General features: G+C 72.5%; 122 protein-coding genes and 3 pseudogenes (1 of these 125 cut by a window edge). 67 read left to right on the top strand and 58 right to left on the bottom strand.

What is annotated here, in order from left to right:
• The 3 genes from ACFPZJ_RS14650 to ACFPZJ_RS14640 form a co-directional block, all read right to left on the bottom strand.
• A partial coding sequence (locus ACFPZJ_RS14650; RefSeq protein ID WP_381021272.1) for a glycosyltransferase family 2 protein occupies positions 1 to 886 on the bottom strand: 886 nt, incomplete at its 3' end.
• Positions 883 to 2547, bottom strand: a complete 1665-nt coding sequence (locus tag ACFPZJ_RS14645; protein WP_381021271.1) for a carbamoyltransferase family protein — start codon at positions 2545 to 2547, stop codon at positions 883 to 885. The genes ACFPZJ_RS14650 and ACFPZJ_RS14645, both read right to left, overlap by 4 nt.
• A gap of 149 nt (positions 2548 to 2696) precedes the next feature.
• Positions 2697 to 3659 (bottom strand): NAD-dependent epimerase/dehydratase family protein, encoded by a 963-nt coding sequence (locus ACFPZJ_RS14640; RefSeq protein ID WP_381021269.1) that lies wholly within the window; start codon positions 3657 to 3659, stop codon positions 2697 to 2699.
• Between the two features lie 103 nt (positions 3660 to 3762).
• Between ACFPZJ_RS14640 and ACFPZJ_RS14635 the strand changes: the two are divergent.
• Both ACFPZJ_RS14635 and ACFPZJ_RS14630 read left to right on the top strand, forming a co-directional pair.
• A pseudogene (locus ACFPZJ_RS14635) lies at positions 3763 to 3900 on the top strand (polysaccharide deacetylase family protein); the annotation flags it as partial.
• A gap of 126 nt (positions 3901 to 4026) precedes the next feature.
• Positions 4027 to 4467, top strand: a complete 441-nt coding sequence (locus tag ACFPZJ_RS14630; RefSeq protein ID WP_381021267.1) for an SRPBCC family protein — start codon at positions 4027 to 4029, stop codon at positions 4465 to 4467.
• A gap of 202 nt (positions 4468 to 4669) precedes the next feature.
• Here ACFPZJ_RS14630 and ACFPZJ_RS14625 read toward each other — a convergent pair whose 3' ends face one another.
• The 5 genes from ACFPZJ_RS14625 to ACFPZJ_RS14605 form a co-directional block, all read right to left on the bottom strand.
• Positions 4670 to 5821, bottom strand: coding sequence for an XdhC family protein (locus ACFPZJ_RS14625; RefSeq protein ID WP_381021265.1), 1152 nt, complete (start codon positions 5819 to 5821; stop codon positions 4670 to 4672).
• 51 nt (positions 5822 to 5872) lie between these two features.
• Positions 5873 to 7330 carry an NCS2 family permease gene (locus ACFPZJ_RS14620; RefSeq protein ID WP_381021263.1) on the bottom strand — a complete coding sequence of 486 codons (1458 nt, stop codon included), beginning with the start codon at positions 7328 to 7330 and terminating at the stop codon, positions 5873 to 5875.
• A gap of 230 nt (positions 7331 to 7560) precedes the next feature.
• A complete protein-coding gene (locus ACFPZJ_RS14615; RefSeq protein WP_381021261.1) occupies positions 7561 to 9945 on the bottom strand; it encodes a xanthine dehydrogenase family protein molybdopterin-binding subunit in 2385 nt (794 codons plus the stop codon).
• Between the two features lie 2 nt (positions 9946 to 9947).
• Positions 9948 to 10520 carry a (2Fe-2S)-binding protein gene (locus ACFPZJ_RS14610; protein ID WP_381021259.1) on the bottom strand — a complete coding sequence of 191 codons (573 nt, stop codon included), beginning with the start codon at positions 10518 to 10520 and terminating at the stop codon, positions 9948 to 9950.
• Positions 10520 to 11419 carry an FAD binding domain-containing protein gene (locus ACFPZJ_RS14605; protein ID WP_381021257.1) on the bottom strand — a complete coding sequence of 300 codons (900 nt, stop codon included), beginning with the start codon at positions 11417 to 11419 and terminating at the stop codon, positions 10520 to 10522. Before ACFPZJ_RS14605 ends, ACFPZJ_RS14610 begins: the two co-directional genes overlap by 1 nt.
• Before the next feature lie 386 nt (positions 11420 to 11805).
• On the opposite strand from ACFPZJ_RS14605, the gene ACFPZJ_RS14600 reads away from it, so the two are divergent.
• Positions 11806 to 13479 carry a PucR family transcriptional regulator gene (locus tag ACFPZJ_RS14600; RefSeq protein ID WP_381021255.1) on the top strand — a complete coding sequence of 558 codons (1674 nt, stop codon included), beginning with the start codon at positions 11806 to 11808 and terminating at the stop codon, positions 13477 to 13479.
• 141 nt (positions 13480 to 13620) lie between these two features.
• Positions 13621 to 14379 (top strand): hypothetical protein, encoded by a 759-nt coding sequence (locus tag ACFPZJ_RS14595; RefSeq protein WP_381021253.1) that lies wholly within the window; start codon positions 13621 to 13623, stop codon positions 14377 to 14379.
• A 181-nt stretch (positions 14380 to 14560) separates the two neighbouring features.
• On the opposite strand, the gene ACFPZJ_RS14590 is transcribed toward ACFPZJ_RS14595, so the two are convergent.
• A complete protein-coding gene (locus tag ACFPZJ_RS14590; RefSeq protein WP_381021251.1) occupies positions 14561 to 15382 on the bottom strand; it encodes a GntR family transcriptional regulator in 822 nt (273 codons plus the stop codon).
• A 167-nt stretch (positions 15383 to 15549) separates the two neighbouring features.
• On the opposite strand from ACFPZJ_RS14590, the gene ACFPZJ_RS14585 reads away from it, so the two are divergent.
• Positions 15550 to 16404: a (2Fe-2S)-binding protein gene (locus tag ACFPZJ_RS14585; protein ID WP_381021249.1), complete on the top strand. Its 855-nt coding sequence runs from the start codon at positions 15550 to 15552 to the stop codon at positions 16402 to 16404.
• Between the two features lie 303 nt (positions 16405 to 16707).
• Positions 16708 to 17748: a DUF2637 domain-containing protein gene (locus ACFPZJ_RS14580; RefSeq protein ID WP_381021247.1), complete on the top strand. Its 1041-nt coding sequence runs from the start codon at positions 16708 to 16710 to the stop codon at positions 17746 to 17748.
• A gap of 99 nt (positions 17749 to 17847) precedes the next feature.
• Here ACFPZJ_RS14580 and ACFPZJ_RS14575 read toward each other — a convergent pair whose 3' ends face one another.
• Both ACFPZJ_RS14575 and ACFPZJ_RS39895 read right to left on the bottom strand, forming a co-directional pair.
• The gene (locus ACFPZJ_RS14575; protein WP_381021245.1) at positions 17848 to 18300 is read right to left on the bottom strand and encodes an ATP-binding protein; all 453 of its coding nucleotides are present in this window, start codon (positions 18298 to 18300) and stop codon (positions 17848 to 17850) included.
• A gap of 514 nt (positions 18301 to 18814) precedes the next feature.
• The gene (locus ACFPZJ_RS39895) at positions 18815 to 19765 is read right to left on the bottom strand and encodes a protein phosphatase 2C domain-containing protein (RefSeq protein ID WP_381021243.1); all 951 of its coding nucleotides are present in this window, start codon (positions 19763 to 19765) and stop codon (positions 18815 to 18817) included.
• Positions 19766 to 20622: 857 nt separating this feature from the next.
• Here ACFPZJ_RS39895 and ACFPZJ_RS14565 point away from each other — a divergent pair.
• A complete protein-coding gene (locus tag ACFPZJ_RS14565; protein WP_381021241.1) occupies positions 20623 to 21105 on the top strand; it encodes a DUF456 domain-containing protein in 483 nt (160 codons plus the stop codon).
• 57 nt (positions 21106 to 21162) lie between these two features.
• Here the strand turns inward: ACFPZJ_RS14565 and ACFPZJ_RS14560 are convergent, their stop codons facing one another.
• The 4 genes from ACFPZJ_RS14560 to ACFPZJ_RS14545 form a co-directional block, all read right to left on the bottom strand.
• Positions 21163 to 21648, bottom strand: a complete 486-nt coding sequence (locus tag ACFPZJ_RS14560) for a methylated-DNA--[protein]-cysteine S-methyltransferase (RefSeq protein WP_381021239.1) — start codon at positions 21646 to 21648, stop codon at positions 21163 to 21165.
• The gene (locus tag ACFPZJ_RS14555; RefSeq protein WP_381021237.1) at positions 21648 to 23051 is read right to left on the bottom strand and encodes a bifunctional transcriptional activator/DNA repair enzyme AdaA; all 1404 of its coding nucleotides are present in this window, start codon (positions 23049 to 23051) and stop codon (positions 21648 to 21650) included. The genes ACFPZJ_RS14560 and ACFPZJ_RS14555 overlap by 1 nt, the downstream gene beginning before the upstream one ends.
• 73 nt (positions 23052 to 23124) lie before the next feature.
• The gene (gene rsgA / locus ACFPZJ_RS14550) at positions 23125 to 24222 is read right to left on the bottom strand and encodes a ribosome small subunit-dependent GTPase A (protein WP_381021235.1); all 1098 of its coding nucleotides are present in this window, start codon (positions 24220 to 24222) and stop codon (positions 23125 to 23127) included.
• A gap of 260 nt (positions 24223 to 24482) precedes the next feature.
• Positions 24483 to 25973: a cellulose binding domain-containing protein gene (locus ACFPZJ_RS14545; RefSeq protein WP_381021233.1), complete on the bottom strand. Its 1491-nt coding sequence runs from the start codon at positions 25971 to 25973 to the stop codon at positions 24483 to 24485.
• Here ACFPZJ_RS14545 and ACFPZJ_RS14540 point away from each other — a divergent pair.
• Positions 25972 to 26871: an NUDIX domain-containing protein gene (locus ACFPZJ_RS14540; protein ID WP_381021231.1), complete on the top strand. Its 900-nt coding sequence runs from the start codon at positions 25972 to 25974 to the stop codon at positions 26869 to 26871. The two genes, ACFPZJ_RS14545 and ACFPZJ_RS14540, sit on opposite strands and share 2 nt — an antisense overlap.
• On the opposite strand, the gene ACFPZJ_RS14535 is transcribed toward ACFPZJ_RS14540, so the two are convergent.
• The 3 genes from ACFPZJ_RS14535 to ACFPZJ_RS14525 form a co-directional block, all read right to left on the bottom strand.
• Complete coding sequence (locus ACFPZJ_RS14535; protein WP_381021229.1) at positions 26831 to 28150, bottom strand: radical SAM protein; 1320 nt, start codon at positions 28148 to 28150, stop codon at positions 26831 to 26833. The genes ACFPZJ_RS14540 and ACFPZJ_RS14535 overlap by 41 nt on opposite strands.
• A 137-nt stretch (positions 28151 to 28287) precedes the next feature.
• Positions 28288 to 32763: a fibronectin type III domain-containing protein gene (locus tag ACFPZJ_RS14530; protein WP_381021227.1), complete on the bottom strand. Its 4476-nt coding sequence runs from the start codon at positions 32761 to 32763 to the stop codon at positions 28288 to 28290.
• A gap of 269 nt (positions 32764 to 33032) precedes the next feature.
• Positions 33033 to 34040: a hydroxyacid dehydrogenase gene (locus tag ACFPZJ_RS14525; protein WP_381021225.1), complete on the bottom strand. Its 1008-nt coding sequence runs from the start codon at positions 34038 to 34040 to the stop codon at positions 33033 to 33035.
• Between the two features lie 164 nt (positions 34041 to 34204).
• Between ACFPZJ_RS14525 and ACFPZJ_RS14520 the strand changes: the two genes are divergently transcribed.
• The 11 genes from ACFPZJ_RS14520 to ACFPZJ_RS14470 all read left to right on the top strand — a co-directional run bounded on the left by ACFPZJ_RS14520 (position 34205) and on the right by ACFPZJ_RS14470 (position 49645).
• A complete protein-coding gene (locus tag ACFPZJ_RS14520; protein WP_381021223.1) occupies positions 34205 to 35458 on the top strand; it encodes an FAD-binding protein in 1254 nt (417 codons plus the stop codon).
• Between the two features lie 601 nt (positions 35459 to 36059).
• Positions 36060 to 37304 (top strand): ROK family transcriptional regulator, encoded by a 1245-nt coding sequence (locus ACFPZJ_RS14515; RefSeq protein WP_381021221.1) that lies wholly within the window; start codon positions 36060 to 36062, stop codon positions 37302 to 37304.
• Between the two features lie 11 nt (positions 37305 to 37315).
• The gene (locus ACFPZJ_RS14510) at positions 37316 to 39160 is read left to right on the top strand and encodes a glycoside hydrolase (RefSeq protein WP_381021219.1); all 1845 of its coding nucleotides are present in this window, start codon (positions 37316 to 37318) and stop codon (positions 39158 to 39160) included.
• A gap of 241 nt (positions 39161 to 39401) precedes the next feature.
• Positions 39402 to 40667 carry an ABC transporter substrate-binding protein gene (locus ACFPZJ_RS14505; protein ID WP_381021217.1) on the top strand — a complete coding sequence of 422 codons (1266 nt, stop codon included), beginning with the start codon at positions 39402 to 39404 and terminating at the stop codon, positions 40665 to 40667.
• Between the two features lie 20 nt (positions 40668 to 40687).
• Entirely contained in the window at positions 40688 to 41656 is a 969-nt protein-coding gene (locus tag ACFPZJ_RS14500; RefSeq protein WP_381021215.1) for a carbohydrate ABC transporter permease, read from the top strand.
• A complete protein-coding gene (locus tag ACFPZJ_RS14495; RefSeq protein WP_381021213.1) occupies positions 41653 to 42534 on the top strand; it encodes a carbohydrate ABC transporter permease in 882 nt (293 codons plus the stop codon). The genes ACFPZJ_RS14500 and ACFPZJ_RS14495 overlap by 4 nt, the downstream gene beginning before the upstream one ends.
• Positions 42535 to 42546: 12 nt before the next feature.
• The gene (locus tag ACFPZJ_RS14490) at positions 42547 to 45405 is read left to right on the top strand and encodes a glycoside hydrolase family 2 TIM barrel-domain containing protein (RefSeq protein ID WP_381021211.1); all 2859 of its coding nucleotides are present in this window, start codon (positions 42547 to 42549) and stop codon (positions 45403 to 45405) included.
• A 123-nt stretch (positions 45406 to 45528) separates the two neighbouring features.
• Positions 45529 to 46536, top strand: coding sequence for an ABC transporter ATP-binding protein (locus tag ACFPZJ_RS14485; protein ID WP_381021209.1), 1008 nt, complete (start codon positions 45529 to 45531; stop codon positions 46534 to 46536).
• A 1-nt stretch (position 46537) separates the two neighbouring features.
• A complete protein-coding gene (locus ACFPZJ_RS14480; protein ID WP_381021207.1) occupies positions 46538 to 47341 on the top strand; it encodes an ABC-2 family transporter protein in 804 nt (267 codons plus the stop codon).
• A 1-nt stretch (position 47342) separates the two neighbouring features.
• Positions 47343 to 48149, top strand: a complete 807-nt coding sequence (locus tag ACFPZJ_RS14475; protein ID WP_381021205.1) for an ABC transporter permease — start codon at positions 47343 to 47345, stop codon at positions 48147 to 48149.
• 176 nt (positions 48150 to 48325) lie between these two features.
• Positions 48326 to 49645, top strand: a complete 1320-nt coding sequence (locus tag ACFPZJ_RS14470) for a jacalin-like lectin (protein WP_381021203.1) — start codon at positions 48326 to 48328, stop codon at positions 49643 to 49645.
• Between the two features lie 38 nt (positions 49646 to 49683).
• Here ACFPZJ_RS14470 and ACFPZJ_RS14465 read toward each other — a convergent pair whose 3' ends face one another.
• Positions 49684 to 50385, bottom strand: coding sequence for a CPBP family intramembrane glutamic endopeptidase (locus tag ACFPZJ_RS14465; protein ID WP_381021201.1), 702 nt, complete (start codon positions 50383 to 50385; stop codon positions 49684 to 49686).
• A 102-nt stretch (positions 50386 to 50487) separates the two neighbouring features.
• On the opposite strand from ACFPZJ_RS14465, the gene ACFPZJ_RS14460 reads away from it, so the two are divergent.
• Positions 50488 to 51057, top strand: a complete 570-nt coding sequence (locus ACFPZJ_RS14460) for a TetR/AcrR family transcriptional regulator (RefSeq protein ID WP_381021199.1) — start codon at positions 50488 to 50490, stop codon at positions 51055 to 51057.
• A gap of 94 nt (positions 51058 to 51151) precedes the next feature.
• On the opposite strand, the gene ACFPZJ_RS14455 is transcribed toward ACFPZJ_RS14460, so the two are convergent.
• Complete coding sequence (locus tag ACFPZJ_RS14455; protein ID WP_381021198.1) at positions 51152 to 51319, bottom strand: hypothetical protein; 168 nt, start codon at positions 51317 to 51319, stop codon at positions 51152 to 51154.
• Between the two features lie 170 nt (positions 51320 to 51489).
• On the opposite strand from ACFPZJ_RS14455, the gene ACFPZJ_RS14450 reads away from it, so the two are divergent.
• On the top strand, positions 51490 to 51825 hold the full coding sequence (locus tag ACFPZJ_RS14450; protein ID WP_381021196.1) for a DUF397 domain-containing protein: 336 nt from the start codon (positions 51490 to 51492) through the stop codon (positions 51823 to 51825).
• A 55-nt stretch (positions 51826 to 51880) separates the two neighbouring features.
• Here the strand turns inward: ACFPZJ_RS14450 and ACFPZJ_RS14445 are convergent, their stop codons facing one another.
• The 3 genes from ACFPZJ_RS14445 to ACFPZJ_RS14435 all read right to left on the bottom strand — a co-directional run bounded on the left by ACFPZJ_RS14445 (position 51881) and on the right by ACFPZJ_RS14435 (position 55981).
• Positions 51881 to 52753 (bottom strand): helix-turn-helix domain-containing protein, encoded by an 873-nt coding sequence (locus tag ACFPZJ_RS14445; protein ID WP_381021195.1) that lies wholly within the window; start codon positions 52751 to 52753, stop codon positions 51881 to 51883.
• Positions 52754 to 53117: 364 nt separating this feature from the next.
• Positions 53118 to 54854 carry a DUF2264 domain-containing protein gene (locus ACFPZJ_RS14440; protein WP_381021193.1) on the bottom strand — a complete coding sequence of 579 codons (1737 nt, stop codon included), beginning with the start codon at positions 54852 to 54854 and terminating at the stop codon, positions 53118 to 53120.
• Positions 54855 to 54937: 83 nt separating this feature from the next.
• Entirely contained in the window at positions 54938 to 55981 is a 1044-nt protein-coding gene (locus ACFPZJ_RS14435; protein ID WP_381021191.1) for a rhamnogalacturonan acetylesterase, read from the bottom strand.
• A 183-nt stretch (positions 55982 to 56164) separates the two neighbouring features.
• Between ACFPZJ_RS14435 and ACFPZJ_RS14430 the strand changes: the two genes are divergently transcribed.
• Positions 56165 to 57832, top strand: coding sequence for a rhamnogalacturonan lyase B N-terminal domain-containing protein (locus ACFPZJ_RS14430; protein WP_381021190.1), 1668 nt, complete (start codon positions 56165 to 56167; stop codon positions 57830 to 57832).
• 16 nt (positions 57833 to 57848) lie between these two features.
• Here ACFPZJ_RS14430 and ACFPZJ_RS14425 read toward each other — a convergent pair whose 3' ends face one another.
• Together ACFPZJ_RS14425 and ACFPZJ_RS14420 are read right to left on the bottom strand one after the other, a co-directional pair.
• Positions 57849 to 59261 (bottom strand): RICIN domain-containing protein, encoded by a 1413-nt coding sequence (locus ACFPZJ_RS14425; protein WP_381021188.1) that lies wholly within the window; start codon positions 59259 to 59261, stop codon positions 57849 to 57851.
• 1 nt (position 59262) lies between these two features.
• A complete protein-coding gene (locus ACFPZJ_RS14420) occupies positions 59263 to 60363 on the bottom strand; it encodes a glycoside hydrolase family 43 protein (RefSeq protein WP_381021187.1) in 1101 nt (366 codons plus the stop codon).
• Positions 60364 to 60564: 201 nt separating this feature from the next.
• On the opposite strand from ACFPZJ_RS14420, the pseudogene ACFPZJ_RS14415 reads away from it, so the two are divergent.
• The 3 genes and pseudogenes from ACFPZJ_RS14415 (at position 60565) to ACFPZJ_RS14405 (ending at position 65207) form a co-directional block, all read left to right on the top strand.
• Positions 60565 to 62671 (top strand): annotated as a pseudogene (locus ACFPZJ_RS14415) (autotransporter).
• Positions 62672 to 62800: 129 nt separating this feature from the next.
• Positions 62801 to 63709: a homocysteine S-methyltransferase gene (gene mmuM / locus ACFPZJ_RS14410; RefSeq protein ID WP_381021185.1), complete on the top strand. Its 909-nt coding sequence runs from the start codon at positions 62801 to 62803 to the stop codon at positions 63707 to 63709.
• A gap of 442 nt (positions 63710 to 64151) precedes the next feature.
• Positions 64152 to 65207: a LacI family DNA-binding transcriptional regulator gene (locus ACFPZJ_RS14405; RefSeq protein WP_381021184.1), complete on the top strand. Its 1056-nt coding sequence runs from the start codon at positions 64152 to 64154 to the stop codon at positions 65205 to 65207.
• Positions 65208 to 65558: 351 nt separating this feature from the next.
• On the opposite strand, the gene ACFPZJ_RS14400 is transcribed toward ACFPZJ_RS14405, so the two are convergent.
• Positions 65559 to 66086, bottom strand: coding sequence for a GNAT family N-acetyltransferase (locus ACFPZJ_RS14400; protein WP_381021182.1), 528 nt, complete (start codon positions 66084 to 66086; stop codon positions 65559 to 65561).
• A 227-nt stretch (positions 66087 to 66313) separates the two neighbouring features.
• Between ACFPZJ_RS14400 and ACFPZJ_RS14395 the strand changes: the two genes are divergently transcribed.
• On the top strand, positions 66314 to 66463 hold the full coding sequence (locus ACFPZJ_RS14395) for a hypothetical protein (RefSeq protein WP_381021180.1): 150 nt from the start codon (positions 66314 to 66316) through the stop codon (positions 66461 to 66463).
• A 63-nt stretch (positions 66464 to 66526) separates the two neighbouring features.
• On the opposite strand, the gene ACFPZJ_RS14390 is transcribed toward ACFPZJ_RS14395, so the two are convergent.
• The 7 genes from ACFPZJ_RS14390 to ACFPZJ_RS14360 form a co-directional block, all read right to left on the bottom strand.
• Positions 66527 to 68194, bottom strand: coding sequence for a carboxylesterase/lipase family protein (locus ACFPZJ_RS14390; RefSeq protein ID WP_381021318.1), 1668 nt, complete (start codon positions 68192 to 68194; stop codon positions 66527 to 66529).
• A gap of 91 nt (positions 68195 to 68285) precedes the next feature.
• Positions 68286 to 69530: an alginate lyase family protein gene (locus ACFPZJ_RS14385; RefSeq protein ID WP_381021178.1), complete on the bottom strand. Its 1245-nt coding sequence runs from the start codon at positions 69528 to 69530 to the stop codon at positions 68286 to 68288.
• Between the two features lie 26 nt (positions 69531 to 69556).
• A complete protein-coding gene (locus tag ACFPZJ_RS14380) occupies positions 69557 to 72886 on the bottom strand; it encodes an alginate lyase family protein (RefSeq protein ID WP_381021176.1) in 3330 nt (1109 codons plus the stop codon).
• A 13-nt stretch (positions 72887 to 72899) separates the two neighbouring features.
• Positions 72900 to 74681: a putative Ig domain-containing protein gene (locus ACFPZJ_RS14375; protein ID WP_381021175.1), complete on the bottom strand. Its 1782-nt coding sequence runs from the start codon at positions 74679 to 74681 to the stop codon at positions 72900 to 72902.
• Between the two features lie 34 nt (positions 74682 to 74715).
• The gene (locus ACFPZJ_RS14370; RefSeq protein ID WP_381021174.1) at positions 74716 to 75579 is read right to left on the bottom strand and encodes a carbohydrate ABC transporter permease; all 864 of its coding nucleotides are present in this window, start codon (positions 75577 to 75579) and stop codon (positions 74716 to 74718) included.
• Positions 75576 to 76574: a carbohydrate ABC transporter permease gene (locus tag ACFPZJ_RS14365; protein ID WP_381021173.1), complete on the bottom strand. Its 999-nt coding sequence runs from the start codon at positions 76572 to 76574 to the stop codon at positions 75576 to 75578. Before ACFPZJ_RS14365 ends, ACFPZJ_RS14370 begins: the two co-directional genes overlap by 4 nt.
• Entirely contained in the window at positions 76571 to 77920 is a 1350-nt protein-coding gene (locus ACFPZJ_RS14360; RefSeq protein WP_381021172.1) for an extracellular solute-binding protein, read from the bottom strand. Before ACFPZJ_RS14360 ends, ACFPZJ_RS14365 begins: the two co-directional genes overlap by 4 nt.
• 641 nt (positions 77921 to 78561) lie before the next feature.
• On the opposite strand from ACFPZJ_RS14360, the gene ACFPZJ_RS14355 reads away from it, so the two are divergent.
• The 6 genes from ACFPZJ_RS14355 to ACFPZJ_RS14330 all read left to right on the top strand — a co-directional run bounded on the left by ACFPZJ_RS14355 (position 78562) and on the right by ACFPZJ_RS14330 (position 86071).
• Positions 78562 to 79575: a hydroxyacid dehydrogenase gene (locus ACFPZJ_RS14355; RefSeq protein WP_381021170.1), complete on the top strand. Its 1014-nt coding sequence runs from the start codon at positions 78562 to 78564 to the stop codon at positions 79573 to 79575.
• 120 nt (positions 79576 to 79695) lie between these two features.
• Positions 79696 to 80790: a LacI family DNA-binding transcriptional regulator gene (locus ACFPZJ_RS14350; RefSeq protein ID WP_381021168.1), complete on the top strand. Its 1095-nt coding sequence runs from the start codon at positions 79696 to 79698 to the stop codon at positions 80788 to 80790.
• Positions 80791 to 81174: 384 nt separating this feature from the next.
• Positions 81175 to 82515, top strand: a complete 1341-nt coding sequence (locus ACFPZJ_RS14345; RefSeq protein ID WP_381021166.1) for an ABC transporter substrate-binding protein — start codon at positions 81175 to 81177, stop codon at positions 82513 to 82515.
• A gap of 10 nt (positions 82516 to 82525) precedes the next feature.
• The gene (locus ACFPZJ_RS14340) at positions 82526 to 83410 is read left to right on the top strand and encodes a carbohydrate ABC transporter permease (protein WP_381021164.1); all 885 of its coding nucleotides are present in this window, start codon (positions 82526 to 82528) and stop codon (positions 83408 to 83410) included.
• Positions 83410 to 84360: a carbohydrate ABC transporter permease gene (locus tag ACFPZJ_RS14335; protein WP_381021163.1), complete on the top strand. Its 951-nt coding sequence runs from the start codon at positions 83410 to 83412 to the stop codon at positions 84358 to 84360. Before ACFPZJ_RS14340 ends, ACFPZJ_RS14335 begins: the two co-directional genes overlap by 1 nt.
• A gap of 97 nt (positions 84361 to 84457) precedes the next feature.
• Positions 84458 to 86071, top strand: coding sequence for a glycoside hydrolase family 43 protein (locus tag ACFPZJ_RS14330; protein WP_381021161.1), 1614 nt, complete (start codon positions 84458 to 84460; stop codon positions 86069 to 86071).
• Here ACFPZJ_RS14330 and ACFPZJ_RS14325 read toward each other — a convergent pair.
• Positions 86058 to 86504: a GNAT family N-acetyltransferase gene (locus tag ACFPZJ_RS14325; protein ID WP_381021159.1), complete on the bottom strand. Its 447-nt coding sequence runs from the start codon at positions 86502 to 86504 to the stop codon at positions 86058 to 86060. The genes ACFPZJ_RS14330 and ACFPZJ_RS14325 overlap by 14 nt on opposite strands.
• Positions 86505 to 86748: 244 nt before the next feature.
• Between ACFPZJ_RS14325 and ACFPZJ_RS14320 the strand changes: the two genes are divergently transcribed.
• Positions 86749 to 87792: a LacI family DNA-binding transcriptional regulator gene (locus ACFPZJ_RS14320; RefSeq protein WP_381021157.1), complete on the top strand. Its 1044-nt coding sequence runs from the start codon at positions 86749 to 86751 to the stop codon at positions 87790 to 87792.
• A 274-nt stretch (positions 87793 to 88066) separates the two neighbouring features.
• Positions 88067 to 88474, top strand: a complete 408-nt coding sequence (locus ACFPZJ_RS14315; RefSeq protein ID WP_381021156.1) for a RidA family protein — start codon at positions 88067 to 88069, stop codon at positions 88472 to 88474.
• On the opposite strand, the gene ACFPZJ_RS14310 is transcribed toward ACFPZJ_RS14315, so the two are convergent.
• Complete coding sequence (locus ACFPZJ_RS14310; RefSeq protein ID WP_381021154.1) at positions 88471 to 89124, bottom strand: ThuA domain-containing protein; 654 nt, start codon at positions 89122 to 89124, stop codon at positions 88471 to 88473. The genes ACFPZJ_RS14315 and ACFPZJ_RS14310 overlap by 4 nt on opposite strands.
• Positions 89125 to 89189: 65 nt before the next feature.
• On the bottom strand, positions 89190 to 89804 hold the full coding sequence (locus ACFPZJ_RS14305) for a hypothetical protein (protein WP_381021152.1): 615 nt from the start codon (positions 89802 to 89804) through the stop codon (positions 89190 to 89192).
• Between the two features lie 174 nt (positions 89805 to 89978).
• Between ACFPZJ_RS14305 and ACFPZJ_RS14300 the strand changes: the two are divergent.
• Both ACFPZJ_RS14300 and ACFPZJ_RS14295 read left to right on the top strand, forming a co-directional pair.
• Positions 89979 to 90609, top strand: a pseudogene (locus ACFPZJ_RS14300) (VOC family protein).
• Positions 90610 to 90671: 62 nt separating this feature from the next.
• Complete coding sequence (locus ACFPZJ_RS14295) at positions 90672 to 91070, top strand: VOC family protein (RefSeq protein WP_381021150.1); 399 nt, start codon at positions 90672 to 90674, stop codon at positions 91068 to 91070.
• Here the strand turns inward: ACFPZJ_RS14295 and ACFPZJ_RS14290 are convergent.
• Together ACFPZJ_RS14290 and ACFPZJ_RS14285 are read right to left on the bottom strand one after the other, a co-directional pair.
• Positions 91056 to 91739: a helix-turn-helix domain-containing protein gene (locus tag ACFPZJ_RS14290; RefSeq protein ID WP_381021316.1), complete on the bottom strand. Its 684-nt coding sequence runs from the start codon at positions 91737 to 91739 to the stop codon at positions 91056 to 91058. The two genes, ACFPZJ_RS14295 and ACFPZJ_RS14290, sit on opposite strands and share 15 nt — an antisense overlap.
• A 969-nt stretch (positions 91740 to 92708) precedes the next feature.
• Positions 92709 to 93872 (bottom strand): YihY/virulence factor BrkB family protein, encoded by a 1164-nt coding sequence (locus ACFPZJ_RS14285; protein ID WP_381021148.1) that lies wholly within the window; start codon positions 93870 to 93872, stop codon positions 92709 to 92711.
• A gap of 93 nt (positions 93873 to 93965) precedes the next feature.
• Between ACFPZJ_RS14285 and ACFPZJ_RS14280 the strand changes: the two genes are divergently transcribed.
• The 15 genes from ACFPZJ_RS14280 (at position 93966) to ACFPZJ_RS14210 (ending at position 108977) form a co-directional block, all read left to right on the top strand.
• Positions 93966 to 95600, top strand: coding sequence for an acyl-CoA dehydrogenase family protein (locus ACFPZJ_RS14280; RefSeq protein WP_381021147.1), 1635 nt, complete (start codon positions 93966 to 93968; stop codon positions 95598 to 95600).
• A gap of 296 nt (positions 95601 to 95896) precedes the next feature.
• Entirely contained in the window at positions 95897 to 97183 is a 1287-nt protein-coding gene (locus tag ACFPZJ_RS14275; RefSeq protein ID WP_381021145.1) for a GAF domain-containing protein, read from the top strand.
• Positions 97184 to 97351: 168 nt separating this feature from the next.
• Entirely contained in the window at positions 97352 to 98641 is a 1290-nt protein-coding gene (locus tag ACFPZJ_RS14270; protein ID WP_381021144.1) for a hypothetical protein, read from the top strand.
• An 87-nt stretch (positions 98642 to 98728) separates the two neighbouring features.
• Positions 98729 to 99301, top strand: coding sequence for a GNAT family N-acetyltransferase (locus ACFPZJ_RS14265; RefSeq protein WP_381021142.1), 573 nt, complete (start codon positions 98729 to 98731; stop codon positions 99299 to 99301).
• A 127-nt stretch (positions 99302 to 99428) separates the two neighbouring features.
• Positions 99429 to 99512 (top strand): putative leader peptide, encoded by an 84-nt coding sequence (locus tag ACFPZJ_RS14260; RefSeq protein ID WP_310591794.1) that lies wholly within the window; start codon positions 99429 to 99431, stop codon positions 99510 to 99512.
• Positions 99513 to 99657: 145 nt separating this feature from the next.
• Entirely contained in the window at positions 99658 to 101355 is a 1698-nt protein-coding gene (locus ACFPZJ_RS14255; RefSeq protein WP_381021141.1) for a nitrite/sulfite reductase, read from the top strand.
• On the top strand, positions 101352 to 101540 hold the full coding sequence (locus ACFPZJ_RS14250; RefSeq protein WP_381021140.1) for a PDDEXK family nuclease: 189 nt from the start codon (positions 101352 to 101354) through the stop codon (positions 101538 to 101540). Before ACFPZJ_RS14255 ends, ACFPZJ_RS14250 begins: the two co-directional genes overlap by 4 nt.
• A complete protein-coding gene (locus ACFPZJ_RS14245; RefSeq protein WP_381021139.1) occupies positions 101537 to 102247 on the top strand; it encodes a phosphoadenylyl-sulfate reductase in 711 nt (236 codons plus the stop codon). The genes ACFPZJ_RS14250 and ACFPZJ_RS14245 overlap by 4 nt, the downstream gene beginning before the upstream one ends.
• 23 nt (positions 102248 to 102270) lie before the next feature.
• Positions 102271 to 102807: an adenylyl-sulfate kinase gene (gene cysC, locus ACFPZJ_RS14240; protein ID WP_381021137.1), complete on the top strand. Its 537-nt coding sequence runs from the start codon at positions 102271 to 102273 to the stop codon at positions 102805 to 102807.
• Positions 102808 to 102898: 91 nt separating this feature from the next.
• Positions 102899 to 103837: a sulfate adenylyltransferase subunit CysD gene (gene cysD, locus ACFPZJ_RS14235; protein WP_381021136.1), complete on the top strand. Its 939-nt coding sequence runs from the start codon at positions 102899 to 102901 to the stop codon at positions 103835 to 103837.
• A 2-nt stretch (positions 103838 to 103839) separates the two neighbouring features.
• Complete coding sequence (locus tag ACFPZJ_RS14230; protein WP_381021135.1) at positions 103840 to 105174, top strand: sulfate adenylyltransferase subunit 1; 1335 nt, start codon at positions 103840 to 103842, stop codon at positions 105172 to 105174.
• 222 nt (positions 105175 to 105396) lie between these two features.
• On the top strand, positions 105397 to 106500 hold the full coding sequence (locus ACFPZJ_RS14225; RefSeq protein ID WP_381021134.1) for an aliphatic sulfonate ABC transporter substrate-binding protein: 1104 nt from the start codon (positions 105397 to 105399) through the stop codon (positions 106498 to 106500).
• Positions 106501 to 106535: 35 nt separating this feature from the next.
• Positions 106536 to 107324, top strand: coding sequence for an ABC transporter ATP-binding protein (locus ACFPZJ_RS14220; protein WP_381021133.1), 789 nt, complete (start codon positions 106536 to 106538; stop codon positions 107322 to 107324).
• Positions 107311 to 108222, top strand: coding sequence for an ABC transporter permease (locus ACFPZJ_RS14215; RefSeq protein ID WP_381021132.1), 912 nt, complete (start codon positions 107311 to 107313; stop codon positions 108220 to 108222). Before ACFPZJ_RS14220 ends, ACFPZJ_RS14215 begins: the two co-directional genes overlap by 14 nt.
• Positions 108223 to 108230: 8 nt before the next feature.
• A complete protein-coding gene (locus ACFPZJ_RS14210) occupies positions 108231 to 108977 on the top strand; it encodes a sirohydrochlorin chelatase (RefSeq protein WP_381021130.1) in 747 nt (248 codons plus the stop codon).
• Between the two features lie 258 nt (positions 108978 to 109235).
• Here ACFPZJ_RS14210 and ACFPZJ_RS14205 read toward each other — a convergent pair whose 3' ends face one another.
• Entirely contained in the window at positions 109236 to 110261 is a 1026-nt protein-coding gene (locus tag ACFPZJ_RS14205) for a ketopantoate reductase family protein (RefSeq protein ID WP_381021129.1), read from the bottom strand.
• Between the two features lie 35 nt (positions 110262 to 110296).
• On the opposite strand from ACFPZJ_RS14205, the gene ACFPZJ_RS14200 reads away from it, so the two are divergent.
• Positions 110297 to 111136, top strand: a complete 840-nt coding sequence (locus ACFPZJ_RS14200; RefSeq protein WP_381021128.1) for an aldo/keto reductase — start codon at positions 110297 to 110299, stop codon at positions 111134 to 111136.
• A 113-nt stretch (positions 111137 to 111249) separates the two neighbouring features.
• Here ACFPZJ_RS14200 and ACFPZJ_RS14195 read toward each other — a convergent pair whose 3' ends face one another.
• A complete protein-coding gene (locus ACFPZJ_RS14195; protein ID WP_381021127.1) occupies positions 111250 to 111795 on the bottom strand; it encodes a DUF1697 domain-containing protein in 546 nt (181 codons plus the stop codon).
• A 401-nt stretch (positions 111796 to 112196) separates the two neighbouring features.
• Between ACFPZJ_RS14195 and ACFPZJ_RS14190 the strand changes: the two genes are divergently transcribed.
• Positions 112197 to 114443 carry an MMPL family transporter gene (locus ACFPZJ_RS14190; protein WP_381021125.1) on the top strand — a complete coding sequence of 749 codons (2247 nt, stop codon included), beginning with the start codon at positions 112197 to 112199 and terminating at the stop codon, positions 114441 to 114443.
• 89 nt (positions 114444 to 114532) lie between these two features.
• Here ACFPZJ_RS14190 and mgt read toward each other — a convergent pair whose 3' ends face one another.
• The 5 genes from mgt to ACFPZJ_RS14165 all read right to left on the bottom strand — a co-directional run bounded on the left by mgt (position 114533) and on the right by ACFPZJ_RS14165 (position 120032).
• Positions 114533 to 115738, bottom strand: coding sequence for a macrolide-inactivating glycosyltransferase (gene mgt, locus ACFPZJ_RS14185; protein WP_381021124.1), 1206 nt, complete (start codon positions 115736 to 115738; stop codon positions 114533 to 114535).
• Between the two features lie 49 nt (positions 115739 to 115787).
• Positions 115788 to 116567 carry an ErmE/ErmH/ErmO/ErmR family 23S rRNA (adenine(2058)-N(6))-methyltransferase gene (gene erm / locus ACFPZJ_RS14180; protein WP_381021122.1) on the bottom strand — a complete coding sequence of 260 codons (780 nt, stop codon included), beginning with the start codon at positions 116565 to 116567 and terminating at the stop codon, positions 115788 to 115790.
• Between the two features lie 338 nt (positions 116568 to 116905).
• On the bottom strand, positions 116906 to 118189 hold the full coding sequence (locus tag ACFPZJ_RS14175; protein ID WP_381021120.1) for an ABC transporter substrate-binding protein: 1284 nt from the start codon (positions 118187 to 118189) through the stop codon (positions 116906 to 116908).
• Complete coding sequence (locus ACFPZJ_RS14170) at positions 118189 to 119022, bottom strand: carbohydrate ABC transporter permease (RefSeq protein WP_381021118.1); 834 nt, start codon at positions 119020 to 119022, stop codon at positions 118189 to 118191. The genes ACFPZJ_RS14175 and ACFPZJ_RS14170 overlap by 1 nt, the downstream gene beginning before the upstream one ends.
• Before the next feature lie 35 nt (positions 119023 to 119057).
• Positions 119058 to 120032: a carbohydrate ABC transporter permease gene (locus ACFPZJ_RS14165; RefSeq protein ID WP_381021116.1), complete on the bottom strand. Its 975-nt coding sequence runs from the start codon at positions 120030 to 120032 to the stop codon at positions 119058 to 119060.
• 199 nt (positions 120033 to 120231) lie between these two features.
• On the opposite strand from ACFPZJ_RS14165, the gene ACFPZJ_RS14160 reads away from it, so the two are divergent.
• Positions 120232 to 121095, top strand: coding sequence for a phosphotransferase enzyme family protein (locus tag ACFPZJ_RS14160; protein WP_381021114.1), 864 nt, complete (start codon positions 120232 to 120234; stop codon positions 121093 to 121095).
• Positions 121096 to 121216: 121 nt separating this feature from the next.
• Here the strand turns inward: ACFPZJ_RS14160 and ACFPZJ_RS14155 are convergent, their stop codons facing one another.
• The 4 genes from ACFPZJ_RS14155 to ACFPZJ_RS14140 form a co-directional block, all read right to left on the bottom strand.
• The gene (locus ACFPZJ_RS14155; protein WP_381021113.1) at positions 121217 to 121939 is read right to left on the bottom strand and encodes a 3'-5' exonuclease; all 723 of its coding nucleotides are present in this window, start codon (positions 121937 to 121939) and stop codon (positions 121217 to 121219) included.
• A 119-nt stretch (positions 121940 to 122058) separates the two neighbouring features.
• Entirely contained in the window at positions 122059 to 123297 is a 1239-nt protein-coding gene (locus ACFPZJ_RS14150) for an SAV2148 family HEPN domain-containing protein (RefSeq protein ID WP_381021112.1), read from the bottom strand.
• Positions 123298 to 123399: 102 nt separating this feature from the next.
• On the bottom strand, positions 123400 to 124719 hold the full coding sequence (locus tag ACFPZJ_RS14145; protein ID WP_381021111.1) for a copper amine oxidase: 1320 nt from the start codon (positions 124717 to 124719) through the stop codon (positions 123400 to 123402).
• 56 nt (positions 124720 to 124775) lie between these two features.
• Entirely contained in the window at positions 124776 to 125603 is an 828-nt protein-coding gene (locus ACFPZJ_RS14140; protein WP_381021110.1) for a Tat pathway signal sequence domain protein, read from the bottom strand.
• Between the two features lie 182 nt (positions 125604 to 125785).
• Between ACFPZJ_RS14140 and glgX the strand changes: the two genes are divergently transcribed.
• Together glgX and treY are read left to right on the top strand one after the other, a co-directional pair.
• Positions 125786 to 127918, top strand: coding sequence for a glycogen debranching protein GlgX (glgX, locus tag ACFPZJ_RS14135; RefSeq protein ID WP_381021108.1), 2133 nt, complete (start codon positions 125786 to 125788; stop codon positions 127916 to 127918).
• A gap of 227 nt (positions 127919 to 128145) precedes the next feature.
• On the top strand, positions 128146 to 130521 hold the full coding sequence (gene treY, locus ACFPZJ_RS14130) for a malto-oligosyltrehalose synthase (RefSeq protein ID WP_381021107.1): 2376 nt from the start codon (positions 128146 to 128148) through the stop codon (positions 130519 to 130521).
• A 137-nt stretch (positions 130522 to 130658) separates the two neighbouring features.
• Here the strand turns inward: treY and ACFPZJ_RS14125 are convergent, their stop codons facing one another.
• The 3 genes from ACFPZJ_RS14125 to ACFPZJ_RS14115 form a co-directional block, all read right to left on the bottom strand.
• Positions 130659 to 131093, bottom strand: a complete 435-nt coding sequence (locus ACFPZJ_RS14125) for an SSI family serine proteinase inhibitor (RefSeq protein WP_381021105.1) — start codon at positions 131091 to 131093, stop codon at positions 130659 to 130661.
• On the bottom strand, positions 131090 to 132442 hold the full coding sequence (locus ACFPZJ_RS14120; protein ID WP_381021315.1) for a M14 family zinc carboxypeptidase: 1353 nt from the start codon (positions 132440 to 132442) through the stop codon (positions 131090 to 131092). Before ACFPZJ_RS14120 ends, ACFPZJ_RS14125 begins: the two co-directional genes overlap by 4 nt.
• Positions 132443 to 132606: 164 nt before the next feature.
• Positions 132607 to 133158, bottom strand: a complete 552-nt coding sequence (locus tag ACFPZJ_RS14115) for an FHA domain-containing protein (protein ID WP_381021104.1) — start codon at positions 133156 to 133158, stop codon at positions 132607 to 132609.
• 251 nt (positions 133159 to 133409) lie between these two features.
• On the opposite strand from ACFPZJ_RS14115, the gene treZ reads away from it, so the two are divergent.
• Positions 133410 to 135155, top strand: a complete 1746-nt coding sequence (gene treZ / locus ACFPZJ_RS14110; protein ID WP_381021103.1) for a malto-oligosyltrehalose trehalohydrolase — start codon at positions 133410 to 133412, stop codon at positions 135153 to 135155.
• Positions 135156 to 135214: 59 nt separating this feature from the next.
• Here treZ and ACFPZJ_RS14105 read toward each other — a convergent pair whose 3' ends face one another.
• The 4 genes from ACFPZJ_RS14105 to cyc2 form a co-directional block, all read right to left on the bottom strand.
• Complete coding sequence (locus ACFPZJ_RS14105) at positions 135215 to 136312, bottom strand: aminoglycoside phosphotransferase family protein (protein ID WP_381021314.1); 1098 nt, start codon at positions 136310 to 136312, stop codon at positions 135215 to 135217.
• A 49-nt stretch (positions 136313 to 136361) separates the two neighbouring features.
• Complete coding sequence (locus ACFPZJ_RS14100; RefSeq protein WP_381021101.1) at positions 136362 to 137489, bottom strand: aminopeptidase P family protein; 1128 nt, start codon at positions 137487 to 137489, stop codon at positions 136362 to 136364.
• Between the two features lie 508 nt (positions 137490 to 137997).
• Positions 137998 to 138567, bottom strand: a complete 570-nt coding sequence (locus ACFPZJ_RS14095) for a PDZ domain-containing protein (protein ID WP_381021312.1) — start codon at positions 138565 to 138567, stop codon at positions 137998 to 138000.
• A 356-nt stretch (positions 138568 to 138923) separates the two neighbouring features.
• Positions 138924 to 141164, bottom strand: a complete 2241-nt coding sequence (cyc2, locus tag ACFPZJ_RS14090; RefSeq protein WP_381021100.1) for a germacradienol/geosmin synthase Cyc2 — start codon at positions 141162 to 141164, stop codon at positions 138924 to 138926.
• Positions 141165 to 141512: 348 nt separating this feature from the next.
• Between cyc2 and ACFPZJ_RS14085 the strand changes: the two genes are divergently transcribed.
• The 10 genes from ACFPZJ_RS14085 to ACFPZJ_RS14040 all read left to right on the top strand — a co-directional run bounded on the left by ACFPZJ_RS14085 (position 141513) and on the right by ACFPZJ_RS14040 (position 159972).
• On the top strand, positions 141513 to 141989 hold the full coding sequence (locus ACFPZJ_RS14085) for a hypothetical protein (RefSeq protein ID WP_381021099.1): 477 nt from the start codon (positions 141513 to 141515) through the stop codon (positions 141987 to 141989).
• Between the two features lie 472 nt (positions 141990 to 142461).
• Positions 142462 to 144750, top strand: coding sequence for a hypothetical protein (locus ACFPZJ_RS14080; protein ID WP_381021098.1), 2289 nt, complete (start codon positions 142462 to 142464; stop codon positions 144748 to 144750).
• Positions 144750 to 150797 (top strand): CHAT domain-containing protein, encoded by a 6048-nt coding sequence (locus ACFPZJ_RS14075; RefSeq protein ID WP_381021096.1) that lies wholly within the window; start codon positions 144750 to 144752, stop codon positions 150795 to 150797. Before ACFPZJ_RS14080 ends, ACFPZJ_RS14075 begins: the two co-directional genes overlap by 1 nt.
• A 28-nt stretch (positions 150798 to 150825) precedes the next feature.
• Positions 150826 to 151227 (top strand): hypothetical protein, encoded by a 402-nt coding sequence (locus ACFPZJ_RS14070; RefSeq protein ID WP_381021094.1) that lies wholly within the window; start codon positions 150826 to 150828, stop codon positions 151225 to 151227.
• A gap of 15 nt (positions 151228 to 151242) precedes the next feature.
• A complete protein-coding gene (locus ACFPZJ_RS14065) occupies positions 151243 to 151707 on the top strand; it encodes a nucleotide exchange factor GrpE (RefSeq protein WP_381021092.1) in 465 nt (154 codons plus the stop codon).
• Positions 151704 to 153845, top strand: coding sequence for an Hsp70 family protein (locus ACFPZJ_RS14060; protein WP_381021090.1), 2142 nt, complete (start codon positions 151704 to 151706; stop codon positions 153843 to 153845). Before ACFPZJ_RS14065 ends, ACFPZJ_RS14060 begins: the two co-directional genes overlap by 4 nt.
• Complete coding sequence (locus tag ACFPZJ_RS14055; protein ID WP_381021088.1) at positions 153842 to 155734, top strand: Hsp70 family protein; 1893 nt, start codon at positions 153842 to 153844, stop codon at positions 155732 to 155734. The genes ACFPZJ_RS14060 and ACFPZJ_RS14055 overlap by 4 nt, the downstream gene beginning before the upstream one ends.
• A gap of 61 nt (positions 155735 to 155795) precedes the next feature.
• Positions 155796 to 157076: a hypothetical protein gene (locus ACFPZJ_RS14050; protein WP_381021087.1), complete on the top strand. Its 1281-nt coding sequence runs from the start codon at positions 155796 to 155798 to the stop codon at positions 157074 to 157076.
• Positions 157073 to 157567, top strand: a complete 495-nt coding sequence (locus tag ACFPZJ_RS14045; RefSeq protein ID WP_381021086.1) for a hypothetical protein — start codon at positions 157073 to 157075, stop codon at positions 157565 to 157567. Before ACFPZJ_RS14050 ends, ACFPZJ_RS14045 begins: the two co-directional genes overlap by 4 nt.
• Positions 157568 to 157635: 68 nt before the next feature.
• The gene (locus tag ACFPZJ_RS14040; RefSeq protein WP_381021084.1) at positions 157636 to 159972 is read left to right on the top strand and encodes a hypothetical protein; all 2337 of its coding nucleotides are present in this window, start codon (positions 157636 to 157638) and stop codon (positions 159970 to 159972) included.
• Positions 159973 to 160095: 123 nt separating this feature from the next.
• Here the strand turns inward: ACFPZJ_RS14040 and ACFPZJ_RS14035 are convergent, their stop codons facing one another.
• Both ACFPZJ_RS14035 and ACFPZJ_RS14030 read right to left on the bottom strand, forming a co-directional pair.
• The gene (locus tag ACFPZJ_RS14035; protein ID WP_381021082.1) at positions 160096 to 161448 is read right to left on the bottom strand and encodes a protein kinase domain-containing protein; all 1353 of its coding nucleotides are present in this window, start codon (positions 161446 to 161448) and stop codon (positions 160096 to 160098) included.
• A gap of 17 nt (positions 161449 to 161465) precedes the next feature.
• Positions 161466 to 161708, bottom strand: the end of a protein-coding gene (locus tag ACFPZJ_RS14030) for a protein phosphatase 2C domain-containing protein (protein WP_381021080.1). It continues 675 nt past the right edge of the window; only the last 243 of its 918 coding nucleotides appear in the window; the start codon falls outside the window, past its right edge; its stop codon occupies positions 161466 to 161468.

Here is a 161708-nt window from a genome sequence, read left to right as displayed (position 1 = left end):
CGTGGTAGGGGGGGCGGGGGCCGGGCGCGACCGGGGTCCGGGCGAACTCGCCGGCCCGGGCGGCCCAGGCGAGCGCGCAGCCCGCCGCCGCCCGGCGGCGCCCGGCGGCGGTGAGGACGCAGGCGGCGGCGCCCGCCGCGGTGATCGCGGCGTGGGCGCGGATCCGGCCGCGCGGCGCGACCGCCTTGTCCCACCAGTCGGGGCCGTGCAGGCGGCGCATGAGCGCATCGTCGGCGTTGCCGCGCTGTTGTGTGACGGACACCCAGCGGGAGGCGGGCCGCACCGGGTGGCGGGTGGTGCGCCGGCCCTGCCGGATGTGCCAGCCGGCGGCGAGGACACGCAGCGCGAGGTCGGCGTCCTCGCGGAAGGCGCGCTCGAAGCGTTCGTCGAACCCGCCGACCTGCTTCAGGGCCTTTGTGCGGTAGGCCATGTCGGCGGTGATCCAGCGGGCCCGGGCGAGCCCGGCGGTGCCGCGTTCCCAGTCGGTGGGCCGGCGCTCGCCGGGCAGCGGGACGGTGATCACGCCCTGGACGGCCGCCGTGTCCGGGGGCGCGTCGGTGAGGTCCCGTACCAGTTGCTCGCACCAGTGCGGACCGACCTGGACGTCGTCGTCGAGGAAGGCGACCCAGGGCGCGGTGACGTGGCGCAGCCCGGCGTTGCGGGCGGCTGCGGGTCCCCGGCCGCCGCTGTGCGCCACGGTGGTGCGCTCGCGCAGGTCGCCGAGGACGCTCAGCGGGTGTTTCAGGGCTCCGGGCTCGGGGTCGGGCCGGTCGTCGACGAGGACGATCTCGTCGGGGCGCGGCCCGGTCGCGGCGGCGAGCGCGGCCAGGCAGTCGGCGAGGGTGTCCCGGGCGAGGGTGGGGATGACGACGGCGTACGGAGTCATGCGGCCGCCTTCCCGTGCGCGGACGTCCTCCCCCGGGCGAACGCCCTGCCCCGGCGGACCGCGTACGGCCCGATCGCCAGCAGGTCCACGGGCGCGGAGCCGAAGCACTCCAGCGCGTCGCGCGGGTCGTCGACCATGGGCCGGCCGGCGGTGTTGAGGCTGGTGTTGACCACGACCGGCAGCCCGGTGCGCTGCTCGAAGGCGCGCAGCATGCGGGCCACCAGCGGCTCGCGGCGCTCCTCGACGGTCTGGATGCGGGCGGTGCCGTCGACGTGCACGACGGCCGGTACGCGCTGCCGCCACTCGGGCGCCACGTCGTGCACGAAGAGCATGTACGGGCTCGGGACCGGCCCGCCGGAGAAGATCTCGGCGGCCCGGTCGGCGAGCACCATCGGCGCCACGGGCCGGAACTCCTCGCGGCCCTTGACGTGGTTGAGCCGTTCCAGGTTCTCGGCGCGGCCCGGGTGGGCGAGCAGGGAGCGGTGTCCCAGGGCGCGCGGCCCGTACTCGCTGCGGCCCTGGAACCAGGCGACGACACCGTCCTGCGCCAGCACCTCGGCGACGGTCTCGGCGATGTCGGCGGGTTCGTCGTACGGGACGGCGGCCGTGTCCAGCCAGCCGCGCAGTTCGTCGTCGCTCCAGCCGCGCCCGAGGTCGGCGCCGGGCATGGCCTGCGGGTTCTCGGACAGGTGCAGGGCCCCGCCCAGTGCGGTGCCCGCGTCGCCGGCGGCGGGCTGCACCCACACGTCCCGGTAGGGGCCCCGTGCGGCGATCTCCGAGTTCGCGACACAGTTGAGGGCGACGCCGCCCGCCAGGGTGAGCGCCTCCCCGCCGGCCTCGCGGTGCAGCCAGTGCACGAGTTCGAGGAGGACCTCCTCCAGGACGGCCTGGGTGCTCGCGGCCAGGTCGGCGTGGTCCTGGCTCCAGGGTTCGCCCTCGGCCCGGGGCGGGGCGAAGGCGGACCAGTCGACGCCGTGGGCGCGGAAGCCGCCGTGGCCGGTGGCGTGGACGTACGCGCGCAGCCGGGGCAGGAAGCGCGGGGTGCCGTAGGAGGCGAGGGCCATCACCTTGTACTCGTCGCTGCTGCGCAGGAAGCCGAGGTGTTCGGTGAGCTCCTCGTAGACCAGGCCGAGGGAGTCGGGCAGCGCCTGTGCGGCGAGGGTGTCGAGTTTGCCGTCGCGGTAGCGGCCGGCCAGGTGGGAGGCGGCCTCGCCGCGGCCGTCGAGGACCAGGACGGCGCTGTCGGGGTGCGGGGAGGCGGGCCCGGCGGAGGCGGCGTGGGCCACGTGGTGGGGGACGAAGACGACCTGCTCGGGGTCGAGCCCGGGCAGCGCCTCGGCGAGGAACTCGGGGGCGCGGCGGGCGTACTCCAGCCGCAGCGGGTCCCAGGGGTCGTTCAGGCCCATGTCACGGGCGGGCCTGGCGAGTTTCGGGTCGAAGGAGTAGGTGACGGCGTCCAGTTCTCCGGGCCGTATGCCGGCGTGCTCCAGGCACCAGCGGGCCGCCTGCTCGGGCAGCTCCCACGCGGAGAACGGCACGGGACGCTTGCCGTGTTTGCGTCGGCTGAAACGCTCCTCCTCGGCCGCCGCCACCGTCCTGCCGTCGACGACGAGGGCGGCGGCGGGATCGTGGAACAGGGCGTTGATACCGAGGATGCGCATGAGACTTCTGCTCCGTCACGGGCGACGTGTGAGGCTCCAGGTGTCGCGAGTGCCGCACTGCAGCTGTCTCAAACACTTGGAGACAACTCACCGGACGCGGGCAGGTTTCATCGCCATAGGTGAGGATTTGACCCCTCTGCGTGACCCGATCAGGCGGCGACGGAGCGCGAGAACCAGCCAATGGTCCGCCGCAGCCCTTCGCTCCATCCGGTGCGGGGCTGCCAGCCGAGCCGTTCGCGGGCCAGCCGGGTGTCGGGGCGGCGCCGGCCGGGGTCGTCGACGGGCCGGTCCACGAACCGGATCCGCGAGCCCGACCCGGTGAGCGCCACGATCCGCCGGGCCAGCTCCAGCATGGTGACTTCCTCGCCGCCGCCGATGTTGACGGGTCCGGTCTCGCCGGACGCGGCCAGGGCGAGGACGCCGTCCACGGTGTCGTCGACGTAGCACAGCGAACGGGTCTGGCTGCCGTCACCGGCGACCGTGAGCGGCATGCCGTCCAGGGCCTGCGCGATGAAGGTGGGGACGGCGCGGCCGTCGCCGGTGCGCATGCGGGGGCCGTAGGTGTTGAAGATGCGCACGATGGCGCTGTCGGTGCCGTGCACGCCGCGGTGGGCCGTGACCAGGGCCTCGGCGAACCGCTTGGACTCGTCGTAGACGCTGCGCGGCCCGACCGGGTTGACGTTGCCCCAGTACGTCTCGCGCTGCGGATGCTCCAGCGGGTCGCCGTAGACCTCGGAGGTGGAGGCGAGGACGAACCGGGCCCCGTCGGCACGGGCCCGCTCCAGCGCGAGTCGGGTGCCGGTGCTGCCGACGTCGAGGGTCTCCAGGGGCAGCCGGAGATAGTCGGCGGGCGAGGCCGGGCAGGCGAAGTGCAGCACGAGGTCGAAGCGGCCGGGCAGCGCCTGCCAGGCCGCCGGGTCGGTGGCGTCGCCGCGCACGAAGCGGAAGCCGCGCCGCTGCTCCAGCTCGGTCACGTTGACCCGGGAACCGGTGGTCAGGTCGTCCAGGCACACGACGTCCGTACCCGCGTCGAGCAGCCGCGCGCACAGATGGGATCCCACGAATCCGGCTCCGCCGGTCACCAGGGCCCGGCGCCAGGCGCGTCCGCTCACGGGACTCTCCTCACTCTCGCCTTCACTTGCGTGTCCGCGCGAGTAACCCGGTGACGGCTCTCACATGCCTGCGGACGCCCGCGCCCGGCGCGCGATCAGGGACCTGCTGCACGACCTCTACGACGCCCCCGTGCCGGCCGTGCCGGGCGTCATCGACGCGCTCGAGGAAGGCGGGTACGGCTTCGTGACGGTGCCGCAGCTGCTGGCCCCGGGGAAGGCCGAGCCGGGAAGGGGGTACCGGCCGCACGGAGTGGACGGGGTGGACAGGGTGGCCGGGGTGGACGACGTGTCCGCGGCAGCCCCGGACGCGCGGCCGTGACGCGGACCGACGCGCTGACGAGCGGGGCCATTCCCTACGATCTTCCCCGTGGTCGACTTCCTCCTCGAACGCACGGTGCCGCTCCCCCTCGACGAGGCGTGGCGCCGGCTCACGGAGTGGCCCCGGCACGGTGAGGCCGTTCCGCTCACCCGGGTCACCGTGGTCACGCCTCCGCCCACGGGCCAGGGCACGGTCTTCGTGGCCCGCTCCGGCCTCGGGCCGCTCGCCTTCGACGACCGGATGGAGGTCACCGTCTGGCAGCCACCGGCCGACGACGCGCCGGGCCTGTGCCGGCTGGAGAAACGCGGCCGGGTCGTGCTCGGCTGGGCCGAGATCGAGGTACGGCCGGGCCCCGGCGGGCGGGCGCGCGTCCTGTGGCGCGAGGAACTGCGCGTGCGCCTGCTGCCGGGCCTGTTCGACGGAATCCTGCGGCAGGCGTCCCGGTACGTCTTCGGACGCGCGCTGAACCGCCTGCTGAGACGACCGTGACGCCCGTCGAACGGGTTTTACCGCCGCCACCGCCTGCGCCACCCACTCGGCCGACCGGGCAACGGGAGCGTCCCGCGACCAGTGCGCGGGTCAGGGCGCCGGCCGCGCTCCGTTCGTGTTCCCGGCCTCCTCGGGGTGTCGGACCGAGGAGTCGGCGCCGCTCGGAAGCGGGCGGTCCAAAGGCCGCGCCCGGCTCCGCAGGTCAGGCCACCGACCCGATCCGCCCCGCCGGCGGCGAGGTCGTGTCGTGGTGGATCGGGACGTGCGCGCCGGTCAGCGGCACCCCGCTGCCGCCCCGCCGGTCGGCGACGATCTGTGCCGCGATCGACAGGGCCGTCTCCTCCGGCGTACGGGCGCCGAGGTCCAGGCCGATGGGCGACCGCAGGCGCGCCAGTTCCAGGTCGGTGACGCCCACTTCGCGCAGCCGCCGGTTGCGGTCCAGGTGGGTGCGGCGGGAGCCCATCGCGCCGACGTAGGCGACCGGCAGCCGCAGCGCCAGCTTCAGCAGCGGTACGTCGAACTTGGCGTCGTGGGTCAGGACGCACAGCACCGTGCGGGCGTCCACAACGGTCCGCTCCAGGTACTCGTGCGGCCACGCGACGACGATCTCGTCGGCCTCGGGGAAGCGGGCCCGGGTCGCGAAAACGGGGCGGGCGTCGCACACGGTGACGTGGTGGCCGAGGAACTTTCCGACGCGGACCAGGGCCGACGCGAAGTCGATCGCGCCGAAGACGATCATGCGGGGCGGCGGGACCGAGGACTCGACCAGCACCGTGAGCGGGGCTCCGCAGCGCGACCCCTGCTCGCCGATCTCCACGGTCCCGGTGCGGCCGGCGTCGAGGAACGCCCCCGCCTCCGCCGCGACCGTGCGGTCCAGCTCGGGATGGGCGTTGAAGCCGCCTTGGTGGGAGCCGTCGGGGCGGACCGCGAGGGCCCGGCCGGTCAGGTCCGCCGGGCCCTTCACGATCCGGGCCACCGCGGTCGCCTCGCCCCGCGCGGCGGCGGTTAGCGCGGCCGCGACGGCCGGGCGGGCGGGGTCGTCCGCCCGTACCGGCATGACGAGGATGTCGATGACGCCGCCGCAGGTCAGACCGACGGCGAAGGCGTCCTCGTCGCTGTAGCCGAAGCGCTCCAGGACGGTCTCGCCGTCCTCCAGCGCCTGCCGGCACAACTCGTACACGGCGCCCTCCACGCAGCCGCCCGAGACGGACCCGATCGCCGTGCCGTCGGTGTCCACCGCGAGCGCGGCGCCGGGCCGGCGGGGTGCGCTGCCGCTGACCGCCACCACGGTGGCCACGGCGAAGTCACGGCCCTGCTCGACCCACCGGTTCAGCTCCTCGGCGATGTCCAACATGTGTCGGTCTCCTTGAACAGCGGTTGCGTGGAGGGGAAACAGGAAGAACTGTCAGTGCACGCCCAGCCAGCTCTCGATCGGGTCGAGGGCGAAGAACACCAGGAAGATCACCGTCAGCGCCCACATGAAGAGGCCGATCTCCCGCGCCTTGCCCTGGGCGGTCTTGACGGCGACGTAGGAGATGGCTCCGGCGGCGACGCCCGCGGTGATGGAGTACGTGAACGGCATGATCACGACGGTCAGGAAGACCGGGACGGCGGTGGCGCGGTCGGACCAGTCCACGTGCCGGGCGTTCATCATCATCATCGCGCCGATGACCACCAGGGCCGCGGCGGCGATTTCGCCCGGGACGATCGCCGTCAGCGGGGTGAAGAACAGGCAGGCCGCGAAGAACAGGCCCGCGACGACCGAGGACAGCCCGGTCCGGGCGCCTTCGCCGACGCCGGTCGCCGACTCGACGAACACGGTCTGGCCGGAGGCCCCCGAGACGCCGCCGATGGCACCGCCGGCGCCGTCGATGAACAGCGCCTTGGACAGGCCCGGCATCCGCCCCTTGTCGTCGGCGAGACCGGCCTCCGTGCCCACGCCGATGATGGTGGCCATCGCGTCGAAGAACCCGGCCAGCACCAGCGTGAAGACGATCATGCCGACGGTCATCGCGCCGACCTCGCTCCAGCCACCGAACTCGACGTCGCCGAAGATCGAGAAGTCGGGCATGGAGACGGCGCCGCCGTGCAGTTCGGGTGCGCCGCCGGCCCACTGCTTGGGGTCGATGACGTCCAGGGCGTTGAGGACCACGGCGAGCACCGTGCCGCCGACGATGCCGATCAGGATCGCGCCGGGGATGCCGCGCGCCTGGAGCATGAAGATCGCCAGGAGGGTGGCGGCGAAGAGCAGGACGGGCCAGCCGGACAGTTCACCGGCCGGGCCGAGGGTGACCGGGGTGGCCTCGCCCTGGTGCACGAAGCCGGCCTTGTAGAAGCCGATGAGGGCGACGAACAGGCCGATGCCCATGGTGATCGCGTGCTTGAGGGCGAGCGGGATCGCGTTCATGATCATCTCGCGCAGGCCGGTGACGACCAGCAGCATGATGACGACGCCGTACATCACGCACATGCCCATCGCCTGCGGCCAGGTCATCTGGGGCGCGACCTGCGAGGCGAGGACGCCGGAGACGGAGAGGCCCGCGGCGAGGGCGAGGGGCACCTTGCCGACGAAACCCATCAGCAGCGTGGTGAGGGCCGCCGCGAACGCGGTGGCGGTGATGAGGGACTGCTGGCCGAGGGTGTTCCCCGCCGCGTCCTCGCCGGACAGGATCAGGGGGTTGAGCAGGAGGATGTACGCCATCGCCATGAAGGTGGTGACGCCGCCGCGCACTTCACGTGCGACGGTGGATCCTCGGTGGGATATGTGGAAGTACCGGTCGAGCCACGATCTGCCGGCCGGGACGCGGGTGCCTTCTCCCGCGTCTTCGGTTGCGGTCGTCGGCTCCAGTGACTGCTGGGTCATGTGGGCCTGCTCCCAAGGTTCAAAGGGGCACCCGCATCGGAACCCTCGCGGGCTGCGGGATTTGGGAAGGTGCTTCGGCCGCACGACCCGGGGGACGGCCCGAGACGAACGAAAGGGATCTCTAGCACTGGTACCTGCTCTCGAACCGCCGCGTGCGGCGCGGCGGTCGAGTACTCCGGGCGGCGCGGCGGAGTGTGTGACGTTCCCTGCGCCGCCCGGAGAGTCCTGCCTTACGCGGTGCCGGTCAGGTGCTCCGGCCGTACCGGCGTCCGGTTCAGCTCCAGGCCCGTCGCGTTCCGGATCGCCGCGAGGACGGCCGGGGTCGACGACAGGGTGGGTGCCTCGCCGATGCCGCGCAGCCCGTACGGCGCGTGGTCGTCGGCGAGTTCGAGCACGTCGACGGGGATGGTCGGCGTGTCGAGGATGGTGGGGATCAGGTAGTCCGTGAAGGAGGGGTTCTTCACCTTCGCCGTCTTCGGGTCGACGACGATCTCCTCCATGACCGCCACGCCCAGGCCCTGCGTGGTGCCGCCCTGGATCTGGCCGATGACGGACAGCGGGTTGAGCGCCTTGCCGACGTCCTGGGCGCAGGCCAGTTCGATGACCTTCACCAGGCCGAGTTCGGTGTCGACCTCGACGACGGCGCGGTGCGCGGCGAAGGAGTACTGCACGTGCCCGTTGCCCTGGCCGGTGCGCAGGTCGAAGGGCTCGGTCGGCCGGTGCCGCCACTCCCGCTCGACCTCCACGGCCTCGCCTTCGAGGACGTCGACGAGGTCGGCGAGGACCTCGCCGCCGTCGGTGACGACCTTGCCGCCCTCCAGCAGCAGTTCGGCCGTCGCCCAGGCCGGGTGGTAGGGGCCGAACTTGCGGCGCCCCATCTCCAGCACCTTCTCGCGCACGAGCTCGCACGCGTGCTTCACGGCGCCGCCGGTCACGTACGTCTGCCGCGACGCCGACGTCGAACCGGCGCTGCCCACCTGGGTGTCCGCCGGGTGGATCGTCACCTGGGCGACACCGAGTTCGGTGCGGGCGATCTGCGCGTGGACGGTGACACCGCCCTGGCCGACCTCCGCCATGGCGGTGTGCACGGTCGCCACCGGTTCCCCGTTGAGGACCTCCATGCGGACACGGGCGGTGGAGTAGTCGTCGAAGCCCTCGGAGAAGCCGACGTTCTTGATGCCGACCGCGTAGCCGACACCGCGTACCACGCCTTCCCCGTGCGTGGTGTTGGACAGACCGCCGGGCAGCTGCCGTACGTCGGCGCCCTCGCTGGACTCCCACTGCCGCTCCGGCGGCATCGGCATCGCCTTGACGCGGCGCAGGAGTTCGGCGACCGGGGCCGGTGAGTCGACCGGCTGCCCGGTCGGCATGATCGTCCCCTGCTCCATCGCGTTCAGCTGCCGGAACTCCACCGGGTCCATGCCCAGCTTCTGCGCCAGCTTGTCCATCTGCGCCTCGTAGGCGAAGCAGGCCTGCACCGCGCCGAAGCCGCGCATGGCGCCGCAGGGCGGGTTGTTGGTGTAGAGGGCGATGGCCTCGATGTCCACGTCGTCGACGACGTACGGGCCGACCGACAGGGAGGAGGCGTTGCCGACGACGGCCGGGGAGGCGGAGGCGTAGGCGCCGCCGTCCAGGACGATCCGGCACTTCATGTGGGTGAGCTTGCCGTCCTTGGTGGCCCCGTGTTCGTAGTACAGCTTGGCCGGGTGGCGGTGGACGTGCCCGAAGAACGACTCGAAACGGTTGTAGACGATCTTGACGGGCTTGCCGGTGCGCAACGCGAGCAGGCAGGCGTGGATCTGCATCGACAGGTCCTCGCGGCCGCCGAACGCGCCGCCGACGCCGGCCAGCGTCATGCGCACCTTGTCCTCGGGCAGGCCGAGCACGGGCGCGATCTGCCGCAGGTCGGAGTGGAGCCACTGGGTGGCGATGTAGAGGTGGACGCCGCCGTCCTCCTCCGGTACGGCCAGCCCGGACTCGGGGCCCAGGAAGGCCTGGTCCTGCATGCCGAAGGTGTACTCGCCCTCGACGATGACATCGGCCCTCTTGCGGGCCTGCGCCACGTCGCCGCGCACGATCGGCTGGCGGTGGACGATGTTGGGGTGCGGGACGTGGCCGATGTGGTGGTCGTCGCGGTTCTCGTGGACGAGGATCGCGTCCGGGGCGAGCGCGGAGGCCTCGTCGGTGATGACGGGCAGCTCGCGGTACTCCACCTTGATCTTGGCGGCGGCGCGGCGGGCGGTCTCCGGGTGGTCGGCGGCGACGACCGCGACCGGCTCGCCGTGGTGGCGGACCTTGCCGTGCGCGAGGACCGGGGTGTCCTGGATCTCCAGGCCGTAGTTCTTCACCTCGGTCGGCAGGTCGTCGTAGGTGAGCACGGCGTACACGCCCGGCGTCGCCAGCGCCTCGCTCGTGTCGATCGACACGATCTCGGCGTGCGCGACCGTGGAGCGCAGGATCTGGCCCCACAGCATGTCCTCGTGCCACATGTCGGAGGAGTACGCGAACTCGCCGGTGACCTTCAGGGTGCCGTCCGGGCGGAGCGTGGACTCGCCGATGCCGCCCCTGGTCCCCGAGCCCTGCGTGATCTTGGTGGGAACACCGTTCGTCGGCATGCTCAGACCCCCTCGGACTGGCGGGCGGCCGCCAGGCGGACCGCGTCCATGATCTTCTCGTAGCCGGTGCAGCGGCACAGGTTGCCCGACAGCGCCTCACGGATGTCCGCGTCGGTCGGGTTCGGGTTGCGCTCCAGCATCTCGTCGGCGGCGACCAGCAGACCGGGCGTGCAGAAGCCGCACTGGACGGCGCCGGCGTCGATGAACGCCTGCTGGATCGGGGCCAGCTCGGTGCCCTCGCCGGTCTGCGAGTCGGTGCCCTTGGCCTGCCACTGCCGGGCCTCGTCGAGCGAGGTGCCGCAGGCGCCCGTCCCGCACGCGCGCTGCTTGGCGTGGTCCGCCAGGCCCTCGACGGTCACGACCTCCCGGCCCTGGACCTGTCCGGCGGCCACCAGACACGAACACACCGGCACGCCGTCCAGTCGTACGGTGCACGATCCGCACTCGCCCTGCTCGCAGGCGTTCTTCGAGCCCGGCAGGCCGAGCCGCTCGCGCAGCACGTACAGCAGGGACTCGCCCTCCCACACGTCGTCGGCTTCCTGCGGACGTCCGTTGACAGTGAAATGGACGCGCATTACGCAGCGCCCCCCTTCCGGAACGCGGCGCGGCGGGTACCGCGGTAGGACTCCCAGGTCCAGGTCAGCGTGCGGCGGGCCATGACGCCCACCGCGTGACGCCGGTAGCTCGCGGTGCCCCGGACGTCGTCGATCGGGTTGCAGGCGGCGGAGCACAGGTCCGCGAACCGCTTGGCGACCGAGGGGGTGATGATCTCGCCGTTGTCCCAGAAGCCGCCCTCCTCCAGAACGGCGTTCAGAAACTCCTCGGCGGCCTTGGCCCGAACGGGTGTCGGGGCGGCCGAGCCGATCCCGGTCCGTACGGTCCGGGTCTCGGGGTGCAGCGCGAGCCCGAAGGCGCACACGGCGATGACCATGGCGTTGCGCGTGCCCACCTTGGAGAACTGCTGCGGACCGTCGGCCTTCTTGACGTGCACGGCCCGGATCAGCTCGTCGGGTGCGAGGGCGTTGCGCTTCACCCCCTTGTAGAACTCGTCGATCGGGATGCGGCGGGCCCCACGCACCGACTCGACCTCGACCTCGGCGCCGGCCGCGAGGAGGGCGGGGTGGGCGTCGCCGGCCGGGGATGCGGTGCCGAGGTTGCCGCCGACGCCGCCGCGATTGCGGATCTGGGGGGAGGCGACCGTGTGCGAGGCCAGGGCGAGGCCCGGCAGCTCGGCGCGCAGGTGCTCCATGATCCGGGTGTACGGCACGGAGGCACCCAGCCGTACGCTCTCCTCGCCGACCTCCCACTCGTAGAGGTCACCGATGCGGTTCAGGTCCATGAGGTACTCGGGCCGGCGGTGGTCGAAGTTGATCTCGACCATCACGTCGGTGCCGCCCGCAATCGGCACAGCGGTGGGGTGCTCGGCCTTCGCGGCGAGCGCCTCCTCCCAGCTGGCGGGGCGAAGGAAGTCCATGACCGGCTCTCTTCTTCGTCGTCTCAGGGCTCTTGAAAGGCGTCCAGATTGAGCCAATCCGTGTGCGGCGGGCCCGGCTCGTTCATGTGCTGTTCACTCGGATGGGAGCCAGTACACAGCGCCCTGCTCCGCGGGGTCAGTCACGGAAACCATGAAGGAGTTGGCTGGCCAGCACGGCCATCTTGTAGATTCATATGAACGGAGGTCATCAGCAACCTCCTCGTTCTCCTGTGGAAACGCGCGACACAACCGCGTGACCAGGAACACAGCCGGGACACAGCTCGGGAGACGGCGAGCAGCGCTCACCACCCCGCCGAACGGGCGCCTCACCCACCACCCTGCACAATTCAGCGAAACTTTCGAGACAAAGAACGGCGGCGACGAGAATGCGGCTGCGCGCACTGCTGGACACCGACGCGCTGGGCCTCAGGCTCCTCGGTGGTGAGGACGAGCTGGACCGCACCGTGCGGGGCGTGATGACCACCGACCTGAGGGACCCCAGCCGCTACCTCTCGGGCGGCGAGCTGGTGCTCACGGGCCTGGCCTGGCGCCGGGACGCCGCCGACTCCGAGCCCTTCGTACGGATCCTGGTGCAGGCCGGTGTGGCCGCCCTGGCGGCCGGCGAGGCGGAACTGGGCGACGTCCCCGACGACCTGGTCGTCGCCTGCGCCCGCCACCGCCTGCCCCTGTTCGCCGTCCACGAGTCGGTGGCCTTCGCGACCATCACCGAGCACGTCGTACGGCAGGTCTCCGGGGAGCGCGCCGGCGATCTCGCGGCGGTCGTCGACCGGCACCGCCGGATGATGACGGCGGGCCCGGCGGGCGGCGGCCCGGAGGTGGTCCTGGACCTGCTCGGCTCGGACCTGGACCTGCGGGCCTGGGTGCTGTCCCCCACCGGCCGGCTGATCGCGGGCCCGAAGGGCGCGGGCCCGGCCCTGCCCGCCGAGACCTGCGCGAAGCTGGCGGCCGAACACCTGGCGGCCGGGCGCACGGGCCGCCGCGGCCCCCACCGCGTCGTCCTCGGCCCCACCACGTACTCGCTCTTCCCGATCCGCTCCAGCGGCCGCTCCCCGCAGCCCGCCCGGGACGTGCGCGAGACGGTGCTGTCCGAGTGGCTGCTGGCCGTCGAGGCGGACGCCGGGGACTGGCCCGACGAACGGCTCGACCTGCTGCACGGCGTCACCCAGCTGATCGCGGTGGAACGGGACCGTCGCGACGCGGCCCGCACCGTCCGCCGCCGCCTCGCGCAGGAGGTCCTGGAACTGGTCCAGACGGGAGCGGCCCCCGCCGAGATCGCCGCCCGCCTGCGCGTGGCCGCCCCGGTCCTGCTGCCCGGCCTGGGCGCCGCACCGCACTGGCAGGTGGTCGTGGCCCGCGTCGACTGGGAGGACGGCGAGGTCGACGGCGGCCCGGCGGCCCAGTCCCTCCTGGAGGAGATCCTGGCCGACCCGCTCACCACCGGCCCGGAGCCCTCCGACCGCATCGCCGTGGCGCACACCGGCGAGGAGGCCATCGCCCTGGTCCCCCTGCCGGCCGTGTCCGCGGAGCACGACGGCTCCGAGACCGGCATCCTCGCCGACGCGCTGCTGGCCTCGCTGCGCACGCCGCTGACGGCCGGGCTCGGCGACGACGGGCGGATCACGCTCGGCGTCAGCGCGGCGGTGCACTCGGCGGAGGGCCTGCGCGGCGCCCTGGAGGAGGCCCGCCACGCCCGCCGGGTGGCGGCGGCCCGTCCCGGCCGGGTCTGCGCGGCCGGCCACCACGAGCTGGCCTCGCACGTCCTGCTGCTGCCGTTCGTCCCCGACGACGTCCGCCGCGCCTTCACGGCCCGCCTCCTCGACCCGCTGCGCGCCTACGACCGCCGCCACCGCGCCGAGCTCATCCCCACCCTGGAGGCATTCCTCGACTGCGACGGCTCCTGGACCCGCTGCGCGACCCGCCTCCACCTGCACGTCAACACGTTGCGTTACCGGGTGGGCCGGATCGAGCAGTTGACGGGCCGTGATCTCTCGCGCCTGGAGGACAAGCTGGACTTCTTCCTGGCGCTGCGGATGAGCTGAAACCTCGGACCCCGCCGGGTCCCACGACTTTGTGAAATCCTTCACCCACCCTCTTGGCCGGGCCCCGGATTCGTGCTGAGATGCCGCCACCACTCAAAGCTCGATGGCGTGCTCGGGGAGGGCAACGTGGCGCATACCGCCATGTCTGGGAACGGAACGACCGCCGGTGACGATCCCCTCCAGACCGCGGTGTGGCGGCTGCGCTCACGGGCCTGCTGGGCCGACGCGGCGGCCCTGCTGGCACCGGCCACCGCCGCGGCCGCGCTGCAACGCGCATCGCTGCTGGTGGAGCGGTGCCTGTACACCGAGCAGGGCTGGGAGGAGGCCGAGGACGCGCTGCGCACCGCGGAGGCCCTGGCCCACAGCGACGACGAGCGGGGCGCGGCCGCTTGTGAACGCGGGTACTTGGCGTACGCGGCCACGCTCCTCGGTGTACGCGACCGCTCCGACGAGGCGCGCGCCGCGCTCGGCCGGGCGGCGGCCCTGCTTCCGCCGGGCGCCGCGGGCCGCGCCCTGCTGGACTTCCGGCGCGGGCTGGTGGCCCAGAACCTCTCCGACGCCCCGCAGGCGGCGCGCGCCGCGTTCCGCCGCGCCCACGCGGGCGCCACGGCGCACGACGACCAGCTCCTGCTGTCGTTCACCTGGCGGCACCTGGCCGGACTGGCCCTGCGCGAAGGGGAGTTGGCGGAGGCCCGCAACGGCTTCGCCGAGTCCCTGCGCATCCGCGAGGAACTGGGCTACCTCGTCGGCACGGCCCCCGCGCTGGTGTCCCTGGCGGACACGGAGCCGGAGCCGGAGGCGTCCCGCCTCCGGGAGGAGGCAGGACGGTTGCTCCGGCTGCTGGGGGGCGTGCCGACATGGCTGGCACGCCAGCTGGCTCCGCCGGCGGCGACGGCCTGAGGGGCGTTCTCGGCGCGCGGCGTCGATGCTGAGTCACCTGCCTGCGGCTGGCTCCGACCACCGCCGCGGACGGGCAGGACGGCCGCCCGCGACTGGGCGCATCGGCGCGCGAGGAGCCGCTACGGCCACCCCACCGATGCCGCACAGGCCGCCGCAGGCACCGGCCCCACCGCCGGAGGCATCACGCCCCCGCGAAGTGCTCCCCCACCAGCACCCGCACCACATCCACATCCCCGGCGATCAACGCGTCCAGCAACGCCGTGTGCTCGTGCGCGTCCGCCACCAGCTCCGCCCGCCCCCGCGGCGCCCCGGGCCCTCCCCCGACCAGCGGCCACTGCGCCCGCCGGTGCAGGTCCTCCGCGATCTGCACGAGCTGTGAGTTGCCGGACAGGGACAGCACCGCGCGGTGGAAGGCCCGGTCCGACTCGGCATACGTCGCACGGCAGCCGGAGGACGCGGCCCGCACCGTGGCCTCGGCGAGCGGCCGCAGCTCGGCCCAGCGCTCGGCGGGTACCGTCCGGGCCAGCCGCAGCATCACCGGCACCTCGATCAGCGCCCGCACCTCGGCCAGCTCCGCCAGCTCCCGCGCCCCCCGCTCCACCACCCGGAACCCGCGGTTCGGCACGACTTCCACGGCCCCCTCCAGGGCCAGCTGCTGCATGGCCTCCCGCACGGGCGTCGCGGACACCCCGAACCGTTCGGCGAGCACGGGCGCCGAGTACACCTCACCGGGCCGCAGCTCGCCCGAGACCAGCGCGGTGCGCAGCGCGTCCAGGATCTGACCGCGTACGGACGACCGCTGGACGACAGGGCGAGGCCGAGGAAGGTCCGGCTCACCGTGCGTGTGCTCACCCCGCACGGCCGCACCCCCGGCCTGCCCGGGAACCCGCGCCCGCCGGGCCGCCGCACGGGCCTCGGGAACCCCCGTCCCGGAGGACGACCCGGCCGACGCCCGCGCGGAGGAACCGGCGGAGCCCGAGGAGCCCTGCGCGTCCTGCCTCACGGGTCCTCCTCCGGACGTATCAGTACTTGGGGTCCATACGGCGAGTTGTTACTCGCCCGTCAAGCACCATAAGCGCACACGCCGTCAGTTCAAATCCCGACGATCTTGGGTAAGGTAAGCCTTACCTCAAGCAGCTCGGTTCGATCAGACGTGGAACGGTGGTCCGCATGCCCGTGCGCCCCTCGGCCGTCGCAGCGGCGTACGCCCGCCTGGCCTCGGTCTTCCCTGGGCTGGCCGTCACCGAACTGGAGGCCGGGCAGGAACCCCCGACCGGCACCGGCTGGATCCGCGCCGACGAGCTGGCGGCGGGCGGCGACGCCCTGGACGCGTTCCTCGCCTGGGACGACGCCCAGGTGCTGCGGGACTACGGACAGCGGGCCCGCCCGGACGTGGTCGCGAGCTTCGGCCTGCACCGCTACGCCTGGCCGGCCTGCCTGCTGATCACCGTGCCGTGGTTCCTGCACCGGAGGGTGCCCCGGTACCCGGCGACGCACGTCTCCTTCGACCGCGCGGCCGCCGGTCTGGCCGTCGGCCGCATGGCCGTGCGGCCGGCCGGCTTCGCCTGCCTGCCCGGCGACCCCGCGGCCACGCTGCCCGGGGCCCGGGTGGTCCCCGACGGGGAGGCACTGCGCGCCGAGGTCCGCGCGGCGGTCGCCGAGCACCTCGAACCCGTCCTCGCCGCCTTCGGCCCGCGCATGCGGCGCCGCGGCCGGGCCCTGTGGGGCATGGCGACCGACGAGGTCGTCGAAGGGCTGTGGTACATCGCCCAGTTGCTCGGCGAGAGCGAAGAGCGCCGGGCGATCCACGAGCTGGAACTGCTGCTGCCGGGGTCGACCAGGCCGTACGCCGGTGCGGCGGCCTTCCGCGAGCTGACGGGGCCGAAAGGCGAACCGCTGCGCACCCGGGACCGGGTGAGCTGCTGCATGTTCTACACACTGCGCCCCGAGGACGCCTGCGCCACCTGCCCGCGCACCTGCGGCAGCGACCGGGTCGCCAAGGTGGCGGCCGTCGCCGCCTGTTGAGGCCCCCTCCGTCCGTGACACCCGTCGGCGTGCCGTAAGATCGTCCGGCGAGACTCACCCACACGGTCACAGGCGATTCACACATTCCTCACCTGTCGCGGGAACTTTCCGTGGCACCACCCGTGCGGGTAGTCTTGTTCGAACTCAACTCCCGCCCCTCAAGCGGCAGTTCGAGCAGAACGCCGTCCTGGGCATCCCCTTGCACCTCCTTGGCGGCCTCTTGCCCCGAAACCCCCTGAGGGCTGGTGGGATTGGGCCACTATGGCGGGCGTTACGCCCTATCCCAATGCAAGGGACCCCTAGATGAGACTGACCGACATATCGCTGAACTGGCTGCTTCCGGGCGCCGTACTGCTCCTGGGCATGCTGGCGGCGGTGGCGGTGCTCGCGCGCGGCAAGCGCTCCTCGGTCAAGGACACGAGCGCCGACGATTCCTGGGAACGTGCGGAAGAGCGCCGCAGGCGCAAGGAAGCCATATACGGCACCGTCTCCTACGTCCTGCTCTTCTGCTGTGCGGCGGTCGCCGCCGCGCTCTCCTTCCACGGCCTGGTCGGCTTCGGCGAGCAGAACCTCGGCCTGAGCGGAGGCTGGCAGTATCTGGTGCCGTTCGGGCTGGACGGCGCTGCGATGTTCTGCTCCGTGCTGGCGGTGCGCGAGGCGAGCCACGGTGACGCGGCCCTCGGCTCCCGGATACTCGTGTGGACGTTCGCCTTCGCCGCCGCCTGGTTCAACTGGGTGCACGCGCCCCGGGGCGTGGGCCACGACGGTGCCCCGCACTTCTTCGCCGGCATGTCGCTGTCCGCGGCGGTGCTGTTCGACCGGGCCCTGAAGCAGACCCGCCGGGCCGCCCTGCGTGAGCAGGGTCTGGTGCCCAGGCCACTGCCGCAGATCCGCATAGTCCGCTGGCTGCGGGCGCCCCGTGAGACCTACCGGGCCTGGTCGCTGATGCTGCTGGAAGGCGTCCGCAGCCTCGACGAGGCGGTCGAGGAGGTTCGCGAGGACAAGCGCCAGAAGGACGAGACCCGGCGCCGGCGCCGCGAGCAGGAGCGTGTGGAGCGCGCCCAGCTCAAGGCGATCAGCCGCGGACACCGCGGTTTCGTCGGCCGGGCCGGGGGGCGTCAGGTCGAGGTGCAGGCCGTGGAGCGCGGCTCCGAACTGGTCTCCGCGGAGCCTGCCATATCGGCGCCGGAGCTGCCCGTGCGCCCGCGTCCCTCACTGCAGCCCGTACGCGGCGCTTCTGATCCGGTCACCGTCGACCTGACGGCGGAGGACGACACCATGGCCCTGCCGCGCCTTGACTCCCTGGAGCGCAAGCTCAAGGACCTGGAGCAGCAGTTCGGTTAGACGGTCGGGGATCCCTCAGGGCCCGCGTGGCCCTGACGACCCGTGACGATCTCGACGGGAGGGGTGCGGCGAGGAGCCGCACCCCTCCCGTCCATGTGGTCACGCTGCGCCCGCGTCGAGCTCGAACCAGACGGCCTTGCCCACCCCATGGGGACGCACCCCCCAGGCGTCCGCGAGGGACTGCACCAGAACCAGGCCCCTGCCGTTCGTGCCCTCGTCGGTGCTCGGGCCGCGCAGCCTCGGTCTGCGGGCCACGAAGTCCCGTACCTCCACCCGTAGTCCACGGGGGCCGACGGTGGCCGTCACGACGGCGTCGTGATCGGTGTGGACGAGTGCGTTGGTGACGAGTTCGCTGGTGAGCAGTTCCGCGATCTCCGAGTGTGCCGGCCTCCCCCAGTGCCTGAGCAGCTCACGCAACGCCCTGCGGGTCTCGGGCACCGCCCGCAGATCCGCCCGCCCGAGCCGGCGCCTGAGCTGTCGCGCCGGCGCCTGGTCCGTGGCGCTGCCGGTCTTGTCCTCCACCGCTTCCGCCGAGGAGCCCCCGATCGTCAAGGGACCGCCTCCTCGTGCCTGCCTCTTCATGACCCCCGCCCGCGTGCCGATGTCGGTTCCCCTCCTGCTCGAACACGTTCACGGGGATCCTTGCCCGGTCGGGCACACGACAGTCATGTCGCATCGTCGACGACCGGGTGTTCGGCCACCCGTACGGTGCTCCCGGCACAGTCGGCGGAGCCGCCCGGGGGAAGGCGCGGCGGCAGAGGTACGGGGCGACAGCCGCTGCTGAAGACGGCGATGGTTCCCCAGAGGCGTCCGGTCCGTCCCCTCCCGCGCGCCTGGGGACCTACAACCCCGGCACCCGATCCGCACCACAGGAAATCGGCCCAACTGCCGTGCCCCTCCCGCCGATCCACGCGCCCGCGAAGAAGAGGTGGGGTGGGTGCTCACCAGCCGCGGGAGGGCCACCGAAGTTGGCCGAAGACCGACGGTCACGCACGCCCGCCTGTGACACCTTCGGGCATCCGGCGAGTGCCCTCACCGGCTGATCCCCCGCGCACGGCTGGGCGCGTCAGCCCTCCCACACGGCCGCGGCCGTACGGTCGTCCGCGTAACCCTTGACCCGCACCTGGGTGTCGGCGAGGAACGCGGCGAGACCCGGCGGTTCGGGGCCGGACCACCGCGCGGTCAGGTACGCGCACAGCTCGGGTTCCCCGCGCAGCGGGTCGGCCAGCCCGGCACTGCACATCAGCAGCGTGTCGCCGGGGCGGGCGACGGAGGCGCGGAAGCGGAACGGCTCGGGCGGCGGTTCCGGGGCGGGTTCGTACGGGCTGGGGGGTGTGGGGATGCCCAGGTCCATGGTGAGGCGGTCGCCCCCGGGGGTCTCGGCCGGCGGGGATCCGAAACCCACCACGGGTTCGCCGCTGACCTGGGCGACCCGCGGTTCGATGTCCTGCCACCGGCCGTCCCGCAGCCGGAACAGTCCGCCCGCTCCGACGCCGAAGAAGACGCGCGTACGGCACTCGGGGTCGGCGGGCAGCAGCAGGCAGCGCAGGGTGGCCGCGTGCTCCTCCGGCCGCAGGCCCTGTTCGGCGGCACTGGCGCGGAGCTTGCCGAGGCTGCGGTCGGTGAGGCGGTGCAGGCCGGACTTGAGGTCTCCGCGCCGGCCGGCCCTCAGGTCCTCGACGAGCCTGAGGTGGCTGTGGCCCACGGCCCGGCCGATCCAGTGACAGGCCTCGGCGGCGGCCCGGTGCGCTCCCGGCGCGGCCCGGACGCCGGTCGCCGACGCGACCAGGACCAGGGCCTGTTCGCCCGTGCCGAACCGGGCGGTGAGCAGCGCGTCGCGGCGCGGTTCGCCGCGGTAGCGCGCCGAGTCGCCGCGCACGGAGGCGGCGCGCAGGGTGCAGGTGCCGTACCGGGCGCCGTCGAGGACCGTGTCCGCGACCAGGTCGTCCAGGCCGTCGGGGTCGGCGGGCGGGAGCGCGGTGGGTTCGGCGTCGTAGGTGGGCGGACGGGATCCCACGTAGGCGCGGGGCGGGGGGGGGGAGGAGGCAGGGTCCTGCGGCAGCACATCGGGCGCGGGCCCGGCGTCGGCCGGTGCGGCGGCACTGTCCCGGGTGTCGTCCGGGGCGGGAGGCGCCGTGGGGGGCGTCGGGGGCGGTGGTGGGGGCACCGGGGGCGGGGCCGGGGGCGTGTCGGAGACGGGGGTACGAGCGGCGGGCGGGGGGACGGGGGTGTCCGTGGGGGTGCCGGTCGACGTGCCGGGATGATCCGCGGAGGACCGAACCGGCGTCCGGCCCACGGAGGTCCGGGGTGTCGCCCGGCCCCCGGGGTGCCGGGGTGCGCTCTCGGGAGGCGTCGCCTCCTGTTCCGGTGGCCGCTGCCCCTGCGGCCTTGGGCCCGCCGGGAAGGTCAGGGGGCCGGTGGGCCGGGCGGGCGGTGGCTCCCAGGGGGCGCGCCACGGTGCGGGGCCGGCCGGCGGCGGAAGGTCGGCCAGATCGTCGGCGCCTGTCCGCGGCGCCGGAACGGCCCCGGAGACCGCTCGGTCGGTGACCGCCCCGGCCGCCGAGGCGAAGCGGTCGTCCAGGGAATCCGCCGCGGGCGTCGGGCCCGTGTCGCCGGTGGAGTCGTCGTACAACTGCCCCCACCAGTCGTCCTCGTGACCGGTGGGCCTTCCCCCCTGCTGGCTCATGCCCCCAATTGTCCACCGCACGGGCCGGATGAAAACGGTGCATCCGGAAAAACCGCCGCTCGCCCGCGAGCCGCACCCGTGTCGAGTGAGGTGGAGAACGGTCATCCGATAAAAAGACGCCGGGCGGTGCGCGTCCAGGGCGTCACCGCTGATCTGCGGGTTTCGCTGTACTCCGGCACTCTGGACAGATGGGAGCGTGGGACCTCCTGTTGGTCGGGCTGGTGATCCTGCTCGGCCTGGGCGGAGTGCTGCTGCCCGCGGTGCCGGGGTCGTGGCTGGTGTGGGCCGCGGTCCTGTGGTGGGCCCTGCGGGACACGCAGGCGGTCGCGTGGTGGGTGCTCGTGGGCGCCACGGTCGTCCTGTTCCTCGCCCAGGTGGTGCGCTGGGTACTGCCGCCCCGGCGGCTGCGGGCGACCGGCGCGACCCGCCGGGTGATCGGGTACGCGGGCGCGGGTGCGTTCCTCGGCTTCTTCCTGGTCCCGGTGCTGGGCGCGATCCCCGGCTTCATGGGCGGCATCTACCTCGCCGAACGCCTGCGCCTGGGCCGCCACGGCGCGGCGGTCGCGGCCCTGCGCACGGCGATGCGCTCGGGAGGCTGGAGCGTGCTGGCGGAACTGTTCGCCTGCCTGCTGATCCTGGGCGCGTGGCTGGGCGCGGTGTTCTTCGGCTGACCCGGGTCCGGCGCACGCCCCTGCCCGGCGCGTGGTGGCTGTCACCGGCCCCGCACCTCAGGAGAGCGCGCCCTCGTGCCGCAGCAGGTGGACCTTGCGTTCCAGTCCGCCGGCGTACCCGGTCAGGGAGCCGTCGGAGCCGATCACCCGGTGGCAGGGGCGGACGATCAGCAGCGGGTTGGCACCGATGGCGCTGCCGACCGCCCGTACGGCGGCCCGGGGCGCTCCGACGCGCGCGGCGATCTCCCCGTACGTCACGGTCGCGCCGTAGGGCACGGTGTCCAGGGCGGCCCACACCCTCTCCCGGAACGCGGTGCCGTCGGTGCGCCGGGCCAGCCGGAACTCCTTGAGGTCGCCGGCGAAGTAGGCGGCGAGCTGCTCCTCGGCCTCCCGGAACGGCCCGGGGTCGTGCCGCCAGTCGTCCGCCACGACTCGGCCGCCCTTCTGTCCCGGCACGGACAGCGAGGTCAGCTCGCCGGTCGGGGCGGCGGTGAGCAGCAGCGGGCCGACGGGGCTGTCGACGGTGGTCCAGCGGATGATCATCACGACTCCAACTCTCCCGCGACGCGCAGGTGTTGCAGGGCGTACGAGCGCCAGGGGCGCCAGCCGCCGGGAACGTCCAGGTCGGGCGGGGCCACGTCCGGGTCGCCGAGGGCCCGGGTGCGGATCTCGGCGACGGTGCGGGGGTCGAGGCCGGGCAGGGCGAGCAGGGCGTCGTGCGCGTCGTCGCGGTCGGCGCCCGGGTCGAGGCGTACGGCCCCGTCGGCCAGGGCGGCGGCGAGCGCGCCGAGCGTCCCGCCGGGCTCGGCCTCGGCGAGCACGGCGGGTTCGGGGAACAGGTGGGTGAGGCTGCCGCAGGGAGCGTCGAGCGTCTTGCCGTACCGCCGTACGAGCTCCGCGGCCCGCGTGCGCCCCGCCATGACGCGGATCGCGAGTTCCTCCGGGTCAGCGGCGCCCGGTGACCGCAGCCCGGGCCGGGCGGCGACCAGCGGGGCCAGCCGTGCGTCGGCGCCGAGCCGCTCGTCCACGGCGTACGGGTCGGCGTCGAGGTCGAACAGCCGCCGCAGCCGCTGCACGGCGGTGGTCAGGTCGCGCGGGTCGGTGAGGTGCAGCCGGGCGTGGAGCCAGCCGCCCGGGTGGGCGCCGGAGGCGGTCCTCGGCGCGCCGGGCCGCTCGCCGACGGCGACGATGCCGGTGCCGTACGGGAGGCGGAGGGTGCGCCGGTAGGTGCGGGCGCCGGGCGGGCCGCTGATCTCCTCGACGCCGGGCACGGCCTCGTTCGCCAGCAGGTCGAAGACGGGGCGGGCCTGGTAGGGGCCGCGGTGGGCGAGCCGCAGCGGGATTCCGGCGGCCGGTGTGGCGGTGCGCCGCGCCGCCCGGTCGGTCCGGGGGGCGGCGGCGCGCAGCTCGCTCGGGGTCGCCGCGTACACGGCGCGGATCGTGTCGTTGAACTGCCGCACGCTGGCGAACCCCGCCGCGAACGCGATCTCCGTCACCGGCAGCCCGGTCGTCTGGAGCAGGACGCGCGCGGTGTGGGCCCGCTGCGCCCGGGCGAGCGCGACGGGCCCGGCGCCCAGTTCGGCGGTGAGCTGGCGCTGCACCTGCCGGGCGCTGTAGCCGAGCCGTGCGGCGAGCCCGGCGACGCCCTCCCGGTCGACGATCCCGTCGGCGATCAGCCGCATGGCCCGGGCCACGACGTCCGCGCGGGCGTTCCACTCGGCGGAGCCGGGGACGGCGTCCGGGCGACACCGCCGGCAGGCCCGGAAGCCGTCCGCCTGCGCGGCGGCGGCCGTGGCGAAGAACCGCACGTTGCGGCGCTTCGGGGTGACCGCCGGGCAGCTGGGACGGCAGTAGATGCCGGTCGTTTCGACGGCGAAGAAGAACGCGCCGTCGAAACGGGCGTCCCGGCTGCGCACGGCTTCGTACCTGGGGTCTTCGTCCTTCACACCCCCAGTCTCCGCCAGAGGTGCGGGCACCGCTGGCGGAAATCGGACATGGGGCTGGCGCCGTCGGCGGCGGTCAGGAGCGCCACTGGCTTCCCCGCTTCGCCTCCATCGCGGCCCGGCCGATCGCCCCCTTCCGCTTCCAGTCCCTGCGCATCTCGGCCCGCAGCCGCGCGTCCGTCTTGGCGACGATCCGCTGGTTCTCCCGCAGCAGCTTCCGGTAGCTCTCCAGCCGCCGCTCCGGCAGCTCCCCGGCGTCGATGGCCTCCCGGACCGCGCACCCCGGCTCGGAGTCGTGGGCGCAGTCGTGGAAGCGGCACCGTTCGGCGAGTTCCTCGATCTCGGCGAACACCTGGCCGACGCCGCTGCCCGCGTCCCACAGTCCGACGCCCCGCAGGCCGGGAGTGTCGATGAGGACGCCGCCGCCGGGCAGGACGAGGAGGTTGCGGGTGGTCGTCGTGTGGCGGCCCTTGCCGTCGGCGTCCCGGGTGGCCTGGACGTCCATGACGTCCTCGCCCAGCAGGGCGTTGGCGAGGGTGGACTTGCCGGCGCCGGACTGCCCGAGCAGCACCGCCGTACCGCCGGAGACGATCGCGGCGAGCACGTCGAGCCCGTCCCCGTCCAGGGCGCTGACGCCGAGCACGGGCACGCCCGGCGCGCTGGTCTCGACGTCCTGCACGAGGTGCGACCGGGTCACCGCGTCGGGCACGAGGTCGGCCTTGGTGAGGACGACCACGGGCTGTGCCCCGGACTCCCAGGCGAGCGCGAGGAACCGTTCGATGCGGGCCAGGTCGAGGTCGACGGCCAGCGACACGGCGACGATGGCGTGGTCGACGTTGGCCGCGAGGATCTGCCCCTCGGACCGCTTGGAGGAGGTGGAGCGCACGAAGGCGGTACGGCGTGGCAGACACGTCCGTACATAGCGCGGGTTCCCGCCGGGTTCGAGGGCGACCCAGTCGCCGGTGCACACGACGCGCAGCGGGTCGTGCGGGGTGACGAACGCGGTGTCGGCCCGTACGACCCCGTCGGCGGTGATGACGTCGCACTGCCCGCGGTCGACCCGGACGACCCGCCCGGGCAGCAGCCCCTCGGCGTCGTACGGGGTGAACGCGTCGGCCCAGGCTTCGTCCCAACCGTAGGGAGCCAGCGCGGAGAAAACGGAGGTGGAACTCAAGGGGGTGACCCTTCACGAGGGTGGCCCCGGCGACCGCGCACGCGCGTGAGGCGGCGAACGGAAAGGGTGTCAGCCGGTGGCCACGGAGGTGGACTTGATGGATTCCTGACTGCGGGCAGCGCGCGTCGCGATGACAGCCATCGGTCGACACCTCCTCGTTCACTCGTGTGGGGTCGCGGTGGCCGTCGGCCACCGCGTGCTGTGCCGTCACAGTAGTCCGTTGCCGTGGCGGCCCGTCAACCGGTTTTCCGGGCTCCGTGTCAGGCCTTCGCGCAGGGCCGGCCGTTCAGCGTGAAGGCGTACGGCGGGGAGTTCTTGCCCCGCCAGGAGGCGAGGAAGCCGAAGGCGAGGTCGCCGCCCGCGGGGACCGTCCTGTTGTAGTCGGCGGCGGTGGCGCTGACGCGGGAGCCGTTCTGGGCGACGGTGGCGTCCCACATCTGGCCGACCTGCTGGCCGTCCTTGAAGGACCAGGCCACGCGCCAGGAGGCGAGGGGCTCGGTGGTGGTGACGGTGACCGTGGCCTGGAAGCCGTCGGGCCACTGGTTGACGAGGTCGTACGCGACCCGGCAGGTCACTTCCTCGCTCTTGTGGCTCTCCTGCTCGGCGGGCGCGGAGGAGGTGCCCTGGGGTTCCGGGCCCGGATTCTTCCGCTCCGGGGTGTCCTTGGAGGCGCGGTCGGAGGGCTCCGGGGTGCCGTCCGGGGAGCCGGAGGGCGAGTCGGAGGGCGTGGCCGGCTCGATGGACGGCAGGGAGATGCCGGGGTCGGCGACCGGCTGGCGGTCGTCGCCGCGGGCGCCCGCCTCGTCGGTGGTGTCGCCGAACGGCATCATCGACACGGCGAGGGCGAGCAGGGACACCAGGACGGCGGCGACGAGCAGCCCGTTGCGGGCGACACGTGCCTTCTGCGCCGGGTCCTGCGGATCGGGCAGGTCCGGGTCGGGCCGGCCGGGGCGCCCGGCGCCGAGGCGTACCTCGGCGGCCCGGCGGCGCCGCTCCAGGTAGGCGAGGCCGCCCCAGCCGATCACCCCGCCGGCCAGCGCCCCGGGCAGTCCTCCGCCGTGCAGCCGCAGGCAGGCGGCGGCTTCGGCGCACTGCACGCAGGTGGCCAGGTGCCGGGACAGGTCGCCAGGGGTGTCGGCGTCGGACGAGCGGGTGACGGCGTCCAGCAGCCGTGCGTAACTGCGGCACTGGGAGTCCAGCGGGGTGTCGAGGTGGTTGCGGTGGCAGCGGTCCCGGAACAGGCCCCGCACCTGGGCGAGTTCCTCGGTCACCGCGGCCGCGTCGAGGCCCAGCCGGCGCGCCACCAGGGACAGCGGCAGCGCCTCCACCTCGGCCAGCCACAGCAGTTCGGCGTCCGGTTGCTGGAGGTCGCGCAGTCCGCGCAGGGCGAGCGGGCGTCGCAGCGGCGGCCCCGTGTAGCGTGCGGCCTTGTCCGAGTGGAGCCACAGGCGCAGTTCGGGGTCGAGTTTGTGCCCCTGCCCCTCGTCCTCCCAGGCCGCCGCGGTGGAGCGGACGGCGGTCAGCAGCTGGGGGATCCGCGGCAGCCGGGACGCGCGGCGGCCGGCGCTCCTGACCGTACCGGCCTCGGCGTCACGGGCCTCACGTATGCCGTGTGCGAACGCCTCCCGGGCGAGTTGGGCGGCGGCGGTGGAACCGGCCGTGCACAGATCGGCGTAGGAGAGGACCGCGTCCCAGCACTCGGAGAACAGCGCGGCCTCGGCGGCGTCCTGGGGGGTCGGCAGGTCGGGCATGGGTCTCCTGCATCCACGAGCGAGGCCAACTCACCATACCGGCAATGGAGTTGGAGGGAACCTCGCGGCAGAAACCGAGCCTTTCACGTCCCCCGCACAACTGACAAGCGCCGTATTCAAATCTTGCCCGAAGGCCCGGGCGCGGGTGTGCGCGGGGCTCCGCACCGCCCCCGCGTCCGCCCTCGCGCGTCCCAGTCCCCCTGACTCCGAGAGTTATACGGCAGGGAGGCCAAAAAGTATCGACCGCGGAACATGTCGATTCGAGGGTGTGACTCCCCCTGTGCGCTGCGGGGCGGAGGCGGGTCGCCTCCGCTGTCGGTGTCAGTGGCCCGTCGTAGTCTCCGGCGTGGCGGACGAGCTGATCAACGACCCCGGCGCAGGCCGGAGGAGGCGTCCCGGCGGCTTGCCGGGCGGGCCGCTCGCGGCCGAGGTGCGGGTGTTCGACAGGTCCCTGACGCGGATTCTGCTGGTCTGCCACCGCCGACGGGGCTGGGTGCCTCCCGGGGGCAGGGTGGAGCCCGGGGAGACACCGCGTGAGGCGGCCCGGCGGGAGCTGCTGGAGGAGACGGGAGTGCGGGCGCGGCTTCGGTACGCGCCCGTGGCCGTCACGGTGCGCTCCTTTCACCCGGACCTGTCGGCCACCTGGGGCTTTGCCTATGTGGCCGTCGTGGACCGGCTGACGCGGCTGGTCCCGGAGGCGGGGCAGCCCGCCGCCTGGCGGAGCCTGAGCAAGCCGTGGGAGGGCTGGTTCTCCGGACCGCGCGCTGATGGCGCGGTGCGCCGACCGGCTGCGCGGTGCTCTTCGCGGCCGGCCACCGCCTGTGACGTCCGACCATATGACGTCCGGGGGGTCCGGCTCACACCTCGACCGGTTCCGCCGCCGGAAGGCTGTCCATGAAGGAGCTCACGGAGAACACCGCACGGCCGGGGCCGGGCGGGCCGTAGCCGGGGGGCGAGGACAGACCGAACTCGTCCATGGTGGCGCGGTAGGCCTCCAGCAGGCGGATGTGGTACTCCAGTGGCGCGCCCTGCGGATTGGCCTTGCCGAGCGGAGTGGTGGGCTCCGGGCACCAGGTCGTGAAGCGGGGCGTGATGCCGTGCGACATGAAGAAGCGCAGGCCCTCGGTGGTGGACGCGATGGCCTCGTCGACCGTGGTGAACCCGAAGGGCTCGGCCATCTCCACGCCCGCCACGAAGTTGGGGATCACGTTGCGCGCGCCGAAGACGTCCGCCGAGTCGAGGATGCGCTTGTGCCACTCGTCGCGGCCGACGTAGCGCTCCTTGCCGGGGCAGTACATCTTGAACAGGTACTCGTCCCACACCTCGTAGTTGGGGTGGTAGATCTGCACGCCGTAGTCCTTGAACCGCTGCACGTCGGGCTTGGGCAGCGCCTGGGCGACGACCTTGCCGATCCAGCGGCCCGGGAAGCGCTCCTCGATGGCCTTGGCGTAGTGGCCGTAGAAGTCGGCCTCGTCGCGTCCGGAGACGGTCTTGGTGATGGCGCCGCCGGTGAGGGTGTACGCCGTGGACGCCTTCGCCGTGTCGTACCGGTCGATGATCTCCAGGGCTTCGAGGACCTCCTCGACGTCCTTCACCCCGGTGTAGGGCCGGCCGGCCGCCTTGTGCTGGCGCCAGTTGTGGTTGATGTCGCAGTACTGGCACTCCTCCTTGGCGCCGAAGTACTGGCAGACCCGGAAGACGGTCAGATAGATCAGGTAGCCCCACTGGATGGTGGGGGCCACCTCCATCACCGACTTCCCGTTGGACAGGGTGTGCCGGTAGTACTCGGGCATCGGCGGGACGCCGACGTCCGCGATGCGCCTGCCGTCGAGGTAGAGGCCGAGCACGCCCTCCTCGTTCGCCGCGACGCGGTACGGCGAGGACGGGTTCACACGGACCGACACGACCGTGCGGCGCAAGTCGTACGGGCCGCCCGTAAGGATGATCTCCTCGGGCGGGCGCCTGAGGGCCGCCTCACCGAGCTCGGGCAGGGTGCCGTGGTCGAAGGAGAAGATGAAGTACGACTTCGGCTTGACCTCGCCGTCCTCGTTGTCGCTGAGGGCCGACGGGTCGAAGGCCACTCCGCCGCGGAGCAGGTCCTCCTTGAAGACCGCTTCCCGCGGCACGTGCGGGAAGCGCTCCATCAGATCCTCGACCAGCGCGGTGCGGCTGCCCATCCCGTGTCTCCTCCCGGTTCGGACGTACGACTCCTCACGGTATGCCCCCGCCTGGGCGGGAGCGGTACCGGGTCCCCCCTGGACAGCGGGGACCCCAGGGCACCCGGGGGACGACGGCCGGCCGGGCGGGGCCGGTTTCAGTCCTCCTCGGGCGCGTAGTACCAGAACTCGACCTCGGCGAGGTTGCACCGCCCGTTGTGTCCGTCGTACAGGCGGAGCAGCGAGTGGGAGGCGGTGGAGGGCAGCTTGCCCTCGTACCAGGTGGCCTCGGTGGTGGCGCCGATCGTGTGCAGGTCGCTCCAGGTCGCCCCGCCGTCGGACGAGCCCCGCAGCACGGTGCCCGTGGCCCGGGTCGCGTAGCCCGCGCGCGGCAGGACGCGGATCCGGTCGACGAGCAGCGGACCGGCGGCACCGGCGTCGACGTCGATCCAGCTCTCCGCGGCCAGGGTGTCGGTGCAGGTCGCGGGGTCGCCGTCGAAGGCGCGCCAGCCGTTGGACGCCCGGGTGCCCCGGCCGGGCCACTCGATCGTCGAGGCCGTCACCATCGACGCCGTGACCGGTGTGCGGCGCAGCAGCGTCTCGCGGGAGACCAGCAGGGCGTACGCCGCGTACACCTGGTCGATGCGGGTGTCCTCGTCCGTGCCGGCCGCCGCCTCGATGCGGTCGAGTTCGGCGGTGAACGCCGCGTAGCTCTTCCTCGTCCACTCGGCGGGGTCGGTCCGGCGTGCCCGGGCCAGCACGTCGGCCAGGGTCTCGGCGACCGCGACGGCGACGTGGGAGGTCCGGGTGCCGCCGCCGACCAGGGCCGCCGTGACCCGGTAGTGGCGCTCGCCGTGCCGCAGCCCCGTGTCCTCGAAGGCGAAGGAGCGGGTGTCCCGCTCCACGGTCTGCCACGTCCCGCCGTCCGCCGACCGGGAGACGGTGAAGGTCAGCGCGTCCTCCGGCTTGTTCCAGCGGACGGTGACGGTGTCGCCGTCCCGCTCGATGCCCACCAGCACCGCGTCCGCCTTGATCCGCTCGACCGCGACCCGTGCGAACTCCGCGTCGCCGGTGGCCGCGACTCCCGCGTGGACCGCGTACGGGAACGGTGTGAAGAGGCTCGCGACGGTCACCCAGGTCTCGCCGTCCGCCGACACCTGCCCGTGCACCCGATGGGTGCTGACGTCGCGGACCAGCCGCAGCCACGGCGTGGCGGCCGACGTCCGCCCGTCGAGCCGGCGCGTGATCGGCGACCGTACGTCGTCCTGCCAGTCGTGGCGGCTGTCGCGGGTGCGGTTGTGGAAGACCAGGGCGCCGTCCGCGTCCGCGCCGAAGTACACGTGCCGGGTGTTCGCGGCGAGCCGGTCGCGCAGCATCAGGCCCGTGACCGGTCCGCGCGCGCCGTCGACCCGGGCGGTGAGCGTGCAGCTGCCGGGCACCGGTCGGCTCACGAAGTGCAGCTGGTCGTCGATGTCCCGCGCCGTCACCCGGTAGTCGTCGCCCTCGCCGAGCCCGTCGCCCCGGGCGCCGAGCACCCGGATCGTCGAGCCGCGTACGGCCGCGCTGCCCGGCCGGGCCTCGAAAAGGGCGTCGTCGCGCCAGCCGGAGTGCGTCAGGCCGGGTGAGGCCGCGGGGGCGGGCCGGGTGCGTATCGCGTGGGAGGTCCAGCCCCGCCCGTGGTCGTTGACGGCCGTGACCGTGTAGAAGTACGTCTCGCCCGGGCTGACCGAGTCGTCGACGAAGTGCCGGCCCTTCACCGCGGCGGCGAGCGTCTCGTACGGTCCCTGCCGTCGCGTCGCCCGCCGCACCTCGTAGTGCGTGGCACCCGCCGTGGTCTGCCAGGTCACGGTGACGGAGCCGTCGCCGGGCAGGGTGTGCACGAAGTCGACGTGGGCGGGCGGGGGCCCGGCGGCGCGCGCGGAGGGGAGCTTCAGCACCAGCCCGGTCTTCGGCGGCACGCTCACCCTGCCGTCCCTCACGGGCAGTTCCTCGCCGCTCACCAGGTCGAGGACGGCCGGCCCGGCGGAGTCCACCTCCACCTCGTGGGTCCGCTCGTTGCCGTACGCGGCGCGTGTCGTGTTGAAGACGAACAGGTACCGGCCGTACCGGGCCGTCAGCAGGTCCGGGTAGCCGGAGTAGGCGTGGTCGGCCTCGAAGTTCTCACGGTGGACGGTGCCGACGCCCGGCTGGTGGGTGATCGGGGCGATCTCGCCCGCCAGCGCCTGCGGCGCGGAGCCGTCGCGGGTCTGCTGGTCCTCCATGAAGTCGACGTCGATGTTGTCCATGCGGGCCCAGTAGTCCTCGTACGCGAAGCGCCCGTCGGTCTGGATCTGCACGATGTGGTCACGGTCGGCGTGCCGGACGTGCAGACGGCCGTTGCGGGCGAAGCCCCGCTGCCGTTCGTTGAGGTGGCCCCACAGATGCAGGTCGCCGTCGCGCAGCGACACGAACATGCAGTCGACGTCGACCCAGGCGAAGCGCTCGTAGTCGCCGGTGCGCACCTTGAGGGCCGCGAGTTCGGCGGGCGTGTAGTAAGCGAAGTCGGTGTGCGGGTGGACGATGCCGGTCGGCTGCTGCTCCTTCAGCCAGCCCCAGGTCTCGCCGAGTTCCAGGTCGTACTTGTTCTTCGCCTTCACGGAGGCGAAGGCGCTGAAGTACTGGTGGTCGGCGAGCTGCTGCTGGGCGAAGCCGACGGCCTCACGGGCGTACGCCCGGGTCGTCCTCCACTCCTCGCCCGCATACCGCTCCGGGTGCTCGGCGATGTGCCGGGCGAGGGAGACGTAGTGGAGGATCTTGCCCTCCGAGATGCGGAGCACATAGCCGGGGAAGCCGGGGTAGTTGGTGTTGCGCTCGTCGATGACCATCTCCATGCGCATGGTGCGCCGGAGGCTGTCGTCGAGGTCGGTCATGCGGGCGTGGGAGCGGGCGTGCAGGTTGCGCAGCGCGAGCTCCAGGATGCGGTCGTTGAGCTCCTCGTCGCCCCGGTGGCCCCAGGTGCGGTGGAACCACTCGGGGAGGTAGTTGGTGGCCTCGCCGTAGTTGGCGACGTAACCGTTCTCGCGGGTGTGGCCGGCCTCGGTCATGGTCGTGTAGTGGCGGCCGAGCGGCAGGCGGCGTACGACGTTCCCGTTCTCGTCCGGCTTGGACCCGGCCAGGCCCTTGATGACGTACGTGATGCAGTCGTCGGTCCAGCGGGCCGTGGTGTCGTGGTGGAAGAGCGAGTGGAACAGGTCCAGCTCCCGGCCGTCGGGGCCGACCAGGACCTCCTCGCCGAGGAACGGTTCCCAGCCCAGGGCCTCCCCCACGATGCGGTGGCTGCGCCCCCTGCCCTCGTAGAAGCGTGACCCGATGACGCGCAGGCCCTCGTGGGCCTCCCAGGCGCCCTCGTAGGTGTACATGACCTGGTTGTAGATGTACGACAGCCGGGAGCGGGCGTAGTCGAAGTTGGCCTTCAGGACGCGTTCCCAGGCGCCGCGCCGGGTGAGGGGGCCGCCGTCGAAGTCGACGTCCTTCAGTGAGGTCTCGCCGTCCTCGGTGCCGGTGGTGAACGGCTCGTCGAGGAAGGCCTCGAAGGCGTCGCGGCCGTAGACATCGTTGTCGGCGATGACGTTCTCGACCAGGTACAGCGCCTGGCCGAGCGCGCCGTAGTAGCCGCCCCAGTCGCCCTGGTGGCCGCCGCGGGCCAACAGCCTGGTGTTGCCGTAGTAGTCCTCGGTGTGGTTGTCGACGCACTTGAAGACGCGCAGCAGGGCGGCCTTCTTCTGGGCGGGTGTCCTGGCCGGACACCAGGAGGCGCGGGCCAGGGCGCCCGCGTAGAAGAACAGTTCCTCCACGTAGCGGACGATGGACAGGTTGCCCGAGGGGGAGGCGTCGACCTTCGCCGAGAGGCTGGTGAACAGCTTCACCTGGTCGGCCACGTACCCGTCGACCAGAGTTTGCTGGGCGGCGGCGTCGAGGCCGGGGACGGTGTCCGTCGGCGGGGTGAAGACGGCCTGCGGGTCGCCGGTGAGGTCGAGGTGGGCACCCGTGTGCGTGGCGGCCCGGTAGTAGCCGCGGGAGTTCGCGGTGACCTTGTTGCTGAAGCCGCTGTCGTAGGTCCGCAGGGTGATCTCGGCCCGGGTCCGTCCGCGGGTGTGCTCCAGCGGCAGCATCACCGTGGCGTAGAAGAAGCGGCCGGGCAGCGGGCGGCTGGTGCCGGTGTTGAGTGCCTCGTAGTCGCCGGAGCGGCGGTAGCCGATCTGTTCGCCGTTGATGTACGCGACGGTCTTGTACGTCGAGGTGTCACCGCCCCAGAACTTCACGGTGAGGTAGTTCTGGTGGACCGGGTCGACGGCGAGGGTGAAGCGGAGGTCGCCGCCCTTGATGTCGGGCGTGGCGAGCGGGCGGGCCACCCGGGCCCGGTCGCCCGCGTGCCCGTCGACGGTCTCGGTGTCCGGGCCGTGGAAGCCGTGGGCGGCCTCGGAGTCCGAGTCGCCGAAGTCGATCAGGTCGAGGCGTCCGGCGCCCTCGGCGGCGTCGTCCCCGGCCTCGGCGGCGGACGCCTGCTCGGCCGCCGAGCATGACCAGCCGGTCAGCGCGAGGGCGCCGGTGCCGACGGCGGCCGTGGCCAGGACGGATCTTCTGGTGACGGGCATGCGGATACCTCACAGCGGCGAAGAGGAACAGTAGAAACCGGTATCTACGGAAGCTAGGCCCGAGCCCGGCCCTGGGCAAGACGGCGTCATGAGCAAACTTGGGAGATCATCGCCCACAGGGCGGTGTGCCCGGCCCTTTGCGCAGGTCGAGGCCCCGCGCACTGGAGGCGCCCCGGGAGGCGCTGTGCCACGTGGTTGCGCCGGACGTCATAGAGACCGGTTGTCATGCCGGGTGCGCTGGGTGTGCCGCGGAAGCGCGAAGAGCACGTTCAGGCGGTCCGCTCCAGCTCCGCCGGTTCGACCGCGTACGCCAACCGGCCCCCCGCCGCCAGCCGTTCCGCCTCCTCGGCGACCGTGCGGCCCAGGCGGGCCAGTTCGTTGCCCTGGGAGCCCGCGAGGTGCGGGGTGACGAACGCGCCCGGCAGGTCGTACAGGGGCGAGTCGGCGGGCAGGGGTTCGGGGTCGGTGACGTCCAGGATCGCGGTCAGGCGGCCGGCGCGGAGTTCGTCGACGAGGGCGTCGTGGTCGACGAGTGCGCCGCGCGCGGTGTTGATCAGCACCGCCCCGTCGGGCATCAGGGACAGCTCACGGCGGCCGATGAGGTGGTGGGTCTCGGGGGTCTCGGGCGCGTGGACCGTCACGATGTCGCTGGTGCGCAACAGGTCGTCCAACGGCAGCAGGGGGACGCCGAGGGCGGCGGCCGTGGCCTCGTCGACGTAGGGGTCCGTGAGGGCGGGGCGCAGGTCGAAGGGGCGCAGCAGCTCCAGTACGCGGCGGCCGATGCGGGAGGCGCCGACGACTCCGACGCGGCGGCCGTGGTTGCCGATGCCGGGGACGACGCCCCAGCCGGGCGAGGTACGCGCGGCGCGCAACCGCTCTCGGGCGGCCAGCACGTCCTTCCCGGCGAGCAGGATCATCGCGAGGGTGTACTCGGCGACCGGCAGGGCGTTGGCGGCCGCCGCCGTGGAGACGGCGATGCCGCGCCGCCAGACCTCGGGGGTGGCGAAGCCCTTGACCGAGCCGGCCGAGTGCAGCACGGCGCGCAGCGCGGGGGCCGCGTCGAGCACCGCCGCGTCCAGGCGGGGGCAGCCCCAGCCGGTGACCAGGATCTCGGTGCGGGCCAGCACCTGGCGCACCCGTGGATCGGTGAAGTCCCCGGCCACCAGGGCGGGGTCGATCTCCACCGACTCGCGCAGCCGTGCCAGCACCTCGGGCGGGAAGACCTGCGGCACGTGCTCGGGGGTCATGGCGAACAGTGCCTGCGGGCGCGGGGTCAAGGACGTGGCCTTCCGGTTCGGTGACGCGTCACGGGTGGAAAACGCTCTCCACGGAGCGCTCTCCACGGTAGGCGCCCCGGGCCCGCCGCATCAATGGACGGCACGCCGAGGTAGGTTCCGGCAGGGACCTGCCGGTCCCGGCGTTTCCCCGGGAAGGACGACGGATGACCGAGACCGTGACCAACTGGGCGGGCAACATCACCTACACCGCCGAGGCGCTGCACCGTCCGCACTCGCTCGACGCGCTGCGGGCGCTGCTGGCGGACGCCCCGCGCGTACGGGTGCTGGGCAGCGGGCACTCGTTCAACGAGATCGCCGAGCCGGGCGAGGACGGTGTCCTGCTCTCGCTCGACGCGCTGCCCGGCGGGGTCGACGTCGACACGACGGCCCGTACGGTACGGGTCGGAGGCGGTGTCCGGTACGCGGAGCTGGCCCGCCGGGTGCACGGGTACGGGCTGGCGCTGCCCAACATGGCGTCGCTGCCGCACATTTCGGTGGCCGGGTCGGTGGCGACCGGCACGCACGGTTCCGGGGTGGGGAACGGGCCTCTGGCGTCGGCCGTGCGCGAGGTGGAACTGGTCACGGCGGACGGCTCGGTGGTGACCATAGGGCGCGGGGATCCGCGGTTCGGCGGGGCCGTGACCTCCCTGGGGGCGCTCGGGGTGGTCACCGCGCTCACCCTGGACCTGGAGCCGGCCTTCGAGGTCGAGCAGCACGTGTTCACGGAACTGCCGCTGGACGGGCTGGACCTGGCCACGTTCGACACGGTGATGTCGGCCGCGTACAGCGTGAGCCTGTTCACCGACTGGGACGCGCCGGGCTTCCGCCAGGTGTGGCTCAAGCGGCGCACCGACCAGCCGCTTCCCGACTTTCCGTGGGCGTCCCCCGCCACGGAGAAGGTGCACCCGGTGCCGGGCATGCCCGCGGTGAACTGCACGGAGCAGTGCGGCGTGCCGGGGCCGTGGCACGAGCGGCTGCCGCACTTCCGGGCGGAGTTCACGCCGAGCAGCGGTGCCGAGCTCCAGTCGGAGTACCTGCTGCCGCGCCGTTACGCCGTCGAGGCGCTGCACGCGGTCGACGGCATCCGGCGGACGGTCGCCCCCGTCCTGCAGACCTGCGAGGTGCGGACCGTCGCCGCCGACGAGCAGTGGCTGAGCCCGGCCCACGGACGGGACAGCGTGGCACTGCACTTCACATGGGTCGAGGACACCGAGGCGGTGCTGCCGGTGGTGCGACGCCTGGAGGAGGCACTGGACCCCTTCGACGCGCGGCCCCACTGGGGCAAGGTGTTCAGCGTGCCGGCCACGGTGCTGCACGCCCGTTACCCACGGCTGAAGGACTTCCGCGCCCTGGCACACGACCTGGACCCGGCGGGCCGGTTCGCCAACGCCTTCGTACGAGGGGTACTGGGCACGTGACGCGGCGCGCTGCGGCGGAGCGGCGGCGGTCGTTCGGGCCGAGCCCTCGTGTTGTCGTCGGGCGCAGGGCTCCGTCGTCGTCCCGGCGCAGGGCTCCGTCGTCGTCCCGGCGCAGAAACTCCGGCCATCGTCCCGGCGGGGCGCACGCGCCGGTCGCCAGGGCGCAGTGCCCCCGCTTCCGGTCCGGTGCAGTCGGGCTCGCGCGCCCGGCCGGGCGAAGCCCCTCGCGCCCCGTCCCGGGGCACACCCTCGCCGTCCCTGCACGGAGCGCTCGCGCCGCTGTCGGGGTGCAGCGCTGCCGTCACCGTGCCGCCGCCGTCCCGGCACAGCACTCCGGCTGCCTCTCCGGGCGGAGCGCGAACCACTCGGGCCGCCGCGCCGGCGGACCCACCGGCCGACCCGTCCGGCCGACACGCCCGGCGGACCCCTCCGGCCCAGAGGCCGCCCCCGGTGACTGCCGGAACACCGTGCACGAGCTGCCCGCGCACTTCATAAACCCCCTTTCCTAACCCCTTGTCGAAAGTCCCCCGCAGCCCATAGCCTTGCGCCGCGCCGGTGCCCATGTCGCCCCGGCCCGGCTGGAAGGGATGGGGTGCACCCGGTGAAGCGCACATCACGTGACATCCGTACGGCGAACCGCTACGAGGTGCTGCGCCAGATCATCGCCGCGTCGCCCACGTCCCGGCAGGAGCTGGCGGCCGCCACCGGCCTCTCGCTCGCCACGGTCGCCACCCTCGTGGGCGAGCTGCTCGACCTGCGCATGATCACGGAGGTGGGGTTCGAGGACTCGGCGGGCGGCCGCCCCCGGGGCCTGGTGGCCGTCAACGCGTCGGGAGGCGCGCTGATCGGCGTCGACCTCGCGGAGACCTACGTCCGGGTCGAGCTGTTCGACCTCGCACTGAACGTGCTGGCCCGCGCCGACGAGGACATGCGGCCCGGCGAGAGCCGCCCCGAACAGGTCGTCGGCCATGTCGCGACGGCCGTCGGCTCGGTGGTGGCGCAGGCCGGGATCGAGGGAGCGCGGGTGCTCGGCGTCGGCGTGAGCGTGCCGGGCCAGGTGGACCGGGACACCGGCGTCTCCGAGTACGCGCCCAACTGGGACTGGCACGACGTGCCGCTGCTGGACCTGCTCTCCGACCACATCGCCTACCCCCTCTACCTGGACAACCCGTTGCGCGCCTGCGCGGTGGCCGAGCTGTGGTTCGGGGCGGCGCGCGGGCGCGGGGACGCCGTGGTGGTCAACCTCGGGACCGGGGTGGGCGCCGGGCTGGTGCTCGGCGGCGGCCTGCACCGGGGCGTGAGCAACAGCGCCGGCGAGTGGGGCCACACCACGCTCGTGCTGGACGGGCGCCTGTGCCACTGCGGCAACCACGGCTGCGTGGAGACGTACGTCGGAGCGCCCGGGATCATGCTGAACCTGCGCGAGTTGAGTCCGCGGAGCTCGCTGCTGCACCCGGAGGACCAGACGGCCACCATCGACGCGCTGGCCCGAGGGGTCGCCGCGCAGGACCCGGTGGCGGTCAAGGTGGTCCGGGACACCGCCCGTTACCTCGGCGCCGGCATCGCCGACCTGGTCAACCTGTTCAACCCCGAGGTGGTCGTGCTCAGCAGCTGGGTCGCGGCCACGCTCGGCGAACCGCTGCTGGACGAGGTCCGCGAGGCCGTCGCCCGGCACGCGCTCAGACGGCCGCTGGCCGCCACCGAGATCGTCCTCTCCCCGATCCCCACCGACCCGGTGTGCCTGGGCGCGGCCACGTTCGCGCTCGAAGGAGCGCTCCAGTCCGTCGGGCAGAGGAACGGCAAGCGCACCACCCCCGCAAGGAGCCGTACCGCACCGCCTTCATGACGACGGAAGGGATGCACGTGTCTCACCCCCGCCTGACAAGACCGGCCCTCCTGGCAGCCGCAGCCGCGCTCGCTGTCACCGGACCCCTGATATCCGCCCCGCCCGCAGGCGCCGCCGACGCCCCGGCGGCCGAGGTCTCCCCCCACGCGGCCCAGACGATCGACAACATCGGTGCCTCCGGCGCCTGGTGGGTCAACGACCTGAAGAACTTCGACCCGAAGGTCCAGGCCCGCGTCGCCAAGCTGCTGTTCTCCAAGGACGGCCTGGCGCTGAGCGCCTACCGCTACAACATCGGCGGAGGCGGCACGGGTGTCACCTACGCGCCCCGCGCCCCCGAGGACTTCCTCAACGACGACGGCACGTACGACTGGAACAAGGACCGGGCCGGCCGCACGTTCCTGTACGCCGCGGCCAAGTACGGCGTGAAGGACCTGATCGGCTTCGTCAACAGCGCGCCCGCCCGGTGGAAGACCAACGGCAAGAGCTGCGGCGGCTATCTGAAGGCGGAGAACGAGAAGGACTTCGCGAAGTACGTCGCGGACGTCACCGACCACTTCGCCGCGCAGGGCGTCAAGCTCGACTACATCAGCCCCTTCAACGAGCCGACGAACAGCTTCGACTCCTGCGGCCAGGAGGGCATGCTGGTCGACGTCCCGCAGCGCGACGACATCGTGCGTGCCCTCGGCGAGGAGCAACGGACCCGCAAGCAGAAGACGGGCATCATCGCCGACGAGTCCACCAGCACGGTGAAGTTCAACGACGAGGTCCCCCGCTGGATCTCGGAGCCGGGCACGGCCCAGTACGTCGACAAACTGGCCCACCACACCTACGACAACCCCTCCGACGCCAACCGGGCGAAGGTCTACGAGACGGCGAAGTCGGTCGGCAGGACGTCCTGGTCCACCGAGATCTGCTGCTTCGGCAAGGGCGGCACCGGCTGGGCGCAGGAGTACGACCCGACCATCGACGGCGGCCTGAACCTGTCGCGGATCATGTACAAGGACTTCGCGATCGCGCACGACTCGGCGTTCCACTGGTGGGTCGCCCTGTCGGAGATGATCGGCACCGATCCGCTGGCCAGGAACGACGAGGGCTGGAACGACGGCCTGATCTACTACGACCCGGACTACGCCGCCAACGGCAACCAGACCCTGTACTTCACCAAGCGCTACTACGCGCTCGGCCAGTACAGCAAGTTCGTCCGCCCGGGCGCGGTCCTGCACAACGTGACCGGCGCGCCGGACGGCGTCGAGGTCAGCGCGTACCAGCAGAAGGGCAAGTGGGTGGTGGTGGTCAACAACCACAACACCACAGAGACGCCGCTGAACCTGCACTTCAACAGCGACACCCCGGTCCGGGCCGCCCAGGCCGTGCGCACCTCGGCCGAGGAGAACTGGGCGAACGTCGCCAAGCCGGCCGTCCGCGAGGGCACCGTCTCCGCGACGCTCCCGGGCCGGTCCATCACGACGTACGTCTTCGACCGCAAGGGCCACGGGCCGACGGCCCTCACGGGCGCGCTGAAGGGGCAGCAGTCGGGCAAGTGCCTGACGGCGGACGCCTCCGGGGCCGCCCTCGCCACCTGCACGGGCGGGGCGGACCAGTCGTGGTCGTACGACGCGAAGGGCGCGCTGAAGGGCGCGGGCGGCTATCTGACGGCCGGCGCGTCGGGCCTCGCGGCGACGGCCGCGTACACCGGTGACGCGGCCCAGCGCTGGCTGCTGAACCCCAACGGGCAGATCGTCAACGAGGCGTCCGGGAAGTGCCTGGACGTCAGCGGGCAGGCGACCGCCGACGGCAGCAAGGTGACCGTGTACACCTGCAACGGCGGCACCAACCAGGCCTGGACCAGGCAGTAACCACCCCCTGTGGACCGAGGGCCGCCGGCCCTGACCCGGCGGCCCTCAACTCCCTCCCCCACACCAACGTTCGAAATCACGAACCGGACACAACGCTTCGAACAGACTTCGTTCAACCCCTTGCCGAAGCCTTAGCCGAAGGTTAACGTCCCGCTCCGCACCCCTCTTTGAGCCACCTGGCGCGCGCCGACGGGCGATTGAGCCGTAGAGCCGCAGCCGTACTCGAGACAAGGACGTCAGCATGTCGGCACTGAGCAACAGCAACTGGGACCGCCGAAACGTACTGCGGGCCGCCATGGGCCTGGCCGCGGCCGGCGCACTGACCGCGTGCGGCAGCAACAACGGCCGCGGCGGCGGCTCCGGATCGGGCAAGACGCTGGTCCAGTACTTCCACGCGTACGGCGAGGCCGGTGTCGAGCAGGCCGTCAAGCGGTACGCGAAGGCCTACAAGGAAGCTGACGTCGCCACGCAGTGGATCACCGGCAACAACTTCGAGCAGAAGCTCTTCGCGGCGCTGCTCACCGACAACGCTCCCGACGTCTTCGAGTTCCACCCGCAGATCCAGCTCATCAAGAGCGGTCAGGTGGCGGACCTGACCGACATCGTCGAGCCGGTCAAGGACGACTTCAACCAGGCCGACATCAAGTCCCACACGGTCGACGGGAAGATATACGGCGTCCGGATGATCGACGACCCGCAGTTCTTCTTCTACCGGCCGTCGATGTTCGAGAAGGCGAAGGTCGAGGTGCCGACCACGCTGGAGGAGCTGATCGAGGCCGCCGCCAGGCTCAAGACCAGCAAGGTCAAGGGCGCCTACCTCGGCAACGACATCACTCCGATCCAGCACAACCTGATCTGGTCGGCCGGTGCCGACACCCTCACCGCCGACAACAAGCCCGCCTTCAACACCGACGCGGTGGCCGAGGGTCTCAAGCAGCTGCGGTCTCTGTTCACCAGCGGCGACCTGCTGCTCGGCGCCCCCGCCGACTGGTGGGACCCCTCGGCCTTCACCCAGGGCCTGACGGCGATCCAGTGGTGCGGCATGTGGGCCATGCCCGTCATGCAGAAGGCGCTCGGCGACGACATCGGCATCTTCCCCTTCCCGAAGGTCGGGTCGGCCGGCAAGGAGTCCGTCTACAACGGCGGCTGGTCGATGTTCGTCAACGCCAAGGGCAAGAACGTCGAGGCGGCCAAGGAGTACGTGAAGTGGCTGTGGATCGACCAGAAGGAGTACCAGGAGGACTTCGCCACCTCCTACGGCTTCCACATCCCGCCGCGCACCTCGCTCGCCGAGTCCGCCACCAAGCTCAAGTCGGGTCTGCCGGCCGAGGGCGTCAAGCTGTTCAACGAGTTCGGCCACTTCGACAACATCGGCTGGACCCAGGCCATGATCGCCGCGGTTAACGACGTCATGGCGAACGCCGTCCGCAAGAACGGCGACCCGAAGGCGCAGCTCGCGGCCTGTGAGAAGAAGGTCGACGCCGAGCTCAAGAAGCTCTTCGGTTAGGCAGCCGGACGGTACCTGACATGTCGACCACCACCACACCCGGGGTCGCCAAGAGCCCCGCCCCGGCCAAGGTCTCCAAGGACCGGCCGCGGCGGGGCCTCAGGGCGAACAGCACCTTCAACTTCTGGCTCTTCACCGGGCCGTTCCTGATCGGCCTGGTGATCTTCGTCTTCGTGCCGATCGGCTGGAGCATCTGGCTCAGCTTCTTCGAGGCGCGCTTCACCGTCACGCCGAGCGAGTTCGTCGGCCTGGAGAACTACCGAACCATCCTGACGGACGAGGACTTCCTGAACTCCCTCGTCACCTTCACCGTGTTCGCCGCGTTCATCGTCCCCGCCACCTGGGCCATGTCGCTGGGCCTGGCGCTGCTGGTCAACCGGCTGCGGTTCATGCGCGCGTTCTTCCGGTCGGTGTTCTTCCTGCCGACCGCGGTCAGCTACGTCGCCGCCGCGCTGATCTGGAAGATGTCCCTCTTCAACGGCGTCCGCTTCGGCCTGGCCAACACCGTCCTCGGCTGGTTCGGCATCGACAACATCGCCTGGCTGGCCAGCCCGGACCCGCCCTGGTACTGGCTGGTCATCGTGACCGTCCGCCTGTGGCTCCAGTCGGGCTTCTACATGATCCTGTTCCTGGCGGCGCTGCAGAACATCCCGCGGGAGCTGTACGAGGCGGCCGCCATCGACGGTGCAAAGCCGGGCTGGCAGACCTTCCGGCACATCACACTGCCCCAGCTGCGGGCGACCTCGACCGCGGTGATCCTGCTCCTGCTCATCGCCGCCTACCAGGCCTTCGACGAGTTCTACAACCTGCTGACCAAGGCCACCTGGGGCCAGCCGCCGCTGGTGGAGCTGTACAAGATGGCGCTGGGCGAGAACCAGAACTACGGCGTGGGCAGCGCCGGCGCGGTGGTCCTGACCGTCCTCATCTGCGTCGTCACCCTGCTCCAGGGCAAGATCATGGGCTTCGGAAGGGGTGAGGAGTCCAAGTGACCACCACGGCACCCGACCTGAACAAGGTCACGAAGCCGGTCAAGGCCGGCCGCGGCGGCGTCATGGGCAACGCCGGCCTGTACATCGCCACCGGCGTCGCCGCCGTCCTCTTCCTGATCCCCTTCTATCTGATCGTCCGCAACGCGCTGATGACGGACCCGGAGATCACGGGTGAGGAGTGGAAGTGGTTCCCCACCGCCATCCAGTGGGGCAACCTCACCGAACCGTTCGGCGACCCCACCGTCGACTTCGCCCGGTCCCTGTGGAACTCGGTGGTCGTCGCCGTCCTGCACACCCTGGGCATCCTGCTGATCTGCTCGATGGCCGGCTACGGCCTGGCCCGCATCCCGTACAAGCACGCCAACAAAGTGTTCTACGCCGTCCTGGTGACCCTGATGGTCCCCACCGCCGTCACCTTCGTGCCGAGCTTCGTGCTCGTCTCGTCCCTCGGCTGGGTGGACAGCTACCGGGGTCTCATCGTCCCGGGCCTGTTCAGCGGTTTCACCTGTTTCCTCTTCCGGCAGTACTTCCTGGGGTTCCCCAAGGAGCTGGAGGAGGCGGCGCGCGTGGACGGGCTCGGCTACTGGGGCGCGTACTGGCGCGTCGTCGTGCCGAACTCGCTGAACTTCTTCGCGGCGATCGCCACGATCACCTTCATCAACGGCTGGAACGCCTTCCTGTGGCCGCTGGTCATCGGCCAGGACCCCAGCGCGTGGACGGTGCAGGTCGCCCTGTCGTCGTACATGACCAACCAGACCGTCAACTACCACCTGATCTTCATGGCCACGGCCATTTCCATCCTGCCGCTGGTGTTCGTGTTCCTCTTCCTCCAGCGCTGGCTGGTGCAGGGAATCGCGCAGACCGGCATCAAGGGCTGAGCTAGGAGACCGATGTCTTTCCGCACCCCCTCCGTCGACTACGTCGAGGACGTCTCCCCGGGCAGCGGGGCCCTGCCGCCCCGCGCCTGGTACGCATCCTCGGACGCGAAGTCCGTGTCACTGAACGGCAGTTGGCGATTCCGCCTGTCGGCGACGGCCGACGCCGAGGACGACACGTTCGCCGAGCCGGGCTTCGACGCCGGGGACTGGGCCGAGGTCACAGTGCCCGGCCACTGGGTCCTCCAGGGGCACGGCTCCCCCGTCTACACCAACCACCTCTACCCCTTCCCGGTGGACCCGCCGCACGTGCCCACCGAAAACCCCACCGGCGACCACCTGCGCGTCTTCGACCTGCCGGCGGACTGGCCGGCCGACGGCGGCGCGGTGCTGCGTTTCGACGGGGTGGAGTCCTGCGCCCGTGTGTGGCTGAACGGCACGGACCTCGGCGAGTTCAAGGGCTCCCGGCTGCCCCACGAGTTCGCGGTGGGGCATCTGCTCAAGCCGTCCGGCAACGTGCTCGCGGTCCGCGTGCACCAGTGGTCGGCCGGGTCGTACCTGGAGGATCAGGACCAGTGGTGGCTCCCGGGCATCTTCCGTGACGTGACGCTGCTGCACCGCCCGGCGGGCAGCGCGCTCGACTTCTTCGTGCACGCCTCCTACGACCACGTCACCGGCGAGGGCACCCTGCGCGTCGACTCCGACGTCGACGGCCGGGTGAGCGTCCCGGAGCTGGACATCGATGTCGCCACCGGCGAGTCGGTGACCGTGGCCGTCGAGCCGTGGACGGCGGAGACGCCGCGCCTGTACGACGGTGTCCTCATGACGGAGGGCGAGCGGGTCCCGCTGCGAGTCGGCTTCCGCACGGTCGTCCTGGAGGACGGCCTGATCAAGGTCAACGGGAAGGCGGTCCTCTTCAAGGGCGTCAACCGGCACGAGTGGCACCCGGTCACGGGCCGCGCCCTCGACCTGGAGACCATGCGCGAGGACGTGCTGCTGATGAAGCGGCACAACATCAACGCCGTGCGCACCTCCCACTACCCGCCGCACCCGGCCTTCCTCGACCTGTGCGACGAGTACGGGCTGTGGGTCATCGACGAGTGCGACCTGGAGACCCACGGCTTCACCGAGCAGGACTGGCGGGACAACCCCGTCGACGACGACCGCTGGACCCCGGCCCTGCTGGACCGCGCCGCCCGCATGGTCGAGCGCGACAAGAACCACCCGTCGATCGTCTTCTGGTCCCTCGGCAACGAGGCAGGCACCGGCCGCGGACTGACCGCGATGGCCGAGTGGATCCACGACCGGGACCCCTCACGGCTGGTGCACTACGAGGGCGACTGGAACTGCCGCGACACCGACGTGTACTCCCGGATGTACGCCTTCCACGACGAGGTCGAGAAGATCGGCCAGGGTCTGGACGGCGGCACCCACAAGCGCCGCGAACTGCCGTTCATCCAGTGCGAGTACGCACACGCCATGGGCAACGGCCCCGGCGGACTCGCCGACTACCAGGAGCTGTTCGAGAAGTACGAGCGGCTCCAGGGCGGATTCATCTGGGAGTGGATCGACCACGGCATCCAGCACCCGGAGTTCGGCTACGCCTACGGCGGCGACTTCGGCGAGGAGCTGCACGACGGCAACTTCGTCTGCGACGGGCTGGTCTTCCCCGACCGGCGGCCGTCCCCCGGGCTGGTCGAGTACAAGAAGGTCATCGAGCCGGTCCGCATCGAGGGCGACCCGGCGGGCGGCACGGTGCGCATCACCAACAAGCAGGACTTCGCCGACCTGTCCGCGCTGGACTTCGCGTGGGCGTACCAGGTGGACGGCGAGACGGTCGAGAGCGGTTCCCTGTCGGTGCCGCCGCTCGCGCCGGGCGAGTCCGCCGACGTGAAGCTGCCCGCACCGCCGGCGAACGGACCGGGCGGCGAGGCGCAGTGGACCGTACGGGCGCTGGCCGCCGCCGACACGGCGTGGGCGCCGAAGGGCCATGTGGTGGCCTGGGGGCAGGTCACCGTGGCCGAGCGGCCGGTGCCCTGCGTCACCGCGAGTGCCGCTCCCGCCTGCGGCGACGGGCGGATCACGCTCGGCCCGGCCGTCTTCGACGCCCGTACCGGGGCGCTGCGCGGCGTCGGTGGTGTGGAGGTGAGCGGGCTGCGCCTGGACGTGTGGCGGGCGACGACGGACAACGACGACGGCGCGGAGTGGCAGTCGGACACCCGGTACGGGGTGCTGTGGCGCACGCTGGGCCTGCACCGGATGCGCCACCGGCTGGACGGTGTCGAGCTGGACGGCGACGCGCTGACGGTGCGGACCCGGGTGGCTCCGGCCGCCCGGGAGGTGGGCCTGGCCACGGTGTACCGCTGGGTGTCGGACGGCGACCGGCTGAAGCTGACCGTGTCCGTGACACCGGAGGGCGACTGGACGGTGCCGCTGCCACGGCTGGGTGTGCGCCTGGGGCTGCCGGCCGCCGACGAGGTGCGGTGGTACGGCGGCGGCCCCGGCGAGGCGTACCCCGACACCAGGACGGCGTCGATGGTCGGCCGCTGGCAGTCGACGGTCGACGAGCTCCAGACGCCGTACGTCCGCCCGCAGGAGAACGGCGCCCGGTCCGATGTCCGCTGGGTGGAGATCGGCGGGCTGCGGATCGAGGGCGACCCGGCGTTCTGGTTCACGGCCCGGCGCTGGACCACCGAGCAGCTGGACGCGGCCCGGCACCGCACCGACCTCACCCCCGGCGACACCGTCTGGGTCAACCTCGACCACGGCCAGCACGGCATCGGTTCGCAGTCCTGCGGGCCGGGTCCGCTGCCCCGGTACTTCCTGAGGGCCGAGCCCGCGGAGTTCTCGTTCGTGATCTCGACCGCCGGGTAAGAAGACCGTTAATCGATTGACCGATTGATCGACTTTCCGGCAGGGTCGGAAAGTCGCCAGCGGGCGGTCGGCACCTCAGCCGACCGGCCGCTTCTTTCGTCGGCCACAAAGGAGTTGATGTCCTTGGATGGCAGCATCGAGGTCCGCGGCTTGTCCCGTACCTTCCACTCCACCGTCCGCCGCCCCGGCTTCCTGGGCGCCGTCCGGTCCCTGGTCAACCCGGAGAAGGTGGCCAAGCACGCGGTCACCGACATCAGCTTCGACGTCGCCCCCGGTGAACTCCTCGCCCTGCTCGGCCCGAACGGCGCCGGAAAGTCCACCACCATCAAGATGCTCACCGGCATCCTCACCCCCACCTCCGGCGCGGCCCGGGTCGCGGGCGTGGTGCCGTACGAGGAGCGCGAACGCAACGCCCGCAACATCGGGGCGGTGTTCGGGCAGCGCACCCAGCTGTGGTGGGACCTGCCCGTGCGCGAGTCGTTCACGATCCTGCGCGACATCTACGAGGTGCCGAAGGCCGAACACGCCGCCCGGCTCCAGGAGTTCGACGAGCTGCTCGACCTGTCCTCCTTCTGGGACACCCGGGTCCGCCACCTCTCCCTCGGCCAGCGGGTGCGCAGCGACCTCGCCGCCGCCCTGCTGCACGACCCGCCGGTGGTCTTCCTCGACGAGCCGACCATCGGCATGGACGTGGTGGTCAAGGAGCAGGTCCGGGAGTTCCTGCGGCACCAGGTGGAACAGCGCGGCCGTACCGTCCTGCTGACCACACACGACATGACCGAGGTCGAGCGGCTCGCGGAGCGGGTCGTGCTGGTCAACCACGGCCGGCTCATGCTCGACGGCACCCTCGACGAGATCCGCCGCACGTTCGGCTCGACGTGGCAGGTGCGGGCCAGCCTCGCCGACCCGCACGCCGAGGTCGTCCCGCCGCCCGGCATCACCCTGCTGCGGCACACCGGCGCGCAGGTCGTCTTCGGCCCCGACGGGCCGGGCGCGCCCACCGTCCACCAGGCGCTGAAGGCCGTGCTCGAACGGTTCGAGGTGACCGACATCGCCCTGGACGAGGCGGACCTGGAGGACGTGATGCGGGTCGCGTACGCGCAGGCCGGGCCCGTGCCGGAAGGGGCCTGACATGGCGGTCCTCCACGCCTGGCGCACCGCCCGTGTCACCCCGCTCGGCGAGCTGCTCACCCCGCCCCGGATGACGGCCGTCCTGCTCCGGCTGGCCGTGCAGGTGGTGCTGGTCTGGTCGTTGTGGCGCGGCCTGTACGCGCAGTCCGGCACCACCGCCGGACTCGACCGCGAGCAGGCGGTGACGTACGCGGTGCTGGCCGTCCTCGCCTCCCGTCTGCGGGAGCTCGACCAGTTCGCGGGCCGGGACAGCGTCATCCAGCACATGCACTTCGGCACGATCATCTACTGGTACCTGCGCCCGTTGCCGCCGCAGCGCTACTACGCCCTGCGCGCCCTCGGCGAGCGGCTGTACGGGCTGGCGTGGGCGCTGGCCGGATACGCGGTGTGCCTGGCGGCGGGGCTGGTGGAACCGCCCGTGTCGGCGGCCGTGGCCGGGGTGTTCGTGCTGAGCATGCTGCTCGGCCAGTGGGTCCTGTACTACATCATGCTGGTCATCGACCAGCTGTGCTTCTTCACGCTGCGCAACAACGCCGCCATGCTGATCCTGGTCTTCGCGCAGAACCTGCTGGCGGGCGTGTACGCGCCGCTGTGGTTCTTCCCCGACTGGTTCGTGACGCTGAGCGCGTTCCTGCCGTTCCAGGCGACGCTGAGCGTGCCGCTGTCGCTGTACGTGGGCCGGATCCCGTTGTCGGACGCGGCGTTCCAACTGGGCGTGCAGGTCGCCTGGGTGGTGGTGCTGGCGCTGTTCACCCGGTGGGTGTGGCGGCGGGCCGCGCGGCGCGTGATCGCACAGGGAGGCTGAGGTGTCGGTGAGAGCTCTGCGGATCGTGTGGCGTGTCACCGCGCTCAACTTCCGGGCGCAGATGGAGTACCGGTCCGAGTTCCTGATGATGATCGCGATCGGCGCGGTCTGGCAGGTGTCGGTGATCGTGTTCGCGACGGTGCTGCTGTCCCGGTTCACCGGGATGGGCGGCTGGGACAGCTCGGACGTGCTGCTGATCCCGGCGACGCGGATGCTGGCGCACGGCCTGTTCGTGCTGTTCCTCGGGCGGATGCACTTCGTGGGCCGGCAGATCCAGGAGGGCAGGATCGACATCTACCTGCTCCGGCCGATGCCCGTCCACCGCCAGATCCAGCTCGCCTACTTCCCGACCAACGCCATCGGTGACCTGACGGTCGCGGCGGGTCTGATGGTGGGCGCGCTGTCGCGCAGCGACCTCGACTGGACGGCCGGACGGATCTCGTACCTGGTCGCGGCCGTGCTGGGCGGCATGCTGCTGGAGGCGGCCCTGTTCACGGTCGTGGCCTGCGCGTCCCTGCGCTTCCCCGCCGCCGACTACTGGGGCCGCTGGCTGGAGGAACTCCTCGGCACGTTCGGCAGCTATCCGCTGAACGTGCTGCCGAGGGCGGTCGGCGGTTTCCTGACGTACGGTCTTCCGCTCGCGTTCGTCGCCTACTTCCCGACGGCGGTCCTCACGGGCCACGGCGACGGCACGGGCGTGCCGTACTGGCTGGCGGCGGCCTCACCGCTGCTCGGGGTGCTGGCGTACCTGGGGGCGCGGGGGCTGTGGCGGTGGAGCCTGAGGCACTACAGCGGGGTGAACGGATGACGACGACCGAGGGCCTGCCCCAGTGTCGGGACCAGGAGCGGGGCGACGCAGGAAGAGGGCGCGCTGATCACCTCGCCCCTCACTGTTTCCCCGACCGGCCTTGCGCGTCGCACAGTTGGCGTCGAACCTGAGCATCGCTCAGGTTTTTCCCACCCCCCGACGGGAGACGCCCCACCATGAAACGACTGATCGGCACCCTCACGGCCGCCGCCCTGGCCCTCACCGGCCTGGCCAGCACCGGCGCCTCCCCCGCCACCGCCGCGGACTCCGGCTCCTTCGACGTCCTGACGTACAACATCGCCGGGCTCCCCCTCGGGCTCGGCGACAGCGACCCGGAGACCAACACCCCGCTCATCGGGCAGCGGCTCGGCCCGTACGACATCGTGAACGTGCAGGAGGACTTCAACTACCACGCCTCCCTGTACGCGAACGACAAGCACCCCCACCGCACGCCGACGAGCGGCGGCGCCGGGTTCGGCGACGGCCTCAACACCCTCTCGGACTTCCCCTACGAGGACTTCCAGCGGGTGAGGTGGAACAACTGCACCGGCACCAACTGCCTGACCCCGAAGGGCTTCTCGCTCGCCCGGGTCCGCCTCGCAGAGGGCGTCTTCGTCGACCTGTACAACGTCCACACCAACGCCGACGCGGACGAGGCGGCCCTCGCTGCCCGCCGCGCCAACATCGAGCAGCTCTCCGACTTCATCCAGGCGAACTCCGCCGGCAACGCGGTGATCGTCATGGGCGACACCAACACCCGCTACACGCGCACCGGCGACAACATCCGCACCCTGCTCGGCGAGAACGGCCTCAAGGACCCGTGGGTGGACCTGGTCAAGGGCGGCACTCCGCCCGCGCAGGGCAGCGCCGCCCTGGTCTGCGACGCGGCGGCACCCGCGAACGACTGCGAGGTCGTGGACAAGGTGCTGTACCGGGGCAGCAGGCTGGTGGACCTGAAAGCCACCCGGTACGACAACGCCTGGGAGTCCTTCCTCCGCTCCGACGGCAAGCACCTGTCCGACCACTTCCCGCACACGGTCGGCTTCTCCTACACCGTCGACCCGTCCCTGCGGGCCAGCGACTTCTTCGGCGGCCCGCACGGCACGGCCTTCACCGACGCCGACGACCTGCCCGCGTCCCCCGCCCCCCGCACCCTGACCCTGCGCGGCGGCAGCCGCCTCGACGCGGTGGCGCTGACGCACGACGGCGGTACGACCCTCACCCACGGCGGCACGGGCGGCACGGCGACCTCCCTGACGCTCGCCACCGGCGAGAACCTCACCTCCGCCAAGCTGACCAAGGGCCAGAAGGACGGCCGTACACGCCTGTTCTCAGCGGCGCTCACGACGGACCGGGGCCGCACCCTCGCCGCCGGTACGCCGACCTCGGACGCCCTCACCTTCACCGCCCCGTCCGGATGGCGGATCGTCGGCTTCACCGGCCGGGCGGGCACCGAGGTCGACAAGCTGGGCGTGCTGTACGCACCGGTCGGCTGAGGCGGCCGGCCCGCCCGCGGTCGGTGGCCGCCACGGGTTCAGCCGTCGAGCCACCACCGCGCCGCGGCCCAGGCGAACGCGTAGCTGAAGCCGTTGACGGCCCAGTGCAGTGCCGCGGGCGCCAACAGGCTGCCGGAACGGCGGCGCAGCTCGCACAGGACCGCCCCGGCGGCGATCATCAGCACGATCGCCGCCGTGACGGCCGGTACGACACCCGCCGAGCCGCCGCCGAACACCTCGGCCACGGCGGTGTTGGAGCGGTTGAGGCCACGCGCGGGCATCAGGTGCCACAGCCCGAACAGCAGCGAGGACACGGCGGTCGCCCACGCCGTTCCGCACCGCCGCCGGATCATGGCCCACAGCACACCGCGGAACGCGGTCTCCTCCAGCAGGACGGTCCCGAACGGCACCCGCACCAGCGCCTGCCCCAGCACGTGTCCCCCCGACAGTCCGACGGCCCGGGCGTCCCGGAACACCTCACGGCCGGCCGGAACGGCGAGGAGCAGCACGAGGACGAGGACGACGGCACCCGCGAGGACGGGCGCCCACCGCAGCCCCCGGCGCACACCCTCCGCGTCCAGCCCCAGATCGGCCGCGGTGAGGCCGTCGAAGCGGGCGAGCAGCAGCAGCACGCCCGTCGCGGTCACGCACACGACGACGTAGGCGACGGGCCCCCGCAGCAACCAGTTGTTCAACAGGTTCACCGCGGCCAGGACGGCGACGGAACAGACGATCGGCATGGTGATTCCAGGATCGCCCCGCACGGCACGCGGGGCGCCCGGGAGCACGCATTAGGATCTCGCCGACACCCCCTAGGCAGAGCCCTGACGGAGGCGGTTCCCATGCCGAGAGCCGGCCTGACGTCCGACCGGATCGTCGTCGCCGCCGCCGACCTCGCCGACGCCATCGGCTTCGAGAACGTCACCGTCTCGGCGCTGGCCCGGCACTTCGGGGTGCGGGACGCCAGCTTGTACTCGCACATCCGCAACCTCCAGGACCTGCGCACCCGCGTGGCCCTCCTGGCGGGCGGCGAGATGATCGACCGCATCGCGGCGGCCGTCGCCGGACGGGCCGGCAAGGAGGCGCTGGCCGCCTTCGCCGGCGCGTACCGCAAGTACGCCCTGGAGCACCCGGGCCGGTACGCGGCGACCCAGATCCGCCTCGACCGGACCCTCGTCGCCGAGGCCCCCGCCCTGCGCCGCACCACCGAGGTCACCTACGGCATGCTCCGCGCCTACGCGCTGGACGAACCCGACCTCACCGACGCCGTGCGCCTGCTGCGCAGCACCTTCCACGGCTACTGCGCCCTGGAGGCCGCGGGCGGCTTCGGCGCGCCCCGTGACGTACGGGCCTCCTGGGACAAGGCGATCGACGCCCTGCACGTGGCACTGGAGCACTGGCCCCGGTCGTAGGCACCGTCGCGCTCCGGGCGGTGAGGACGGCCGGTGCCGCCCAAAGCCCGGAGCGGGACCTTGCGTGATCGTGTGCCGCCGGATCAGCGGGCGACTACCTGTTCTGGATCCACCAGACCAGGAGAGAGAAGGCACTGGCACCCAGCGCCCCGCACGCGCCCTTGAGCGCATGGCTGCCCGCCGTGCGCGCCCACTTGACCCAGTTGCTCTGCTGCTTGGCGCGGACAGGCTGGCTCTCGCTCAGCGAACCGCTAGACTCCATGATGAAGCTGCCTTTCCGGAATGGATGAACGGAGTGGCTTCGCAGAGGGAGTCCGCGGTCAGATGCTTGCCGGCTCGACCGATGCGGCTCCCTTTGCTGTTTCAGCAGGCCTGAGACTCGCCGAACGTTCTCAGTCAACTCTCTCCCGCTGAATCAGTTTCGCGTCATTTATGACGTTATCCAGTGACATGTCATCGCACGACACGCTCTTGGCAGGCGAAACAGGATCATTCATAATCGCCTTGGATGTCGAAAGGCCGTACGAGTCCGTACTGCCGGGCAGAGGTGGGAGCCGGGGAAGCATGGGGAAATCGAGTCTGCGATGGCGTAAGAGTTCGGCTTCGGGACAGGTTGGGAACTGCCTTGAAGTCGCGGTCCAGGAGCGGGTGATGGTAAGGAATTCCGCTCGCCCGGACCGGGAAATAGTGTCCGTCCCCTTGGAATCCTGGGCGTTATTTATCGGGTTCGTCAGCCGTGAATCCGGCTCAGCGGGGGAATGCGAATAGCTCCGCCTCCCGCCCGGCCGCTGGAACATCACCATCCCCCCCCCGCTACACATTCCTAGCGAAAGCTCCTGAACAGGAACTCCTCATCCAGGTCCAGAGCCACCTGCTTCTCGACGTACCAGAAGTCGTCCAGGTAGTCGCTGGGCTCCTTGGCACCCAGCCCGGTGAACGGCGACCGCTCGCTCAGCAGGACCTGCCCGTCCGGCTTCTCCAGATACGCCACAAGGTCCTCGTCCTCCTCGGCGAACTGGAAGAGGACGTACGGGGAGCGGAACTGCGGGTACAGTCCGGCCGTGAACGGCGCCACCTTGATCGCGACGTTATCCATCTCGTTCAGCGTCAGCAGCTTTTCGTACTGGTTCTTCATGATTTGCTCGCTGCCGACGATACGCCTGAGCGCCGCCTCGTCGAGAATGAAGAAAAGCTCCGGTCCGCCGGTGCGGACGATCCGGTCCTGGCGCTCGAGTCGCAGGGACAGCAGCGCATCTACATTCACACTGCCGCCCGGCATACCGAAGACTTCTTTGGCGTATTCTTCCGTCTGCAGCAGACCAGGAACCAGGTTGGATTCAAAGTTCCGGATCCTGATGGCCGACGACTCGTAACTCAGATACCGCAGGAACTCTTCCGCCGCGACATTCCGGTAGGCCGACCACCAGGGCGGACGCCGGGCGGCCCGGGCCATCGCCGTGATCTCGCGGACCTGGTCCGCATCATTGACACCGTACAGTTCGAGCAGCACGCGGGCGTCGGTGATGGTCAGGCCCACCTTGCCCGTCTCGATCCTGTTGATCTTGGAGGGTGACCACTCCAGAGCTTCCGCCACATCGGTGTGCGTGAGGCCGGCGCTCTCGCGTGCGGCCCGCAGACGCTTCCGGAGACGGTGACCTTGGTAGATCGGATCCTGCTGATCCTCGGATACTGACACGTGCCTGCCCTTTCACCTGCGTGTCCAGCGATGCCTGTGTCCGGCTGGCCGAGCACCCCACGACATCCGACCGAACGCGGGGCGGCCCTGCGCCGCTTGTCGGCAGGACTGCCGACTTTCCGATACTAGGCCACCTGATACGAACCCACTCGCTCGCCACCTTTCTGACGGCGTGCGGTTTGCCGGGGTCCGGCTCGCTGCTGTATGACTGGGCGGTTCGCAATGAGCGGGGCATCAAATCTCATACAGTCATTCTGCTAGGTAGCAGAGGGCTGGTCCACCGATTGTCTGAACCACTTCCTCCAATCGGGTAAGCCCTGGCACTCAGGCCTCAGATGTCCCGATAGTCGGCTGGTGGAGCCCCTCATTGAGGCGTCACCGACCACGAAGACACGGCCGACGGCTCATCCGGCGCCATGAAGCGGAAGCGGTCGGCCCGGCCCGAAGCCCACAGGACGTTCAGTTCGAAGGCCCCCGTCACCGTCACCGAGACCAGGTCGCGCAGGGGGGCGGGACCGCTCTCACCCGTGAGGCGGGCGAGAGCGACGAACAGAGTGGGGCCGTCACCCGTCGTGCCCGACAGCGGCGACGTCCCGGACGAGGGCGCCGTGCCGGACAGGCCGGTGACGGGCTCCAGTTCGGACCGCTCGCCGTCCCGGGGCGCCCAGCCCGTGACGGTCACCTCCGTGCCGGGTTCCGCCCCCGCCACCAGATGGGCGCGTACCTCCACCGCGCCGTCGGCCACCACCAGGCTGGTCACCTCCGCGCCGGAGCTCAGCGGGTACCGGGAGGCGGCCCAGCCCTTCCCCACCCCCAGCGGGACGATGCCCGTCCGGAGCGGATCGCCGCCGACCGTGACGGTGTTGTCGGGCGGCGACCCGAGGGGCCGCGTGACCGTGGAGTACGCGAACCGCGTGTAGTAGGGGTCGTACCGCACGTCCTCGCTGCCGTGGTTGTGGAGGCGGACCACACCGTCCGAACACGTCGACTGCAGCAGCCAGTTGGGAGCGGCGATCGGGGTCACGGCGTCGGACCGCTCCGCCGGGCCCGGCTCCTCGGGTGCCGTCCACACCGCGTGGTCCGGCGGCAGGAGCAGGCCGAGGAAACCCTTGCTCGCCCAGTACGGGGAGGCGGGCCCCGAGTAGCCCTGCAGCACCGACGCGTCGGGGCCGTGCCAGCCGAGCGTCAGCAGACCCCGGTCGTCGACCGCGCGCCGTTCCAGGAAGTACCTCAGCGCCCCGGAGGCCAGGCGGCGGGTCTCGCCCGGGGACAGCGGCGTGTGGCCGGTCAGCGCGCCGAGCCACAGCGGGGCCGTCGTCGCGAAGCGGTACGTCAGTGACCGGCCCTGGTGCATCGGGGCACCGTCGCCGCCGAACAGGCGGGCGTAGTCGGCGAGATGCCGTGCCAGGCGGCTCCCGTAGAGGTCGAGCAGCCGCTCGTCCTGCTCCAGCCACGCGTGCAGCACCGGATACAGGTGCATCGCCCAGCCGTTGTAGTAGTCGAACTTGCGACCGTCGCCGTCCGTGTACCAGCCGTCGCCCACGTACCACTGCTCGATGCGCTCCAGGCCGCGGTCGATCGCCGCGCGGGAGGCGTCCGCCTCGTGGCCGACCTCCGCCAGGAACCCGCCGACGGTGACCGGGAACAACTCCCAGTTGCAGGGCCAGGGTTCGGCGGTGAGCGCGTCGCCGAGCCAGGCCGCCGCCCGCTGCCGCACACCGTCGTCGAGGCGGTCCCACAACAGCTCCCGCGTCAGCCGCAGCGCGAGGGCGATCGATGCCGCCTCCACCAGGGGCTGGCTCCGGTCCCCGATACGGGGCCAGACGCCGGACACGCCCGCCGCGAGGCCGTCCGCGTAGCGCGCCAGGGCCCTCTCGTCGCGGCGGAAGGCCGCCAGCAGCAGCGTGCGGGCGTAGCCCTCCAGGCCGTCGGAGAGACGGCCCGACCAGCTCGTCCGGTCGCCCGGCAGGTGGTACAGCGCGCGGTCCTCGCTCGCGTACGGCTCGACGGCGGCGAGCAGGGCGTCGGCGGCCGCCTCCCAGTGGGCGCGGGTGCAGCCGGTGCGGGGGCTGCGGACACGGTCGTCCGGGGGCAGGTGCATCAGCGGTGTCCTTCATGGTGCTGTCGAGCGGGGGCCGGTGGAGACCTGGGGCGCCCCGGTTCCGGTCGGAACGCCCCAGGGGCCTATCCCACCCGCACCTTGTCTTCCGGCACCAGACGCAGGGCCAGGAGCGCGTCGCGGACCAGGCCCGCGTAGACCGTGGCGCCGCGCACGGAGGTGTGCGTGTTGTCCCGTCTCTCGTTGTAGAGGTACAGCGCCTTGGAGGCCTCGACGCCGAGGGACTCCACAAGCGACTTCGTGCGCGCCGTGAGGTCGATCAGCGGGACGTCCTCAGCTGCGGCGACCTGGCGGATCACGGCCGGGTGGTCGACGCCGAGGCCGTTGACGAGCAGCGCGGTGTTGTTGTTCAGGGTGCCGTCCGCGCTGAACCAGCGCCGCACGATGGGGGTCACCAGGACCGGTTTCCCGCCCTTGTCCCGCACGCCCGCCACCAGGGCCTCCAGATGGGCGCGGTACGTCGCCTCGTCCGTCGTCTTGTCGTTGTGGGCGAGCTGGATCAGGACCAGGTCGCCGGGGCGGATCCGCGGCTGGACGGTCGCCCACAGTCGGGGGTTCCCCAGATAGGTGACCGTACTCTCCCCGGAGTCGGCGTAGTTGGCGACGGACAGGCCCTTGCCGAGGTACCGCGGCAGCTGCTGGCCCCAGCCGGCGTACGGGTCGCCGGGCTGGTCGCAGACGGTGGAGTCGCCGACCAGGAAGATCTGGCGGGCGTGCCGGGCGGGCGTGACCTTGATGCCGGCCAGCGCGGGTGCCGAGCCGCCGAGGGTGAGATCGAGGCCGGGGGTGCCGTCGGGGCCGGTCGGCTCGCCCTCGGGCGTGCGGACGTCCACGGTGAAGCTGCGGGCGACGCGCTCCCCGGCCGGGACGGCCGTCTCGCCCAGCAGCGACCGCCTGGTCTCGCCGCCGACGCTGGTGCTGGACGCGGACGGGCCGCCGAGGAGGACCTTGACGTCGTACGTGCCGGGCGGGACGTCGAAGTGGCAGGCGGTCGCGGCGCAGTGCTCGATGCCGAGGGGGCGCTGACCGCCGTACGCCTGGGCCGGTGCGGCGGCCAGGCCGGTGCTCAGCGTCACCGCCGCCAGAACGGCGAGATTGAAACGTCTCATGCGTCGGCTCCTCCACAGGACGACAAGGCCTGGCGCTGGACCGTACCGCTCTTGGCAAGCGCTTTCTAGTCCTAGGTGATTTTTCGCAACGTTCGCCCCTGCGTCGGCGTGAAAGCCCTTTCGCGAAATCGATTCAACTGTCACCCTCGCTCACACCCCCACGCTCCCGGAGGAGGCAACCCCATGTCCGGATCCGCGAACAGACCGGTCCGACGCCGTACTTTCGTGCTCGGCGGCGCGGCAGCCGCCGGCTCCGCCGCCCTTCCCGCCACCGCGTCCGCGGCGGGCTTCGGCTGGCGCGACGACGGCTCGCACTACGTCGTCGACACCGGCGCCCAACTCGTCTTCAAGGTCAGCAAGTCCAACGGCGACCTGACCTCGCTCGTCTACCGGGGCACGGAGTACCAGGGCTACGGCGGCAGGAACTCGCACATCGAGTCCGGCCTCGGTTCCTCGGCCGTGAGCATCAGGCAGTCGGGGTCGACGATCCTCGTCTCCGTCACCTACGGCACGCTCAAGCACTACTACGCGGCCCGCAGCGGCGAGAACAACATCTACCTGTGGACCAACAAGGCCGACACGTCGGTGTCGGCCACCCGCTACATCGTCCGTGTCAAGGCGGGCCTGTTCCGCAACGACCAGCCCGACTCCTACACGTACGCGCCCACCGCCATCGAGGCCTCGGACGTGTTCCGCAAGTCCGACGGCCAGACGCGCTCGAAGCACTACGCCCGGCTGCGCGTCATGGACTACTCCTACGTCGGCTGGAGCGCCGGCCAAGTCGGCCTGTGGATGGTGCGCAGCAACCACGAGAAGGCCTCCGGCGGTCCGTTCTACCGCTCGCTGCTGCGGCACCAGAGCGCGGACGGCGGCGGCCTGTACGAGATCCTGTACTACGGCCAGAACCAGACCGAGGCCGAGCGCTTCGGCCTCCAGGGTCCGTACGTCATCGCCTTCACGGACGGCGGCGCGCCGTCCTCGTCGCTGTTCCCGGGCACGCTCACCACACCGTGGGCGGACTCGCTCGGCCTCTTGGGATACGTGCCGGCGAGCGGCCGGGGCAGGGTCGCGGGCGTCGGGATCTCCGGGCGCGACACGGCGTACCCGTACACGGTCGGGCTCGCCAACTCGGCGGCGCAGTACTGGGGTTCCGCCCGCGCCGCGGACGGCTACTTCTCGGTCGGCGGCGTGCTGCCGGGGACGTACACCCTGACCGTCCACAAGGGCGAGCTGGCAGTGCTGACCACGTCGGTGAGCGTGTCCGCGGGCGGGACGACCACGCTCAACACCCTCGCCGTCCCCTCCTCCAACGACCCGGCCGACGCGAACGCGATCTGGCGGATCGGCGACTGGAACGGCACCCCGGGCGGCTTCAAGAACGCCGACCTGATGACGTACGCGCATCCCTCCGACGTGCGGGCCGCGGCCTGGACCGGCAACGTGGTGATCGGCAGCGGCAGCGAGACCTCGGCCTTTCCGTGCTACCTGTGGAAGGACGTCAACAGCGGGATCCTGGTGTACTTCCGGCTGACGGCGGCCCAGGCGGCCGCAGCACACACCCTGCGGATCGGGGTGACGACGGCGTACGCCGACGGACGCCCGCAGGTCACGGTCAACGACACCTGGACGTCGGCGGTCCCCGCGCCGCCCACGCAGCCGAACACCCGGTCGCTGACCAACGGTTCGTACCGGGGCAACAACCACACGTTCACGTACAGCGTTCCGGCGAGCGCCTGGAGGACGGACACCGGTCAGTACAACGTGCTGCGGATCGACATCGTGAGCGGCTCGGGGTCGACGGGCTATCTCAGCGCGGGCACGTCGATCGACGCGATCGACCTGCTGGCGTAGCGGGCCACCGGGGCGGTCAGCTGCCGCGCGTCCACTGCTGGTTGGTTCCTCCGTTGCAGGTCCAGGTGATGATCGCGGCGGAGTTGGCGGTGGACGCGCCGCTGACGTCCAGGCACTCACCGGTCGCGCGGGACTTGATGTTCACGTACGAGCCGGTGGTCGTCACCGACCACTGCTGGCCGGTCGCCGAGGCGTCGCAGTTCTCCTGGGTGACCGTGCTGGCGTTCTCCTGCACGCACAGGGAGCTGTGCCGGGTCATCAGCTGGTAGTAGCCGCCGCCGACCGACTTGAACCAGTACTTCTGGTTGGCGCCCCCGTTGCAGTCGTACTGCTTGATCTGGGCGCCGGGCCACTGCGACTGGCTGGTGACGTCCGCGCACCGGTCGCTGTGCCGGGCGATCAGGGTGTTGTACGTGGCGCTGGTGCCGGTGACGGTGCCGGCGGCCGTGTCGACGGTGACCTCCGGGGACCAGGACATCGACATGGAGGTCGAGCTGGGGAAGGTCAGCGGCAGCCACACGTAGCGGGAGTCGTTGACGGTCCCGCCGAAGGAGTTGCCCCAGCGGTCGCCGAGGTAGAGGTAGGCGGTGCCGGAGGAGCCCTGTACCGGCAGGACGTACGCGGTCTGCGATCCGTACGCCGTCGAGTCGCCGACGTTCTTCATCGCCGACCAGGGTCCGGCGAGGCTGGTGGCGGTGGCGTACTGCTGCTGGTTGGGGTTCCAGCCGGTGGCGCCCGACGTCAGCATGAAGTACACGCCGCCCCGCTTGAACAGGGCGGGTGCCTCGCGGTGGCCGCCCGGCCACGGGTTGGCGACCAGGCTCGCGATGCCGGTGTAGTCGGAGGTCAGCCGGTAGATGTGCAGGTCGTAGTTCTCGCGGGCGGCGGAGACCATGTAGCCGGCGCCGTCCGTGTCGGTGAAGACCGTGATGTCGCGGGACATGTGCTGGCCGAGCGGGCGGAAGCTGCCCTTCCAGGTGTAGTTCCCGTCGACGGTGTCGGAGACGGCGACGGCGGCGCGGGCCTCGCTGTAGTCGGTGCCGTTCTCCTTGTGCATCCACATCACGAACTTGCCGGTGGACGCGTTGTACATGACCTTGGGGCGCTCGATGTTGGCGGTGGCCAGCTCGGGGTCGCTGGCCTCGGTCAGGACGTGGTTGCGGAACTCCCAGTTCTTCAGATCGGTGGAGCGGTAGGCGTCGACGTAACGGAAGGTGTTGTCGGCGTTGCGGTGCTCGCCGAACCAGTAGTAGTACGTGCCGACCTTGATGACTCCGCCGCCGTGCGCGTGCACGGGGTTGCCCGCGGTGTCCTTGAACTGGGTGCCGTTGGTGACGGTCTGGGGCGCGGCGCTCGCCGGGGCGGCGGTGGCCAGGGCTCCGGCGAGGGCGCAGCACAGGGCGACGAGGACGGCGTAGGCGCGTCTCATGTCACACCCCTGCCTGGGCCGTGTCGGCGACGGGGATGCCGAAGTCGGGGGTGCCGTCCGGGTTCCAGCCGAGCTTCTGGATGCGGGTGTGGCGGTTGGGGTCGTTCAGCGGGTCGCCGTTGATCTCCTTGTACTGGCGGGCGTGGTAGACGAGGACGTCGGTGCGGCCGTCCTCGGCGACCGTGAAGCAGTTGTGGCCGGGGCCGTACTGCTTGGTGGTGTCGTTGCTGGTGAAGACGGGCTTGGGCGACTTGGACCAGCTCGCCGGGTCCATGAGGTCGCTGTCGGCGTCGGCGGTCAGCAGGCCCATGCAGTAGTTGAAGTCGGTGGCGCTGGCCGAGTAGGTCAGGAAGATGCGGCCGTTGCGCTTGAGGGCGTACGGCCCCTCGTTGACCTTGAACCCGACGCACTCCCAGTCGTACTCCGGGGTGGAGAGCCGGATCTGCGGGCCCCTCAGGGTCCAGGGGTTCGCCATCTCGGACAGCCACAGGGCGGTGTTGTTGCCCATACCGGGCTCGTGCTGCGCCCAGCACAGGTAGCGGGTGCCGCGGTGGGCGAAGGTGGTGGCGTCCAGGGAGAAGGTCTCCCAGGCCGTCTTGAGCCGGCCCTTCTCGACCCAGGTGCCCTTGAAGGGGTTGGGGTGGGAGTTCTCCAGGACCCAGATGCGGATGCGCCAGACGTCCTCGGCGGGTGCGGCGGCGAAGTAGATGTACCACTTGCCTCCGATGCGGTGCATCTCCGGTGCCCAGATGTGCGCGCCCATGTCGCCGGTGGGGTGGGCCCGCCAGATGACGGACTCGTCGGCGGTGGACAGGCCGTTCAGGGTGCGGGAGCGGCGCAGGATGATGCGGTCGTACTCGGGGGCGGTGGCCGTGAAGTAGTAGAAGCCGTCGGTGTGGCGGGTGATGTGCGGGTCGGCGCGGTTGCGGACGAGCGGGTTCACGTACGGGGCTGCCTTCGGGGGCTTGGCCGGGGAGGCGGGTGCGTCGGCGTGGGCGACGCCGGGCACGGCGGGCACGGCGGCCAGGGCACCGGCGGCCGCGGCGCCCTTCAACAGCAGTCGGCGGCCGGGGACTTGGGGCAGATCGTGGTCGCGGCTCATGCGGCCTGCCTCTCAGAGGGGGGACGTTCGAGGTGCTCGAAATATCGAACACCATCTGTGATTACGAACGGCTGAAAGGTAAGCGCGTGCCGTGAGGAGGTCAACGGGTCGGACGTGACAAAGAGGGCCGGGCTGCCGCGGAGTTGCCGGCGCGGGCGGAATTTCTGTTATCGCCCGCCGTCCGGGCCCCTCTCCGGTCATGTGCGCAGCCTCACCCACACGACAGCAGCGGCCGCCGGCGCCCTCGCGGCGCTGGCCGCTCTCACCGTCGCCGCTCCGCCCGCCGCGGCCGTCGGCCCCCGGGACGTCACCGCCGACGTGCTCGCGGACCGGGACGTGACGCTGAGCGGCGACACGGTCGTCACCGTCCCGTCCGGGACGACCACGTACGACGGGGTGCTGCGCGGCGAGGGAACCCTCACCGTGCGCGGCACCGGCACACTCGTGCTGACCGAGGGCAGCGACTTCACCCTGCCGAAGTCCCGGCAGCGGCAGAAGGTGAGCGTCCTCGGCGGCACCCACCCGTACGTCACCGTCACCGACCCCGACCCGCCGGCGATCACCGTCGAGCGGGGCGCCACCCTCCAGTACGGCGACGGCGGGACGACCGGATTGATCGGCCACTTCCCGTACGGCACCCCGGCGTTCCGGCTCAACCAGAACAACATCCGGGTCGACGGCACCCTGCGGCTGTCCCTGACGAGCGCCTACAACCTGGGCACCGTCAGCGGCTGGGGGCTCATCACCCAGCCCAGGTTCCTGTGGGGCACCTGGGACCTGTCCGGCACCCACTCCTTCTCCGGGGTGATCGACAACGGCACCCAGGTCAACGCCGGCCGGCCCGAGTACGCGACCTCGCTCCCGAACGTCCGCAAGGTCCTCAACCAGGGCACCTGGACCGTGGACACCCCGCTGGGCCGGACCGTCACCATGGGCATGGACTTCTACCAGCGCGAGTACGGCAGCGACATCAACGTCCAGTCCCGGCCGGGCGGAAAGGTGATCCTGACCGGCCAGTACAGCTGGTCCGACCGGGGCGGCGACACCGACCCGTCGCTCAGCGACCCCGCCCTCAACTGGACGCCCGCACGGAAGAACGTCAACAAGCGCGGCACCAACATCAAGGGCGCGAACGTCCAGTGGGGCGACGGCACCACCAACCGGATCTTCATGCCGGGCACCGCCGAGACGGTGTACATCAACCTGCTCGCGGCCCGCTCCCGTTCGAGGCTCACCTTCGACTACAACGGCCCGGTGACGCTGGGCGCCCCCATCGGCGGCGGCCGCTTCCACGACACGCTCGCCGCGCCGGGCGCCGGGGACGTCGTCATCGCGGGGACCCGCGGCAACGACGTGACCTTCGCGGCCCGGCAGTACTACGACGGCTCGACCACCGTGGAGAAGGGGGCCGTGCTGCGCCTGGGGTCGGGCCGGCGGGGCGGGGACGGCTCGCTGCTCATGGGCTCCGGGGGGGCGCCGGGTCGTCAACGACGGGACACTGATCGTCCGGAACACCACGACGCCCGTGACCCTCTCCCGGGTCAGCGGCTCCGGCACGTTCACCCAGTCCGGCGCCGCGACGACGACCCTGACGGGCGGCGCGGTGACGTACACCGGCACGACGACCGTCACCAAGGGCACGCTGGCGCTGCGGGACGGCGCGACGCTGGTCCGCAGCAGGGCGATCCGGCTCACCACCGCCGGCGCCCGGCTCGACACGGGGACGGCGGGCCTGCGCGTGGCGACCACGCTCGGCGGCAGGGGCACGGTGCGGGGCGCGGTGACCAACGACGGCGTCGTCGCGGGCGGCCTCACCGTGGACGGCGGCTACACGCAGAGCCGGAAGGGCACGCTCGTGCTCGGCGGAAAGCCGCTGAAGGTGACAGGGCCGGTACGCCTGGCCGGGGAACTGGACCTGTCGGCCGCCGGGCGGGGAAGCCGCGGCCGGCCCGCTCGCCAGATCACCGTGCTCGACCACGCGGGCCACACGCGCGCCACCGGCACCTTCACCGGCCTGAAGGAGGGCGCGCCCGTCAAGCTCGCCGACACCACCTACCGCATCGGCTACCGGGGCGGGGACGGCAACGACGTCGTCCTCACCGCCGTCACCATGCCGGACTCCTCCCCCACCCCGCGCGGGACGCCCGCGTCCGGCGCCGCGACGCCCCGCACCACCGGCACCGCGGCGGACGAAGGGTTCGGCTGGTGGCCGTACGCGCTGGGCCTCGGACTGCTGGGCGCGATGGTGGTACCGGTGGCACGGCGCGGGGCACGCGCAGGGCGCGGGCGGCACGCGGCCCGGCACTAGGGGGTGTCGCCGGACCGGGGGCCGTGCCGGGCGTGCCCTGGCGGCCGGTCGTACCGCTTCACGGCCGAGGGGCGCAGGGCGACGCGACGAGGTGGGGCGCCCCGCGCCGCCTCGACTACCGTCGACACCATGACCAGCACGCTCACCCTCGCCGAAGCCCTCGCCACCGGGACGGTCGTTCTCGACGGCGGCATGTCGAACCAGCTCGAGTCGGCCGGGCACGACCTGAGCGACGAGCTGTGGTCGGCGCGGCTGCTCGCCGAACGGCCGGAGGCGGTCACCGAGGCGCACCTCGCCTACTTCGAGGCCGGCGCGGACGTGGCGATCACCGCCAGCTACCAGGCCACCTTCGAGGGCTTCGCCAAGCGCGGCATCAGCCGTGCCCGTGCGGCCGAACTGCTCGCGCTGAGCGTGGAGTCGGCGCGCGAGGCGGCCCGGCGGACCCGGGCGTCGCGGCCCTTGTGGGTGGCGGCCTCGGTCGGCCCGTACGGGGCGATGCTCGCGGACGGCGCCGAGTACCGGGGCCGCTACGGGCTGACGGTCGAGGAACTGGAGCGCTTCCACCGGCCCCGCGTGGAGGTGCTGGCCGCCGCCCGCCCCGACGTCCTCGCCCTGGAGACCGTGCCCGACGCCGACGAGGCGGCGGCGCTGCTCCGGGCGGTGCGCGGACTCGGCGTCCCGGCCTGGCTGTCGTACACCGTCGACGGCCGCCGTACGCGCGCCGGTCAGCCGCTGGAGGACGCCTTCGCCCTGGCCGCCGACGCGGACGAGGTGATCGCCGTCGGCGTCAACTGCTGCGCCCCGCGGGACGTAGACGCCGCGATCGCGATCGCGGCCCGTGTCACCGGGAAGCCCGTCGTCGTCTACCCCAACAGCGGCGAGTCCTGGGACGCCCGGGCCCGCGCCTGGGACGGCCGCGCCACCTTCACCACCGAGCAGGTGAAGGGCTGGCGGGAGTCCGGGGCGCGGTTGATCGGGGGGTGCTGCCGGGTGGGACCGGAGGCGATCTCCAGGATCGCGAGGACGCTGGCAGCCTGAGTGCCTGTTCTGCCTCGGGCCGCACGACGGCTGTGAGCGCCTCAGCCAGCCACAGAGTGCCTCAGTGAGCTGTGACCGCGCTTCGGTGCGGGCACGGAAGCGTGATCTCGGCTCCGAGCTGTTCCCTCGCATCGGGCGTAAGGCGCCCTGACGGGGGCCGGAAGGGCCCTGATCGAGCCTGCCCGGGAGGCCGTGCGGAGCGTGAAGTCCCCGGACGAGCTCAACCGGACGCTCGGCATCTGAGACGGGCGGTCGGCGCCACCGCGGCCCGTCATCTCCCTCCGGCCCTCCGCCCGGCATCTGCCTCCCACCTCTCGTCCCGGCCCCGCCCCCGCTGCTAGCCTCCGTTCCGGGAACCGGTTGCCATCATGTTGCCGCAGTTCCCGAGGGGGCGGGCAGGCGGGCCGACCAGGGCCCGGCGCCCGGGAGAGACGAGGAAGGCATGACGAGGAAGAGCGGGGACGCGAGCCGCAGCACGATCCGGGACGTGGCGGCCCGCGCGGGGGTGTCCGCGTCGACGGTGTCGCGGGTGCTCGGCGGGGTGTATCCGGTGAGCGCGGCCACACGGGCGCGCGTGATGCGGGCGGTGCGCGACCTGGACTACGTCGCCGACGCGCGCGCGAAGGCCGTCGCGGGCGTCGGCACGCCCACGCTGGCGTTCGTGCTGGAGGACATCACCGGCCCGTCCTTCGCGCACATGGCGTACGGCGTCGAGCGGGAGGCGACCCGGCTCGGCCATCTGTGCCTGGTGTGCGGCACGGAGGGCGACGTCGGGCACGAGCTGGAGTTCGTGGAGATGATGCGGGCCCAGCGGGCCGCCGCCGTCATCCTCGTCGGCGGCACCGCCGACACCGCGGAGTACCGGGAACGCACCCGCCGCATGGCCGACTCGCTGGCGTCGGCCGGATCGCGTCTCGTCCTGTGCGGCCGGCCGCCGCTGGGCCCCGGCGCCCCGGTGACGGTCATCGAGTACGACAACGAGGGCGGCGCCTACACCCTCGTCGCCCACGTCCTGTCGCAGGGCCACCGGCGTGTGCTCTTCCTCGGCGGCAGGCCCGACCACACCACGGCCCAGGGCCGTGCACGCGGCTACCTGGCCGCGCACCGGGCCCGCGGCCTGGAACCCGACCCGGAGCTGCTGCTGCACGGCGACTTCACGCGCGACTCGGGCCACCGCCTGATGCAGCAGGCCCTGAAGCGGGGGCTGGAGTTCACGGCGGTGGTGGCCGCCACCGACATGGTCGCCGCGGGCGCGCTCACCGCCCTGCACGAGGCGGGCCTGACCGTGCCGGGCGACGTCTCCCTCGCCGGGTACGACGACATCCCCTTCGCCCGCGACCTGCACCCCGCCCTGACGACGGTCCACGTCCCCTACGAGGAACTCGGCCGCCTCGCCGTCCGCACCGCCCTGGAACGCGCCCCGGACGCCCCCGACGAGCACCTCCTGCTCGGCACGCACGTGGTGGTGCGGGACTCGGTCGGCCCGGCCCCGAGCTGACGGCTGATCAGGCGCCGCGCTCCCGTGGGCGTCCTCCCCTCGGGCCTGCCGCTGCGCTGGGGCCGTTTTCTGCCCGCCTTCTTCGAGCCGGAGGGCGGGCCGGTCTCGGCGTTCGACCACAAGGTGACGGCGGCCTACCGGTGACCCACCGACGGCCTCGCCGACCGGCCCGCGCGGCCGCATTCACCGAGGTCGGCCGCGTGCTGCGGGACCCGCGCGAGGGACAACGGTTCCGGCAGGGGCGTCTGCTGAGGAGCCGAGCGAAGTGACCCGGCATCCCGGCGGGCCCTGCGGCGGCGTGTCGCGCTGCCGCCGCCGGGCCGTCGGGAGGTGCACCTCACTCGCTGCGGCTCACTCCTGACGCCTGTCCGGACCGGAGGTCGCGTACCGCGCCGTCGACGCGTCGCCGCCCCGGCGCCGCAGTCCGGTTTTCTCCAGGACGCGGACCGAGGCCGGGTTCGACAGTTCGACCTCGGCCCGCACCGTGTGCACGCCGGGCGCGGTCAGGGCGAAGGCCACGACGGCGCGGGCGGCCTCCGTGGCGTAGCCGCGGCCCCTGCGGGACGCCACGACGCCGTACCCGAATTCCACGGCACCGTCGACCGGCGGCCAGAACAGGCCGATGGAGCCGACCACTTGGCCGCTCGACCGCTCGACGATCTGTCGCTGGCCGTGGGTGCTGAGGGCTTGCGGATGCTCGTCGAGGTATCCGGCGATGACGTGATCCCCCTCGGCGGGGAAGTCGTGCGCCCAGTGGGTGAGCCTCGCCCCGGCGAGAACCGCGGTGATCTCGGCGGTGGGCCACGGCCGCAGCAGCAGCCGTTCAGTGCTCAGAACGGCGGCGGCCGAGGGGAAAACCGAGGAGAAGGATGAAGACATGGGACGCTCCTGGTCGATGAGGACGACCGGGCCGCGACACCTTCACACGGCCCGGTTCCGGGCATGCTGACGACAGGCGGGGCGGGCCATATTCATCAACTCCCTTGTCACTCACGGGCCGTCGCGCGTTCGGCGCTTGACTGAACGCTATCAGGGACGGGGTCGCACCGGGCCGGGGTCCCGTCCCCGTCCGGCCGCTGCTGCGCCGCCGGACTCCCGGCCGGGCCTTGCCCCTGGACCTGGAGATGCCCGCCCGGCTGCCCCGGCCCGACCCGCGTGTGGACGCCGTGCGCGGCTGCGTGGTCATCGAACGCGGGCCGCTCGTGTACTGCTGGACGGCGTGGACCAGCGGCCCGGCGTCCGCTGCGACCACCTGACGCTGCCGCACGGGACCCCTGGCCGTGCGGGAGGAGCCGGAGCTGCTGGCGGGGTGACGGTGGTCAGTGCCGACGGAGCGCGCCGGAGCGCCGGAGCCGCCGTACCGCTGACCGCGGTGCCGTACGGGGTGCGGGCGAACCGCCGGCCTGGTCCGATGCCGGTGTGGGTCCCTCAGGCGGGACGTCGGTCGCGCCGGGGGCGGCGCCGGCGGTCCACAGGGCCAGCTCGGCGTCCCGGGGGCCGTAGGCGGTGTACGGATCGCGCACCGTGTCCGGGCCCCCGTCGCCGAAGATCCGGACCGGGTGCGTGGCGTCCCAGCGCTGCCAGCCCGGGTCGCCGTCCGCCGCGAACCGCACCCAGGCGCCGTGCAGGGCGTCGGCGAGTTCCCGTGGGGCGCCCTCCCCGGCGAGCTTGCGGGCCTCGGGGACGTCGTCCGTGTCGAAGACGAAGCCGAGCTCCAGGGCGTGGCAGGCGCCGAGGCCCGGCAGGTTCGAGGGCCAGGCGAACTCGTACACGTACGACGCCTCCGTGCGGGCGTCGGCCAGGCGGTGCAGGGGTCTTCTGAGCAGGTGGTCGGTGACCATCTGGCCGACGAGTTCGGCGGTGCCCGCCTCGGGGTGCAGGGCGCGGTAGCCGCGCGGGACCTCGCTGGCGCAGTGGCAGCGGGCCATGGCGCCCGCCAGGACCAGCCCGCCCAGCCGGTCGACGCGCTCCAGCAGCCCACCAGGCACCAGCCACAGCCGGTACTCGTCGCGGGTCCAGCCCGTCAGCAGTCCGACGCCGCGGGCCGCGCCCCCTTCGGTGAGCGCCTCCAGCGGATCGCGCGGGACGACGTCGCCGTCGACGACGACGCCGAAGGCGGGCCCGCCGAGCACCGGGCTGCTCAGCCTGCCCACCTCGGCCTGGGTGCGCAGCAGCAGGTCGCGGTCGACGGCGGCGAAGGCCTCGGCGGTGGCGGGAACCTTCAGCCGGGCCGCCATGCGGCGCACCATACGCCGTACCTTGCCCCGGTCACTCGCCTCGGGCGGCCCGCTCTGCAGCACCGCCCGCCGGACCAGCCCCTGGGCCTGCGGCGCGGCGAGCAGGGCGCCGATGCTGATGGCGCCGGCGGACTGGCCCGCGAGGGTGATGCGGTCCGGGTCGCCGCCGAAGGCCTCGATCGCCTGGTGCACCCAGGTCAGGGCGGCGATCTGGTCGCGCAGTCCGGGGTTGGCGGGGGCGTCCGGGAACAGTCCGTAGCCCTCCACGCCCAGCCGGTAGTTGACGGACACGCAGACCACGCCGTCGCGGGCGAAGGCACGTCCGTCGTACACCGGCACGGCCGAGGAGCCCCTGGTCAGGGCGCCGCCGTGCAGCCAGACCAGGACCGGCAGGCGGGCCGCGGGGTCCGGCTGCGGGGTCCACACGTTCAGGTTGAGGCAGTCGTCACCGGGGACGACCGGATCGGACAGGTACTGGGCGAACGCCTCCGAGTACGGCGGTTTCGGCGCCGTCGGCCCGAAGGCGCCCGCGTCGCGCACGCCGTCCCAGGGCTCGGGCGGCACGGGCGGCCTGAAGCGGCGGGGGCCGAACGGCGGCGCCGCGTACGGGATGCCCCGGAACACCGCGATCCCGTGCTCGTACCTGCCGCGCACGGCCCCGTGCGGCGTCCTGACCACGGGGTCCCTACGGCCGCCGCCCACCCGGTTCGTCCGGTTGCCGTCCGCCGGGTCCGTCTGGTCCGCCGTCATCGCCCACCAGCCCTTCGCCGCGCTCGTGCACCGGTAACACCAGAGCACCACATCGCTCGCCGGTATTCCGCTCACGAGCGCGGCGCAGCGGCTATTTGGCGTACATCAGCGTGCCGAAGCCCAGCTGGTCGTAGCCGCCGCTGGTGGAGCCGTAGTCACCTCCTCCGCCCTCGGGGGCGACCGAGAAGCACATCTGGGCGATGTACTTGTCGTCGAGGTACAGGCGCCGGTTGTAGTGGTAGTGGAGCATCGCCCACACGGGGCGGACCTGGCCGCGGCTGCCGGAGCCGATGACCGTCTGCGACTGCTGGGAGCAGTTCTGGCCGCTGCCCCAGGTGTAGGTGGTGTACGGCACGTTCATGCCCAGGTTGTACTTGGCGACGTACTGGGCCGCCTTCATGAAGCGGCGGCCGTCGTAGGAGTACAGGTCGTCGCCCTGGTTCCAGGCCATCTCGCAGACCGCGCCCATCTGGCCCATGCCCATGATGGTGTGGCCCTGGTCGCGGCCGGACTCCTGCCACTGTCCGAGGTCGTAGCCCTCGACGTTCGGGTACAGGAACGGCACCGCGCGCCGGATGGAGCCGTTGCCGCCGCCGCTCTTGAAATAGTTCACGGCCTGGTCGTACTTGGCGCCGTCGTCGCACAGGATCCCGATGGCCATGACGGAGGCCATGTTGCACAGGTCCCAGTTCGCCCAGTAGTTGGTGATGCACGCGTCGTTGTGGTTGGTCAGGAAGCTGTTGTTGAGCGGGTAGAACACGTTCAGCATCATCTGCTTGAACCTGTTCAGGTCGAACCCGGCGTAGCCGCGCATGAGTTCGGCAGCGTTGGCGAACTGCCAGCCGTAGATCCCGGCGGCCAGGAACCGGTCGGCGTTGCCCTGGATGGACGTGAGCGTGTTCGCCCAGGCGTTGAGGATGCGCACGGCGCAGTCCCCGTGGGCGGCGGTCCCGGCGACCCACCAGCGCAGGGCGTTCTGGTAGGCGGCGGCGATGTCGTTGTAGAGGATCTGGTAGTTCTCGGGGTAGCCCGATCCGCGGTAGACGGTGGCCTGCGGCCGGGGCGTCCAGGTGGACTGCGAGCGGGCGTTGGCGGTCAGCCGGTTCCAGCCGGACAGCCAGGGGTCGTCGCCCGCGGCGACCCTGACCTTGGCCCGGTTCAGGTCACCCCAGTTGTGCAGCATGCCGGGGTGGGTGAAGGTCGCCGGGGCGGCGTCCGCCGCGGTGGCGGACGCGCCCAGGGCGAGGGCGGCGGTGAGGCCGCCGGCGGTCTTCAGCAGACCGCGGCGGCTCACCTCGGGTGTCGGGAGGTGCGTGTGGGGGGACGTGCGGCTCATACGGTGCATCTCCGATCCATGGAGGATTACGTGGGGGTGATGCTCACCTCGTCGAACTCGGTGGTGCTGCGGGCCAGGGGGTTGCGGGAGCAGACCACCAGGCCCACGTAGTAGGGGGCGTCGCCGAAGCCGGGGATCGCTCCCTCGGCGAGGGGGGTCCAGCTGACGCCGTCATCGGCGGAGACGGAGGCGGTGAAGTTCGTTCCGGTGCGCCTCAGTCGCAGCAGGCAGGGCGCGGTGACCGCCGCGTTGCCCGTGAAGGTGGACCGTCCGGCGACGGTCGTGCGCAGCATGAGCTGCGCGCTGGTGCCGCCGCTGACGATCGTCCCGGCCGCCTGGTCGAACGGCGACAGGGACTTGGCCATGAGCAGGCCGACCCGGTCGTTCGGGGCGCCGGTGCGGGAGACCAGCCGTGCGGTGATCTCGCAGTCGCCGGTGACGGGCCGTCGTACGAACTGGCCGGTCATGCCCTGGTTGTTGACGGTGAGGTCGGTGCCGGCGCCCCGCACCACGAAGGTCCCGTCCTCGTGGGAGGTGCTGCCGGGGGTGCGGACGGCGACCACGCCGAAGGTGCCGTAGGCGCGGTCGTCGAGGACGACGTCGCCGAGGTCGCCGTACGACCAGGGCTCGGGCGGCGGGGTGCCGACCGTGAGGGTGAGGGTGCCGGTGGTGTCGCCGGCGGCGTTGCCCGCGCCGGTGGTGACGGTGAACTTGCCGGTCTCGGTGGGCGTTCCGGAGATCAGGCCGGTGCGCCGGTCGACGCGCAGCCCGCGGGGCAGGCCGTCGGCGGTGAAGCGGACCGGCTCGTGGGAGGCCCGCAGCAGATGCCGGAAGGGGACGCCCCGGTTGGCGAACGCGGCGGGGGCGGAGGTGAGTTCGGGCCGGGACGGCGTCGGCATCGCCGCCGCCGCGGGCGTGGAGCGCGGGCCGCGTCCGCCGCGGTTCGTCCTGGCGACGGCGTAGTGGTACGTCGTGCCGGGCGTGCCGGTGGCGTCGGCGTACCGGAGGCGGGTGCCGAAGCCGACGGGGCCGACGCCGGTGGCGATCGTCTCGTAGGCGCCGTCGGGGTCGGTGGCGCGCAGCACCGTGTAGCGGGCCGCGAGGTCCGGGTCGGTCCAGGCCAGTTCGACCGCGTCGGCGCCGGCGGTGGCCCGCAGGTCGGTGGCGGTGCGGTCGGGGCGCGGCACGGACCAGACCTCGCCGGCGGTCCGGGAGGTGACGCCGACGTTGTCGAAGGCGCCGGTGCCGGTCTCGGCGTAGTCCTCGTCGACGCCGAGGCAGGAAGTGAGGGTGAGGCCCGCGTAGGCGAGGTGCCCCAGAGAGTCGATCTCGGTCGTGCCGACCTCCGTCCATCGGATGCCGTCGGCCGAGACGGCGCCCGTGCACCGGTCGCCGCGGCGGGTCACCCGCACCCAGTACGGCGCCCGCAGCCGGTAGCCGTCGCCCGCTCCCTCGACGTACGGCGCCTTTAGCGGGGTCGCCGACTCGGGCAGTGCGCCGAGGCTGGAGATCGGGAAGGCGGCGCTCGTCGTGATGGCCTGCTGCTGGGTGGGCGGCACGGGCGTGCTGCCGGTGGCCGAGACCGCGGCTCCGGCCTTCGGACGCACGGTCCACACACCGCTCCAGGTGTGCAGCGGCAGCCCCTGGATCAGCATGGAGGCGTGCGCCGCGTCCGGGTCCAGCCCGGCGCGCAGGGTGACGCCGATCTTGGAGTACTGGGAGCTGAGCGGCCACACGATGCGCGCGGTGATCGTGCCGTCGCCGGGCAGCGGCAGGTACGCCAGGCGGTGGGTGCCGTCGGTGCCGGAGGCCTCCAGTACGAACCGTTCCCCGTCGAAGACGGCCGCGCCGGGGATCTTCACGTCTCCGATGTCCCGGGTCTGCCAGGGCTCGGGGAGCCCGGCGGTGGCCGCCGCCCATGCCGAGGCGTCGCTGGTGCCGAGGGAGTTGGTGGCGGTGACGGTGTAGTAGGAGGTGCGGCCCCCGCGTGCGTCGCGGTCGGTGTAGGAGGGGTGGGCGACACCGTCGGCGATCTTCTCGTACGGGCCGTCGGGGGCGGTGGCCCGCAGGACGGTGTAGCTGTCGGCCCACGCGGACGGCAGCCAGCTCACCGTGACGGACCTGTCCACGCCCACCGCCGTCACACCGGCCGGGGCCGTGGGCGCGGTCCGCGCAGGGGCCGACGTGCCGGCGTAGGTGAGGGTGCCCCAGCTGGGCAGGTCGTCGTTGCTGCCCTCGACGACGCGTGCGCCGCCGGTGCCGCGGAAGACGGCGGCCTTGGTGTACGGGGCGTCGAGGCCGCGGACCCCGGCGTAGTGGGCGTACACCATCTCGTAGATCGGCGGCAGGTTTCCGCGGGCCACCGCTGAAACCGTTTTCTTGACGTACTTTCCGGTGCGGTCCAGGTCGGGGACGAAGGGCACGTCCCCGCCGAGGTTGTAGCGGGCGGCGTACTCGGCGTTCTTCAGCAGCCTGTTGTCGTCGAAGCCCCACAGGTCGACGCCCTGGTTCCAGGCGACCTGGGCGGCGTCGGCGAGCAGGCCGACCGCGAGCTGTTCGTGGCCCTGGTCGCGGCCCGACTCCTGGCCCTGGCCGGCGTCGGTGACGATGCGGTTCCTGACGCTGCCGTTGCCCGCCCCGGCGGCGGCGAACCGCAGCGCGTCCTCGAACAGGGTGCGCTCCTCGCAGAACACGCCGATGGCGAGGATGGTCTGCACGGCCGTCAGGTCCCAGTTGCCGTTGGCGTACAGCATGTAGCCGGACACGGCCGGATACCACACGCGCAGGAAGGACTCCTCGCAGCGGGCGATGTCCGACACCGGCCAGCCGTCGTACCCGGTGTGCCGCAGCAGTTCGGCGGCGTTGACGAACTTGAACGCCTGGAGCCCGGCGCCCAGCGGCCCGTCGGCGCCGGTGACCGCGGTGAGGGACGCCGACCAGGCGTCGAGGATGTCCCGGGCCTTGTCGGCGTGGGCGCGGTTGCCGGTGACGCACCACATGAGGGCGTTCTGGTAGGCGGCGGCCGAGTCGGCGACGGCCTGGTTCTGGAAGTTGGTGGGGCCACGGCCCCAGGAGGTGATCTGCCCGGTGTTCTGCACGGCGTACGTCGACTGCGAGCGCGGGTGGGCCGCGAGCGCCAGGTAACCGTCGTACACGGGCGGCCGCTTGTTCGCGACCGCCGCCTTCATACGGGCGAGGTCGGCGGCGCTGTGCAGCAGCCCGGGGTGTGTAAAGGCGAACTCCTCCGCGGAGAAGCGGGCCCAGGCGGGCGCGGCAGAGGCGGCGAGCAGACCGCCTCCGGCCGCGACCGTGAGCCCCGCCGCGCCGAGGAACGAGCGTCGGCTGAGGGGAAGCACGGGGGGACTCCTCTTATGGGTGCTGCACGGTGAGCGTGAGGGTCTTCGTCGCCGTGCCCACGCTGTTGGTGGCGGAGACGGTGACCGTGTAGGTGCCGGGGACCTGCGGGACGCCGGAGATCAGGCCCGTCCTGGTGTCGACCTCCAGGCCCTTCGGCAGCCCCTCGGCGGCGAACGAGGTCGGCAGCGCGGTCGCGGTGACGAGATGGTTGAAGACCTGTCGGCCGGTGGCCGTCGCCTCGCCGGCGCTGGTGATCTGGGGGGCCACCGAGGAGGCCGCCGTGGCCGCGTCGAGGAACCGCAGGTTTTTGACGTGCTCGTTGGCGAACATCGGCACCATGTCGGTGGTCAGGTACCAGCCGGGCTTGCGCATCTTGTCGTGCACGACCGTGCCGTTGACGGCCAGGTTCTGGAAGGTGACGTCGCTGATCGGGCGGTTGGCGTCGTAGCCGGTCAGGATGGCGGTACTGGCGTGCGTGCCGTCGTAGGTGAGGTTGCGCACGTACACGTCCTGGATGCCGCGGCCGGGCGCGGAGTTGTAGCGGTTGGCCATGACGCGCATGTTGATCAGCTGGCCCCAGGTGAAGTCCTCGACCCGGACGTCCTGGATGCGGAGGTTGCGGATGAGGTTGCTGTCACCCGGGTTGAGCGCGAAGCAGCCCTGGTAGAGGACCTGAGGTTCGCGGTGCTGGAGGACGTCGATGTTGCTGAAGACGATGTTCTCGATGACCTCGGGCTTCTCGGGGTTGCCGTGGGTGCCCATGTTCACCGGGTGCGCGACGTCGGCCCACAGGGTGGAGTCGCGGACGGTGACGTTGCGGCAGTCGCCGTAGTAGTCCCAGCGGTGGGCGTAGATGGCGATGCAGTCGTCGCTGTTGCGCATCCACACGCCCTCGATCAGGACGTCCTCGCTGCTGAACACGTCGATGCCGTCGCCCCACTGGCCGCTGCTGTAGGAGTGCAGGTTGCGTACGGTGACCTGCTTCGACTGGCCGATGGTGCAGGAGTAACCGGTCTTGAGGTTCATCACGAGGACGCCGTCGATCTCGATGTTCTTCGAGAACGCCACGGTGGTGCCGCCGTCGGTCTCGGCGATGATGCCGCGGCCGATCAGCCGGGCGTTCTCCACCTTGTTGAACGACACCTGCGCCTTCAGCACGGCACCGCCGGCCAGGTAGACGGTCTTCCCGCTGGGCACCTGGAGCAGGTTGTTCGGGACGGTGTGGATGCCCGGGCCGAAGTAGATGACGTCGGGGTCGTCCGCCTCGGGCCGCATCTTCTCGATAGGGTTGGCGTGCAGCTGCAGGTTGTTGTAGAGGTCGCCGTCGATCTCGACGGAGAGGTTGCGCGGCTCGCTGAGGCTGAAGGTGACGGTGTCGCCGCTCACCTCGTGCTCGATGTCGTACGACAGCGGACGGATCCGAGCGGAGCCGATGGCGCCCTTGGAGGACGTGACCTGGACCTCGACCGTGCCGGTGAAGTCGAGGCTGGCGACGGAGGTCTGCCGGATGATGCCGGCGCCGGTCTTCTCGTTGATGGTCTTCGTGCCGACGCGCAGGACGGGCACCGGCTTCCACTGGCCGCCGGGAACCCGGGCCTTGACGACGTAGCTCGTGTTGATGGGCATCGCGCCGGGGACGGGGTGGATGACCAGCCGGTCGGTGGTCTCCGGTCTGTCGTCCGCCGCCGCGGCCGTGCCCGCCGCGGTGCCGATCAGGGTGTAGGCCGCCGCGGCGGCGCCGGCGGCCTGGATGACGGTGCGCCGGGACAGGCCGGTGCCCTGGATGTCGTTCATGGTGATTCCTTCGGGACAGGGGAAGTGGAGAAGGTCACTTGAGGCCGGAGGTGGACATTCCGGCCACGAAGCCGCGCTGGGCGACGAGGAAGATCAGCAGGATCGGGACGACGTACATCACGGAGGCCGCGGCCTGGAGGTTCGCGACCGGCGTGCCGGCCGGGCTGACGTAGGTGGACATCACGGCGACGGAGAGCGTCGAGCGGTCGGTGGACAGCAGCAGCTGCGGGGCGATGTAGTCGCCCCAGGTCCAGGTGAAGGCGATGATGAAACTCGCGGACAGCACCGGCCAGGACTGCGGCAGGAAGATCCGCCAGAAGATGCCGGCGTACCCACAGCCGTCGACGATCGCGGCCTCCTCCAGCTCGCGGGGCAGCCCGGCGAAGAACTGCCGGAACAGGAAGACGAGATACGGCGCGGCGGACAGGCCCCACAGCACCCACGGCCAGTACGTGTCGACCATGCCGAGCTTGGCGAAGATCAGGTAGGTCGGCAGCAGCGTGATCATCTGAGGCAGCATCATCGAACCGAGCAGGATGCCGAACAGCGTCTTCTTGCCGGGCGCGTCGAGGCGGGCGAACCCGAACCCGACCCAGGCGGAGCTCAGGGTGACGAGGGTGGCGTAGATCAGGGCGATGATCAGGGAGTTGCGGGCGTAGCCGAGGAAGTCGATGAGGTGGAAGGCGTCGGCGAAGTTGTGCCACTGGAAGGTGTCCGGCAGCCAGTGCACGGGCGAGGCGGCCAGCTCGGCCGGGGTCTTCAGGCCGGAGAGGATCAGCCATCCGAAGGGGCCGAGGAAGAGCCCGGTGAGAGCGACCAGCACCGTGTAGAGCACGAGGCGGTTGACGCGCACCCGCACACGCACCGGGTCCTTGGGAGACAGACTGGTGGCGGTCACTTCTTCGCCTCCGGGTCGACGTTGTAGAACACCACACCGGACGTGAACCTGAAGATGAGTCCGGTCGCGATGAGGATCAGGACGAAGAGCACCCACAGCAGTGCGGAGGCGTAGCCGTAGCGGCCGAGCGCGAAGTACTCGGCGAACACGTGCATCATGTACATGTAGTTGGAGTGCGCGATCGCGGTGACGCCCGCCGTGGTGCCGTCCGGGGACAGCAGCAACGGCATGATGGTCTGCACCGAGGCGATCATCCCGGTCACGGTCTGGAAGAGCAGCACCGGCGACAGCAGCGGCACGGTGATGCTGCGGAAGGTGCGCCATGCGCTCGCGCCGTCGATGCGGGCCGCCTCGTGGAGTTCGCGGGGGACGTCCTGGAGCCCGGCCAGTGAGATGATCATGATGTTTCCGGCGCCCCACAGCACCGTCATCAGCAGCACGTAGCGGGCGTAGGGGTCGTTGAGCCAGCCGAGGGCGTCGATGCCGAAGATGTTCAGGACGCCGTTGGCGGCACCGGAGTTCTGGTCGAAGAGCTGCTTGAACGCGATGCCCGCGCCCACCGGCGGTACCACGGCCGGGAGGTACAGCAGGGTGCGGAACAGTCCGCGCGCCTTCAGCGGCCGGTTGACCAGGACGGCGAGCCCGAGTCCGGCGATGATCGACAGCGGTACCGAGGTCAGCGCGAACAGGCCCGTGCGGCCCAGCGCGTCCCAGGTCTGCCCGTCGGAGAACAGCTCGCTGTAGTTGTCGACGCCGACGTAACGCCAGTTGGGCGAAATCCCGTCGAACGTGGTGAAGCTCAGCCACAGCGCGTACGCCATCGGCACGATCGTCAGCAGCAGAAAACCGATGATCCAGGGCGAGGTGAACAGATAGAACGCGCGGTGCCTGCGCGCGGTCATGGACGGGCCCGGCCGGCCGGCGGCCCGCACCGGGACGGCGCTCCGTGCCGCACCGGGCGGTTCCGCGACGGAGGGGATCTGCTCGACCGTCATCCCACCTGCTCCTTACCACGCTTGAGCTGCTCGTTCATGACCGCGTTCAGGCGTCCCGCGAGGGTGTCGACGGACATCCGGCCGTTCATCGCGGCCGGGGCGACCTGATTGAAGAGGGCGTAGAGCGAGTCGCCGGTGGCGTACGGGGTGAAGGCGATCACCGAGAAGTGCTTCAGCTCGGCGTTCTGCACCTCCAGCACGCGCTTTTGGTAGTCCTCCTGGGCGGGCATCAGCGGCCGAAGGGACTTGAGGGTGGGGATGCCCCAGCCGCTGGAAGCGCGCGCCTTGGCCGGAGCCTCGCCGAAGAACCACTCGAAGACCCGCCAGGCGGCGTCCTTGTTCCGCGCCTTCTTCGGCATCCACAGCCCGGTGCCGGCCTGGCAGGGGCTGACCCGCCCGCCGCCCTCGAAGACGGGGGCCGGGGCCAGCCGGGAGACCGGCGCGAGCTTCTTGTCGGCATTGATCAGGCCGCCGAGCCAGTAGCCGCAGTTCGACATGGCCATCCGGTTCGCCTGGTAGGTCGGGCCGTCCCAGGTGTTGGGGTCGGGCTGGACGAGACTCGGCCCGACCCGGGCGCGACAGTAGTCGATGTACCAGCCCAGCGCCTTGCGGGCCTCGGGGGTGGTGAAGTCGACCCGGGTGAAGTCGTCGGTGAAGAGGCTGCCGCCGGCGGCCACCGTCAGGCTCGCCAGGAGATTGGGCGTCAGGACGCCGTTGTAACTGCCGCCGAAGACGGTCGTCTGGCCGTTCCGGCGCTGTGTGAGCCGCTTGGCCTTCTCCAGCCACTCCTCGTAGGTGACCGGTTCGGTCTCCGGCGGGTAGTCGACACCGGCCTTGTCGAAGAGGGCGGTGTTGTACCAGTACATGGAGTCCTGGGAGAAGTCCTTCGCCATGCCGTAGCGCGGGCCCTTGCCCTGGGTGCGGCCGTCGTAGCGCCACAGGTCGTTGACCGGGTCCAGGTCATCGGCCCGGAGCACGTGGCTCCTGGCGAAATACGGGTCGAGCTCCTCCATCACCTCGCGGGCCGCGAAGTACGGCGCGTCCACGGCACCGACGCCCCGCACGAGGTCGGGCGGGTTGCCGGTGGTCATCATCGCGATGAGCTTGGTGATGTCGTACTTCACCGTGACGATCTTGACGCCGATGTCCTTCTGGGCCTGCTTGATCAGGTCCGGGGAGATGTCGTCGGGCTTGACCATCAGCGTGACGGTCTCCCCCGAGCCGCTGACCCCGCTCGACACCTGCATCGCGCAGCCGCTCAGGGCCGCCGCGCCGCCCGCGGCACCGGCCGCCGACAGGGAGAGAAATCGGCGGCGGCTCAAGGAAGCACCAGCACGTGGGTGCATGAACGCACCACCTCCTGCTCTTGCTGTTCGACATGCCGGTCAAGGGTCGGCACATCGACCCGTCCGGTCGCTCGGCAACCGGTTGTTGTGTGTGGGGCAGAGCTTCTTCCGGTCAGCTGGGCGCGTCAAGAGTCCTGACCAACTTTCGAAAAGTCGAGGTAGCGTCTGTGTCATGGCCGAACCAGCCGGAACGTAGGGGTTTACGCCCCCATGAACGAGGTGAGACACCACAGGTCGGCCGCTGTCATCGCGGGGTTACCGGGGAGACATGGGGCTATCATTTGGCAACCGGTTGCCGACGTGCCTGCCAGAAGGCAGGGGCTCCGGCGCGGCCGGACCCGCCCCCCTGCCCCATCCACCGGCAGCGCAGTAATCGATTTCCGCCCGCCGGGTGGGACCCGGACTGCGCCCCCGACCAGGACTCCAGGGCCGAGCCGCCCTGCCGACCTCCCCGCACCACCGCATCCAGCCGTGCGCCTCCTGCCACGACGTGGGATTCCGGCCAGTTCGACCTCGACCGGAGCCGGCCGCATGCCGGAGGCGGCGCGTCGATTGACCGCCGCTTCCCGCCGGATCTACGGTAGAAGACGCTTTCTGAAAATGTTTCCGTCCACTGTTCCCGCCTCTGTCCCAGGAGAGTCATGCCCAGCCCCCAGCTGCCGCGGGCCGTGTTCGCGATGGACCCGGTGCACCTTCCGCTGCTCTTCCCTCCGCCGCTCATGGCGCGGTTGCGGCGTACGGCCGACATCGATCCCGCGGTCGTCGTACGGGACTTCGCCGATCCGGCCGCGGCCGACGCCCTCGCCACGGCCGAGTTCCTGATCACCGGCTGGGGCTGCCCGCACCTCGACGCCGGCGTGCTCGCCGCCGCCCCCAAGCTGAACGCCGTCCTGCACGCCGCGGGCTCCGTCCGCTCGCTGGTCGGGGAGGCGCTGTGGGAGCGCGGCGTCACCGTCTCCAGCGCGGTGACCGGCAACGCCGTGCCGGTCGCGGAGTTCACGCTCGCGATGATCCTGCTCTCCGGCAAGGACACCTTCGACCACCGCGAGCGCTACCGCCGCGGCCACACCTACCCCACCCCGGGCGAGACCGCCGGCACCGGCAACCTCGGCCGCCGCGTCGGAATCATCGGCGCCTCCCGCGTGGGCCGACGGCTGCTGGAGCTGCTGCGGCCGTTCGACCTCACCGTCCTGCTGCACGACCCCTACGTGAGCCCCGCCGAGGCCGCCGCCCTGGGCACCGAGCTGCTCTCGCTGGAGGATCTGCTCAGACACAGCGACATCGTCAGCCTGCACGCCCCCGACATCCCCGAGACCCACCACATGCTCGACCGCGACCGGCTGGCCCTCATCCGGGACGGCGGCGTGCTCATCAACACCGCCCGCGGCGCCCTGGTCGACCACGACGCGCTCACCGACGAGCTGGTCTCCGGCCGGCTCAGCGCGGTCCTCGACGTCACCGAACCCGAGCCGCTGCCCGCCGGTTCCCCGCTGTACCAGCTGCCCAACGTCTTCCTCACCCCGCACATCGCCGGATCCCTCGGCAACGAGCTGGAACGGCTCGGCGCCATCGTCGCCGACGAGCTGGAACGCCTGGTCGCGGGCGCGCCGCCGGTCCATGAGGTGCGGCACGCCGACCTCGCCCGGGTCGCCTGATCCCCGCCGTCCACAAGCCCTCCAGCCCGGAGTAACGATGGGATACGGTTTCCGCACCGGTGCGGGGCGGGGCCCCGGCCGCCGCCGGGATCGGGCCACTACGTCGAAGGAGCCGCAACGGTGAGTCAGCGCAAGGCGTCCCCCGACGCCGGCCGGGCGACCATCCGCGACGTGGCCGAGCGCGCGGGCGTCTCCGTGGCCAGCGTCTCGCGGGTGCTGTCCGGCAACTACCCGGTCTCGGAGGAGCTGCGCCGCAAGGTGATGAAGGTGGTCCGCGACCTGGACTACGTCACCAACGCCCACGCCCGCTCCCTGGCCGGCGGCGGCACGCCGACGGTCGCGATCCTGATCAACAACATCACCGGCGCCGCGTTCGCCCACGTCGCCAAGGGAGTCGAGGGCGCGGCCACGCTGCGCGGCTGGCTCTCCCTGGTCGGCACCACGGGCGACGACCCCGAACGTGAACTGGCGCTGGTCAACCTCATGCGCCAGCAGGGCGTCGCCGCCGTGGTGCTGCTCGGCGGCGCTTACGACTACGACGAGTACCAGTTGCGCATGGCGCGTTTCGCCCGCTCCCTGGACGCGGCCGGCTCGCATCTCGTCCTGGTCGGCAGACCGCCGCTGGAAGGCGACGTCCCGGCGACGACGGTCGACTACGACAACGAGGGCGGCGCCTACGCGATGGCCAGCCATCTGCTGTCGGCCGGCCACCGGCGCGTCCTCGTCCTGCCCGGACACGCCGAACTCAGCACGGCCCAGGGCCGGTTGAGAGGAGCACGGCGGGCCTTCGAGGCGTACGGGGTGCCGTTCGACCCGGGCATGGTGCGGCACGGGCCGTACGACTACGAGCACGGCTACGAGGCCGTCGAGGCGGCCCTGCGGGAGGCGCCGGACTTCACCGCCGTCCTGGCCGGGACCGACGTGGTCGCCGCGGGCGCCATGCAGGCCCTGCGCGCGGCGGGCCTGCGGGTGCCCGAGGACGTCTCGATCGTGGGCTACGACGACATTCCGCTCGCCTCCCAGCTCACCCCGCAACTCACCACGGTGCACGTGCCGTACGAGGAGATGGGCCGGGTCGCGCTGCGCGCGGTGGCCGACCGGCGCGAGGGCGGTGCGGTCCGCCGCAGGAGCGGGGACGGCGAGCACCTGGTGCTGGGCACGCACGTCGTCGTACGCAACTCCGTGCAGCCGCCGGCCCGGCGCCGACGCGGGTAATGCTCTGCTGCGTCGTTACGTAAACGGTTTCCCCTCTTCTGCGATGGTCGGGCGGGAGCCCTCGGCCCACCTGCCCAGCATCCGCCGCCCATCCGCTGCATCCAGCTGACCTGCACCGATACCTCGTCTGTGCGGCCCGTCGCACACGCCCTCGCGCCTCACGCCACAGACAGTCCGGCGTAAACAAATTCCGGCACACCTCTTGCTATGCGGCAAGCCGTCGCCTACCTTCCCAGCAACCGCTTACTACAGCTTCTGCTTGGCCCTTACCCCCCGCAACCGCGAGCCGACGGTTTCCGGCCGCCGTTCCTGGCCAGCACCGAGCCGCCGTCCTCTCTCGTTCTGCGAACTCTGAGAACGCCTATTCCGAAGGATCACGGTCAGATGAACTCCACCAGCCCCCGGAGAAGGTTCGCCTCCGCCGCCGTCGCGGGTGTCGCGCTCACCGGTCTGCTCTCCGCCTGCGGCGGATCCGACTCGGGCGACGACGCGTCGTCGAAGCCGTCCGGCCCCGTCACCCTCGACTTCTGGGGTTGGGCCAACGGCCAGGAGGCGGTCGTCAAGGCGTTCAACGCCTCGCACAAGGACGTCAAGCTGAAGTACACCAAGGTGACCGACCAGCTGACCATGCAGAAGCAGCTGACCAACGCGGTCAAGGCCGACAACGCGCCCTGCCTGCTGCAGAACACCGGCGAGTACGTCACCAGCTGGGTCTCGCAGGGCGCGCTCGCCGACATCACCCAGTACGTCCAGTCCAACAAGGACAAGTTCAACCCCGGCTCGTGGGCCGTCGGCCAGGTCCAGGGCAAGGTCTACGGCGTCCCGACCGCCTCGGCGCCCGCCTTCACCATCTACCGCACGGACATCTTCGCCAAGTACGGCCTCCAGCCGCCCAGGACCTGGGACGACTTCATCGCCGCGGGCAAGGAGCTGAAGAAGCACGGCATCAAGGTCACCAACTACGCCGGAGAGGACCCGAGCACCCTGGAGGTGCTCGCCATGCAGGCCGGCGCCGACTGGTACAGCATCGACGGCGACTCCTGGAAGGTGAACTTCCAGGACGAGGGCACTCTGAAGGCCGCGAAGGTGATCCAGGAGATCATCGACAACGACCTGAACGCCAAGCTCTCCTTCGCCGACTACGCGGCCGTGCAGCGCAGTTTCGACACCGGCGCAACCGCCACCCGGCAGATCTCCACCTGGCAGATGTCCGGCATGGTGCAGAACTTCACCAAGTCCTTCGGCAAGTGGGCGCTCGCCCCGTGGCCGACCTTCAAGGGCGAGGCGGCCCGGACGCCGGCCGGCACCAACCAGAGCGGCAACCTGACGCTGGTCTCCGAGCAGTGCGACCACAAGGAGCAGGCCGCTCAGGCGGCGCTGTGGATGTCGACGGACCCCGGCGCGGTGAAGACCATGGCGAGCCCGGAGACCGGCAGCGGCGTGATGCCCGCGCTGGCCGACAGCGAGTCGTACGTCTCCGAGGCGATCTCGCAGAAGCTGCTGGGCAAGAACTACGAGCCGGCCAAGAAGATCGTGACGGACAGCCTGGGCACGATCAGGACCGGCTGGACCTTCGGCCCCAACTGGACCGCGATGTTCACGGAGATGCAGGACGAGTGGGCCAAGGTCGTCAGCAAGAAGCAGAAGGTCACCGACCTGCTCGCGCACATGCAGGAGTGGACGGTCAACGACCTGAAGCAGCGCGGCATCAACGTCAAGGGCTGAGGCAGACCCGATGATTCGCTCACTGCGCTGGAAGGGTGCCGCGTTCACGGTGCCCTTCCAGCTCGGCTTCCTCTTCCTCTACCTGCTCCCGATCGGGTACGCGGTCTACCAGTCGCTGTTCCTGCAGAAGCAGTCCGGGCTCGGACTCGGCGGCGCGACCACGGAGTTCGTCGGGCTGCGGAACTACGAGCACGGGCTGACCGACTCGGCGTTCCTGACCTCCATCCTCAGGGTGGTGCTGTTCGGCTGCGTGCAGATCCCGTTCATGCTGCTCGTCAGCCTGGTCCTGGCGCTGCTCCTGGACGCGGTCACCGCGAAGGCGGCCGGCCGGTTCCGGATCCTGCTGCTGGTGCCGTACATGATCCCCGGGGTGGTCGCGGCCATCGTGTGGATCAACCTGTACAGCCCCGAGGTGGGTCCGCTGACGCCGCTCGGCGAGCTGTTCGGGTTCGACTGGAACTTTTTCGCCCCGTCGATGGTGTGGCCGGCCATCGGCAACCTGCTGACCTGGCACGGCATCGGCTACAACATGGTGATCATCTACGCGGCGCTCCAGGGAGTGCCCCGGGAGCTGTTCGAGGCCGCGCGGCTGGACGGCGCCTCGGAGCTGCGGATCGCGCTGAGCATCAAGATCCCGTTCGTGCGCGGGGCGCTCGTGCTGACCGCCCTGCTGTCGATCATCCAGATGCTGCAGATCTTCAACGAGCCGGCGCTGTTCCGGAACGTGACGCCGCAGACGGTCAGCGACAGCTTCACGCCGATCATGATCATCTACAACCAGGCGTTCAACGCCGGCAACTACCACTACGCCGCGGCCCTGTCGGTGCTGCTCGCCCTGATCCTCGGTGTCGCGTCCTTCCTCTTCTACCGGCTGACCTCGAGGGAGGCGGACTGATGGCCCTGACGGAAAACCGCAAGGAGAACGGGGCGGAGAAGGCTGCGGAGACCGCCGTCGTGCCGCCTCGTGCGCGGACGGTGCGGCGGCTCACCCGGCCGGACGCGGCCGCGCGTTCCCGGGGCGCCCAGCGTTTCCTCCTGCTCGGTCTGGTGCTGGCCAGCGTCTACAGCCTGTTCCCGGTGTGGTGGCTGATCGTCGCCTCGACCAAGGATCGCGTGGGGCTGTACCAGAGCAACGGACTGTGGTTCTCCGGCTGGCACCTGTGGGACAACCTCCAGCAGGTCTTCACCTACGACGACGGCATCTTCCTGCGCTGGACCGCCAACTCGTTCCTGTACGCGGGGGTCGGCTCGCTCGGCGGCACCCTCGTCGCGCTGGCCACGGGCTACGGACTGGCCCGCTTCGACTTCCCCGGACGGGGCGCGGTGTTCGCGGCCGTGGTGGGCTCCTTCCTCATTCCCATCGCCCTGCTCACCCTGCCGCTGTACCTGCTGTTCTCGGCGATCGGGCTGGTCGACACCCCCTGGGCGATGCTGATCCCCTGCCTGATCAACCCCTTCAGCGTCTACCTGGCCAAGGTCTACACCGAGGCCACGATCCCCTTCGAACTGCTGGAGGCGGCCCGTATCGACGGCGCCGGGGAGCTGAGGATCTTCTTCAGCATCGTGCTGCGGATGATGACAACGGGCGGCGCGACGGTGTTCCTGCTGGCCTTCGTCAACACCTGGAACGCGTTCTTCCTCCCCCTGACCGTGCTGCGCGGCGAGGAGAACTGGACACTCAACCTGGGCCTGTACAACTGGACCGGCAAGCGCCTGGAGTCGGGGATCGACGTGACCAGTCTGGTCCTGACGGGCGCGCTGCTGTCCATCGTCCCGATGGCGATCATGATGGTGGCGATGCGCCGGTACTGGCGGACCGGGGTGACGCTGGGAGCGCTCAAGTGACGGCCCCCGCGCCGGATCCGTACCCGACTCCCTGGGGGCCGCGGGTGACCCTGACGCCCCGCCGCCCCCAGGCGACCCACTTCTGCGGAGTCCCGACGTGACCGTCCTGCACAACCCCGTCCTGCGCGGCTTCTTCCCCGACCCGTCGCTGGTGCGGGTCGGGGAGTGGTACTACGTGGCCACGAGCTCCTTCGAGTGGTTCCCCACCCTCCCCATCCACCGCTCCCGCGACCTGGCGCACTGGGAGTACGCGGGCCATGTCCGGGGCGCGGTCCCCGGCGACTCGCTGGCCGGTGTGCCCGACTCGGGCGGCGTCTGGGCGCCGTCGCTGAGCTGGGACGGGGAGCGGTTCTGGGTGACGTACGCCGTCGTGCGCTCCGTGGGCACGCCGTACTTCGACGCGGACACCTACGTCTCCACGGCCCCGGACGTGAGCGGCCCGTGGAGCCCCCCGCGCCGGGTCGCCAGTCATGGCTTCGACCCGGCCCTGTACCACGAGGCGGGCCGTCTGTGGCTGCTCAATCTCCAGAACGACCACCGTCCGGGCGGTCAGCGCTTCGCCGGGATCGTGGCAACCGAGCTGGACCGCGACACGCTGGCACCCGTGGGCGACACCCACCTGCTGCTCCAGCACGACCGGCTCGTCGAGGGGCCCAAGCTGCTGCGCCGCGACGGCTGGTACTACCTGGTCCTCGCCGAGGGCGGCACGGGCTGGGAGCACGGGGTGCGGGTGGCGCGCGGCCGTGCGCTGACCGGCCCGTACGAACTGGACGAACGGCCCCTGCTGACCACCCGGGACGACCCGGGGGTGCCGTTGCAGAAGGCCGGGCACGGGGAGCTGTTCCAGGCCCCGGACGGGACGTGGCTCCTGAGTCATCTGACGGCCCGCCCCCTGCACACCCCGCACGGCCGCCGCTGCACCCTCGGCCGGGAGACGGCGATCCAGGCGGTGGTCTGGGACGCGGACGGCTGGCCCCGGTTGCGGCAGGAGGGATGGCACCCCGCGGTGGAGGTCGAGGTACCGGCCCCGCACTCCCCGCCCCCGCCGTCCGCCCCGCCCGAGGGACTGTCGTGGCCGTGGAGCACCCTGCGCGGACCCGTCGATCGCTCGTGGGCGGACACGAGCAGCCGGCCGGGGTGGATCCGGCTGCGCGGCCGGCACGGTCCCGAGTCGCGCTGGGCGCACAGCCTGTTGGCGCAGCGCGTCACCGAGCACCGCGCGGAGGCCGAGGTCACCGTCGAGGCCCGGCCGTCCGCCTTCACCCAGGCCGCGGGGCTGGTGCTCCGGTACGACGCCGAGGCCTATGTCGGCCTGGACCTGACCTGGGCCGAGCCCGAGGGCGAGCCGCAGCGCGGACAGCAGTGGCGGGATGCGGGCCGTACGGTGCTCAGCCTGGTCGCACGCGACGAGCGGGGCGCCCGGCAGGTGGCCGTCGTGGACGTGGCGACGGCGAAGGTCACCCTCGGCGTCACGGTCGACGGCACGGCCGCCCTCTTCTGGTACGCGACGGACGGCACCCGCACGACGGTCGGCCCCGCGCTGGACATCAGCCACCTGTCCGACGACCACGGCGCACGCCTGCGCTTCACCGGCCTGCTGGCGGGCATCCATGCGACGGATCTCGTGGACGCGGCGTGGACGGCGGACTTCACGGGTTTCCGCCTGATGTGCACGGCCGAGGAGCGGCCCCGGGCGCTCACGCGCGGGTGAGGTAACGACGGAACCCCTGAGCCAGGGGCTCGAATCCGCAGGCGGCGTAGAAGGCATGGACGTACGCGTCGTCGGCGGCCAGCAACTGGGCCTTGTAGCAGCCGCCCGCTTCGGCCAGTTCCACGGCGGCCTGCATCAGTCGACGCCCGACGCCGCGCCGCTGGTGTGAGCCGGACACCACGACGTTCTCCACGAAGAGGATGGGCCGGCCACCGCGCGTGAGGTTCGGCAGCACCACGCAGTCCGCCGTTCCGACCACGGTGCCGTCGGCGTCGGCCACCAGGACGGTCCGTCCCCGCTGCCCCGCCATGTCGGCCCAGATGGCCTCCGCGGACGCCCGGGGCAGCGGGGCGTCGTCAGGGTTCAACTCGCCGTAGAGGCCCAGCACCGCCGACAGGTCCGCCTCGGCCGCCGGCCGCACCGTGATCCTCATGCTGCCGAGCTTAAGGCGCGCCCCACGGCCCGCGTCACCGCGGTGGATTGCCCGCTGTTCGGGGTTTCGAAAGTTTTGCCCGAAGGAACTCCGTGGATTCCTCTGTCTTCCCGCCGTGTTGCGCCAGACTTAGAGTAGGAAGCGCTTTCTGTCGGGCCGGTCGGGCTCGCTCCCCGGTCCGCGGCAGGCAGCGCTGGTCGAAACTTTCCACGGCCCTCGGGCGGGCCGGAGAGGTGGGTTCCCGATGGTCCGTACGGGAAGTGCGAGCGTGGCGGCCGGTCCGACGCTGGCGGTCGTGGCCCGCGAGGCGGGGGTGTCGGTGCCGACCGCGTCGAAGGTGGTGAACGGCCGGGAGGACGTGGCGCCCGAGACCCGGCGGCGCGTCACCGAGGCGCTGGACCGGCTCGGTTACGTCCGCAGACCCCGCTTCGACGCCGCCAAGGCTCCCCGCCTGGTCGATCTCGTCGTGCACTCCCTGGAGAGCTCCGGGTCGGGCGCGGTGCTCCACGGTGTGGAGGAGGCGGCGCGCGACGCGGGCCTGGAGGTCGTGGTCTGCGCCGCCCTGACCCGTAAACGGGGCGGGCGCCCGGAACGCGGCTGGCTGGACAAGCTGGGCGCGCGCGGCTCGTCCGGCGTGCTGTTCAACCTGGCCGAGCTCAGCGAGTCGCAGTACGCCTGGCTGGAGCAGCACCGCATCCCGTTCGTGATGATCGACCCGGTCCTCGAACCGCCGCCCGGGGCGGTGTCGGTGGGCGCGGCGAACTGGCAGGGCGGGGTGACGGCGACCGAGCACCTGCTGGCGCTCGGCCACGAGCGGATCGCCGTCGTCGCCGGTCACCGGCACACCTTGGGCAGCAGCGCGCGGGTCGCCGGTTACCGCTCGGCCCTGGCCTCGGCGGGCGTGCGGCACCGCACCGAGTACGTCCGGCACGCCGGTTCCGACGAGGCGGCGGCCCGCCGCCGCATGCGCGAGCTGCTGGACCTGCCCGAGCCTCCGACGGCCGTGTTCGTCTGCTCGGACCGGATGGCGCTCGGGGTCTACGAGGCGCTGGCCGAACGGGGGTTGACGGTCCCGGACGACATCAGCGTGGTCGGTTTCGACGACCTGCCGGAGGCCCGCTGGGTCACGCCGGCCCTGACGACGGTGCGCCAGCCGCTGTCGGAGATGGCAGCGACGGCGTTGCGCCTGCTGGTACGGATGATGGACGGCAGCCGTCCCGAGGGCACCCGCACCGAACTCTCCACCCGCCTGGTCGAACGGGCGAGCACGGCCCCGCCGCGCGCCTGACCGGCCCCGGCCTCCCGGCGTACGCGCGAGGGCACGCAGCACTCCCTGGCGGTCGCGTTCCGGGGGCCGGTGAGGGACATCCCGGACGAGCAGGTGCCCTGCGGGTGCGACCGTCGGATCCGGGAATAGGCCAGACCGACAGGCAAGTTGGGGTGACTGACGACCATTCCGCGCCTTGTGCGCCCGAGTGCCCTCGTGTGCCCTGAGCCCTGAACCTGAGGCTTGAGCCCGAGTGTCCGAGCGCGGGCCGTACTCCACGGAAGGACTGCCGACCATGACACACGACGTGCGCACGATCACCAACCCGGCCGCCCTGCACGACCCGACACCGTTCGGCTACAGCCATGCCGTCTCGGCCCCTGGTGAAGTCATCTTCATCGGCGGCCAGTACGCCTCAGACGACACGGGCAACCCGGTGCCGGGCGATTTCGCCGCCCAGGTGGAACTGGCCTTCGACCGGCTGCGGTCGGCGTTGGAGGGAGTCGGTCTCGGCCTCGAACACGTGGTCCGGCTGGGCACGTTCATCGTCGACCACGACCTCGACAAGCTGCGGACCCTCGGTAAGGCATTACACGCTCGCTTCGGCGACCGGCTCCCGGCCCAGACACTGAGCGGCGTCGCCTCGCTCGCGCTGCCGGGCATGCTGTTCGAGGTGGACGCGGTCGCCGTACGCCCCCTCTAGGCCCTCGGAAGGCGCGCCGCCCACATGATCCCGCCGTGCAGATGAGCCCGGAAGTCCGGATCCCCGTACGCCTCCGGCGCGTGGCCGAGGGCGGTGTAGAAGACGCGGCCCGTACCCTGTTCGCGGCACCATGCCAGCGGGTGGTCCTCGCCCATGCCGCCGCCCTCGTACGACGACTCGTCGGCCCGCACGAGGACGTGCGCGCTGCCGCGGGGGTTGGTGCGGAAGTCGTACCACTCGTCGGTGAGGTGCCACACGGCGGGCAGGTGCCGGGTGGCCGGGTGGGTGCCGTCCTCGACGACGGCCTTGCCGGGCTGGTGGAGGGGGTGACGGGCGAACCGGGCCCCGAGCAGCTCGCCGTAGTACGGCCAGTCGTACTCGGTGCAGGCCGCGGCGTGCACGCCGACGAAGCCACCGCCCGACTCGACGTACGCCGCGAGCCGCGCACGGCCGGCCGGGGTCAGGATCTCGCCGCTCGTCGAGAGGAAGACGACGGCGGCGTAGCCGCCCAGGGGTTGCTCGAGGGCCGCCGGGTCCTCGGTGGCGTCGACCTCGAAGTCGCCGAGGGTGCGCAGGGCGGCGATCCCGGCGGGGATCGAGTCGTGCCGGTAGGCGGTGGTGCGGGTGCAGACGAGAAGTCGGGGCGCCATGCCGACGACCCTATGCCGTCGGCGTGCGCGGTCCCAGGCAAGTGATCAAGCCGAAAATTTCGGGATCAGCCGCTGGTTCCGACGTTGTTGTCCGGGGCTCCGTCACCGACCGGGGGCAGGTCACCCCGTTCGACTGGTTCGGTGGGGCCGGAGGCGGGCGGGAGGAGGGTGTCGAGTTCGGCGTCGGAGGGGCGGTGCACGGAGCGGGCCGCCTGGCGCAGGACGTCGCGCTCGACTCCTTCGCCGGTGATCCGCACGACGTGGCCCTTCTTCGGCACCGCGTACTCCCGCTGTCCGCCGCCGCTGCGGTACCACGCCTCGCCGTCGCGTTCGCAGGTGGTGCGCGCGCCGGATGCGGTGCCGACGGGCCGGCGCGGACAGCTCTCGGCGGTCATCGTGCCCCGGTCGACGCGCAGATGGAGCTGCCCGCCGCCCTGTGCGGAGACGTACGTCGCGGAGAAGCCGTCGCCGCCGTACACGCCGACGGACTGCTGGGCGAGGGTGAAACCGGAGACCTCGGTGACGTAGACGTGCTCCGGCGCGATGCCCGAAGCGCGTGCGCGGGAGGCGAGTTCGGCCGGGTCGGCGGGCGAACCGGTGCCCGCCTTCTCGGTCCCGCAGGCGGTGAGCAGGACGGGCAGAACGCACAGCGCCGGTAAGGTGCGCAGTCTTCGGACCATGCCCGCATCATGCCGTACGGGTGTTCGGAGACGCGTGCTGTGCGGCCAGTGCGGTCCGCCCGACAACCCCACGTGAGCGCTTCCCCGCCTGCACGGACATCGCCCGCCGCCACCCCACGCGAAGGCACCCACCGGGCCCGCCGTGCCCGGACAGTTTCGACAGGGATGAAGAGGATGAGCGGCGTTCCCGCCCGGCTGGACCACCTCGTCCACGCCACCCCGACCTGGCGGCAACGGTCGCCGACTTCGCCCGCCGCACCGGCGTGGTCCCGGCCGAGGGCGGCGTCCACGTCGGCTTCGGCACGCACAACCACCTGGTCGCGCTGGGCGGCACCAGCTATCTGGAGATCATCGGACCCGATCCGGAGCAGCCCGCGCCGACCGGTCCGCGGCCCTTCGGTGTCGACGGGCTGACCGCCCCGCGGACGGTCACTTGGGCGATCAGCCGGCCCGGCCTCGACGCGGCGGTCGCGACCGCCCGTGCCCGCGGCTACGATCCCGGCGCCGTGCGGCCGATGAGCCGCCGCCGTCCCGACGGCACGCTGCTGGAGTGGCGTCTGACCGACGGCGGCACGGCGCACCCCTCCGGCCTGGTGCCGTTCCTCATCGACTGGGGGCCTCCGCCCACCCGACCGCCTCCGGTCTCCCCGACACTCCCCTGGTGTCGATGTCCGCCACCGCCCCGGACCCGCGGGAGATCCGCACCCTGCTGAGCGCCGTCGGAACCGACCTGGACGTCACCGCCGGACCGGTGGGCATCTCCTTCACCGTGGACACACCGCGCGGCCCGGTGACCTTCGGGTGAGCGGGACGCCGGTGTCCGATTCCTTCAAGACGCCGCGCCGCGCCGCTGCCTACCGTGGCCGCATGACTCCACGATTCGATGCCATCGGCCTCGTCGTCTCCGACATGGCCGCCTCCGTCGCCTTCTACCGCCGCCTCGGGTTCCCCTTCCCGGAGGGCTCGGAGTCCGCGCCGCACGCCGAGGCCGAACTGCCCGGCGGGCTGCGGCTGCTGCTCGACACCGAGGAGACCGTCCGGTCCTTCCACGCCGCCTGGCGGCCACCCTCCGGGGGCAGCCGCGCCTCGCTGGCCCTGCGCTGCGACGCGCCCGCGGAGGTCGACGCCGTGTACGAGGAGTTGGTGGGGGCCGGGTACCACGGGGAACTGAAGCCCTGGGACGCCTTCTGGGGGCAGCGGTACGCGACCGTGCACGACCCGGACGGCAACGGGGTGGACCTGTTCGCGCCGCTACCGGGCCAGTAGGTCGCGGGGCCGCAGCCCGGTCAACTCCCGTACGTCCCGGGTCAGGTGCGCCTGGTCCGCGTAACCGGCCCGGGCCGCCGTCTGCGCCAGGGACAGGCCGGAGCGGGCCAGCGCGAGGGCACGCCGCAGCCGCAGCACACGGGCCAGCGTCTTGGGGCCGTAGCCGAAGGCCGTCAGGGAGCGGCGGTGCAACTGGCGGGCGGTGAGGCCGAGTTCGTCGGCCGTCGCGGCGACGGAACGGCCGGCGGCCAGCGCCGTCACGACGCGCCGCAGCAGCGGGTCGGGCGGGTCGGTGCCGGCCGCGCGGCGCAGTGCCAGGTCCTCCAGTCCGGTCGCCGGGTCGGGGGCCGCGTCGACGTGTGCGGCCAGGCGCCGCACGTACGGGGCGGGCCACAGGTCCGCGAGGTCGACCCGGCGGTCGCGCAGTTCGTGCGCGGGCACCCCGAGCAGCGCGGGCGCCGTGCCCGGGAAGAAGCGGACGCCCGCCCAGGTGCTGGGCGCTCCCTCGGTGACGTACGCGCGGGTGTCGGGTCCGGCGACCAGCAGCCGCCCGTCGTTCCACAGCAGGTCCATGCAGCCGTCGGGCAGCACGCGGCCCGCTTCGGCGCCGGTCGAGGTGTTCGTCCACACCACCGCGCCCGGCAGCCGGGCCGGCCGCTCCGCGTACAGGTACGGGGACACGTACGCCAGGCTACGCCGCCCGGCTCCGGTCCTCTGCGGGCTGACGCCGTGGACCCGTTCGCCCGCGACCGACAGCGCGGACGCGCTGCCGTGGCCGACCTGCCGGGCGATCGCGCCGACGGTGTCACCATCAGCCGGGCGGCTCCGCCTCGGGCCGGGCGAACCAGGCCCTGGCCCGCAGCGCGGTGATCACCGGCGGGTGGAGCAGCCGCCGGGCCGAGGCCGTGCGGGCCGCCGGGCCGGCGGTGCGGGCGGCGTCGCGGGTACGGAACTTCGACCGGGACGACGTACGACGTGGGAGGCGCTGCTGCGGGGCGCGCGGAGGCAGTCGACGTGGTGCACCTGTCGGACACGGCTCGCCCGGGAGAGGGGCCGGGCCGGGCGTGCGGCTGCTGAGGCTGCTGTCGGTGCGGGGCCAGGACCGGGCGCTGCCCGTCGAGGAAGGCGGTGCGCGCGGCGGGCGGGGACCTGACGGTCGTCCGGGCGGCGGGTGCGCCCAGAACGTCGACGAAGGGCCGCTCTGGAGGAGCTGCGGCAGACCGTCGGCCGGTGTTCCCGGGCGGCGAGGTGCGCGAGCGGTTGGTCGGCGTGGGAGGTCGCGGACGTGGCGGCGCCGGCGGCGGGCGACCGGTACGTGGGCGGACCCGCGGCGCGTCGGGGCCGCGGCTGCCGACCTGGGGCGAGGCCGTCACGTAGAACCCACGGGCTTCAGGTCGCGAGCTGACGGCGCGGGCGGCTGGTGCCCGTGGTGCGGCGGTATCCCGCCGAGGGCGCCGGTCACCGCTCGGCGGCGCCTGGAGGTCGGCCGCTGGTCACCGCTCGGCGGGCGGCTCGTCCCCGTGGTGCGGCGGCACCCGCCGAGGGCCCTGGTCACCGCTCGGCGGGCGGCTGGGCGCCGGTCACCGCTCGGCGGGCGGCTGGGCGCCGGTCACCGCTCGGCGGGCGGCTGGGCGCCGGTCACCGCTCGGCGGGCGGCTCGTCCCCGTGGTGCGGCGGTTTCCCGCCGTGGGTGGTCCTCACGTGCGTGCTCTTCACATGGGTGCGCAGGCGGGACGTGACGTCCTCCGGCGGCAGGAAGCGGGACCACCGCTCGGGGAACTCCGAGGGCATGTCGGGGTCGGCCTCCCCCGCGGCGGCGGCCCGGGCCACGTACTCGGCGACCTGCGCCTGCCGCAGCCGCTCGTTGGCCTCGCGGGCGGCGGCCGTGGCGGCGGCCGGCCAGACCCGGTCGATGGCGGCGTTGACCGCGGCCCCGACGAGCACGGCGAACGCGGACACGCCGATCCACAGCAGCACGGCGACGGGCGCGGCCAGCGAGCCGTAAATGGTCGGACCCTCGACCGTGCTGGTCAGGTAGATCCGCAGCAGGAAGCTGCCGAGCACCCACATGCCGAGGGCGACCAGGGCGCCCGGCACGTCCTCGATCCACGGGGAGCGCACGGGCACGGACACGTGGTACAGCGTCGTCAGGAAGGCGATGGACAGCAGGATCACGACGGGCCAGTACAGGACCTGGACGACGGTCGTCGACCAGGGCACGATCCGCACCACCGCGTCCGGCCCGGCCACCATCAGCGGCAGGGCGACCGAGCCGATCAGCAGGGCCACGATGAAGAGCAGGAAGGCCAGCAGGCGGGTCTTGACGATGCCCCGGACGCCGTCGAGGCCGTACATCACGGTGATCGTGTCGATGAAGACGTTCACGGCGCGCGAGCCGGACCACAGGGCGAACAGGAAGCCTATGGAGATGACGTCGGGCCGGCCGCCCTTCATCACGTCGTGCAGGATCGGCTCCGCGATCTCCCTGACGCCCCGGTCGGACAGCACCGTGCGGGAGGCCTCCAGGATGTTGGTCTGCAGGCTCTCGATGGTGTCGGCGCCGGTCCAGGCGTCGACGTAGCCGAGCAGTCCGATCATGCTCAGCAGCAGCGGCGGCACGGACAGCAGCGTGAAGAACGCCGCCTCGGCCGCCAGCCCCAGGATCCGGTACTCGATGCAGGAGTTGACGGTGTCCTTGAGCAACAGCCAGGCGGTCCTGCGTTTGGAGACGTTCCGGTAGAGGGCTCGGGCCCGGTGGAGGCGGCCGGAGGGCCTGTCGGGGGTTTCACTTGCTGGCTGCACGCCCTAAAGGTATCCGTCGGGCCTGGTGGCGCTCACCCGCAGCCTGCTCGCTCCCCTGTGGTGAGCGGCGTCGTAGCGGGTAGGTTCGCAGACATGGCAGGCTCCACGCACACTGTGACGAACCAGGTCCCGCCGCTGGTCGGCTACGACGTGTTCACCGCCGACCGGGCCCTGACGGCGGCGGTGCGCCGGCATCTGGACGCCGGCCTGGTCGACGAGGCGATCGAGGAACTGTCGGCGCTCGGGCGGACCTCCGGCTCGGCCCAGCTGCAGGAATGGGGCACGCAGGCCAACGAGAACCCGCCCCGGCTGCGGACCCACGACCGCTACGGGCACCGCGTCGACGAGGTCGACTTCCACCCGGCCTGGCACCGGCTGCTCGGCAAGGGCGTCTCGGCCGGTCTGACGTCGGCCTGGACCCGGCCGGGCGGGCATGTGCGGCGGGCCGCGGCGTTCCTGGTGTGGACGCAGGTCGAGGCCGGCAACGGCTGCCCGCTGTCGATGACGCACGCGGCCGTGCCCGCGCTGCGCACGGACCCGGAGCTCGCCGCGGAGTGGGAGCCGCGGCTGACGTCGACGGTGTACGACCGCGGCCTGCGGCCCGCGCACCACAAGGCCGGGGTGCTGTTCGGGATGGGCATGACGGAGAAGCAGGGCGGCAGCGACGTACGCGCCAACACCACGTCCGCCCGTCCGCTCTCCGAGGAGGGCGCGTACGAGCTGACCGGGCACAAGTGGTTCTGCTCGGCGCCGATGTCGGACGGATTCCTCGTCCTGGGCCAGGCGCCGGACGGGCTGACGTGCTTCCTGGTCCCCCGGGTGCTGGAGGACGGCACGCGCAACGTGTTCCTCATCCAGCGGCTCAAGGACAAGCTGGGCAACCGTTCCAACGCCTCCGCCGAGGTCGAGTTCGACGGCACCTGGGCCCGCCGGGTCGGCGAGGAGGGGCAGGGGGTGCGCACCATCATCGGAATGGTGGCGGCGACCCGGCTGGACTGTGTGCTGGGCTCGGCGGGGCTGATGCGGCAGGCGGTCGCGCAGGCCGTCCACCACTGCGCGCACCGCGAGGCCTTCGGCGGGAAGCTGATCGACAAGCCGCTGATGCGCAACGTCCTCGCCGACCTGGCGCTGGAGTCGGAGGCGGCGACGACACTGGCGCTGCGGCTCGCGGCCGCGTACGACGACGGTGGCGAGCAGGAGCGGGCGCTGCTGCGGATCGCGGTGCCGGCGGCCAAGTACTGGGTGACCAAGCGCTGCGCCCCGGTGGCGGTGGAGGCGGCCGAGTGCCTGGGCGGCAACGGGTACGTCGAGGAGTCCGGCATGCCCCGGCTGGTGCGCGAGTCGCCGCTCAACTCGATCTGGGAGGGCGCGGGCAACGTCCAGGCGCTGGACGTGCTGCGCGCCCTGCGCCGTGAGCCGCAGGCGCTCGACGCGTATCTGCGGGAGATCGGGCAGGCGCGCGGCGCCGACCACCGGCTGGACGGCGCCATCAAGAACCTGCTGACCGAACTGTCCGATCTGGAGGGCGTCGAGGGGCGGGCGCGGCGGCTGGTGGAGCGGCTGGCGCTGGTGTTCCAGGGTGCGCTGCTCGTCCGGTACGCGCCGCCGGAGGTCGCCGACGCGTTCTGCGCGGCCCGGCTGGGCGGCGACGGCGGAGCGGCCTTCGGGACCCTGCCCCACACCCTGGACCTGGCGTCGGTGGTGGAGCGGGCCCGGCCGGTGTCCTGACCGGCCGTTCAGGAGTCGCGGGGGTGGTGCTGCGCCGACACGGCACCACCCCCGCCGCACTGGCCCGTTCCGAGCCGTGGACGCCGTTCAGGACGGCGTCGCTCAAGTTTCAATCACCGTCGGGCCGTTGACCAGGGTTGCAAGGGGTTGCAACTTGCTGCTGACTGTGTGCGGACTGTGCGCCTCCGTCCTGGGCAGGCGGCACTATGAGACGGACAGTCAGAACGGACTTCGGGGGGCAGCGGCCGTACGGCCGTGACCAGGGCTGCCCTCCGAGCCTTCTTCCAGGAGGACCAGTGGCGCTCTCCCCGATGGACGTGACGCAGCTCGCCGCCGTCGACACGGCGCGGGCTGCCCGGATGCTCAGCGAGGTCCGCTCCGCCACGCTCTCCGGACAGCGCGCGCCCCTGGCGCCCCGCCCGGTGATCGGGCAGTCCTGGGAGCGGATGCTGCGCAGCGGCGTGGATCCCGACCACGACGTCAGATCCGGGTTGCTGTCGCGTGAGGAGGTGCAGCGCAGGCGCGAGACCTCGGCACTGCGGCATGTGCTGCCGGTGCTGCGGGAGGGGCTGCTGTCGGTCGCGGACGTCGCCCACCACATCATGGTGGTCGCCGACGAGGAGGGCCGGGTGCTGTGGCGTGAGGGCAGCGCGCGGGTGCTGCGCAAGGCCGACGGCTTGGGCTTCGAACTCGGCGCGGACTGGCGGGAGGAGGTCGTCGGCACCAACGGCGTGGGCACTCCGGCGGTCACGCGCCGTCCGGTGCAGGTCTTCGCCTCGGAGCACTTCGTGCGCTCGCACGCCACCTGGACCTGTGCCGGCGCGCCCCTGACGGATCCCCGGGACGGACGGCTCATCGGCGTGGTGGACGTCAGCGGGCCGCTGGAGACGATGCACCCGGCCACGCTGGCCTGGGTCGACTCGGTGGCCAAGCTGGCCGAGGCGCGGCTGCGCGAGATGCACCTGGAGTCGCTGGAGCGGCTGCGCGCGGTGGCGGCACCGGTGCTGGCCCGGCTCGACGGGCGCGCCCTGGTCGTCGACGACGACGGCTGGACCGCGGCCGTGACCGGGATGCCGTACACGCGGCGGATCGCGCTGCCGAGGTCGCCGTCGGCGGGTCCGAACCGGCTGCCGGGGCTGGGACCGTGCACGGTGGAGCCGCTGGCCGGGGGCTGGCTGGTGCGGCCCGCCGACGAGCCGGTGCCGGACGGCGCCCGGATCGTGCTGGACCTCAGACATCCGCGCCGCTGGTCGCTGCGGGTCTCCGGCGGCGCGGGCTCCTGGAGCCGCGAACTGAGCCCCCGCCACGCGGAGTTGCTGTACCTGCTGGCCGTGCACCGCTGCGGGCGCAGCGCCGCCGGCCTGGCCGAGGAGGTGTTCGGCGACCGGGCCCGCACGGTGACGGTGCGCGCCGAGATGTCGCGGGTACGGCGGTACCTCGGGGGGTTCCTGGAGCACCGGCCGTACCGGTTCCGGGAGGACGTGGAGGTCGAGGTGCTCCTTCCGGACGACCCGCACGGCCTGCTGCCGCACTCGACGGCCCCGTCGGTGGGCGGCCGGCGGGGCTCCGCACAGGCGCCCTGAACTCACACGGGCGTGCGGGGTGGCGCGGGCTGGCTCTTCGGCATATGTGTGAGGTATTCGTCCCGGGCACCACTCCCCTGCCGTAGCATCCCCCTTACGGGCCACCCCACCTGCTCCTCGGTCAACCTACTGATCAGCAGGCGCAGTTGACCCGCCTCGGGAGGATCGATGAAGCATCGCGGCAGACACCGTCGACGCAGGCGGGGCAGGGCGCTGCGCGCCGCCCTGGCCGGGACCGCCTTCGCTCTCACCGCCGCGGCCACGATGATCAGCGCCTCGCAGGCCACGGTCGCCGGCGACCCCGGAGCGCTGAAGCCGATCACCAGGTCGGCCGAGACCGCGCGGCTGCGGCTGACCGAGGACCGGGTGCCGCGGCCCTGGCTCGACCGGCTCGCCTCGGAGATGGGCCGGCCCGTCGGTGTCCGCGGCGTCCTGACGAGCGCCACCGAGGACCTCCCCGACGCGGCCGACTGCACGACCGCCGACCGGCACGCCCTGCCCGTCGAACCCGCGGCCACGCGCGCGTACTGCTGGAGCACGGCCGACACCGAGGGCTGGCGGCCCGGCGCGGTCACGACCTCCGGCGACGCGGACGACGACGGCCGGTGGGGCGAGCAGCGGGTGATCCTGTCCGCCTGGTCCCGTGACACCGGCCGGGACGGCGGGGGGCCGGCCAGGGTCGCCTTCGTCGACACCAGCGACCCGGCACACGTCACGTACACCTGGGCGCTGCTCGCGGTGCCCGTGGACGAGGGCCGTGACTACCGGGGGCTGGTCTCGCCGGTGTCGGGCATGGTCTGGTACCAGGACAAGCTGCTGGTCACCGCGCGCGACGGCGACCGTGAGGCGTTGTACGTGTACGACGTGGACCGGATCCAGCGGGCCACCGTCGACGCCGACGCGATCGGCCGGGTGACCGGCGGCTGGGCGGCGGCCGGCTCCCCGTTCGTGCTGCCCGCCGTCGCCTCCTACCGGCTGCCCGCCGGCGCGGGCGTCCCGCGGCTGGGCGGCATCTCCCTGGACCGCAGCACGGCGCCCGACAGCCTCGTAGCGAGCGAGCGGGTGCCCGCGGACTCCGAGCGGCCCACCCGGCTGTGGCGCTACACCTTCGACAGGGACTCGGCCCGCGCCGGTCTGCTCGCCACCGGCACCGACGGACACACCCCGGCCGCCGAGGCGTACGGGACGAGGACGACCGACGTGCGGGGGGTGCTGTCGTACGGCTCGGCCTGGTATCTCGCCCGGGCGGCCCGCACCCCGGAGGGGCACGGCACCCTGTGGCGGCAGGACGAGGACGGCGGGCGGGCGACGCGGTGCGGCGCCGACGAGACCAGCCGCTGCTGGAGCGGCCTGCCGGGCTCGCTGTCCTACTGGGAGAAGACCGGCGAGGTCTGGTCGCAGTCGGGCCGGATGCTCTTCGCCCTGCCGCTGGAGTCGATCGACCGGTCCGTGGACTGATCGACCGGTCCGTGGACCGGTTGCCCGCCCCTCGGACACCGGACGGCCGTTCGACAGATCCATGGACCGGATGGTTCCCTGAGCGGCATGACCACCATCGCCGTGACCACCTGGTCCCTGGAGCAGACCGCCCCGACCGACCTGCTGCCGGCCGCCCCGCCGGAGGGGGACGTCCGGGTCGTCCGCTCCGAGGTCCCCTCGCCCGAGTTCAGCCGCTTCCTGTACGCCTCGGTCGGCGGCGACATCCACTGGACGGACCGGCTGAGCTGGACGTACGCGCGGTGGCGGGAGCACCTGGAGCGGCCCGGGGTGGAGACCTGGGTGGCGTACGACCGGGGCACGCCCGCGGGGTACGTGGAGCTGGACCCTCAGGACGACGGCGTGGTGGAGATCGTCTACTTCGGCCTCCTCCCGGCCTTCCGCGGCCGGCGCATCGGCGGACACCTGCTGTCGTACGGCACCGCCCGCGCCTGGGACCTCGCCGACCGCTGGCCGGGGCTGGCGGCGACGAAGCGGGTGTGGCTGCACACGTGCAGCAAGGACGGCGAGCACGCGATGGTGAACTACGAGCGCCGCGGCTTCCGGCTGTTCGACACCAAGGTCGAGGAGGAGCCGGAGGTGGCCGCGCCGGGACCCTGGCCTGGTGCGTACCCGGCCTGACCTGCGCGGACAAGACGTCTCGCGCGACGTGTGACCAACGACACCCTTGTCTTGCATTTCGAGACAAGGGTGTCCGCATGACGGACGAAGCTGGACTGTGTCCAGATCGCCGTGACACGCTTCCGTCATGTCTGGAACTGGAATTGCCTTGGTGAGTCGGCGGCACGTCGACCTCGGCCGCATGTCCAGCGCCATCTGTCCGGCGCGCTGAGAGCTGGTCAGCACCCTCCAGCAGCGCCGACATCCTCCCCAGAACCCCTTTCCGCGCAATGACGCGCGACGCAGCACCCCTATGCCCACGCGCCCGCACGGCGCAGGTCAGCCGCTTTCCGCCTGTCCCGAAGGACGTGTCCACCATGGCCGCCACCCCGCAGAACCCTGCCGCCGCGACTCCCCGCCGCAAGGTGAGCCGTCACCGCGGCGAGGGCCAGTGGGCCGCGGGTCACTTCACCCCGCTCAACGGCAACGAACAGTTCAAGAAGGACGACGACGGTCTCAATGTGCGGACACGCATTGAGACGATCTACTCCAAGCGGGGCTTCGACTCCATCGACCCCAACGACCTGCGCGGCCGGATGCGCTGGTGGGGTCTGTACACCCAGCGCAAGCCCGGCATCGACGGCGGCAAGACCGCGGTCCTGGAGCCGGAGGAGCTGGACGACGAGTACTTCATGCTGCGCGTCCGTATCGACGGCGGTGCGCTGACCACCCGCCAGCTGCGGGTGATCGGCGAGATCTCGCAGGAGTTCGCGCGCGGCACCGCCGACATCACCGACCGGCAGAACGTCCAGTACCACTGGATCCGGATCGAGGACGTGCCGGAGATCTGGAACCGGCTGGAGGCCGTGGGCCTGTCCACCGTCACCGCCTGCGGCGACACCCCGCGCGTGATGATCGGCTCCCCGGTCGCCGGCATCGCCGAGGACGAGATCATCGACGGCACTCCGGCGCTGGAGGAGATGAAGCGCCGAGTGCTGAACAACAAGGCGTATTCGAACCTCCCCCGCAAGTTCAAGACGGCCATCTCCGGCTCCCCGGTGCTGGACGTGGTGCACGAGATCAACGACGTCGCGTTCGTCGGCGTCCGGCACCCCGAGCACGGCCCGGGCTTCGACGTGTGGGTCGGCGGCGGCCTGTCCACCAACCCCAAGCTGGGCGTGCGGCTGGGCGCCTGGGTGCCGATCGACGAGGTCCCCGACGTCTACGAGGGCGTCCTGTCGATCTTCCGGGACTACGGGTACCGGCGGCTGCGCACCCGGGCCCGCCTGAAGTTCCTCGTCGCCGACTGGGGTGCCGAGAAGTTCCGCCAGGTGCTGGAGGACGAGTACCTGAAGCGGAAGCTGGTCGACGGCCCCGCCCCCGAGCAGCCCGTCCAGCAGTGGCGCGACCACGTCGGCGTCCACCGTCAGAAGGACGGCCGTTACTACGTCGGTTTCGCCCCGCGCGTCGGCCGTGTCGACGGCACGACCCTGACGAAGATCGCCGACCTCGCGGAGGCGCACGGCTCGGGCCGGGTGCGGACCACCGTCGAGCAGAAGATGATCATCCTGGATGTCGAGGAGGCGCAGGTCGACTCGCTGGTGGAGTCCCTGGAGGCGCTGGACCTCACCGCCAAGCCGTCCCCGTTCCGGCGCGGCACGATGGCCTGCACCGGCATCGAGTTCTGCAAGCTCGCCATCGTCGAGACCAAGCAGCGCGGCTCCACCCTCATCGACGAACTGGAGCGCCGTCTGCCGGAGTTCGACGAGCCGATCACCATCAACCTCAACGGCTGCCCGAACGCGTGCGCCCGTATCCAGGTCGCGGACATCGGTCTCAAGGGGCAGCTGGTCCTCAACGACCAGGGCGAGCAGGTCGAGGGCTTCCAGGTGCACCTGGGCGGCGCGCTCGGCCTGGAGGCGGGCTTCGGCCGCAAGGTGCGCGGTCTGAAGGTCACCTCGGAGGAGCTGCCCGACTACGTCGAGCGGGTGCTGAAGCGGTTCCAGGCCGAACGTGAGGAAGGCGAGCGTTTCGCGACGTGGGCCGCCCGGGCCAGCGAGGAGGCCCTGTCATGACCGAGCGCGCGGCTCCCTTCTACTGCCCGTACTGCGGCGACGAGGACCTTCGGCCCAGTGAGGCCGTCGAAGGCAGCCACGGCGCGTGGGAATGCGCGGCGTGCAATCGAGCCTTCCAGCTGAAGTTCCTCGGGCTGCTGGCCCGGGGGCTTCGGCGAGCCGACGACGGAGGGGCACAGATATGACGGCGATTCGGGAAGAGCGCACCACCGAGGATCTCAAGGCGCTCGCCGAGCAGGCGGGCCGTGACCTGGAGGACGCCACCGCGCTGGAGATCCTCCAGTGGGCCGCCGAGACGTTCGGCAAGCGCTTCTGCGTGACGTCCTCGATGGAGGACGCGGTGGTCGCCCACCTCGCCTCCCGTGCGATGCCCGGCGTCGACGTGGTGTTCCTCGACACCGGCTACCACTTCCCCGAGACGATCGGGACGCGGGACGCGGTCGAGGCCGTGATGGACGTCAACCTCATCACGCTCACGCCGAAGCAGACAGTCGCCGAGCAGGACGCCCAGTACGGCCCGAAGCTGCACGACCGCGACCCCGACCTGTGCTGCAAGCTCCGCAAGGTCCAGCCGCTGGAGGAGGGCCTCCAGCGCTACCTGGCCTGGGCGACCGGGCTGCGCCGCGACGAGTCGCCGACCCGGGCGAACACCCCGGTCGTGGGCTGGGACGACAAGCGGCAGAAGGTCAAGATCTCCCCGATCGCCCGCTGGACGCAGGACGACGTGGACGCCTACGTCGCCGAGCACGGCGTCCTGACCAACCCGCTGCTGATGGACGGCTACGCCTCCATCGGCTGCGCGCCCTGCACCCGCCGCGTGCTGGAGGGCGAGGACGCGCGCGCCGGACGGTGGGCGGGCCGGGCCAAGACCGAGTGCGGGCTGCACGGATGACGACGACGATTCAGGAGACTGACGTGACGAGCGGAGCCACCGTCTGGCTCACCGGTCTGCCGAGCGCCGGCAAGACCACCATCGCCTACGAGCTGGCCGGCCGGCTCCGCGAGGAGGGGCACCGCGTCGAGGTGCTCGACGGGGACGAGATCCGCGAGTTCATCTCGGCGGGCCTCGGCTTCTCCCGCGAGGACCGGCACACCAACGTGCAGCGCATCGGCTACGTCGCCGAACTGCTCGCCCGCAACGGCGTGCTCGCCCTCGTGCCGGTGATCGCCCCGTACCAGGACAGCCGCGAGGCGGTGCGCAAGCGCCACCAGCAGAACGGCACGGCGTACCTGGAGATCCACGTGGCGACCCCGGTCGAGGTGTGCTCCGTACGCGATGTGAAGGGTCTGTACGCCAAGCAGGCCGCGGGCGAGCTGAAGGGGCTCACCGGGGTCGACGACCCGTACGAGGAGCCCGAGTCGCCCGATCTGCGGATCGAGTCGCAGAACCAGACCGTGCAGGAGTCCGCGGCGTCGGTGTACGCCCTGCTCGGCGAAAGGGGAGTCCTGTGAGCGACGCGCGCGCGGCCACCCGGCCGCAGACGACGACGAAGGCCGCACCTCTGCGCCGCGCGGGCGGAGAAGCGAACGAAAGGGTTGCAGCATGACGACGACCGTCGCCACCGTGTCCGAGGAGACCGACAGCCCGTACGCCCTCTCGCACCTGGACGCCCTCGAGTCCGAGGCGGTGCACATCTTCCGCGAGGTGGCGGGCGAGTTCGAGAACCCGGTGATCCTGTTCTCCGGCGGCAAGGACTCCATCGTCATGCTGCACCTGGCGCTGAAGGCCTTCGCCCCGGCGCCGGTGCCGTTCGCGCTGCTGCACGTGGACACCGGGCACAACTTCCCCGAGGTCATCGACTACCGGGACCGCACGGTCGCCCGGCACGGGCTGCGGCTGCACGTCGCGTCCGTGCAGGACTACATCGACCGGGGTGTGCTCAAGGAGCGTCCGGACGGCACCCGCAACCCGCTGCAGACGCTGCCGCTCACGGAGAAGATCCAGAGCGAGAGGTTCGACGCCGTGTTCGGCGGCGGGCGCCGCGACGAGGAGAAGGCCCGCGCCAAGGAGCGGGTGTTCTCGCTGCGCGACGAGTTCTCCCAGTGGGACCCGCGCCGCCAGCGCCCCGAGCTGTGGAACCTGTACAACGGCCGCCACGCGCCCGGCGAGCACGTGCGCGTGTTCCCGCTGTCCAACTGGACCGAGCTGGACGTGTGGCAGTACATCGCCCGTGAGGGCATCGAACTGCCGGAGATCTACTACGCCCACGAGCGGGAGGTCTTCCAGCGGGGCGGCATGTGGCTGACGGCCGGCGAGTGGGGCGGGCCGAAGGACGGCGAGGTCGTCGAGAAGCGGCTGGTGCGCTACCGGACCGTCGGTGACATGTCCTGCACCGGCGCCGTCGACTCCGACGCCGACACCATCGAAAAGGTGATCACGGAGATCGCCGCCTCCCGGCTCACCGAGCGCGGCGCCACCCGCGCCGACGACAAGCTCTCCGAGGCCGCGATGGAAGACCGCAAGCGCGAGGGGTACTTCTAAGCATGAGCACGACCACGACCGAGGAACTCTCGGCCACCACCCTGCTGCGGTTCGCCACCGCAGGCTCCGTCGACGACGGCAAGTCCACGCTCGTCGGCCGCCTCCTGCACGACTCCAAGTCGGTGCTCACCGACCAGCTGGAGGCCGTGGCGCGCGCCTCCGCCAGCCGTGGCCAGGAGGGCCCGGACCTGGCGCTGCTCACCGACGGTCTGCGGGCCGAGCGGGAGCAGGGCATCACCATCGACGTGGCCTACCGCTACTTCGCCACGCCCCGCCGCCGGTTCATCCTGGCCGACACCCCGGGCCATGTGCAGTACACGCGGAACATGGTCACCGGCGCCTCGACCGCCGAGCTGACGGTGATCCTGGTCGACGCGCGCAACGGGGTCGTCGAGCAGACCCGCCGGCACGCCGCCATCGCCGCCCTGCTGCGCGTGCCGCACGTGGTCCTCGCCGTCAACAAGATGGACCTCGTCGGCTACGAGGAGAAGGTGTTCGCGGCGATCGCCGAGAAGTTCACGGCGTACGCCACCGAGCTGGGCGTCCCCGAGGTCACCGCGATCCCGATCTCGGCGCTCGCCGGGGACAACGTCGTGGAACCGTCCGCGAACATGGACTGGTACGCCGGGCCGACGGTGCTGGAGCACCTGGAGACCGTGCCGGTCAGCCACGACCTGGCGCACTGCCACGCCCGGCTGCCCGTGCAGTACGTGATCCGGCCGCAGACCGCCGAGCACCCCGACTACCGGGGCTACGCGGGGCAGATCGCGGCGGGCACCTTCCGGGCCGGCGAGTCCGTGACCGTGCTGCCGTCCGGCCGGGCCACGAAGATCGTCGGGATCGACCTGCTGGGCAGGCCCGTCGACGTGGCGTGGACGCCGCAGTCGGTGACGCTCCTGCTGGAGGACGACATCGACATCTCGCGCGGCGACCTGATCGTGCCCAGCAAGGACGCGCCGCCGACCACGCAGGACATCGAGGCGACCGTCTGCCACGTGGCCGACGAGCCGCTGAGGGTCGGCCACCGGGTGCTGCTCAAGCACGGCACCCGCACGGTGAAGGCGATCGTCAAGGACATCCCGTCCCGGCTCACCCTCGACGACCTGTCCCTGCACCCGCACCCGGGGCAGCTCGTCGCCAACGACATCGGCCGGGTGAAGATCCGCACCGCCGAGCCGCTGCCGGTCGACTCCTACTCCGACTCGCGCCGCACCGGCTCGTTCATCCTGATCGACCCGAACGACGGCACCACCCTCACCGCCGGCATGGTCGGCGAATCCTTCGCCTCCCCGGAGCCGGTCAAGGACGAGACGGACGACGACGGGTGGGACTTCTGACCATGACCTCCCCCGACTTCTACTCGATGTTCGCCAAGGAGGGCGGCCGCGTCGGCAGCGGTGCTCTCGGCAGCGGGCAGGGCGGAGTCCCGCGATGTGCGCGCTGACGTACGCGCACGGCTCGCGCGCCCTCACCCCCCACCGCCGTAGACGAAAACCTGCCGACCTCCCGGCCACGACCTGACAGACGTGACCGCCGGGCCAACGAGAGGAACGCCTCCCGTGCCTGCCAGCACAGCCCTCAGCCGCACCGTCGCGGCCCTCGCCGCGCTCCCCCTGCTCACCCTCGCCGCCTGCGGCTACGGCTCCCAGGCCAAGAACGACGACACCGTGAAGGTCGCCGCCGGGGCGAAGAAGATCGACGGTCTGGACTCCGTCAGGATCGGCTACTTCGGCAACCTGACCCACGGAACGGCGCTGGTCGGCCGGGACAAGGGCTTCTTCCAGAAGGAACTGGGCGCCACCAGGGCCGACTACGCGACCTTCAACGCCGGCCCGTCCGAGATCGAGGCGCTCAACTCCGGCTCCATCGACATCGGCTGGATCGGCCCGTCACCGGCGATCAACGGCTACACCAAGTCGGACGGCAGGAACCTGCGGATCATCGGCGGTTCGGCCTCCGGCGGCGTGAAACTCGTGGTCAACCCCGAGAAGATCAAGTCGCTGAAGGACGTCAAGGGCAAGCGGATCGCGACCCCGCAGCTGGGCAACACCCAGGACGTGGCGTTCCTCAACTGGGCCGCTGAGCAGGGCTGGAAGGTCGATCCGCAGAGCGGCAAGGGCGACGTCACGGTGGTCCGCAGCGACAACAAGGTCACCCCGGACGCCTACAAGGCCGGGTCCGTCGACGGTGCGTGGGTGCCGGAGCCGACCGCGTCGAAGCTGGTCGCCGAGGGCGGCAAGGTGCTGCTGGACGAGGCGTCGCTGTGGCCGGACAGGAAGTTCGTGATCACGAACATCATCGTGCGGCAGGATTTCCTGACCAAGCACCCGAAGGCCGTCGAGGCGGTGCTCAGGGCGTCGGTCGAGACCAACAAGTGGATCAACGCCCACCCGGACGCGGCGAAGGCGGCGGCCAACAAGCAGTTGGAGATCGACACCGGCAAGGCGCTGCCGGCCGACGTGCTGGACCCTGCGTGGAAGTCGATCCGGTTCACCGACGACCCGCTGGCCGCGACCCTCAGCACCGAGGCGGAGCACGCCGTCAAGGCGAACCTGCTGCAGAAGCCCGACCTGAACGGCATCTACGACCTCACGCTGCTCAACAAGGTCCTCAAGGCCGAGGGCGAGCCCACGGTCGACGACGCCGGTCTCGGCGCCCGGTAAACCCGCATCCCGAACAGTCCCAGGAGGTGACGACCATGGCCACGACCCTCGCCAGGGCCGCCGACGGCACCGAGGCGGCCACGCACGCCGCCCGGATCGAGCACGTCTCGAAGTCGTTCGCGGGCCCCGCCGGGCAGCAGCTCGTGCTGGACGACATCAGCCTCGATGTCGCGCCCGGCGAGTTCGTCACCCTCCTGGGGGCCTCGGGCTGCGGCAAGTCCACCCTGCTGAACCTGGTGGCCGGCCTGGACCGGCCCACCGCCGGCGACATCACCACGGACGGCCGGCCCGCCCTGATGTTCCAGGAGCACGCCCTGTTCCCGTGGCTGACCGCCGGCAAGAACATCGAACTCGCCCTGAAACTCAGGGGCGTGGCGAAGGCCGAACGGCGCGAGCGGGCCGAGGAGCTGCTGGAGCTCGTGCGGCTCAAGGGCGCGTACGGCAAGCGGGTGCACGAGCTGTCCGGCGGTATGCGCCAGCGGGTCGCGCTGGCCCGCGCGCTCGCCCAGGAGAGCAAGCTGCTGCTGATGGACGAGCCGTTCGCCGCGCTCGACGCCATCACCCGGGACGTGCTGCACGACGAGCTGACCCGCATCTGGCGGGAGACACGGCTGTCCGTCCTGTTCGTCACGCACAACGTGCGCGAGGCGGTGCGCCTCGCCCAGCGCGTGGTGCTGCTGTCGTCCCGGCCGGGACGCATCGCCCGCGAGTGGACGGTCGACATCCCGCACCCGCGCCGTATCGAGGACACGGCGGTGGCGGAGCTGTCCGTCGAGATCACCGAACAACTGCGGGGGGAGATCCGCCGACATGGCCAGCACTGACACCACGGCCGCCAAGGGCACCAAGGACACCAGGGACGGTGGCGACCTCGCCGGTCTGGAGGCGGGCCTGGACGCGCTGGAGACGGTGCAGCAGACGCGCAAGCCGTTCCGGCTGGTCCTCCGGGAGAAGATCCTGCCGCCGGTCACCGCCGTCGTGCTGGTGCTCGCGGTGTGGCAGGCGCTGGTCTCCTTCAAGGTCGTCGACGACCCGACGAAGCTGCCCGCGCCCGCCGACGTGTGGAACGTGGTCCACCAGGCCTGGCTCCAGGGCGAGCTGCTCGGCTACATCTGGACCAGCGTCTCGCGCGGTCTGCTCGGCTTCTGCTTCGCCCTGCTGATCGGCACACCGCTGGGGCTGCTGGTGGCCCGGGTGAAGTTCGTGCGCGCGGCCATCGGCCCGATCCTGTCCGGCCTGCAGTCCCTGCCCTCCGTGGCGTGGGTGCCTCCGGCGGTGATCTGGCTGGGCCTGAACAACTCGATGATGTACGCGGTGATCCTGCTCGGAGCGGTCCCGTCCATCGCCAACGGCCTCGTCTCCGGCGTGGACCAGGTCCCCCCGCTGTTCCTGCGCGCCGGGCGCACGATGGGTGCGACCGGTCTGAAGGGCACCTGGCACATCGTGCTGCCGGCCGCCCTGCCCGGTTACGTCGCCGGCCTGAAGCAGGGCTGGGCGTTCTCCTGGCGCTCTTTGATGGCCGCGGAGATCATCGCGTCCTTCCCCGACCTCGGCGTCGGTCTCGGGCAGCTGCTGGAGAACGGCCGCAACGCCAGCGACATGGCGATGGTGTTCGAGGCCATCCTGCTCATCCTGATCGTCGGCATCGCCATCGACCTGCTGATCTTCAGCCCGCTGGAGCGGTGGGTGCTGCGCAGCCGCGGTCTGCTGGTGAGGAGCTGACGGCACGCATGCTGACTCCGGCCCGCCCCGTCCTCGTCGTCATCGCGCACGGCAGCCGCGATCCGCGCCATGCCGCGACGGTGCACGCCCTGGTGCGCCGGGTACGGTCGCTGCGGCCCGGGCTGCGGGTGGAGACCGGCTTCCTGGAGTTCAACGTGCCCTCGGTGCAGGGCGTCCTGGAGTCCCTGGCGGCGGAGGGCGTCCGCGACGTCGTCGCCCTTCCCCTTCTGCTGACCCGCGCGTTCCACGCGAAGGCGGACATCCCGGCGGTCCTCGCGGACGCGCCCGGGCGGCTGCGCATCCGCCAGGCGGAGGTGCTGGGCCCCTCCCCGCTCCTGCTGTCGGCGCTGGAACGGCGCCTGAACGAGGCGGGGCTGAGCCCCGCCGACAAGTCCTCGACCGGGGTCGTGCTGGCCTCGGCGGGGTCCACCGACCCGGAGGCGATCGCAGTGATCGCTGATATCGCGCGGGAGTGGCGGCACACCGGTTGGTGCGCCGTGCGGCCTGCGTTCGCCTCCGCATCCCTGCCCCGTACGGAGGACGCCGTACGGGAGTTGCGCGCCCTGGGGTGCGCCCGCGTCGCCGTCGCACCCTACGTCCTGGCCCCCGGCTTCCTCCCGGACCGCATCGCACGCGGCGCGGCGGAGGCGGACATCCTGGCGGACGTCCTCGGTCCGGCGCCCGAGGTGGCCCGACTGCTCCTGCACCGCTACGACGCGGCCCGCACCCCGGCCCTGACGGCCGTCGGGGCCTGAGACACGCCCGCTCCGGCCGCCCCGCCCCCGCGGACCCCGCGCCGTCAGTCGAGCCCGGTCCGCCCGTGCGGGTGCGCGAAGGGGCAGGCGGGTCGACGTGGAGGTCGACGCGGGTGGGCGAGGCGGCATTGGTCATGGCGGTGACGGTAGTGCGGTGGTGGTGCCGCCTACCGGTGGCCGGACAGGTCGAGCACCAGCAGTTCGCCCCCCCCCCCCCCCCCCCCCGGTCGTCGAGGCAGGCCCATTTCCGGTGGGTAGTCAGTGGTCCCATCCGGCCTCGGCCGCGGCCTCCTCCGCCCGTCTCACCAGCTCCGCCACCGGCATCGAGCCCGGCGCCCGCCGTTCGAGGGCGAAGGTGTTGGCGAGGTGCTGCAGCAGTTCGTTCAGCGGCGTCGGCACGCCGTGCAGCCGGCCCAGCAGAACGATCTCGCCGTTGAGGTAGTCGGCCTCGATCGTGCCGGTGCCACGGCTGAGGGACTGCCAGGAGGAGCCGCCGCCGCGCGGAACGCCGTCCAGCGGCACGAGGCGGACCTTGTCACCGCGGGCCTCGCGCTGCTCCGCCTCGCTGACGTACGCCACACCGGCCGCGTCGAGCACCGCCTCGCCCTCGGCCCGCACCCTCGCGTACAGCGCCCGGGCCGCGTCGCTGTCCACCGGCCCGGCGACGGCCTCCAGGGCGTTGCCGAGGTTCCCGAGCAGCTTGGCGTACTGCCAGCGCGCCACGTCCGGCACGACGGGCGCCTCGAACCGCGCGGTCTCCAGGTCGGCGGCGACGAGCCGTGCGGTGTCGTCCGTGCCGTGCGGGTGGCGGCCGAGGTGCAGGATCCCGGTGAGCGGCGTGCCGGCCGCGGAGACGACGCCCGGTTCGACGTGGGTGGCGGGCAGCCAGACGCAGACGCCGTAGACCCGCCGGAAGCGGCGCAGGGCCAGCCGCTGGCTCTCCACACCGTTCTGCGCGCACACCAGCGGCAACTGCGCGGCCGCCGTGCCTCCGCCCCGCACCGGCGCCGGTCCCCAGGCCCGCAGCGCCGCGTCGGTGTCCTGCGTCTTGACGGCGAGCACCAGCACGTCGTCGGGGCGCAGTTCGCCGAGCGCGCCCGGCCCGTCGACGACCGGCAGGCGGTACGTCGACTCGCCCTCCGGCACCCGCAGCCGCAGCCCGTGCTCCCGCAGCGCGTCGTGGTGCGCGCCCCGCGCGACCAGGACCACCTCGTGCCCGGCCTGGGCCAGCCGCCCGCCGACGACACCGCCGACGGCCCCCGCTCCGATGATGACGTAGCGCATGGGAGGAGCCTCGCACAGGGGTGTACCCTCCGCCCATGATCGGACAGACGTTCGCTGTCGGCGGCACGCTTCCGGTCCGCCGCCTGGGCTACGGCACCGCCCAGCTCACCGGCCCCGGGTACTGGGGTCCGCGCGGCGACCGGCGCGAGGCGGTGGCGGTACTGCGGCGGGCGGTCGAACGCGGGGTCACGCTGATCGACACCGCGGACAACTACGGCCCGTCGATCGCCGAGGAACTGGTGGCCGAGGCCCTGCACCCCTACCCCGCCGGGCTGGTGATCGCCACCAAGGGCGGAGTCGTACGGACCGGGGACAGCGCCTGGCACGTCGACGGACGGCCCGAGCGGCTGCGAGCCATGTGCGAGGCGAGCCTGCGGCGGCTGCGGCTGGACACCATCGACCTGTACCAGCTGCACCGGCTGGACCCGGACGTGCCGATGGCCGAACAGCTCGGCGCACTCGACGAGTTGCGCGCTGAGGGCAAGATCCGGCACATCGGCCTGGACACGGTGACGCGGGAACAGCTGACCGCCTCCCTGGAGTTGGCGGACATCGCCTCCGTCCAGAACCGCTACCACGTCCTGGACCGGTCCTCCGAACCGCTGTTGAGGCTGTGCGAGGCACGCGGCATCGCCTTCCTGCCATGGTTCCCGCTGGGCAACGGGGCCTTGACGGCGGACCCGGTGTGCGCCGCCTCCGCCGCCGAGCACGGTGCCACCCCGGGCCAGATCGCCCTGGCCTGGCTGCTGCACCACTCCCCCGTGCTGTGCCCGACGCCGGGCACCGGGTCGGTCGGCCACCTGGAGGAGAACCTGGACGCCGCGGCCGTGCGGCTGACGGCGGCCGAGCTGGCCCGCCTCGACGCGGCCGCGTGACACGGTGGCCCTGCCCGGGCGGGGCCGAACGGTTCGGCGCGCACGACCGCTTCCGCCGGTTTCGCCGCCCGCGCACTGTCGGCGCCTTTGCCGCCTTGCGCCGCCTCCGCCGCTCAGTCGCGGGTGAGCTCCACCAGTTTCAGGACGGTGTTCCAGTTCCGGGTCGTGGCGATCAGGCCCTTGTTGATGCTGGGCTTGGCCAGGCGCTCGGCGAGTTTGGAGCGGCCGAGGCCGTTGGGGGCGTACAGGTACAGTGCGCGGTCCCCGAGCCGGAACTCCTCGGGGAGGTGGGCGGCCTGGTCGATCTCCGCGAAGCGCTCGGGGGTGACGGGTGCGGAGAAGTAGGTGACGTGCAGCTGCCTGGGGTCCAGGTCGGCGGCCGGGAAGGGGCAGGCCTCGGCGACCGCCCTGAGGTAGGCGTGGTCGCGGACCAGCACGTCGACGTGGAAACCGAAGTGCTTCTCGATCGCCCGCGTGATCTCGGCGGCCAGGGACTCCTCGTCGCCGTGGTCCGCGACGAACACGGCCTGGCCGCTCTGGAGATAGGTGCGGACGGCGTCGTGGCCGAGGCCTTCCAGGACGGTGCGCAGCTCGGCCATCGGCACCTTCTTGCCGCCCACGTTGATGCCACGCAACAGCGCCGCGTACGTCGTCGTCATCCGCACACCATAAGCGGCCGTCGTGCCCCGTGGGGGTGGGCACGACGGCCGCGGTCCGCTCGGGGCGGACGCGCGAAACCTTCGCCGACCGGCGGGGGGGGTGGATCAACCGCTCCACGCGCCTGTGACTTATTCGACAAGGTTGCGCAATCACAAAGAGGATCACCGCCGACTGACCGGACAGGTCGACGGCGCCGCCCCCGAGTCGCATCCCCGAGAAGTCGAAGTAGATGTAAGGGGCCACGGTCCTCCCCAGTGGTGAGGGCGGGAGGGCCGAGTGGATGAGTTCGAGCCCCGGCACGTCACCGGACAGCACGACGATATGCCTTTATCCGGCCCATACCTTCGAAGCGAAGGGGGCGGCAGGGGGCCGTCACCGCAGACGAGGGAGCAAGCCCGTCATGGGGAACGGAGAAACGCGGGTGCGGGGCCTCGCCGCGCGGGCCGGCGGCTGGAGCGCACGGCATCGATGGGCGGCCGTCGGCATCTGGGTGCTGTTCGTCGTCCTGGCCATGGGGCTCGGTTCGGCGGCGGGCCGGGTCGACGTCAAGAACAGCGAGCAGATGAAGGGCGAGACGCACACCGCCGCCCGGATCATCGAGGACGCCGGGATCGACGAACCGTCCAGTGAGACCGTCCTGATCCAGGCCAAGGACGCCGGGCTCAAGGCGACGGACGCCGAGTTCCGGGCCGCCGTCACCGCCGTCGTCGAGGCGGTCGAGGGGACCGGCCAGGTCACGGACGTGGTGACGCCGTACGAGACGGAGACGATCTCGAAGGACGGCCGCAGCGCGCTGGTGCAGTTCGACATGCGCGGCGAGGCGGAGACCGCGGGCGAGCGGGTGGAGCCCGTGCTGAACGCCGTGGAGAAGGTGCAGAAGGAACACGGGTCGCTGCGGATCGAGCAGATCGGCGGCGCCAGCATGATGAAGACGTTCGACGACGCGTTCGGGGACGACTTCCAGAAGGCCGAGTACTCCGCGGTGCCGGTGGCCCTCGGCATTCTGCTCATCGCCTTCGGCGCGCTGGTGGCGGCGCTGCTGCCGGTGCTGCTGGCGATCACCGCGATCATGGCGACGATGGGCCTGATGGGCGTCGTCAGCCACGTGGTGCCGATGACGGACGCCGCGAACTCCGTGATGCTGCTGGTCGGCATGGCGGTCGGCGTCGACTACTGCCTGTTCTACCTGCGCCGGGAGCGCGAGGAGCGCGAGGCCGGCCGGGACCCGCGGACGGCTCTGCGCATCGCCGCCGCCACCAGCGGCCGGGCGATCGTCGTCTCCGGCATCACGGTGTGCGTGGCGATGGCGGGCATGCTGTTCACCGGGATCGCCGAGTTCGAGGCGATGGGTCTGGCCTCGCTGATGGTCGTGGCGGTCGCCATGGTCGGCTCCGTGACCGTCCTGCCCGCCCTGCTGTCGCTGCTGGGCGAGCGGGTCGAGAAGGGCCGTCTGCCGTTCCTGCGCCGGCGCCGGAACGGCGGCAGTGGGGAGAGCCGGTTCTGGACGGCCGTCCTGCGCGGCGTGCTCGCCAAGCCGGTGCTTTCCGTCGTCGTGGCGGCCGGTGCGCTGCTGGCGGTCGCCGCTCCCGCCCTCGGCATGAAGACCCAGAACCTCACGCTGGACCAGGAGTTCGGGGACTCGCTGCCGATCGTGCAGACGTACAACCGCGTCAACGAGGCGTTCCCGGGCGGCTCCGAGCCGGCCGAGGTCGTCGTCAAGGCCGACGACATCAACGCGCCCGAGGTGAAGGCGGCGCTCGCCGACTTCCGGGAGAGGGCGATCAGTTCCGGTGCCTCGCGGGGCCCGGTCGAGATCAAGCTGCACGACGCGCAGAACATCGCGTTCGTGTACGTCCCGCTGGTCGGCGGTTCCGACCAGGACACGGCGGGGGCGAGCCTGGAGAAGCTGCGCGACGAGGTGCGGCCCGCCACGCTCGGCGAGGTGGACGGTGTCGAGGCGCCGATCACCGGACAGGTCGCGGGCAACAAGGACTTCAACGACCAGCTCGTCGGCTCCGTCGTCCCGGTCTTCGCCTTCGTCGTGGTGTTCGCGTTCCTGCTGATGCTGTTGTCGTTCCGCTCGCTGACGATCGCCGTCACGTCGATCGTGCTGAACCTGCTGTCGGTGGGCGCGGCGTACGGCATCCTCGTCGCGGTGTTCCAGCACGGCTGGGGCGCGTCCCTGGTGGGCGCGGAGGGTGTGGGCGCCATCATCACCTGGCTGCCGCTGTTCCTCTTCGTGATCCTGTTCGGCCTGTCGATGGACTACCACGTGTTCGTGGTCTCCCGGATCCGCGAGGCGCGGCTGCGGGGCCGTACGACGAAGGACGCCATTCAGCACGGGGTGGTCACCACGGCCGGTGTCGTCACCAGCGCCGCGGTCATCATGGTCGCCGTGTTCGCGATCTTCGGGACGCTGTCCATGCAGTCCATGAAGCAGATGGGCGTCGGTCTCGCCGCCGCCGTGCTGATCGACGCGACGATCATCCGCGGTGTGCTGCTGCCGGCGGTGATGGCGCTGCTCGGTGAGCGCAACTGGTACCTGCCGACGTGGCTGAACCGCCTGCCCGACCTCACGCACGACGAGTCGTCGGAGGCCGTCGCGGCGGCGTCGGGCCAGGGCGAGACGCAGCCGCTGAGGGTCTGACCCCCTCCACCGGCCGAGGGTCCGTCGGTTTCCCCGGGGACCGACGGGCCCTCTTGCGCTGCGGTTGCCTCCGGCGGTTCCCGCGTCTCCTACGCCCGGCGGCCGGCGGGCAGTTCGGCCTCGATGAGGTCGGCGGCCCGCCGGGCGCCGCCCTCCTCGGCCATCCGCGCCTGGACGTCCTTCAGGCGACGGGCGACCTCCGGGTCGTCCACCAGCGCGAGGGCCGCCGCGCGCAGGGTTCCGGCGGTCGCCTCCTCGGCCGGGACATGGCGGGCGACGCCGAGGCCCTGCAGCATGTCGGCGTTGCCGAACTGGTCCACGGCCTGGGGTACGGCGATCATCGGCGTGGCGGTGGCCAGCCCTTCCTGGCTGCCGCCCGCACCGGCGTGGGTGACGAACAGATCGGCCTGCCTCAGGATCGCCAACTGCGGCACCCAGGAGCGCACGTCCACGTTTCCGGGTACGTCCCCCAGTTCGGCGGGATCGACCTGCCCGCCGATCTGGAGCACCGTGTGCCAGCCCGGCAGGTCGCCGAAGGCCCGGACGCACTCACGGTAGAAGCCGGGCTGTTTGGTGAAGGCCGACCCGAGCGAGACGAGCACGACGTTCTCGGCGCCGGCGGGCCGCCGCCAGTCGCCCTCGGCGCCGCGGTCGCCCTGGCAGGCGCCGACGAAGGTGTGCACGGTCTCGTCGACCCGGTCGGCGTTCGGCTGCAACACCTTGGGGATCAGGACGAGCGACCGGGCGGGACGGCCCACGAAGGGGTCCGGGTGCTCGGTGATCCCGTTCTCCTCCAGCCACGCGTGGAAGCGGGCGTAGTAGGCGCGTCCGCGTTCGGTCTGCTTCGGCTCCGCCCACATCGGCTCGGCGACCTCCTCCTCGTACCCGTCCCAGGCGACGAGGTTCGGCGACAGGGAGATCGCGGGCACGCCCCAGCGGTGGGCGAGCACACGGGCCGGGTAGGCGGTGATGTCGTGCAGCACCAGGTCCGGCTCGTCCCCCTCGTACGCCTCGATCAGCTGCGGCAGCGCCTGGATCGCGTCGTTCAGGAAGGGCTCGACGTGGTCCAGCAGGGTGCTGCCCCACGCCTCGGGGTCGGCGTCGGGTGAGGGCAGGGTCGAGTTCCAGAGCTTGGGTTCTGCTCCGGTGGCGGCGACCTTGTCCGCGAAGTGCGGCGGGATCGCGTACGTGACCCGGTGGCCACGCGTGACGAGCTCGCGGATCACCTCGAGACTCGGGTTCACGTGGCCGTGGGCGGCGATGGAGAACATGGCGATGTGAGCAGGACTGGTCATGCCCCGACCCTAGGCGAGACGAGACGTCTCGTACAATGGTTCTGCTTTCCTACGACGTCAGCACCTCGTGGAGCACCAGCCACCGCCCCGGCGCCACCTGCCCCACGAGCACACCCGGGTCCAGGTGCGCGGCGCGGAACGCCGCGTCCACCCGCCGCCTCGCATGGGCCCGGCGCAGGGAGGCGTGCAGCGAGCCGCCGACCCCGGAGAAGCCGAGCTCCACGAGGCGCCGCCAGCTCTCCTCGGCGGCGGCGTCCAGCAGCGGTGTGCGGCGGCGCTCGATGCGCAGCACGCCGGCGTCGACGTTCGGCACCGGCCGGAAGCTGTACCGGCCGACCCGCCCGGCCAGCCGCCAGGTGCAGCGGGGCCAGGTCCGTACCGTCAGCTGGGTCCAACTGCCGTAGTCCCCGGTGCGTTTGCGGGCGTACTCGAGCTGGGTGAGCAGGGTGGCGTCGGTGAGGGCGGGTGCGCGCAGGCACCAGTCGACGACGGCCGCGGTGCGCGAGAACGGCACGTTCCCGGCGACGCAGAAGGGGGTGCGCGGCGGCCGGGCGGCGAGGAAGTCCCCTCCGACGACGCGGACGTGGGACGTGCCGGAGAAGCGGCTGCGCAGGACGGGCACGAGCCGTGGATCGATCTCGTACGCGAGCAGTTCGCGGCAGCGCGGGGCGAGCGTGTCGGTCAACGCCCCTTTTCCGGCGCCCACTTCGAGCAGCAGGGGCGCCGGCCGGTCGTGCGGGACGGCGAGTCGGGCGAAGCGGTGGGCGGCGGCGCGGTCGGCGAGGAAGTTCTGCGAGAGCGCGCGGGAGCGCCGGGTGGTGCGGGCCATGGCCTGCGGTCCTTGTCTTCCGTGAGGGGCGTGACGGGCAGACGAAGGCCCCGACCGGAAGACAGAGGGGAACGGCACACCGAGCGGACACGCGTCGACCGCGCGCCTCGTTCACGGCGTACGTGACAGAAGAGGGCGCCCCTGCGGCGGTGCCGTCAGCGGGCGTGGCTCCCCGGGCCGGTCAGGGCTCCGGGGCCGCTGCGCATGCGGTTGGCGTACGTGCAGCCCCGGCCGTGGCCGCAGATGTAGATCGCGTTGAAGGCTCCCACGGGCAGCACGTTAGGCGGGCCGGTCCGGGCGGACAACTGGTTTTCCGCCCGGACCGGGTACCAGGGCCTTCAGCGCTGGTAGCGGGCGAGCACCAGGTTTCCGTCCCCCTCCAGCCGTTCGCGCAGTGCGCCGAGGCCGATCGCCCCGCTGTAGTACTCCTGCAGCGCCGGAGTCGCCACCTTGTCCTTCCACTCGGGGTAGCCCCGCACGGTCTGTGCGGGTGCCGGGCGGAGGTGGGCCGCGAGGGCGCTGCCGGTGGCCCAGCCGTGCTCGGCCGTGCGCAGGGCCGGATCCTTCAAGGCCCGGGTGCCGGTGGGCAGCATCCAGTCGCCGAGGGCGAGGCGGACCATGTTCCGCGGCCGGAGCAGGAAGTCGAGGAAGGCGGCGGCTTCCTTCTTGTGCGGGCAGTCCTCGGCGATGGACAGCGTCTGCGGGCTGACGCCCTGGGTGAGCCCGCCCGCGCCGGCCGGGGCGGGCAGCACCTGCCAGGCGAAGCCCTTCGGCGCCTGCTGCACGATCTGCTGGCGGTAGGAGAAGCCGAGCGGCACCATGGCGTACCGGCCGCCGAAGAATCCGGGCAGGGTGTCCGAGCCACCGCTGCCCAGGGTGGTGGGCGAGGCGCTGCGGTCGGTGGTGACCTGGTCGTGGATGGTGCGCGGCACCACCTCGTCGGCCGCTTCGAGGCGGACGGTCACCTTGCCGTCCGTGCCCCGGTGGAAGAGCCGGCCGCCCGCGGACAGGGAGAGGTTGAGCGTGGCGGAGACGGGCTCCTTGAGCGGCCAGGCGACGCCGTACCTCCCGTCGCCGCTGAGCTCTCTCGTCACCTGCCGGAAGTCCGCCCAGCTCCAGGGCCGTTCGGGCGTCGGTATCCGCACACCCGACCGCTTCAGCCAGGTGGCGTTGGCGATCAGCACCCGCGGTTCCTGGAGGAACGGCACGCCGTAGACGCCGTCCCCGAAGGTGGTCGTCTCCCAACTGCGCGCCGGGATGTCGGCCCTGAGCCGCTCGGGCAGCAGGCCGGTCAGATCGGCGAGGTGGCCGCCGTAGGCGAAGTCCGCGAGGTCGTCGGAGGCGTCGTGGATGATGTCGGGTGCCTCACCGCCCTCGAAGGCGGTGAGGAGCTGGTCGTGGACGCTGTCCCAGCTGCCCTGGACGTACTCGACACGGACCGTCGGGTGGGCGGCGTTCCACTCCCGCACCAGTTCCTCGGTGGCCTCGACGGACTCCTCCTGCCAGGCCAGCGACTGGAAACGCAGGGTGATCCGGCCGTCGTCGCGCGTCCCGCCGGACGAGCAGCCCGCGAGCAGCAGCAGGACGACGGCGGTCAGGGCCGCCGGCAGCCTCGTACGCATCAGCTCTTCACCGCCCCGGCGAGCATGCCGCCCGTGATCCTCCGTTGGATGACCGCGAAGACGACCAGCGAGGGCAGCGTCGCCAGGAACGCGGCTGCCGCGAGGGGTCCGAGATCGGCGACGCCCTCGGCGCCGATGAAGTGGGTGAGCACGACCGGCAAGGTCTGCTTCTCCGGTGTCTTCAGCAGGACGAGCGCGAAGAAGAACTCGTTCCAGGCGGTGATGAACGCGAACAGCGCCGTCGCCACGATCCCCGGCGCGAGCAGCGGCGCGGTCACCGACACCAGCGTCCGCAGCCGCCCGGCCCCGTCGACCGCCGCCGCCTCCTCCAGCTCGGGCGGTACGGCACGGACGTACCCGGCGAGCATCCACAGCGCGAACGGCAGTGCCCACACCACGTAGACCATCACCAGTCCGGGCACCGAGTCGATCATCCGCAGGTTCTTCAGGACGAGGAACAGCGGGATGATCACCAGTACGAACGGGAACGCCTGGCTGACCACCACCCACCCGGTCGCCGCTCTGGCGAGTGGGCCGCGGCGCCGCGCCATGACGTATGCCGTCGGGGTCGCGACCAGGACGGCGATCACCGCCGCGCCGAGCGCGGCCAGCAGGGAGTTGAGCGCGGCGTGCAGCAGCGGCTGCTCGTCGAAGGCCTGTCGGAAGTTGGCCAGGGTGGGGTCCCGCGGGATCCAGGTGGGGTGCGGGCTGCCCAGTTCCCGCGGCGGTTTGAACGCGGTGGACAGCAGCCACAGGAACGGGAAGGCGAGGAAGACGAGATACGCGAGCAGCGCGGCGTACTGGCCGGCGCGGGCGGCCGGACCGCTCCGCACACCGCTGCTCCTCACGGCGGTCCTCACAGCGGTCCTCACGCCTCGTCACCTCCCCTGAGACGGCCGGCGAGAAAGACGGCCAGCATGATCGAAATCACGGCGACCATCACGCAGCCCATCGCCGCCGCGTACCCGAACTGCCCGTAGCGGAAGGCCTCTTCGTAGGCGAACAGCATCGGCAGGCGGGTGCGGCCGCCGGGACCGCCGCTGGTCAGGACGTAGACCAGGGCGAAGGAGTTGAAGTTCCAGATCAGGTTGAGCGCGGTGACCGCCAGGGCGACGGGCCGGATGGCGGGCCAGGTGACCGTGCGGAAGCGGCGCCAGGCTCCGGCGCCGTCGACCGAGGCGGCCTCGTGGAGTTCGCGGGGGGTGTTCTGGAGTCCGGCGAGCAGCGCGACCGTCGTCTGGGGCATCCCCGCCCAGACGCCGACCACGATCACGGCGGGCAGGGCGGTCGCCAGACCGCTGAGCCAGTCCCGGCCGCCGCCGAGACCCAGGTCGCGCAGGGTCTCGTTGAGGATGCCCGCGTCCGGGTTGTAGACGAGCCGCCACATGACGCCGACCACGACCTCCGGCATGGCCCACGGGACGATCGCCAGCGCGCGGGCCGCCCAGCGCAGGCGTAAGTCCTGGTTGAGCAGCAGGGCGAGGCCGAGCGCGAGCAGGAACTGGGGCACTGTCACGCCGACCGCCCACACCATCCCGACCCGGAACGACTCCCAGAACAGCGTGTCGTGCAGCAGGTCCCGGAAGTTGAGCCCGCCGATCCACTCCGTGGGCTCGGTACGGCCCGACTGGGCGTCGGTGAACGCCAGCAGGATCCCGTACAGCAGTGGTCCGACACTCAGGACGAGGATGGGGATCAGGGCGGGCAGCACCAGGAACCAGGCGCCGTGGTCGACGGGCGGCCTGGGCCGGTCCGGGCCGGGCGAGCGGCGGGCCGGTCTCCTCACCTCGGTCACCGATGTCACGGAATCAGCCCCTTTGCACGGCTCGGGTGGCCACGTCATGGTCGTGAAGGCGGTGTGCCGCGTCAAGGCACCGCGCACACGGTCCGACCTGTGCGAATGCGACACTGACGGGCGGATGGCCGGAACCCGGCGGCGGCCGGGTGCCCCATCCGGGCCCGGCCGACGGCGGAGCGTGCGGGCGGAGGGGAGCGCGCGAGGCCACGCGCGGACGGACGAGTACGGACACGGAGGCGGACGGATGGACGAGGCACGGGCGCGGTACGTACTGGCCGCGGCGGGGGTGCTGCCCGGCGCGGCACGGGGCGCGCGGCTGCTCGCCCTGGGCGAGAACGCGGTGTTCGCCGCCGGTGACCTGGTCGTCAAGGTGGGCCGCGACGCCGAACTCCTGGACCGCGCGCGGCGGGAGCTGGCCATCGCGCTGTGGCTCGCCGAGGCCGGTGTGCCGGCAGTGCGGGCCGCAGAACCCGAGGCGCTGCTGGTCGAGGGCCACCCGGTGACCGTGTGGTACCGGCTGCCCGATCCGGTACGGCCGGCCGAAGCCCGGGATTTGGCCGAACTCCTACGGGTCGTCCACGCACTGCCCACCCCTGCCGTCGAGCTGCCGCCCCGCGATCTGCTGGGCGGCGTGGAACGCTGGCTGCGCCTCGCGGGCGACGCGATCGACCCCGCGGACGCGGCGTACCTGCGCGAGCGCCGCGACGGGTTCGCGTCGGCCGCGGCCGCGCTGACGCCCCGTCTGCCGCCGGGGCCGATCCACGGCGACGCGCTGCCCCGCAATGTGCACGTCGGCCCGGACGGGCCGGTCCTGGTCGACCTGGAGACCTTCTCCGCCGACCTGCGCGAGCACGACCTGGTCGTCATGGACCTCTCCCGCGTCCGCTACGGGCTGCCGGAGGAGGCGTACGCGTCCTTCACGCGGACCTACGGCTGGGACGTGCGGGAGTGGGAGGGGTGCTCGGTGCTGCGCGGCGCCCGGGAGACGGCCAGCTGTGCGTGGGTGGCCCAGCACGCGCCGAGCAACCCCAAGGCACTGGCCGAGTTCGAGCGGCGGGTGGCGTCGCTTCGGGACGGGGACGAGACGGTGCGCTGGTATCCGTTCTGAGGGGCGGGTGACCGGAGGGCTCCCGACGTGCCGCGCGGGGCCGCCGCACGGGGCCGGTGGGTCGCACAGCCCGTCGCGGGGCCGGAATCACCGGTGCCCGCGCGGCAGCGAAGGTCGGCCGTCAGACCCGTTCGTCCGTCAGCTCCCGCACCGGCCACGCCCCGTCCACCACCGCCTCCGCCTCGCCCTTGCGGCGCAGGAAGCTCTGGAAGTCCGCCGCCCACTCGGCGTACCACTCGATCTGGCGGCGGTGCAGTTCCGCCGGGCCGAGGGCCGCGATCTTGGGGTGGCGGCCGGCTATCGCGCAGGCCAGCAGGGCCGCCGCGAGGGCGTCGGCCGTGGCGTCGTGGGCGGAGTCGAGGGCGACGCCGTACTCCGCGCAGACCGCCTCCAGGTTGCGCTTGCCCCGCCGGTAGCGGTCGACGGAGCGGTCGATCGTGTACGGGTCGATGACCGGGGCGAGGTCGGCGCCGCCCAGCCGGTCGCGCAGGGACGGCAGTCCGTACCGGCGCAGTTCGGCGGAGAGCAGGGTCAGGTCGAAGGCCGCGTTGTAGGCGACGACCGGCACGCCCGTCTTCCAGTAGGCGACGAGGACGCCGGCGATGGCGTCGGCCACCTCGTCGGCCGGGCGGCCCTCCGCGGTCGCCCGCTCGTTGCTCACGCCGTGCACGGCCACCGCATCCGCCGGGATGGGCACGCCCGGGTCGGCGAGCCACTCGCGGCGCCCCATCGGCTCCCCGCCCCTGACCTCGATCACGGCGCCCGTGACGATGCGTGCCTCGCGCGGGTCGGTCCCCGTCGTCTCCAGGTCGAAGCCGATCAGCAGCTCCCGGTGCCAGCCCATGGCGGCCCCCCTTCTCGGTGGTGCGTTCCCCCAGTGGTCTCCACCTTCCCACGAGCCACTGACAATCAGAGGACCACGTTCCGCTCAGCCGCCGGAACCACCGGATGACAGGGGACAGTTCACGACACCGGACGCGAATCCGCCCACATCACCTCGAACTCCTCGCGATAGGTGGGGAAGAGACCGCCTTCATCGACCTCGCCCGACTTGACGAGTTTGCTCCCGTTCCGCAGAACGAGCACCGGCGCCTCCATGCCCCGCGTGCGGCGCAGGTAGTTCTGCACGACCGCTATGCCGTCCGCGCCGTCGCCGTCGACGAGGTAGGCGGTGAAGCGGGGCGTCTCGTCGTAGACCTGGATCTCGAAGGCGCCCGGGTCGCGCAGCGCGGCGCGCACCCGGCGCATGTGCAGGATGTTCATCTCGACCGCGCGGCCGAGTTCACCGCGTTTGATGCCGAGTTCACGCTCGCGCCGCTTGACCGCGCTGGAGGCCGGGTTCAGGAACAGCAGCCGCACCCGGCAGCCGGACTGGGCCAGACGCACCAGGCGCCGGCCGGAGAAGTTCTGCACGAGCAGGTTGAGCCCGATGCCGAGGGCGTCGAGGCGCCGGGCGCCGCCGAAGATGTCCTCGGCCGGGAACTGGCGCAGCAGCCGCACCCGGTCGGGGTGGACGGCCACGACGTCGGCGTACCGGTCGCCGATCAGGTCCTCGACCGCGTCGACGGGCAGCCGGCGCGCCGAGGGCACGTCGCCGCCCGCGCCGAGCATCTCCAGCAGCCGTGCCGAGGCCCGCTCGGCCTGGGCGAGGACCGCCTCGGACAGGGCGCGGTTGCGGGAGACGACGTTCCGGGTGACCTCCAGCTCGTCCAGCGCTAGCTCGACGTCCCGGCGGTCGTCGAAGTACGGCTCGAAGCACGGCCAGTGCTGCACCATCAGCTCCCGCAGCTGCGGCAGGGTGAGGAAGCTGAGGACGTTGTCGTCGGCCGGGTCGAGCAGATAGCCCTTGCGGCGGCTGACCTCGCGGACCGCGACCGCGCGCTGCACCCACTCCTGCCCGGCGGGTCCGGCCGCGGCGACGACCCAGTCGTCGCCGTGGACCGGTTCGTAGATCGGGCGCAGAACGGCGGCCACGACCGCGCGCAGCCGCTGTTCGACGAGGTTCAGCCAGATGTAGGCCCGGCCGGCCCGCTGGGCGCGGGTGCGCACCTCGCGCCAGGCGTCGGCGTCCCAGTCCAGTTCCGGACCGATCGAGCCCGCGTCCATCGGCCGCGCCAGGGACACGGCACCGGGCGGGACGTCTGTGGAGTTCCCCTCGTGACCCTCGTCACCAGGGGGCAGCTCCAGCCCTCCCGAGCCCACCCGCGCACCGCCTTCCGCTCCCCCGAGCACCCACCGTCCCAACGATCAAGGAAGGGTACTCCGGGAGCGGTGCGCGGTGCAGCCCGATGGACAGGCTTGTTCTCAACCTTCGCCGTCCAGGCGGCCGTTCTGGTCCGCCAGCTCCTTGGGAGTGAGCGGATTCATAGCGGTGACGTCGCGGGGCACGAGGGAGAAGCCCTGCCAGTGGACGGGCATGGGCTGCTGGTCCTCGTCGCGCGCGATGTGGTGGAAACCGATGTTCACCCACACCACGGGGCGCTTGAGGGCCTGCCCGTTCACCCACTTGTCGAGGGAGCCCGGGTGGTCGGTCCCGCAGCGGGGGTTGTGGCTGGCGAACAGCTCGCACTTGTCGTACTCGGTGAAGTAGACGTCGTGCTTGGTGAAACCGCGCCCGGGGTACTTGCTGGTGGCGCCGGGCACGATCTCGTACGACCGCGCGTGCCCGTCCTTGTTCTTGCCGGTGGCGCTGACCACGCGCCACCAGCGCATGTTCTTCGCGTCGCCCGCGAGTTCCTTGGTGATCTTCGTGCGGGTGGTCCTGTTGGTCGGGGCCTCCTGGCCGGAGGCGGGCGGGCTGACCTTCGAGTCGTACTGCTCGATCCGGTTCTTGGAGGAGCCGTCGAGGGCGAAGTTGAGCCGCCAGAAGACGTTGTGGCTGTGGCTGGTTGCCTTGGCCCGGGCGCCCTTGCCGATGGGCCAGCCCTGGCCGTCGCTCGCGGCGTAGTCCCAGGGCGAGAGGCTGCCGGTGGCGCCCACGTTCATGGTGAGGGCGCCGTCGTCCTGGAAACGCCACTCGGTGATGTACTCGTACCAGCCGACCTTGTTGACGGTGTAGAGCAGCAGGTCCTTGCCCTGGGCCTGGTAGCGCTTGCTGTAGTCCTGCTCGGACTGCATGCGGTACGCGTGGCCACGCGCGCGCGTGGTGGTGCACAGGCCCTTGATGTCCGGGCTGTCGGACCAGTCGGCGTCCCGGACCTTGATCGTCTTGATGGTGCCGCCGGGGCACTCGGCCGGCGACAGGTTCACCAGTCCCTGGGCGAAGCGCTCGTCCGTGAGGTCGTGGTACTCGCGCTGGCCGTCGTCGTAGGGGACGTGGATCTGGCTGAGCCGGCCGCTGGTGAGGACCTTGATCGGCTTCGGCTCGCCCTTGGGCTGGTAGGAGATGTGCTCCAGGACGAGCCCGGCCTTGGGGTCGTAGCGCCAGCACATCCGCCAGGTCGTGCCGCCGGTGAGCTTCTGCTCGATGCGGTAGGCCGCGCTGCAGTCGGCGGCCGGCGCGGGCGCGGCCTTCGGCTGGGCGACGGCGGGTCCCGTGCCGGTCGTCGCGCCGGCGGCCAGCGCGGCCAGGGCCAGGCCCACCGCCGTCCGCGTGCGGGCGCGGCTGAATCTGTTCGAGCGCATGCTTGGGTGACTCCCTTACAGGAGGTTCGGGTGGGAAACGTGGACGAGAGGGCGGCTCAGCGGCCGAGCGCGGCGACCTTGCGGGCGCTCAGGTCGATCACCAGGTCCTGGGCGTCGATCCAGGGCCCGTTCCTGACCTTCGTGAACAGCCGCACACAGCGGTGCCCGCCGCACTGGTCGAGGACGGCCGGCTGGGCGCCGGGGGCGGCCCGGTACACCCCGCCGGTGGCCTGCAGCTGGTCCGGCGAGGTGAGCTCCTTGCCGGTGGCGTCCCGGTAGTCCGCCTTCAGGCCCGCGCCCAGCGGGTCGGCGATCAGCAGCGCGACGGCCTCGCGGATCTCGGCGCGGCTCGGCGACGGCTGGACGCCGCGCCGGGTGGTCGTCCCCTCGACCTTTCCGGTGTCGAGGTTCACGGTCCTGGTGACGAGGGCGTCGTCCTTGTAGTCGTAGAACGTCACCTCGGCGCGCCGGGGCGCGTCCGCGCCGTCGAGTTCGTCGGCGTCCGGCTCGGCGAGGTCGACGCCGAGACGCTGCGGTCCGCGGCCCCCGTCGACGTTCTCGCTCGCGTTGAACAGCTGCCGGTTCACGGCGATCTTCTCGACCCGCTCGATCTCGTCGTCGGTCAGCGGATCGCGGCCCGTGCCCCGCTCGCCCTGCTCGGGTGCCTGCTCGACGACGCCCGGCGCGACCTGGCCCTGGCCCGGCTCCTCCCCTTGCTCTGCCTGCTGAGCGGCCCGCTGTGAGGTCTGGCCGCCCGTCCTCCCCGTGTCATCGGCTCCCGCCGTGCCCGGCAGGGTGATCCCCACCATGACGGCGGTTCCGGCGACGGCGATGGCCGCACCGGCCACCACCTTGCCGAGATGACGATGCACTATCGTGCGCACATCTTCCCCCTACTCCCCCAATGGCCCCGGGAGTATGTGTCTGCCCCTGTGGTTCGCGCATACCGCGTATGCACTGGTCACTCGGTAAGAGGGATGTAAGTCATAGGTGGTTCCCTCACTTTCGGGGACACTCGGGGCCAAGGCGTCCCCACCGGCGGCGCACACCTGAAAGAGTCGTGTCCATGCAGGTCTGGCCTGGAGAGGCGTATCCACTCGGTGCCACGTACGACGGCGCCGGAACGAACTTCGCGGTCTTCACGGAGGCCGCGGACCGAGTAGAGCTGTGTCTGCTGCACGACGACGGCTCGGAGACCGCGATCGAGCTGCGGGAGAGCGACGCGTTCGTGCGGCACGCGTACGTGCCCGGCATCATGCCGGGGCAGCGGTACGGCTTCCGTGTGCACGGCCCGTACGCACCCGAACGCGGGCTGCGGTGCAACTCGGCGAAGCTGCTGCTCGACCCGTACGCGCGTGCGATCAGCGGGTCGGTCCGCTGGGGGGAGGAGGTGTACGGCTACCACTTCGACGCGCCCGACCGGCGCAACGACCTGGACTCGGCGCCGCACACGATGACGTCGGTCGTGGTCAATCCGTACTTCGACTGGGGGGACGACCGGCTGCCGCGCATCGATTACCACCACACGGTGATCTACGAGGCGCACGTCAAGGGCCTCACCATGCGGCACCCGGGGCTGCCGGAGGAGCTGCGCGGCACGTACGCGGCGCTCGCGCACCCGGCGATCATCGAGCACCTGACCGAGCTCGGGGTCACGGCGCTGGAGCTGATGCCGGTGCACCAGTTCGTGAACGACCACCGCCTGGTGGACATGGGCCTGAACAACTACTGGGGCTACAACACGATCGGCTTCTTCGCCCCGCACAACGCCTACGCGTCCTGGGGCGACCGCGGACAGCAGGTCCTGGAGTTCAAGTCGGCGGTCAAGGCCCTGCACGAGGCGGGCATCGAGGTGATCCTCGACGTGGTCTACAACCACACCGCCGAGGGCAACCACCTGGGCCCGACGCTGTCCTTCAAGGGCCTCGACAACCCGCGCTACTACCGGCTGGCGGACGACCCCCGCTACTACATGGACACGACAGGGACCGGGAACTCCCTGCTCATGCGGTCCCCGCACGTGCTCCAGCTGATCATGGACTCGCTGCGGTACTGGGTCACCGAGATGCACGTCGACGGGTTCCGCTTCGACCTGGCGGCGACGCTGGCACGGCAGTTCCACGAGGTGGACCGGCTGTCGTCGTTCTTCGACCTGGTGCAGCAGGACCCGGTGGTGTCCCAGGTGAAGCTGATCGCCGAACCGTGGGACGTCGGCGAGGGCGGCTACCAGGTGGGCAATTTCCCGCCGCTGTGGACCGAGTGGAACGGCAAGTACCGGGACACCGTGCGCGACCTGTGGCGGGGCGAGCCGCGCACCCTGGCGGAGTTCGCCTCGCGGCTGACCGGCTCCTCCGACCTGTACCAGGACGACGGACGGCGCCCGCTGGCCTCGATCAACTTCGTGACCTGCCACGACGGCTTCACGCTGCACGACCTGGTGTCCTACAACGAGAAGCACAACGCGGCCAACGGCGAGGACAACCGGGACGGCGAGAGCCACAACCGGTCCTGGAACTGCGGCGCCGAGGGAGAGACCGACGACCCGGACGTGCTGCGGCTGCGCGCCCGGCAGATGCGGAACTTCATCGCGACGCTGATGCTGTCCCAGGGCGTGCCCATGATCAGCCACGGCGACGAGTTCGCACGCACCCAGCGCGGCAACAACAACGCCTACTGCCAGGACAACGAGCTGGCCTGGGTCGAGTGGCCCGAGGAGGGCCGGGAGGCCGAGGACGACTTCCGTGAGAGCCTGCTGGCCTTCACACGCGCGATGGTGTGGCTGCGCCGGGACCATCCGGTCTTCCGCAGGCGGCGCTTCTTCCACGGCCGGCCCGTGGAGGGCACCCACGACGACCTGTCGGACATCGCCTGGTTCACCCCGGAAGGCCGGGAGATGACCCAGCGGGACTGGGACTCGGCGCAGGCGTCGGCACTGACGGTGTTCCTCAACGGCAACGCGATCTCCGAGCCCGGCCCGCGCGGGGAGCGCATCACCGACGACTCCTTCCTGCTGATGTTCAACGCCTCGCCGAAGCCGCTGGAGTTCGTGGTGCCGGTGGACCACGGCCGGCAGTGGCAGGTGGTGGTGGACACGGCCCGTGCGGACGGGGTGCCGCCGGGCACCGGCCCGAAGGTGCAGGCCGGGGACCGGCTGACCCTGGCCGACCGCAGCCTGACGGTGTTGCAGCGGCCCGTTTAGGAGGGTGCGACGGGCGCGGGGGGGGGCACGCGCGCGTGCCGCTTCCGTCGGGCATGCGCGCGTGGAGCCCGTGAGCACGCGCGCGTGGGAGGTTCTCGGCCAGGAGGGTCCACTCGCGGCCTCCGGTCGCCCCCGTGGCGGCCGGAAGGCCACTCGTCCGGGCGACACGCCGCGCACCGGCGACGGGCGATGACACGAAAAGCGGCGGGGCGGGTACGTACGTCTGCATGACACCTGAGCGACCTGACCCGGCGGTGCCCACGGCCACGTACCGGCTGCAGTTGCAGCCCGAGTTCCCCTTCGGGGCCGCGGCGGCGGTGGTGCCGTACCTGGCCTCGCTCGGGGTCTCGCATCTGCACCTGTCCCCCGTCCTGGAGGCCGTGCCGGGCTCGCTGCACGGCTACGACGTCGTGGACCACGCGCGCGTGCGTGAGGAGCTGGGCGGCGAGGAGGGGCTGCGGGCGCTGGCGCGCACCGCGCGGGAGCACGGCCTCGGCCTGGTGGTGGACATCGTCCCGAACCACATGGCCATGGCCCCGCGGCACAACCGCGCCCTGTGGGAGGTGCTGCGGGAAGGCCCGAAGTCGCCGTACGCGCGGTGGTTCGACATCGACTGGGAGGCGCAGGACGGCCAGGTGCTGCTGCCGGTGCTCGGTGGGCCGCTGGGCGAGGTGATCGACGAGCTGCGGGTCGACGGCAACGTGCTGCGCTACTACGACCACGCCTTCCCGCTGCGCGAGGGCACCGAGGACCTGCCGCTGCCGCAGCTGCTGGACGCGCAGTGGTACCGCCCGGTGTGGTGGCGGCTGGCCCGCACCGAGCTCAACTACCGGCGGTTCTTCAGCATCTCCGAGCTCATCGGGGTGCGGGTGGAGGACCCGGAGGTCTTCGAGGCCACCCACGCCACGCTCCTGCGGCTGCTGCACGAGGGCGTGGTCGACGGGCTGCGGGTCGACCATCCCGACGGACTCGCCGACCCGGACGGCTATCTCCAGCGGCTGCACGAGGCGACCGGTGGCCGCTGGACGGTCGTGGAGAAGATCCTGTCCGACGGTGAGCACCTGCCCGCCTCCTGGCCGGTCGCCGGCACCACCGGCTACGACGCCCTGCGGCACGTCGACGGGCTGTTCCTGGACCCGGCGGGCCTCGGGGAGCTGCTGGGCCAGTACCGGCGCTTCGCGGCCCCGCAGACGGACCGCGGCGGCGAGTGGGCGGCGACGGTGCGACGGGCCGCGTACAAGGTGCTGACGCACGAGCTGGCCACCGAGGTGGACCGGCTGACCCGGGTGGCGAGCCGGCTGTGCGTCACCTCGCCGGAGCCCGCCCTGCGCGACCGGGCGCCCTGGGCGCTGCGCACCGCGCTGCAGGAGCTCCTGGTACGGCTGGAGGTCTACCGGCCCTACGCGTCCGTCGACGCCGCGTCGGTCGTCACGCAGGAGGCGGCGGCCGAGGCCCGGCTCGCCTTCGTCGTGCCCGAGGAGGCCGCGGCGGTGGACGTCGTACGGGATCTGGTGCTCGGCCGGTACGGTGACGGGCCCGCGCACGTGGAGTTCCGGACGCGGTTCGCGCAGACGGCGTCGGCGCTGCGGGCCAAGTCCGTGGAGGACACGGCCTTCTACCGCTACGTGCCGCTGCTGTCGGCGACCGAGGTGGGCGGCGAACCGGGCCGTCCCGCCGTGGCCCCGGAGGAGTTCCACGCGTACTGCGCGCGCGTGCAGCGCGACTGGCCGGCCACGGGGACGGTCATCTCCACGCACGACACCAAGCGCAGCGGCGACGTGCGGGCGGCCCTGCACGTGCTCACCGAGTGCCCGGACCGCTGGGCGGACGTCCTGGCGGAGGTGACCCGCACGGGTGAGGGCGTACCGGACGCGCAGCTGGCGTGGGCCGCCTGGCAGACGGTGTTCGGGCTGGGCCCGGCGGACGAGGAGCGCGTGCAGGGGGCGCTGCTCAAGCACGTGCGCGAGGCGGGGATGTACACCAGCTGGACCGAGCAGGAACCGCCGTACGAGGAGGCGGTGGCGCGGTTCGTTGCGGCGGGGCCGTGCGGGGGGCCGGGTGAGCGGGTGGCTGCCCTCCGCGACTCGCTGGAGCCGCACATCCGGGCCAACGTCCTGGGGGCGGCCCTGGTGCACCTGACGATGCCGGGCGTCCCGGACGTCTACCAGGGCACCGAGGCCGAGTACCGGGCGCTGGTGGACCCGGACAACCGGCGCGCCGTGCGCTTTCCTCCAGAAGCGTCCGGGGCGACGTCTGCGGACAAGGAAGCGGTGACGCGGGCGGCGCTGGCGCTGCGCGCGCGGCGGCCCGACGTGTTCGGCGAGGCGGCGACGTACGCGCCGCTGACCGCCGAGGGGCCGGCGGCGGCGCACTGCGTGGCGTTCGTGCGCTCCGGGCAGGTGCTCACGGCCGTGACACGGCTGTCGCTGCGGCTGGCGCAGGCCGGGGGCTGGCGGGAGACCCGGCTGCCGCTGCCGCCGGGGCGGTGGGCCGACGTCCTGGATCCCGGGCGGCAGTTCACAGGGCACGCGCGGGTGGAGGAGCTGTTCGGGCGGCTGCCGGTGGCTCTGCTGGAGCGGGCCGGGGAGGGAGAACCGGGGTGATTCCGGGGCGGACGGGCGGGCTCCTGGCCGGCCGCGTCGGCAGCGGGCCGGTGCGTGGCACCTTCGTCAAGTCGGTGTCATGGCCCCCGGCGGGTCCGCGCTGGGGCCCTGGCCCGTCAGCCGCCCGGCTCAGAGGCTCAGGTGGCGGTGGGCTCCGGGGCGTCCAGTGTGAACACGGCTCCGGTGCGCGCCGCCATGACGCACTCGTTCGGAAACGTCTCCGTGTATGTGACGGGCCGTCCCCTCCACTGCCCGCGCGCGTGCGCGGTCACCGGCGCGTAGACCATCGGGCACATGCCGTCCTTCGACGGGATGCCTCCGATGTCGCCGTCCGCCGCGTCGAGCTCGGCGCAGGCGTCGGCCGCGCGCGTGTGCCCGCTGGGCGGGTCGCACAGCAGCAGGGTGCCGTGCGGGGCGGCGGAGGGGGTCGCGCCCCGGGTGACCGTGAGGTAGAGCCAGTTGCCCGCGGCCCGCTCCGGGACGGTCGCCTGCGCGGGAGTGGTGCAGACGACGATCAGGGCGGCCGCCGCCAGCAGACCGCCCCGTACCGCTTTCGCTGAAGTGTGGGTCATTCCCGATGCATCGGCACGGCGGCCCCGGAACCCCACCCCGGCTCACCCGAACGGGAGCACGCGCGCGTGTGCCGCGCGGCCAGCTCGAAGGCGGCGAGCACGACCCGGACCTGGTACTCGGCCTGGCGTGCGACAGGGATCCAGCGGGCCCCGCAGCCGTCGCGGTAGTCGGCGCACCAGGCGTCGATGAGCCGGTCCAGTTCGGGCAGCGCGCCGACCGGGTCGTGGCCGGCGTGCGTGACGAGCTGGTGCAGCAGCCCCGCCGTCCGCAGGGCCAGCCGCCGTCCGGCGATGCGCAGGGCGGCCAGGTGGGCGGTGCTCAGCGGCGGCAGAGGGTGCGCGGGACCGTCGCCGGTGTCGGGGTCCCACGCGTCGGCCAGGCCGGGGCAGACCAGTAAATAGTCGTCGACCGGTGCGAGCAGGCGCGCCGCGTCGGGCACGGCGGCGAGGTGCGGCCTGAGCCGGGCCAGAAGGCGCCGCAGGACCCCGGTGTCCTGGCGCAGCGTGCGGCTGACGGCGCGCAGCACCCCGTCCCGGTCGGTGGGCGGCGAGCCGTCCGCCACGGCCGCCACGCCCCACATGGGAGCCTCCACGACCGCCGTGACGGTGCCGTGCCGGTGCGGGTGGAACCACGTCGACTCGACGGCGGCCTCCGTTATGGCCGCGGCCAGGTCGCCCCGGCGCGGCGGCGGGATCCGGTAGACGGCGGGTCCCAGGCCGGGCCAGTACAGGGCGTCGTACGCGCCGAGCTCGCGCGGGATGCCGAGGCGGGCCGCGGTGTGCGCCAGGCGCCGGTCGAGGCCGGGCAGGTCATGGGTGAGTTCGACGAATCCGCCGCCGACGTCGACGCCGTGCAGGGAGCACTGGAGGAAGGGCTTCAGTTCGTCCTGGAGGACGAGCAGGGCACGGGTCTCGGGCAGGGCGGCGGCGGCCGCGCCGTCGGGCAGCCATTCGGGCTGTTCCAGGAAACCGGGCCGGAAGAAGTTCCGGAAGTAGCGGCCGAGGGTGTACGGGCCGGTCAGCCAGCCTTCGTTGCGGCGCAGGCCGTCGGGGTCGAGGCACAGCAGCAGGTTCCAGGTGGCGTCGGCGCCCTCGGTGAGCCGGCGGTCGGCCAGGGCCCGCTCGGCCAGGCGGAGCACGGTGGCTCCGCCCACGGGTTCGTTGGCGTGCGGTCCGGCGACGACGAGGGCCTGGCGGCTGCCGTGGCCGACGGACAGCAGCCACATCGGGGTGCCCGCGCGCGAGGTGCCGACCCGGCGCAGCCGGGCGTCGCGGGGATGGCGGGCGACGAGGGCGGCGGCCCGGGCCCCCAGCTCGTCGACGGTCGGGTAACGCAGGAGGGGCGGCAGGGCACACCTCCACGATGCGACGCCGTCGGTTCACTTGATGTGCATGAAGTACGCACAGTCAGTCACGAGTTCGGTGGTACGTCAACACCGCGGCAGGCAAAGGCATTCCAGCCACCGGATCACCGCCACATCGCGTAAACCCCAGGCCACGGCTAAGGTCCGACTCAGTGCGCGGCGAGCCGGAACGTCATCCGGCCGAAACCCACCTGGTCGCCCTCGCGGACGACGGCCGCGCCGACGACCCGCCGCCCGTTGACCGTCGTGCCGTTGGTGGAGCCGAGGTCCCGCAGCACCCACAGGCCGCCCTGGTGGCGGAGTTCGGCGTGCACACGGGAGACCGTCTCGTGGGTGAGACGCAGCCCGTTGGCGGGGTCGCGGCCTATGCGCAGGGGGTGACCGTTCGCCGGGTGGGGCAGCAGCAGCTTGGGCAGCCGCTCGGCCTGCCAGGCCCTGCGCAGCCGTACGGTGAAGCCGGAGATCGCCTCGACGGTGCCGAACACCGCGCGCGAGAAACGGCCCTCCGTGGGCAGGTCGGCGGTGAGCGCGGCGAGCTCGTCCGCGCGGCGCGCGGCCAGCGCCAGCTCCATGCGGCGGACGAACGTGTCATGGGACAGCCGACCCATGGCGACGCCGTCCCGGAGCACCTTCAGCGCCTTGTCGCGCTCCACGTCGGACAGCCGCGCGGGGTACGTGTTGAACTCGAAGGACGACGTCACGCTCGTGATTGTCGGTCAGTGAACCCCGGGTGTCCAGAAAAGGGGAAAACGGCGACCACGCGCGCGGGCCCGGCACCACCGGCCGCGACGAGCCTCCCGTCACCTGCCGCGACGTTGCCCTCACCTGCCGAGGCGCTCTGCGCCGCCTGCCGCGACACTGCCGCAAAAGGGAGAATCCGAAAGCGGATTGATCGCGTTTGACGCACCATGGACGGGCTACATCACGGTGAGCAGACGAAGGGGAACCGTCCGTGCAGTTCGAGGTGTGGGCACCACAGGCCGGCCGTGTGACGCTCCAGTGCGACGGCGTCACCCGTGCGTTGGAGCGCGATCCCGAGCGGGCGGGGTGGTGGCGGGGGGAGGCCGAGGCGCACGACGGCTCCCGGTACGGTTTCGCGCTGGACGACGGACCGGTGCTGCCCGATCCGTGCTCGCGCCGCCAGCCGGACGGCCCGGACGGGCTGAGCGCGGTCGTCGACCACGGACGGTACGCGTGGCGGTCCGAGTGGCCCGGGCGGCCGCTGCCCGGTGCGGTGCTGTACGAGCTGCACGTGGGCACGTACACGCCGGAGGGCACCTTCGACGCGGCCGCCGAGCGCCTCGGCCACCTCACCGAACTGGGCGTCACGCACGTCGAGTTGATGCCCGTCTGCCCCTTCCCCGGCCGGCACGGCTGGGGGTACGAGGGGGTGTCGCTGTGGGCGGTGCACGAGCCGTACGGCGGACCCGAGGGGCTGAAACGCTTCGTCGACCGGGCCCATGAGCTGGGTCTCGGGGTGGTGCTCGACGTGGTGCACAACCACTTCGGGCCGTCCGGCAACTACCTGCCCGTCTTCGGGCCCTACCTCACGGACGCCCACCAGACGCCCTGGGGCGCCGCGGTCAACCTGGACGCGCCCGGCTCGGACGAGGTGCGCGCGTACCTGATCGGCAGCGCGCTGGCCTGGCTGCGCGACTACCGGATCGACGGGCTGCGCCTGGACGCGGTGCACGCCCTGGTGGACACGCGCGCGTACCACTTCCTGGAGGAGCTGTCGACGGCGGTGGACGCGCTGTCCGCCGAGGCGGGACGGCCGCTGTTCCTGATCGCCGAGTCGGACCTGAACGACCCGCGGCTGATCACCGCGCGCGGGGAGGGCGGCTTCGGGCTGGACGCGCAGTGGAACGACGACTTCCACCACGCGCTGCACACCGCGCTGACCGGTGAGTCGCAGGGCTACTACGCGGACTTCGCGCGCGCCCCGTTCGCCGCGCTCGCCAAGACGCTCAGCGGTGGCTACTTCCACGACGGCACGTACTCCAGTTTCCGGGGCCGGTGCCACGGGCGGCCGCTGGACCGGGCGCGCGTGGCCGCGCACCGGCTGCTGGGCTACAGCCAGACCCACGACCAGGTCGGCAACCGCGCGCAGGGCGACCGTTTGTCGGCCCTGGTCTCCCCCGGACTGCTGGCCTGCGCGGCCACCCTGGTCCTGACGGCCCCGTTCACGCCGATGCTGTTCATGGGCGAGGAGTGGGCGGCGGGCACGCCCTGGCAGTTCTTCACCGATCACACCGATCCCGAACTCGGGGAGGCGGTACGGCGCGGCAGGCGGCGTGAGTTCGCCGCGCACGGCTGGAAGGAGGAGGACGTCCCGGACCCGCAGGCCCCGGCGACCCGCGACCGCTCCTGCCTGGACTGGTCCGAGCCGGAGCGCGAGCCCCACGCGCGCGTGCTGGCCTGGTACCGGCGGCTCATCGCGCTGCGCCACGAACAGCCGGACCTCACCGACCCGGATCTCGCCGACACCAAGATCGCCTACGACGAGGAACGGCGCTGGCTGGCCTTCCGGCGCGGGGACGTCTGCGTGGCCGTCAACCTCGCCGCCGAACCGGCCCCGATCCCGCTGGGCAACCCCCACGCGCGCGTACTCGCCGCATGGGAACCCGTAGACGCCCCGGACGCCGGCGGGGTGCTGCACCTGCCCGGGGAGTCGGGCGTCGTGCTCGCCCTGGACTGAGCGGCCGGAGGCGGCGCCGTACCGCTTCCCCGGGGCCGTCCGCGCCCGTGCAGGACGTGCTACAGACCGTCGTCCGTCTCGGTGCCGCGCAGGTCCGTCACGCGTTCCAGGAGGATGGGTTCCCAGGCGCGGCGCAGTTGGGTGCGCAGGGGCAGGGCGTCCGCACCTTGGTTCGCGAGGGCTTCGGCGAGGTGGACGACGGTGTCGCAGCGGGCCAGCCACAGGCCGCGCAGGCAGGGGCGGGCACCGTAGCCGGCGAGGGTGGCCGCGCGGACGGCGGCCGGGGAGCCGACGGCGCGGGCGAGCCCCGCGATGTCCTCGGCGGGGTCGCCGACCACCGCGTCGGCCCAGCCGAGGACGCCCCGCACCCGGCCGTCGGCACTGACCACGAGGTGGTCGCCGGTCAGCGCGTGGTGCACGAGGACCGTCGCGCCGGGCTGGGCGGCGAGCTGGATCGCGGCCGGCGGGGTGAGCTGGTGCAGGCGGGCGGGGTCGAACTCGTCGGCCGCGGCGAGACGTTCGGCGGCGCGGCCCGCGGTGCGCCGCAGCCCCTCCAGGGAGCGCGGGGCGACGCGCGGCACGCCGAGGGTCTCGGCCTGCCGGAGGGGTACCTCGCGCAGGCCCGTGAGCAGTGCGGCCAGGTCGGCCTCGCCGACGGCGGACACGTCGTGCCGCTCGCCGGAGCCGCCGGGCACCTTGGTGTCCAGCGTGTAGGTCAGCCCGGGCGCCCATTCGCCGTGCGCCACGCTGGTCGGCACGGCGACCGGGACGTGCGGGCGGACCAGGTCGCGCAGACGCAGTTCACGGCGCTGGCGCGTGGTGGCCTCGCGGTCGGTGGCAAGGCGCAGCACATGGCGGGTGCCGACCCACCACGTCGCGTGCCCGGCGTCCTCGGCGACGGGTCGGACGTCGGGGGCGACGGCGGTGCCCGAGCCGTCCTTGCGGCCCGTGCCGTCCTTGGCCCCCTTGCTCCCCTTGGTGCCCTTGCCGCCCTGGGCGCCCGTGCCGGACTTGCCGGCCCTGCCTTCGTCGGCCTCCTGGGCTTCCTTGCCGGCCGTGCCCTCCTTGCCGTCCTTGCCGTCCTTGCCGTCCTTGAGCAGCAGGGAACGGACCAGTCGGCGGACCGTGTCCGCGGTGGGTGTCGGTGCCTGGGTCATGGTCGCGCCGTTGTCGTCCGTGAGGCGTGGTGGGGTCATCGGGGGCCGCCTACTCCACTATGACCATCTCGCGGGTGGTGTTGTTCAAACGCCTTCCGCCGTCCTCGGTCACGGTGACGATGTCCTCGATGCGTACGCCGAAGCGGCCGGGCAGGTAGACGCCGGGTTCCACGGAGAAGCACATGCCGGGCACGAGGGGCTGCTCCTCGCCCTCGATCATGTACGGCGGTTCGTGGGTGGTGACGCCGATGCCGTGCCCGGTGCGGTGGATGAAGTACTCGCCGTACCCGGCTCGCGCGATGACCGCGCGGGCGGCCCGGTCGACCTCCTGGCAGGCCGCCCCGGGGCGTACCGCCCGGAATCCCGCCTCCTGCGCCTCGCGCACGAGGGCGTGGACCCGGCGTTCCTCGTCGGTGGGCTCGCCGACGTGGACGGTGCGGGAGGTGTCGGAGCCGTAGCCGTCCTTCAGCCCGCCGAAGTCGAGGACGACCATGTCGCCGCGGGCGATGACCCGGTCGCCCACCTCGTGGTGCGGATTGGCGCCGTTGGGGCCGGAGGCGACGATCGTGAAGTCGACCTGGGAGTGCCCGAAGCGTCGCAGCAGATCGGCCAGGTCGGCGGCGACGTCGGACTCCCGGCGGCCGGCGTAGGGCACCTTGCGGATCTCCTCGAAGGCCTGGTCGGCGGCGGCTCCGGCGGCGGCGAGGAGGTCCAGTTCCGCCGCGTCCTTGACGGCGCGCAGCATCGGCAGGGCCTCGGTGAGGGCGGCGTACGAGGTTCCCGGCAGCGCCTTCTGCAGGCCCAGCAGGTGCATGGCCCAGGTGTTGTCGCTGATGCCGTAGCGGCCCGAGCCGTCCAGGAGGGCGGCCGTGGCGGCGTAGGGGTCCTTGCCGTCGGTCCAGTCGCGCAGCGTCAGGGCGGGCGCGCCGGGTGCCCGCTCGGCGTCCGGGGCCTCCAGGGTCGGGACGACGAGGACGGGGTCGTGTCCGGAGGCGAGGAACAGCAGGGTGAGGCGTTCGGTGACGGCGGTGGGTGTGTAGCCGGTGAGCCACACCAGGTCCGGGCCGGGCGCCACCAGCAGCCCGGCGAGCCCCGCCTCGGCGGCCGCCCGCGCGGCACGCTCCATACGGGCCCGGTAGTCGTCGGCGGTGAAGGGCGCGGGGGCGGTGCCGGTCATCCAGGCCTCCCAGAGCGGCGAAAGGACTACGGGCAGCATCCTGCCCGCCCGACGGGGGCGACGCGAGCCGGTCGGCCGTCTTGGTCGGCACATCTTCGACAGCGGAAACCGATGGCCCGACCGTCGCATCTGGACGGCACCCCGCGGGCTACGGAGCGCGCCGAGCGGGTGCGTGACCGGCTGTGCGGCTGCCGACGGGCCCGACACCGGCGGCGGGCCGGACGGCGCTGCCGGGGCGGATCGACGCGCTGCTGGCGACCGGGGACATCGCCGGCCACGGAACGCAGGCGGTGTGCGAGGAGGAAACCGCCGGGGTCGTCACCGGTCACGCGCACACCGCCGCCGCCACGTCGTTCGCGGGCCGTCCGCTGGTGGTCGGCCCCGGCGTGACCCAGACGCCGCGGCCGCCCTGGGAGGGCGAACGGGTCGCGGACCGGGGGCGCGCCGGCCGGACTCGCCTTCCGTGTGCTGGAGGTCGCGGGCCGGCTCACCAGCCGCTTCCGGGTGATCACGTGACGACGCCCGGTACGACCGTCAGCTGCTGGTAGCCGCCGCTGCGGTGCAGCACCGTCAGCGTGGTCTCCGTACCGGGGCGCGCGGCGGCGACGGCGCGGGCGAGGTCGGCGGCCGAGTCGACGCGGGTGGTTCCGAAGGCGAGGAGGACGTCGCCCAAGACCAGTCCGGCCGAGAACCCCGGGCCGGGGATGTGGACCGCGACGACGAGGGCTCCCGGCTTGCGGGCGTCCGCGACCTCCACGCCGAGGGTCGCGCGGGCGGTCGCGGGCGCCGGGAGGGCCGACGGTGACAGGCCGGTCCGCGCCGAGGCGGACGGGCTGCCCGGCTGCCCCGGGTGCCTCGACTGTTCCGGCCATCCCAGCTGTTCAGGCTGGTCAGACCGTTCCGGCCGTTCCGGCTGTCCCGGCTGTTCCCGCTGCCGAGGTTCCGGCTGTCCCTGCTGCCCTGGGTGCCCCGGCTGCCGCATCTGCTCGGCGAGACGCCCGCTGCCGATCACCGTGGCCCCCATCGCGCCCAGACCGGCCCCAACCAGGACCAGGAGCAGCCCGACGGCCACGGCCATCGACACGCCCGCCAGCCGCCGCCCGAGCCGTCGCGCGGCACTCGGGCGGCTTCCAGCGTGCGGGCCGCGCTCAACGGGGCCGGTGCCAGTACCGGTGCTCACGCCGGTGCCGGTGCTGACGCCGGTGCCAGTGCTGACGCCGGTGCCAGTGCTGACGCCGGTGCCAGTGCTGACGCCGGTGCCAGTGCTGACGCCGGTGCCAGTGATGATGCCCGTGCCGGTGTTGGTGCCGCCCCGGCTCTGACCGGGCATCGGCTTCGGACGCAACACGCTGTGTTCCATGATCGCCTCCGGCTGGTGCTCTACCCGGCGCACCAGCGGATGACGAGCCACGAACGAGTGAGACTGATGCGGGGTCAGGGAAGGGAAGCAATCGACACGGGTGTGGCCGCCCGGTTGGAGACGGGCGGCGTGGGCGGCCGGTCCGGGAGGAAGCCGTGGATACGGCGAGCCAGGAACTCGGGCTTGTAACGGTCCACGGCCCGGTGCCAGTTGAGGATGCCGGCCATCCAGTTGCGCAGGTCCACCACGTAGTCCCGCATCACGGCGCGCGCCTCCTCCGACAGCGCGAAGTCCTCGTACAGCACGGGCAGTTCATGCTCGACGACGTGCTCGAACTGCCGCATGCGCTGGCTCATCAGGTCGTGGACGACGCCCAGACCGGTGGGATAGTCGCAGCCGAAGAAGTTCTGCACGACGAGGATCGCGTTGTGGATCTCGCCCTCGTACTCGATCTCCTTCTGGTACGAGAAGACGTCGTTGAGCAGGCACGCGAAGTCGACGGCGGCGTTTTCCAGCGAGCGGACCGGACCGCTGCGGTACACCTCGGGCGGGACGGCCGGGCCGTGGCCCATCCGGCACAGACTCAGGGTGAGGTCGGCGCCGAAGGTCCGGCGGCGCATCTCCAGGTAGTCGACCGGGTCGGGCACGCGGTTCTGGAGCTGGTTGGACAGCTCCCACAGCCAGGCCTCGGTCATCACGTTCACCGCGTCCTTCAGCGTGCGGCGCTGCCCGGGCGTCATGCCCGCCGTCGTGCGCGCCCACAGGTCGGTCAGGGCGCGCTCCATGCCGTTGACCGGCACCGGGGGCCGCTCGCCGGCGACGGGCATGCAGTCCGACAGGCGTGCCGTGGTCAGCCGGGCGGCGGCCAGGTCGCGGCGGTGGCCGTGGACGAGCGGGTAGTAGTCGTCGCCGTAGGTGCCCCAGGCGAGCCACTGTGCGCTGAGGTCGAGGGCCTCGGGGGTGGCGTCCGGGTCGAGGCCCGCCGAGCACAGCGCGAGGTCGTAGGCGGCGAGCTTGTCCTCGTCCCAGACGCCCTCGCGGAGGATGCCCGTCCGGTGCGCCCAGTCGGTCAGGTTCCGGCGGGCACGGTCCAGGTGCGGGCTGAGCTCCAGGGGGAACGGCATGCGGATGTCGGGGATGCGGGACGGGCCGACCTTCTGGAACGGCACGTGCGTGTAGGCGCGCAGCCTCCCCCACTGCGCGGCAGGTGGGGGAGGCGTCCTGACGGCGCCGGCCGAGGCGAGCAGTGCGCGCACGTCGGCCGCCGCGCCCAGGCCGCCGACACCGGCACCGGCACCGGCACCGGGCCACGGCTTCGTGCCGCGCGCGTTCTCGTTCATGTAGCGGCTGGAGCGCAGGTGCCACTCGTGTCCGCCGGACTGCCAGTCCTGCAGTCCCTTCGCGTACGCCGCCACGGCCGCGACCTCATGCGGGGGGAGGCCCTTGTCCACGGCCAGGGCGGGCACTTCGGTGAACGCCGTGTGCTCGAACTGGTGGAGCCGCGAGGTGAGGATGTCGTTGACGGTGTCGGCGGCCTCCTGGGTGGAGCAGCCGAAAAAGGTCTCCAGGACCAGCACGCCGTTGCTGTTCTCGCCCTCGTCCTCCACCTCCCGCTGGTAGGAGAACAGGTCGTTGCGCAGGTGCACCGCGTCGGAGAACGTCTCCATCAGCACCCTGAGCGGCCGCGACCCGGCGACGGAAGCGGGCACCTCGGCGGTCGCGTACTCCACGAGCCCCGCCGACCAGGGGGCGCCGCCCACCTTGCGGCGCATCTCGATGTACTCGACGGGGTTGGCGATCCGCCCCTCGTTGATGTTGGACAGCTCCCACAGGGACTCGTTGAGGAGGTGTTCGGTGGCCACGGCGAAGCGGCGGCGCCAGTGCGCGGACATCGCCGGGACGGTGCGGGCCCACAGATCGGCCAGCCCCCTCTCGACCGGGTTCTGCGGCTCCGGCACGGGAGTCGCGAGGTCCAGGGGCATGAACAGGGGCAGCCGGTCCAGGTGGGCCTTGCCGCCGGCACGGTCCTGGGAGCGTTTGTACATCTCCAGGAAGTGGTCGTCGAAGAAGAAGACCCACACGTACCAGTCGGTGATGAGGGACAGCGAGGGTCCGTCGCAGTCGGGATGGGTGTAGGCGCACAGCAGGCCGTAGTCGTGCGCGTCGAGGTCGGCCCGCTCCCAGACCCCGGAACCCTCCAGCATGCCCATCTCGCATGCCCACGCGGTCGAGTGGGCGCGGGCCTCGTCGACGTGCGGGTTCAGCCGCGCAGGGTGCGGCACGTAGAAGTGCGGGAGTTCGAACGGCTGCGTCATGGCCGGGCCCTACCCGGGGGTCCGCGTCACCATCCGCGAGGCGGGACATGATCACACCATCGCGTGAACCGGGGTGACGGCGGGAACGTCCGGTGGCCTGGCGCGAATGCGCGAAACGGGGTGTTCCGGCCGACGTCCGGCGATCCGCTGTACCGGCTGGTCGGGACGGCAGCACGGTTCTGGACTCGGACCGCCGACCGGTGTGGCAGGACGTGCGGGTTCTGTGAGGCTTCCCAAGCACGGGCGGGCACAAGGGCGTTCAGGTGGCGTGGGGCATTCCCCCGGCTCTAGGCTCGGGCGTCACATGGAAGCCGACCGGCCGTGCTGGCCCGGGGGAGGTAGGCCGTCATGACCGAAGCACCGTCGCGCGCGGAACTGCTGTTGGCCCAGGACGTCTCCGAGGTGCTGGAGAAGGAGCTGACCGCCCGGTTCCGGGACATGGGCGTGTCCGAGATCCGGGTCCGGCGCACCCTCGGCCACCGCGGGCCCGCCGAACTCCAGTGGCTGGTGCTCGCGTCGCTGCCGCTCCAGGCGTTCCTGGCAGGACTGGGCAGCGAGGCCGTGCGGGACGGTTACGCCGCGCTCAAGAAGCTCGTCGCCCGCGTGTTCCGGCGCGACGGTTCGGCCGAGGACGCGGCCGTGCCCCGGCCGCTGGTGCTCCAGGACGAGCGGACGGGACTGCGGATCGTCCTGGAACCGGATCTGCCGCAGCAGGCGTACGAGCAGTTGACGGAGCTCGATCTGACGGAGTTCTCGATCGGGCCGGTCCACTACGACCGCACGCGCGAGCGGTGGCGGTCCGAACTGGACGAGGCCGCGGGCTGAGGCGCGGGACACGGTGGGGTACGACGACGTGCACCACGGAGCGGGGGCTCGGAACGTGACGCAGCCCAGTGAACTGGACCGGGCACGGCAGGACTGTGAGCGGGGCGAGTCCCTCCTGACGGCCGGCGACACCGAGGAAGCGGCCCGGGCCTTCCGGACGGCACTGGCCCGCCTGGGACCGGGCACAGGGGGCGGAGGCGGGGTCGGTGCCGGAGGCGAGGCTGGGGCCGGGGCCGGAGGCGAAGGAACCCAGGACTCAGGGGCCGGAGGCTCGGGAGCCCAAGGCGCAGGCGCCGAAGGTTACGGTGCCCAGGACGCAGGCGCCGGAGGCGAAGAAGTCCAGGACACAGGCGACGGAGCCCCGAACTCAGGCACCGGTTCCCGAGTCGGCGGCACGCCGGACGAAGGCACCGCGTCCGGAGCCGCCAGCAGGGCCGTAGAGGGTGCCGCGGGCCCCGGTGACGACGCCGCCGTGCGGCTCGCCGTGCGGGCGTACATCGGCCTGGGGCGGGTGAAGCTCGCTGTCGGGGAAGCGGTGCGGGCCGAGGAGGAGTTCCGGCGGGCCGTGACGCTCGACCCCACGGACCCGGACCCGTTGTACTGGCTCGGGTGCGCCGCCGCCCATCAGGGGGCGCACACCTTCGCGGAGCGGAAGTTCACCGAGGCCCTGGGCCGGTGCGAGGGGCACGGGCGGATCCTCGTCCAGCGTGCCTACGCGCGCGTGCGCCTCGGCCGGCCCGCCCAGGCGCTGGCCGACTTACGGGCCGCGGAGCGCGTGGGCGCGCTGGACGCGGAGGCCCGCTGGGTCATGGCCGCGCTGTCGGGTACCCCGGCGCGCGATGTCGCCCGGCTGCTGGCGGCGGCCGCGAGGTCCGCGATGACGCGCGCGCAGGCGGCGGGCCCGCAGGGCCGCTCCGGGCCGGGCGACGACTGGAGCAGGGCCGCCACCCTGCTCGACAGCGCCCGCCGACTCGCTCCGGACGTACGGGAGTTCACGCTCCCCCACGCCGTCGCCCTCTGTCTGAGCGGTCGGCGCCCGGACGCCCTCGCCCTCCTGGCCGACGCCTCCCGCGCCGCGCCCGCCGACCGGTCCGTCGCCCACGCCCTGGCCGTGATGACCTGGCACGGGCTCCCGCCCTCCTCCGGCCCGGGCACCGCCCAGGCCTGGGCGCGGTGCGTCGCGCTGTGGACCGGGCTGCTGCACGACACGGCCTTCTGGGAGCGGTGGCGCACCGGCACGGCCCAGCGCTACGGCGCCCCCGTCGACGACGCGGACCTGGCCACACTCCGCGCGGACCTGCACACCCGGCTCGAGGCGGCCATGCCCGAGCACGGCCCCAGCGGCCGTCCCTCCCCCGATGCCGTACTGCACCGCGAGACGGAGGCGGCGCGGCGGCTGGCCGACGCGGGCGGGCTGCCCCTGGCGGCCGGCGCAGCACCCGTGGTCTGCGGGCCCCTGCGGATCGCGGACCTCGGCAGGGAGAAGGAGTTGGGCGCCTTCGTCGCCGCACTGGGCGAAGCCGCCCCGGCGTTACGGAGGGCCTTCTCGCAGCTGGGGTTCGTCGAGTCCCTGCTCTCGCTCGACCGCCCGGACGAGGCGCTGGCGGCACTGTCCGGGCTGCGCTGCCCGAGCTGCCGCGCCCGCGGTTCCGGCCCGGCGGACGGCCCCCGCCGCCCCGAGACCGGAAGAACCTCAGGTCCGACGGAGCAGGCGACACAGTCGGGGCAGCCGCTCTTCCAGGCAGCGCAGGTCTTGTCCCCGGCAGACCAGGCCGACCAGGCCGACCAGGCCACACAACCGAACCAGGCCAAGCCGACGGGCCGGGTCGACGGGACGGGCCACCCCGGCCACGCCGCCCGGGCACCCCAGCCGGCCGAAGCAGCCCAGGCGCCCCAGGCGCCGGAAGCGGCGCCCACGACCACCCAGGCTCCGCCCTCGTCGCCGGCCCCCGCACAGCAGTCGGCCTCCGCGATCCCCGCCCACACCTCGGCCGTTCCTGCCCCCGCCCCCGCCCCGCACGGCCCGGGCGAAGGCGCCGCCCCCGTCTGCGACCCCCACTGTCCCCACTTCGACGCCCGCAACCCGGCGTACGCGGGGCAGCCGGGCAGACACGCCCTGCTCCTGCGGGACGGTCGTGTGCTCGCGCTGGAGGCGCGGCTCGCGCAGGGGCGTGCGGCGCTCGGGACGACCGGTCCCGACGTGCCCGCCGCGGCGCGCAGTTGGCAGCGGGCCCTCGGGCACGCGCGGGCCCTGGAGCGGGAGGCGGAGGTCGAGGAGGCGATCGCCGGCACCGCGCTCGGGGCGGCCAAGGCGCTGTACCGGGCCGGAGACCTCAAGGCCGCGGGCGCGGCGCTGGAGGCGGCGTGCGCGCTCGTCGGCGAGGGCCGCCGCAACCGCCTCCAGGGACAGCTGGCGCGCGTGCTGACCGACCGCGGCATCATGGAGGCCAACCGTGATCCCGAGCAGCTGGAGTCCCCGGCCGCGGACCTGCGCCGCGCCGTCGAGCTCAACCCGCATCTGCATCGCCCGCAGGTCAATCTGGGCCTCCTCCTGCGCTTCCTCGGAGCCCGACTGCGGTGGTCGGGCAGCCTCGTCGGCGCCCGGAACAGACTGGAGGAGGCCAGGGATCGCCTCACCGACGCGCTCGCCCACTTCCCCGACGACCCGGAACTGACCGAGCTCCGTGATCTGGTCGAGCACGATCTGACCCTGGTTCACTCGGAGTTGACACAGGGGCGGATCGGGGGTCTGCCGGAGTGATGGAGTACGAGGAGCTGCGTTTCCGGGTGCGCCCGGTCGGTGTGCGGCGTCATGTGCTGACGGTGAGCGGCCCGGGCGGAGCGGCGGACGTGCTGACGACGGCCGGCCGTGCCGAGGAGTTCCACGAGCGCTGGGAACGGCTGATCGAGGCGGAGCTCGGCTACGCCCCGCTGGGTGGCCAGGACCCGGCGTCCCGGCTGCGCGAGCTGGGCCGGGACGTGTTCGGCCTGCTGCTGGGCAAACAGGCCGAGGAGTGTCTGCGCCACGCGCAGGCCTACGTACGGCGCATGGTGCCCGAGCGTGGGCTGCGGCTGCGTTTCGACCTGCCGCCGGCGTTGCGCGGTCTTCCCCTGGAGGCCCTGTGCGCGCCCGCGACCGAGCCGGGGCAGTCGCCGGCCTTCCACGACGGGGTGTCGCTGGTGCGGTCGCTGCCGGGCGGGCCGATCGGCGGGCGGCTGCCCGAACCGGACGACGAGCCGAGCAAGATACGGCTGCTGGTCGCGCACGCCTCGCCGGCCGGCGAGGGTGCGATGCCGGTGGGTGACGACGAGGTCGGGGCGCTGCTGACGAAGCTGCCCAAGTTCACCGTGGAGACGGTGATGCTGCGGCGGGCCACGCGCGACGCCCTGGAGGCCGCGCTGAGCAAACCCTCGGACCTGCCCACGGCCGTCCTGCTCATCGCACACGGGTCGTACGACACCGAGCGCGGCCGGGGCATGGTGCACCTGGAGACTTCGGGCGGGGGCACCGACCTCGTGCCCGCCGACCTGCTCAGTGGCATGCTGCTGCGGGCGTCGCGGCTGCGGCTGGTCGTGCTCAACCTCTGCTCGGGAGCGGACAGTTCGCACACCGAACCGTTCTCCGGTCTCGCCCAGGCGCTGATCGGGGGCGGGGTTCCCGCCGTGGTCGCCATGCGCGGGCGGGTGAGCGACCGGTCGGCGGGGCTGTTCGGGCCCGCGCTGCTGAAGGGCATCGCGGCCAACCAGACGATCGACGAGGCGATGGCGGCCGCGCGGCGGCACATCTCCTACCAGCCCGGGCACACGGCCACCGAGTGGGCGACCCCGTCGCTGTTCCTGCACGAGGAGTGCAGCCACGGCTGGCTGTTCAAGGCCCGCGAGGTGCGCGACGAGGACAGCGGCAGGGACGACCGGCCCGCGCTGGACCCACTCCAGCGCGGCGACGCGGCGCTGCGGGCCTACGAGAACCCCACCGGGAACGTCGGGTCCGCCCTGGTCATCGAGGCGGCCCGGTACCGGCGGCTGCGCCGGGAGTGGGAACAGGTGCTCAACATCCTGACCACCGACACCCAGCTCCAGGAGGTGCAGCGACTGCTGCGCGCCGAGGCCGCGTACGAACTGGCCTGGCCTCGGGTCCAGCGGCTGTGCGAACTGCTCACGGCGGAGCAGTCGGCACCGGCCGCGCAGGAGCTGGCGCAGGTGCGGGCCGCGCTCCCGGAGGACGAGAGCGCCTGGTGGCCCGTCCTCGTCCACGAGGTGCGGGAACTGGACCGGCTCACGGGGCTGCTGGACCGGGCGCGCACGGCCGAGCGGGACGGGGACTGGGCAGCGGCCCTTCGGCACTGCGAGAAGATCCTCACCGGACGGCCGGACGGGTTCGGCGACGCGGTCCGGCTCCGCGACACCGCCCGGGACGAACTGGCGCTCGCCGACGCCTGCGCCCGTGCGGCCACCGCGTGCGCCTGCGGCGACTGGACCGCCGCGGCCGCGTCGTACGCGAGAGCCCTGGGCCTGCGGCCCGACCACGGCCCCGCGCTGGAGGGAACGGCCTACGTGGACGGCCGTACCGCCGAGGCGGCCGGGGACTGGCCGCGGGCGGCGGACGCGTACGGGCGCTGCGCACGGCTGTACGACGCCACGGCGCGCGCGGCCTACGCCCGCGGCCGGGCCGCCGCCCGCATCGGCGACTGGAGAACGGCGCACGCCGCCTTTGCCCAGGCGACCCGGCGGTACGCGGACCCGCAGGTGGTGCCCCCGGACGGGGCAGACGCCGCACCGGCCCCCGAGGGGTGCCCAGTCCCAGCCGCCGCCACCGCCGACACCGGCACTGACAGTGGCTCACGCACCGGTACCAGCACGGGCACCGAGGCCGACGCGAGCGCCGTCACCACGCACGCCGGCCCCCACGCGCCGCTCACGAACGGACACCACCGCACGAAGGCATCCGGTGGACACCCCACCCCGGACGCCCCGAACGGACACCCCCAAACGCCCTCACCCGACGCCCGCGCCCGCGCCCACCGCGCGCGCGTGCCCGGGCTGGCGCACTGGCTCGCCTACGCCGCCGGGCGTGTGGCGGAGGCCGAGGAGCGGTGGGAGGAGGCGGCCGAGCGGTTAGGGTCGGCCGGTGGTTTCCCGGACGCCGTGGTGCGGTCCCACCACGCGCGCGGGCGGGCGGCCGCCGAGGCCGGGGCCTGGCCCGAGGCGCTGGACGCGATGGAGCGGGCGACGACCGCGCTGCGTCAGGCGCGAACCGCAGCAGCGGTCCCGGCGACCGCCCCCGTGCCGCCGCAGGCCGGCCGCGCCCCGGCCCCGCACCGGCAGACCGATTTCACCGGCACCTCGCCTGCGCCCCCGCACCGGCGGACCGAAGCCGCCACCTCCCCCGTCACGGACCGGAAACCCGAAGAGCCCGGCCTGTTAGCCCTGTTCGCGGACGACCTGCCCGATCCCGCCGGCCGGCTCGCGGAGTTGCGGCAGCGTGTCCACGAGAGCGCCGGCGCGGCGGCCGAGGCGGGCGACTGGGAGCGGGCGGTGGAGTGCCTGCGGCTCTTGCCGGACGCGTACGAGGACGCCCTGGCGCGGCGCCGGTACGCACAGGGCCGGGTCGCGGAGGCGGCCGGGAACTGGGAGGCGGCGGCCGAGGCGTACGCGGAGGCAGAGCATCCGGACGCGCCGGCGCGTCGGCACTACGCCCTCGGCCGGGCCTGCGCGGTGCGCGAGGAGTGGGACGCGGCGCGGGACCACTTCGCCGAGGTGCCCCCGCGCCTCCACGACCTGCCGGAACCGCCCGCCGCGCTGCTGCTGTACGCCCGGGGCCGGGCCGCGTCCGCGCGCGGGGACTGGAAGGCCGTCGTCGAGGGGTTCGGCGGGCTGCCGGACAGTCACGCGGACGGCGACGTGGGCCACCGCCGCAAGTACGCCCGTGCCCGCCTGGCCGAGCATCAGGAGGCCGCCAGACCCGACACCTGGACATCGGTGCTCGGTCACCTGGACGACGTACCGGACGAGGCCCTGGACGGCGCGGTGGGCCTGCTGCGCCGCAAGGCGACGGGGCTGCACGCGCTGAGCCTGGGCGAACTGGAGCGCGCCCGCGACCTGTTCGCGCCGTGCACGGACGACGAGGAATTCGCCCGGCTGCACCGCTATGCGCAGGCGCGGCTGTACGAGCGGGAGGACCGCTGGGCGCAGGCGCTCGCCGCCTACCAGGAACTGCCGCAGGACCACGGCGACGTGGCGCCGCGCGCCCGGTACGCGCAGGCCCGGGTCGCCGAGACCGCCGCCGACGGGGCCGGACCCTGGCGGGCCGTGCGGGACGCCTACCAGGACCTGGCGGACGCCTTCGCCGACGAGGGCGGTTTCGCGGACGCCGCGGTGCGCGCCCGGTACGCCCGGGCCCGTCTCGCCGAGGCCGAGGGCGACTGGGAGGAGGCCTGCCGGGTCGCCGACGCACTGCGGGGCCACGCCGACGCGCCCCGGGTCGCCGCCTATGCCCGCGGGCGGCTGACGGAGGCCCAGCGCGACTGGCACCGGGCCGCGGAGGCGTTCCGCGGCTGTGCGGCGTACCGCGACGCCGGGCCGCGGCTGGCCCACTGCGAGGGGCGGCTGCTGGAGGAACAGGGCCGGTTCGCGGCGGCGGTCGAGGCGTACGAGCGGGCCGGGGCGCGGCACGAGGGGGCCGGGGCGCAGGCGGTGCGGCTGCGTGGGGTGCTGCGGGTGCTGCCCTGGGTGGACGGCCCGATGGGCGAGCCGCTGGTGGCGGACCCGTTCGCGCTGCGCGACGCCACCTTCCCGTATCTGGCGCTGCGGGACGCGGGCGTGGGCCCCGGATCGTCGATGGACGTGGTCAACGAGGTGTCGTTCACGCTGATGGAGCGGGGCGGCACGACGTGGAGCTGGCAGGAGCGGGTGGCCTGGGACCGGCTGCGGGTGCCCGCGCGGCGGCTGGAGCTGGACGCCCTGCTGTACCGCTGGCACGCCCCGAACGCGGTGCGGGAGGCGGTGGGTCATCTGGCGCCGGACGACGGGTCCGATCCGCTGGACGCCCTGTGCGAGCGGTTCCCGCGCGACGCGCCCCTGTTGCTCCTGCTCGCCCGCGGCCGGGAGGCGGCCGTCGCGGCGTGGGAGCGGGAGCTCGCGGCGGCGCCCGGCGACATGGCGGTGGTGCACGGGCTGGCCGTGGCGCGCCTGTGGCAGGCCCGGGAACTGGAGCACAGCGGGGCGTGGGAGCATGCGGTGCGGGCCTGGGAGGCGGCGCTCGCGTACTGGGCGGCCCTGCTGAGCGACGAGGGCTACTGGGACTCCTGGCGGGCCGAACGCGCGGACTGCTACCAGCGGACCGTGTCCCTCGACGATCTGGCGCGGCTGCGCTGGGACCTCAGCCGGCTGCTGTCCGACCGGCTCGCGGCGGGCGAGCAGAGCCACACCGAGCAGGACCGGCCGGAGCAGGCCGAGGCGTACCGGGCGCTGACCGCGCTGTTCGAGGCGGAGCTGGGCGGCGCCCGGGTGCTCAAGGAGGTCGGTGGCCTGCCGTTGGTGCCGGGCACGGCCGCCGCGCCGGCCTTCGGGCCCCGCTATCTGCGCATGCTGCGGCTGGAGGTGCCGCTGGCCGAGCGGGCCGCCGAGCTGAGCGCGGACGCCCAACGGGGCTATGACCCGGGCGAGTTCGCGGTGCGCAAGCTGCGCTGGGCGTTCTCGGAGCTGTCGCCCGCGTACGCGCTGTGCGAGGCGCACCGGTTCGAGCAGGCGCTCCAGGCGCTGCCCGCGCTGCCCGCGCTCACCGAACTGCCCGAGGACTGCGCGGGTCCCGGTACGACCGCTGGCCCGGGGGCGCACCTGGAGGGCTGCGGCCACTGCCGGGACTTCCTGCGCCGCAACCCGGCCTACCTGCTGCTGCCCCGGCGGCACGCCCGGTTCGTCCAAGACGGCGCGGCGCTCGCGGTGCAGGCCCGGCTGGCGCTCGCGCAGGCGGCGCTGACCAGCGGTTCCGGCGGGCTCGACCGGGCGCTGGAGCAGTGGTCGCAGGCCGTGCGGGTGTCCACCCGGGCGGGGATGCCGGCGCGCACCCACTGGGCGGTGGTGCAGATGGTGCTCGGGCGCGTCGAGGCGCTGACCTACGCGGAGGCGGACCAGCGGGACGCCGCCCTGGACGAGGCCGTGGACCTGGTCGAGCGGGTCAAGCCGGTGCTCCAGCCGCTGGCCCGTGATCTGGCGGCCCAGCTGGACGCCCAGCTGTCGCTGCTGCTGTCGATGCGCGGGGTGTGGCGTGCCTCGGCGCGCGGGCGGTACGGCCTGCCGCTGGACGTGCCCGCCGCCGAGGCCGATCTGCGCCGGGCCCTGGAGCTGAACCCGGCGTCGGGCCACGCCCGCGACAACCTCGTACGGTGCCTGGTGTTCACGCTCGACGGGCGCACCACCGATCCGGTCGGGCGGCTGGGGCTGATCGAGGAGGCGCTCGGTCTGCTGCACACGGGGCTCGGACAGCAGCTGGCACACGGCTACCGGGAGACGCTCACCGAGACCCTGAACGAGCTGGAGCGGCTGGTGTCGGAGCGGATCGGCATCGACGGGCTGGCCGAGCTGATGCGGGCGATGGCCCAGGAGCGGCACCCGGACCCCGCCGATGTCGCCTCGCTGGCACGGCAGTTGGCGGAGCGGGCGCGGCGCGCTCTGGAGGAGGACGGCGACGTGGCGCTGGCCGTGCACCTGCTGATCCGGGCGGCCCGTACGGACGTGTCGTCGGCCCGGATCCGCACGTTCCTGCTGGAGACCGTCCGCCGCTGGCGCGATGTGCTGCGGGCCCCGTGAGCGAAGCCGAGGAGGAGAACGCGACGTGATGATCGAGGATCCGGGTGAGGACCCGGGCCGAACCTCGCCGTACGCGGCGCTGGCCCCGGTGGGCGTCACGCCCCTGACGACACACGCCGAGATGCAGGACGTGTCCTTCGAACTGCAGGCCCGTGGCCTGATGACGCGGCGGACCCAGCAGGCGTGGAACGACCTGCGCACGCTGCGCCGCCGGCTGCTGCTCGACCTGTTCGTGTACGACCTCGGCGACGCCGGCGGGCCGGACGACGGCGCGGGCGACGACGGCTGCGGGCAGCGGTCGGGGCCGGAGGGTGGATCCGCGCGGTCGTGCGGCGCGTCCGAGGAGGCGGGAGGGCCGGCGCGCCCCGTGGGGCCGCCTCCGCCGTGGGCGGCCCGGCTGCTGGACGACCTGATCCGGTTCGACCGGTGACCGCGAGGAGTGGTGATGACTGAGTCGGACATGTCGGCCGCGCGGCTCGGCTACGCCCATGCCCGGGAGCTGGCCGCGCGCGACGCCGCCCACCGGGCGCACGTGGAGCGGTTGTTGCTGCTGTGCGCGGACACCCTAGACGACTTCGACCGGCTGCTGGCCGGTGGCCCGGCGCGGGACGCCGAGGCGTATCGGGGCAGCCTGGCGCGGATCGCCGAGCGGTTCGAGACGGCGCTGCGCGGTGAGGGCCTGGAACCGATCGGTGTCCCGGGTGAGCGGGCGGACCCGGCCACGCATCACGTGGTCGGGGTACGGCCGTCGGCGCCGGCCGCCGAGGACGAGGTGCTGGAGGTCGTGCAGCGCGGGTACGGCTACGCGGGCCGGGTGCTGCGCGGCGCCCGCGTGGTGGTCGCCGTACCCGGCGACGGGCACGGCGGCGGGAACGAGCAGGGGATGCGGCAGGAGGGGGAGCGGGAATGACGGCGATCGGTATCGACCTCGGCACCACCAACAGCGTGGTCGCCCACTACGACCCGGACCGCCAGGAGGCCAGGGTGGTCCGCAACGGCGAGGCCGAGAACCTGACGCCCTCGGTGGTCGGCATGATGCGCCGGGAGGGATCGGAGTCGCTGCTCGTCGGGCGGTACGCGCTCAACTGGGCGGAGAAGAACCCGCAGGACACGGTGGTGTCGGTGAAACGGCTGATGGGCCGGGACTTCACCGACGCCAAGGTGGCGCGGGCCCGGGACCGGCTCAGCTACAAGATCGTTCCGGGCCCGGACGACGATCCTCGCGCGCACGTGGTCTTCGGCGGGCGGACCACCACACCGGCCGAGGTCTCCAGCGCGATCCTCGGCAAGCTCGTGAAGGACGCCTCGCGCAACCTCGGCGAGGAGGTGAACCAGGCCGTGATCACGGTCCCGGCGCACTTCGGCGACGCCCAGCGGGCCGCGACCCGGGAGGCGGCCGAGCTCACCGGGATCACCGTGAAGAAGATCATCGACGAGCCGACGGCGGCCGCGATCGCCTTCGGCCTGGACAAGCGGGGCGGGGAGCGCAGCCGCATCCTCGTCTACGACCTGGGCGGCGGCACGTTCGACATCTCGGTGCTGGACTCCACCAAGGGCCACGACGGCAACGCCCAGTTCGCCGTGCGGAAGTTCACCGGCGACGACTGGCTGGGCGGCGACGACTTCGACCTGGCCGTCGTCGACCGGATCGCCCAGTGGGTGCGGCAGGAGTACGGCGTCGACCCCTCGCAGGACGAGCGGTTCCGGTTCCTCGCCAAGCGGGAGGCCGAGCAGGCCAAGCGGGTGCTGAACGACCTGCCCGAGACCATCGTCAACATCCCGGCCGGCTACACCGGTGACGGCGTCGTCGTCGACGTCTACATGCCGCTGAGCCAGGCCGAGTTCCGGGAGCTGACGGACCCTCTGGTGCGGCGCACCATGGACCTGGTCCGCGAGACCCTGGAACAGGACGGCCTGACCACCTCGCAGATCACGGACGTCCTGTTGGTCGGCGGCGGCACGCTGACCCGTTCGGTGTACGAGGCGGTGGAGGCGTTCTTCGGCCGGGAGAAGGTCCGCCGCAACATCAACCCCATGGAGTGCGTGGCGCTGGGCGCGGGCATCCTGGCGGGCACCCTGAACGGGGTGGAGTGCCCCGCCCGGGACTGCGACACCGTCAACGACGAGAGCGCGACGGTGTGTGCGACGTGCCGGACGAGCCTGGCGGGCGCCCGTGCGGTCGGCACGACGGGTCTGTACGAGGTGACCGGCGTCGCGATGGGCATCGGCGCGGTGCGCGGCTCGCAGCGCGACGTCTTCGTCCCGATCATCGAGAGCGGCACCGCCTACCCGCTGCCCGAGCCGTGCACGAAGGTGTTCCAGGCGACGGACAGCCGCCTGATCCGGGTGCCGGTGTACGAGGGCAACAGCCCGGTGGCGAGCAAGAACGACGAGCAGGGCGTCGTGGAGTTCGAACTGCCGCAGGAGATCGACCTCAACCAGCGCGTCGAGGTGTCGTTCAACTACGACGCGAACCGGACCATCACGGTGACCATCACGGTGCCCGGCACGGACATGCGGCTGGAGTCCCGTCCCAAGCGGGAGAAGCCGCGCACCCCGCCGCCCGCCCCGGTGCTGGAGCCGGACAGCGCCACGCTGCGGCAGCGGCTGGAGTGGGCCAAACGGGACGCGGAGAAGTTCCTGCAGCGGTACGGCGGTTATGTGGAGGACCTCCAGGAGATGAAGGTCCGCCGGGACCTGCAGCAGGCCGAGCAGGTGCTCCGGCAGGGCGAGAGCGGCGAGTACAAGCGGCTCACCGAGCTGCTGATCGACGACATGTACCACAACTGCGGCTACGCCAGTCAGTTCCTGCACGCGGAGGAGGCCACGGACGGGGCGCCGCCGGAGACGGCGAGCCTGATCAACGAGGCGGTGGGCTATGTGAAGCAGGCCCACTCCGAGGGCAACCGCCTGCTGGCCGCCCAGCAGGCCCGCAATCTCGCCAACCTGGTGGCGCAGGCGTACGACGCGCGCCGGGTCTCGGCGTTGCGCGACACCGAGCGCTTCGGCGGGATCCTGCGGGTCCCGGACGACGCGGCGGACGCGTGACCGCGCCGGGGGGTACGGAGGGGCCCGCGCCGGGCCTCGGGCTCGGCCTTGACTTCGGCAGCACGGGGGTGCGGGCGGCGTTCGGGCTGCCGGGCGGACCGGTGCGGCGGCTCGCGCTGTCCGGGCGGCGGTGGCCGTGGCTGCTGTGCGAGCCGACGGTGGCCGGCCCGCTGCCGGTCACGTTCCCCAGTCTGAAGAGCCGGCTGGGCAGCGGGCGTCCGGCCCTGGTCGGCGGGGTGCCGACGGCGGTGGACGAGGTGGTGACGGGGCTGCTGCGCGAGGTGCGCGAGCAGGTGGAGGCGGTGGCCGGCGCGCGGATCGCGCTGACCGTGATCAGCGTGCCGGTGAGCTACCGCTCGGCGCAGCGGACGGCCCTGCTCGACGCGGCCCGCGCCGCCGGGCTCGACGAGGTGCGCCTGATCGGCGACGCGATGGCCGCGGTCATCGGCCACACGGAGGGGCGCGGCAGCGCCACGTGCCTGGTGTACGGCCTGGGGTACGGCGGGTTCGAACTCGGGCTGGTGCGCGCCGCGCGGGAGCGCTACCGGGCGCTCGGGCACGAGACCGCGGCCAGCACCGGAGGCCGGGCGTTCGACGACGCCGCGCTGTCCGGCGCGCTGCGGGCCGTGCGCGGCCGGGCCCAGCCGGCCGGCCTCGTCGAGGCCGGCTGGCTGCGGATGCGCGCCCGGGTGGAGCGGATCCGGGAGGAGCTCGGCGCCCCCGGCGGTCACGGCGCGGCGCTGCTGGACTTCGACCTCGGCGGCGGCCCGACCCGGCTGAGGATCGAACGGGCGGAGCTTGAGGCGTATCTGGAGCGCCATGTGCGCCGTACCCGCGACCGTGCGCGCACGCTGCTCGACCAGTCCGGGATGGATGCCCGGGACGTCGACACTCTGCTGCTGGTGGGCGGCGGTACCCGGCTGGAGACGATCCGGTCGGGGGTGCGCGGGCTCGGGCGGGACACCGTACGGGCGCCCGACCACCTGCTCGCCACCGGTGCCCTGATGCACGCGGCGCGGCTGGCGGGGGTGCCGCCGGCGGGGGCGGACGGACTGGCGGCGCTGGAGCCCGCCGACCCGTCCGAGGACACGCTGTCGGACGCCCCGCGGCTGACGGTCACGCTGGTGTCTCCCCCGCCTCCCCCGCCGGAGCCGTCCCTGGCGCGCCTCCCGCCGCCCGTGTCCGCGGCGCCGGCCGCCTCCCCCGGGCCCGGTGCCGTGGACGCCCCGGACGGGCCCCTGGACGTCGCGCGGGCGCGGGAGCTGGTGGCGCGCGGGCAGGTCGGTCAGGCGCGGGCGCTGCTGGAGACGATCGTGACCGAGGCGCGGGCGCTGCTCGGTTCCCTCGGCACGGACCCGTCCCCACGGCCTCCGGAGCCTGCTCCGCCTGTGGAGGCCCCGCAGCCGCCGGAGTCCTCGGCGCCGTCCGACCCCGAGCACTGGGCGGACCGCAAGGCCGCGCGCCGTCTGGCCACCGCCCGCGACCTGCTGACGGAGGGCCGGTACGCGGAGGCGGTGGGCGCCTCGCACGCGGCCTGGCAGGCCGCCGGGGAGGGCACGTCCGGGCCCGACGTGCTCGACGCGATGATCGGCGTGCACTGCGCGGCGGCCATGGCCGACTTCTCGCCCGAGCACTTCCCCGACGCCGAACGCTGGCTGCGGTGCGCCTACAGCCACGACCCCACCAACGCGCGCGTGCGTGGACTGCTCGCCGAGCGCACCTACCGCCACGCGGAGCGGCTCGACGGCCGCGGACGGCACGACGAGGCCGTCGAGGCGCTGCACCGCTGTCTGGGCTGGAACCCCGAACACGGCGCCGCACAGGCCCTGTTGGAGCGACTGGGCCGTCGCGGCAGGAACCACCGGGACCGCGGCGGCGTCCCCCGCTGAGGAGTGCCCGGCAGATCGCAGGAGCACCGGCCGCCCCCGGTGCTGAGTCAGGAGAGCACGCTTGACCACCGCATCCACGCCCCCCGGATCGACGTTCCTGGACCAGAAGGTCCTGGGCAAAGAGCTGACGGAACTCCTCGAACGGCACGAGAACCGACTGGCCGTGCGCAGGGACGAACTGAGCGCCCTCGCCGACGACCTGACGCAGGGCAACCGGCTCGGGACCTGGGCCGAACTCGACCTCGTCCAGAGCTTCGTCCGCCCGGAGAGCCTCACCGCCGAGCCGGTCGGCCCCGACCCCGGGCGGCCCTGGTGGCGGCGCGGCCCGCGCGACGGGGTGCTGGAGGCCGTGCTCGGCGTGCTGGTGTTCGTCCCGCTGCTGATCACCTGGTACGGACTGCGCGAAGCGGTGCGCGCCTACGGCGAGTTGAGCCGGGAACGGCCCGAGGAGGCGACCCGTCCCTTCCTGCAGCTGTGGCAGACCGGGTTCGACGGCCATCTGTCGGCGCTGGGCCGCTTCGAGAACGTGGCCCTGATGGCCGTCCTGCTGATCACCCTGCTGGTGCTGCTGTCGGTGTGGCACGCCCGTACGCGGACCCGGGCCGAGCGGGAGGAGGAGGTCCGGCACGCCGAGGACGAACGGCTGCTGGGCAGGCTCGCCTCGCTGCTGACCCGGGTGCAGTTGTGCCTCGCCCCGCACCGGGCCGCCTCCCCGGACCAGTTCTCGCAGGAACTGACGCGGGCCGCCCAGCAGTTGCAGGGTCTGCTCAAGCGGGCCGAGCGCAGTCACAAGAGCCTGGTGGACAGCGCCAGTGCCGTCGGTGACGCCACGGACGCGTTGCAGAAGGCGGCCGGTGCCCTGTCGGCCGAGGTGCCCGGTCTCGCCCGGGCGGCCGACCGGGTGGAGGCCGCGGTGCAGGCCGGTACGGCCGTCTCTGAGCAGGTGCGCCGGGACAGCCGGGACACGGCCCAGATCATCTCGGACCGTCTGCAGACCGCCGGCGACGAGGTGCGGTCCGCGTTCGCCTCGTTGGTCGCCGAGCAGAAGGCGCTCGCGGTGAAGTCCGCGGCGGCGGCCCAGGCGGCCGAGCTGGCGGCCCAGGCGGTCGCGGCGGGTGCCGGGCGGACGAACGACGTCGTCGACGGGATGCGGGAGGCCACCGAGCGCTGGGACGCGGCGGCCGCGCACTGGCAGGACGCGGCCGCCCACCTCGACCGGCAGATCAGCGCCCTGTCCGGGCAGTTGCGGCCCGGGCAGGTCAACGGCGTGCACGGCCCGCGCGGCACGGTGCCCGCGCCGGCCGGCAGCCCGGAGGAGCGGTCCGACGGCGGTGACGTGTGACCCCGCGCCCCCGGTCCCGTCGGCGCGCCCTGAGCACCGTCGTGCTGGCCGGCTGGCTCTTCGCCGACCTGCTCCTGGTCCTGGCGCTGGTGACGATGGCCGACCGCCCGGACCCGCTGGCCGCCCGCCCCAGGAAGTCCGCCGGCGCCTCCCCGACGCCCAGCGCGTCGCCGAGCCCCTCGCCGACCGGGCCGCAGGGCGTGTCGCGCACGTACCGGGAGTTCCGGGTGCGCGGCACGGACCGGGACGGCCTGCTGCGGCAGATCCGCTCCGGCACCGCCAAATGGAAGGGGCGCACGGCGGCCCTGGTGCTGACCTTCGGCGGCGGCCGCGGCGGCACGCAGTACGCGGGCCGTGTCAACGAGCTGCTGCCGAAGGCCCGTCCGGAGATGTTCGGTGCCCGCATGGCGACGGACGACTTCCACGACCTGAGCGAGACACCGAACACCGCGCTGGTCCGCGTGTACTACTACACGCAGCCCGGCGAGTGAGGCCCGAACGCACCCACGCACGACGGACCCACGCAACGACCCACGACGGACGGAAGGAACCAGGCGGCGTGGCACAGTGGCGGCCCGGCGAGCGGGTGTCGGCTGACGCGGGGACGTCCCCGCCTCCGCCGCCCGACCTGCCCTGCTTCCCCGCGATGCGCGACTACACCCGGCTGCGCGCGGCACTCGACGGGCTGGGCTTCCGGCATCTGGCGGACGCCCTGCGCCCGCCCGCGCCGCCCCGCGCCGCCGCGTTCGGATCCGCCACCGGCTCCGACGACGGTTTCCGCGTGCTGGACGGGCTGTGGTTCCGGGGCCGCGGCACCCTGTGGGAGCGGGTCGACGAGGAGTACGTCCGTCGGGCCCGCGCCGCGTGGCTGTCCTCCGGCGACCCGCGGGCCGCCGCGGCGGTGGGCGTCGTGGACGTGCTGGAGGCGTACGTCCGTCACGACCCGATGGGGCTGCGCCGGGTCCTGCTGTGGCAACTGGCCTGCCTGCTGCGGGACGGCTCCGCCGGTCCCACCGAGGAGGCGGCCGCCGCCCTCGGGGTGCACCGTGAGGAGGCCGCGCACCTGGCGGCGGCGGTGGCGGCCGGCTTCCCCGCCGCGGGGGAAGCCCGGGAGGCCGCGGAGCGGCTGGGCGACGTCTGGCCGGGGCGGCGGCTGCGCGAGGCCCGGCGGCTCGCCGGGCAGGTGCACGACACCGGCCGGGACCCCGCTCTGACCCGGCTGTTCGCCGAGTTGAGCGCGCGACGCGCCGAGCTCGACCAGTGGACGGAGGAGGCCGACCGGCGGGCGGTACGAGGGGACGCGCGGGGCGCGGCGGCCGCCTGGTTCGGTGCCGTCCGCCGGGCCGTGGACGAGCCGTGGCTCCAGGCGGGCCTGCTCGGCGCGGCGGCACGCGCGGCGGACGCGGCGCCGGCGGGGGCCGGTCCCCGCCTGGATGCGGCCCTGCACGAGCGCACGGTCCGGCTCACCTGGCCGCCGGCCCGGGCCGGGGCGGCCCCGGTCACCTTCCGCCTGCTCCGTTTCCCGGACGGCTCCCCCGATGCGGCCACCGAGCTGGGCACATGGCCACCGGGGCCGACGACGGGTCAGGGCCCCGAAGGTGGCGACACGGCGGAACGGCCGCCGGCGCCCGAGGACACGGCGGAGGCCCCCTCCGAGGACCGGCCGACGGCAGCCGCCGACACCACGAGCGACACCTCCGAAGAACAGCCCACGGCAACTGCCGACACCGCAAGCCTCACCTCCCAGGAACAGCCTCCGGCAGCCGTCGGCACAGCGGGCGAAGCAGGCAGCGGCGAACCGGCCTTGCCGCCCGCCGACAGCGACACGCCCTCCGGCCCGCCGCACCACACCGACCCCGACGCCCCGATCGGCCGCCCCCTGCGCTATGCGGTCGTCCCGCTGCGCGGCGGGCTGGTCGCCGGCGTGCCGCTGGTGTCGGCGCCGCTGGTGATCGCACCGGACGTGGCCGGGGTCACCACTGCACTCGTGCCCGACGGGGTGCGGCTGCGCTGGAGTGCCGATCCGGCCTGTGTCGCGGTGGCGGTGGAACGCACGTCGGAGGGGGACGCGTTCGCAGACACCGTGCTGGTGCCGTGCGGGCGCGACGGGCTGCTGGACGTACCGCTGCCCGCGGGCACGCACCGGTATGAGATCCGCTGTGCCTATCCGGGTCCGGACGACGAGCGGGTCTGGTCGCCGGGGGTCCTGGTCAGCGTCCGCGCCGAGGAGTGGCCCGGCCAGGTGGAGGACCTCACGGCGCGGCTCCTGGGTGACGGCGACCGGGTCGCGCTCACCTGGCGTCCGCCGGACCGGGGCCGCAGCACGGTGGTGCCGTGGCCGAACGGCCCGGTGGTCGCGGGCACGGACGTGTCACGGCGCGCGCATCTGACCGATCCGGAGTTCCCGGCCGGGCCGGAGCCGTCCGTGGAGGTCACCGTGCCGGAGGGGTCGAGGCTGCGCATGACGGCGGTCAGCGTGCTGGGCGAGCGGAAGGTGAGCGGCCCCGACGTGGTCGTCGAGCGGCCCGGAAGCGTACGGGACCTGACGGTGCGTCGGCTGTCCGACGACCGCGCGGCCGTGCGGTTCGCCTGGCCGGAGCCCGCCGTGCTGGTGCTGGTCGTCTGGGAGGGCGGCGGTCGGCGGGCGGAGCGGCGGGTGGCCCGCAGCGCGTATCTCGCCGACGGGTACGTGGAGATCCCGGTCGGCACGGAGACGTACCGGGTCACGGTCGCCGCACAGCCCCGCCCCGACGCGCTCACCGTCCCCACCGACGCGGCGGTCGCCGACCTCCCGGCGGTGCCGCCCCCGCCGCGGCTGCTGCCGCCGCTGCTCGATGCCTCTTCGCTCCACGGCTGGTGGCAGCGCTGGCGCCGGTGGTGGCCGTTCGGGACATGAGGAACCGGATGCGGGGAACGGATGCCGGGAATCTGACGTGAGGACCGGGCCGGCTCGCCCGCCCGGCCGCGTGATCCCGCCCGGCCGCGCTTCACGCGCCGTCCGGCGCGCTTCAGTCCCGCCCTAGTCCTGGACGACCGCCTCGGCCCCGCCGCCGAACTCCAGTTGCAGGCCGGGGCGCAGGGCGACGGTCCTACCGGGCTCGACGTCGTGCACGGAGCCGTCCGCCTGACGGGCCATCCAGCGGTTCTGCGAGCGGTTGGTGATGCCGAACCGGCCGCGCTGCTTGGGGTGTTCGGTCACCTCAGCCACCACGGCACCGAAGTCGTGCCGCTCTGCGTCGACGGACAGGTGGTGGGCGTACATCCGCGACTGCGGGCCGAGCCGGACGGACCGGGGCCTGCTGCGGACGGTCGCCGTGCCGGTGGTCAGTTTCAGACGCGGGGGCAGGGCGAGTCTGGTGCCGCAGCTCCAGCAGTCGGGGGCGGGGCCGTCCGGCTCGGTGAGGTTCTGCCGGCCGCACGCCCCGCAGAGGCAGATGGTGTCCAGGGCCTCGCTGAGCGCGTCGCGCCACTGGCTCTCGCGCACGCGCCGGTTGGGGTTCTTCAGGCCGTGGGTGAACGTCTGGACGAACAGCTCCTGCAGCATCGGCGGGAGCGCGTTCCAGGTGGCGACGACGGTCGGCTGCTCGGCGGGGACGGGCCGGTTGCGCACGTCGTTCGGGTCGTAGACGAAGACCGGGTCGGTGCCGTACAGCTTCTTGCGGGCCCTTTCGTCCATGCACCGGATCTGCAGCGCCAGCGCGCCTTCGAGCGGATGGTGGTTCATCAGCAGCAGGAAGAGCAGGACGGCGAGCGAGTGCAGGTCGCTCTGGATGCCGGGCTGGGCGCCCCGGTCGGCGCGTACCAGTTCCGGCGCCATGAACTCCATCGTTCCGGCGACACCGGCGGTCTCGCCCTCGAAGACCGCGTTGTCGTTGTCGCACACCAGGACGTCCCCGCTGCGGGGGTCGAAGAAGATGTTGCCCCAGTTGATGTCCCGGTACGCGATGCCCTTGGCGTGCATGGCGCGGTAGGCCTCGACGGTGTGCAGGGCCGCCATGACCAGGGTGCGGGGGGTCGTAGCGGCCAGCGCGGGGTCGCGCCGGAACAGCGCGGGCAGGTCGTGGAAACGGGCGGGCCGTACGTCCATGAGGTAACCGAAGCCGGGCAGTCTGCCGTCCACGTCGACGACGATGGTCTGCGGCCACAGGAAGCGGTCGTCGCGCCAGCCGCAGCCGATGAGCCCTTCGAGGATCTGCCGCTGTCGCCCGTCGGCGAGTTGCGGGTAGTACCACTTCAGGGCACGGTCGCCCTTCCGGGTCCGTACCCGGTAGACCTCGCCCTGCCCGCCGGAACCGAACATCTCGGCGACCTTGACCTTCTCCCCCTCCTCGGTCACCAGGGTCTGCCCGGGGGCGAGCATGCCGTTCACCATGGGGTTCCTCTCGTGGCTCACGTGGGTGGCGCGTCGTGCTGCCGGGGCGCGGCCGGACCGGCGGCCTCGAACGCGCCCACGAGTGTCGTGTCGTCGCCGGAGTACTGGGCTGCGTGTCCCAGCCACTCCGGCAGCCGGTTGCGTACGGCGGGCATCCCGTGCTCGACGGCGCGGCCGTGCACTCCGGCTGCGAAGTCGAGGAAGCCCTGGTGGTCGGTGAAGCTCTTGGACAGCCCGTCGGTCGAGAGCAGGAGGCCCGA

Source organism: Streptomyces bullii (assembly GCF_042657145.1).
Taxonomy (GTDB): Bacteria; Actinomycetota; Actinomycetes; order Streptomycetales; family Streptomycetaceae; genus Streptomyces; species Streptomyces bullii.
This window is presented reverse-complemented; position numbering and strand designations above follow the sequence as displayed.

Coding starts and splice junctions, on each gene's coding strand:
- ACFPZJ_RS14645 (WP_381021271.1), bottom strand. CDS start 2,547: ATGCGCATCCTCGGTATCAACGCCCTGTTCCACGATCCCGCCGCCGCC.
- ACFPZJ_RS14625 (WP_381021265.1), bottom strand. CDS start 5,821: ATGTTGGACATCGCCGAGGAGCTGAACCGGTGGGTCGAGCAGGGCCGT.
- ACFPZJ_RS14620 (WP_381021263.1), bottom strand. CDS start 7,330: ATGACCCAGCAGTCACTGGAGCCGACGACCGCAACCGAAGACGCGGGA.
- ACFPZJ_RS14615 (WP_381021261.1), bottom strand. CDS start 9,945: ATGCCGACGAACGGTGTTCCCACCAAGATCACGCAGGGCTCGGGGACC.
- ACFPZJ_RS14610 (WP_381021259.1), bottom strand. CDS start 10,520: ATGCGCGTCCATTTCACTGTCAACGGACGTCCGCAGGAAGCCGACGAC.
- ACFPZJ_RS14605 (WP_381021257.1), bottom strand. CDS start 11,419: ATGGACTTCCTTCGCCCCGCCAGCTGGGAGGAGGCGCTCGCCGCGAAG.
- ACFPZJ_RS14600 (WP_381021255.1), top strand. CDS start 11,806: ATGCGGCTGCGCGCACTGCTGGACACCGACGCGCTGGGCCTCAGGCTC.
- ACFPZJ_RS14595 (WP_381021253.1), top strand. CDS start 13,621: ATGTCTGGGAACGGAACGACCGCCGGTGACGATCCCCTCCAGACCGCG.
- ACFPZJ_RS14585 (WP_381021249.1), top strand. CDS start 15,550: ATGCCCGTGCGCCCCTCGGCCGTCGCAGCGGCGTACGCCCGCCTGGCC.
- ACFPZJ_RS14580 (WP_381021247.1), top strand. CDS start 16,708: ATGAGACTGACCGACATATCGCTGAACTGGCTGCTTCCGGGCGCCGTA.
- ACFPZJ_RS14565 (WP_381021241.1), top strand. CDS start 20,623: ATGGGAGCGTGGGACCTCCTGTTGGTCGGGCTGGTGATCCTGCTCGGC.
- ACFPZJ_RS14560 (WP_381021239.1), bottom strand. CDS start 21,648: ATGATCATCCGCTGGACCACCGTCGACAGCCCCGTCGGCCCGCTGCTG.
- ACFPZJ_RS14540 (WP_381021231.1), top strand. CDS start 25,972: ATGGGTCTCCTGCATCCACGAGCGAGGCCAACTCACCATACCGGCAAT.
- ACFPZJ_RS14545 (WP_381021233.1), bottom strand. CDS start 25,973: ATGCCCGACCTGCCGACCCCCCAGGACGCCGCCGAGGCCGCGCTGTTC.
- ACFPZJ_RS14535 (WP_381021229.1), bottom strand. CDS start 28,150: ATGGGCAGCCGCACCGCGCTGGTCGAGGATCTGATGGAGCGCTTCCCG.
- ACFPZJ_RS14530 (WP_381021227.1), bottom strand. CDS start 32,763: ATGCCCGTCACCAGAAGATCCGTCCTGGCCACGGCCGCCGTCGGCACC.
- ACFPZJ_RS14520 (WP_381021223.1), top strand. CDS start 34,205: ATGACCGAGACCGTGACCAACTGGGCGGGCAACATCACCTACACCGCC.
- ACFPZJ_RS14510 (WP_381021219.1), top strand. CDS start 37,316: ATGCACGTGTCTCACCCCCGCCTGACAAGACCGGCCCTCCTGGCAGCC.
- ACFPZJ_RS14505 (WP_381021217.1), top strand. CDS start 39,402: ATGTCGGCACTGAGCAACAGCAACTGGGACCGCCGAAACGTACTGCGG.
- ACFPZJ_RS14500 (WP_381021215.1), top strand. CDS start 40,688: ATGTCGACCACCACCACACCCGGGGTCGCCAAGAGCCCCGCCCCGGCC.
- ACFPZJ_RS14490 (WP_381021211.1), top strand. CDS start 42,547: ATGTCTTTCCGCACCCCCTCCGTCGACTACGTCGAGGACGTCTCCCCG.
- ACFPZJ_RS14480 (WP_381021207.1), top strand. CDS start 46,538: ATGGCGGTCCTCCACGCCTGGCGCACCGCCCGTGTCACCCCGCTCGGC.
- ACFPZJ_RS14470 (WP_381021203.1), top strand. CDS start 48,326: ATGAAACGACTGATCGGCACCCTCACGGCCGCCGCCCTGGCCCTCACC.
- ACFPZJ_RS14465 (WP_381021201.1), bottom strand. CDS start 50,385: ATGCCGATCGTCTGTTCCGTCGCCGTCCTGGCCGCGGTGAACCTGTTG.
- ACFPZJ_RS14460 (WP_381021199.1), top strand. CDS start 50,488: ATGCCGAGAGCCGGCCTGACGTCCGACCGGATCGTCGTCGCCGCCGCC.
- ACFPZJ_RS14455 (WP_381021198.1), bottom strand. CDS start 51,319: ATGGAGTCTAGCGGTTCGCTGAGCGAGAGCCAGCCTGTCCGCGCCAAG.
- ACFPZJ_RS14450 (WP_381021196.1), top strand. CDS start 51,490: ATGACGTTATCCAGTGACATGTCATCGCACGACACGCTCTTGGCAGGC.
- ACFPZJ_RS14440 (WP_381021193.1), bottom strand. CDS start 54,854: ATGCACCTGCCCCCGGACGACCGTGTCCGCAGCCCCCGCACCGGCTGC.
- ACFPZJ_RS14435 (WP_381021191.1), bottom strand. CDS start 55,981: ATGAGACGTTTCAATCTCGCCGTTCTGGCGGCGGTGACGCTGAGCACC.
- ACFPZJ_RS14430 (WP_381021190.1), top strand. CDS start 56,165: ATGTCCGGATCCGCGAACAGACCGGTCCGACGCCGTACTTTCGTGCTC.
- ACFPZJ_RS14425 (WP_381021188.1), bottom strand. CDS start 59,261: ATGAGACGCGCCTACGCCGTCCTCGTCGCCCTGTGCTGCGCCCTCGCC.
- ACFPZJ_RS14420 (WP_381021187.1), bottom strand. CDS start 60,363: ATGAGCCGCGACCACGATCTGCCCCAAGTCCCCGGCCGCCGACTGCTG.
- mmuM (WP_381021185.1), top strand. CDS start 62,801: ATGACCAGCACGCTCACCCTCGCCGAAGCCCTCGCCACCGGGACGGTC.
- ACFPZJ_RS14405 (WP_381021184.1), top strand. CDS start 64,152: ATGACGAGGAAGAGCGGGGACGCGAGCCGCAGCACGATCCGGGACGTG.
- ACFPZJ_RS14400 (WP_381021182.1), bottom strand. CDS start 66,086: ATGTCTTCATCCTTCTCCTCGGTTTTCCCCTCGGCCGCCGCCGTTCTG.
- ACFPZJ_RS14390 (WP_381021318.1), bottom strand. CDS start 68,194: ATGACGGCGGACCAGACGGACCCGGCGGACGGCAACCGGACGAACCGG.
- ACFPZJ_RS14385 (WP_381021178.1), bottom strand. CDS start 69,530: ATGAGCCGCACGTCCCCCCACACGCACCTCCCGACACCCGAGGTGAGC.
- ACFPZJ_RS14375 (WP_381021175.1), bottom strand. CDS start 74,681: ATGAACGACATCCAGGGCACCGGCCTGTCCCGGCGCACCGTCATCCAG.
- ACFPZJ_RS14365 (WP_381021173.1), bottom strand. CDS start 76,574: ATGACGGTCGAGCAGATCCCCTCCGTCGCGGAACCGCCCGGTGCGGCA.
- ACFPZJ_RS14360 (WP_381021172.1), bottom strand. CDS start 77,920: ATGCACCCACGTGCTGGTGCTTCCTTGAGCCGCCGCCGATTTCTCTCC.
- ACFPZJ_RS14355 (WP_381021170.1), top strand. CDS start 78,562: ATGCCCAGCCCCCAGCTGCCGCGGGCCGTGTTCGCGATGGACCCGGTG.
- ACFPZJ_RS14345 (WP_381021166.1), top strand. CDS start 81,175: ATGAACTCCACCAGCCCCCGGAGAAGGTTCGCCTCCGCCGCCGTCGCG.
- ACFPZJ_RS14340 (WP_381021164.1), top strand. CDS start 82,526: ATGATTCGCTCACTGCGCTGGAAGGGTGCCGCGTTCACGGTGCCCTTC.
- ACFPZJ_RS14335 (WP_381021163.1), top strand. CDS start 83,410: ATGGCCCTGACGGAAAACCGCAAGGAGAACGGGGCGGAGAAGGCTGCG.
- ACFPZJ_RS14325 (WP_381021159.1), bottom strand. CDS start 86,504: ATGAGGATCACGGTGCGGCCGGCGGCCGAGGCGGACCTGTCGGCGGTG.
- ACFPZJ_RS14320 (WP_381021157.1), top strand. CDS start 86,749: ATGGTCCGTACGGGAAGTGCGAGCGTGGCGGCCGGTCCGACGCTGGCG.
- ACFPZJ_RS14315 (WP_381021156.1), top strand. CDS start 88,067: ATGACACACGACGTGCGCACGATCACCAACCCGGCCGCCCTGCACGAC.
- ACFPZJ_RS14310 (WP_381021154.1), bottom strand. CDS start 89,124: ATGGCGCCCCGACTTCTCGTCTGCACCCGCACCACCGCCTACCGGCAC.
- ACFPZJ_RS14305 (WP_381021152.1), bottom strand. CDS start 89,804: ATGGTCCGAAGACTGCGCACCTTACCGGCGCTGTGCGTTCTGCCCGTC.
- ACFPZJ_RS14295 (WP_381021150.1), top strand. CDS start 90,672: ATGACTCCACGATTCGATGCCATCGGCCTCGTCGTCTCCGACATGGCC.
- ACFPZJ_RS14280 (WP_381021147.1), top strand. CDS start 93,966: ATGGCAGGCTCCACGCACACTGTGACGAACCAGGTCCCGCCGCTGGTC.
- ACFPZJ_RS14270 (WP_381021144.1), top strand. CDS start 97,352: ATGAAGCATCGCGGCAGACACCGTCGACGCAGGCGGGGCAGGGCGCTG.
- ACFPZJ_RS14265 (WP_381021142.1), top strand. CDS start 98,729: ATGACCACCATCGCCGTGACCACCTGGTCCCTGGAGCAGACCGCCCCG.
- ACFPZJ_RS14260 (WP_310591794.1), top strand. CDS start 99,429: ATGTCTGGAACTGGAATTGCCTTGGTGAGTCGGCGGCACGTCGACCTC.
- ACFPZJ_RS14255 (WP_381021141.1), top strand. CDS start 99,658: ATGGCCGCCACCCCGCAGAACCCTGCCGCCGCGACTCCCCGCCGCAAG.
- ACFPZJ_RS14250 (WP_381021140.1), top strand. CDS start 101,352: ATGACCGAGCGCGCGGCTCCCTTCTACTGCCCGTACTGCGGCGACGAG.
- ACFPZJ_RS14245 (WP_381021139.1), top strand. CDS start 101,537: ATGACGGCGATTCGGGAAGAGCGCACCACCGAGGATCTCAAGGCGCTC.
- cysD (WP_381021136.1), top strand. CDS start 102,899: ATGACGACGACCGTCGCCACCGTGTCCGAGGAGACCGACAGCCCGTAC.
- ACFPZJ_RS14230 (WP_381021135.1), top strand. CDS start 103,840: ATGAGCACGACCACGACCGAGGAACTCTCGGCCACCACCCTGCTGCGG.
- ACFPZJ_RS14220 (WP_381021133.1), top strand. CDS start 106,536: ATGGCCACGACCCTCGCCAGGGCCGCCGACGGCACCGAGGCGGCCACG.
- ACFPZJ_RS14215 (WP_381021132.1), top strand. CDS start 107,311: ATGGCCAGCACTGACACCACGGCCGCCAAGGGCACCAAGGACACCAGG.
- ACFPZJ_RS14210 (WP_381021130.1), top strand. CDS start 108,231: ATGCTGACTCCGGCCCGCCCCGTCCTCGTCGTCATCGCGCACGGCAGC.
- ACFPZJ_RS14205 (WP_381021129.1), bottom strand. CDS start 110,261: ATGCGCTACGTCATCATCGGAGCGGGGGCCGTCGGCGGTGTCGTCGGC.
- ACFPZJ_RS14200 (WP_381021128.1), top strand. CDS start 110,297: ATGATCGGACAGACGTTCGCTGTCGGCGGCACGCTTCCGGTCCGCCGC.
- ACFPZJ_RS14195 (WP_381021127.1), bottom strand. CDS start 111,795: ATGACGACGACGTACGCGGCGCTGTTGCGTGGCATCAACGTGGGCGGC.
- ACFPZJ_RS14190 (WP_381021125.1), top strand. CDS start 112,197: ATGGGGAACGGAGAAACGCGGGTGCGGGGCCTCGCCGCGCGGGCCGGC.
- mgt (WP_381021124.1), bottom strand. CDS start 115,738: ATGACCAGTCCTGCTCACATCGCCATGTTCTCCATCGCCGCCCACGGC.
- erm (WP_381021122.1), bottom strand. CDS start 116,567: ATGGCCCGCACCACCCGGCGCTCCCGCGCGCTCTCGCAGAACTTCCTC.
- ACFPZJ_RS14175 (WP_381021120.1), bottom strand. CDS start 118,189: ATGCGTACGAGGCTGCCGGCGGCCCTGACCGCCGTCGTCCTGCTGCTG.
- ACFPZJ_RS14165 (WP_381021116.1), bottom strand. CDS start 120,032: ATGACGTGGCCACCCGAGCCGTGCAAAGGGGCTGATTCCGTGACATCG.
- ACFPZJ_RS14160 (WP_381021114.1), top strand. CDS start 120,232: ATGGACGAGGCACGGGCGCGGTACGTACTGGCCGCGGCGGGGGTGCTG.
- ACFPZJ_RS14155 (WP_381021113.1), bottom strand. CDS start 121,939: ATGGGCTGGCACCGGGAGCTGCTGATCGGCTTCGACCTGGAGACGACG.
- ACFPZJ_RS14145 (WP_381021111.1), bottom strand. CDS start 124,719: ATGCGCTCGAACAGATTCAGCCGCGCCCGCACGCGGACGGCGGTGGGC.
- glgX (WP_381021108.1), top strand. CDS start 125,786: ATGCAGGTCTGGCCTGGAGAGGCGTATCCACTCGGTGCCACGTACGAC.
- treY (WP_381021107.1), top strand. CDS start 128,146: ATGACACCTGAGCGACCTGACCCGGCGGTGCCCACGGCCACGTACCGG.
- ACFPZJ_RS14125 (WP_381021105.1), bottom strand. CDS start 131,093: ATGACCCACACTTCAGCGAAAGCGGTACGGGGCGGTCTGCTGGCGGCG.
- ACFPZJ_RS14105 (WP_381021314.1), bottom strand. CDS start 136,312: ATGACCCAGGCACCGACACCCACCGCGGACACGGTCCGCCGACTGGTC.
- ACFPZJ_RS14100 (WP_381021101.1), bottom strand. CDS start 137,489: ATGACCGGCACCGCCCCCGCGCCCTTCACCGCCGACGACTACCGGGCC.
- ACFPZJ_RS14095 (WP_381021312.1), bottom strand. CDS start 138,567: ATGGCCGTGGCCGTCGGGCTGCTCCTGGTCCTGGTTGGGGCCGGTCTG.
- cyc2 (WP_381021100.1), bottom strand. CDS start 141,164: ATGACGCAGCCGTTCGAACTCCCGCACTTCTACGTGCCGCACCCTGCG.
- ACFPZJ_RS14085 (WP_381021099.1), top strand. CDS start 141,513: ATGACCGAAGCACCGTCGCGCGCGGAACTGCTGTTGGCCCAGGACGTC.
- ACFPZJ_RS14075 (WP_381021096.1), top strand. CDS start 144,750: ATGGAGTACGAGGAGCTGCGTTTCCGGGTGCGCCCGGTCGGTGTGCGG.
- ACFPZJ_RS14070 (WP_381021094.1), top strand. CDS start 150,826: ATGATCGAGGATCCGGGTGAGGACCCGGGCCGAACCTCGCCGTACGCG.
- ACFPZJ_RS14065 (WP_381021092.1), top strand. CDS start 151,243: ATGACTGAGTCGGACATGTCGGCCGCGCGGCTCGGCTACGCCCATGCC.
- ACFPZJ_RS14060 (WP_381021090.1), top strand. CDS start 151,704: ATGACGGCGATCGGTATCGACCTCGGCACCACCAACAGCGTGGTCGCC.
- ACFPZJ_RS14035 (WP_381021082.1), bottom strand. CDS start 161,448: ATGGTGAACGGCATGCTCGCCCCCGGGCAGACCCTGGTGACCGAGGAG.